207 protein-coding genes, 3 tRNA genes, 3 pseudogenes, 1 riboswitch and 1 other annotated feature (2 of these 215 running past the window's edge) are annotated in these 230,686 nt (G+C 54.7%); of the genes and pseudogenes, 135 read left to right on the forward strand and 78 right to left on the reverse strand.

All coding sequences use genetic code 11. The features are described from left to right. The 4 genes from K6958_RS03225 to K6958_RS03240 all read right to left on the reverse strand — a co-directional run. Positions 1-405, reverse strand: the 5' portion of a protein-coding gene (locus tag K6958_RS03225) for an FGGY-family carbohydrate kinase (protein WP_249893310.1). 1,095 nt of this gene lie to the left of the window's left edge; only the first 405 of its 1,500 coding nucleotides appear in the window; it begins with the start codon at positions 403-405; the stop codon falls past the left edge of the window. 78 nt (positions 406-483) lie between these two features. After that, the gene (locus tag K6958_RS03230) at positions 484-1,323 is read right to left on the reverse strand and encodes a class I fructose-bisphosphate aldolase (RefSeq protein WP_249893311.1); all 840 of its coding nucleotides are present in this window, start codon (positions 1,321-1,323) and stop codon (positions 484-486) included. Then, positions 1,313-3,079, reverse strand: coding sequence for a glycerol-3-phosphate dehydrogenase/oxidase (locus K6958_RS03235; protein WP_249893312.1), 1,767 nt, complete (start codon positions 3,077-3,079; stop codon positions 1,313-1,315). The genes K6958_RS03230 and K6958_RS03235 overlap by 11 nt, the downstream gene beginning before the upstream one ends. A 156-nt stretch (positions 3,080-3,235) precedes the next feature. Then, the gene (locus K6958_RS03240; protein ID WP_249893314.1) at positions 3,236-3,625 is read right to left on the reverse strand and encodes a tautomerase family protein; all 390 of its coding nucleotides are present in this window, start codon (positions 3,623-3,625) and stop codon (positions 3,236-3,238) included. 102 nt (positions 3,626-3,727) lie between these two features. Here K6958_RS03240 and K6958_RS03245 point away from each other — a divergent pair, with 102 nt between their 5' ends. Together K6958_RS03245 and K6958_RS03250 are read left to right on the forward strand one after the other, a co-directional pair. Beyond that, the gene (locus K6958_RS03245) at positions 3,728-4,657 is read left to right on the forward strand and encodes a LysR family transcriptional regulator (protein ID WP_249893316.1); all 930 of its coding nucleotides are present in this window, start codon (positions 3,728-3,730) and stop codon (positions 4,655-4,657) included. 126 nt (positions 4,658-4,783) lie between these two features. After that, positions 4,784-6,328, forward strand: a complete 1,545-nt coding sequence (locus tag K6958_RS03250; RefSeq protein WP_249893317.1) for a methyl-accepting chemotaxis protein — start codon at positions 4,784-4,786, stop codon at positions 6,326-6,328. A gap of 89 nt (positions 6,329-6,417) precedes the next feature. Here K6958_RS03250 and K6958_RS21205 read toward each other — a convergent pair. The 6 genes and pseudogenes from K6958_RS21205 to K6958_RS03275 form a co-directional block, all read right to left on the reverse strand. Then, positions 6,418-6,507: pseudogene (locus K6958_RS21205) on the reverse strand (CcdB family protein); the annotation flags it as partial. A gap of 63 nt (positions 6,508-6,570) precedes the next feature. Continuing rightward, the gene (locus K6958_RS03255) at positions 6,571-7,977 is read right to left on the reverse strand and encodes a PepSY-associated TM helix domain-containing protein (RefSeq protein ID WP_249893318.1); all 1,407 of its coding nucleotides are present in this window, start codon (positions 7,975-7,977) and stop codon (positions 6,571-6,573) included. 44 nt (positions 7,978-8,021) lie between these two features. Beyond that, entirely contained in the window at positions 8,022-8,555 is a 534-nt protein-coding gene (locus K6958_RS03260; protein ID WP_249893319.1) for a DUF2946 family protein, read from the reverse strand. Positions 8,556-8,618: 63 nt separating this feature from the next. After that, positions 8,619-9,095: a YbaK/EbsC family protein gene (locus K6958_RS03265; RefSeq protein ID WP_249893320.1), complete on the reverse strand. Its 477-nt coding sequence runs from the start codon at positions 9,093-9,095 to the stop codon at positions 8,619-8,621. Between the two features lie 132 nt (positions 9,096-9,227). Continuing rightward, positions 9,228-10,022 (reverse strand): siderophore-iron reductase FhuF, encoded by a 795-nt coding sequence (fhuF, locus tag K6958_RS03270; RefSeq protein WP_249893321.1) that lies wholly within the window; start codon positions 10,020-10,022, stop codon positions 9,228-9,230. Positions 10,023-10,401: 379 nt separating this feature from the next. Further along, the gene (locus tag K6958_RS03275) at positions 10,402-11,502 is read right to left on the reverse strand and encodes a diguanylate cyclase (protein ID WP_249893322.1); all 1,101 of its coding nucleotides are present in this window, start codon (positions 11,500-11,502) and stop codon (positions 10,402-10,404) included. A gap of 238 nt (positions 11,503-11,740) precedes the next feature. On the opposite strand from K6958_RS03275, the gene K6958_RS03280 reads away from it, so the two are divergent. Beyond that, positions 11,741-12,025, forward strand: coding sequence for a DUF1435 family protein (locus tag K6958_RS03280; RefSeq protein WP_249893323.1), 285 nt, complete (start codon positions 11,741-11,743; stop codon positions 12,023-12,025). A gap of 226 nt (positions 12,026-12,251) precedes the next feature. On the opposite strand, the gene K6958_RS03285 is transcribed toward K6958_RS03280, so the two are convergent. The 4 genes from K6958_RS03285 to rsmC form a co-directional block, all read right to left on the reverse strand. Continuing rightward, positions 12,252-12,338 (reverse strand) — tRNA-Leu (locus tag K6958_RS03285). 27 nt (positions 12,339-12,365) lie between these two features. Beyond that, a tRNA-Leu gene (locus K6958_RS03290) sits at positions 12,366-12,452 on the reverse strand. 34 nt (positions 12,453-12,486) lie between these two features. Continuing rightward, positions 12,487-12,573, reverse strand: a tRNA-Leu gene (locus tag K6958_RS03295). Positions 12,574-12,705: 132 nt separating this feature from the next. Continuing rightward, the gene (rsmC, locus tag K6958_RS03300; protein WP_249893324.1) at positions 12,706-13,758 is read right to left on the reverse strand and encodes a 16S rRNA (guanine(1207)-N(2))-methyltransferase RsmC; all 1,053 of its coding nucleotides are present in this window, start codon (positions 13,756-13,758) and stop codon (positions 12,706-12,708) included. A gap of 107 nt (positions 13,759-13,865) precedes the next feature. Between rsmC and K6958_RS03305 the strand changes: the two genes are divergently transcribed. From K6958_RS03305 to K6958_RS03470, 34 genes are all read left to right on the forward strand, one after another. Further along, the gene (locus K6958_RS03305) at positions 13,866-14,279 is read left to right on the forward strand and encodes a DNA polymerase III subunit psi (protein ID WP_249893325.1); all 414 of its coding nucleotides are present in this window, start codon (positions 13,866-13,868) and stop codon (positions 14,277-14,279) included. Beyond that, positions 14,248-14,688, forward strand: coding sequence for a ribosomal protein S18-alanine N-acetyltransferase (gene rimI, locus K6958_RS03310; protein WP_249893326.1), 441 nt, complete (start codon positions 14,248-14,250; stop codon positions 14,686-14,688). Before K6958_RS03305 ends, rimI begins: the two co-directional genes overlap by 32 nt. Before the next feature lie 46 nt (positions 14,689-14,734). Next, positions 14,735-15,415, forward strand: coding sequence for a pyrimidine 5'-nucleotidase (gene yjjG / locus K6958_RS03315; protein WP_249893327.1), 681 nt, complete (start codon positions 14,735-14,737; stop codon positions 15,413-15,415). 1,046 nt (positions 15,416-16,461) lie between these two features. Next, a complete protein-coding gene (locus K6958_RS03320) occupies positions 16,462-16,962 on the forward strand; it encodes an SH3 domain-containing protein (RefSeq protein ID WP_249894586.1) in 501 nt (166 codons plus the stop codon). Between the two features lie 23 nt (positions 16,963-16,985). Continuing rightward, positions 16,986-17,510 (forward strand): type VI secretion system lipoprotein TssJ, encoded by a 525-nt coding sequence (tssJ, locus tag K6958_RS03325; protein ID WP_249893328.1) that lies wholly within the window; start codon positions 16,986-16,988, stop codon positions 17,508-17,510. Between the two features lie 12 nt (positions 17,511-17,522). Further along, positions 17,523-18,866 carry a type VI secretion system baseplate subunit TssK gene (gene tssK / locus K6958_RS03330; protein ID WP_249893329.1) on the forward strand — a complete coding sequence of 448 codons (1,344 nt, stop codon included), beginning with the start codon at positions 17,523-17,525 and terminating at the stop codon, positions 18,864-18,866. A 21-nt stretch (positions 18,867-18,887) separates the two neighbouring features. Next, a complete protein-coding gene (locus K6958_RS03335) occupies positions 18,888-20,126 on the forward strand; it encodes a DotU family type VI secretion system protein (protein WP_249893330.1) in 1,239 nt (412 codons plus the stop codon). Positions 20,127-20,129: 3 nt separating this feature from the next. Continuing rightward, complete coding sequence (gene tssM, locus K6958_RS03340; protein ID WP_249893331.1) at positions 20,130-23,753, forward strand: type VI secretion system membrane subunit TssM; 3,624 nt, start codon at positions 20,130-20,132, stop codon at positions 23,751-23,753. A 16-nt stretch (positions 23,754-23,769) separates the two neighbouring features. Beyond that, the gene (gene tagF, locus K6958_RS03345; protein WP_249893332.1) at positions 23,770-24,480 is read left to right on the forward strand and encodes a type VI secretion system-associated protein TagF; all 711 of its coding nucleotides are present in this window, start codon (positions 23,770-23,772) and stop codon (positions 24,478-24,480) included. A gap of 21 nt (positions 24,481-24,501) precedes the next feature. Then, positions 24,502-25,518, forward strand: coding sequence for a type VI secretion system protein TssA (tssA, locus tag K6958_RS03350; protein ID WP_249893333.1), 1,017 nt, complete (start codon positions 24,502-24,504; stop codon positions 25,516-25,518). A gap of 68 nt (positions 25,519-25,586) precedes the next feature. Then, a complete protein-coding gene (gene tssB / locus K6958_RS03355) occupies positions 25,587-26,111 on the forward strand; it encodes a type VI secretion system contractile sheath small subunit (protein WP_249893334.1) in 525 nt (174 codons plus the stop codon). 2 nt (positions 26,112-26,113) lie between these two features. Beyond that, complete coding sequence (gene tssC, locus K6958_RS03360; protein WP_249893335.1) at positions 26,114-27,613, forward strand: type VI secretion system contractile sheath large subunit; 1,500 nt, start codon at positions 26,114-26,116, stop codon at positions 27,611-27,613. Positions 27,614-27,751: 138 nt separating this feature from the next. Further along, positions 27,752-28,624, forward strand: a complete 873-nt coding sequence (locus K6958_RS03365) for a DUF8812 domain-containing protein (protein WP_249893336.1) — start codon at positions 27,752-27,754, stop codon at positions 28,622-28,624. Further along, positions 28,621-29,031, forward strand: coding sequence for a lysozyme inhibitor LprI family protein (locus tag K6958_RS03370; RefSeq protein WP_249893337.1), 411 nt, complete (start codon positions 28,621-28,623; stop codon positions 29,029-29,031). Before K6958_RS03365 ends, K6958_RS03370 begins: the two co-directional genes overlap by 4 nt. A gap of 735 nt (positions 29,032-29,766) precedes the next feature. Beyond that, positions 29,767-30,249, forward strand: coding sequence for an Hcp family type VI secretion system effector (locus tag K6958_RS03375; protein WP_249893338.1), 483 nt, complete (start codon positions 29,767-29,769; stop codon positions 30,247-30,249). A gap of 70 nt (positions 30,250-30,319) precedes the next feature. Then, positions 30,320-30,862, forward strand: a complete 543-nt coding sequence (locus K6958_RS03380; protein WP_249893339.1) for a hypothetical protein — start codon at positions 30,320-30,322, stop codon at positions 30,860-30,862. Beyond that, positions 30,859-31,257, forward strand: coding sequence for a putative T6SS immunity periplasmic lipoprotein (locus tag K6958_RS03385; protein WP_249893340.1), 399 nt, complete (start codon positions 30,859-30,861; stop codon positions 31,255-31,257). Before K6958_RS03380 ends, K6958_RS03385 begins: the two co-directional genes overlap by 4 nt. Positions 31,258-31,332: 75 nt before the next feature. After that, positions 31,333-31,536 (forward strand): T6SS effector amidase Tae4 family protein, encoded by a 204-nt coding sequence (locus K6958_RS03390; RefSeq protein WP_249893341.1) that lies wholly within the window; start codon positions 31,333-31,335, stop codon positions 31,534-31,536. Further along, positions 31,521-31,892 (forward strand): T6SS amidase immunity protein Tai4 family protein, encoded by a 372-nt coding sequence (locus K6958_RS03395; RefSeq protein ID WP_249893343.1) that lies wholly within the window; start codon positions 31,521-31,523, stop codon positions 31,890-31,892. Before K6958_RS03390 ends, K6958_RS03395 begins: the two co-directional genes overlap by 16 nt. A gap of 148 nt (positions 31,893-32,040) precedes the next feature. After that, positions 32,041-32,430 carry a putative T6SS immunity periplasmic lipoprotein gene (locus K6958_RS03400; protein ID WP_249893344.1) on the forward strand — a complete coding sequence of 130 codons (390 nt, stop codon included), beginning with the start codon at positions 32,041-32,043 and terminating at the stop codon, positions 32,428-32,430. A gap of 169 nt (positions 32,431-32,599) precedes the next feature. Further along, complete coding sequence (locus tag K6958_RS03405) at positions 32,600-33,415, forward strand: lysozyme inhibitor LprI family protein (protein ID WP_249893345.1); 816 nt, start codon at positions 32,600-32,602, stop codon at positions 33,413-33,415. Between the two features lie 219 nt (positions 33,416-33,634). Then, positions 33,635-35,611 carry a type VI secretion system-associated FHA domain protein TagH gene (gene tagH, locus K6958_RS03410; RefSeq protein ID WP_249893347.1) on the forward strand — a complete coding sequence of 659 codons (1,977 nt, stop codon included), beginning with the start codon at positions 33,635-33,637 and terminating at the stop codon, positions 35,609-35,611. Further along, positions 35,611-36,405, forward strand: a complete 795-nt coding sequence (locus K6958_RS03415; protein WP_249894587.1) for a PP2C family protein-serine/threonine phosphatase — start codon at positions 35,611-35,613, stop codon at positions 36,403-36,405. Before tagH ends, K6958_RS03415 begins: the two co-directional genes overlap by 1 nt. Positions 36,406-36,425: 20 nt before the next feature. Continuing rightward, on the forward strand, positions 36,426-37,397 hold the full coding sequence (locus tag K6958_RS03420; RefSeq protein ID WP_249893349.1) for a hypothetical protein: 972 nt from the start codon (positions 36,426-36,428) through the stop codon (positions 37,395-37,397). A gap of 19 nt (positions 37,398-37,416) precedes the next feature. Then, the gene (locus K6958_RS03425) at positions 37,417-38,247 is read left to right on the forward strand and encodes a type VI secretion system accessory protein TagJ (RefSeq protein ID WP_249893350.1); all 831 of its coding nucleotides are present in this window, start codon (positions 37,417-37,419) and stop codon (positions 38,245-38,247) included. Then, positions 38,240-38,809 (forward strand): type VI secretion system baseplate subunit TssE, encoded by a 570-nt coding sequence (gene tssE, locus K6958_RS03430; protein WP_249893351.1) that lies wholly within the window; start codon positions 38,240-38,242, stop codon positions 38,807-38,809. Before K6958_RS03425 ends, tssE begins: the two co-directional genes overlap by 8 nt. Before the next feature lie 2 nt (positions 38,810-38,811). Continuing rightward, positions 38,812-40,686 carry a type VI secretion system baseplate subunit TssF gene (gene tssF / locus K6958_RS03435; RefSeq protein WP_249893352.1) on the forward strand — a complete coding sequence of 625 codons (1,875 nt, stop codon included), beginning with the start codon at positions 38,812-38,814 and terminating at the stop codon, positions 40,684-40,686. Beyond that, positions 40,683-41,708 carry a type VI secretion system baseplate subunit TssG gene (gene tssG, locus K6958_RS03440; protein ID WP_249893353.1) on the forward strand — a complete coding sequence of 342 codons (1,026 nt, stop codon included), beginning with the start codon at positions 40,683-40,685 and terminating at the stop codon, positions 41,706-41,708. The genes tssF and tssG overlap by 4 nt, the downstream gene beginning before the upstream one ends. A gap of 184 nt (positions 41,709-41,892) precedes the next feature. Further along, positions 41,893-42,045, forward strand: coding sequence for a hypothetical protein (locus tag K6958_RS03445; protein WP_249893354.1), 153 nt, complete (start codon positions 41,893-41,895; stop codon positions 42,043-42,045). 5 nt (positions 42,046-42,050) lie between these two features. Continuing rightward, positions 42,051-42,176, forward strand: a complete 126-nt coding sequence (locus K6958_RS03450) for a DUF4225 domain-containing protein (RefSeq protein WP_249893355.1) — start codon at positions 42,051-42,053, stop codon at positions 42,174-42,176. 81 nt (positions 42,177-42,257) lie between these two features. Next, positions 42,258-42,482: a hypothetical protein gene (locus K6958_RS03455; protein WP_249893356.1), complete on the forward strand. Its 225-nt coding sequence runs from the start codon at positions 42,258-42,260 to the stop codon at positions 42,480-42,482. A gap of 245 nt (positions 42,483-42,727) precedes the next feature. Beyond that, a complete protein-coding gene (tssH, locus tag K6958_RS03460) occupies positions 42,728-45,340 on the forward strand; it encodes a type VI secretion system ATPase TssH (protein ID WP_249893357.1) in 2,613 nt (870 codons plus the stop codon). A 27-nt stretch (positions 45,341-45,367) separates the two neighbouring features. Beyond that, positions 45,368-46,822, forward strand: a complete 1,455-nt coding sequence (locus K6958_RS03465) for a serine/threonine protein kinase (protein ID WP_249893358.1) — start codon at positions 45,368-45,370, stop codon at positions 46,820-46,822. 50 nt (positions 46,823-46,872) lie between these two features. Continuing rightward, positions 46,873-47,570 (forward strand): IS1-like element IS1A family transposase gene (locus tag K6958_RS03470; RefSeq protein WP_103215986.1). Its coding sequence is split into 2 segments (ribosomal slippage): positions 46,873-47,122 and positions 47,122-47,570, totalling 699 coding nucleotides; the frame shifts between segments, so codons are not numbered across the junction. A 45-nt stretch (positions 47,571-47,615) separates the two neighbouring features. Here K6958_RS03470 and K6958_RS03475 read toward each other — a convergent pair. Further along, complete coding sequence (locus K6958_RS03475) at positions 47,616-47,774, reverse strand: type I toxin-antitoxin system SymE family toxin (protein WP_249893359.1); 159 nt, start codon at positions 47,772-47,774, stop codon at positions 47,616-47,618. 118 nt (positions 47,775-47,892) lie between these two features. Here K6958_RS03475 and K6958_RS21290 point away from each other — a divergent pair. The 4 genes and pseudogenes from K6958_RS21290 to K6958_RS03490 all read left to right on the forward strand — a co-directional run. Further along, positions 47,893-47,994 (forward strand): annotated as a pseudogene (locus K6958_RS21290) (RHS repeat-associated core domain-containing protein); the annotation flags it as partial. 253 nt (positions 47,995-48,247) lie between these two features. After that, on the forward strand, positions 48,248-48,622 hold the full coding sequence (locus tag K6958_RS03480) for an RHS repeat-associated core domain-containing protein (RefSeq protein WP_249893360.1): 375 nt from the start codon (positions 48,248-48,250) through the stop codon (positions 48,620-48,622). A gap of 2 nt (positions 48,623-48,624) precedes the next feature. Further along, positions 48,625-48,957 (forward strand): hypothetical protein, encoded by a 333-nt coding sequence (locus tag K6958_RS03485; RefSeq protein WP_249893361.1) that lies wholly within the window; start codon positions 48,625-48,627, stop codon positions 48,955-48,957. 174 nt (positions 48,958-49,131) lie between these two features. Continuing rightward, positions 49,132-49,398: pseudogene (locus K6958_RS03490) on the forward strand (hypothetical protein); the annotation flags it as partial. 94 nt (positions 49,399-49,492) lie between these two features. Here K6958_RS03490 and treC read toward each other — a convergent pair. The 4 genes from treC to K6958_RS03510 form a co-directional block, all read right to left on the reverse strand. Next, positions 49,493-51,169: an alpha,alpha-phosphotrehalase gene (gene treC, locus K6958_RS03495; RefSeq protein WP_249893362.1), complete on the reverse strand. Its 1,677-nt coding sequence runs from the start codon at positions 51,167-51,169 to the stop codon at positions 49,493-49,495. A 48-nt stretch (positions 51,170-51,217) separates the two neighbouring features. Beyond that, positions 51,218-52,636 carry a PTS trehalose transporter subunit IIBC gene (gene treB / locus K6958_RS03500; RefSeq protein ID WP_249894588.1) on the reverse strand — a complete coding sequence of 473 codons (1,419 nt, stop codon included), beginning with the start codon at positions 52,634-52,636 and terminating at the stop codon, positions 51,218-51,220. A 123-nt stretch (positions 52,637-52,759) separates the two neighbouring features. Then, positions 52,760-53,707, reverse strand: coding sequence for a trehalose operon repressor TreR (gene treR, locus K6958_RS03505; RefSeq protein ID WP_249893363.1), 948 nt, complete (start codon positions 53,705-53,707; stop codon positions 52,760-52,762). Between the two features lie 46 nt (positions 53,708-53,753). Then, positions 53,754-54,059, reverse strand: a complete 306-nt coding sequence (locus tag K6958_RS03510) for a hypothetical protein (protein WP_249893364.1) — start codon at positions 54,057-54,059, stop codon at positions 53,754-53,756. Positions 54,060-54,290: 231 nt separating this feature from the next. Here K6958_RS03510 and K6958_RS03515 point away from each other — a divergent pair, with 231 nt between their 5' ends. The 10 genes from K6958_RS03515 (at position 54,291) to deoD (ending at position 64,340) form a co-directional block, all read left to right on the forward strand. Further along, a complete protein-coding gene (locus K6958_RS03515) occupies positions 54,291-55,325 on the forward strand; it encodes a hypothetical protein (protein WP_249893365.1) in 1,035 nt (344 codons plus the stop codon). Positions 55,326-55,617: 292 nt separating this feature from the next. Next, the gene (gene prfC, locus K6958_RS03520; RefSeq protein ID WP_249893366.1) at positions 55,618-57,207 is read left to right on the forward strand and encodes a peptide chain release factor 3; all 1,590 of its coding nucleotides are present in this window, start codon (positions 55,618-55,620) and stop codon (positions 57,205-57,207) included. Between the two features lie 294 nt (positions 57,208-57,501). Next, positions 57,502-58,116 (forward strand): molecular chaperone OsmY, encoded by a 615-nt coding sequence (gene osmY / locus K6958_RS03525; RefSeq protein WP_249893367.1) that lies wholly within the window; start codon positions 57,502-57,504, stop codon positions 58,114-58,116. A 133-nt stretch (positions 58,117-58,249) separates the two neighbouring features. Continuing rightward, positions 58,250-58,411 carry a DUF1328 domain-containing protein gene (locus tag K6958_RS03530; protein ID WP_003856556.1) on the forward strand — a complete coding sequence of 54 codons (162 nt, stop codon included), beginning with the start codon at positions 58,250-58,252 and terminating at the stop codon, positions 58,409-58,411. A 47-nt stretch (positions 58,412-58,458) separates the two neighbouring features. After that, positions 58,459-58,644: a CsbD family protein gene (locus K6958_RS03535; RefSeq protein WP_249893368.1), complete on the forward strand. Its 186-nt coding sequence runs from the start codon at positions 58,459-58,461 to the stop codon at positions 58,642-58,644. Between the two features lie 239 nt (positions 58,645-58,883). Continuing rightward, positions 58,884-59,657 (forward strand): TatD family hydrolase, encoded by a 774-nt coding sequence (locus tag K6958_RS03540; protein ID WP_249893369.1) that lies wholly within the window; start codon positions 58,884-58,886, stop codon positions 59,655-59,657. A 346-nt stretch (positions 59,658-60,003) separates the two neighbouring features. Continuing rightward, the gene (deoC, locus tag K6958_RS03545) at positions 60,004-60,783 is read left to right on the forward strand and encodes a deoxyribose-phosphate aldolase (protein WP_249893370.1); all 780 of its coding nucleotides are present in this window, start codon (positions 60,004-60,006) and stop codon (positions 60,781-60,783) included. A gap of 109 nt (positions 60,784-60,892) precedes the next feature. Next, on the forward strand, positions 60,893-62,215 hold the full coding sequence (gene deoA, locus K6958_RS03550; RefSeq protein WP_249893371.1) for a thymidine phosphorylase: 1,323 nt from the start codon (positions 60,893-60,895) through the stop codon (positions 62,213-62,215). Positions 62,216-62,332: 117 nt separating this feature from the next. Continuing rightward, positions 62,333-63,556, forward strand: coding sequence for a phosphopentomutase (gene deoB / locus K6958_RS03555; protein WP_249893372.1), 1,224 nt, complete (start codon positions 62,333-62,335; stop codon positions 63,554-63,556). 64 nt (positions 63,557-63,620) lie between these two features. Then, positions 63,621-64,340 carry a purine-nucleoside phosphorylase gene (deoD, locus tag K6958_RS03560; RefSeq protein ID WP_249893373.1) on the forward strand — a complete coding sequence of 240 codons (720 nt, stop codon included), beginning with the start codon at positions 63,621-63,623 and terminating at the stop codon, positions 64,338-64,340. 108 nt (positions 64,341-64,448) lie between these two features. On the opposite strand, the gene K6958_RS03565 is transcribed toward deoD, so the two are convergent. Then, on the reverse strand, positions 64,449-65,114 hold the full coding sequence (locus K6958_RS03565; protein ID WP_249893374.1) for a YtjB family periplasmic protein: 666 nt from the start codon (positions 65,112-65,114) through the stop codon (positions 64,449-64,451). Between the two features lie 180 nt (positions 65,115-65,294). Between K6958_RS03565 and serB the strand changes: the two genes are divergently transcribed. The 4 genes from serB (at position 65,295) to K6958_RS03585 (ending at position 70,479) form a co-directional block, all read left to right on the forward strand. After that, positions 65,295-66,272: a phosphoserine phosphatase gene (gene serB / locus K6958_RS03570; protein ID WP_249893375.1), complete on the forward strand. Its 978-nt coding sequence runs from the start codon at positions 65,295-65,297 to the stop codon at positions 66,270-66,272. A 13-nt stretch (positions 66,273-66,285) separates the two neighbouring features. Beyond that, positions 66,286-67,668 carry a DNA repair protein RadA gene (radA, locus tag K6958_RS03575; protein WP_249893376.1) on the forward strand — a complete coding sequence of 461 codons (1,383 nt, stop codon included), beginning with the start codon at positions 66,286-66,288 and terminating at the stop codon, positions 67,666-67,668. A 64-nt stretch (positions 67,669-67,732) separates the two neighbouring features. After that, a complete protein-coding gene (nadR, locus tag K6958_RS03580; RefSeq protein WP_249893377.1) occupies positions 67,733-68,965 on the forward strand; it encodes a multifunctional transcriptional regulator/nicotinamide-nucleotide adenylyltransferase/ribosylnicotinamide kinase NadR in 1,233 nt (410 codons plus the stop codon). 605 nt (positions 68,966-69,570) lie between these two features. Then, positions 69,571-70,479 carry a LysR family transcriptional regulator gene (locus tag K6958_RS03585; RefSeq protein WP_249893378.1) on the forward strand — a complete coding sequence of 303 codons (909 nt, stop codon included), beginning with the start codon at positions 69,571-69,573 and terminating at the stop codon, positions 70,477-70,479. Positions 70,480-70,778: 299 nt separating this feature from the next. Here K6958_RS03585 and K6958_RS03590 read toward each other — a convergent pair whose 3' ends face one another. After that, on the reverse strand, positions 70,779-71,780 hold the full coding sequence (locus K6958_RS03590) for a zinc-binding alcohol dehydrogenase family protein (RefSeq protein WP_249893379.1): 1,002 nt from the start codon (positions 71,778-71,780) through the stop codon (positions 70,779-70,781). A gap of 95 nt (positions 71,781-71,875) precedes the next feature. Between K6958_RS03590 and K6958_RS03595 the strand changes: the two genes are divergently transcribed. Further along, positions 71,876-72,772, forward strand: coding sequence for a LysR family transcriptional regulator (locus K6958_RS03595; protein ID WP_249893380.1), 897 nt, complete (start codon positions 71,876-71,878; stop codon positions 72,770-72,772). 32 nt (positions 72,773-72,804) lie between these two features. On the opposite strand, the gene ettA is transcribed toward K6958_RS03595, so the two are convergent. Both ettA and deoR read right to left on the reverse strand, forming a co-directional pair. After that, complete coding sequence (gene ettA, locus K6958_RS03600; RefSeq protein WP_249893381.1) at positions 72,805-74,472, reverse strand: energy-dependent translational throttle protein EttA; 1,668 nt, start codon at positions 74,470-74,472, stop codon at positions 72,805-72,807. A 135-nt stretch (positions 74,473-74,607) separates the two neighbouring features. Next, positions 74,608-75,372 (reverse strand): DNA-binding transcriptional repressor DeoR, encoded by a 765-nt coding sequence (deoR, locus tag K6958_RS03605; protein ID WP_249893382.1) that lies wholly within the window; start codon positions 75,370-75,372, stop codon positions 74,608-74,610. Positions 75,373-75,570: 198 nt separating this feature from the next. Between deoR and sltY the strand changes: the two genes are divergently transcribed. Together sltY and trpR are read left to right on the forward strand one after the other, a co-directional pair. Continuing rightward, a complete protein-coding gene (sltY, locus tag K6958_RS03610) occupies positions 75,571-77,502 on the forward strand; it encodes a murein transglycosylase (RefSeq protein ID WP_434085189.1) in 1,932 nt (643 codons plus the stop codon). A 44-nt stretch (positions 77,503-77,546) separates the two neighbouring features. Next, positions 77,547-77,870: a trp operon repressor gene (gene trpR / locus K6958_RS03615; protein ID WP_249893383.1), complete on the forward strand. Its 324-nt coding sequence runs from the start codon at positions 77,547-77,549 to the stop codon at positions 77,868-77,870. Between the two features lie 3 nt (positions 77,871-77,873). Here trpR and yjjX read toward each other — a convergent pair whose 3' ends face one another. Further along, positions 77,874-78,407 carry an inosine/xanthosine triphosphatase gene (yjjX, locus tag K6958_RS03620; RefSeq protein WP_249893384.1) on the reverse strand — a complete coding sequence of 178 codons (534 nt, stop codon included), beginning with the start codon at positions 78,405-78,407 and terminating at the stop codon, positions 77,874-77,876. Between the two features lie 49 nt (positions 78,408-78,456). On the opposite strand from yjjX, the gene gpmB reads away from it, so the two are divergent. Then, positions 78,457-79,104 (forward strand): 2,3-diphosphoglycerate-dependent phosphoglycerate mutase GpmB, encoded by a 648-nt coding sequence (gpmB, locus tag K6958_RS03625; protein WP_249893385.1) that lies wholly within the window; start codon positions 78,457-78,459, stop codon positions 79,102-79,104. 33 nt (positions 79,105-79,137) lie between these two features. Here gpmB and robA read toward each other — a convergent pair whose 3' ends face one another. After that, positions 79,138-80,016 (reverse strand): MDR efflux pump AcrAB transcriptional activator RobA, encoded by an 879-nt coding sequence (gene robA, locus K6958_RS03630; protein ID WP_249893386.1) that lies wholly within the window; start codon positions 80,014-80,016, stop codon positions 79,138-79,140. A gap of 203 nt (positions 80,017-80,219) precedes the next feature. Between robA and creA the strand changes: the two genes are divergently transcribed. Further along, complete coding sequence (gene creA / locus K6958_RS03635) at positions 80,220-80,693, forward strand: protein CreA (RefSeq protein WP_249893387.1); 474 nt, start codon at positions 80,220-80,222, stop codon at positions 80,691-80,693. Positions 80,694-80,731: 38 nt separating this feature from the next. Here creA and arcA read toward each other — a convergent pair whose 3' ends face one another. Continuing rightward, positions 80,732-81,448, reverse strand: a complete 717-nt coding sequence (arcA, locus tag K6958_RS03640; protein WP_249893388.1) for a two-component system response regulator ArcA — start codon at positions 81,446-81,448, stop codon at positions 80,732-80,734. A gap of 616 nt (positions 81,449-82,064) precedes the next feature. On the opposite strand from arcA, the gene K6958_RS03645 reads away from it, so the two are divergent. From K6958_RS03645 to thrC, 5 genes are all read left to right on the forward strand, one after another. Then, a complete protein-coding gene (locus K6958_RS03645; RefSeq protein ID WP_249893389.1) occupies positions 82,065-82,748 on the forward strand; it encodes a tRNA/rRNA methyltransferase in 684 nt (227 codons plus the stop codon). Between the two features lie 203 nt (positions 82,749-82,951). Further along, positions 82,952-83,020, forward strand: a complete 69-nt coding sequence (gene thrL / locus K6958_RS21210; RefSeq protein WP_350355811.1) for a thr operon leader peptide — start codon at positions 82,952-82,954, stop codon at positions 83,018-83,020. Continuing rightward, positions 82,959-83,075 (forward strand) — a sequence feature (Thr leader region). (Overlaps the previous gene by 62 nt.) A gap of 26 nt (positions 83,076-83,101) precedes the next feature. Further along, positions 83,102-85,564 carry a bifunctional aspartate kinase/homoserine dehydrogenase I gene (thrA, locus tag K6958_RS03650; protein WP_249893390.1) on the forward strand — a complete coding sequence of 821 codons (2,463 nt, stop codon included), beginning with the start codon at positions 83,102-83,104 and terminating at the stop codon, positions 85,562-85,564. Between the two features lie 2 nt (positions 85,565-85,566). Beyond that, positions 85,567-86,496, forward strand: coding sequence for a homoserine kinase (thrB, locus tag K6958_RS03655; protein WP_249893391.1), 930 nt, complete (start codon positions 85,567-85,569; stop codon positions 86,494-86,496). A gap of 3 nt (positions 86,497-86,499) precedes the next feature. Next, on the forward strand, positions 86,500-87,786 hold the full coding sequence (gene thrC, locus K6958_RS03660) for a threonine synthase (protein ID WP_249893392.1): 1,287 nt from the start codon (positions 86,500-86,502) through the stop codon (positions 87,784-87,786). Positions 87,787-87,890: 104 nt separating this feature from the next. Here thrC and yaaA read toward each other — a convergent pair whose 3' ends face one another. After that, the gene (gene yaaA / locus K6958_RS03665) at positions 87,891-88,667 is read right to left on the reverse strand and encodes a peroxide stress protein YaaA (protein ID WP_249893393.1); all 777 of its coding nucleotides are present in this window, start codon (positions 88,665-88,667) and stop codon (positions 87,891-87,893) included. A 208-nt stretch (positions 88,668-88,875) separates the two neighbouring features. On the opposite strand from yaaA, the gene tal reads away from it, so the two are divergent. From tal to K6958_RS03705, 8 genes are all read left to right on the forward strand, one after another. Continuing rightward, positions 88,876-89,829, forward strand: a complete 954-nt coding sequence (gene tal / locus K6958_RS03670; protein ID WP_249893394.1) for a transaldolase — start codon at positions 88,876-88,878, stop codon at positions 89,827-89,829. Positions 89,830-89,964: 135 nt separating this feature from the next. Continuing rightward, complete coding sequence (gene mog, locus K6958_RS03675) at positions 89,965-90,552, forward strand: molybdopterin adenylyltransferase (RefSeq protein WP_249893395.1); 588 nt, start codon at positions 89,965-89,967, stop codon at positions 90,550-90,552. Between the two features lie 127 nt (positions 90,553-90,679). Beyond that, positions 90,680-91,978 (forward strand): MFS transporter, encoded by a 1,299-nt coding sequence (locus K6958_RS03680; RefSeq protein ID WP_249893396.1) that lies wholly within the window; start codon positions 90,680-90,682, stop codon positions 91,976-91,978. A gap of 207 nt (positions 91,979-92,185) precedes the next feature. Next, positions 92,186-94,090 carry a molecular chaperone DnaK gene (gene dnaK / locus K6958_RS03685; protein WP_249893397.1) on the forward strand — a complete coding sequence of 635 codons (1,905 nt, stop codon included), beginning with the start codon at positions 92,186-92,188 and terminating at the stop codon, positions 94,088-94,090. A gap of 108 nt (positions 94,091-94,198) precedes the next feature. Continuing rightward, the gene (gene dnaJ, locus K6958_RS03690) at positions 94,199-95,338 is read left to right on the forward strand and encodes a molecular chaperone DnaJ (RefSeq protein WP_249893398.1); all 1,140 of its coding nucleotides are present in this window, start codon (positions 94,199-94,201) and stop codon (positions 95,336-95,338) included. A 287-nt stretch (positions 95,339-95,625) separates the two neighbouring features. Continuing rightward, positions 95,626-96,801 (forward strand): Na+/H+ antiporter NhaA, encoded by a 1,176-nt coding sequence (nhaA, locus tag K6958_RS03695; protein WP_249893399.1) that lies wholly within the window; start codon positions 95,626-95,628, stop codon positions 96,799-96,801. Positions 96,802-96,803: 2 nt separating this feature from the next. Next, complete coding sequence (gene nhaR / locus K6958_RS03700; RefSeq protein ID WP_249893400.1) at positions 96,804-97,694, forward strand: transcriptional activator NhaR; 891 nt, start codon at positions 96,804-96,806, stop codon at positions 97,692-97,694. A gap of 320 nt (positions 97,695-98,014) precedes the next feature. Continuing rightward, positions 98,015-99,355 (forward strand): ferredoxin reductase domain-containing protein, encoded by a 1,341-nt coding sequence (locus tag K6958_RS03705; protein WP_249893401.1) that lies wholly within the window; start codon positions 98,015-98,017, stop codon positions 99,353-99,355. A gap of 62 nt (positions 99,356-99,417) precedes the next feature. Here the strand turns inward: K6958_RS03705 and rpsT are convergent, their stop codons facing one another. Continuing rightward, on the reverse strand, positions 99,418-99,681 hold the full coding sequence (gene rpsT, locus K6958_RS03710; RefSeq protein ID WP_038628374.1) for a 30S ribosomal protein S20: 264 nt from the start codon (positions 99,679-99,681) through the stop codon (positions 99,418-99,420). Positions 99,682-99,731: 50 nt separating this feature from the next. Here rpsT and K6958_RS03715 point away from each other — a divergent pair, with 50 nt between their 5' ends. From K6958_RS03715 to K6958_RS03765, 11 genes are all read left to right on the forward strand, one after another. Further along, complete coding sequence (locus K6958_RS03715) at positions 99,732-99,944, forward strand: hypothetical protein (RefSeq protein WP_249893402.1); 213 nt, start codon at positions 99,732-99,734, stop codon at positions 99,942-99,944. 54 nt (positions 99,945-99,998) lie between these two features. Next, the gene (gene ribF, locus K6958_RS03720) at positions 99,999-100,937 is read left to right on the forward strand and encodes a bifunctional riboflavin kinase/FAD synthetase (protein WP_249893403.1); all 939 of its coding nucleotides are present in this window, start codon (positions 99,999-100,001) and stop codon (positions 100,935-100,937) included. Positions 100,938-100,964: 27 nt separating this feature from the next. Then, entirely contained in the window at positions 100,965-103,781 is a 2,817-nt protein-coding gene (gene ileS, locus K6958_RS03725; RefSeq protein WP_249893404.1) for an isoleucine--tRNA ligase, read from the forward strand. Next, positions 103,781-104,293 (forward strand): signal peptidase II, encoded by a 513-nt coding sequence (gene lspA / locus K6958_RS03730; protein ID WP_249893405.1) that lies wholly within the window; start codon positions 103,781-103,783, stop codon positions 104,291-104,293. Before ileS ends, lspA begins: the two co-directional genes overlap by 1 nt. Beyond that, entirely contained in the window at positions 104,290-104,745 is a 456-nt protein-coding gene (gene fkpB, locus K6958_RS03735; RefSeq protein ID WP_249893406.1) for an FKBP-type peptidyl-prolyl cis-trans isomerase, read from the forward strand. The genes lspA and fkpB overlap by 4 nt, the downstream gene beginning before the upstream one ends. After that, positions 104,742-105,695 (forward strand): 4-hydroxy-3-methylbut-2-enyl diphosphate reductase, encoded by a 954-nt coding sequence (gene ispH / locus K6958_RS03740; protein WP_249893407.1) that lies wholly within the window; start codon positions 104,742-104,744, stop codon positions 105,693-105,695. Before fkpB ends, ispH begins: the two co-directional genes overlap by 4 nt. A gap of 230 nt (positions 105,696-105,925) precedes the next feature. After that, the gene (locus K6958_RS03745) at positions 105,926-106,216 is read left to right on the forward strand and encodes a hypothetical protein (RefSeq protein WP_249893408.1); all 291 of its coding nucleotides are present in this window, start codon (positions 105,926-105,928) and stop codon (positions 106,214-106,216) included. 228 nt (positions 106,217-106,444) lie between these two features. Beyond that, positions 106,445-107,263, forward strand: coding sequence for a 4-hydroxy-tetrahydrodipicolinate reductase (gene dapB / locus K6958_RS03750; protein ID WP_249893409.1), 819 nt, complete (start codon positions 106,445-106,447; stop codon positions 107,261-107,263). 465 nt (positions 107,264-107,728) lie between these two features. Beyond that, positions 107,729-108,877: a glutamine-hydrolyzing carbamoyl-phosphate synthase small subunit gene (carA, locus tag K6958_RS03755; protein ID WP_249893410.1), complete on the forward strand. Its 1,149-nt coding sequence runs from the start codon at positions 107,729-107,731 to the stop codon at positions 108,875-108,877. Between the two features lie 23 nt (positions 108,878-108,900). Then, complete coding sequence (carB, locus tag K6958_RS03760; protein ID WP_249893411.1) at positions 108,901-112,128, forward strand: carbamoyl-phosphate synthase large subunit; 3,228 nt, start codon at positions 108,901-108,903, stop codon at positions 112,126-112,128. Between the two features lie 145 nt (positions 112,129-112,273). Further along, complete coding sequence (locus K6958_RS03765) at positions 112,274-113,422, forward strand: porin (RefSeq protein WP_249893412.1); 1,149 nt, start codon at positions 112,274-112,276, stop codon at positions 113,420-113,422. A 98-nt stretch (positions 113,423-113,520) separates the two neighbouring features. Here the strand turns inward: K6958_RS03765 and K6958_RS03770 are convergent, their stop codons facing one another. Beyond that, positions 113,521-114,036: a bactofilin family protein gene (locus K6958_RS03770; protein WP_249893413.1), complete on the reverse strand. Its 516-nt coding sequence runs from the start codon at positions 114,034-114,036 to the stop codon at positions 113,521-113,523. A gap of 778 nt (positions 114,037-114,814) precedes the next feature. Here K6958_RS03770 and folA point away from each other — a divergent pair. Both folA and K6958_RS03780 read left to right on the forward strand, forming a co-directional pair. Beyond that, positions 114,815-115,297, forward strand: coding sequence for a type 3 dihydrofolate reductase (folA, locus tag K6958_RS03775; RefSeq protein ID WP_249894590.1), 483 nt, complete (start codon positions 114,815-114,817; stop codon positions 115,295-115,297). Between the two features lie 106 nt (positions 115,298-115,403). Continuing rightward, positions 115,404-117,287: a PhoX family protein gene (locus K6958_RS03780; RefSeq protein ID WP_249893414.1), complete on the forward strand. Its 1,884-nt coding sequence runs from the start codon at positions 115,404-115,406 to the stop codon at positions 117,285-117,287. 27 nt (positions 117,288-117,314) lie between these two features. Here the strand turns inward: K6958_RS03780 and apaH are convergent, their stop codons facing one another. Genes apaH through lptD form a run of 6 tightly spaced genes read right to left on the reverse strand, consistent with a single transcriptional unit; the run spans position 117,315 to position 124,116 of the window. Beyond that, on the reverse strand, positions 117,315-118,181 hold the full coding sequence (gene apaH / locus K6958_RS03785) for a bis(5'-nucleosyl)-tetraphosphatase (symmetrical) ApaH (RefSeq protein WP_249893415.1): 867 nt from the start codon (positions 118,179-118,181) through the stop codon (positions 117,315-117,317). 53 nt (positions 118,182-118,234) lie between these two features. Then, positions 118,235-118,612, reverse strand: coding sequence for a Co2+/Mg2+ efflux protein ApaG (gene apaG / locus K6958_RS03790; RefSeq protein WP_249893416.1), 378 nt, complete (start codon positions 118,610-118,612; stop codon positions 118,235-118,237). Between the two features lie 4 nt (positions 118,613-118,616). Then, a complete protein-coding gene (gene rsmA, locus K6958_RS03795; RefSeq protein WP_249893417.1) occupies positions 118,617-119,438 on the reverse strand; it encodes a 16S rRNA (adenine(1518)-N(6)/adenine(1519)-N(6))-dimethyltransferase RsmA in 822 nt (273 codons plus the stop codon). After that, the gene (gene pdxA, locus K6958_RS03800) at positions 119,431-120,423 is read right to left on the reverse strand and encodes a 4-hydroxythreonine-4-phosphate dehydrogenase PdxA (RefSeq protein WP_249893418.1); all 993 of its coding nucleotides are present in this window, start codon (positions 120,421-120,423) and stop codon (positions 119,431-119,433) included. Before pdxA ends, rsmA begins: the two co-directional genes overlap by 8 nt. Then, positions 120,413-121,708, reverse strand: coding sequence for a peptidylprolyl isomerase SurA (surA, locus tag K6958_RS03805; protein WP_249893419.1), 1,296 nt, complete (start codon positions 121,706-121,708; stop codon positions 120,413-120,415). Before surA ends, pdxA begins: the two co-directional genes overlap by 11 nt. 53 nt (positions 121,709-121,761) lie before the next feature. Beyond that, a complete protein-coding gene (lptD, locus tag K6958_RS03810; RefSeq protein ID WP_249893420.1) occupies positions 121,762-124,116 on the reverse strand; it encodes an LPS assembly protein LptD in 2,355 nt (784 codons plus the stop codon). Positions 124,117-124,298: 182 nt separating this feature from the next. Here lptD and djlA point away from each other — a divergent pair, with 182 nt between their 5' ends. Next, on the forward strand, positions 124,299-125,126 hold the full coding sequence (gene djlA / locus K6958_RS03815; RefSeq protein ID WP_249893421.1) for a co-chaperone DjlA: 828 nt from the start codon (positions 124,299-124,301) through the stop codon (positions 125,124-125,126). A gap of 98 nt (positions 125,127-125,224) precedes the next feature. Here the strand turns inward: djlA and rluA are convergent, their stop codons facing one another. From rluA to polB, 3 genes are all read right to left on the reverse strand, one after another. Further along, on the reverse strand, positions 125,225-125,878 hold the full coding sequence (gene rluA, locus K6958_RS03820) for a bifunctional tRNA pseudouridine(32) synthase/23S rRNA pseudouridine(746) synthase RluA (protein ID WP_249893422.1): 654 nt from the start codon (positions 125,876-125,878) through the stop codon (positions 125,225-125,227). A 23-nt stretch (positions 125,879-125,901) separates the two neighbouring features. Next, a complete protein-coding gene (gene rapA, locus K6958_RS03825; RefSeq protein WP_249893423.1) occupies positions 125,902-128,805 on the reverse strand; it encodes an RNA polymerase-associated protein RapA in 2,904 nt (967 codons plus the stop codon). 153 nt (positions 128,806-128,958) lie between these two features. Next, positions 128,959-131,319 (reverse strand): DNA polymerase II, encoded by a 2,361-nt coding sequence (gene polB, locus K6958_RS03830; RefSeq protein ID WP_249893424.1) that lies wholly within the window; start codon positions 131,317-131,319, stop codon positions 128,959-128,961. A gap of 201 nt (positions 131,320-131,520) precedes the next feature. Here polB and K6958_RS03835 point away from each other — a divergent pair, with 201 nt between their 5' ends. Continuing rightward, positions 131,521-131,709 (forward strand): DUF3289 family protein, encoded by a 189-nt coding sequence (locus K6958_RS03835; protein ID WP_249893425.1) that lies wholly within the window; start codon positions 131,521-131,523, stop codon positions 131,707-131,709. Positions 131,710-131,844: 135 nt separating this feature from the next. Continuing rightward, the gene (locus K6958_RS03840; protein ID WP_249893426.1) at positions 131,845-132,609 is read left to right on the forward strand and encodes a DedA family protein; all 765 of its coding nucleotides are present in this window, start codon (positions 131,845-131,847) and stop codon (positions 132,607-132,609) included. Between the two features lie 74 nt (positions 132,610-132,683). Here the strand turns inward: K6958_RS03840 and thiQ are convergent, their stop codons facing one another. The 4 genes from thiQ to sgrR form a co-directional block, all read right to left on the reverse strand. Then, positions 132,684-133,394, reverse strand: coding sequence for a thiamine ABC transporter ATP-binding protein ThiQ (gene thiQ / locus K6958_RS03845; RefSeq protein ID WP_249893427.1), 711 nt, complete (start codon positions 133,392-133,394; stop codon positions 132,684-132,686). Further along, positions 133,378-134,988 (reverse strand): thiamine/thiamine pyrophosphate ABC transporter permease ThiP, encoded by a 1,611-nt coding sequence (thiP, locus tag K6958_RS03850; RefSeq protein WP_249893428.1) that lies wholly within the window; start codon positions 134,986-134,988, stop codon positions 133,378-133,380. The genes thiQ and thiP overlap by 17 nt, the downstream gene beginning before the upstream one ends. Then, positions 134,964-135,950, reverse strand: a complete 987-nt coding sequence (thiB, locus tag K6958_RS03855; RefSeq protein WP_249893429.1) for a thiamine ABC transporter substrate binding subunit — start codon at positions 135,948-135,950, stop codon at positions 134,964-134,966. Before thiB ends, thiP begins: the two co-directional genes overlap by 25 nt. A 45-nt stretch (positions 135,951-135,995) precedes the next feature. After that, a riboswitch (TPP riboswitch) is annotated at positions 135,996-136,099 on the reverse strand. A 37-nt stretch (positions 136,100-136,136) separates the two neighbouring features. Continuing rightward, positions 136,137-137,798, reverse strand: coding sequence for an HTH-type transcriptional regulator SgrR (sgrR, locus tag K6958_RS03860; protein ID WP_249893430.1), 1,662 nt, complete (start codon positions 137,796-137,798; stop codon positions 136,137-136,139). 329 nt (positions 137,799-138,127) lie between these two features. Between sgrR and K6958_RS03865 the strand changes: the two genes are divergently transcribed. Beyond that, entirely contained in the window at positions 138,128-139,306 is a 1,179-nt protein-coding gene (locus tag K6958_RS03865) for an MFS transporter (RefSeq protein ID WP_249893431.1), read from the forward strand. 41 nt (positions 139,307-139,347) lie between these two features. Here the strand turns inward: K6958_RS03865 and leuD are convergent, their stop codons facing one another. From leuD to leuL, 5 genes are all read right to left on the reverse strand, one after another. Then, on the reverse strand, positions 139,348-139,953 hold the full coding sequence (leuD, locus tag K6958_RS03870) for a 3-isopropylmalate dehydratase small subunit (RefSeq protein WP_249893432.1): 606 nt from the start codon (positions 139,951-139,953) through the stop codon (positions 139,348-139,350). A 10-nt stretch (positions 139,954-139,963) separates the two neighbouring features. Then, a complete protein-coding gene (gene leuC / locus K6958_RS03875) occupies positions 139,964-141,364 on the reverse strand; it encodes a 3-isopropylmalate dehydratase large subunit (RefSeq protein ID WP_249893433.1) in 1,401 nt (466 codons plus the stop codon). Between the two features lie 4 nt (positions 141,365-141,368). Continuing rightward, positions 141,369-142,460, reverse strand: a complete 1,092-nt coding sequence (leuB, locus tag K6958_RS03880) for a 3-isopropylmalate dehydrogenase (protein ID WP_249893434.1) — start codon at positions 142,458-142,460, stop codon at positions 141,369-141,371. 2 nt (positions 142,461-142,462) lie between these two features. Continuing rightward, positions 142,463-144,025 carry a 2-isopropylmalate synthase gene (leuA, locus tag K6958_RS03885; RefSeq protein WP_249893435.1) on the reverse strand — a complete coding sequence of 521 codons (1,563 nt, stop codon included), beginning with the start codon at positions 144,023-144,025 and terminating at the stop codon, positions 142,463-142,465. A gap of 100 nt (positions 144,026-144,125) precedes the next feature. Then, positions 144,126-144,224, reverse strand: a complete 99-nt coding sequence (gene leuL, locus K6958_RS21215) for a leu operon leader peptide (protein ID WP_350355801.1) — start codon at positions 144,222-144,224, stop codon at positions 144,126-144,128. 737 nt (positions 144,225-144,961) lie between these two features. Between leuL and ilvI the strand changes: the two genes are divergently transcribed. The 22 genes from ilvI (at position 144,962) to K6958_RS03995 (ending at position 170,959) form a co-directional block, all read left to right on the forward strand. Beyond that, a complete protein-coding gene (ilvI, locus tag K6958_RS03890) occupies positions 144,962-146,686 on the forward strand; it encodes an acetolactate synthase 3 large subunit (protein WP_249893436.1) in 1,725 nt (574 codons plus the stop codon). A gap of 2 nt (positions 146,687-146,688) precedes the next feature. Then, positions 146,689-147,180, forward strand: a complete 492-nt coding sequence (gene ilvN / locus K6958_RS03895) for an acetolactate synthase small subunit (protein ID WP_249893437.1) — start codon at positions 146,689-146,691, stop codon at positions 147,178-147,180. A gap of 196 nt (positions 147,181-147,376) precedes the next feature. Beyond that, positions 147,377-148,387: a catabolite repressor/activator gene (gene cra / locus K6958_RS03900; protein ID WP_249893438.1), complete on the forward strand. Its 1,011-nt coding sequence runs from the start codon at positions 147,377-147,379 to the stop codon at positions 148,385-148,387. Positions 148,388-148,923: 536 nt separating this feature from the next. Further along, positions 148,924-149,382: a division/cell wall cluster transcriptional repressor MraZ gene (gene mraZ, locus K6958_RS03905; RefSeq protein ID WP_103059858.1), complete on the forward strand. Its 459-nt coding sequence runs from the start codon at positions 148,924-148,926 to the stop codon at positions 149,380-149,382. A 2-nt stretch (positions 149,383-149,384) separates the two neighbouring features. Then, a complete protein-coding gene (rsmH, locus tag K6958_RS03910; protein ID WP_249893439.1) occupies positions 149,385-150,323 on the forward strand; it encodes a 16S rRNA (cytosine(1402)-N(4))-methyltransferase RsmH in 939 nt (312 codons plus the stop codon). Then, positions 150,320-150,640 (forward strand): cell division protein FtsL, encoded by a 321-nt coding sequence (gene ftsL, locus K6958_RS03915; protein WP_249893440.1) that lies wholly within the window; start codon positions 150,320-150,322, stop codon positions 150,638-150,640. The genes rsmH and ftsL overlap by 4 nt, the downstream gene beginning before the upstream one ends. Before the next feature lie 15 nt (positions 150,641-150,655). Then, positions 150,656-152,422: a peptidoglycan glycosyltransferase FtsI gene (locus tag K6958_RS03920; protein WP_249893441.1), complete on the forward strand. Its 1,767-nt coding sequence runs from the start codon at positions 150,656-150,658 to the stop codon at positions 152,420-152,422. Further along, on the forward strand, positions 152,409-153,896 hold the full coding sequence (gene murE, locus K6958_RS03925; RefSeq protein WP_249893442.1) for a UDP-N-acetylmuramoyl-L-alanyl-D-glutamate--2,6-diaminopimelate ligase: 1,488 nt from the start codon (positions 152,409-152,411) through the stop codon (positions 153,894-153,896). Before K6958_RS03920 ends, murE begins: the two co-directional genes overlap by 14 nt. After that, positions 153,893-155,254, forward strand: a complete 1,362-nt coding sequence (murF, locus tag K6958_RS03930) for a UDP-N-acetylmuramoyl-tripeptide--D-alanyl-D-alanine ligase (protein WP_249893443.1) — start codon at positions 153,893-153,895, stop codon at positions 155,252-155,254. Before murE ends, murF begins: the two co-directional genes overlap by 4 nt. Then, complete coding sequence (mraY, locus tag K6958_RS03935) at positions 155,248-156,330, forward strand: phospho-N-acetylmuramoyl-pentapeptide-transferase (protein ID WP_249893444.1); 1,083 nt, start codon at positions 155,248-155,250, stop codon at positions 156,328-156,330. Before murF ends, mraY begins: the two co-directional genes overlap by 7 nt. A 2-nt stretch (positions 156,331-156,332) precedes the next feature. Then, positions 156,333-157,649, forward strand: a complete 1,317-nt coding sequence (murD, locus tag K6958_RS03940) for a UDP-N-acetylmuramoyl-L-alanine--D-glutamate ligase (protein ID WP_249893445.1) — start codon at positions 156,333-156,335, stop codon at positions 157,647-157,649. Further along, positions 157,649-158,866: a cell division protein FtsW gene (gene ftsW / locus K6958_RS03945; RefSeq protein ID WP_249893446.1), complete on the forward strand. Its 1,218-nt coding sequence runs from the start codon at positions 157,649-157,651 to the stop codon at positions 158,864-158,866. The genes murD and ftsW overlap by 1 nt, the downstream gene beginning before the upstream one ends. Then, entirely contained in the window at positions 158,863-159,924 is a 1,062-nt protein-coding gene (murG, locus tag K6958_RS03950; RefSeq protein ID WP_249893447.1) for an undecaprenyldiphospho-muramoylpentapeptide beta-N-acetylglucosaminyltransferase, read from the forward strand. The genes ftsW and murG overlap by 4 nt, the downstream gene beginning before the upstream one ends. 45 nt (positions 159,925-159,969) lie before the next feature. After that, complete coding sequence (gene murC / locus K6958_RS03955; protein ID WP_249893448.1) at positions 159,970-161,445, forward strand: UDP-N-acetylmuramate--L-alanine ligase; 1,476 nt, start codon at positions 159,970-159,972, stop codon at positions 161,443-161,445. Continuing rightward, positions 161,438-162,358: a D-alanine--D-alanine ligase gene (locus K6958_RS03960; RefSeq protein ID WP_249893449.1), complete on the forward strand. Its 921-nt coding sequence runs from the start codon at positions 161,438-161,440 to the stop codon at positions 162,356-162,358. The genes murC and K6958_RS03960 overlap by 8 nt, the downstream gene beginning before the upstream one ends. A 1-nt stretch (position 162,359) precedes the next feature. Beyond that, entirely contained in the window at positions 162,360-163,202 is an 843-nt protein-coding gene (ftsQ, locus tag K6958_RS03965) for a cell division protein FtsQ (protein WP_249893450.1), read from the forward strand. Next, complete coding sequence (gene ftsA / locus K6958_RS03970) at positions 163,199-164,455, forward strand: cell division protein FtsA (RefSeq protein WP_038628246.1); 1,257 nt, start codon at positions 163,199-163,201, stop codon at positions 164,453-164,455. Before ftsQ ends, ftsA begins: the two co-directional genes overlap by 4 nt. A gap of 72 nt (positions 164,456-164,527) precedes the next feature. After that, positions 164,528-165,685 (forward strand): cell division protein FtsZ, encoded by a 1,158-nt coding sequence (gene ftsZ / locus K6958_RS03975; protein ID WP_103059871.1) that lies wholly within the window; start codon positions 164,528-164,530, stop codon positions 165,683-165,685. A gap of 99 nt (positions 165,686-165,784) precedes the next feature. After that, complete coding sequence (gene lpxC, locus K6958_RS03980) at positions 165,785-166,702, forward strand: UDP-3-O-acyl-N-acetylglucosamine deacetylase (RefSeq protein WP_249893451.1); 918 nt, start codon at positions 165,785-165,787, stop codon at positions 166,700-166,702. Positions 166,703-166,986: 284 nt separating this feature from the next. After that, positions 166,987-167,493 carry a secA translation cis-regulator SecM gene (gene secM / locus K6958_RS03985; RefSeq protein ID WP_249893452.1) on the forward strand — a complete coding sequence of 169 codons (507 nt, stop codon included), beginning with the start codon at positions 166,987-166,989 and terminating at the stop codon, positions 167,491-167,493. Positions 167,494-167,569: 76 nt separating this feature from the next. Next, positions 167,570-170,275 (forward strand): preprotein translocase subunit SecA, encoded by a 2,706-nt coding sequence (gene secA, locus K6958_RS03990; protein ID WP_249893453.1) that lies wholly within the window; start codon positions 167,570-167,572, stop codon positions 170,273-170,275. A gap of 228 nt (positions 170,276-170,503) precedes the next feature. Then, positions 170,504-170,959: an Hcp family type VI secretion system effector gene (locus tag K6958_RS03995; RefSeq protein ID WP_249893454.1), complete on the forward strand. Its 456-nt coding sequence runs from the start codon at positions 170,504-170,506 to the stop codon at positions 170,957-170,959. A 296-nt stretch (positions 170,960-171,255) separates the two neighbouring features. On the opposite strand, the gene K6958_RS04000 is transcribed toward K6958_RS03995, so the two are convergent. Next, positions 171,256-171,951 carry a hypothetical protein gene (locus tag K6958_RS04000; protein WP_249893455.1) on the reverse strand — a complete coding sequence of 232 codons (696 nt, stop codon included), beginning with the start codon at positions 171,949-171,951 and terminating at the stop codon, positions 171,256-171,258. A gap of 229 nt (positions 171,952-172,180) precedes the next feature. On the opposite strand from K6958_RS04000, the gene mutT reads away from it, so the two are divergent. Further along, positions 172,181-172,579, forward strand: a complete 399-nt coding sequence (mutT, locus tag K6958_RS04005; protein ID WP_249893456.1) for an 8-oxo-dGTP diphosphatase MutT — start codon at positions 172,181-172,183, stop codon at positions 172,577-172,579. A 27-nt stretch (positions 172,580-172,606) separates the two neighbouring features. Here mutT and yacG read toward each other — a convergent pair whose 3' ends face one another. The 3 genes from yacG to coaE are packed head-to-tail and all read right to left on the reverse strand — an operon-like array spanning position 172,607 to position 174,183. Continuing rightward, positions 172,607-172,813 carry a DNA gyrase inhibitor YacG gene (gene yacG / locus K6958_RS04010; protein ID WP_249894591.1) on the reverse strand — a complete coding sequence of 69 codons (207 nt, stop codon included), beginning with the start codon at positions 172,811-172,813 and terminating at the stop codon, positions 172,607-172,609. Between the two features lie 10 nt (positions 172,814-172,823). Then, positions 172,824-173,567: a cell division protein ZapD gene (gene zapD / locus K6958_RS04015; RefSeq protein ID WP_249893457.1), complete on the reverse strand. Its 744-nt coding sequence runs from the start codon at positions 173,565-173,567 to the stop codon at positions 172,824-172,826. 4 nt (positions 173,568-173,571) lie between these two features. Next, on the reverse strand, positions 173,572-174,183 hold the full coding sequence (gene coaE, locus K6958_RS04020) for a dephospho-CoA kinase (protein WP_249893458.1): 612 nt from the start codon (positions 174,181-174,183) through the stop codon (positions 173,572-173,574). Positions 174,184-174,422: 239 nt separating this feature from the next. Here coaE and K6958_RS04025 point away from each other — a divergent pair, with 239 nt between their 5' ends. Further along, entirely contained in the window at positions 174,423-175,463 is a 1,041-nt protein-coding gene (locus tag K6958_RS04025; RefSeq protein ID WP_249893459.1) for a GMP reductase, read from the forward strand. Here the strand turns inward: K6958_RS04025 and hofC are convergent. The 4 genes from hofC to nadC all read right to left on the reverse strand — a co-directional run bounded on the left by hofC (position 175,460) and on the right by nadC (position 179,555). Next, positions 175,460-176,659: a protein transport protein HofC gene (gene hofC / locus K6958_RS04030; RefSeq protein WP_249893460.1), complete on the reverse strand. Its 1,200-nt coding sequence runs from the start codon at positions 176,657-176,659 to the stop codon at positions 175,460-175,462. The two genes, K6958_RS04025 and hofC, sit on opposite strands and share 4 nt — an antisense overlap. Beyond that, entirely contained in the window at positions 176,652-178,028 is a 1,377-nt protein-coding gene (gene gspE / locus K6958_RS04035) for a type II secretion system protein GspE (protein WP_249893461.1), read from the reverse strand. The genes hofC and gspE overlap by 8 nt, the downstream gene beginning before the upstream one ends. Continuing rightward, positions 178,025-178,468 carry a prepilin peptidase-dependent pilin gene (gene ppdD, locus K6958_RS04040; protein WP_249893462.1) on the reverse strand — a complete coding sequence of 148 codons (444 nt, stop codon included), beginning with the start codon at positions 178,466-178,468 and terminating at the stop codon, positions 178,025-178,027. The genes gspE and ppdD overlap by 4 nt, the downstream gene beginning before the upstream one ends. A 196-nt stretch (positions 178,469-178,664) precedes the next feature. Beyond that, entirely contained in the window at positions 178,665-179,555 is an 891-nt protein-coding gene (nadC, locus tag K6958_RS04045; protein WP_249893463.1) for a carboxylating nicotinate-nucleotide diphosphorylase, read from the reverse strand. 177 nt (positions 179,556-179,732) lie between these two features. On the opposite strand from nadC, the gene K6958_RS04050 reads away from it, so the two are divergent. The 3 genes from K6958_RS04050 to ampE all read left to right on the forward strand — a co-directional run bounded on the left by K6958_RS04050 (position 179,733) and on the right by ampE (position 182,431). Further along, entirely contained in the window at positions 179,733-180,929 is a 1,197-nt protein-coding gene (locus K6958_RS04050) for an amino acid deaminase (protein WP_249893464.1), read from the forward strand. A gap of 75 nt (positions 180,930-181,004) precedes the next feature. Next, a complete protein-coding gene (gene ampD, locus K6958_RS04055) occupies positions 181,005-181,580 on the forward strand; it encodes a 1,6-anhydro-N-acetylmuramyl-L-alanine amidase AmpD (RefSeq protein ID WP_249893465.1) in 576 nt (191 codons plus the stop codon). Beyond that, the gene (ampE, locus tag K6958_RS04060; RefSeq protein WP_249893466.1) at positions 181,577-182,431 is read left to right on the forward strand and encodes a beta-lactamase regulator AmpE; all 855 of its coding nucleotides are present in this window, start codon (positions 181,577-181,579) and stop codon (positions 182,429-182,431) included. The genes ampD and ampE overlap by 4 nt, the downstream gene beginning before the upstream one ends. On the opposite strand, the gene K6958_RS04065 is transcribed toward ampE, so the two are convergent. From K6958_RS04065 to aroP, 3 genes are all read right to left on the reverse strand, one after another. Next, complete coding sequence (locus K6958_RS04065) at positions 182,402-183,376, reverse strand: glycoside hydrolase family 43 protein (RefSeq protein WP_249893467.1); 975 nt, start codon at positions 183,374-183,376, stop codon at positions 182,402-182,404. The genes ampE and K6958_RS04065 overlap by 30 nt on opposite strands. Further along, positions 183,373-184,788 carry a glycoside-pentoside-hexuronide (GPH):cation symporter gene (locus K6958_RS04070; protein WP_249894592.1) on the reverse strand — a complete coding sequence of 472 codons (1,416 nt, stop codon included), beginning with the start codon at positions 184,786-184,788 and terminating at the stop codon, positions 183,373-183,375. Before K6958_RS04070 ends, K6958_RS04065 begins: the two co-directional genes overlap by 4 nt. Positions 184,789-184,953: 165 nt before the next feature. Beyond that, complete coding sequence (gene aroP / locus K6958_RS04075) at positions 184,954-186,309, reverse strand: aromatic amino acid transporter AroP (RefSeq protein ID WP_249893468.1); 1,356 nt, start codon at positions 186,307-186,309, stop codon at positions 184,954-184,956. Positions 186,310-186,847: 538 nt separating this feature from the next. Here aroP and pdhR point away from each other — a divergent pair. The 6 genes from pdhR to K6958_RS04105 all read left to right on the forward strand — a co-directional run bounded on the left by pdhR (position 186,848) and on the right by K6958_RS04105 (position 196,629). Continuing rightward, positions 186,848-187,612, forward strand: coding sequence for a pyruvate dehydrogenase complex transcriptional repressor PdhR (gene pdhR / locus K6958_RS04080; RefSeq protein WP_249893469.1), 765 nt, complete (start codon positions 186,848-186,850; stop codon positions 187,610-187,612). A 176-nt stretch (positions 187,613-187,788) separates the two neighbouring features. Beyond that, positions 187,789-190,452, forward strand: coding sequence for a pyruvate dehydrogenase (acetyl-transferring), homodimeric type (gene aceE, locus K6958_RS04085; RefSeq protein WP_249893470.1), 2,664 nt, complete (start codon positions 187,789-187,791; stop codon positions 190,450-190,452). Positions 190,453-190,465: 13 nt separating this feature from the next. After that, on the forward strand, positions 190,466-192,373 hold the full coding sequence (gene aceF / locus K6958_RS04090) for a pyruvate dehydrogenase complex dihydrolipoyllysine-residue acetyltransferase (RefSeq protein ID WP_249893471.1): 1,908 nt from the start codon (positions 190,466-190,468) through the stop codon (positions 192,371-192,373). Positions 192,374-192,593: 220 nt separating this feature from the next. Next, a complete protein-coding gene (gene lpdA, locus K6958_RS04095; RefSeq protein WP_249893472.1) occupies positions 192,594-194,018 on the forward strand; it encodes a dihydrolipoyl dehydrogenase in 1,425 nt (474 codons plus the stop codon). A gap of 433 nt (positions 194,019-194,451) precedes the next feature. Beyond that, positions 194,452-195,600, forward strand: a complete 1,149-nt coding sequence (locus K6958_RS04100) for an acyltransferase family protein (protein ID WP_249893473.1) — start codon at positions 194,452-194,454, stop codon at positions 195,598-195,600. A 525-nt stretch (positions 195,601-196,125) separates the two neighbouring features. Then, positions 196,126-196,629: a phenolic acid decarboxylase gene (locus tag K6958_RS04105; RefSeq protein ID WP_277614716.1), complete on the forward strand. Its 504-nt coding sequence runs from the start codon at positions 196,126-196,128 to the stop codon at positions 196,627-196,629. Between the two features lie 122 nt (positions 196,630-196,751). On the opposite strand, the gene K6958_RS04110 is transcribed toward K6958_RS04105, so the two are convergent. Further along, positions 196,752-196,943, reverse strand: coding sequence for a hypothetical protein (locus tag K6958_RS04110; RefSeq protein ID WP_249893474.1), 192 nt, complete (start codon positions 196,941-196,943; stop codon positions 196,752-196,754). 230 nt (positions 196,944-197,173) lie between these two features. On the opposite strand from K6958_RS04110, the gene acnB reads away from it, so the two are divergent. Beyond that, positions 197,174-199,771, forward strand: coding sequence for a bifunctional aconitate hydratase 2/2-methylisocitrate dehydratase (gene acnB / locus K6958_RS04115; protein ID WP_249893475.1), 2,598 nt, complete (start codon positions 197,174-197,176; stop codon positions 199,769-199,771). A 73-nt stretch (positions 199,772-199,844) separates the two neighbouring features. On the opposite strand, the gene K6958_RS04120 is transcribed toward acnB, so the two are convergent. After that, positions 199,845-203,543: a S6 family peptidase gene (locus tag K6958_RS04120; RefSeq protein ID WP_249893476.1), complete on the reverse strand. Its 3,699-nt coding sequence runs from the start codon at positions 203,541-203,543 to the stop codon at positions 199,845-199,847. A 473-nt stretch (positions 203,544-204,016) separates the two neighbouring features. Here K6958_RS04120 and yacL point away from each other — a divergent pair, with 473 nt between their 5' ends. After that, positions 204,017-204,379 (forward strand): protein YacL, encoded by a 363-nt coding sequence (gene yacL / locus K6958_RS04125; RefSeq protein ID WP_249893477.1) that lies wholly within the window; start codon positions 204,017-204,019, stop codon positions 204,377-204,379. Positions 204,380-204,411: 32 nt separating this feature from the next. Here yacL and K6958_RS04130 read toward each other — a convergent pair whose 3' ends face one another. From K6958_RS04130 to K6958_RS04165, 8 genes are all read right to left on the reverse strand, one after another. Continuing rightward, a complete protein-coding gene (locus tag K6958_RS04130) occupies positions 204,412-205,092 on the reverse strand; it encodes an SDR family NAD(P)-dependent oxidoreductase (protein ID WP_249893478.1) in 681 nt (226 codons plus the stop codon). Beyond that, a complete protein-coding gene (locus tag K6958_RS04135; RefSeq protein ID WP_249893479.1) occupies positions 205,089-205,565 on the reverse strand; it encodes a NanQ anomerase/TabA/YiaL family protein in 477 nt (158 codons plus the stop codon). The genes K6958_RS04130 and K6958_RS04135 overlap by 4 nt, the downstream gene beginning before the upstream one ends. Positions 205,566-205,575: 10 nt before the next feature. Next, positions 205,576-206,760 (reverse strand): sialidase family protein, encoded by a 1,185-nt coding sequence (locus tag K6958_RS04140; protein WP_249893480.1) that lies wholly within the window; start codon positions 206,758-206,760, stop codon positions 205,576-205,578. Between the two features lies 1 nt (position 206,761). After that, complete coding sequence (locus tag K6958_RS04145) at positions 206,762-208,171, reverse strand: sodium:solute symporter family protein (RefSeq protein ID WP_249893481.1); 1,410 nt, start codon at positions 208,169-208,171, stop codon at positions 206,762-206,764. Between the two features lie 60 nt (positions 208,172-208,231). Beyond that, positions 208,232-209,551 carry an MFS transporter gene (locus K6958_RS04150; RefSeq protein ID WP_249893482.1) on the reverse strand — a complete coding sequence of 440 codons (1,320 nt, stop codon included), beginning with the start codon at positions 209,549-209,551 and terminating at the stop codon, positions 208,232-208,234. An 84-nt stretch (positions 209,552-209,635) separates the two neighbouring features. Further along, the gene (locus K6958_RS04155; protein ID WP_249893483.1) at positions 209,636-210,586 is read right to left on the reverse strand and encodes a phosphoglycerate dehydrogenase; all 951 of its coding nucleotides are present in this window, start codon (positions 210,584-210,586) and stop codon (positions 209,636-209,638) included. Between the two features lie 50 nt (positions 210,587-210,636). After that, a complete protein-coding gene (locus K6958_RS04160) occupies positions 210,637-211,521 on the reverse strand; it encodes a dihydrodipicolinate synthase family protein (RefSeq protein ID WP_249893484.1) in 885 nt (294 codons plus the stop codon). Positions 211,522-211,535: 14 nt separating this feature from the next. Beyond that, on the reverse strand, positions 211,536-212,684 hold the full coding sequence (locus tag K6958_RS04165; protein ID WP_249893485.1) for an iron-containing alcohol dehydrogenase: 1,149 nt from the start codon (positions 212,682-212,684) through the stop codon (positions 211,536-211,538). A gap of 232 nt (positions 212,685-212,916) precedes the next feature. Between K6958_RS04165 and dtnK the strand changes: the two genes are divergently transcribed. The 3 genes from dtnK to K6958_RS04180 are packed head-to-tail and all read left to right on the forward strand — an operon-like array spanning position 212,917 to position 215,932. Then, positions 212,917-214,179 (forward strand): D-threonate kinase, encoded by a 1,263-nt coding sequence (dtnK, locus tag K6958_RS04170; RefSeq protein WP_249893486.1) that lies wholly within the window; start codon positions 212,917-212,919, stop codon positions 214,177-214,179. Between the two features lie 16 nt (positions 214,180-214,195). Beyond that, a complete protein-coding gene (locus tag K6958_RS04175; RefSeq protein WP_249894594.1) occupies positions 214,196-215,152 on the forward strand; it encodes a D-threonate 4-phosphate dehydrogenase in 957 nt (318 codons plus the stop codon). Positions 215,153-215,158: 6 nt separating this feature from the next. Further along, a complete protein-coding gene (locus tag K6958_RS04180; RefSeq protein WP_249893487.1) occupies positions 215,159-215,932 on the forward strand; it encodes a DeoR/GlpR family DNA-binding transcription regulator in 774 nt (257 codons plus the stop codon). 41 nt (positions 215,933-215,973) lie between these two features. Here the strand turns inward: K6958_RS04180 and speD are convergent, their stop codons facing one another. The 3 genes from speD to K6958_RS04195 all read right to left on the reverse strand — a co-directional run bounded on the left by speD (position 215,974) and on the right by K6958_RS04195 (position 218,125). After that, a complete protein-coding gene (speD, locus tag K6958_RS04185; RefSeq protein ID WP_249893488.1) occupies positions 215,974-216,783 on the reverse strand; it encodes an adenosylmethionine decarboxylase in 810 nt (269 codons plus the stop codon). 14 nt (positions 216,784-216,797) lie between these two features. Beyond that, positions 216,798-217,670, reverse strand: a complete 873-nt coding sequence (gene speE, locus K6958_RS04190) for a polyamine aminopropyltransferase (protein ID WP_249893489.1) — start codon at positions 217,668-217,670, stop codon at positions 216,798-216,800. Positions 217,671-217,777: 107 nt separating this feature from the next. Next, positions 217,778-218,125, reverse strand: a complete 348-nt coding sequence (locus K6958_RS04195) for a YacC family pilotin-like protein (protein WP_249893490.1) — start codon at positions 218,123-218,125, stop codon at positions 217,778-217,780. Positions 218,126-218,693: 568 nt separating this feature from the next. On the opposite strand from K6958_RS04195, the gene K6958_RS04200 reads away from it, so the two are divergent. The 3 genes from K6958_RS04200 (at position 218,694) to cueO (ending at position 221,345) form a co-directional block, all read left to right on the forward strand. Beyond that, positions 218,694-219,029 (forward strand): hypothetical protein, encoded by a 336-nt coding sequence (locus K6958_RS04200; RefSeq protein WP_249893491.1) that lies wholly within the window; start codon positions 218,694-218,696, stop codon positions 219,027-219,029. A gap of 8 nt (positions 219,030-219,037) precedes the next feature. Continuing rightward, a complete protein-coding gene (locus K6958_RS04205; protein WP_249893492.1) occupies positions 219,038-219,592 on the forward strand; it encodes a hypothetical protein in 555 nt (184 codons plus the stop codon). 130 nt (positions 219,593-219,722) lie between these two features. Beyond that, positions 219,723-221,345, forward strand: a complete 1,623-nt coding sequence (gene cueO / locus K6958_RS04210; RefSeq protein WP_249893493.1) for a multicopper oxidase CueO — start codon at positions 219,723-219,725, stop codon at positions 221,343-221,345. Positions 221,346-222,200: 855 nt separating this feature from the next. On the opposite strand, the gene K6958_RS04215 is transcribed toward cueO, so the two are convergent. Next, positions 222,201-223,484, reverse strand: a complete 1,284-nt coding sequence (locus tag K6958_RS04215) for a cystathionine gamma-synthase family protein (protein WP_249893494.1) — start codon at positions 223,482-223,484, stop codon at positions 222,201-222,203. A gap of 249 nt (positions 223,485-223,733) precedes the next feature. On the opposite strand from K6958_RS04215, the gene hpt reads away from it, so the two are divergent. After that, complete coding sequence (gene hpt / locus K6958_RS04220) at positions 223,734-224,270, forward strand: hypoxanthine phosphoribosyltransferase (protein WP_249893495.1); 537 nt, start codon at positions 223,734-223,736, stop codon at positions 224,268-224,270. A 78-nt stretch (positions 224,271-224,348) separates the two neighbouring features. Here hpt and can read toward each other — a convergent pair whose 3' ends face one another. Beyond that, entirely contained in the window at positions 224,349-225,011 is a 663-nt protein-coding gene (gene can / locus K6958_RS04225; RefSeq protein ID WP_249893496.1) for a carbonate dehydratase, read from the reverse strand. Between the two features lie 113 nt (positions 225,012-225,124). Between can and K6958_RS04230 the strand changes: the two genes are divergently transcribed. From K6958_RS04230 to K6958_RS04240, 3 genes are all read left to right on the forward strand, one after another. Beyond that, the gene (locus K6958_RS04230; RefSeq protein ID WP_249893497.1) at positions 225,125-226,051 is read left to right on the forward strand and encodes an ABC transporter ATP-binding protein; all 927 of its coding nucleotides are present in this window, start codon (positions 225,125-225,127) and stop codon (positions 226,049-226,051) included. Further along, entirely contained in the window at positions 226,048-226,818 is a 771-nt protein-coding gene (locus tag K6958_RS04235; protein WP_085067952.1) for an ABC transporter permease, read from the forward strand. The genes K6958_RS04230 and K6958_RS04235 overlap by 4 nt, the downstream gene beginning before the upstream one ends. A gap of 150 nt (positions 226,819-226,968) precedes the next feature. After that, positions 226,969-227,541: a DUF1349 domain-containing protein gene (locus tag K6958_RS04240; protein ID WP_249893498.1), complete on the forward strand. Its 573-nt coding sequence runs from the start codon at positions 226,969-226,971 to the stop codon at positions 227,539-227,541. Positions 227,542-227,583: 42 nt separating this feature from the next. Here the strand turns inward: K6958_RS04240 and panD are convergent, their stop codons facing one another. The 5 genes from panD to pcnB form a co-directional block, all read right to left on the reverse strand. Continuing rightward, positions 227,584-227,964, reverse strand: coding sequence for an aspartate 1-decarboxylase (panD, locus tag K6958_RS04245; RefSeq protein WP_249893499.1), 381 nt, complete (start codon positions 227,962-227,964; stop codon positions 227,584-227,586). A 69-nt stretch (positions 227,965-228,033) separates the two neighbouring features. Further along, positions 228,034-228,888 carry a pantoate--beta-alanine ligase gene (gene panC / locus K6958_RS04250; protein ID WP_249893500.1) on the reverse strand — a complete coding sequence of 285 codons (855 nt, stop codon included), beginning with the start codon at positions 228,886-228,888 and terminating at the stop codon, positions 228,034-228,036. 14 nt (positions 228,889-228,902) lie between these two features. After that, positions 228,903-229,697: a 3-methyl-2-oxobutanoate hydroxymethyltransferase gene (gene panB / locus K6958_RS04255; protein WP_249893501.1), complete on the reverse strand. Its 795-nt coding sequence runs from the start codon at positions 229,695-229,697 to the stop codon at positions 228,903-228,905. A 108-nt stretch (positions 229,698-229,805) separates the two neighbouring features. Then, positions 229,806-230,285, reverse strand: a complete 480-nt coding sequence (gene folK / locus K6958_RS04260) for a 2-amino-4-hydroxy-6-hydroxymethyldihydropteridine diphosphokinase (RefSeq protein WP_249893502.1) — start codon at positions 230,283-230,285, stop codon at positions 229,806-229,808. After that, a protein-coding gene (gene pcnB, locus K6958_RS04265; RefSeq protein WP_249894595.1) for a polynucleotide adenylyltransferase PcnB crosses the window boundary here: on the reverse strand, positions 230,282-230,686 show its 3' end. Its footprint extends 1,002 nt past the window's final position; the window shows 405 of its 1,407 coding nt (coding positions 1,003-1,407); its start codon lies beyond the right edge, outside the window — the gene reads right to left on this strand; it ends in the stop codon at positions 230,282-230,284. Before pcnB ends, folK begins: the two co-directional genes overlap by 4 nt.

Genomic DNA, 230,686 nt, shown 5'->3' on the forward strand with positions numbered 1-230,686 from the left:
CGGCGTGGCGGCCGGCCAGGGCTTTTGCAGCGCGCATTGCCAGATCAGCGCGGCGTTGCCTTGCTGCTCCAGTTCGCTGACCAGGCCTGTGGCGCGCATATCAATCGACTGAATGCCCAGCAGCGGCTGCTGATGTTTATCCAGCGCGTAGAGACCGTTGCCGTGTCCGGCCGCGCCAACGGCGATCACCCGCCGCGCCGCATCGCCCGCCTGCGTCAGACAGTCGCGCACTGCCTGCTGCACGCCGTGCCAAACGTCGGTGAGCGGACGTTCCGCATAGCCCGGCTGCGACCGGTGGGTTTCGCCGGCGCAGCCCGCTACCGACAGCACCTGGCCGCTGCTGTCGAACAGCACGGCTTTGATCATGGTATTGCCGGCATCAATGCCGAGTAAGCAATGGCTCATCGAAATACCTCGCGTTTACGGGCGGAAAGCTTTCCGTCTGGCGATGCGATGGCGCACTGCTTAAGCGCCGGATTAAGGTCAGGACTGGTGGTAGATCTCCAGTGCTTCCGCGCCGCTGGCGCCCTGATGGATAATCGCCATCAGCGCCTTAACCACGCGCGTTGGGTTATCGTGCTGATACACATTGCGGCCATAAACCATGCCCGCGGCGCCCTGGGCCATCAGCGTCGCGCTTTTTTCCAGTACCGCGCCCAGCTCGCCTTTGCCGCCGCCGCGTACCAGCGTTGGGCAGCGCGCGGCCTCTACCACGCGATGAAACTCCTCAACGTTTTCCGTGGGATCGGCCTTGATAATATCGGCGCCCAGTTCGCGCGCCAGTCGCACCAGCGGAACGATCTGCCGTACGTCTCCCAGCGAGCCATAGGCGGGCCCCTGACCCTGCGCCGCCATTACCAGCGGCTCTATCATTAGCGGCATGGCGTATTTATCGCAGGCGTGACGCAGGCGGCCAATGTTTTCCACGCATTGACGAAAGATGCCTGGCTCATCCGGAATTTGATACAGATTCACCACTACCGCCGCCGCGTCCATCTGCAGCGCCGCCAGAATCGGCTCTTCCGGGTTATGCAGCACGGCCCACATCTCCCGATGACGCGCGGCATTGTAAGCGTTGCCGACATCGGTACGCAGCACCAGCGCCGGCTTCGGCGCGGCGGCCTGCTGTAGCAGGTCGGCCTGACCGTAGTTAACCTGAATAGCGTCAGGCTGCGCGGCGATCAGGCTGCACATCACGCCGGAAATATCTTCCAGACCGACAAGGAAGTCGGGCTCGTTGGCAATGCCGTGGTCGATAGCGACATCCAGACATTTTCCCTGCTTAAACAGGCGTTTCAGCCGCACTTTATCGCTAACCGACATGCATTTCTCCTGCGGGTTGAGATTGACAGGCTAAACGTAGCCCGGAAACGCCGTGCAGGCGCGCCAGTCGTGAGAGCGTCATCTCCAGCTGCTGCTGGCGGTGGGCATCGCTCCACTGCATTTCCTCAGCCATCAGATGGGCGATTTCCGCCATCAGCGGCGGCGTCAGCTGTCCGGAGATGCCCAGCGCGGTGCGGCGCAGCAACAAGTCTTCCAGCATCACCACTTGTTCTTCTTGCATCAGCCAGCGCAGCTCGGCGTCGCTGTAGCCGGCATGATGCTGCAATGGCTGCTCATCCTCAGCGGTGATCAGGCGCAACAGCAGCTCGGCGCGGGTGCCGTAGCGATCCACCAGCTGAGCCACGCGCGCTTCCGTCAGCTGATATTTGTCGCTAAGCTCGTGGATCCACACCGGCAGACGTTCGCGGCAGGGGAAATTACGGCCGCCGCCGATCGCCATATCTACGGTGCTGCGTCGGCGTTTTTCGCCCAACAGCTTCAACACCCGATCCGCCGCCTGTTCCCCGAAGCGGCGGAAGGTGGTCCACTTGCCGCCGACCAGATTCAGGATGGAAAAATCGCGGCTGGCATCCGGCGGAAAATAGACCAGCGAGTGGTTGCGCGTAATACGGCCGCTGACTTCCGTATCGCTGGCGGGCAGCGGACGCACGCCGGCGAAGGTATAGAGCACATCTTCGGCGCCGACGTTGATATGCGGGAAAACAAAGTGCAGCGACTCCAGGATATAGCGCTGTTCTTCCGGCGTGCAGGCGATATTCTCCGGATCGTCGACCCGGATATCGGTGGATCCCACCAGCACTTTGCCGTACCAGGGAAACATAATGCAGACGCGGCCGTCCTGGTTTTCGTAATAGACCATTTCATCTCGCAGCTCGGCCAGCAGCGCCGGGCTGTCGATGATCAGATGCGATCCTTTAGTGCCGCCGATCAGCTTGCGCGGATCGGCGGGGGCCAGCTGCTGGTTGATCTGATCGATCCAGGCGCCGGTCGCATTCACGATCGCGTGTGGTTCAAGGGTAAATAGCGTATTGGTCAGGTTATCGCGCAGCGTAACCCGCTCGCCGTCGCTTGCCACCAGGCTGACGTAGTTAAGCGCCAGCGCCTCGCTGTTGCTCTGCTCCGCATCCAATACCAGCTCGACGCCCAGCCGCTCCGGCGCTTTGATCCACGCATCATAATAAGTGGCGCTGTATTTCACCCAGACGGCAAAGCCGGGCCAGCGAGCGCGGGTCTCGGCGGTATTGTTCAGGCGATGGCGCGGCATGCTGCCCTGCTGGCGCGTATAGAGGTCGTACAGCGCGAGGCCGGTTTTTATCAGCAGCGCGCCACGGCGGGTCGGCTTTTCACCCAGGCGCAGAAAACGCTTGCTGGCGTTAATCAGGCCGCCGCCCCAGCTGTCGATCGGTACCGTGGTGCGTAGCGGAGAAACATAGTGCGGGGCGTTTTTCAGTAGTCGGTCACGCTCCTGCACCGACTCTTTCACCAGATCGAATTCGCCCGTCTCCAGGTAGCGCAGGCCGCCGTGGATCATGCGCGACAGCGCGCCGCTGGCTGCCTGACACCAGTCATCTTTTTCAATCAGCACCACCGGCACGCCCTGCAACGCCAGCTCGCGAAAGGTGCTGATACCGTTAATGCCGCCACCGACAATCAACACCGGGGCGCGATTGCGCTGGCGCAGCGCAGCGAGCTTTTCCTGTCGGCTACGCTTCACCACCACTTCCTGTTTCCGCATTCTTTTCTCCTCTACCCGTCACGGAGTGAACAGGCTCAGCGTTAACTGCTTGCTCCTGCAATTATTTTCGCGACGCGGGAAGAGGGCAAAAAAACAGCGGCTTAAAATACGTAACTGTGAGCCGGATCGTGAATATGCTGTAAATACGCGCTGCCGTTACAGCTCGCCGGTCAGATACTGCGCCACGCCGTTAGCAAAGCTCCAGTCGCCTTTGTCATTGGTGATAAAGCTGATCATCAAATCATTGCCGCGTACGCCGCTGCTGCTTTCCAGCTCACGCGCCAGTTCGGCCATAAAATGCTGCTTTTGCTCGCTGCTGCGCGGGCTGGTGTAGACGCGCACCATCACTAAATTATCGCTGCGCGTCAGGCCCAGGCCGGTATCTTCAAACACCATCTGAAATCTTTTGTTCTCATGAACAATCTGGTAGCGATCGCGCGGCGGTACGCCAAAAGCGGTTAAAACCGCGCGGTGCGCAGCATCCAGCAAAGTTTTCAGTTCCGACTCTGAGCGTCCTTCAATCAGATCGAATTGCAGTAAGGGCATAGTTTTCTCCAATCGTGTGGGTTGATCACTATCCTGCACTCCCTTGCAAAGATAAAAAAGCGTTATAGTTAAACGCATTGTTTACTATTTTGAACAATCCCTATGACCATTAAAACTGATGCGCTCTGGCTGCATTTGCACTGGCTGACGGTGCTGGCGGAACAGGGTAGCTTTACGCGCGCGGCGGAGCGGCTTGAAGTAAGCAAAGCGGCGATGAGCCAGAAAATTAAACAGCTGGAGATGCTGGCGGGCGTCCCGCTGGTGCAGCGCACCACGCGCAGCGTACGGCTGACCGAGGCGGGAGAAAAGCTGGTGCAGGAGCTGCGGGCGCCCTTTGCGGAAATCGAACAGAGTTTCTACGCTGTGCGCGACAGCAGCGGGCCGCTGCGCGGGCTGGTGCGCATCACCGCGCCGGTGGCTTTCGCCCGTCAACAGCTGCAGCCGCATATTCGTGATTTTCTACGCCTGCATCCGCAGCTGCGTATCCAGCTGGAGGTGACCGATCGGCTGGTGTCGCTGGCCAGCGAAGGATTCGATCTGGCGATCCGCCACAGCAACGCGCTGCCGGAAACCCATGTCGCCCAGCTTTTATGTGAAACGCATACGCTGCTGGTGGCCTCTCCCGCCTGGCTGGCAGCGCACGGCGAGCCGCAGCATCCGCAGGAGCTGAGTCAGCATGACTGCCTTTATTATCCGCGCGGCACCGAACCGCCGCGCTGGCGCTTTAGCGATCCGGCGCAGCCGCAGCAGGAAACCGTGGTAAATGTCAGCGGCCCGTTTGCTACTAATAACAGCGAATCGATCCGTGATGCGGCGCTGGATGGGCTGGGGATCGCGATGCTACCGGATTTCAGCGCGCGTCAGGCGCTGGGAGAAGGCCGGCTACGGCAGATTTTGCCGCAGTGGCGTATCCAGGGCGCGTTTGCCCGCCATGTTTGGGTTGTGCGTCCGTGGGCGGCGCGCGTGCCGCGTGCGGTGACTGAACTGAGCCGCTGGCTGCGTCAGCGTTTTCAGGCAGGCGCGACGCAATAAGCCTGCGGTTTGCCGCGACTGAATGTGTATTTCTTCTAAAGTTTTTGTGGGTTTTTGCCGATGAGTGCGGGTGAATTCCCTGCGAAAAATGATTAGATCGTAAACATACAGGACAAGGCTTGTCATATGACTACCCAATCGCACGTTACGCAACAGGCCTGGCAGCTTGATGACGACACCACGCTGATGACCACCACTGATGCGCAAAGTTATATTACCTATGCTAATCAGGATTTTGTCGACGTCAGCGGCTATGAGCGTGATGAAATTCACGGGCAGCCGCATAATCTGGTGCGCCACCCCGATATGCCGAAGGCGGCCTTTGCGGATATGTGGGCGACGCTGAAACAAGGCTTGCCCTGGACCGGGCTGGTGAAAAACCGCTGTAAAAATGGTGACCATTACTGGGTGCGGGCAAACGTAGTGCCGGTGATCCGTAACGGTACTATTACCGGTCATATGTCGGTGCGTATTAAGCCGAGCGAGCAGGAAGTCGCGGCGGCAGAACAACTTTATCAGCAGATGCGCAACGGTAAACTGCGCGGCTGGCGGCTGCGTCAGGGGCTGCTGATACGTAGCGGCGCCTTAAGCCCGCTCTCATGGTTGAAAACAATGCCGCTGCGCTGGCGGATTCGCAGCGGCGTGGCGTTTTGCTGGCTGAGCATGGCGCTCAGCGCGCTGGCCGTCGGCCTGCAGGGCGGCGCGCTGGCCGCCTTTGGCGGACTGGCGCTGCTGATGGCGTTAATCACCTGCGGCTGGCTGGAATGGCAGATCTCCAGGCCGCTGGAAAAAGTGTGTCGCCAGGCGCTGGACGTGGCGACGGGCGCTTCACAGCAGGTTGATCATCTTGACCGTGTTGATGAAGTGGGCATGACGTTGCGGGCGGTTGGGCAGCTTGGCCTGATGTTCCGCTGGCTGGTTAAAGATGTACGCGATCAGGTGATGAGCGTGCATCAGGCCAGCGATGAACTGGCGCAGGGCAATGAAAAAATCGCCAGCCATACCGAACAGACGGCGGCCAGCGTGCAGCAAACCGCTGCGACCATGAATCAGATGACCACCACGGTTAACAGCAATGCGGAAAGCACCGGTCAGGCGAATAACTACTCAATGACCGCCAGCCAGGCGGCGGTACAGGGCGGAGAAGTGATGAAGCAGGTGGTCGGCACCATGGACGAAATTGCGCAAAGTTCGCAACAGATAGCCTCAATTACCGGCCTGATTGACAGCATCGCTTTCCAGACCAATATCCTGGCGCTGAACGCGGCGGTTGAGGCGGCGCGCGCCGGCGAACAGGGCAAAGGCTTTGCGGTAGTGGCCGGAGAGGTGCGCAATCTGGCGAAGCGTAGCGCCAACGCCGCCAGCGAGATCCGCGATTTGATCGCCGTCAGCGCGCTGAAAGTCCAGTCGGGCACCGGGCAGGTGCATCAGGCGGGTGAAACCATCGTCGATATCGTGGAAAAAGTGCAGAACGTGACAGAGCTGCTGCAGCAAATTAGCACCGCTACGCGTGAGCAAGGCACCGGCCTGAGCGAAGTCGGCAAGGCGGTTGAGGAACTGGATCGCATCACGCATCACAACGCTTCACTGGTGGAAGAGGGCGCGCAGGCCTCGGCACGGATGAAAAATCAGGCGCATCGGCTGGTGGAGGCGGTTGATGTGTTTCGTTAAACCAGCGCCGCAGTAAGACAACCCTGGCGGGCGTCGTGCAATGGCGTCCGCCCCGGCTTTCCAGAAAGGCGCGGTGATAAACCATAGCATTCCTGAATACGTACGCTCGCCATTTCATGGGTCATGACCAAATAATCTTCACCTTCAATTTGCAGCACGGGCGTTAAACACGCTACTGGCCTGGCGGTCATCGCAGGCACGAAATGGAAAACAGGCTGGCCGGAAGCCAGCCTGCAACAGCGCTATGCCCGCTGCGCGCGATACCAGCGCCAGGCATCCAGCAATAAAAACAGCAGCAGGCTGATGCCCATCAGCGGCAGGCTAAAAGCCAGAGCTATCAGCACCACCGACAGGATAAAGCGTAGGCTGAGGCTCATACGCCGCCACGCCTGCATCAGCGTATCCGCCGGATGATGTTGCGGCTGAGCGGGACGACGCTGCCACCACAGACGGTAGCCAAGCACAATCAGCACGCACAGCGCCAGGCCGAACAGTGCCAGCACCAGCTGATTCGCCACGCCGAACAGAATGCCCATATGCGCATCCACGCCCCAGCGCGTTAACTTCGCCAGCAGGCCAAAGTTGGCGAATTCAATTTTATCCGTAACGCGCCAGGTATGGGGATCCACCGCCACGGCATCCACCTGGGTGGGCCAGCGGCGATCGATCTCACCCACGATCCACGCTCTGTCCGCCTGATAAGAAGGGCGAATTTCCAGCTTCGCCGCGTCAATACCGTTGGCGCGCGCGGCAGCCAGCACGCCGTCAAACTGGGCGGCGCTTAACGGCGCATCCGGCGCATGATGCATCATATGCCCATGATGCTCCGCATGTTCATCCATCATCATCGGCGGCGCGTTGCTGGCAAGCTGCGTATTCACCGCCGGGGTCAGCCAGCCATAATGGGCGCGCAGGGCATTGATATTATCGCCGGCCCAGCGCGACCAGGTGAGGCCGGTGGCGGAGAAAAACAGCAGCCCGAGCAGCAGCGCAAGGCCCAGCAGGCTGTGCCAGCTACGCAGACGCAGCAGGCGTTGCGTACGCGAGGCGCCTGTTGTTTTGCTGCGACGCGGCGTGCGCTGTACCGCCCATAGCAGCGTGCCGCCCAGCGCGGCGACCCACATCCAGCTGGCGGCCAGCTCGCTGTAGTTACGCCCAATATCACCCAGCAGCAGGCTGCGATGGAGATAATCCAGCGTGGTGCGCAGCGGCAAAATCCCACTGGTGCCGTAGACGGTGAGATCGCCGCGTACCGCCAGCGTTTTCGGATCGATAAACAGAGCGCGCGTTTCTGATGGCGCGCTGTCGGCGAAGCGAAACATCACGCGTGTGGTCTCGGTATCGCTCGGTGCCGGGCGCACGGCGGCGATTTTCGCATCGCTGCCCGCGTAGGCCAGCGCCGCATCGATCTGTTTTGATAGCGGCTGTACGGGGCCGGGCGCATCGGTCGTCAGCTGTTGCGCATACAGGTAATTTTCAAGCTGCGGCGTTAATACATAGAGCGTGCCGGTGAGCGCGGCGGCAAAGATAAACGGGCCGATAAACAGACCGATGGTGAAGTGTAAACGACGCATAAGCTGCAGAAACGCCTGCGCGCTTTGCGTTTTTTCAATCTGTGCCGAGGCCGTCGGCACGATTTTTTCCGACATAATGGTTCCTTTGCCCGTTGGCGGGCTGTAGAGAAAGCGTTGGGTTAAACGAGTGAAAACCCGTTAACCGGCGGCCCGCGCGGTCGGAACCAAATGGGGATCCAGCTGGCGACAAAAGGCTGTAGCTGGAGAGGAGCGACTGGCACGGCCGCCTGTAGCAGCGTCCAGAGCTGCGGCAGGCGCACGGAGTCCAGCGGCAGATGAATCAGCAGTACGCAGTAGCCACAGGCGCTGTCGTCCATCATCGACATATGATAGTGCCGGGAATGAGAGGCAGCGGAAGCGGAATGAGGCGCGGCGCCTGGCTGCGCCGCCGTAGGGGGCGACGAGTGATGAGCGTGGCTGGCGGTCGGCGGGCTGTGTTGCCTGGCGACCTCTGCTGCGCAGCCATGGTCATGCCTTTCATCTTCCGCATCCATCGCCATTGCTGACATATGCGCCATCATTGGCGAGGCATAGCCATGCTGAGCCATCAGCGATTTAGAAATCACCGGGGCGATAAACAGCAGCAGCATAGCCAGCAGCGCCAGCCACGCCGGGAAACGGCTGCGGGCGATGGCAACATAAATCAGCGACACAGAAGATCCTGAACAAGATAACGGCGTAATTGTAGGCGAATTGCCAATACAGAAATCATTTTTTTAGGTTAAATCAGCGGGATTTTGGCAAACGTCGACCCATTCGGCCTCGGTAAGCTCCGCCATTTTATCCGGCGAGATACGTAGCGCGCTATGAGTCGCGCCTGCTGCCGGCAATACTTCGGCAAAGCGCCGCAGAGAAATATCGCAATAGACTGGCAGCGGATGCTCAAGGCCAAAGGGGCAGACGCCGCCGGGCGGATGGCCGGTCCAGTTCAGCACCTCATCGGTGGTTAACATGCGCGCCTTTGCCCCCAGCGTTTCTTTTAGCTTGCGATTATCCAGACGCAGATCGCCGCCGGTCACGATCAGGATCACCCGATTCTTTACCTTTAACGACAGGGTCTTCGCTATCTGCCCCGGCGCGACGCCGTGCGCTTTAGCGGCAAGAGCCACGGTTGCCGTGCTTTGACTAAGTTCAATAATCGGGATTTCAGGGGCACGCTCGGCAAAATACTGCCGTACAGACTCCAGGCTCATGTTGCGTTGCTCTTTACAATAAAACGGGGTGATAAAGCTGCCATAACCGAGGGGATCTGTAAACGACAGGCGGCGGGAAAGCGCCGCCTTACAAAAAAAGGGTTGATGACTTTTTGCCGTCAGAAGAGGGGATCAGACGGGCTTCAGGGTACAGTCGCCGCAACGTTCCACCGCGGGCAGCCGGTAGCGCTGACAGCAGCTGCGACGCTGCATCGCGCCGTCGCGCGGGATAACGGTACGGTAAAGCGGGTTATCGCTGCCGTCCAATAAATGACGCGAGAAAAACAGCGCATGTTCCAGCGTCAGCAGCGTGGCTTCATCTACCCAGCTTTTCATCTCGCCTAAAAACCAGTGCATCAGGTAGCCGGTATTATTCCAGATAAGTTTGGCGTTGATATCGCCATGCTGTTCAATGCCCTGTACCGCCGGGATTAAATGCCGCTGGATAAGACGATCGATACGCTGATGCGCATTCAGATAGCGCGCATCTTCGTCCTCCTGCACGTCGATCCAGAATTTAGCCGGACGACCGCTTTCATGGAACTGCAGATGAAAATGTTCCAGCGAGCAGTCGAGCGCGCGCTTCTCCATTACCAGCGCCAGCATCATCGGCGGCACAATCAGGCCAAAATACCACTGCGCCCAGAGCGACTGTAGCGGCTTTGCCTCACGCAGCATATCAGCATGCTCACGATAGATTTCATCGCTGTAGCGCGCCAGCAGGCGATTAAAGTGCGTGCTCTGTGACCATTCAGGCTGGATAAGCGTATCGTCAGGGGCGGCGTCGTTAAGCGTGATAAATTCAAGGAACCACGAGCGATGTTCGCTAAACAGACTATGCAGCACAGTGCTCAGCGAACTATCACTCTGCATAAAGATGACTGGAGACGAACCATACTCATAAGCCTGACGCGTAACAATGGCCATAGGGCTTCCTGTGTAATCGACTGCCGAAATGGAGATAAGAAAACAAATGATAATCGTTCTTGATTGTATCCAGGAAGGAATGCGCTAGCAAGTGGGAGAATGCAGTAAGTCGTCGTATTAACGTTACGGGAGATTTATCGGCTATAACCTGATAAAACGTCAGGTTTTAGTCAAAGGCAGAAAAACATCCTGCGCTATAGACAACCGGCGTATAAAAATTCCAGCAAAAAATAAATAGCGTTATTCTCGCCGTTGCCGATGGATTTTTTATTTAAACCAGGCCTGCAGAGAAGAAACTATTTGAATTACTTTAATTTGTATTAAGGAGAAAGATTTATCCCGGCTAAATAATCCTTTTATATAAATGCATCCTTAAACATCAGGCTATATCCGCCGGCGCTGAACGCAGATTAGCTTCGCAAAGTTCTTCCCAGGAAAGAATGGTATTTCTGCCGCGGTTTTTCGCCACATATAAAGCCCGATCGGCGTTGGCCAGCGCCTGTTCAAAATCTTCTTCGATTATCGGAGCAATACCGGCGCTAATAGTGACATGCGTAGAGACGCGATGGTTAAAACGATGGGGAATTTCCAGGTCCAGCACATGTTGACGAATACGTTCAGCCAGCTTCATGGCAATCGAACGATTAACGTTAGTCATCAGCACCAGAAACTCTTCGCCGCCGTAACGGGTGACTACATCCCGCGAGCGCACCGCATCACGAATCGCCGCAGAGACGCGCGTCAGCGCCTGATCGCCCATCGCATGCCCGTAGTTATCGTTATAAGATTTAAAATTATCGATATCGAGCAGCATCACGAAATGGCTGCCGGCATGGTTCTCCAGCAGGTTTTCCAGCCGGTTCTTCAAACCGCGCCGGTTATAGAGCCCGGTAAGCGGATCGAGCATACTCAGGTCGCTCCAGGTCTGCTTTTCTTCGTACAGCTGGAACAAGAGGCGTCGCGTAAAATGGTCGCTGCGGCGCTGCATCAGGCTCTGGAGCGTAAAGCCGAGCAGTGGCAGTGCGATGGTAAACAGCAGCGTTAGCGGATGCTGGCCGCGGTCGAGCAGCATAACGGTAAGCGAGGGCGGGGCAATGTGCAGGCAAAACGCCAGCAGATGTTCATTTAGCGAGATGGCGCTGATAAAGAAAACCGCCATCAGGCTGACCAGCAGGAAGCTGCCGTCAAAATAAAAAACCAGCTGGCTTTTATTCGCAATCAGCCATGACCACAGCACGCCGATAATAAAAGCGGTCAACGATAATATCGGCCATCTGGTGGCAGGCTTCAGGATCCAGAAGGTTAATTGCAATAAACTTATGATAACTATCAGCGTTGCCGGTAAAGAGAATGAAAGATTTTCTCCTTTATTTATCGGTAACATAAAAAAAAGTGATGTCGCCATGTTTAAAAAAAGAAAAAGCATTAACGACAGGCGATATTTGCTGTGCAGCAATTCTTCATAAGTTTGTAATTTCATTTTTATACACTCGGAACAGCCCTGAAATATCAAAGCGCCATTGCCATAGTAAAAATATTTACTCTGGAAAGGGTATTGAGCAGTTATTATTGGTATCTGGATTAGATTAATCCTGGCAATCTATCACTTTCTAACTGGTCTGTCATCTTCGTGTCTAAAGTTTCTACAAAGGAAACGTGCAAAATGATAAAAGCTACCATATGATACTGGTAATCATTATCATTTAGTGGTGACGGATATGCTGATGGCAATTATGGCGGCCTGCGGATTATGGGGCGTGAGCTGGATAATGGGAGAGCGCCTGCAAAGCGCGTGGAGTGTGTTGTTGCCTGGCGCGCTGATGCCGTTAGTGGCATCCATGAACCTGTCATTCGGCCAGTGGCGTTGGTTGTTATTGACGGCGCTGCTAATGACCGTAGTGATGCTGGTGCATCATCGGCTACGACGCTATATCTTGCTGCCTTCCTGTATCGCGCTCGCCGGCGCGTTGGCCGCGGTATCGGTGAATGCAGGCGCGCTGTAACGCAGGCAAAGCGTTTGTCGGGGGGTTAAGGATAGCCGTCCGGCAGCGGGTGAACTGATCATCGCATCGCTTTTCCGCGACAGGATTATCCGGCAAAGAACGGCCGCTTTTCAGACAATAAAGCAGGAAAAAATCGGGCTGTGAAACCGGGAGAAAATGTGATCGCCGGATAACGGCAGAGTCAAATCGGGGGAAACAGAGAGAAATAACAGAAGCGTGACAATATTGGTGCGAAGAGAGGGACTTGAACCCTCACGTCCGTTAAGACACTAACACCTGAAGCTAGCGCGTCTACCAATTCCGCCACCTTCGCATAACATTGTCTTCATATCACCGCATTTGGTGCGAAGAGAGGGACTTGAACCCTCACGTCCGTTAAGACACTAACACCTGAAGCTAGCGCGTCTACCAATTCCGCCACCTTCGCGCAGATGCTGTGCGATATGAATTTTTGTGGTCTTTGGTGCGAAGAGAGGGACTTGAACCCTCACGTCCGTTAAGACACTAACACCTGAAGCTAGCGCGTCTACCAATTCCGCCACCTTCGCATTCCGGCAATGCTTTACAGCACTGCAACCACGGAGGCGAATTCTGGAGATTTTTCCCGGGGACGTCAACAGATATTTATCGGCTCTGTTGCGATCGCTGTAAAAAGCAGCAGATCCCCGGGAGGTAAGGCTTTATTTGTCGCGGTTAGCAGCCTTAATGGCGCGGGCATCGCGTCCCCAGACGGCGCGGTAGACCTTAAAACGACCCGTTTGCGCCAGCACTTCATGATGGCCAAAGGTTTCGTCCAGCACCTGCGGGTAGGGCAGAAAGGCGTTAGCCACCAGCCGTAGCTCGCCGCCGCTGTTAAGGTGCTGAGCCGCACCGCGAATCAGCGTACGCGCCGCATCAAGGCTGGTCTGCATCCCTTCATGGAACGGCGGGTTCGAGATGATCATGTCATAACGGCCGGTCACGTCAGAATAAACGTTGCTGGCAAATACCTCGCCTTCGATCTGGTTGGCGGCCAGCGTCGCTTTACTGGCGGCCAGCGCGGCGGCATCCACATCGGTCAGCCACAGGCGTACCTTTGGCGAATGACGCGCCAGCAGCGTTGCCAGCACCCCGGCGCCGCAGCCGATATCCAGCACTTTCCCTTTGGTATGCGGGGTAAAGGTTGAGAGCAGCAGGGCGCTGCCACCATCCAGCCCGTCGCGGCTGAATACACCCGGCAGCGTTTTAATCACGCAATCATCCAGTCTGTATTCATCCCAGAAACTTTCCGCATCAAACGCGGGCTGCTGTGTCAGGCGACCATGATACAGACCGCAACGGCGCGCGCTGTCGATCTTGTCCAGCGTCGCCCAGGCAGCCAGCATACCTTCGGCGCTGCGCACGCCGCTGCGGTTTTCGCCAATAACAAAAATATCGCTGCCCACCGGCAGCAGCGACAGCAGATTTTGCAGCTGAAACTGGGCTTCCGGCTTGTTTTTCGGCCAGTAATAGATCAGGGTATCGCACTCTGCTATCGCTTCTGCCGTGGCTACCAGGCCAAACTGCGCACGATCGCCCATGCTGCGGCTTAATGATTGCCAGTGATGATAATATTGCGTATGGACGCGGCTCAGCTGGGTTTCCAGCTGGGCGGGCAGGTCATCCTGCAAATCGCCGGCAAACAGCACGCGGCGGTCTTGCCATTCATCACTATGGCGCAGGATCACTTCACTCGCCGGGGTAAAAGCAGACATCAGATAGCTCCTCAGAAATCAGAGCGCAGAGTATAGTGGTTTGTTGGCGCATGTTCGATGGGTTTGCTAGCATAGCGGCGCATTATAAGGGCGTAACGGGAATTTCTATGTCATCCAGACGTGACTGGCTACTACAGCAAATGGGCATTACGCAGTATAAGCTGCGGCGTCCGCGCGCGTTACAGGGTGAGATCGCGATAACGCTGCCGGCGGATACGCGCCTGCTGATCGTGGCGGATATTCCTCCCACAACTGAGGACCCTTTGGTTGGCGATGTGCTGCGCGCGCTGGCGATTACGCCACAGCAGGTAGTCAGCGTAACGCCGGATCAGCTTGCTATGCTGCCTGAAGATCGTTCCTGCGCCAGCTGGCGCCTGGGAACCGAGGCGCCGGTTGCGCAGCAGGGTCCACAACTTTCCACGCCGCCGCTTGAGGCGCTCTATTTTGACGCCGAGGCGAAACGCGCGCTCTGGCGGCAGATTTGTGAATATGACGTCGATTTCTTTACTCACTCCGCATGACCTTCCGCTGGCGCTCGCCATTGAGCGACGCAGCCACGCTTTCCCCTGGACGGAAGCGACCTTTACCAGCAATCAGGGCGAACGTTACCTAAACTACCGGCTTGACGTTGACGGCCAGATGGCGGCCTTCGCCATTACCCAATGGGTACTGGACGAAGCGACGCTATTCAATATTGCCGTCGATCCGGCTTATCAACGACAGGGGCTGGGCAAGGCGCTGCTGCATCATCTAATTGAACAGTTGCAGCAGCGCGATATTTTTACCCTCTGGCTGGAGGTGCGCGCCTCCAATCATGCGGCGATCGCGCTTTATGAACAGACCGGTTTTAATGAAGTTTCGGTGCGCCGAAATTATTATCCGGCAACGCACGGTCGGGAAGATGCTCTGATTATGGCGCTCAGCCTGTAAAGGCCGAACGCCGCAAATCCTCTGACGGCCGTAACAGGAGAAAGCTATGCTACAAAACTGGGACTGGATCCTTTTTGACGCTGACGACACGCTGTTTCACTTTGATGCTTTTGCGGGCCTGCAACGGCTGTTTAAAGATTACAACGTTGATTTCACTACTGATGACTATCACGAATATCAGTCGGTCAATAAACCACTGTGGGTGGAATATCAGAACGGCGCCATTACTGCGCTGCAGCTGCAGCACCAGCGTTTTAACGGCTGGGCGGAAAAGCTGAATGTCACACCGGATACGTTAAACAGCGGCTTTCTTAGCGCGATGGCGGAAGTGTGCGTGCCGTTGGAAGGCGCGGTAAATCTGATTAACGCGCTGAAGGGCAAGGTGAAGATGGGCATCATCACCAATGGCTTTACCGCTCTGCAACAGGTGCGTCTGCAGCGTACCGGTTTTCGGGATTACTTCGATCTGCTGGTGATTTCCGAGCAGGTTGGCCATGCCAAACCGCATCCAGCGATTTTTAACTATGCGCTGGAGAAGATGGGAAGGCCAGCGCCTGAACGGGTACTGATGGTAGGTGATAATCCTGATTCAGATATTTTGGGCGGCATCAATGCCGGTTTAAAAACCTGCTGGCTGAATGCGGACGGCAGAGAAAAACCTGAAGCGATCAAGCCAGACTGGCAGGTAAGCTCGCTGCATGAGCTGCAATCTATCTTATTTTCTTAAGTTTTAATTCTCTCTATTTTTAGTTTGAAAATCTATCAAGGCGACCTTTGTGTCGCCTTTTTTATTGCTGATTTAACTTATTGCAATATTAATCACTAATTATGGTTGCTGGAACCGGTTTAGCGAAGAGTAAAACATTAAAAACAGGGCCAAAGAAGGAAAAAATTTTGGCCTAAATATGCTGCTTTTTTGCGCGAAATGGCTTTTTTTTGCGAGATAAGTAAAACTTTTCTGATATTTTGTAGGAATATTCCTATAGAAAGTGATAAGAATATTCAGAATTTACTTTAAATTTTTTCATTAAGCTTTACTAATATAAAACCCTTTGCTACGCGCTCGTTGAATTATCGCAAAGACTATGTAAACTTGCGCGAAACAGAACAGCTTAAATAGATAAAAACACCAGCTTCGGGGCTTGCTTTGCAACCTCGTGCGGTAGCGATGGCTGAATCCACCCTCAGCTTTTCGGCTGAATTTTAGACACTTTTCTTATTATCTGATGCAGGCCGCAGATCGTGGGCAGCATTACTACATGCATGCAATACCACGCGCGTTTAGCTTGGCCTTTCAGAACTTTTCACCAGAGAATACCAGGAATGCCAACAGGGAGTAGCAATAATGGTTGAGGAATATTCATCAAATCCTCACCGACAGGGTAGTATCAGCCGCATTTCCGGTAACCCGTCTTTATGCTACGTTGCGCAAATCGAGCATTTGTCGCCATGTAACAGACTTGTATCGCCCAAATAACGTGTAAATTATGGTTCTGGCTCCGACTGAGCTGTGTCTGTGCTTTCAGCTGGTACGGCCAGCGGCAACCATACCCGTCATACTTCAGGCTACAGAGACGTTGGCATGACTCGTTCACCCCGGTCACTTACTACAGTAAGCTCTGGGGATTAATGAGAGACATCCTTGTCTTTCACCAAGGGCAGCCTGCGGCTGTTCAAATTCGTTCCTGACGAATTTTTCGCTGCGTCGTTGCTGGTGACCTGCGGCTTACTCCCGTTTTGTTAATTACTTGAGATAATTTCATGAGGATCATGGTGAAAATTCGAATCGCATTAGGTCTGCTTTTTGTATTAGGCGTTGCGGGTTGTAAGTCGCCGCCGCCGGTCAATGACGACACGATAGTGTCCAGCACCGTTGATGGCGTTACCTTGACTTATCGCCATGCCATTACTCCGCCGAAAACCTTCACGCCGATTAACGAAGAATATCGCGCGTTGTATAACGCCTCGGTGATGAGCCGTCCCGATTTCGGCGGCAAGCTGGTGCGTCAGCTGGAAAATGCGCAGCCCTATATCGTGCTGGGCAGCGTGGAAAATAACTGGTTCGCCATCGCGGAAAAAGATCAGGATCAGCTGATCGGCTACGTGCCGCTGCGCGCCGTAGTGAAAAGCGAGCTGTATGACGACACCATCAAGGCGGATCAGCGTCGCAAGCGCATACGCACCACGCCCGCGAAGAAAAAAACCTGCGTTGCGGTCGACGGCGACAGTAAAGCCTGCCAGAACAGCAACAGCGGCACCTGGATTATCGATTAATAATTTCTAATGGGTAACCCATTATGAAAACGCGTTCTTTTTTGCGCCTGAGTGTTCAGGCGCTTTTCCTGGCGGCGCTTACCTTGCTGGCAGGCTGTATGTCATCCACACGCAGCGATCCCTCCCGTTACAGTCTGTTATTTCAGGCGCACCCACCCATCAATGACTCGGCACCGCTGAAGTTCAGAGTGCTGTTATTGAAATCGGATGCCGACTTTATGTCAGCGGATTTTTATTCGCTGCAAAATAGCGCGCAAACCGTACTGGGTAACAATCTGCTCAATAGCGAGCAGTTTTTCCTGTTGCCAGGCCAGCTAAATAAAACCCTTAGCGGTCAACGCACGCCGGATGCGCGCTATATCGGCATTATGGCCGAGTACCAATCGCTCAACGGTAAGAAATGGCGTCTCTCTCTGCCGCTGCCCAATGCGGACGAGAGCGAGTCGAGCCACGGCTGGTACCGGGAAGCGGATGCGTTGCAGGCCAGGATCGTTGCTGACAATAGCGGCGTACAGCTTGCGGGCAAAGCAGAGTCAACGCCTGAATAACGGAAAGCCATTATGAACAAAGCAGAAAAGGTGGTCTGGAGCGAAGGCATGTTCCTGCGCCCGCATCACTTTCAGCAGTCGGAAAGCTACCTGCAAAGCACCCTGCGCGACTGGGGGGCCACACAGCGTCCTTATCTGTGGGGCTTCACCGATCTGGAGTTTGACGAAGCGATGCTGCGCCAGGGCAAAATTGCCCTTAGTGCCGCTAGCGGTCTGCTGCCGGACGGCACCCACTTCTCCTTCCTGGATGCGCGCCAGGCGCCTGCGCCGCTGGAAATCGCTGATAACCAAAGCAATGTCAACGTGGTGCTGGCCTTACCGGCGCGGCGCGGCGGACGTGACGAAGTCATCTTCAGCGAAGCGGCAGACTCACTGGCGCGTTATCTCAGCTTTGAGCGTGAAGTCGACGACTTTAACGCCATCTCCATCGGCCCGGCGGCGGTGCAGTTCGGCAAACTGCGTTTGAAGCTGATGCTGGAAAGCGAGCTGACCGCGGAGTGGACGGCGATTGGCGTGGCGCGCGTGCTTGAAAAGCGCAACGACAGGCAGCTACGGCTGGACACTGGCTATATCCCCCCGATGCTCAATGCGATTAACCATCCCCAGCTTTTTGATTATTTGAATGATATGCACGGATTGCTGGCGCAGCGCAGCCAGCAAATCGGCCAGCATTTGCAGCAGCCAGGGCGGTTTAATACCGCAGAAATGGTTGATTTTATGCTGCTGGCGCGGGTGAATCAGCAGCTTGGTTTGGTCTCCCACCTAAAAAATTTACCGTTGCTGCATCCGGAACAGCTGTTCGGTCACTGGCTGGGGTTTGCCTGCGAGCTGGCAAGCTGGATGCCGCAGCGCTCGCCGGATGTTTCGCTGCCGGTTTACGATCACGACGATATCGCCCGCAGCTTTAGCAAACTGATGCTGATGCTGCGTCAGGGACTGTCGCTGGTGATGGAAGAAAGCGCGATCCAGCTGCCGCTGACCGAACGCTCGCATGGCCTGAACGTGGCGACGGTGCCGGAAGCCTCTATGGTGCGCGAATTTGGTTTCGTGCTCGCGGTACGCGCCAACGTGCCGGGCGAGGCGCTGCAAACCCACTTCCCGGCGCAAATGAAAATCGCGCCGGTGACGAAAATTCGCGATCTGGTGCAGCTGCAGCTGCCGGGCATGATGCTGCGCGCCATGCCGACCGCGCCGCCGCAAATCCCCTGGCACGCTGGTTACAGCTACTTTGAGCTGGAGAAGGGCGGCGAACTCTGGAAAGAGATGGAAAGATCGGGCGCGTTTGCGCTTCATCTGGCCGGCGAGTTTCCCGGTCTGGATATGGAGTTCTGGGCTATTCGCAGCCAGTCCGTCTGAAACGAATAATGAGCGCTCACCATGCAGGAACGACATTTCACCGGCAGCGATGCCGCTTTTTCCGGCGCGAGCAGCAATAACCCGCTGCTAGCCGCCGCGAACCCTTTGCTTAATGCGATTCCCCAGATCCGTCACTCCGTAACCCATGATGATCCGGCCGCGCTGCGTCAGCGGTTGATCGATCAGGTGCGGCATTTTGAAAAAAACAGTCAGCGCGCCGGGCTGCCCTATGAGGTTATCGTTGGGGCGCGCTATTGCCTGTGCACCGCACTGGACGAGGCTGCGGCGCTTACGCCATGGGGAAGCCGCGGCGTCTGGCCCGGCAACGGGCTGCTGGTCACCTTTCATAACGAAACCTGGGGCGGTGAGAAGTTTTTTCAGCTGCTGGCGAAGCTGTCGCAGAATCCGCGTGAGCATATCTTCCTGCTGGAGCTGATTAACTACTGCCTGTTGCTGGGTTTTGAAGGGCGCTACCGCGTGCTGGACAATGGCCGTTCGCAGCTGGAGACCATCAAACAGCGCCTGCTGCAGATGATCCGCGGCGTACGCGGCGGCTATCCGGCGCCGCTGTCGCCGCATCCGGAAGATCGGCCGGTGTTGCGCAAAATGTGGCGCCCGGTGGTGCCGCTGTGGGCCTGCGCGGCGCTGGCGGGCTTTCTCGCCTGTTTGCTCTACATCATGCTTAACTGGCGGTTGGGCGACGTTACCAGCCCGGTGCTGGCCTCGGTGTATCAAACGCCGCTGCCGGAAATCACTATTCACAACCCTGCGCCGCGTGCGCCTGCGGTGCTCAACCTGCGCGCCTTCCTGCGCCCGGAAATCGAACAGGGGCTGGTGGCGGTGCGTGACGAAGCGGATCAAAGCGTGGTGACCCTGAAAGGAGATGGCCTGTTTGCCTCCGGCTCCACCGCCGTGCGCGGCCGCTATGAAGAGGTCATCGACCGCGTGGCGCAGGCGATGGATAACGTAAGCGGCAAGATTCTGGTCATCGGCTACAGCGACAACGTGCCGATCCGCAGTGCGCGCTTCGCTTCTAACTATGAGCTGTCATTAGCGCGTGCGCAGTCGGTGCAGGAGATGCTGCAAAAACATCTGTCGCAACCCGCGCGCGCCAGGGCGGAAGGCCGCGGCGAAACGAATCCGCTGGTGCCGAACACCACGGCTGAGAACCGCGCCCGTAATCGCCGGGTGGAAATCATCCTGTTAGTTTCGCCTGACAATACGCGGGCGGAGCTGAATGGACTGCAGCAAGGGAACTAACAGATGCTGAATATTTTGTTTTCCATTATAACCAGCCGGTTGATGTGGGGCTTTGTCGGCATTACCGCGCTCTCTTTTATTATCTGGGTGATAGGCCCGGTTTTTTCCATTGTTGACTCACGCCCGCTGGAATCAGAACAGAACCGCTTAATCAGTATCGGCCTGCTCTGGCTGGTATGGGGGATCGGCAACCTGGCGCCGCGCCTCTACAACGCCTGGATCAACCGCAAGCTGATGGGCGGCCTGAGCAGCGGCGAGCAGCCTGACGGCAGCGACCGCAAACGCCTGACCAACGAAGAACAGGTGCTGGCCGAGCGCTTTGACGAAGCGTCACAGCTGTTAAAAAAAGCGCATTTCAATCGAGCGGGCCGGCGCAATCCTTTCTGGGCGCAGCGCTTTAGCCGTCAGTATCTTTATCAGCTTCCCTGGTATGTGATTATCGGCGCGCCGGGGGCCGGCAAAACCACGGCGCTGGTCAATTCCGGGCTGCAGTTCCCGCTGGCGGATCGTTTTGGCAAAACCGCGCTGCGGGGTATCGGCGGTACCCGCAACTGCGACTGGTGGTTTACTAATGAAGCGGTGCTGCTGGATACCGCAGGCCGTTACACCACCCAGGAAAGCCAGCAGGCGCAGGACGCCAGCGAATGGCAAAAGTTTGTCGATCTGCTGCGTAAATATCGTGGCCGCCAGCCGATTAACGGCGTAATCGTCACCATCAGCGTCTCCGATCTGTTAACTCAGTCGGCGGAGGCTTCGCAGCAGCAGGCGATCAATCTGCGTCAGCGTCTGATGGAACTGCATGAGCAGTTGGGCATTCGCTTTCCGGTGTATGTGCTGGTAACCAAAGCGGATCTGTTAAAAGGGTTTCGCGCCTGGTTTTCTAAGCTGGATAAAGCGCAGCGCGAACAAATCTGGGGCTTTACCTTTCCCTGGGACCGTGCAAAGCAGGCTGATTTTGACTTAGCCAGCGCCTTTACGCAGGAATATGCGCTGCTGCAACAGCGTCTTGACGCTGGTCTGGCGGATACGCTGATTATGGAAAGCGATCCGCAGGCGCGGGCGGAAAGTTATCTGTTCCCGCAGGAGTTCGCCGCGCTGCGTCCGCTGCTGGCCGAATATCTTAATACCGTTTTCGCCCGTTCTAATTTTGAAACCCAGTTTTCACCGCGCGGCATCTATTTCGCCAGCGGCACGCAGGAAGGCCTGCCTTTCGATCGCGTGATGGGCGAGCTGAGCCGCGCGCTGCATCTGCCGCAGGTGGATGGGCAGGGCGGCATCAGCGGCGCCTGGGATAGCGTACAGAAAGAAGCGCCGATTCCGGCAGCCAAAGGGCAGAGCTTTTTCCTGAAGGATTTGCTGACCAACGTAATATTTCAGGAAGCGGGGCTGGCCGGCAGCAACCGCTGGTGGGAGCTGCGCAACCGCGCCTTCCTGTGGTCTGGTTATGCCGCGCTGCTGGCGCTGTTGGTAGTGGTTTCGCTGCTGTGGTTCACCAGCTACGGCAACAATAAAAGCTATTTGCAGGAAGTGCAGGCGAAAGTGCCGACCGTTGAGGCGCAAAGTAAAAATCTGCAGGCCAGCGGCGAAAGCGATCTCTTTGCGCTGCTGCCGTTCCTCGATAGCGTGCTGGCGCTGCCGGAAAGCAAAGATTTCGATTTGAACGATCCGCCGGTCACGCGCCGGATGGGGCTTTATCGCGGCGTCGAGGTCAGCGACGCCAGCCAGACGCTGTATCAGAAATCGTTAAAGCAGCTGCTGTTGCCGCAGGTCGCCCAGCTGATTACCGGCTGGCTGCGTAATGATAACGGCAGCGATGCGGACTACAGCTATGAAGCGTTAAAAGCGTATCAGATGCTCTATCAGCCGCAGCACTATGACGGCAAATTTCTGCATGCGTGGGTGATGCTGAATGTGCGGCGCAACCTGCCGCAAAACGTTACCCAGGCGCAGATCGGTCAGTTGGATCGTCATCTGGCGCAGCTGCTGGAAACGCAAATTCAGGCGTCGCCTTACGCCCGGGATGATGCGCTGGTAAAGCGCGAGCAGGCGCTGATTAATCAGATGCCGTTGTCCGGTCGCGTTTATGGCCGTCTCAGACGTCTGCTCGAACAGGATGAAACGCTGCCTTCGGTTTCACTCACTGACCTGGGCGGGCCGCAAAGTGAGTTAGTGTTTACTCGCAAGAGTGGCAAGTCAATTAGCGAAGGCATCCCCGGTCTCTATACGCCGGACGGATACTGGAACCATTTCGACAAAAACATTGCTGCCGTCACTACGGCGCTGCATCAGGATGATGTCTGGGTGTTAGGCGGCGCGATGACGGATGAAGACAAAGCGCAAACCGATAACGCCGTCCGTCAGCTCTATATGCGCGATTTTATGCATCAATGGGATGGCCTGCTGACCGATATCCAGCTCAACAACAGCGCCGACCTGTCGCAGCGCATTAACAGCGCGCGATTGCTCTCCAGCAGCAGTTCGCCGTTGCGTAAGCTGGTTATCAACCTCAGCCATATGCTGATGCTGGAGCGCCTTCCGGCGGAAAAAGATGCGCAGCAGGCGGATAAAAAAGGCAATAGCGCGACCCGCACGCTGGAGGCGTTATTCCGTTCACGCCAGCCCGCTCAGGGCGCCGCAGCCCAGCAGCAGACGCCGGAGCAGCGCGTCACCGAACATTATGCGTCAGTTATCGAACTGGCCCAGCCGCTGGAGCAGGGCGGAAAAACCATTGCCTTTGATGATTTTCTTAAGCAGATCGATGAGCTTTATCGCTATTTAACCGCGGTGCAGGATGCGGCCAACAGCGGTATGCCGCCGCCGCCGGGCGAAGCGATCGGACATTTGCAGGCGAGCGCCGGCAGATTGCCGGGATCGCTGCAAAATATGTTTACCAATATGGCCGTAGGCGCCAGCAGCGATGCGCAACGTCGCGATATGGAAAATGTCCGCAAGCGGATTAACGTTGAGGTCGGCAGTTTCTGTCGCCAGGCGATTGCTGGTCGTTATCCTCTGGCGCGTTCGGGCCGCAGTGAAGTGACGCCCGACGATCTGGCGCGCATGTTTGCACCAGGCAGCGGTTTAATGGATAGCTTCTTCCGCGATAACCTGGCGACAAAAGTGGATACCACGCGTTCAAGCTGGCGCTTTATGCCGGGCATTGATGGTAAAAGCCTGCCCGGCGGCGAAGCGCTGCTGCGTCCTTTCCAGCAGGCGCAGAGCATCCGCGACGCTTTCTTCGCCAATGGCGCTACCACGCCATCGTTCCGCGTCACCATCCGTACGGTACGCATGGATAACGATATTCTTAACCTGACGCTGGATGTGGATGGGCAGCTGTTGCGCTATAGCCATGGTCCGCAGGCGGTACAGCTCATGAACTGGCCCGGCAACGGCGGCACGCGACAGGTGCGGATGCAACTGGGGCTGGTGGATGGCACCACTTCTACGCTGATTACTAACGGCGCCTGGGCGCTTAACCGCTTTTTCGATCGTGCGCAGCTGACCTTGGGCAGCAACAGCCTTAGCCGTCAGGCCACTTTCAATATTGATGGTCATCGCGTTACCCTGGAATTTACGCCGAACAGTATTCGTAACCCGTTCCAGCTTCCCGGCTTCGCGTGCCCATAACCGCAAGGAAATGATAATGAGCCACTCTCCTGCGATCGGCTGGTACGGAAAATTGCCCAGCGCCGGTGACTTTTTGCAGCGCCGTTTTCCCGAAGCGATAGCCCGTCAGTGGACCCACTGGTTTCAGGTGGGGCTGCTGAACTGGCAAAAAAATGAAGAGCTGCGCCCCGGCGAACCGCACCGCTTCGCGAAAGCGCCGGTATGGAACTTTGTGGTGCCGCCCATGCTCGGCAGTCAGCTGGTGCAGATGGGATGTTTGTTGCCCGCGCGCGACAGCGTGGGCCGTCAGTATCCCATTTGTGCCCAGTGCAGCTTTACGCCAGCCGAATGGTCGACGGGGCGGCTGGCAATGGCGGGCGAATGGTATCAGCAGCTGGGGCGCACCCTGATGCACGCGGTGCATAACGGCTATTCCGCCGAACAGCTGGATCAGGCGCTGCTGACGATCCCTGCGCCGCAGGATCCCGCTGAACAGGCGCACTCCGATATTTTAGATGTAATTGGTTACGGCGATACCGTCACCAATCTCAGCTGGAAACAGGTAGCGGACTGTTTTGATCCGCAACGCTATACCAGCTTCTGGTGGACTAATCAGGCAGACAACTATCCGCTTTATACCCACCTGCACAGCGGCAATTTTACCGGTCAGCTGTTTTCGCTGCTGTTCGATCCGGCAGGCGGCGCCCGACCAGGCCGACACGGGCTCTATCCGCCCATGTTTGAATAATTTTCCGACTTGAGAATAGCGATGAATATCGATGCTTTACTCGCTCCGGTAAGCAGTGAAAAACCGTGCGGCGAAAATCTGGAATATGACGCTGATTATATGGCGATGAACCAGGCGAGCGAAGGGAAGGCGGAGCAGCAGTTTGGCGACACCATCATTCCTGCAGAGCCAGCCGACTGGAACAAAGTAGAAAAGCTGGCGACCAGCCTGCTGGGGCGCACCAAAGATCTACGCGTAATGTTAGCACTTACTCACGCGTGGACGCACATGAAAGGGCTGCCGGGCTATGCGAATGGCCTGAAGCTGATTCAACAGGCGCTGTTACTTTACTGGGAGCCACTTTATCCACTACTGGAAGAGTATGGTGAGCGCGATCCCTTTTATCGTATTAACGCGCTGGCGGCGCTGGGCGATAAATCGGCGCTGACTGCCGCGCTGCGTCAGGCTCCGCTGTTGCGTACCGCCGCCGATCAGATTTCGCTGCGTGACGCCTGCTCGCTGCTGGATGGCAGCAAAACCGAAGTGGCCGATTATCCGGGCGGACGTTCACGACTGAATGATGAGCTGGCTCGGGGCGATCAGCCCGGTATTGAGGCCATCCAGCAAATAAGTGAGCGTTTACAAACTATCCGGGAAACGCTGGCGGAACATCTGGGTGAAAGCGGCGTCCCGGAGATGGAACAGCTGCAAAAAATGGTGAGCCTGGTGGTGCAATCCTGTCAGGCCACCGATGTAACCGCGCTGATGCCGGGTAATAGCGATGATGCCGCGCCGTCTGCCGCTGATAATCCAGCGCCCGCCGCCCCGGCGCGAGCGCACACTGACTGGCGCAACAGCGAAATTACCTCACGCGCCGAGGCGCAGCTAATGCTGGAAAAGGTGAAGCAATACTTTTCCCGCTACGAACCCAGCCATCCGGCTCCGCTGATGATCGATCGTGTTCAGCGCGTTATCGAACTCGACTTTATGGCCATCATTCGCGATCTGGCACCCGATGGCGTGCACCAACTTGAAAACATTTTTGGTCGCCGCGATTAAGCAGCAAACCTCTTATATGGCAGCGTGCCCGCTGCTGACTTTACCGCGCATATCCGATGGAGAACCTCATGGCATCTAAATCCAGTGGGCAGAAATTTATCGCCCGTAACCGCGCGCCGCGCGTACAAATCGAATACGACGTCGAAATCTATGGCGCAGAGCGCAAAATCCAGCTGCCGTTTGTTATGGGCGTCATGGCGGACCTGGTCGGTAAACCGGTTGATCCGCAGCCGGGCATTGATGAGCGTAAATTCCTGGAAATCGATATCGATAACTTTGACGAGCGCATGAAAGCGCTGAAGCCGCGTGTCGCGTTTCAGGTAGATAACACGCTGACCGATGAAGGCCGTCTGAATGTCGAGCTGACCTTTGAAAGCATGGAAGATTTCTCGCCGGACGCGGTAGCGCGTAAGGTCGAGCCGCTGAACAAACTGCTGGAAGCGCGTACTCAGCTTTCTAATCTGCTGACCTATATGGACGGCAAAAACGGCGCGGAAGAGCTGATCGCCAAAATTCTGCAGGATCCCACGCTGCTGAAATCGCTGGGGCATCTGCCGAAAACTGAAGAAACCGTTAAAGGTGATGAGGAATAACGATGAGCAATCCATCACAACAACCGTTACAGCAGGCACAGCAAACCTGGGATCAGGATGAATTCAGCGCGCTGCTGAATAAAGAGTTTCGCCCGAAAAGCGATCAGGCGCGCGCCGCGGTGGAAAGCGCGGTAAAAACCCTGGCGCAGCAGGCGCTGGAAAACAGCGTGACCGTTTCTAACGACGCTTACCGCACCATCCAGGCGTTGATTGCGGAAATCGATGAAAAGCTGTCGCATCAGGTTAACCAAATTATTCACCACGAAGAGTTTCAGAAGCTGGAGGGTGCGTGGCGCGGTCTGAGCTACCTGGTGAATAACACCGAAACTGATGAGATGCTGAAAATCCGTTTTATGAGCATCTCAAAGCAGGAGCTGGGCCGCACGCTGAAGCGTTATAAAGGCGTGGGCTGGGATCAAAGCCCGATCTTCAAGAAAATCTATGAAGAAGAGTATGGTCAGTTCGGCGGCGAGCCGTTTGGCTGCCTGGTAGGCGATTACTACTTCGATCACAGCCCGCAGGACGTGGAGCTGCTGAGCGAAATGGCGCGCATCGGCGCGGCGGCGCACTGTCCGTTTATCGCCGGCACCGCGCCGAGCGTGATGCAGATGGAATCCTGGCAGGAGCTGGCTAACCCGCGCGATCTGACCAAAATCTTCCAGAACAGTGAATATGCCGCCTGGCGCAGCCTGCGTGAATCGGAAGATGCGCGCTACCTGGGCCTGGTGATGCCGCGCTTCCTGGCGCGTCTGCCGTATGGCATTCGTACCAATCCGGTCGACAGCTTTGATTTCGAAGAAGAGACCGACGGCGCCAGCCACGCTAACTACACCTGGACCAACGCCGCTTATGCGATGGCCGCTAATATCAACCGCTCGTTTAAAGAGTTTGGCTGGTGTACTTCTATTCGCGGCGTAGAGTCTGGCGGCGCGGTGGAAAATCTGCCGTGTCATACTTTCCCCAGCGACGACGGCGGCGTGGATATGAAATGCCCGACCGAAATCGCCATCAGCGATCGTCGTGAAGCCGAGCTGGCGAAAAACGGTTTTATGCCGCTGGTACATCGCAAAAACTCTGACTTCGCTGCCTTTATCGGCGCGCAATCTTTGCAGAAACCGGCGGAATACCATGACGCGGACGCCACGGCGAACGCCCGTCTTGCGGCCCGCCTGCCTTATCTGTTCGCCTGCTGCCGCTTCGCGCATTATCTGAAGTGCATCGTGCGCGACAAGATTGGTTCTTTCCGCGAGCGTGAAGAGATGGAGCGTTGGCTGAACGACTGGGTAATGAACTACGTGGATGGCGATCCGGCCAACTCCTCGCAGGAAACCAAATCCCGCAAGCCGCTGGCTTCAGCCGAAGTGCTGGTGGAAGAGATTGAAGATAATCCGGGCTACTACGCCGCCAAGTTCTTCCTGCGTCCGCATTATCAACTGGAAGGTCTGACCGTATCGCTGCGCCTGGTCTCCAAACTGCCGTCACTGAAAACTAATGATGCGTAAATAAATCAGTCGGGCGTGACGGCACGCCCGATGTTTAAACTTGAATTGCTGTTAACCGCTGGAGGTGAAGGGCTTCATCATGTTACGGGTTTTTCATCCAAATAAAAATAATGTAGGTAAGTTCAGGAAAAGGAAGAAATGAATCTTTCAGGTAGCGTTGGCTGGAAAGGGCGTAACCAACAAAGCGATGTAAAACAGGTTCAACAGCAGCTTAAGAAGCATGGTTTTCCTCAGCTGGCTGATGACGGGCTGTGCGGCAGTAAAACGGTGCAGGCTATCAGAATGTTTCAGATGGGCTTTATGCGCCGTCCCGATGGACTGATCGATCCGCATGGCGCGACCTGGCGCAGATTATCCGGCGCACCGACGCCGACGGCTCCGCCACCGCGTCCGGTTGATGAGCATCCGATTGCGGGCCTGTTAACCGTATCTGCTGGTCAGGTTACCTTTGATGCGGAAGGCAATGATATTCCTAACAACAGGAACTTCAGCCGACGCATTCACTGGCCCGGTAATGCGGCCTCCGGCGTGACCCTTGGACGCGGTTATGACCTGGGTAACCGTACTCAGGCGACCGTTTATAACGATCTTATCCGTTCTGGCGTACCTGATGTCCAGGCCGGCTTAATCGCCGAAGGCGCGGGTAAAAAAGGAGAGGCGGCGCGTCTTTTTGTGCAGAATAACCGGGATGCTATCGGCACCGTCAGCCATGCGATGCAGATTCGTCTTTTTGAAATTATTTATCCTGCATACGTGACCTCGGCGAAATCCAATTATGAATCATGGACGCGTCCTTATCCTGAACGTGTAAGCTGGGAGAATCTGTCAAAGCCGATCAGAGAAATCATGATTGACTTTGTTTATCAGGGATTCACCAAAGGTGAAGCGCCCATGAAGGCGGGGATGAAAAACAATATAGATGAGCTTATCAACTATATTGAAGGCAGCCCGACAATGAGAGGCTACGAAGCCGGACGCCAGCGTGCGAATTATTTAAGGAGAGGCAGGTGAGGTTGGTAATAAAGAAGAATGTTTTAGCTATAACAAGTGTGCTGCTCCTGACCTGTAGCTACGCTTATGCGGAAGATAACTGTAGCGCAGCGCAAAGCGATGCTGAAATCAATAGCTGCTGGGCTAAAGAAAAAAGCAGCGCCGAGAGCGAGCTAAACAGCGAGTATGCCAGCGCGAAACAGCGAATTGCGAAAGCTTACACCACCCATAAAGAGCTGCTGACGCAATACAATACCATCCTGTTGGATTCCCAGCGCGGCTGGTTAAAATATCGCGATAATCAATGCAAACTGGAAGCGTTTATGGCTGATGAAAACACTGCTGTGTATGCTTCCTTAGTTGACCAGTGCACCGCTCGTATCGATCGCGAGAGAATCGCGCAGTTAAAAAGCATGCCTTACGAATAAGTGTTTTTTTGAAATAATTTAAGCGTATTCGTTATTGCCTGCATTTTAGGTTTTAAGGTCAGGGACGACTTTATTGGCCATAGTTTATGCTAATAGCGTGACCAACTACTTTATGAATTGAATTTTATGAGTACTGAACATATTTTATTTCCAGTGGTCTTGTTTTTTTCTTTCCTATTGAAAGTTGATATTATTGATATTAATCTGTGCATCTATCGCCATATGCTATTTTGTAGAAAAAATTAAGCTACTTCTTTGATTTTTTATAAAGCTTTAGTGTGAATAAATAACCTATAAAAATTATCACAAGGAATAAAAACTTACCAAACAGTATGCCAGATGCGCTGGTGGTAATAGACTCATAAACGAGTACGTACCAAACAGAACGAATAATATCGATCAAAGTATAAATACCAATAACTATAAAAATGATTGCGAAAACCAATGCGATAATTTTTTTCATTCAATTATCTTTTAGTAGTTTAGAGGTTGGAAGAGAAAGTAATTCTAAAGTAAGAGCTTGTTCAGTGTCTAGCGCTCTGTAGATAATATTTAACCACTGAATGCTTCCTGTAATAAATATTAAACCTAATTAATATTTGTCTGTTTTCGCTGAGAACAGGCAGAAACGAGGCAGAGGTAAAATATGGACTGTTTTATTCAGCCCCATGCTTTCCTGTTTGCCATATCACTGCTTTATCGAAAGCAACTTTAACCAATAAAGAGTAGATAATTATGGCTATTGATATGTTCCTGAAGGTTGACGGTGTAACCGGTGAGTCTCAGGACTCCAACCACAAAGGCTGGACCGACATCACTTCTTTCTCCTGGGGCGCAACCCAGCCTGGCAACATGGCTGTTGGCGGCGGTGGCGGCGCGGGTAAAGTGAACTTTAGCGATCTGCACGTTAACGCGCTGATCGACAAGTCCACTACCGCTATCCTGAAGCATTGCGCCGGCGGTAAGCACCTGACCAAAGTTGAACTGTCCGTATGTAAAGCGGGCGGCCAGCAGATTGAGTACACCAAAATCACGCTGGAAGATGTGCTGGTAACTTCCGTCCAGTACAACGGCAGCGACAACGGCGATACCGTAGGCGTGACCTATGCATTCCAGGCTGCGAAAGTTAAACAGCAGTACTGGGAGCAGACTTCTTCTGGCGGTAAAGGCGCAGAAAGCAGCGCTGGCTGGAACATCAAAGAAAACAAAGAAGCGTAATATTTTTTGTCGCCCATTCCAGTTTAGGAATGGGCATTTATATCGTTTAAACTTCATAAAGAACATGAACATGTCGATAATAAAAGAAGGGAATTCAAGGCGCTTAACTACCGGAGAGATTCTTCTTGCAAAAAAAGTATTTAAAGAGGGTATAAGATATGAAAGAGTGAAGGTATATAACGGGAGTTACCTGCCTTTTGGCATGCAATCGAGAGATGTTGCAATGACGCCTAATGGAAGCTTGTATTTTAGAGAACCTCATTATAAAGATGATTTTTCAGCAGAACCCGGAAGAATACAACACTGGTTTATACATGAAATGACCCATGTATTACAGCACCAAATTGGTATGAATGTAAGGATGCGAGGAGCATTTAGTTGGATAGCTTCTTATAATTACTCTTTACCACCCGATAAAAAACTTTCCGATTTTAATATGGAGCAGCAGGCATCAATTGTCTCCGATTATTTTTGTTTGATCTATTTGGGATTAAGCGAGTTTAAAGCTATATCTACATTTACTGGAATTATAGGGCCAGATATAAAAGAAAAATATGCTAATGCACTAGAACTTTTTTTAATAAAACCTGACGATAAGAGGGCTTTTATATGAAAATTAAAATCCTTGGTCTGGCACTCGTAATCATGCTTACCGCTTGCCATCTGGAACGGCCGTTTTACCATCCGTTGTTGTTAAAAATTGAGCAAGAGAAGTTATGTTTTTCGGTGCCTGGGAAAGATAGTTCTAATAATCTCATTAAGGTTGGTGCGCCCTATATTTCATGGCGAAACGGTAATTCATGGGAAACAGTAAACTTTGCCTCCAATACCACCAGTGACCTGGAAATAAAACCTGGTGAATGTATTTTCTGGGATGAGGTAAAATGGCAGCCTGGTGAGTATGATGTGGCAGTCAAAGTCAAAAGCGCTGATTCCCAGCAGGAACGTTATGCAGTGCATTTTATTTTACAAAAAAACAAACAAGGGTACCTGTCTTTAATGAAATAATTTTATTGTATTGACTGACTGCAATAAAATTATTAATCCATTGTTTAACGCTCACGTTCGGTTCCTTAAAACTATATGTATGAAGTTTATGGCCAACCTGATAAAACGGTCGTAAACCCAACAGTTCATGATTTTAAAGGACTAAATGGAGTGTTGATTTTTAACGTTAACGGGTGGAGTGATGCAAGTGGGCATGCAACCCTCTGGAATGGTAATACTTGTTCCGATCATTGCTACTTCCCTTTAGCTAATGAGGCATCAATATGGATTTTAAAATAGTTGGCATTATTGCCGTTGCAACAGTTTTATTTTTTTCATCTCAGGTTAATGCAAAACCAGAATACAGTTCTGAACAATACATAAAAAACTATGCTTTAAGCGTCTGTGTTGCTAAAGGTTATAATAGTAAGGAAGTTAAAGATGATGCTTCCGCTGCGGCACGTGGTTATCTGGAGTTTGGCGATTACTCTTTAGCTGCTCATAGTGCAGTAAGAAAGCTGGTGGACGAATTTCTTGCAAAAACCTATTCCAGCCAGTCCGGCGAGTCAATGATATTAGCTAAATGTATCGATGTTTATCATAGTGCTGAACTGGAAAGCATCGTTAAGCAATATAAAGGAAAAGATGATGGCTAAGGTAGCTGAAGTTATTATAACAACAATAAGTAAAAGTTTATGAGTTTTAATTCTGAGTTTTTTGGCTACGCTCAGAGAATGTAAAAGTAAAAATTATAATATGCTTGAAGTAAATTTTAATAAAGCCTGGCGATAAAAAGGCTTTCATATGAACATCAAAGTATTGTACTTAGGGCTCGCAATATTTCTTTCGGGGTGTCATCTGGAACGACCATTTTATCACCCTTTGTCAGTAAGAGTTGAACAAGGGAAGTTATGTTTTACTGTCCCTGAAGAAAATAGTCATAACAATATTTTTAAAGTTGGCACTCCCTATATTTCATTGCGCAACGGTAATTCATGGGAAACAGTAAACTTTTCCACCAATACCACCAGTTACCTGGAAATAAAACCTGGCGAATGTATTTTCTGGGACGAGGTAAAATGGCAGCCTGGTGAGTATGATGTGGCAGTCAAAGTCAAAAGCGCTAATTCCCAGCAAGAACGTTATGCAGCGCATTTTATTTTACAAAAAAACAAACAAGGGCACTTTTTTTGAAAAAAAAGTTAGATTGAGGGATATAACGTAACTAAGGGACTCTCTGCTCGAAATTATACAACTTATTGATAGCAGCTAACTAAGATATAGATTGCTAGTAATACCCCTGAAAGGTATGCCATAGGCGGATATATAGCCCTTCTTTTAGTTTCTTGAGAGAAGTTTATTTATGATTGTCCAGTTAAAACGGTTATTTACACAGTCCCTGTTAGTGAGCGCTCTGTTTTATAGCTTCACAGCAGCTGCCGAGCATAATAACGTTGAGCCATTGGCTGGTAAATGGCAGATAAAACGGGTTTGTGTTAATACGCAACAAACAATGCGGCCGTCTATTTTAATGAATGACCCGACACTGGTTGGCCGTACATTGTCTTTTACCGCAAATAACATCACTGGCGAACCGTTACTTAATCAAGGCTGTGAGCAGCCTGTATTAAAGGCGCAGACTGAAATCACATTAAATAAGCTTCTGGCCTCGACAATCGGAGCAGAGAGCAGTAAAGATCTATCAAATAATTATTCGTTAGAATTGCAGGGTACTGATAAGGTAACTCCAGTCTTTGTCCAATGCGGGAAAGGCATGCTTGGGCCTAAAGGCGAAGCTACTGATAACTGGTTGGTAAAGCTGGACAAACAAACAATCCTGACTAATTGGGACGATAATACATTACTTGCCTTACAAAAACTGCCAGCCGATGCGCCTGCAGCGCCTTCTTTTAATTGCCAAAAAGCGGTAACCACAACTGAAAAGGCTATTTGTGCATCTTTTGATTTAGCCAGTTGGGATCACAGCGTTAATGATGCCTGGCAAATGGCAGTACATCAAATTAAGAACACCGGTGTTGATGTTACAGCTAAATTAGCAGCACTAAAAAGTGAGCAGCAGCGATGGCTTATTGAAAGGAACGCCTGTAAGGGCGAGCAAAGGTGTATTAAGCAACAAATGGTGACGCGCGTAACTGATCTGGTGGAAAGCGCTAAATAAGCATCCGTCAGGAAAAACGGCTCGTCAGCGCTGTTTATATTTGCCTTACAGACGAGCCTGATTCCTTTATTTACAATGAACTTTATTCCAGATATCCAATCAATATCAGCCATTGACCGATTGAATTATTGCTTATTTAACTTCTTCGTATAAACCCCGCCGGTTTCACCGAGACCCGCGCGGTTTGTATGCCGAATATCTCAAACGCAGGAAACCGTTATGCGCTTTACGATTATAACGAATAAACCGGGACATCAGCCGCCGCAGAGCAGCTGTGACTTTTTACCGCCCGGCGGCACTATCGGCCGCGGCGTCGATAACAATCTGGTGCTGCCCGATAATGACCGCACCATCTCTCGCCTGCAGGCGATTGTGCATATTACCGCTGATGGCGAATGCCGTATCACCAACCGTGGCAACGTGACGCGCGTTGAACTGAATGATATTCCGCTGGAGCGGGGCCGTCAGGTTGAGCTACAGGATGGCGATATCCTGGGTATTGATGAGTATCGTCTGCTGGTTAACGATCTGAATGCCGCAGCTCAACCTGTGCCGCAGGCCGTCGCGCCGGTTGCGCGTCCGGTACAGCCCGCGCCGGTGATCCAGCCTGCCCAGCCCGCTCAACCGGCAAAAGCGGCAGAAGGCACGGCGGCGATCCCCAGCGAAATCTGGGATAGCCTGGCAAAAGAGTTTTCTATTGCTGACAGCATCTCCACCAGCCGGATCAAGCCAGCCGCGCCAGCGATCGCTTCCGATCCGCTTGCCGCTGAGCCAACGGAAAACCGCAACCCGGAAGATCCGCTGGCGCAGTTTAAAACCAGCGAGCCGCTGAACCTTGATCGCCGCAGCCAGGCGCCTGAGGCGCTGTTCAGTCAGGATGAACTGTTTAAATCAGACAGCATCTTTAATGACCACACGCCAACCACTCTGGTGCAGCCCTCGGTGGAAAAAGCGCTACAGCCGCCAGCGAAAGCCGATGAGCTTGATCCGCTGGCGCTGTTTGGCGGCGGCAAATCAACGCCTGCGCAGCTTAACAGCGACGATCCGCTGGGCCTGATGATGAGCGGCGCCGTGCCGCTGGCGCATCTGGACAATGAACCATCCGCCGCACAGCAGAAGGCTTCGTCTGAAACGCCGCCGGCATCCTCTAATAAGCAGGATCTGTTTGGTAATGCGGACGATCTTAGTCGATCCCCGTTGTTTGCTAATGAGCCGCCTGCCGCGGCTAAACCTGACGCGCCGCAGAATGATTTTAGCGTTTCGCCGCTGTTGGCTGATGAGCCGCCTGCCGCGCGCGATGCCGATTTTAACGATGCAGTAAAAGCTGACGATGATGCCCTCAGCGCTTCACCGCTTTTCGCCGATCTGCCAGCGGATAAGCCAAATAGCATTGAATCTTCACCGCTGTTTGATCAGGCGCCGCCGCAGCCGAACGTACCGGATTACGGCGGCATCACCTTACCTACGCCGCAGGCGGTTCAGCGCAGCGTGACGCCGCCGCCGAAAGGACGCTTACGTATTGATCCGGTCGCCAGCAATAGCAGTAGCCAACAATCTAACGCTTCATCCGGCGGGGAAGCGTTGCAGGGCGAGTTGCTACAGGCGCTGCTGGATGGCATGGGCCTGAATGATATGCAGCCGACGCCGCATTTCGATCGGGAAAATATGCAACAGCTGGGGCAGATGCTTGGCATGTTCTCGCAGGGCACGGTTGCGCTGCTGTCGTCGCGATCCATTCTGAAACGCGGCGTAAAAGCGGATATGACTGTTATTCTGGATGACGCCAATAACCCGTTCAAACTGCTGCCGTCCGGTAAAACCGTGTTGATGCAGATGTTCGGCAGCCGCATGCCAGGCTTTATGCCGCCGAAGCAGGCAGTGCGCGATGCGCTGGTCGATTTGCAGGCGCATCAGTTGGGAATGATTGCTGGGATCCGCGCGATTATCGCTGCGATGCTGCAATCCTTTAATCCGCAGCAGCTGGAAGAGGAAGCGCGTCAGGAAGGCGTCACCTCGCGTCTTTCGCTGCCCGGCAGCCGTAAAGCGGCGCTGTGGGAACACTTTAACCGCCGCTATAACGAAACGGCCGGTGAAATTGAAGATGACTTCCATACGCTGTTCGGCGAAGCCTTCCTGCACGCTTACGATATGGAAGTTAACCAGTATAAAGACTCACAGACCGCCTCGGACGAATGATGAATATCACCATTGCCTCAATGTCGAATCAGGGCGCTCGCGCGAGCAATCAGGATCAGACGGGCGACATCGTAGGAGAGCGTTCCGCCTGCTTTGTGGTCTGTGACGGCGTCGCCGGTTTTCCCGGCGGCGAGTTGGCCGCCAGTCTGGCGCGCAACACCATTATCGACCAGTTCGACGGCGCCGCGCATCTGAATGCGCAGCAAATTCGCCAGTACATTAATAATGCTAACCGGGCGATCCGCCAGCAGCAAAAAACCGAGCGCGACTACAGCCGAATGGGCACGACGTTAGTCAGTTTGTTCATCGATCGTGATTATCAGCTGGCTTACTGGGCGCACGCGGGCGATAGCCGCCTCTATCTGTTCCGACGCGGCTATCTCTATCACGTCACCACCGACCACAGCCTGATCCAGCAGATGAAAGATGCCGGTCACCAGACGGAAGGCATCAACAGTAACCTGCTCTATTTTGCGCTGGGCATGGGCGACGAAGGGCGCGATGCCAGCTACAGCGATGTGGTGCCGATTGAAGATGGCGATGCGTTTCTGCTGTGTACGGATGGTTTCTGGCATGGCGTATCGCAGCAGCAGATGCAGCAGGCGTTGCATATGGTCAACACGCCGGAAGAGTGGCTGACGCTGATGCACCAGGCGCTGAAAAACAGCGAAGAGCAGTCAGAGGGCGAACAGGACAATTACAGCGCCATGGCGGTGTGGGTCGGTTCGCCGCAGGATACCACACTGCTGCATTCTCTTTCTGAAGCGGCGCAGTTCATTCCGCTTCGCGATTAACTCATTCTCAAGGGAACGATATGAAATACTGGTTAACCGGCGCGTTAACGCTGCTGATCGCCTTCAGTGCCTGGGCGGATAATTACAATCTTGCCTCTTCACGTTCTAAAAAACTGGACGTATGGATCGATAACGTCAAAAGCCAGGAGCCCACCGACTGGTGCGCGCGTCAGCTATCGCTGCGTATCGTCGCCAAAGGCGATAAAACGCCAGCGGTGCTGGAAGAGTTTCTGCCGCAGGTCGGCACGCTGATACAAAACAAACAGTGCACCAAACTGACCACGCTTAACTGGCATATGGAAGATGTTAACGGAACCCCGCTGGCAAAAGGCAGCGCTGAAAAGGCGAGTAACTGGAAAGTTAACATCACGCCGCCGGAACCGGCTGCTACAGAGAGTGCGGCGGCAACGGCGCCTGCCCCGGAGTCTCTCTCTCCTCCGGCGGATACCACGCCGTGGCTGCAGTTCAGTCTGCTTGATGGCTGTCATTTCCGCACCTGGTGGAACGACAGCGATCGCACCAGCGCGCTGTTTGTCCCAACGAAAGAGGGCGTGAAATGCGCGCAAGATGGCTGGCTGAGTGGGCAGGCGCAGATGACGCGCGTCGGTCATGGCGCCGCGAAAAATATCGCCGTCACCTTTTTGCAGGGTTTCCCGGTTCTGGGCCTGACAGCGAAAAGCGACAAGCGCGGCCTGCAAATGACCACCGTCAATAACGAACGCATGGTGCTGGCAGATGAACGCTCTCCTCAGAGCTGGCTGATCCTGCCGTGGTCGAACGACTTTAACGGCTGGCAGGCCAGCGGCATCGTAGCGGTACAGATGAGCCAGGCAGAAGCCGGTGATGAAAGCGCATTAAAGGCGCGCCTGAGCGAAGTCCGTAAAGTCTGGGCGCCTTATCTCAGCGATGCGTCGTTAACTATTCAGCTGGTAGACGCGCTGCACCCGCAGCTGAAAGATCCGGCGGCAGGCGCCTGGCGCACCATCAAATAACTCGCAAAAAGGAAGCGCTATGCACTCTTTACAACAACTGCTGGCGGGCGGCGCGCTGGATGACGCGCTGGCGCGCGTTGAAGCGCAAATCAAAGCGGCCCCGGCCGATGCCGATCTGCGTGCGGCTTTCGTTCAGCTGCTTTGCCTGACGGGCAACTGGACGCGGGCGCAAACTCAGCTGAAATCCTGGGCGGCGTTAAAACCGCAGGCGCAGCCGACCGTTATGCTGCTGGAGCAGGCGATCAGGGGAGAACTGCAGCGTGCGGCGGTGTTTACCGGGCAGGATCGGCCGCGTCTGCCGGGCAACGCTTATGGCTGGGCAGAAACCCTGTTTGCCGCGCTGCGTGCGGAGTTACAGGGCGAGCGGGCGCAGGCGGATGACCTACGCAATGCCGCGCTGGAAGCCGCCGCGCTGAACCCCGGCAGCGCGCTGGTGCAGGACAGCGAGCAGGCGCAGCCTTTCGCCTGGCTGATTGATGGCGACAGCCGACTCGGCCCGGTGTGCGAGCTGCTGGTGAACGGCAACTATTTCTGGGTGCCGTTTAGCGCCATTGCCGAGATGCGCTTTCAGGCGCCCGCCAGCGTGACCGATCTGGTTTGGCGTCATACGCTGGTGCGGCTGGTGGATGGCTCTGAGCAGGTCTGTCAGGTGCCGGTGCGTTATCCGTTTGCGCCCGATGCGCAGGACGATCTGCGCCTGGCGCGTCTGACCGAATGGCAGCCGCTGGATGAGGCGCAGCAGCACTATATCGGCCACGGCCAGAAGGTGTGGCTGAACGACAGCGCTGAGTTTTCCCTGCTGACGCTGGAGACGCTGACCTTCGTTGCCAGCGATCTGGCCGATGAGTAACTCGCGTTCCGCCGACGGCGCTGAGCTGCTGCACAGCGGCTATCGCTTCCGTAAGGATCAATCGAACCTGAACGTGCGCGATAAGCTTCAGCCTTCATTGCTGGATCGCCTGATGGATAACGAGCCGGGTAAAAGCCAGGAAACGGCTAACCAGCGGTTGATCTCTCACAGCACCTTAAGACGGCACGTGCTGCGCGACCTGCAATGGCTGTTCAATACCATTAATAACGAAGCCCAGCATGACCTGACGCCTTTTAGTCAGGTTCGCCGCTCGGTGTTGAATTTTGGCGTCTCGCCGCTGGCCGGGCAGCGGATGTCCGATATTGAATGGCACGATATACAGCGCAAGCTGACCGAAGCGATCATTAACTTTGAGCCGCGCATTTTGCCGCAGGGCCTGCAGGTAAGCTGTATCTCCAATACCCGCTCGCTCAATCTGCATAACGTGTTGTCGATTGAAATCAAAGGACGCCTGTGGTGCGTGCCTTATCCGCTGGAATTTCTGTTCCGCACCGATGTGGATCTGGAAAACGGCTATTTTGAGCTAAAAGATGTAGGTTAAGCATGGACAGTAAACTGCTCGAATACTACAACCGTGAACTGGCGTACCTGCGTGAAATGGGCGCGGAGTTTGCGGAGCGTTATCCAAAAGTGGCCGGACGTCTGGGCATGCGCGGCATCGATGTCGCCGATCCCTACGTTGAGCGCATGATGGAGGGCTTCGCCTTTCTGACTTCGCGCGTGCAACTCAAAATGGATGCGGAGTTCCCGCGCTTTTCGCAGCGTTTACTGGAGATGATTGCCCCCGGCTATCTGGCGCCTACGCCGTCAATGGCGATCGCCGAGCTGCATCCTGACAGCAAAAAAGGCGATATTAACCGCGGCTTCCTGGTGCCGCGCGGCACCATGATGGACAGCCAGCTGCTGAAGAAAAACGGTGTCACCTGTAGCTACACCACGGCCCATGACGTGACGCTGCTGCCGCTGAATATCAGGCAGGTGGAGTTGGGCGGCGTGCCGGCGGATATTCCGCTGGGGCAAATGGGGCTGAGCCAGCGCGGCGCGGTCAGCGCGCTGCGTATTCGCCTGAGCTGTGAAAGCACCACCACGCTCGATCATATGGATTTCGACCGGCTGGAATTTTTCCTCAGCGGCCCTGATATTGAGGCGCTAAAGCTGCTGGAATTGTTGATGCAGCATACGGTCGGTATCTTCTGTCAGACCACCGGCAAAACGCCATTTCGTCATGTACTGCAAGAGGATGCCTTAACCCAGGAGGGGTTCGCGTCGGATCAGGCGCTGCTGCCGGACGACCTGCGCAATTTTGACGGTTATCGCCTGTTGCAGGAATACTTTGCCTTCCCGGCACGCTTCCAGTTTATCAGCATCAGCCAGCTGCGCCCGCTGCTGGCGCAGGCTAACGGCGAGCGTGAATTTGATATTGTACTGCTGCTGGATAAAGCGGACGCCGCGCTGGAGCGCGTGGTCGACAGCAGTCATCTGGCGCTGCACTGCACGCCGGTCATTAACCTGTTCCCGCGCGTGGCCGAGCGGCAAAAGCTGAGCGAAAGCAGCCATGAATACCATCTGGTGGTGGATAATATTCGTCCGCTGGATTATGAAGTTTACTCAGTGCAGAAACTGTACGGCACGCTGGAAGGACAGCGTGAAGAGCAAGTTTTTCGTCCCTTCTGGAGTACCTACAGCCACGACAGCGGCGACTACGGCGCCTACTTTTCCCTGCGCCGCGAACAGCGCACCTTATCCGAACATGCACAGCGTTACGGCGCGCGTACCGGCTATGTCGGCTCAGAGGTTTTCCTCTCGCTGGTGGATGAACAGCACACGCCCTGGCGTGACGATCTGCGCTACGTCACTGCCGAGGTGCTGTGCACCAGCCGTGATTTGCCGCTGATGCTGCTGCAACAGGATCAGCAGGGTTTTAAGTTGCCTGATTCGGTGCCTGCCGCCGGGTTAACTATGCGCAAAGGGCCGACGCCGCCGCGTGAGCCGCTGGCGGAAGGGCTGGCGGCCTGGCGCCTCATCAGCCATTTGCAGATGAACTATCTCAGCCTGATGGACAGCGATGATGGCGAAGGGGCGGCCGCGCTGCGACAGATGCTGGCGCTGTATGCCAACCTGGCGGAAGCGCCGGTGGCGCGCCAGATCGAAGGGATTCGTCATTGTCAGCTGCGGCCGGTGAATCGGCGGGTGCCGGAACCGGGGCCGATTGTTTTTGCGCGCGGCATCGGCATTGAACTGACGGTCGATGAGCAGGCGTTTTCCGGCAGCAGCCCATGGCTGTTCGGCAGCGTGCTGGAGCGGCTTTTTTCACGCCTGGTCGCCAGCAATAGTTTTACCGAAATGACCCTGAACAGCCAACAGCGCGGCGAGGTGGGGTACTGGCCGCCGCGCATGGGCAAAAGGGCATTGATATGAAACAGCCGGTGCGTATCTTACAACGCCTGCCGGAAGGTTTTTGGCACGGGCTGATGCAGGCGCCGTGGCGCTACGACCTGTTTCAGATGCTGCGGCGCATCGATGCGCAGGGCGGTGAAAAATATCCGCTGGGACGCGCGCCGCTGCCGCGTCATGAGCCGCTGCGTATCGGTCAGTCTCCTTCGCTGGCCTTTGCGCCTTCCACGCTTTCAGCGGTTAGCGCACGTAAAGATAGCGAACTGCTTGATGTGTCGATTCTGAGCTTTGGTCTGTTCGGACCTAACGGTCCCTTGCCGATCCACATGACGGAGCATGCGCGTGAGCGGCTGCATCATCATCAGGATCCCAGCCTGACCGCCTTTGCCGATCTGTTTCATCACCGTCTGACGCTGCTGTTTTATCGCGCCTGGGCCGATGCGCAGCCCACGGTATCGCTCGATCGTCCCGACGGACAGCGTTTTGACTGTTATCTGGCCAGTCTGATCGGGATGGGACAGCCCGCGCAGCGCAAGCAGGGCAGCCTGAGTGAGCATGCCCGCCTGATGCTGGCGGGCCACCTTAGCCGCCACACGCGTGATGCGGAAGGGCTGGAAAAAATTTTGCGGCATTACTTTGGTGTGCCGGTGCGCATCGAACAAAATCTGCCGCAGTGGCTGGCGCTGGATAAACGCGAGCGCGCCCGCCTTGGCGCTGGGCGTCAGATGTCGCGGCTGGGCGAGTCCTCTTTTTTAGGCGTGGCGGTGCGTGATGTGCAGCATAAGCTGCGTATCGAAATCGGCCCGCTCACGCTGGCGCGTTATCAGCAGTTCTTACCCGGCGAGAGGCATGCGGAAGAGTTGCGCGACTGGGTACGCCAGTATCTGGGCATTGAATATGTCTGGGAGGTTCGTCTGCTGCTGGCAAGCGATGAGGTGCCGGGCACGATACTCGGCAGCGAAGGACGTCTCGGTTACAGCGCCTGGCTCGGTAAACAGCCGATTCCCCAGCCGCGCGGCGATTTAACCTTTAGCCCGGAGGGGTAAGGATATAAGTACAAAGTAAACTAACTGAAAAGGAATTCGAATAATGCGAAAAGAAATAACCTTAGTGGAAAAGGCATGTTCTGATCTAAAAGAGTATGCTTACCAATTAAGCTTGTCATATTTCTCTATGGACGGTGCAAGGCAAGCCTTCCTTAATTAAATAAGGAATTTAACGGATTATTTATTGCATGAAGTGCGGTCAGGGTGTCTTGCCGCTGCTGGAGCATTAGGTATTCTTAAACAAGAAAAGCGTTTTCTTGAAGAGCAGCACTTCCGCCTAATGAATGAAAAAGTGATGTATTATGCTGCAATAAAAAAGAGAACAAATATGCCATAACTAATTTGATACTGAAACAGGCAGGTTTTATTGGCGGAGGTTTGCAGGTTTTTGCGGGGTTTGGCATTTGTAAGGCTACTCTGGGAATGGCATGTGCAGCTTATGGGGCACCGTTGATAGCGCATGGGTAAAACAGCGTTATTTACTGAAGCTTATGTTGATGGTGCAACATTAGCTGGCATCTATATTCAGCAGCATGGCGGTGATGAATAATGTATAATGAGGTATCGCTTACACAGCCAGGAATATGGCTTAACTGGCTGCATATAATTTTATCTACTGTATTAGCCGTAATTTTCTTTTTTTTGAAAAAAAAGCAGGTCGGGTTAAATACGGTACTCGTTGTTCTGGTGTTTATCGGCGTGTTAGTTGCTGGCGCTTTACAATATATTATATTTTGTTATGGCATGGATGCCGTTTTTTCTTTTTTGGTTTAATGCCAAGAGATCCATTTTGGTGGAGGCTAAGCGCACTTTTTTTTGCGATAGTTTATGGGCTTATGTTGCCCGTAAAAGAGCATAAAAATAAAGGAGATGATGGTTGAGTTCGCCCTTAATTAATACGCTGCTATGGATATCATCAATATCATCATGCCAATTAAAAAGTAGACTGAAACATTATTTAATTCGTTAATTTCAAATCAAGCCTTTTTCCACACTTAACTTATCCGTCAGAGATCATCATGTCAGAAATCAGCCGCGCCGTACTGTTCGGCAAACTGGACACGCTATTATTTACTTCGCTGGAGAGCGCGACGGCCTTTTGTAAGCTGCGCGGCAACCCCTATGTTGAACTGGTTCACTGGCTGCATCAGCTGATGCAGCATCAGGATGGCGATCTGCAGCAGCTGATCCGCTATTTCTCCCTTGATGAAGAGGCGTTAACACGCGATATCGTCGCCGCGTTGGATCGCCTGCCGCGCGGAGCCAGTGCGGTTTCTGATCTCTCAGAGCATATCGACAGCGCCGTCGAACGCGCCTGGGTTTACGGCTCGCTGAAATTCGGCGTAAGCCGGATTCGCGGCGGTCACTTGCTGATCGGCATGCTAAAAACCTTTAACCTCGCCAACGTGCTGAAAAGCATTTCGCCGCAGTTCAGCCGCCTGAGCGCCGATCTGCTGATGGACCAGTTCGACGCTATTTTCGCTAACAGTAAAGAGGCGCAGCAGACCGCCGCGCAGCCGGAAGCGACGCTGGCTGCGCCACAGCAGCAAGGCACGCTGGCGCAGTATGCCCAGGATCTGACGGCGCGAGCGCGCGAAGGCAAAATCGATCCGGTCGCCGGTCGCGATGAAGAGATCCGTCAGATGGTGGATATTCTGATGCGCCGTCGGCAAAACAATCCGTTACTGACCGGCGAAGCGGGCGTGGGTAAAACAGCGGTGGTAGAAGGGCTGGCGTTGCGTATTGCCGCAGGTGACGTGCCGCCGCCACTGCGTGATGTTCAGCTTTGGCTGCTGGATATGGGCATGCTGCAGGCGGGGGCCGGTATGAAAGGCGAATTTGAGGCGCGTCTGCAGGCGCTGATTAATGAAGTGCAGTCCAGCCCAACGCCGATTGTGTTGTTTATTGACGAAATTCATACGCTGGTGGGCGCTGGTGGGCAGCAGGGCACTGGCGATGCCGCCAACCTGTTAAAACCGGCGCTGGCGCGCGGTCAACTGCGTACTATCGGCGCGACCACCTGGGCAGAATACAAAAAATATATTGAGAAAGATCCGGCGCTGACCCGTCGTTTCCAGACGGTGCAGGTGCATGAGCCTGACGAAGAAAAAGCGCTGCTGATGCTGCGCAGCACCGTCAGCATGCTGGAAAAACATCATCATGTGTTATTGCTGGATGAGGCGGTCAGCGCGGCGGTGAAGCTTTCTCATCGCTATATCCCGGCGCGTCAGCTGCCGGATAAGGCAGTGGCGCTGCTGGATACCGCCTGCGCTCGCGTAGCCGTCAGCCAGGGCGCGCAGCCGCCGCAGCTGGAAGATTGTCTGCACCGTATCGCCGCGCTGGAAATTGAGCGCGAAATTGCCGAGCGTGAAGCACGGCTTTCATCCGGCGCTAGCGAGCGGATCGCGCAGCTGGACGCAGAGCTGGAGACGCTGAATCAGGAACGCGATGCGCTGACGGCGCGCTGGCAGCAGGAGCGTGAACGGGTGGAAACGATTATCGCTCTACGCGCGCAGCTGTACGGCGAGCAGGTGGACGATGTTGCGGCGCTGCAACAGCAGCTGGCGGAGCAACAACAGGCGCTCAGCGCGCTGCAGGGCGACGCGCCTCTGCTATTCGCGGCGGTTGATGCCAACGTAGTGGCGGCGGTGGTTTCCGACTGGACCGGCATCCCGCTGGGACGGATGGTGAAAAATGAGATCGACGCGGTGCTGAATCTGGCCGATACGCTCAGCGAGCGCGTGATTGGACAGCATCACGGCCTGGAGCTGATCGCTAAACGCGTCCGCACCTCGCGTGCGCGGCTGGACGATCCGAATAAGCCGGTCGGCGTATTTATACTATGCGGCCCTTCCGGCGTGGGGAAAACCGAAACCGCGCTGGCGCTGGCTGAATCCCTGTACGGCGGCGAGCAGAACATCATCACCATCAATATGAGCGAGTTCCAGGAAGCGCATACTGTCTCCACACTGAAAGGCGCGCCTCCGGGCTATGTCGGCTACGGTGAAGGCGGCGTGTTAACGGAAGCGGTAAGGCGGCGTCCTTACAGCGTGGTGCTGTTGGATGAAATTGAAAAAGCGCATCCGGATGTGCATGAGATCTTTTTCCAGGTGTTTGATAAAGGCTGGATGGAGGATGGCGAAGGGCGTCATATCGATTTCCGCAATACCATCATTATTCTGACCTCTAACGTCGGCACCCAGCTAATTAGCGCTATGTGCGCCGATCCCGAGCTGATGCCAGAGCCGGAAGCGCTTTCCACCGCGCTGCGCGCACCGCTGCTGGAAGTCTTTCCACCGGCTCTGCTTGGTCGTTTGCTGGTTGTGCCTTACTATCCGTTAAGCGATACAATGCTGGCCGAGATTGTTCGCCTGCAGCTAAAACGCATCCAGCGTCGTCTTGAAGAAAATCACGGGATCATCTCGCAAATCGATGAGAGCGTGATCGGCCAGATTGTCCAGCGTTGCACCGAAGTGGAATCGGGCGGACGCATGGTCGATGCCATCCTGACCAATACGCTGCTGCCGCAAATGAGCCAGATACTGCTCACGGCCAGCGCGCATGATCAGCGCTACCGTCACCTGCGCGTCAGTTTTGACCTGGGTGAGTTTCAGTGTCAGTTTGAGGCGTAAGCTTTAGCTATCAGAGAGTTGTCCATCATGGCAGAACACGATAACAACCGGACGGTGCCCAACGCATTGCCGATTGGGTACCGTTTTAATGAGTTTGAAATAAGGGAAGTAATTGGCGGCGGCGGTTTCGGCATCGTTTATCGAGCCTGGGATCACCAGCTTGAGCGCACTATCGCAATCAAAGAGTTTATGCCTGCTTCGCTGGCGGTACGCAGCGACGATCTCAACCTGGTATTGCGCAGCGAACGCTTTAGCAAAACGTTTCATGCCGGTCTGAACAGCTTTATTCAGGAAGCCCGGCTGCTGGCGCGTTTTAACCATCCGAACCTGCTGCACGTGTTGCGTTTCTGGGTGCAGAACGATACCGCCTATATGGGAACGGTATTTTACAGCGGCACCACGCTGTCGCGCCTGGCCGCCGAGCGCCCCGATCTGGTGAATGAAACCTGGATTCGTCGCTTGCTGCCGCCGCTGTTCGGCGCCATCAACACCATTCATCAGGAAGGCTATCTGCATCGCGATATTTCACTGGATAACATTCAGATCCAGGAAAATATGATGCCGGTTCTGCTCGACTTCGGTTCGGCGCGTCAGACCATCGGCAATCTCTCTGACGAGACCGAAACCATGCTGCGTCCCGGCTTTGCGCCGATTGAGCAGTACAGCGACAACAATGAAAGCGAGCAGGGCCCCTGGACGGATATCTATGCGCTGGGCGCGGTACTACATACTCTGATTACCGGCGCGCCGCCGCCAGTGAGCGTGGTGCGCAGCATTGAGGATAACTATCAGCCGCTGGCGGAACAGCGCCCGGCCGGTTTCTCGCTGCCGCTGCTGCACGCTATCGATAAAGCGCTGTCGCTGAAGCCGGAAGATCGTCCGCAGTCGATCGATGCCTTCGCCGCGCTTATGGAACTGTCAGTTTCCGATCTGAACGATATTCTCAACGTAAATATCGAAGGGCCGGGCACCATGCTGGTGCCGGTTGAGCCGGAAGCGGAAGCGCCGGCGACCGTATCGCCGCTGAAGCGCTATATGTGGCCGGGGTTAGCTGCTGCGGGCGTGCTGGTGGGTATTGCCGTCGGCGCTATGCTTGCCGGTAACGGCGATGCTACGCCAGACACCGCTGCCGTACAGTCGCAGAGCGAGCAGGCGCCAGCCGCCGCGAGCGCGCCGCTGCAAACTGCTGCTAACAGCGCGGCAACGCAAACGTCAGCGGCCAGCAAGCCGCAGTCTGCTGAGCAGCCGGAAGCGCCGCCGCCGGAACCGATCGCGCAGATTTATATCAAACTGCGGCTGGGCGATGATGTCGCGTTAAACGGCAATCAGCAGGCGCTGGTGCCATCGCCTAGCGGTTTTGCCTCGCTACAGCTGCCGCCGGGTGAATACAGGTTTACCGTGACCAATCAGGGAACATCGCGCGAGCAGAAAATAAAAGTCGATCGCGCCGGCGTCTGGTTGATTAATCCGCAAAGCTGGTGATGCTGCCAACTTACTGATTTAGTGTATGATGGTGTTTTTGAGGTGCTCCAGTGGCTTCTGTTTCTATCAGCTGTCCCTCCTGTTCAGCTACTGACGGGGTGGTGCGTAACGGCAAAAGCACCGCCGGACATCAGCGCTATCTCTGCTCTCACTGCCGTAAAACATGGCAACTGCAGTTCACTTACACCGCTTCTCAACCCGGTACGCACCAGAAAATCATTGATATGGCCATGAATGGCGTTGGATGCCGGGCAACTGCCCGCATTATGGGCGTTGGCCTCAACACGATTTTACGTCACTTAAAAAACTCAGGCCGCAGTCGGTAACCTCGCGCATACAGCCGGGCAGTGACGTCATCGTCTGCGCGGAAATGGACGAACAGTGGGGCTATGTCGGGGCTAAATCGCGCCAGCGCTGGCTGTTTTACGCGTATGACAGGCTCCGGAAGACGGTTGTTGCGCACGTATTCGGTGAACGCACTATGGCGACGCTGGGGCGTCTTATGAGCCTGCTGTCACCCTTTGACGTGGTGATATGGATGACGGATGGCTGGCCGCTGTATGAATCCCGCCTGAAGGGAAAGCTGCACGTAATCAGCAAGCGATATACGCAGCGAATTGAGCGGCATAACCTGAATCTGAGGCAGCACCTGGCACGGCTGGGACGGAAGTCGCTGTCGTTCTCAAAATCGGTGGAGCTGCATGACAAAGTCATCGGGCATTATCTGAACATAAAACACTATCAATAAGTTGGAGTCATTACCGAAAAATCCAGATCTTCCTCGCTTATTTTTTTATCTGCTGTCGACGATAAGCGTCAGGCACTCTTCTGAAATTTTCACCGTGATGCCGGTGCTGAATCCGGCCTCCTTCAGCTTGAGTGCTGGCGTACTAGTATCGCCCTGCTTTGACCGGTAGCCGATCTTAAGATGGCGCTGGGGTTTGGATATCATATTCTTAACCTAATGATTAGATTATAAAATATTCAGATAGGTGAATCTATCATAGTGTAGCGGTAGTCATATGAACTATGAAGCAATGTTTATTGTAATTTATATACAAAACTGACGGTACGATCCAAACTCAGGTTAGATCGTGCGACCTGAGCCGATAGGGCTGGCCGGCGGGATAAACCTGTACCAGTATGCGCCTGATCCGCTGAATTGGATTGATCTAAGCCGGAAACGATCGCGACGATCCTTCCGGCTATTTTTTACCTGCTGTTTAGTGCAACGATCAGACATCAATCCCCGTCTCGATCACTATCTCGCCATCTCCGCCCCGTGCGGCTCCCACCGCGATAAACCCCGGTTCAACAGCAAACGACTAATGGCAGCGGCTGTCGCCGCTGCTATGATGCGAGGCAGGCAGACAGGGACGTCACAGCATGGCGGTAGCGTGCCCGGGGCTAAAAGTGCGCTAAAAAGTGCGACTGCATCAGGATCGTCCCTATGATCCGATCGGGCTGCAGGGCGGGATAAACCTGTACCAGTATGCGCCTAATCCGCTGGGGTTACGTAAGTGTTCGTTTTCACGAAAACCTAAAAAAGTAAAATCAAAGTCAACAGGAAGAACTAAAGTAAGAAATAAAAATGAAGAATTCGCAATGGATCATGTAAAGAAACATCCAGAGAATGGAATAGAAATAATTAAGCCTGATCAAATTGGTGACCCTCATTTTAAAGAAAAGGGTTGGTCAAAAGTGGAACAAAAAATTAATGTCGTAAATGTTCACTACATGGAAAAAATAGATAAAGCGGGTAAGATGACCCATGTCACTCATTTTAAAATAAAAGATTAACTATGAAATTTATTTATAAAAATGATAAAGGGAAGGATGACCATTGGAAACAATGTGAGAAAATTCATGCTCCTTTTATAGAGCTAAATAGAGTTAGCAATGAATGTATTAATGTTTTCTATGATATAACAAACTACCAACTTGATTTTGAGGAAATATCCAATTATATCAATAAATTATATTCTGCTTATGTGGAATTTTTTATGTTCTCCGATCCTATGATTACGGGTTTATATGATCAATATTATTTCTTTAATTTAATAGTGAAAAGTGAACATGCTGAATTTATAGCAGGAAAATTATACGATTACCTCTTATTTCGGTTAAATAGTTAGTGAAAATTCGGAAAGATCACCTTATCCGCAATGTTAGGATGGGTCTGTTAAAGCTCAGCAAAGCTTTTCCGATAAAAAATGTCTGTTACCGAAATTATTGAGCATTAATGTGCTGTTATCGCCGCATTGCAGGTGTATCTCACGTTATGCCGACTGGCTCAGAAGAATGCGCCGCCGCTGACAGATAACCGTCTGCGAATACTTGGTGACTGCCGCTGGGACTATGACGCGCACGGCAACGTCACGGAGAAACGCGCCGGCCACCATACCGTGCAGCGTTTCCGCTGGAACGCGGAGCATCAGCTGGAAGCGGCGGTGACCCGGCGCAACGGTACGGAACAGCGAACCCGCTACGGCTACGATGCATTCGGACGGCGCAGCTGGAAGCAGGACGCCTCTGGCGTGACGCACTTTATCTGGGACGGCAACCGGCTGCTGAACGGGCAGCCGCAGGGAAAAGCAGTGACCACACGCTTCGTATGGAACGGCTTCCTTGCCTGTTTTCTCTACGATCTCCACTGCCTGACTCATCCACTTACCGCAGCCTGTTTTCATCAGCGTGGCAATGCCACCAGACCGCTTCGAACGGGCGCAGCGTCATGGCGTTAGGGCTAGCGGCGGTTTCGGCATAGTTGCTCATCAGCATTTGCCACTCATCGTCAGCGTTATCCCACTGCCACGGCTGGCACTCGCGGCTTAGATTCGCTACCACCAGCAGCGTTTTCCCTTGCCACTGACGACGATAGCACCATACGGCTGGATGGTCTGGTAACAGATCCTGATAATCGCCCCAGGTTAATACCGGCAGGGTTTTGCGTAAGGCGATCAGCTGCTGATAGGTATAAAATACCGAGTCCGGATCATTAAGCGCGGCTTCAACATTAATTTCCGTCGCGTTATCGGCCAGCCCAATCCACGGCTCGCCATCGGTAAAGCCAGCGTTAGGCGAGGCATCCCACTGCATCGGCGTGCGGCTGTTATCACGCGACTTGCTGGCCAGAATCGCCAGCAGCTCGTCGGCATCCCGTCCTTGCGCTCGCAGAGCGGCAAACATGTTGTGGCTTTCCACATCACGATAATCGGTAATGCGGTTGAAATGCGGGTTGGTCATACCGAGCTCTTCGCCCTGATAGATGTACGGCGTGCCCTGCATGCCGTGCAGCACCATCGCCAGCATCTTGGCCGCCGGAACCCGATATGCTCCCTCATCGCCAAAACGCGATACGATGCGCGGCTGATCGTGGTTACACCAGAACAGCGCATTCCATGCCACGTTGTGCATGCCATTTTGCCAGTGACGGAACAGCGCCTTCAGCGCAATGTAGTCAGGTTTTGCCAGCGTCCACTTCTCGCCGCCGGGGTAATCCACCTTCAGATGATGAAAGTTAAAGGTCATCGACAGCTCGCGCCCATCCAGTGCGGCGTATTGTTGGCAGTTCGCTAACGATGTGGAAGACATCTCGCCCACGGTCATCAGGCCGCGCGGAGTAAAGACGTCGCGGCTCATCTCCTGCAAATACTCATGTATGCGCGGCCCGTCAGTATAGAAACGGCGACCATCACCGTGCATATCGCTGGGGAAGTCCTGATCTTTAGAGATCAGGTTAATCACGTCGAGGCGCAGACCATCCACGCCCCGATCGGCCCAGAACTCACAGACTTTTTTCAGCTCGCGGCGTACCTCAGGATTTTCCCAGTTAAGATCCGCCTGCTCCGGCGCAAACAGATGCAAATAGTATTGCCCGCTTTCAGCGTGCCAGCGCCAGGCGTTGCCGCCAAATTTAGATTGCCAGTTATTCGGCAGCCTCTGTGGCGTGCCGTCACGCCAGATATAGAAATCACGGTACGGGCTTTCCTTATTTAGCGCTTCCCGAAACCAGGCATGCTGGGTGGAGGTGTGGTTAAACACCATATCCAGCACGATACGCATGTTGCGCGCATGCGCCTGTTCCACCAGCTCTTCGAAATCGTTCTGCGTGCCGTAGGCCGGGTCGATGGCGGTATAGTTCGCCACATCGTAGCCGTTATCCACCTGTGGGGAGATATAGAACGGCGTCAGCCAGATGGCATCTATCCCCAGCGTTTGCAGATAATCGAGACGTGAAATGATGCCGCGCAGATCGCCGGTGCCGCGACCGGTCGTGTCCTGAAAGCTTTTGGGATAAATTTGGTAGATAACGCCGTTCTGCCACCAGTGTGGAACTGTACTCATAATTGATTCCTGCAAATGCAAAGAGGGCGCAACTGCGCCCTGAAAAAGTCACACAATCTGTAACGTGCCCTGATGGAACTTACGCTGATAAATCACCGTGGTCAGCGCCATCGGAATAACAATCGCCACCGCCATTGCCATAGAGAACACCTGCCAGAAAGTGGGCTGGATAGAAAGAATGCCCGGTAAGCCGCCGACGCCGATGCCGTTCGCTACTACGCCGTTCAGCCCGCACAACAGCCCTGCCAGTCCCGAGCCGATCATCGCGCACAGCATAGGAAAGCGGTATTTCAGATTGATGCCGTACATCGCCGGTTCGGTCACGCCGAGGTAGGCTGAAATCGCCGCCGGCACCGAGATCTCACGTTCGTTATGCTTGCGGCTGACAATAATAATGCCGGTGACCGCCGAGGCCTGGGCGATATTCGATAGCGCAATCACTGGCCAAAGAGGTGTACCGCCCAGGCTCTGGATCATCTGCATATCAATGGCAAGCGTGGTCTGATGCACGCCGGTGATCACCAGCGGCGCATAGAAGAAACCAAACAGCGCGGCACCAATCGGTGCGAAGCTGCCAGTCATCAGGTGACGTACCGCAAAGGCAACGCCGTCGCCAATCATACGTCCCAACGGGCCAATAAAGGCGTGAGCGAGAAACACCGCGAGGATCAGCGAACAGACCGGTACTACCACCAGATAGAGATAGCTCGGCACGATGCGTTTTAACTGGATCTCAATAAAGCCCAGTGTCAGGCCTGCCAGTAAGGCCGGGATCACCTGCGCCTGATAGCCTACTTTGGCAATGGTAAACAGGCCGAAATTCCATACTTCCGGTACCTGCTGGCCCAGTAAGTAAGCGTTCATTAATTGTGGCGAGACTAGCGTGATGCCAAGGACGATACCCAGCACAGGCGTGCCGCCCATTTTACGTACTGCTGACCAGCAAACGCCTACCGGCAGGTAGAAGAAAATTGCTTCGCCAATTAACCACAGGAAATCATAGATACTCTGCAGCGCCGGATAGAGCTGGGCCAGCGTTTTGCCATCGCTGAGTGGCACATCGCCAATAACGTTACGAAAGCCAAGAATCAAGCCTCCGCTGATCAGCGCCGGCAGTAGCGGGAAGAAAATCTCAGCGAAATGGGAAATCAGCTGTTCATGGCATTTCATGTTCTGGCGCGCCGCTTTTTTCGCTTGTTCTTTATCCGCCCGAGAATGACCGGTAGTAGCCAGTAATGCCTTGTAGTAATCGCCAACGTCGGTGCCGATCACCACCTGAAACTGCCCGGCATTGGTGAAGCAGCCTTTTACCATCGAAAGTTCTTCAATGGCTTTGGGGCTGGCTTTGGCGGGATCGTTTAACACAAAGCGTAAACGGGTAATGCAATGGCTGACGGTAGCGATATTATCGCGCCCGCCAACCAGCACGATCAGCTGGTCGATATCAGATTGTTTTACTTTGCTCATCATGAAGCCTCATGGCTGCGGGGAGGGAATGACCTGCACACAAGCCTACTCTTTAAGCGCAGCGGGAAGAACGGGAACGTTCCCGAAATCAGTTGATGATCACAATAATTCAGCTCTGAGTGGTCAGGAGAGAGGAGCAGGGATGACGATTTGACGCGGATCGCTACGGCCGTTGATCTGCGCTATTAGCTGCATGGCCGCCTGTCGGCCTGATTCGGCATAGCCCGGATCGACGCTAATAATTTCGGGATGCAGAAACTTCATCAGCGGTGTATTGCCCACGCTGGCCAGCTGTAAGCCCTCAATGCGCTGCTCCTGTAAGTACTTACTTGCTCCCAGCGCTAACGTATCCGTAGCGCAGAGCAGCGCCGTGGTTTGCGAAGTCAGGACACTGGCGACCTGTTCATAGCCTTGCTTCATACTCAAGCCGGGCAGTGCGGCCACGGCAGAGAGCTGATGCTGGCGGCAAAACGCCAGATAGGCGTCGTGACGGCGCTGACCGGAGGTAACATCGCTATGCGGTACGCCGAGGTAGCTGATATGTCGATGCCCGCGCTCAAACAGGCGCTGCATCAGGGTAACGATCGCGCCTTCTTCGTCGTAACAGACGGAAGCGAAGCCGGCGGCATCGCGCGCCAGCAGCACAAGGGAAGATCGCCACGGCGCCAGCGTTTCTTCCTCAATGCCGGTAAAACCAAACAGCACCACGCCATCAATATTACGGCGTTGCAGCATCCCCAGATGTTCAGCCACCAGCTGCGGCGAGAACTGGCTCTCCATCATGATCGGATCGTAACCCTGCTCATAAAAGGTGGGCAGCATGGTCTGAACGGCGAGGTTCTCTGACAGGGAGTCAAGGCGAGTTACAATAATCGCCACCACCTTATCACTTTGACCGCGCATAGCGCGCGCAGAACGGGAAGGCGCAAAACCGTGTTGATTCATTACGGCGGCCACGCGTTCGCGCGTACGTTCGCTAACGCCGCTTTCGTTGTTCAGTACCCGCGACACGGTCGATTTACCCACGCCGCTTAAGCGTGCGATATCTTTAATGGTAAGGCGGTTCTGCATACTCTTTTCCCTGTATCACAACCATAAACAATCAATACCCAAGGTGTTATCGCTTGCCGCGCTTTATCGAGGCTGACCAGCTGAAATCAGCCACTTCACTTTCGGCTAGCGAAGAAGGTTTCTTTTTACGCACCGGTTTTTTAGCCGCCAGCGCTTTTTCTTTCTCATTGTTTTGCTTGATGGTCATGACCATTTGTCTGGCTTCGGCGGTAAATTCTTTCTCTTTTTTACCGTCTGGCTCCTTACCGGTACGAAGTTTATATTTCTGCACCAGTCCCCTGAACGTTTCATCTATAACGGCTCGCTCATTCGCATTAAACTGATCGATGGAAATCATTTTCTTGTCGTTCATGGGATGCCTTCCTGATAGTGAACTAACTCACCAAGATAGAGGATGCCTGCCCTGAGGACAATGAATCTATGCGAAAGACGGGCAACTAAGCTAAAAAGCGCCTGATAGCGCCAATCTTCTTTGACTCTTTCCTGCCCATCGGTGTTAAATTCCAGCTGGCTCCTGGCGGGCCGATAACAAAGATAATCCTCTTTCTGCGCGGCTTGCGCCTTGACTCTGACGAGCACAGCTATGTTTGTTTCTTTTTTAATACGTCTGCTGATAACAACGGCGGTGACAGGCGGCTATGCGCTGGCTGCCGATCTGCCGGATATTAACGGGGCGATCCTGACGCCGCCAGCCGAACAGTTTTCGACGATGCCCACCGCCGCTAACGCGCAGGCACAGCCAACAGCGCCTGGAATACCACCATCAGAACCGACCGTCACAGAAATAAAACCCTCATCCGCTGGGGCGCAGCCGTCGGAACCGGCAGCGCCGCCCGCGTCCGCAGAGGGCGAAGAGGTAAAGCAGGATGCGGTTATCAGCGCGGCTCTGCAGGCGATCCGTCAGCATCAGCTTACGCCGCTCTCGACGGAATGCCTGAGCATGAGTTTTGTCGATAACAGCGACGACCCGGAAAACTATCTGGTAGACGTGCGTGAAAATCGTAACCATCCGGCCTGCGGCGGCGATCCGGAAACCTCGCCGCACCTCTTTTTTATTAAAGCCAACCGCGCGGACGGAGCGTTACAAACCGATGCCGGCGTCGAGCCTGATGATTTTTATCCGCTGGAAAACAGTGAACAACCAGCGGCGGCGGCGCTGACGGCAGACGATTTTTCCGTACAGGTCAATGGCGTTCCCCTGACGCTGGGGCAGGTGTGGAATGAAGACATTATGATGAGCCTGCCGCCGGAGCGCCTGCAGCCGCAGGAAGATAAGCCGGAGGCCGCCTACCGTTATTCTCAGCACCATTACGATGCGCTAACGCTGGTGGCCAGCAATGAAAACTGGCAGCAAAAACAGCACAGCCCTGACGATAACTATCTGAGTGAGATCACCCTGCTAAACCCTTCGCTGGCGACGCATCGCGGCGCGCACGTCGGCATGACGATAGATGAGGTTGAGCGTAAGTACGGCCCCGGCGAAGCGGATGAGCGCAACGGGGAAAGCTGGCTTAGCTGGCAGCAGGGCGATAACCTGCTCTCAGTACGCATCAGCAACGGCCTGGTCACGCTGATTCAGCTCAGTAATTTGCAGGCTGACCGGGATGCCCTGGAGTAAATTACCGCTTTGCGCGCCGCTGCGGAAAACGCGCGATTTCGGCCTGCTTTTTTTATGTACTTAAGGTAAGCTATGCGGCCTCATTGCCTGACTTTTCAACATTGTTACACGGGGCTGGATCCAATGTAGACCATCATGTCTTTTTGCAGCATTTACCCGGCTTACGTCACGTAGGTTTCAGGTGCGCTGCAAGGTTCCTGGTTCCGGGCCTGGCAATGTCGCAGGCTCTCATGAATTAACGGCTGTGACGCCTGCCATAACGCCGCGTCACGGCATCAACAGAAGAACTCCGATGTCTAATACCCCATTTTTGCAAGAAGTGTCGCGTCGTCGTACCTTCGCTATCATCTCTCACCCTGATGCCGGTAAAACCACCATTACCGAAAAAGTTCTGCTGTTCGGACAGGCGATCCAGACGGCCGGTACGGTAAAAGGCCGCGGCTCGAACCAGCACGCTAAATCGGACTGGATGGAAATGGAGAAACAGCGCGGGATCTCTATCACCACCTCGGTGATGCAGTTCCCTTACCGCGATAGCCTGGTCAACCTGCTGGATACCCCAGGGCACGAAGACTTCTCTGAAGATACCTATCGTACCCTGACTGCCGTTGACTGCTGTCTGATGGTGATCGACGCCGCGAAAGGCGTTGAGGATCGTACCCGTAAACTGATGGAAGTGACCCGTCTGCGCGATACGCCGATCCTAACCTTTATGAACAAGCTGGACCGCGATATCCGCGATCCGATGGAGCTGCTGGATGAGGTCGAGAACGAGCTGAAGATCGCCTGCGCGCCAATCACCTGGCCGATCGGCTGCGGTAAGCTGTTCAAAGGCGTTTATCATCTCTATAACGATGAGACCTATCTGTATCAGACCGGTAAAGGCCATACTATTCAGGACGTGCGCGTGGTGAAAGGCCTGAATAATCCCGAGCTGGACAGCGCGGTGGGCGAGGATCTTGCGGCGCAGCTGCGTGACGAGCTGGAGCTGGTGCAGGGCGCTTCGCACGAATTTGAGCAGGAGGCTTTCCTGCAGGGCGAACTGACGCCGGTCTTCTTCGGCACCGCGCTGGGCAACTTCGGCGTTGATCATATGCTGGATGGCCTGGTTTCCTGGGCGCCGGCGCCGATGCCGCGTCAGAGCGATACGCGTAGCGTTGAAGCCAGCGAAGAGAAATTCTCCGGCTTCGTGTTTAAAATTCAGGCCAACATGGACCCGAAACACCGCGACCGCGTCGCCTTTATGCGTGTGGTCTCCGGTAAGTATGAAAAGGGTATGAAGCTGCGTCAGGTGCGTACCGGCAAAGATGTGGTGATTTCTGATGCGCTGACCTTTATGGCGGGCGACCGGGCGCACGTTGAAGAAGCCTTCCCTGGCGACATCATCGGCCTGCATAACCACGGCACCATTCAGATTGGCGATACCTTCACCCAGGGCGAAAATATGAAGTTCACCGGTATTCCGAACTTCGCGCCGGAGCTGTTCCGTCGTATTCGTCTGCGCGATCCGCTAAAGCAGAAACAGCTGTTGAAAGGGCTGGTGCAGCTATCGGAAGAGGGTGCGGTTCAGGTGTTCCGTCCGATCTCCAATAACGATCTGATCGTTGGCGCCGTAGGGGTGCTGCAGTTTGACGTGGTCGTGGCGCGCCTGAAAAGCGAGTACAACGTGGAAGCGATTTACGAATCGGTTAACGTCTCTACCGCGCGCTGGGTTGAATACGACGATGTGAAGAAATTCGACGAGTTCCAGCGTAAGAATGAAATTAACCTGGCGCTGGACGGCGGCGACAATCTGACTTACATCGCGCCAACCATGGTTAACCTTAATCTAACGCAAGAGCGTTATCCAGAAGTGGTGTTCCGCAAAACGCGCGAACATTAATCCGCTTCGTTCAGGCATCGCGACGGCCTTACGCGCCATCGCGATGCCTTATTAGTACCAGAGCAAATTGTCCTTTCCTCGCTACAGACTCCTCTTAAAAAAACCTTAAAAACGTCTTCTTACCTGTTTTTTAACCAGAAAAGCGGGACGAATGGCGATCCTTGTCTATGCTTAGTTTGTCGGATGCAGAAAGTGGCGGCGAAAGTCTCCCGGCATCCATTTAAGCGGCACCGTGGTTTGTTGCCGCTACGCTTACGGTTGTAAGTGGAATAACGGATAAGAAGGAAAATATCGATGAACAAGACTAAGATTACTAAGACTCTGATGGCTGTGATGGTGGGTTCTGCGCTGCTAAGCGGTTCTGCCCTGGCAGATGAATCCATGTCGCAGAAAACGCAGAATACTGCGGATAGTGCAGGGTCCAAAATCGATAGTTCTATGAAAAAAGTCGATGGTTTTATGGATGACAGCGCCATCACCGCCAAAGCGAAAGCTGCCCTGGTGGATGACGAAACGATTAAAAGTACGGATATCTCAGTAGAAACGCAGAAGGGTGTGGTTACCCTGAGCGGCTTCGTTTCTTCGCAGGATCAGGCTGAAAAAGCCGTGGCGCTGGTGAAGAAAGTTGAGGGCGTAAAATCCGTCAGCGACAAACTACACGTTAAAGACAGCGAAAAACAGTCAGTTAGCGGTTATGCGGGCGATGCCGCTACAACCAGCGAAATCAAAGCTAAGCTATTAGCGGATGACATTGTACCGTCCCGTAATGTCAAAGTTGAAACCACTAATGGCGTGGTCCAGCTTTCCGGTACGGTAGAAAAAGAAGCACAGTCAGAACGTGCGGAAAGTATCGCCAAAGCTATTGAAGGCGTGAAAAGCGTTAAGAATGACCTGACGGTTAAACCTTAATGTTTTAGTGGCACGGTCAGCCTGGCTGCCGTGCCGCACAGTAAACCCGTTAAAAAAATAAAGTTCATGGGTGACTTTCCATGAATTCGCTGAGCTAAGCAGTTCGATTTTCACTATGGTAAAGGAGAGGCTTATGTTTCGTTGGGGTATTATCTTTCTGGTAATCGCATTGATCGCGGCGGCATTAGGCTTCGGCGGTCTGGCTGGTACAGCCGCATGGGCAGCTAAGATTGTCTTCGTGGTAGGTATTATTCTGTTCCTCGTCAGCCTGTTTACCGGTCGTCGTCGACCCTAGGTAACCAGCTAAACAGACAGATTCAGTGAATTTAGCGGAGGCCAGTCATGAACAGCGACATCGTTGCAGGCAAATGGAAACAATGGAAAGGCCAGATGGCGCTAATGTGGGCGGAGTGGTTTGATAACGACGACGCCTGGATGTCAGGAAACAATGACTGGCTCTCCGGTATTTTGCAGGAAGATTATGGCCGTGAGCAGCATGATGCCACCGGCGAAAAACGCTTACCCTAATCTGTTATAAGCTGGCCCGCTTTACTCTGTAGCGCTGCGCCAGCTTATCGTCTCCCTCACTTTTTCATTCTCTCTTTTCTGCACGACCAGACTTACATTTCCTGATGCTGCTCCCTCACCACTCAATACCGCTGTGTTAGCCAATCATTTTACAATGCAAGAAAGCATCAGGCCGCCTTTGGTGCAGCAATGCATAAAATAACGCAGAATAAAGCGATGTTTTATTAAGGAGCGCGGGCGTGAGATTTATCGATACCCACTGTCATTTTGATTTTCCTCCGTTTAGCGGCAACGAGAGGGAGAGCGTAGCGCGCGCCGTGCAGGCAGGCGTGGAAAAAATTATCGTGCCGTCGGTAGATGCCATGCGCTTTGCTGCCGTGCTACAGCTGGCCCAACAACATATGCCGCTGTATGCCGCGCTGGGGTTGCATCCCATTGTTATTTATCAGCACAACGATGCGGCACTGGAACTGCTGGAGCAGCATCTGATGCAGCGGCCCGCGAAGCTGGTGGCGATCGGCGAGATCGGGCTGGATCTCTATATGGAGGATCCTCAGTTTGATCGGCAGCAATATTTTCTGGATGCGCAGCTGCGGCTGGCGCGGCAATACGATCTGCCGGTGATCCTGCATTCACGCCGCACTCATGACAAGCTGGCGCAGCATCTGCGACGTATTGAGGTGCCGCGTCGCGGCGTGGTGCATGGTTTTGCCGGCAGCCTGCAGCAGGCGCAGGCGTTTATTGCTGCCGGTTATGCTATCGGCGTCGGCGGCACTATTACTTATCCTCGCGCCAGCAAAACGCGTAATACCATCGCCCAGCTTCCTCTTGACGCGCTGCTGCTGGAAACCGATGCGCCTGATATGCCACTGAACGGCTTTCAGGGCCAGCCCAATCGGCCGGAGCAGGTAGTTAAGGTATGGCAAACGCTGTGCGAGCTGCGTTCGGAAACGCCGGAAGCGATCGCCGCAGCGCTGGCCGCCAACAGTGAACGGCTGTTTCGGCTGGGTTAAACGCACTGGCGCAGGCGGGATCTTAAGAACAGGTAAAGGGCAAATGTGATAATTCTCACATTTGCCCTTCTGCGTTATGATAGTGGCTATAAAGCGGATCCGGCTGCGGCTGTGGCGCTTTTAATGCGATGAACGTCACATCAAATGTAAACTTGATGATAGCGTTTCTTAATTAAATGTGAGCTTACGCACAACAAAGAGTTTGCCCGTGGTGTTAAGATCGTAACATCAAAGCGAATCAGCATCGCTGGCAAGGTGAGATGGATCTCAACCCTCTTCAAGGAACCAAGACCTCGTGTTGAGTCTTCCACTGGCGGAAGCTCACTGAATCTTTCTGGAGAGCATTATGACTGATGTAACCGCTGCCGCGCTGCGTGCGCTAAAACTGATGGATTTAACCACGCTTAATGATAATGACACCGATGCGAAAGTGATCGCGCTGTGTCAGCAGGCGAAATCCCCGGCAGGCAACACCGCCGCTATCTGCATCTATCCCCGTTTTATTCCCATCGCCCGTAAAACGCTGCGCGAACAGGGCACGCCCGATATTCGTATCGCGACCGTGACCAATTTCCCGCACGGTAACGATGATATTGATATTGCGCTGGCGGAAACCCGTGCGGCCATTGCCTACGGCGCAGATGAAGTGGATGTGGTGTTTCCATACCGTACCCTGATGGCTGGCGATACCGAAACCGGTTTTAAGCTGGTTAAAGCGTGTAAAGAAGCCTGCGCGGCGGCCAATGTGCTGCTGAAGGTGATCATTGAAACCGGCGAACTGAAAGAAGAAGCGTTGATTCGTCAGGCTTCTGAAATCGCAATCGACGCCGGCGCGGACTTTATCAAAACCTCAACCGGTAAAGTGCCGGTCAACGCCACGCCAGAGGTAGCGAAAATCATGATGGAAGTGATTCGTGATAAAGGCGTGAAAGATCGCGTTGGCTTTAAGCCTGCCGGCGGCGTGCGTACCGCGGAAGACGCGGCGCTCTATCTGCAGCTGGCCGATAGTATTCTGGGCAGCGACTGGGCGGATGCGCGTCATTTCCGCTTCGGCGCCTCCAGCCTGCTGGCAAGCCTGCTGAATGCGGCCGGTTATGACAGCGCGCGCAGCACCAGCAGCTACTAATTTTCCTTTCATCCTGGCGGACGCCCGGCGTCCGCTAAAAATAACACTTCCGCACCGTTGGATCGGGACACCAGGCCTGATTTATTGATCCGTTAAACAGGGGGTTGCCTTGTTTCTACCACAAGAAATTATTCGAAAAAAACGTGATGGCCACGCGCTGAGTGAAGAAGAGATCCGCTTCTTTATTAACGGCGTGCGTGATAACAGCGTATCTGAAGGACAAATCGCCGCGCTGGCGATGACGATTTTTTTCCATGATATGACGCTGCCGGAACGGGTGGCGCTGACCATGGCGATGCGTGATTCCGGCGCGGTGCTGTCGTGGAAGTCATTAGATTTAAACGGTCCGGTGGTGGATAAGCACTCTACCGGCGGCGTGGGCGATGTTACCTCACTGATGCTGGGGCCGATGGTCGCGGCCTGCGGCGGCTATGTGCCGATGATCTCCGGGCGCGGCTTGGGTCATACCGGCGGCACGCTGGATAAGCTGGAGGCGATCCCGGGCTTTGATATTTTCCCCAGCGACAGTCGCTTCAGGGAGATCATTAAGCAGACCGGCGTCGCGATTATCGGCCAAACTAATTCGCTGGCACCGGCGGATAAGCGTTTCTATGCCACGCGCGACATTACCGCCACGGTCGATTCAATTCCGCTGATCACTGCCTCGATTCTGGCGAAAAAGTTGGCCGAAGGGCTGGATGCGCTGGTAATGGACGTAAAGGTAGGATCCGGCGCCTTTATGCCAACCTTTGAATTGTCAGAGCAGCTGGCGCAGGCGATCGTGGGCGTAGCCAACGGCGCCGGCTGTAAAACCACCGCGCTGCTGACTGATATGAATCAGGTGCTGGCTTCCAGCGCTGGCAACGCGCTGGAAGTGCGCGAAGCGGTGCAGTTCCTCACCGGCAGCTACCGTAATCCGCGACTGTTGGAAGTGACGATGGCGCTATGCAGCGAAATGCTAATTTCCGGCGGCCTGGCGCAGAACGATGCCTCAGCCCGCCAGCAGCTGCAAAAAGTGCTGGATAACGGCAGCGCCGCCGAGGTGTTCGCACGCATGGTCGCGGCGCAAAAAGGCCCGGCTGACTTTATTGAAAAAATGGACAGCTACCTGCCGGCCCCGATGCTCAGCAAAGCGGTTTACGCCGATGCGCCCGGCATCGTCAACGAAATGGATACGCGCGCTCTGGGTATGGCGGTGGTGGCATTGGGCGGCGGTCGTCGTCGCGCCAGCGACAGCATCGATTACAGCGTGGGTCTTAATGAAATGGTACAGCTGGGCGACTATGTGGATGCGCAACGTCCGCTGGCGGTGATCCATGCCGCCAGCGAAGCCAGCTGGCAGGAAGCGGCGCAGGCGGTAAAAGCGGCAATTAAGCTTAGCGATAACCAACCGGCCGCCACGCCGGTTATCTATCGCAGAATCAGCCAGTAGCCCTGAACAGCGAGCGCAACCTGAGCGCCTGCGGCTTGAAGTATGACCGGGATAGACGTCATACTGTTCTGATCGCTTTTTTATTTTTCTCATCGCGCGTAAGCGCAGGAGAGTGACATGAAACGTGCATTTATCATGGTGCTGGACTCCTTCGGGATCGGTGCCAGTAAAGACGCTGAAAAATATGGTGATAAAGGCTCAGACACGCTGGGTCATATCGCGCAGGCCTGCTTTAACGGCGAGGCGGATAAAGGACGCAAGGGGCCGCTGCATCTGCCAAACCTGACGGCATTAGGGCTGGGGAAAGCGGCAGAAGCCTCTACCGGCACCTTCCCGCCGGGCCTGGATCCGCAGGCGGAGATCATTGGCGCTTACGCTTACGCCCAGGAGCTCTCTTCCGGTAAAGATACGCCGTCAGGTCACTGGGAAATCGCCGGCGTGCCGGTACTGTTTGACTGGGGTTATTTCAGCGACACCGAAAACAGCTTCCCGCAGGCGTTACTGGACAAACTGGTGGAGCGCGCCGGGCTGCCGGGCTATCTCGGCAACTGCCACTCTTCCGGCACGGTGATCCTCGATAAGCTGGGCGAAGAGCATATGAAAACCGGCAAGCCGATTTTCTATACCTCCGCCGACTCGGTTTTCCAGATCGCCTGTCATGAAGAGACCTTCGGCCTGCAGCGCCTGTACGATCTGTGTGAAATCGCCCGTGAAGAGCTGGATAAGGGCGAGTACAATATTGGCCGCGTGATTGCGCGTCCGTTCGTCGGCGATAAGGCCGGCAACTTCGAGCGTACCGGCAACCGTCACGATCTGGCCGTTGAACCGCCGTCGCCAACCATCCTGAAAAAGCTGGTGGACGAGAAACAGGGCGAGGTAATTTCGGTGGGTAAAATCGCCGATATTTACGCGCACGTCGGTATTACCAAAAAGGTAAAAGCGACCGGCCTCGACGCGCTGTTCGATGCCACTGTGAAAGAGATGGCGCAGGCGCCGGATAACGCCATCGTCTTCACTAACTTTGTCGACTTTGACTCCGCCTGGGGCCATCGTCGCGACGTGGCTGGCTATGCTGGCGGCCTGGAGCTGTTTGACCGCCGCCTGCCGGAGCTGATGGCGTTGGTGAAAGAGGGCGATATCCTGATCCTCACCGCCGATCACGGCTGCGATCCAACCTGGCACGGCACCGATCATACCCGTGAACATATCCCGGTGATGATCTACGGTCCAGGCGTGAAACCGGGCTTTCTTGGTGGGCGCGATACCTTTGCCGATATCGGGCAGACGGTAGCGAAATACTTCGGCCTTTCCGATATGGAATATGGCAAAAGCATGCTGTAATACGCGGCTTTAATTTAACGCCAGCTTTTGCTGGCGTATTTCATTTTTTCAAGGAATAACGACTATGGCTACGCCTCATATTAATGCTGAGATGGGTGATTTCGCGGACGTGGTATTAATGCCGGGCGATCCGCTGCGCGCTAAACATATCGCAGAAACCTTCCTGGAAGACGCGGTGGAAGTGAATAACGTGCGCGGCATGCTGGGTTATACCGGCACCTATAAAGGTCGCCGCATTTCCGTGATGGGCCACGGCATGGGGATTCCATCCTGCTCCATCTACACAAAAGAGCTGATCACCGAATTCGGCGTGAAAAAAATCATCCGCGTGGGTTCCTGCGGCGCAGTACGTGCCGACGTAAAACTGCGTGACGTGGTGATCGGCATGGGCGCCTGCACCGATTCTAAAGTGAACCGTATGCGCTTCAAGGATCACGATTTTGCGGCGATTGCTGACTTTGACATGGTGCGTAATGCGGCAGACGCGGCGAAGGCGCTGGGCATCGACGCGCGTGTGGGCAATATTTTCTCTGCCGATCTGTTCTATACGCCGGACCCGCAAATGTTCGACGTGATGGAAAAATATGGCATTCTCGGCGTGGAAATGGAAGCGGCGGGCATCTATGGCGTGGCGGCAGAGTTCGGCGCAAAAGCGTTAACCATCTGTACCGTTTCTGACCATATCCGTACGCATGAGCAAACCACGGCGGCAGAACGTCAGACCACTTTCAGTGATATGGTGAAAATCGCGCTGGAATCGGTGCTGCTGGGCGACAAAGCCTAACGCCTTTACCGGACGAGGCCGCCTCGTCCGGTTATTCCCTTCAGCCCGCCTGCGCCGGTTATCTGACGGTGTCTTTCGCGCCTCGCCAACCGCTGGCTAACTGGCGCATCAGCTTTTTTTCGCTTCCGCTGCGGTCTCTTCCGGCTCGTCGTCATCCTCTTTAACCGGCGTGCTGGCGGTGAGCAAGAAAGGGGACTGTTGCCAGCGGGTGCGGCGATCGCGCAGCAGTGTACGGGTCAGGATAATCCCGATGGCCAGCGCCAGTAGCATCATCAGGCGCAGGATATTGGTGGTGTTATCCACCTGCTTCGCTTCGGTCACCAGCACATGGGTATCCAACGTGACGCGTAAAAAACCCTGCGGGCCGTCGCTGTTTTCCAGCGGCTGCACCAGCTGATGATTAAAATAGCTGCCCGCGCGCTTGCCATCCAGCGCCAGACGATCGCGTACGCTGATGCTTTCACCGCTGCGCGCCACCAGCGAACCTTCGCTGTCATACACTGAGGCGTCGAGGATGCGGCTGTTTACCGTCATCTGTTTGAGAATAGCAGCAATTTGCGTGCGGTTATCGTCCTGACTGTCCATCAGCGGGGTGAGGGTAAACGCCACCTGACGCGTCAGCGTGCGCGCCAGGTCTTCTACCTGTTCGGAGCGCGCCATCTGGTGGCCCAGACTGAACCAGGACGCGCCCTGCATCAGTACCACCAGCAGCGTCAGACAGATCAGCACGATCACCGTGCGGTGCAGACGAAATTTGAGCCTGGATTTAGCCATGGGCAACCTTAAAACGTAATCAACAAACGGTCGTCTGTTTTTGCGACTTTATGTTGCCAGAAGCGCGGCTGACAGGGTAGCCTCTTGCGAGGTTTTCTCTACAGGCTGTGGCCCGGCACGGATGTCAAACAGAACGTCCTTTGATGGCGGCAGCCGATCATCTTTCCGACAGGAGCTGTAATGCCTAATCGTTTGACCTGGTGCGACCTGCCTTCCGATGTTTCTCTCTGGCCGGGCTTGCCTCTTTCACTGAGCGGTGACGAAGTGATGCCGCTGGATTATCGCGCCGGGCGTACCGGCTGGCTGCTGTACGGGCATCAGCTGAATAAAGCTTCGCTGACGGCCTATCAGCATCAGCTGGGCGCAGCGATGGTAATTGTCAGCGCCTGGAGCGTGGATGATTATCAGGTGATCCGCCTGGCGGGCTCGCTGACGCCGCGCGCGACGCGTCTGGCGCACGAACTGGGTCTGGATGTGGCGCCGCTGGGTAAAATTCCCTATCTGAAAGCGCCGGGCCTGCTGGTGATGGATATGGATTCCACCGCGATCCAGATTGAATGCATTGACGAGATCGCGCGTCTGGCGGGATGCGGCGAGCAGGTGGCGGAAGTGACCGAACGCGCCATGCGCGGCGAGCTGGATTTTACCGCCAGCCTGCGCCAGCGCGTCGCGACGCTGAAAGGCGCCGATGCCAATATCCTGAAGCAGGTGCGCGATACGCTACCGTTGATGCCGGGCTTAAGCACCCTGGTGCAGAAGCTGCAGGCGTTGGGCTGGCAGGTCGCCATCGCCTCCGGCGGCTTTACTTACTTTGCTGAATATCTGCGCGACCGGCTGCATCTGGCCGCCATTGCCGCCAACGAGCTGGAAATCCGTGACGGTAAATTTACCGGCGAAGTCATCGGGCCGGTGGTGGATGCGCAATATAAAGCGGATACGCTGGCGAAACTGGCGCAGCGCTTCGATATACCGGCTGAGCAAACGGTAGCAATTGGCGATGGCGCCAACGATCTGCTGATGATTAAGGCTTCCGGGTTAGGTATCGCCTATCACGCTAAGCCGAAAGTGAATGAACAAACTGAAGTGACGATTCGGCATGCCGACCTGATGGGCGTATTTTGCATCCTCAGCGGCAGCCTGCATCACGAGACGCGATAATTGAGGAATTGAGTTGGCCAAAGCGGTAAAACGTGCCTTTGTCTGCAACGAATGTGGCGCAGACTATCCGCGTTGGCAGGGGCAATGTAGCGCCTGTCACGCCTGGAATACCATTACAGAAGTGCGGCTGGCGGCCTCGCCGACGGTGGCGCGCAATGAGCGCCTGGCTGGCTACGCCGGTACCGCCGGCGCCAGTCGCGTCCAGAAGCTGTCAGAAATCAGCCTGGAGGCGTTGCCGCGCTTCTCAACCGGCTTTAAAGAGTTTGACCGTGTGCTGGGCGGCGGTGTGGTTCCCGGCAGCGCCATTTTGATCGGTGGCAATCCCGGCGCCGGGAAAAGTACGCTGCTGCTACAAACGCTGTGCAAACTGGCAGCGGATATGAAAACGCTGTATGTCACCGGCGAAGAGTCATTGCAGCAGGTGGCGATGCGCGCGCATCGTCTGGGCTTGCCGACCGATAACCTGAACATGCTATCGGAAACCAGCATCGAGCAAATCTGTATGATCGCCGAACAGGAACAGCCGAAGCTGATGGTGATCGACTCCATCCAGGTGATGCATATGGCGGATATTCAGTCTTCGCCGGGGAGCGTGGCGCAGGTGCGTGAAACCGCCGCTTATCTAACGCGCTTTGCCAAAACGCGCGGCGTCGCGATTGTGATGGTCGGCCACGTGACCAAAGATGGCTCGCTGGCCGGGCCGAAAGTGCTGGAGCACTGCATCGACTGTTCGGTGTTGCTGGATGGCGATGCCGATTCCCGTTTCCGCACGCTGCGCAGCCATAAAAACCGCTTCGGCGCGGTGAACGAGCTGGGCGTATTCGCCATGACCGAGCAGGGGATGCGCGAAGTCAGCAATCCTTCGGCGATTTTCCTGTCGCGCGGCGATGAAATTACCGCCGGGAGTTCGGTGATGGTGGTGTGGGAAGGCACGCGGCCGCTACTGGTAGAGATCCAGGCGCTGGTGGACCATTCGATGATGTCTAATCCACGCCGCGTTGCGGTGGGGCTGGAACAGAACCGTCTGGCGATTTTGCTGGCGGTGCTGCATCGCCACGGCGGATTGCAGATGGCGGACCAGGATGTGTTTGTGAACGTCGTCGGCGGAGTAAAGGTCACCGAAACCAGCGCCGATCTGGCCTTAATGCTGGCGATGGTCTCCAGCCTGCGCGATCGCCCATTGCCTAACGATCTGGTGATTTTCGGCGAGGTCGGGCTGGCGGGCGAGATTCGCCCGGTGCCAAGCGGTCAGGAACGGATTTCCGAAGCGGCCAAGCATGGCTTCCGGCGCGCGATTGTTCCAGCGGCCAACGCGCCGAAAAAAACGCCGGAAAATATGAAGGTTTACCCGGTGAAAAAGCTGGCTGACGCGCTGGCGATTCTGGATGAGTTATAATTTTAGCGCAGGTTAACCTGTCGTTGGGGTGGGCCAGTGCCCACCCCTTTTTGCAGGAGGCATTATGTCATCATTTGAATATCTGAAAACCGCCATTCGCCAGCAGGGACATACGCTACAGCAGGTCGCGGACGCCAGCGGAATGACGAAAGGCTACCTGAGCCAGCTGCTCAATGCCAAAATTAAAAGCCCCAGCGCGCAAAAACTGGAGGCGCTGCATCGCTTCCTCGGGCTGGACTTTCCCCGCCGTGAGAAAACCGTCGGTGTGGTATTCGGCAAGTTCTATCCTCTGCATACCGGTCATATTTATCTGATTCAGCGCGCCTGTAGTCAGGTGGATGAGCTGCATATCATTATGGGCCACGATGAGCCGCGCGATCGTCAGCTGTTTGAAAACAGCGCCATGTCGCAGCAGCCCACCATCAGCGATCGCCTGCGCTGGCTATTACAGACCTTTAAGTATCAAAAAAATATCCGCATACACGCTTTTAACGAAGAAGGCATGGAACCTTATCCGCACGGCTGGGATGTCTGGAGCCAGGGCATTACCGCCTTCATGGCGGAAAAGGGGATCGAGCCGGGCTGCGTCTATACCAGCGAAGAGCTGGATGCGCCGCAGTATCGGGAACATCTGGGGATTGAGACGATTGTTATCGATCCGCAGCGCTCTTTTATGAATATCAGCGGAGCGCAAATCCGTCAGAATCCGTTTCGTTACTGGGAATATATTCCCACCGAAGTGAAGCCGTTCTTTGTGCGTACCGTAGCGATCCTCGGCGGCGAATCAAGCGGTAAATCGGTATTGGTGAATAAGCTGGCTAATATTTTTAATACCTCCAGCGCCTGGGAGTATGGGCGGGATTACGTTTTCTCTCATCTGGGCGGCGATGAGATGGCGTTGCAGTATTCCGATTATGACAAAATCGCCCTGGGACAGGCGCAATATATAGATTTTGCGGTGAAGTATGCCAATAAGGTCGCCTTTATTGATACGGATTTTGTCACTACCCAAGCCTTTTGTAAAAAGTATGAAGGGCGGGAGCATCCGTTCGTTCAGGCGTTAATTGATGAGTACCGTTTCGACTTAGTGATTCTACTGGAAAACAATGTCCCCTGGGTCGCCGATGGCCTGCGCAGCCTGGGTAGCTCTGTCGATCGACGCGAGTTTCAAGATTTGTTAATAAGCATGTTAAATGAAAACCAAATAAAATATGAGCATGTTACAGAAGATAGCTACGATCAACGGTTTTTACGCTGTGTTGAACTGGTAAGAAATATGCTGGAAAACGGAAAGTAAAAAGGCCCGTCGGCTGATGGATATATAATGCTATCAGCCTTTTTTATTCGGATTGTTCTCATTGCTATTACCCCTTAAGTGAATCAGCTTAATTATTTAACCGGCGGGTCGAGCTCGGGATATTAATTTAATGGTTGTTTTAAAAGATGCCGTGATTCGGTAACTTTAATATAATTCTTTTAGCCTATTTTTTTTCAACTCATTGTTTTGGAATGGTTATTTTTATACGAGATTGCACGGGTTTTAATTACGTCATTGACTAACCTAAAACCAGGAGGCGACATGGCGAGGTGAACTTGAGACATGGCTTATATATTGTCTGGGTTTCATTAACTAAGGTTGAGCGTATATATTAATTTTTCTTTTCCTTACATGAAGTGGCGGTAAATGTATTGTTAACTATATATCTATCTTATCTGACTTGTAACAGTGTATTTATTTTTCTTACTTTAATGGGAGTTGTTAATAACGTTCTGGTTTCACGGCTTTTATTCGGTCATTTTATGCGAAACGGCATCATGTACATTACTTTCAAGGCAGAATTGTCCCGCGATGTTTATATTGTGGCGCGGCGATAGCCGGGAAAAATCAAGGGAGTGTAAAATATGCATAAAGACATTAATCATCTGGTAAGAATGGATCTAAACCTGCTGCCCATCCTGGATACTTTGCTTAACGAAAAAAGCGTAAGCAAAACGGCGGATAAACTAAATGTTACGCCGCCCGCCATCAGTAAATCGTTAAATAAGATCAGAGATACCTTTCAGGACCAGCTGCTGGTGCGTTCCGGGATGAGCCTGGAACTCACGCCGCTGGCCGTGCGTCTTAAACCCCAACTCAGGGAGCTGCTGGATAATATCCAACACGTACTGCATCAAAATATTGAGCTGAACGGCAAAGAGCTGCCGCGTTCCTTTAACATCGTCACCAACGATATCCTGATGTCCAAGCTCAGCTATAAGCTGATGAAGAAAAGCATCCAGGAGAACAGCAACCATATCTTCAATTTTAACTATGATAATGCGGCCTCCTGCGTGTTACGTAGCGAAGATATCGATCTCTATATCGGTGAGGACAAAAGTCTCAGTCCGGAGGTGAAAATACGCACCATCGGCCACAGCGATTGCGTATTCATCGCTACTCGTGACCACCCGGTTTTCCTGATGGAGAAGTCGCTGAAAAGCCTCAAAGAGTTTATCCTTATCGTGCCTAAAAACAGGCTTAAGGAAGAGATGGAGAGTCTGTACCGCGAACGTGGCTATAAACGTAAAATTCATGGTATCAGCGCAGGTTATCTGCCCATAATTGAAAACATTATTCAGACCGGTAGTCTTGGCATTGTTCCGATGTATGTTGTTGATGTCTTACAGCGTATGAATATTGAAGTCGATTTCTTTAAGCCAGATTTCGTGCTGCCAAAAGTGCGCATTATTCAAGCCTGGCATCCGCGCTACCATAATTGCACTTCTCATAAATGGCTGCGCGATATTTCGAAAGATTTATTGGATTTCTAACGTAAACGGCCGCCTGCGGGTAATAAAAAATAGCACACAGCAATGGCCTATTTATTTTTATCGAAAATTATTTGTAGTCCACGGATAACCCGGGTAGATCGTTGTTTTTTAACTCATCGTCATTAAAAGATTAACCGTTAACGTTATTTAAAGAGTAAATATTGCGATATAAGTATGGCAAGTGGGAACAGGGAATAAATAAGGTAAGGAAAGCAATTAGTGGTGTCGTTTAAGAATAGCGGTGCTTCAAGGCCGGAAAACGCCCCGATTGCGGGGCGTTTTTATTACGCAGACAGTTATTAGTAAACAATCACCACTTTGCCTCGCATATGGCCTTCCAGCACGCGCGCATGCGCCTGGGTTAAGGTTTCTACGCTTAAGCCATGTAAGGTTTCGTTCAGCGTGGAGTTTACCTTGCCGTTATCCAGCAGCTCGGCCACCTGGTTAAGGATCTCTCCCTGGCGCGCCATATCCGGCGTTTGGTACATGCTGCGGGTAAACATAAACTCCCAGTGCAGCGCGGCGCTTTTCAGCTTTAACTGCTCCATATCCAGCGGATGCGCATTCTCTACGATAGTGCAGATTTGGCCCTGCGGCGCAATCAGCTTGCCAATGGTTTCCCAGTGGCCATCGGTATCGTTAAGGCAGAAAATGTAATCCACCTGGTTGATGCCGTGCTGTGCCAGCTCCTCCGGCATATTTTTATAGTTGATTACCACATCCGCTCCGCGATCCTGACACCATTGCACCGAGTCCGGGCGTGAGGCGGTCGCAATCACGCGCACTTTGCTGTGCAATTTGGTAAAAGGAATCGCCAGCGATCCCACGCCGCCGGCGCCGCCGATAATCAGCAGCGTTTGTTCTTCTGTCGCTTCCTGAATACGCAGACGCTCGAACAGACCTTCCCACGCGGTTAACGCTGTTAGCGGGATCGCTGCCGCCGCGCCCCAGTCAAGAGAGCGCGGTTTACGGCCGACAATGCGCGTATCTACCAGCTGGTAAGTGCTGTTGCTGCCCGGACGTGTAATATCGCCCGCGTAGTAAACTTCATCCCCTGGCGTAAACTGCGTGACCTTGCTGCCTGCCTCGATCACTACTGCGCTGGCATCCCAACCCAGAATGCGTGGCTGTTGCAGACCGCTTTGCTGTACGCCTTTATGGACTTTAGTATCGACCGGATTAATCGATACGGCTTTTACTTCGACCAGCAGATCGTATTCGCCCGGCGTCGGTTTTTCCGGCTGGATCTCAATAAACTGCTGCGGGTTTTCTGGGTTTACGGCAATAGCACGCATATTCATCTGTTTCCTCCTTAGTGAGTGGAGTAAGTGTAGTGGGCTGAGCGCAAGGTGATAAGATGGACAATAACTCATACAGTGTTCGTTACAGGTGAACAATGGCGTTAAAACGCTTACAGGATATGGCGTTATTTGCGCTGGTTGCGGAAAGCGGCAGTTTTACCGCCGCCGCTCAGCGCGCCGGCCTGCCAAAATCGAGCGTCAGTCAGCGCATCAGCCAGCTGGAGCAGGCGATAGGTTTGCGTCTGCTTAATCGCACTACGCGCCAGCTCAATCTGACTTTTGCTGGCGAGCGTTATCTTATCCATTGTCAGGAGATGATGCAGGCCAGCGAGCGGGCGGATCTGGCCATTGAGCGTCTGCGCGATAATCCCAGCGGGCGCTTGCGCATCACCAGTCCGGCCGGTATCGGTGCGACGCTGCTGGCACGCTGCAACGCCGAGTTTCAGCAACGCTATCCGGACGTGACGCTGGAGGTATCGGTCTCTGATGATATGCGCGATCTGGTGCAGGAGGGATTCGACGTGGCGTTGCGCACCGGCAAGCCGCAGGATTCATCATTAATCGGCCGACGCGTCGGCCTGTGCCCGCGGCTGCTGGTTGCCTCAGCGAACTATCTGGATAACAATCCGGCGATTACCCACCCGCAACAGTTGGCAACGCATCGCTGCATTGCCCATCGCGCATGGGCGGAGTGGCTGCTGCGTCGCGGTGAAGAGCATTATCGCTGGCTGCTGCCTTCGATGCATTTAACGGACAATCTGCTCTATGCGCGTGAATGCGCCTGCAGCGATGCGGGCATTACGCTGCTGCCGCGTTTTATGACGGAAACCGCGATCGCCAGGGGCGAGCTGGTGCAGGTGCTGCCGGAATGGGAAACGGAAGGGAATGAGCTGTGGCTGGTCTGGCCGGGTCGCAAGCTGAATTCTCCGGCGCTGGCGCGCTTTATCGAATTCGCCCAGCAAAGCGCGGTGTTTCGTGAGTTTTATCGCTGATAAAAAAAGCGGCCCGCAGGCCGCTTTCGCTTTTACTTCGCCATACGCTTGTACTTGATGCGTTTTGGCTCCAGCGCTTCCGCGCCGAGGGTACGCTTCTTGTACTCTTCGTATTCGGTAAAGTTGCCTTCAAAGAATTCCACCTTACCTTCGCCCTGATAGTCGAGGATATGGGTGGCGATTCGGTCAAGGAACCAACGGTCATGCGAGATCACCATCGCGCAGCCCGGGAATTCCAGCAGGGCGTTTTCCAACGCGCGCAGGGTTTCGATATCCAGGTCGTTGGTCGGTTCATCGAGCAGCAGCATGTTGCCGCCAACCTGCAGCAGCTTCGCCAGATGCAGACGACCACGCTCGCCGCCAGAAAGCTCGCCAACGCGTTTGCCCTGATCGACGCCCTTGAAGTTAAAGCGGCCAACATAGGCACGGCTTGGCATTTCGGTATTGCCGATCTTCATGATATCCAGCCCGCCGGAAACTTCTTCCCAGACGGTTTTGGCATTATCCATGCTGTCACGGAACTGATCGACCGACGCCAGCTTCACAGTATCGCCCAGCGTAATGCTGCCGCTGTCCGGCTGCTCCTGGCCGGACATCATACGAAACAGCGTGGATTTACCCGCGCCGTTCGGGCCGATAATCCCGACAATCGCGCCTTTCGGCACCGAGAAAGTGAGATCGTCAATCAGCAGTCGGTCGCCGTAAGATTTACGCAGGTTGCTCACTTCCACCACTTTATCGCCCAGGCGCGGACCCGGTGGAATAAAGAGTTCATTGGTTTCGTTACGTTTCTGGTATTCAGTGCTGTTCAGCTCTTCAAAGCGTGCCAGACGCGCTTTGCCCTTCGACTGACGGCCTTTCGCGCCCTGACGCACCCACTCCAGCTCTTTCTCAATAGATTTACGGCGCGCCGCTTCCTGAGAGGCTTCCTGCGCCAGACGCTGATCTTTCTGCTCCAGCCAGGAAGAGTAGTTGCCTTCCCACGGGATGCCTTCGCCACGGTCCAGCTCCAGAATCCAGCCGGCAACGTTATCAAGGAAGTAACGGTCGTGGGTGATCGCCACAACGGTACCTTCAAAATCGTGCAGGAAGCGCTCCAGCCAGGCGACGGATTCGGCATCCAGGTGGTTGGTCGGTTCGTCCAGCAGCAGCATGTCCGGTTTTTCCAGCAGCAGACGGCACAGCGCGACGCGGCGACGCTCACCACCGGAGAGATTGGCGATTTTCGCTTCCCAGTCCGGCAAACGCAGCGCATCAGCGGCGCGCTCCAGCTGCACGTTCAGGTTATGACCGTCGTGCGCCTGAATGATCTCTTCCAGCTTGCCCTGTTCAGCGGCCAGCTTGTCAAAATCAGCTTCCGGTTCGGCATACAGCGCGTACACCTCGTCAAGACGCTTCAGCGCGCCAACCACTTCAGCTACCGCTTCTTCTACCGATTCACGTACGGTATGTTCCGGGTTAAGCTGCGGCTCCTGCGGCAGATAGCCGATTTTAATGCCAGGCTGCGGACGCGCCTCGCCTTCGATATCTTTATCGATGCCCGCCATGATGCGCAGCAGCGTAGATTTACCCGCGCCGTTTAAACCCAGCACGCCGATTTTTGCGCCCGGGAAAAAGCTCAGAGAGATGTTCTTAAGAATATGACGCTTCGGCGGAACAACTTTTCCGACGCGATGCATGCTGTAGACGAATTGAGCCACGTGAAATGAGCCTCTTATGGTCTGTGTGGTAATCGGGGCACATCGCCCGCTCAGAACTGCAAGTTTAGCGTTTTTCCCTGCTTAATCACAGCCATCATCCAGGCGATTGTGCGTTGGCCGGGCAGTAAGATCTTTTCAGGGCAGCAGCAGTGTCACCGCCTGCTGTTGCAGGTGCTGCGCCAGCGCCTCCGGCGGCGCGCTGTCGCTGATCAGCAGGTCAAACCGATCCAGCGCGCCGATGCGCGCGGGCAGAACCTTATTAAATTTGCTGCTGTCCGCCAGCAAAACCTTACGCTGCGCCCGCGCCATCGCGCGCTGCTTCATCGGCAGCTCATTGAAGTTGTAGCAGGTGGCGCCCTGCTGCGAGTCGATACCTGCGGCGGAAATAAAGGCCAGCGTAGGGCAGATTTCATCAAGAAGAGAGACGTTGCCGTGCGGAGAAAACACCGCATTATCAGGATGAAATTCGCCGCCGCTGAGGATAACGCGACAGGCGCTTTTTTCTTTAAGCGCCAGGAAGGTATTGATTGCGCAGCAGACGGCGGTAAAAGGCAAGCCTTCATCAATTGCATCGATCACCCACGGCATAGTGGTGCCGCAGTCGAAGAATACCGTATCGTTGGGATTAATCAGGCTGGCCGCCAGCTGCGCCAGCTGACGTTTTTTATTTACGTTATGCGCCTGCTGATCGGAAACAAAATAGTGCCCGTGCGCGCTTTTGGGATCGTTCACGATATAGCCGCCGAGCAACACCAGACACGAAGACTGCTCATTAAGATCGCGGCGAATGGTCATCTCTGAAACGCCCAACAGCCGCGCCGCCTCTTTCAAATGAATTTTATCGATGCGCTTGATCGCCTGCGCCAGTTTATTGATGCGCTCGTCGCGCCGGGTTTCCATTATCGCGTTCCCTGTTTGCCTGTTTCCCTTATGTTAACGCTAAAAAAGTGGAGCGTCAGCCGTCGCCGGGCGGCGACTGTGATCGGCGACCAGAAAGTAAATTTTGTGAAGAACGTGGCACGACGCCAACCGCCTGGTTAGCATGAAGAGAGCCAGGCCATAGGGCCGGATCGCATAACAGTAAGAGGAGAGCGTGTGGTGACTCACAGGAAGGAGAGAGGGCGTTACTGGTTGGCTGGTTTCTGTCTGCTTGCCGTTAGCGGCGGCGTACTGGCTGATTCGCTGGATGAACAGCGCAGCCGCTACCAGCAAATTAAACAGGCATGGGATAATAATCAGATGGACGTGGTGGCACAGCTGATGCCCACGCTGAAAGATTATCCGCTTTATCCTTATCTGGAATATCGCCAGCTGTCGCAGCATCTTAATCAGGAAACCGGTCTGGCGGTTAACGCCTTTATTCAACGTTATCCTACTTTGCCGCCGGTGCGCACGCTGTCGTCACGCTTTGTTAACGAGCTGGCGCGGCGCGAAGACTGGCGTGGTCTGTTGGCGTTTAGTCCGCAGGAGCCGCAGCCTGTCGCCGCCCGCTGTAACTGGTATTACGCCAAATGGGCCACCGGACAGCAGCAGGTCGCCTGGGAAGGCGCCAAGTCAATCTGGCTACGCGGCAGCTCATTACCGAGCGGCTGTGACAGGCTCTTTTCTGTCTGGCAGGCGGCGGGCGAACAAACGCCGATTACCACGCTGGAGCGTATCCGTCTGGCGATGGTGGCGGGCAATACCAGCCTGGTTAATTTCCTGGCGAAACAGCTGCCCGCTAACTATCAAACCATGGCGGATGCCATCGTCGCGCTGCAAAACGATCCCGCCACGGTGGAAGCCTTCGCCCGCGGTGTGGGGCCAACCAATTTTACCCGACAGGCGACCTCATTGGCGCTGGCTCGACTGGCGCGTGCCGATGTGGAAAACGCGCGCGCAATGATCCCCGGGCTGGCACGCTTACAGCAGATGAGCGAGCAGGAAATCCAGGAGATGAAGGAAGCTGTCGCCTGGCAGCTGATGAGCAGGGATGTGACCAGCGAGCAGGCGCGCTGGCGTGATAGCGTTGTGATGAATAGCGCCTCGACCGCGCTGCTTGAACGGCGTATCCGTCTGGCCTTAAGCAATAACGATCGCCGCGGATTAAATACCTGGATTGCGCGGCTCGATCCTGACGCGAAACAGAAAGATGAGTGGCAGTACTGGCAGGCCGATCTGCTGCTGGAGCGCGGACGCAAAGAGGAAGCACAAGAGATCCTGCGTAAGTTAATGCAGGAGCGCGGCTTCTATCCGATGGTGGCCGCCCAGCGTTTGGGTGAGAAATATCCGTTGCGGGTGGATGAAGCGCCGCGCCCGGACAGCAGCATCGATAACGGGCCGGAAATCGCCCGCGTGCGTGAGCTGATGTACTGGGGAATGGATAACCTTGCGCGCACGGAGTGGAGCCGGCTGGTCGCCAGCAAAACCGCTTCGCAACAGCAAATGCTGGCGCGCTACGCGCTGAATCACGGCTGGTGGGATCTGAGCGTGCAGGCGACGATAACCGGTAAGCTGTGGAATAATCTCACCGAGCGTTTCCCGCTGGCGTGGCAGGAACAATTCGCCCAATCCACGCGCGATAAAGCTATACCGCCAGGCTACGCCATGGCGATTGCCCGGCAGGAAAGCGCCTGGAATCCTAAAGCGCGTTCGCCGGTCGGCGCTGCGGGTTTAATGCAGGTCATGCCCGCCACCGCCAGCCATACGGTGAAGATGTACAGCATCCCGGGCTACGTTAACAGCAGCCAACTGCTGGATCCGCAAACCAATATTCAGATCGGCACCCAGTATCTGGAATATGTTTATCAGCAGTTTGACCAGAACCGCATCTTCTCTTCCGCCGCCTACAACGCCGGGCCGGGAAGGGTGCGTACCTGGCAGCGCATCAGTAACGGCCAGTTGGATGCGGTCGCGTTTATTGAAACCATTCCTTTTTCAGAAACACGCGGCTATGTGAAAAACGTGCTGGCTTATGACGCTTATTATCGTTATTTCCTCGGTAAGCCGGATAATATCCTGTCTGACAGCGAGTGGCAGCGGCGCTACTGAATATGCTACTCTTCCGTACTCGCCAATGAGTACGGAAGAATTTCATGAGTCCACATTCCCCGATCCCGATAACTGAAGATGCGCAGGATGAAAACTGGCTACGTTTCGTTAGCCTGCTGGAAGAGGCGTTCCGGCAAGGGTTACAGCTGCCGCTGCTGCAACTGATGATGACCCCTGACGAACGCGAGGCCTTTGGTACGCGTCTGCGCATCATTGAGGAGCTGCTGCGTGGCGAGATGAGCCAGCGGGAATTGAAAAACGATCTCGGCGTCGGCATCGCCACCATTACGCGCGGTTCTAACAGCCTGCGCGCCGCGCCGCCCGCGTTGAAAGCGTGGCTGGACGCGCAGCTGTCGATCGAAAAATAGCGGTTATTGCGTTGAGGTAGGCTGCTGATAGATAGCATTATGGAAAGGGCACAGCGCCAGAACTAACGCCTGATAGTAGACGCTGCTACGCGTCAGCAACCCCTGGGTAAACACGCCAATCGCGCCGCCTTTATGCTTGATGTTTTCGATGCCGGTCAGGCGCGTCATCTCTTCGCCCAATTCGTGCCCGGCATGGATGCCCGCCATGATGGGCGCCGGCAAAGTGAAACTGGCCGAGCGGGATTCGCCGCGCAGCTGATGATTTTCCACCACCATCCAGGCAAAAGCGTCGTTGCCTTCAATGCCCGCTTCAATCGCGACCCAAAAGTCCGCTTCCGGTCTGACCTGACGTGCATTCATCACCCGCTGACGTGCGCCAGTTCGCGTTTCTGCATTTGTTAGCGGTTGAGCGGCGACGCCGCTGTCGACCGCAACGCCCTCAATGTGGCAGGATCCTGCGCCGAAGACATCATGAAAGGCCTGAGAGATGGCACTAATTTTGGCCGGATTGGTGGTAGCAGCGACAACATGGTACATAATTACCTGAACCTTCTACGCAATTTTGACGCAGTATAACGGAAAAAGCATGTTACAGGTCTATCTTGTTCGCCACGGGGAAACGGTTTGGAACGCGGCCAGGCGCATTCAGGGACAGTCGGATAGCGCACTGACTGAAAAAGGAGAGCAGCAGGCTCGGCAGGTTGGTGAGCGGGTAAAATCGCTGGGCATTACGCACGTTATCAGCAGCGACTTAGGACGCACGCGGCGTACGGCGGAAATTATCGCCGACGCCTGCGGCTGTAGCGTTACGCTGGAGCCGCGCTTACGCGAGTTGAATATGGGCGTGCTGGAGCAGCGTCCGATCGATACGCTAAGCGAGGAAGAAGAGGGCTGGCGGCGTACGTTAGTCAACGGCACGGAAAATGGTCGTATACCCGAAGGCGAAAGCATGGCGGAACTGGCGGCGCGGATGCATCAGGCGTTAAATGCCTGTCTTGATCTGCCCGCGGGAAGCCGCCCGCTATTGGTCAGTCACGGAATGGCGCTGGGAGTGCTGATTGGCACGCTACTCGGGTTGCCTGCTCATGCGGAGCGGCGCTTGCGGCTGCGTAACTGTTCGCTTTCTCGCGTCGATCATCAGCAAAGCGCCTGGCTGGCCACCGGCTGGGTTGTGGAAACCGCAGGCGATATTTCGCATCTTGATCTGCCTGCGCTGGATGAGCTACAGCGCTAAACAGACGGGCCCGCAGTGCGGGCCCTAAAATTATCAGCTGTCGGTGCGGCGGATAGGAATCAAATATTCGCAGCGGATCTCGGTGGGCGGCTCGGGACGCTTCTTGCCGCCGTGGGTATAAAAACGCTCAATATCCTGCCCGTGGCGGCGCGTCAGCTGCAGCGTCGGCATACAGGTGCCATACAGCATCAGGATAAAATCCTGTAGCTGGCTGCGCGGGCCTTGATAAGTGAACTGGACATAATCGCCGCCTTCCAGCAGCACGGTCTGGGTTGACTGCATGGTCTGGGCCAGCTGATCGGACGGCACGGCAGTGGTATAGAGGATCTCCTGCTCGTCATCTTTTTCCTGGCTTGGACGCACCTGATGCAGCCCATACAGCACCGGCGGAACCGTATCGGTTTCCAGCAGGAATTGCTGCCAGAAGTGAATGCGCATTTCATCGCGATAGCGAGAGATTTGCTCCAGCGTACAGGTATAGCTTTGCGTTTGTCCCACCAGCACGGTTTCCGGCAGCGTGACGAATTGCGCCTGCGGCAAGGTGGAATTATCCAGGCGAATCGGCGGACGCAGGCCATACGCGTTCCACTCAGAAGCACGACGATAGTAAGCTGGCGTTTGATTGAACTGTTTTTTAAAGGCGCGGGTAAACGTCTGCTGCGAGTCGAAACGGTACTGTAAAGCGATATCCAGAATCGGACGGCTGGTAAGGCGCAGCGCTACGGCAGCTTTTGACAGACGGCGGGCGCGGATATAGGCGCCAATCGCATGGCTGGTAACCTCTTTAAACATTCTTTGCAGATGCCACTTGGAGTAACCTGCCTTTGCCGCCACATTATCCAATGACAGGGGCTGATCGAGATGGCTCTCCAGCCAAACAAGCAAATCGCGAATGATACCAGCTTGGTCCATAAAACATCCTCTTGTACTTAGATGGGCGCAGGCAACGCAAAGTCGCGGGATCATAGCACTAAATGCCCAAAAAACGCTGAAGGTTTTACTTGTTAGATTGTGCTATACCCATGCAGATGGAGAGCGATAAAATTAACTGCGTTTATGTTTAACAGGGCCTGGCAGAATAGCTAATCAACTTAATAATATACAATGGTAACGACATGATAATAAAAAAATTGTTAATAATTACAATGGCAACTTTATTCTCCGCTGGCGTCGCTGCCGAAGAGATCGGCTCGGTGGATACGGTATTTAAAATGTTTGGGCCGGACCATAAAATTGTGGTTGAAGCGTTTGACGATCCGGACGTCAAAAATGTGACCTGCTACGTTAGCCGTGCTAAAACCGGCGGGATTAAGGGCGGGCTGGGATTGGCAGAAGATACCTCTGACTCAGCGATTTCCTGTCAGCAGGTGGGACCGGTGACCTTAAGCGAGCGTATCGCGCAGGGAAAAGCGCAGGGCGAAACGGTCTTCCGCAAGCGCACCTCATTGCTGTTTAAAAAGTTGCAGGTAGTGCGTTTCTACGATCAAAAGCGGAACACACTGATTTATCTGTCGTATTCGGACAAGGTGGTGGAAGGATCGCCTAAAAACGCGCTGAGTGCGGTGCCGGTTATGCCGTGGGGGCACTAAACGAAAAAACGGCGAGTCGCCTCGCCGTTTTTAGTGGATTATTCCTGCAGGTCGCCGCAGAAGCGGTAACCTTCGCCATGGATCGTGGCGATGATTTCCGGGGTATCCGGCGTGGATTCGAAGTGTTTACGAATACGACGGATAGTGACGTCAACCGTACGGTCGTGTGGTTTTAGTTCACGACCGGTCATCTTTTTCAGCAAGTCGCCGCGGGTTTGAATCTTGCCTGGGTTTTCGCAGAAGTGCAGCATGGCGCGAAATTCACTGCGCGGCAGTTTGTACTGCTCACCATTCGGGCTGATCAGCGAGCGGCTATTGATATCCAGCTCCCAGCCATTGAATTTATAGCTTTCTACCTGCTTACGCTCTTCGCTGGTCGCAGAAAGATTCATGGTGCGTGAAAGCAGGTTACGGGCGCGAATGGTTAATTCACGCGGATTGAAAGGCTTGGTGATGTAATCGTCCGCGCCAATTTCCAGACCCAGAATTTTATCAACTTCATTGTCGCGCCCGGTTAAAAACATCAGGGCAACGTTTGCCTGTTCGCGCAGCTCACGCGCCAGCAACAGACCATTTTTACCTGGCAAATTGATATCCATAATCACCAGATTAATATCGTTGTCGGTCAATACCTGATGCATCTCTGCGCCATCCGTCGCTTCGAACACTTCATAGCCTTCGGCTTCGAAAATGCTCTTAAGAGTGTTACGCGTGACTAGTTCATCTTCAACGATAAGAATATGCGGGATCTGCATGAGTTCGCTACCTAAAATTTGCCAACAAAATCGGAAACAGGATGTACTGCCGTTAACGCCCTAAGGAAAAGTGTGTTTGCCCGGATTAACTGAAGTACAGAATTATGTTCTTGATGCACCATCCATCAACGTCAACAACATTGTCAGCTCAGCCAGTAAGGATGAATCCTGCATGCCCCGGCGGTGCCATATGGCCGTTATCCTAGCTGCATTAACAGCAACATAACAGCACAGAGTACAACCGATAAGCATTAAAACAACGCTTCGTTGACTTATATCAAATCAAGTGTAGCACGTTAACACTTTTGTGAAAAATGCTCATCAGAATGCTAGCTTAGCTCACAATTATCGGGTCTTAACCCGAGCTTATGCCAACCGATAGAAGCGAAAAGTTTACTAAGTTAATTATTAAAATACAATTTTGATTTATAAGATCTTATTTATGATATTTCTTTGTTATTAATGTTTTGATTAATTAACCAGTTTAAAGCCGTTAAATCTGAGATTTTGCCAGCAAAAATTTATAAGTTAATTATTTGTTATGTGATTGATACTGTTATTTAACATGTTGTCGTGTCACAGTAGCGCTGTCCGTAAATTTATCTTCAGGATTTATATGCGTTTTCCAATTGTTCTGGTTTCCCCCGCTCGCCCCGAAAATATCGGTGCGGCCGCGCGCGCTATGAAAACTATGGGATTTTCTGAATTGCGTATTGTTGAAAGCGAAGCCTGGCGCGAGCCGGCGACGCGCATCGTGGCGCACGGAGCGGGAGATATCATTGATAATATTCAACACTATTCATCTCTTTCCGCTGCGCTGGCGGATATCGATTTTTCCGTTGCCACTACCGCCCGCAGTCGGGCTAAATTCCGTTATTACGCAACGCCGCAACAGGTAGAAACAATTTTGCGCGAAAAGCAGCAATGGGTCAGCAGCATGGCGCTGGTTTTTGGCCGGGAAGATAGCGGCTTAACCAATGAAGAATTAGAGCAGGTCGATTTACTAACCGGCATTCCTATGGCCAATGATTATCCTTCGTTGAATCTGGGGCAGGCGGTCATGGTGTATTGCTATCAGCTGGCTTCGTTAAGGCAAGTTGCCGCGACCGCGGCGGCGGCGGCGGATAGCCAGCAGCTTGATGCGCTGCGTCAGCGTTTATCAGCGCTGCTGGAACGGCTGAATGTCGCCGATGATGAAAAGCTGGCGGACTGGCTACAGCAGCGTATCGGCCTGCTGGAGCAGCGCGATAGCGCCATGCTGCACCGACTACTGCATGACATTGAAAAAAATCTCCAGTAGAAAATTTGGCTCGATTATACAAAACTGGTTAATGATGCCAGCCTGAGAAAAGGGCGTGACACATTTCTCCGGGCGCGGCGGAATTTGACGTTTCCGCTGTGGTTGTGACGGTTTTCCCGCGACGATAAATCCATTGACTTCATCAGGCGATTGCTTTACTTCTGAAAAGCAGACAGACACGGAAACAGACAGACAAAATCGACATGCGTACAAACAGCCTGAACATCACCATTATTACTACCACCATTACCACAGGTAACGGTGCGGGCTGACGCATACAGGAAAAAGAGAAAAAGCCCGCACCTGATAAGTGCGGGCTTTTTTTTCGGCTTAAATTCAGGAGATCCTTAACCATGCGAGTGCTGAAATTCGGCGGAACATCAGTGGCAAACGCGGAACGCTTTCTGCGGGTTGCCGACATACTTGAAAGCAACGCGAAGCAGGGACAGGTTGCGACCGTGCTTTCCGCCCCGGCCAAAATCACTAACCATCTGGTGGCGATGATTGAGAAAACCATCAGCGGTCAGGATGCTTTGCCGAATATCAGCGATGCAGAACAGATTTTTGCGGCGCTGCTGCAGGGATTGCAGGCGGCGCAGCCAGGCTTTGCTTATGACCGGCTGCAGGCGCTGGTGGATAATGAGTTTGCCCAGTTGAAACAGATGCTGCACGGTATCAGCCTGCTGGGCCAGTGCCCGGACAGCGTTAACGCGACGATTATCTGCCGGGGCGAAAAGCTTTCTATCGCGATTATGGAGGCGCTGCTACAGGCGCGCGGCCATCGCGTCAGCATTATCGATCCGGTCAGCATGCTGCTGGCGCATGGTCATTACCTTGAGTCCACGGTAGATATCGCTGAGTCTACGCGCCGCATCGCCGCCAGCCATATTCCTGCCGATAGCATGATTCTAATGGCCGGTTTTACCGCCGGTAATGAGCGCGGCGAGCTGGTCGTGCTAGGCCGTAATGGCTCTGACTATTCCGCGGCGGTGCTGGCCGCCTGCCTGCGCGCCGACTGTTGCGAGATCTGGACGGATGTCGATGGCGTATATACCTGCGATCCGCGTCAGGTGCCGGACGCGCGACTGTTGAAGTCGATGTCGTATCAGGAGGCGATGGAGCTTTCCTACTTCGGCGCCAAAGTCCTGCATCCCCGCACCATTGCCCCTATCGCTCAGTTCCAGATTCCCTGTCTGATCAAAAATACCGCCAATCCGCAGGCGCCCGGCACCCTGATTGGCGGCGATGCCAGCGATGACGCTAACCCGGTAAAGGGCATCACTAACCTGAATAATATGGCGATGTTTAACGTCTCCGGCCCGGGCATGAAAGGCATGATCGGGATGGCGGCGCGCGTGTTTGCCGCCATGTCGCGTGCGGGCATCTCTGTGGTGCTGATTACGCAATCCTCTTCAGAATACAGCATCAGTTTCTGCGTGCCGCAAAGCGAGCAGGCGCGTGCCCGACGGGTACTGGAGGATGAGTTCTATCTGGAATTGAAAGATGGTTTGCTGGAGCCGCTGGATGTGATGGAGCAACTGGCGATTGTCTCGGTGGTTGGCGACAATATGCGCACCCAGCGCGGCATTTCAGCGAAATTCTTCGCGGCGCTGGCGCGAGCCAATATCAACATCGTGGCGATAGCTCAGGGTTCGTCTGAGCGCTCTATCTCCGTGGTGGTCGATAACGATACGGTCACTACCGCGGTGCGCGTGGTACACCAGATGCTGTTCAACACCGATCAGGTGATTGAAGTGTTTGTTGTCGGCGTCGGCGGCGTCGGCAGCGCGTTGCTGGAACAGCTGCATCGTCAGCAGGCGTGGTTAAAGAACAAGCATATCGACCTGCGCGTCTGCGGAATTGCGAACTCCAAAGCGTTATTAACTAACGTGCACGGTATCGATCTCAGCAACTGGCAAAGCGCGCTGGCTGAGGCAAATGAACCCTTTAAGCTGGATCGCCTGCTGCGTCTGGTAAAAGAGTATCACCTGCTGAACCCGGTGATTGTCGACTGTACCTCAAGCCAGGCGGTTGCCGACCAGTATGCGGATTTCCTGGCGGATGGCTTCCATGTCGTCACGCCGAATAAAAAGGCTAACACCTCCTCCTGGAATTACTATCAGCAGCTGCGCGCGGCGGCGGCGAAATCACGCCGCAAGTTCCTGTACGATACCAACGTTGGCGCGGGCCTGCCGGTGATCGAAAACCTGCAAAACCTGATGAATGCGGGCGACGAGTTAATCAGCTTCTCCGGTATTCTTTCCGGATCGCTCTCCTTTATCTTCGGTAAGCTGGACGAGGGCATGTCGCTTTCCGACGCGACAAAGCTGGCGCGTGAAATGGGCTTTACCGAGCCGGACCCGCGCGACGATCTTTCCGGGATGGATGTGGCGCGCAAGCTGCTGATTCTGGCGCGTGAGGCGGGCTATCAACTGGAGTTGAGCGATATTGAAATTGAGGCGATGCTGCCGGATGCGTTTACCGCCATCGCTGACGTTGAAACCTTTATGCAGCGTCTGCCTGAGCTGGATAATAGGTTTGCCGATCGGGTTGCTCAGGCGCGCGAAGCCGGCAAGGTGCTGCGTTTTGTCGGCGCGATAGAAGAAGGCGGCCGCTGCCGCGTGAAGATCGATGCGGTAGATGGCAACGACCCATTATATAAAGTGAAAAACGGCGAGAATGCGCTGGCCTTTTACAGTCGCTACTACCAGCCGATTCCGCTGGTGCTGCGTGGTTACGGCGCCGGTAATGATGTGACTGCCGCCGGCGTATTTGCTGATTTGTTGCGCACCCTGTCATGGAAGTTAGGAGTTTAAACATGGTAAAAATTTATGCACCGGCCTCAATAGGCAACGTTAGCGTCGGCTTTGATGTCCTGGGCGCGGCGGTGTCGCCGGTGGATGGTGCCCTGCTGGGCGACTGCGTTACCGTTGAAGCGGCCGATACGTTCAGCCTGGTTAACCAGGGGCGCTTTGTCAGCAAACTGCCCGCCGATCCGCAGGAAAATATCGTTTACCAGTGCTGGCAACGCTTTTGCGAAGCGACAGGGAAAACCGTTCCGGTGCGCATGACGCTGGAAAAAAACATGCCCATCGGCTCCGGGCTGGGCTCCAGCGCCTGTTCCGTGGTGGCGGGGCTGATGGCGATGAATGAATTCTGCGGCCGTCCGCTGGACGATACGCAGCTGCTGACGCTGATGGGCGAGCTGGAAGGGCGCATCTCCGGCAGCGTACATTATGATAACGTCGCGCCCTGTTTTCTGGGCGGCCTGCAGCTGATGCTGGAAGAAAACGGCATCATCAGCCAGGCGGTTCCCTGTTTTGATGAGTGGCTATGGGTGATGGCCTATCCGGGAATTAAAGTCTCTACTGCCGAGGCGCGGGCGATTCTGCCAGCGCAGTACCGCAAAGAGGATTGTATTAAGCACGGGCGTTACCTGGCGGGCTTTATTCACGCCTGCCATACCGCTCAGCCACAACTGGCGGCGAAGCTGATGCGCGATGTTATCGCCGAGCCTTACCGTACTAAACTTCTGCCGGGCTTTGCCGCGGCGCGCCAGGCGGCGCAGGATATTGGCGCGCTGGCCTGTGGTATTTCCGGGTCTGGCCCGACGCTGTTTGCCGTTTGTGATAATCAGGATACGGCGCAGCGCATGGCGGACTGGCTGCAGCAAAACTATCTGCAAAATGATGAAGGCTTCGTCCATATTTGCCGTGCCGACACGGCGGGCGCACGAAAACTGGGATAACCTATGAAACTCTATAATCTTAAGGACCACAACGAACAGGTAAGCTTTGCGCAGGCGGTGAAGCAGGGGTTGGGTTCGCAGCAGGGGCTGTTTTTCCCGCTGGAGCTGCCCGAATTTGAGCTGACCGATATTGATGCCATGCTGGAGATGGATTTTGTTACCCGTAGCAGCAAAATTCTCTCTGCTTATATCGGCGATGAAATTGCGCCGCATCAGCTGGCGGAGCGCGTAAAGGCGGCCTTTGCGTTTCCTGCGCCGGTCGCGCCGGTAACGGAAGATATCGCCTGCCTGGAACTGTTTCACGGCCCGACATTAGCCTTTAAAGATTTCGGCGGCCGCTTTATGGCGCAGATGCTCTCTTATATCAGCGGCGCGGACGAAGAGATCACTATCCTGACCGCCACTTCTGGCGATACCGGCGCGGCGGTGGCCCATGCGTTTTACGGCATGGAAAACGTGCGCGTGGTGATCCTCTATCCGCAGGGCAAAATCAGTCCATTGCAGGAGAAGCTATTCTGTACGCTGGGTGGCAATATCCACACCATCGCCATCGACGGCGATTTCGACGCCTGCCAGGCGTTGGTGAAACAGGCGTTTGACGATGAGGCGCTGAAAAAGGCCATTGGTCTGAACTCTGCGAACTCGATCAATATCAGCCGTCTGCTGGCGCAGATCTGTTATTACTTTGAGGCCGTGGCGCAGCTGCCACAGGAAAAACGCAACCAGCTGGTGATTTCCGTGCCCAGCGGCAACTTTGGCGATCTGACGGCGGGCCTGCTGGCGAAATCGTTGGGGCTGCCGGTGAAACGCTTTATCGCCGCTACCAACCAGAACGATACCGTGCCGCGTTTCCTTTCCAGCGGCGCCTGGCAGCCAAACACTACCGTCGCGACGCTTTCTAACGCGATGGATGTCAGCCAGCCGAATAACTGGCCGCGCGTGGAAGAGCTGTTCCGCCGTAAAACCTGGCGTTTAAACGAACTGGGCTTTGGCGCCGTTGATGATGAAACCACCCGCAGCACGGTACGCGAGCTGGCGCAGCTGGGCTATATCTCTGAGCCGCATGCCGCCATCGCTTACCGGATGTTGCGCGATCAGCTACAGCCAGGCGAGTTTGGTCTGTTCCTTGGCACTGCGCATCCGGCGAAATTTAAAGAGAGCGTGGAAGAGATCCTGCAGCAGACGCTGCCGCTGCCGGCTGAGCTGGCGGAGCGCGCCGAGCTGCCGCTGCTGTCGCATAAGATGAAGCCGGACTTTGCGGAACTACGGGTATTTCTTACCCAGTTCTGAGGCTAAGCCATAACAAAGCCGCCTGCTGACGATGGCGTAACCCCTGTGGCTGACAAGCCTACGGGGTTCCCTTCACCGGCAGGCGGCTCTTTATTGCCTGTCGATCAGGCCTGTTCGTGGCGCTTAAACACCAGTTCGCTGCCGCGGCTGCTCTCTTCATCATAGAAATAGCCGTCAAGGTTGAACTGCTTCAGCTGTTCCGCTTCCTGCAGACGATTTTCAATGATGTAGCGGCACATCAGGCCACGCGCCTTTTTGGCATAGAAGCTAATGATTTTGAATTTGCCGTTTTTCTCGTCGAGGAAAACCGGTTTGATCAGACGCCCGTTCAGCTTTTTCGGCTGTACCGCTTTAAAATATTCATCTGACGCCAGGTTAATCAGCAGATCGTCGCCCTGGGCGGCCAGTGCCTGGTTCAACGCCTCGGTGAGGGTCTCGCCCCAGAAACTATAGAGATCGTTGCCGGCCGGATTAGCCAGTTTGGTGCCCATTTCCAGACGATAAGGCTGCATCAAATCGAGCGGCCGCAGCAGGCCATACAGACCTGACAGCATGCGTAAATGCTGCTGAGCGAAGTCAAAATCCGCTTCGCTGAAGTTCTCCGCCTGCAGGCCGGTATAGACGTCGCCCTTAAAGGCCAAGATTGCCTGGCGCGCGTTTTCCGGCGTGAAATCGGGCTGCCAGTCGTTGAAGCGCTGCGCATTTAACAGGGCCAGCTTATCGCTGATGCTCATCAGCGAGGCAATTTGCGCGGGCGACAGATCGCGGGCCACCGCGATCAGCTGCTGTGACTTTTCCAACAGTGCGGGTTGCGTATAGCGAAGCGTCGCCAGCGGCGTGGTGTAGTCCAGCGTTTTGGCCGGCGAGATAACCATTAACATCGATATTTCCTTAGCGTAACCCGCAGTTTTTCAATCTTTTCTCTATTCGGGCCGCCGATTTTAGCAAAAAAGCGCACAGGCCAGGCAAATCATTACTATTGGCCTGGCCTGTTTTAATTCGCACCATCAGCGCATTGCACCCCGGAATGTGCATGATATTATCGCAACAGATTTTACCCCTGACAGTTACATATCAAGAGAACCCATCATGACGGACAAACTTACTTCTTTACGTCAGCTGACCACCGTGGTTGCCGATACCGGCGACATCGCCGCGATGAAGCTGTACCAGCCGCAGGACGCTACAACTAACCCTTCTCTGATTCTTAACGCCGCGCAGATCCCTGAATACCGCAAGCTGATCGACGAAGCGATCGTCTGGGCGCGTCAGCAGAGCAGCAACAAAGAAGAACAAATTCAGTACGCTTCTGACAAGCTGGCGGTCAATATTGGTCTGGAAATTCTGAAGCTGATCCCGGGCCGTATCTCTACCGAAGTGGACGCACGTCTTTCTTACGATACCGAAGCCAGCATCGCGAAAGCGCGCAGCCTGATTAAGCTGTATAACGACGCCGGTATCAGCAACGATCGCATCCTGATCAAACTGGCTTCCACCTGGCAGGGCATTCGCGCGGCGGAACAGCTGGAAAAAGAGGGCATCAACTGTAACCTGACCCTGCTGTTCTCCTTTGCTCAGGCGCGCGCCTGTGCCGAAGCGGGCGTTTACCTGATCTCTCCGTTTGTTGGCCGTATCCTCGACTGGTATAAAGCCAACACCGACAAGAAAGAGTATGCGCCGCACGAAGATCCGGGCGTGGTTTCCGTTAGCGAAATCTATGAGTACTACAAGCAGCACGGCTATGAGACCGTGGTCATGGGCGCCAGCTTCCGCAACGTGGGCGAAATTCTGGAACTGGCGGGCTGCGACCGCCTGACGATCTCTCCGTCGCTGCTGAAAGAGCTGGCGGAAAGCGAAGGCGCCGTTGAGCGTAAGCTCTCCTTCAGCGGTGAAGTGAAAGCGCGTCCGGCCAAAATGACCGAAGCGGAATTCCTCTGGCAGCACAACCAGGATCCGATGGCGGTTGATAAGCTGGCGCAGGGCATCCGTAACTTTGCGGTTGACCAGGGCAAGCTGGAAAAAATGATTGCCGAACTGCTGTAATCTTCCTTCTGCCGCAGCCGAAAAACAGGCTGCGGCAGCTCACGTTAGGCATCCTTTCCCGCCCTGTAGTATTCTTGCCGCTAATCCCAAACCTCAACTGCTCGCGTTGCGACAGTCTCTGCCATGAATATCACTATGAATACGTTACGCATTGGACTCATATCGGTTTCAGACCGCGCCGCCAACGGCATTTATCAGGATCAGGGCATTCCGGCGTTGGAAGCCTGGCTTTCCTCCGCGTTGACCACGCCTTTTATTATTGAAACGCGCCTGGTGCCGGATGAACAACCACTGATTGAAGAGACGCTGTGTGAACTGGTCGATGAGCGTTTTTGTCACCTGGTATTAACCACCGGCGGCACCGGCCCGGCACGACGCGACGTGACGCCGGACGCCACGCTGGCGGTGGCCGATCGGCTTATGCCGGGCTTTGGCGAGCAGATGCGGCAGATCAGTCTGCAGTTTGTGCCGACGGCCATTCTGTCGCGTCAGGTTGGCGTGATCCGTAAACAATCTCTGATCCTCAATCTGCCCGGTCAGCCAAAATCGATTAAAGAGACGCTGGAAGGGTTAAAAGATGAAAACGGGAAAGTGCAGGTCGCGGGGATTTTCGCCAGCGTGCCTTACTGTATTCAGCTGTTGGAAGGCCCCTGGATTGAGACCAACCCGCAGGTGGTAGCAGCATTTCGGCCAAAAAGCGCCCGCCGTGATACAAACTCCTGAAAAACGGCTTTCTCAGGAATAAGATCCAGCGCCTCTGGTGTGGAGAGAAAAGTTGACGCTATAGTAACGTGAATTTTACAAAGTCACGTTCAATTTTTTTCTTAGCTCTGGAAGCGCGAACACACTTATGAAATCACAGGCTCGCCGGCTCAACCGGCAGGATTACAAAACGCTGTCGCTGGCTGCGCTCGGCGGCGCGCTGGAATTCTACGACTTTATCATCTTTGTCTTTTTCGCTGCGGTGATTGGCGAGCTGTTCTTTCCACCCGATATTCCTGACTGGCTGCGTCAGCTGCAAACCTTTGCAATTTTTGCTGCCGGTTATCTGGCGCGTCCGCTGGGCGGCATTGTTATGGCGCACTTTGGCGATCGGGTCGGCAGAAAGAAAATGTTTAGCCTGAGCATTCTGCTGATGGCTTTACCTACGCTGGCGATGGGCGCCTTGCCCGATTATCACGCCATCGGCCTGACGGCTCCGCTGCTCTTGCTGCTGCTGCGTATTTTACAGGGTGCGGCGATCGGCGGCGAAGTGCCCGGCGCCTGGGTCTTCGTGGCGGAACATGTACCTGAAAAGCGCGTGGGCTTCGCCTGCGGCACCTTAACCGCAGGCCTAACGGCCGGCATCCTGCTGGGATCGCTGGTGGCTACGCTGATTAACAGTCTGCTCTCGCCAGAGGCCATCGCGGCGGGCGGCTGGCGCATTCCTTTCTTTTTAGGCGGCGCATTCGGCCTGCTGGCAATGTATTTGCGGCGCTGGCTGCATGAAACGCCGGTTTTCCAACAGATGCAGGCGCGTAAAACCCTGGCTGACGGCTTGCCGCTGCGTAACGTGCTGCAAAACCACAAGCGCGCGGTGTTGATTTCCATGCTGCTGACCTGGCTGCTCTCTGCCTGCATCGTAGTGGTGATTCTGATGGCGCCGACGCTGCTGCAAAAACAGACGGCGCTGTCGGCGGCGCTCACCCTACAGGCCAATAGCGTGGCAACCGTGATGCTGCTGGCGGGCTGTATCATTGCCGGACTGCTGGCGGATCGGCTGGGGGCGGCCAAAGTGTTAACCATCGGCTGTCTGTTGCTGGCGCTTTGCAGCTGGGTTTTCTTTACTCAGGCCGCCCGTTCGCCGACGGCGTTGTTTATCACTTACGCGCTGGCGGGGCTCAGCGTCGGCGTGGTCGGCATCGTGCCTTTTGTTATGGTGCGCGCTTTTCCGGCGGCGATACGCTTTACCGGCATCTCTTTTTCATACAATCTCGCCTACGCCATCTTCGGCGGACTAACACCCGTTTGCGTCACGCTATTGATGCGCTTCTCGCCGCTGGCGGCCGCCTGGTATGTGCTGGCGCTGGCGCTGGTTGGCATTCTGACCGGGCTGTGGCTGGGCTGGGCCGATCGGCGTAACGCTATTTTGCAGCAGGTGAACGCCTGACGGGCGGCGAAAAAATCGCCGTTGCCATCAGGTCGCAAAAATTTTTTTTTACTTAACCCTTGATGCGCTGCGAAGCGGCCCCATTTTGAAGTCATCCAGCGTTGTGAAGCGCAAAGCGCGCAGGCGGACAGTTGAAAATAAACAAATCGTCCGCACTAACTGATTCACAACCCTAATTGAGACCGTTTTTAAGTGGGAGACGTTTAGATGGGTAAGATTATTGGTATTGACCTCGGTACAACCAACTCATGTGTTGCGATTATGGATGGCACCAAAGCACGCGTGCTGGAAAATGCCGAAGGCGATCGCACCACTCCGTCAATTATTGCATATACCCAGGATGGTGAAACGCTGGTCGGTCAGCCTGCTAAACGTCAGGCCGTGACTAACCCGCAGAACACCCTGTTTGCAATCAAGCGCCTGATTGGTCGTCGTTTCCAGGACGAAGAAGTACAGCGTGACATTAAAATCATGCCTTACAAAATCACGCAGTCCGACAATGGCGATGCATGGCTGGACGTAAGAGGTCAGAAAATGGCGCCGCCGCAGATTTCTGCGGAAGTGCTGAAAAAAATGAAGAAAACGGCGGAAGATTACCTGGGCGAACCGGTAACTGAAGCGGTTATCACCGTACCGGCCTACTTTAACGATGCGCAGCGTCAGGCAACCAAAGACGCAGGCCGTATCGCAGGTCTGGAAGTAAAACGTATCATCAACGAACCGACCGCTGCCGCACTGGCTTACGGCCTGGACAAAGGTCAGGGCAACCGTACTATCGCGGTTTATGACCTGGGTGGTGGTACTTTCGATATCTCCATTATCGAAATCGATGAAGTCGACGGCGAAAAAACCTTCGAAGTGCTGGCTACCAACGGTGATACCCACCTGGGTGGTGAAGACTTCGACAGCCGTCTGATTAACTACCTGGTAGCGGAATTCAAGAAAGATCAGGGCATCGATCTGCACAACGATCCGCTGGCGATGCAGCGTCTGAAAGAAGCCGCGGAGAAAGCGAAAATCGAGCTCTCTTCCGCTCAGCAGACCGACGTAAACCTGCCGTACATCACGGCTGACGCGACCGGTCCGAAACACCTGAACATCAAAGTGACCCGTGCGAAACTGGAGTCGCTGGTTGAAGATCTGGTTGCCCGTTCTATTGAGCCGCTGAAAGTTGCTCTGCAGGACGCTGGCCTGTCAGTATCCGACATCAATGATGTGATCCTGGTGGGTGGTCAGACGCGTATGCCAATGGTGCAGGCGAAAGTTGCCGAGTTCTTTGGTAAAGAGCCGCGTAAAGACGTTAACCCTGATGAAGCGGTCGCTGTCGGTGCTGCGGTACAGGGCGGCGTGCTGGCGGGCGACGTGAAAGACGTCCTGCTGCTGGACGTGACCCCGCTATCGCTGGGTATCGAAACCATGGGCGGCGTGATGACTGCGCTGATCAGCAAAAACACCACTATCCCAACCAAGCACAGCCAGGTGTTCTCTACTGCGGAAGACAACCAGTCTGCGGTAACCATCCATGTGCTGCAGGGTGAGCGTAAACGCGCAGCGGATAACAAATCGCTGGGTCAGTTTAACCTGGATGGTATCCAGCCGGCGCCGCGCGGTATGCCGCAGATCGAAGTGACTTTCGATATCGATGCTGACGGTATCCTGCACGTATCGGCGAAAGATAAAAACTCCGGTAAAGAGCAGAAGATTACCATCAAGGCTTCTTCTGGTCTGAACGAGGAAGAGATCGCGAAAATGGTACGCGATGCGGAAGCTAACGCTGAAGCTGACCGTAAATTCGAAGAGCTGGTACAGGCGCGTAACCAGGGTGACCAGATTGCCCACAGCACCCGTAAACAGCTGGACGAAGCCGGCGATAAACTTTCTGCCGACGACAAAGCGCCGATCGAATCCGCACTTAACGATTTGAATACCGCGCTGAAAGGCGAAGACAAAGCGGAAATCGAAGCGAAAATCCAGGCGCTGGTAGAAGTTTCCGGCAAGCTGATGGAGTTCGCTCAGCAGCAGGGCCAGCCAGCTGACGCCGGCGACGCTTCTGCGAAGAAAGAAGATGACGTGGTCGACGCTGAGTTCGAAGAAGTTAAAGACAAAAAATAATTGCCCCTGACCGGGCGCGGCGGTTGCCCTGACAACCGCTGGTAACCAGCACGGGCGTAGGAGTTTCTCCACGCCCGTGCATGCATGTTAAGGGCAGGAAAGATAACAATGGCGAAAACAGACTACTACGAGATTTTAGGCGTCCCAAAGTCTGCGGATGAGCGTGAAATCAAAAAGGCCTATAAACGCCTGGCAATGAAATACCATCCTGACCGCAATCCGGGCGACCAGGAAGCCGAAGCCAAATTCAAAGAAGTGAAAGAGGCTTACGAAATTCTGACCGATGCGCAGAAGCGCGCGGCCTACGATCAGTACGGACATGCGGCCTTTGAACAGGGCGGCATGGGCGGTGGTTTCGGCGGCGGCGGCTTTGGCGGCGGCGCAGACTTCAGCGATATCTTTGGCGACGTGTTCGGCGACATCTTTGGCGGCGGCCGTCGGCAGCGCGCAGCCCGTGGCGCCGATTTACGCTACAACATGGAGCTGACGCTGGAAGAAGCGGTGCGCGGCGTGACCAAAGAGATCCGTATTCCCACGCTGCAGGAATGTGATGTTTGTCATGGTAGCGGTGCTAAATCGGGTACGCAGCCGCAGACCTGTCCAACCTGTCATGGCGCAGGTCAGGTACAGATGCGTCAGGGCTTCTTCACCGTGCAGCAGGCGTGTCCGAGCTGTCATGGGCGCGGCTCGATTATCAAAGATCCCTGCAACGCCTGTCACGGACATGGCCGCGTAGAAAAATCAAAAACGCTGTCGGTTAAAATCCCGGCGGGCGTGGATACCGGCGATCGTATTCGTCTCAGCGGCGAAGGCGAAGCGGGCGAGCATGGCGCGCCGGCGGGCGATCTTTACGTACAGGTGTCGGTGAAAAAACACCCGATCTTTGAGCGTGAAGACAATAACCTTTACTGCGAAGTGCCGATTAACTTTGCCATGGCGGCGCTGGGCGGCGAAATCGAAGTGCCGACGCTGGATGGACGCGTTAAGCTGAAGGTTCCGGCGGAAACCCAAACCGGTAAACTGTTCCGTATGCGCGGTAAAGGGGTGAAATCGGTCCGTGGCGGCGCGCAGGGCGACCTGTTATGCCGCGTGGTGGTGGAAACGCCGGTAAGCCTGAACGAAAAACAAAAATCACTGCTGCGCGAGCTGGAAGAAAGCTTCGGCGGCCCCAGCGGTGAGAAAAACAGCCCGCGGTCGAAAAGCTTTTTCGACGGCGTGAAGAAGTTTTTTGATGATCTAACGCGTTAATCGCGTTCCTCCAGACGCCCCATTCAGGGGCGTTTTTTTATTTTTACCGTTCTGCCTGATGCAGTCCTGTCCGGCCATTACACGCTGGCGAGTAATTACCCACGCTTTTGCCTCTTCCCGCGGCGCGATAACCCTTTCATTCCTGTGATTATTGTTGCTGAGTCGGCGGATCTTCTATAACAGTTCGCTTTTTTCGAGCTATTTGCGCCAAATAACCTGTTTTTACCGAACCATTAAATTCAGTATGCTTAGGCTTAACGCAATATTTCTGGCAAGAGGATGGAAGGATGATTAAACGCTTATTAGCTAATGAGGCGACCGGCGGTATTGTGCTTATCGTGGCGGCCATACTGGCGATGCTATTGGCGAATATAGACGCTACCCAGCCGGTATACGCTTCGCTGCTGGCGATGCCGGTAGAGTTTCGCTTTGGCGATCTGCATATCAATAAAAATATGCTGCTGTGGATTAACGATGCGCTAATGGCGGTGTTCTTTTTAGCCATCGGTCTGGAAGTGAAGCGCGAGCTAATCGCCGGATCGCTGGCCAGCCGTGACAAGGCGGTGTTTCCCCTGATTGCCGCTCTTGGCGGTATGCTGGTTCCGGCGCTGATTTTCTTGTTATTCAACGGCGCGGATGAGATTACCCGCAACGGCTGGGCGGTGCCTACCGCTACCGATATCGCCTTTGCGCTTGGCGTACTGGCGCTGTTAGGCAGCCGCGTGCCGCCGGCGCTGAAAATATTCCTTATGGCGCTGGCGATCATTGATGACTTAGGCGCGATCGTCATTATTGCGCTGTTCTATACCCATGGGCTGTCGCTGCTCTCACTGAGCGTGGCCGCCGGGGCAATTATCGTACTGGCGCTGTTGAATCTGTTTAATGTGCGCCGCACTTCGCTCTATATCGTGGTGGGCGTCGTGCTGTGGGTGGCGGTATTAAAATCGGGTGTGCATGCCACGCTGGCGGGCGTGGTAATTGGTTTCTTTGTGCCGCTTGCTGAAAAAGAGGGAAAATCACCGGCCAGAGCGCTGGAGCATGGTCTTCACCCCTGGGTCACCTGGCTGATTCTGCCGCTGTTCGCGTTCGCTAACGCAGGCGTGGCGCTGGATGGGGTTTCTGTCAACGCGCTGTTCTCACTGCTGCCGCTGGGCATTATTCTTGGGCTGTTTATCGGCAAGCCGTTGGGCATTACGCTGTTTTGCTGGCTGAGCGTCAGGCTGGGGGTGGCGAAATTGCCGCAGGGCGCCAGCCTGAGTAGTATTGCAGCGGTGGGCGTACTGTGCGGGATCGGCTTTACCATGTCGATTTTCATCGCCTCGCTGGCCTATGGCGACCTGAGCGCCGAACTGATGGTATTGGCCAAGCTGGCTATTTTAATCGGTTCGCTATTGTCGGCCGTGGTGGGGTATTCACTGCTGCGCGTTAAGTTAAGCCCGCCGCACAGCCGGGAAAAGGCGTGAGTATGTCTCATCTTAACTACAACCATCTCTACTACTTTTGGCACGTCTGTAAACAGGGATCGATTGTTAACGCGGCGGAGAAGCTTTTCTTAACGCCGCAAACCATCACCGGACAGATCAAAGCGCTGGAGGAGCGATTACAGGGCAAGCTGTTCCGGCGCCAGGGCAGGGGATTAGTACCAACGGAGCTGGGGCAGCTGGTTTTCCGCTATGCCGATCGCATGTTCACGCTCAGTCAGGAAATGATGGATATCGTTAACTACCGCAAGGAATCGAACCTGCTGTTTGATGTCGGCGTAGCGGATGCCTTATCAAAGCGGTTGGTCAGCAAGGTACTGGCAACGGCGGTGCGGGATGATGAGCGCATTCACCTGCGCTGTTTTGAATCTACCCATGAAATGCTGCTGGAGCAGCTGAGTCAGCACAAGCTGGATATGATTTTATCCGATTGCCCGGTTGATTCTACCCAGCAGGAAGGGCTGTTTTCCGTCAAGCTGGGCGAGTGCGGCATCAGCTTTTGGTGTACGCCGCCGCTACCGCAGCAGCCTTTTCCCGCCTGTCTGGAAGAGCGGCGGCTGCTTATCCCCGGCCGGCGTTCCATGCTGGGACGTCAGCTACAGCGCTGGCTTAGCAGCCAGGAGCTACAGGTGGAGATTCTCGGCGAATTTGATGACGCCGCCCTGATGAAGGCGTTTGGCGCCGCTAACCACGCTATTTTTGTCGCACCGACGCGCTACGGACAGGAAATTTATCAGGATGGCGCTATTCAGGAGGTGGGACGGCTGGAGGAGGTGAGAGAAGAGTATTACGTTATCTTCGCTGAACGGATGATTCAGCACCCGGCCGTGCAGCGTATCTGTAATCACAATTTCACTACGTTATTTAATGAGTAATAAGAAAAGTATAAATAAGCTGGATCTATTTTCAGGCGCCTTTTATTTGCGGCCCCCTGCTTTTCGCGCCGGCGGAAATAGCCAGCGTGGTTATCCGATCCAGCAATTATCAGAATAACTAAGAATTCCCTGCATTTATTTCAGCAGACGGCTATTAGGCAAAAGTCTCATTTTTTCATTTTCCATTTACTGCCATTTTACCTTTCTTTACGCTACGCGCTGTCAACTCACCACCTTGAGGACCATATTGCCCCGGCGCGCTGACGGTGGAATATGACGTCCATCCATCGGACGGAATAAGGTCATCTCAGGAGCGAAGTATGCAGAACGAAAAAAATAAAACGGCGTCGGTATTACCTGTTCCTCACCAGGGATTAACACAGCAATTTTCTTCTCCGGTACTTACTCATTATCAAATGCTGTTTATTACGGTCAGCATGGTTAACTTATCAATAATGAGTTGGGCTTTAGTCAGCGGCAGCTGGTGGGATGAAAGCCATATTTCTTTAGGTAACTTCGGCAATATGGTGATCGCTAATCTCTGTGTGACCATACTGATTCGTCAGCAATATCTTATCAACGGGCTGTTTCAGCTGGCGTGGCGCATTCCGGTGCGCTGGCCGCTGCGTCTGCGGCGTCATCTGGCGAATGTCTACCAGTTCGGTGGGCTGCATTCCGGCTGCGCTACCTTTAGCTGTCTGTGGCTGCTGCTTTTTACCCTGGCTGCCTTTTATCAACAGCAGGCGCAGGGCGGGCTATCAAACCAGTTGTTGACGGTGAATACGCTGCTGGTGCTGATGCTGTGCGCCATCTCCCTGACGGCGCTGCCGCAGATTAGGCGGCGCTACCATAACCTGTTTGAACATATGCACCGTTATATGGGCTGGAGCTCGCTGGCACTGTCATGGCTGCAGGTTTTATGGTTCGTGCGCGACAGTCATCATGGAGAGTGGCGCTGGCATCACCTTAGCCACGCGTTCGCCTTCTGGGGACTGCTGGCTATCACCGGTAGCATTATCCTTCCCTGGCTGCGTTTGCGGCGCGTTCCCATCATCGTCACACGGCCTTCTTCCCATGCGGTGATTATTGAGTTCGCTTTACCGCGGGATCCCTTTCCCGGCTCGACGTTGGCCATCAGCCTGGATCCGCTAATGGAATGGCATGCTTTCGCCAACATTCCGCTGGTGGGCAGGCCGGGATGCCGCATGCTGATCTCACGCGCCGGCGACTGGACCTCCCGTTTTATTGATAATCCGCCTTCGCACGTCTGGTTTAAAGGCATTCCCACGCCGGGCGTTGGCAGCATGAACAAAATATTTAACTCTGTGGTGTACGTGGCTACCGGTAGTGGAATTGGGCCGCTGCTGCCGCATCTGGTAAACAATCCGCGCCCCTGTAAGCTGATCTGGTCAACGCGTAATCCAGTCGTGACCTATGGCGAAGCGTTCGTGAATGAAATTATTGCGGCGCATCCGGGCGTATTGATTTGGGATACCGATGCGCACGGCAAGCCGGATCTGCTGCTGCTGGCCTGTCAAAAGGTCAAAGAGATTAATGCGGAGGCGGTGATCTGTATCGCTAACCGGCCGTTAACCGATTATGTAGTGGAAGGGTGTGAAGCGCAGGGCATCGCCGCTTACGGCGCGATTTGGGATTCATAACATCAGGACGAAAAAAAACCGGCCACTGGCCGGTTCTTTCAAAGCTGATTAACAAGCGGCGATTAAGCCAGTTTGTTGATCTGTGCAGTCAGGTTAGCTTTATGACGTGCAGCTTTGTTTTTGTGGATCAGACCTTTAGCAGCCTGACGGTCCACGATCGGTTGCATTTCGTTAAATGCTTTCTGTGCAGCTTCTTTATCGCCAGCTTCAACTGCTGCGTATACTTTCTTGATGAAAGTACGCATCATGGAACGACGGCTTGCGTTATGCTTGCGACGTTTCTCAGATGTTACGGCGCGTTTCTTAGCTGATTTGATATTAGCCAAGGTCCAACTCCCAAATATGTTCTATACGGACAAATCAAAGGCCGAGGACTATGCCTTTTACGCCTTATTTTGTCAATGGATTTGTGCAAATAAGCGCCGTTTTACAAACAACGCTCGGTTACGTAATTGATGGCGCAAGATTCTACCAGTTTCCCCGTGCTGAATACAGTATTTCGCAAGAAAAAAAGCGTGATCCCCGGCGCCAGGCCCTGACGGCAGAGAAATCGCCACCGGAAAGCGGGAAAGGCGCCCTGACGGGTTAACCTTGGCGGTTGTACAAGGTATAATCCGCCGATTTCCACCAACTTGAGTCAGCCATGAAGTTTATACGCGGCATTCATAATCTCCGGACGCAGCCTGGCGGCTGCGTGCTGACTATCGGCAATTTCGATGGGGTGCATCGGGGCCATCAGGCGCTGCTGGCTCGCCTGTGCGAAGAAGGCCGGCGGCGCAATCTGCCGGTCGTGGTCATGCTGTTCGAGCCGCAGCCGCTGGAGCTGTTTGCGGCCGATAAAGCGCCGGCGCGCCTGACGCGTCTGCGTGATAAACTGAAATATCTGGCGCAGGCGGGCGTTGATGCCGTGCTGTGCGTGCGCTTCGACCGCCGCTTCGCCGCCGTTAGCGCGCAGAGCTTCGTGAACGATCTGCTGGTTGATAAGCTTGGCGTGCGCTTTCTCGCCGTTGGTGATGATTTCCGTTTCGGCGCTGGTCGCGAAGGGGATTTCCTGTTATTACAGAAAGCGGGCGTGGAATATGGCTTTGACGTCATCAGCACCCAGACTTTCAGTGAAGGCGGTAAACGTATCAGCAGCACGGCGATTCGCCAGGCGCTGGCGAATGACGACCTGGCGCTGGCGCAGTCGCTATTGGGCCATCCCTTTGCGCTTTCTGGCCGCGTCGTGCATGGTGACGCGCTGGGCCGCACCATCGGTTTCCCCACGGCTAACGTACTGCTTCGGCGCAGAGTATCGCCGGTTAAAGGCGTTTACGCCGTTGACGTCTATGGGCTGAGCGAACAACCGCTGCCGGGCGTGGCGAATATCGGTACGCGTCCAACGGTTGCCGGCCTGCGTCAGCAGCTGGAAGTGCATCTGCTGGATGTATCAATGAATATGTACGGACGTCATATTGACGTCGTGCTGCGCCAAAAAATACGTAATGAGCAGCGTTTTCCCTCGCTGGATGCGCTTAAAGAGCAAATTGCTAAAGATGTGGTGACTGCCCGCGAATTTTTTGGGCTTAAAACACCGGTGTAACAACCGAAACACGGAATCGAGAATCTGATGAGTGACTATAAATCTACCCTGAATTTGCCGGAAACGGGGTTCCCGATGCGTGGCGATCTCGCCAAACGCGAACCGGGTATGCTGCAACGCTGGACTGATGACAACCTGTACGGCATCATCCGCGCCGCCAAAAAAGGGAAAAAAACCTTTATCCTGCACGATGGCCCTCCGTATGCGAACGGCAGCATCCACATTGGTCACTCAGTTAATAAGATTCTGAAAGATATTATTATCAAGTCCAAAGGTCTGTCGGGCTTCGATTCGCCGTACGTCCCGGGCTGGGACTGTCACGGCCTGCCGATCGAACATAAAGTCGAGCAGATGATCGGTAAGCCGGGCGAGAAGGTCAGCGCCGCGGAGTTCCGCGAAGCCTGCCGTAAATATGCGGCGGAGCAGGTTGCCGGCCAGAAAAACGACTTTATCCGTCTGGGCGTGCTGGGTGACTGGGATCGTCCTTATCTGACGATGGATTTCCACACCGAAGCCAATATTATCCGTGCGCTGGGCAAAATCATCGGCAACGGTCATTTGCATAAAGGCGCTAAGCCGGTGCACTGGTGTCTGGACTGCCGTTCCGCGCTGGCGGAAGCGGAAGTGGAGTATTACGACAAAACCTCGCCTTCTATCGACGTGATGTTCAACGCGACTGACGCGGCGGCGGTGGCGGCGAAATTTGGCGCAGCCCAGGTAACAGGGCCGATTGCGCTGGTTATCTGGACGACTACGCCGTGGACCATGCCAGCCAACCGCGCGATTTCACTGCATCCTGAATTTGAATATCAGCTGGTGCAGATCGACGGACGCGCGTTGATTCTGGCGAAAGATCTGGTTGAGAGCGTCATGCAGCGCGCAGGCGTCAGCGAGTGGACGGTGCTGGGCGCCACCACCGGCGCGACGCTGGAACTGATGCGTTTTCAGCATCCGTTCCTTGCCTTTGACGTACCGGTGGTGCTGGGCGAGCACGTTACGCTGGATGCCGGTACCGGTGCGGTGCATACCGCCCCCGGCCACGGCCCGGACGACTATGTGATCGGTCAGAAATATGGCCTGGAAACCGCCAACCCGGTCGGTCCGGACGGCACTTATCTGCCGGGAACATATCCGTCGCTGGACGGCGTCAACGTTTTTAAAGCTAACGATATGATCGTTGAGCTGCTGCGTGAAAAGGGCGCGCTGCTGCATGTAGAAAAAATGCAGCACAGCTATCCCCACTGCTGGCGCCATAAAACGCCGATTATCTTCCGCGCCACGCCGCAGTGGTTTATCAGCATGGATCAGAAAGGGCTGCGCGCGCAGTCGCTGAAAGAGATCAAAGGCGTGCAGTGGATCCCGGACTGGGGTCAGGCGCGTATTGAGTCGATGGTCGCCAACCGTCCTGACTGGTGCATCTCGCGTCAGCGCACCTGGGGCGTACCGATGGCGCTGTTCGTGCATAAAGAAACCGAACAGCTGCATCCGGATACGCTGGCGCTAATGGAAAAAGTGGCGCAGCGCGTAGAGCAGGATGGCATTCAGGCGTGGTGGGATCTCGATCCGCGCGATCTGATGGGCGACGACGCCGACAACTACATGAAAGTGCCGGATACGCTCGACGTCTGGTTCGATTCAGGTTCAACGCATGCTTCCGTGGTCGATGTGCGTCCGGAGTTCCACGGCCACAGCGCCGATATGTATCTGGAAGGTTCGGATCAGCATCGCGGCTGGTTTATGTCCTCGTTGATGATCTCTACGGCGATGAAAGGCAAAGCGCCTTACCGTCAGGTATTGACGCACGGCTTTACCGTAGATGGTCAGGGCCGCAAGATGTCCAAATCGCTGGGCAACACCGTTAGCCCGCAGGACGTAATGAACAAGCTGGGCGCCGATATTCTGCGTCTGTGGGTCGCCTCGACCGATTACTCCGGCGAAATGGCGGTATCCGATGAGATCCTGAAGCGTTCTGCCGATGCCTATCGTCGTATCCGCAACACCGCACGCTTCCTGCTGGCTAACCTTAACGGCTTCAATCCTGAAACCGATCTGGTGAAACCGGAAGAGATGGTGGTGCTGGATCGCTGGGCGGTGGGCCGTGCGCAGGCGGCGCAGGCGGACATTATTGAATCTTACGCTAACTATGACTTCCATGAAGTCGTGCAGCGCCTGATGCAGTTCTGTTCGGTCGAGATGGGCTCTTTCTATCTGGATATCATTAAAGATCGCCAGTACACCGCGAAAAGCGACAGCGTGGCGCGCCGCAGCTGCCAGAGCGCGCTGTGGTATATCGTCGAGGCGCTGGTGCGCTGGATGGCGCCGATCATGTCCTTTACCGCTGACGAAATCTGGGGCTACCTGCCGGGCAAACGCGCGCAGTATGTCTTCACCGAAGAGTGGTACGACGGCCTGTTTGGGCTGGATGAAGGCGAATCGCTGAATGACGCTTACTGGGCTGAACTGCTGAAAGTGCGCAGCGAAGTGAATAAGGTGATTGAGCAGGCGCGCAGCGACAAACGTATCGGCGGTTCGCTGGAGGCGACGGTCACGCTGTATGCCGACGCCGCGCTGGCGGAGAAACTCACCGCTCTGGGCAATGAGCTGCGCTTTGTGCTGCTGACTTCGGGCGCGCAGGTGGCGGATTATGCGCTGGCACCGGAAGAGGCGCAGCAGAGCGAGGCGTTAAAAGGTCTGAAAATCGCCCTGCACAAAGCGGAAGGTGAGAAATGCCCGCGCTGCTGGCATTACACTACCGATATTGGACTGGACGCCGCGCACCCGGATATCTGCGGACGCTGCGTCACTAACGTGGCCGGAAACGGCGAAGAGCGTAAGTTTGCCTGATGCGTAAATCTCTGTTTGCAACCGGACTGCGTTGGCTCTGGCTGGTGGTGGTGGTAATCGGTATCGATTTGGCCAGTAAGCTATGGGTAATGAACAACATGGCGCTGCATGAAACGATACCGGTGATGCCATATCTCAACCTGTTCTATGCCCATAACTACGGGGCGGCTTTTAGCTTCCTCGCGGATAAAGGCGGCTGGCAGCGCTGGTTCTTTGCGGGTATCGCCATCGCGATTGCGGTGGCGCTGCTGGTGATGATGTACCGTACCGCCGCCAGCCAAAAAATTAACAACATTGCCTACGCGCTGATCATTGGCGGCGCGCTGGGTAACCTGTTTGATCGCGCCTGGCACGGTTTCGTGGTCGATTTCATCGACTTCTATATTGGCGGGTGGCATTTCGCCACCTTCAATATTGCCGATTGCGGTATCTGCGTCGGCGCCGCGCTGATCGTGTTGGAGGGCTTCTTCACGCCCTCCGGTAAACAGGCGAAGCAAAAGGGTAAGGCATGACCGATTCTGTACAGCGCGACAGCGCGGTGCTGCTGCACTTCATCCTGAAACTGGAAGATGGCTCCACGGCGGAATCAACCCGCGCCAATGGCAAACCGGCGCTGTTTCGCCTGGGCGATGGCAGCCTGTCGGCACCGCTGGAGGAAGAGCTACTTGGGTTGCAGGCTGGCGCTAAAAAAGCGTTTGCGCTGGAGCCGGAAGCCGCTTTCGGCAATGTGATCCCCGACCTGATTCAGTACTTTTCCCGTCGTGATTTTATGCAGGCGGGCGAGCCGGAAATTGGCGCCATTATGCTGTTTACCAGTATGGACGGCAGCGAAATGCCGGGCGTGATCCGTGAAATCGCCGGGGATTCGATTACCGTCGATTTCAATCATCCCTTAGCGGGCCACAGGGTTCACTTCGATATTGAAGTGCTGGAGATCAATCCGGTTCTGGAGAGCGACGCATGAGAATTTTGTTAGCGAACCCGCGTGGCTTCTGTGCTGGCGTTGATCGTGCCATCAGCATTGTCGAGCGGGCGCTGGAAATGTATGGCGCGCCGATTTATGTGCGTCATGAAGTGGTGCATAACCGCTACGTGGTGAACAGCCTGCGTGAGCGTGGGGCGATTTTTATTGAAGAAATTACCGAAGTGCCGGATGGCGCGATCCTGATTTTCTCCGCGCACGGGGTTTCTCAGGCGGTGCGCGCCGAGGCAAAAGCGCGTCAGCTCACCATGCTGTTTGATGCCACCTGTCCGCTGGTGACCAAAGTCCATATGGAAGTGGCGCGCGCCAGTCGCAAAGGAACCGAAGCGATTCTGATCGGCCATGCGGGCCATCCGGAAGTGGAAGGCACCATGGGGCAATACAGCAATGCACAGGGCGGTATGTATCTGGTGGAATCGCCGGAAGATGTGTTTAAGCTGCAGGTGAAAAATGAAAACAACCTGTGCTTTATGACGCAAACCACGCTGTCGGTTGATGATACCTCTGCAGTGATCGATGCGTTGCGTCAGCGCTTCCCTAATATCGTTGGGCCGCGCAAAGATGATATCTGCTACGCTACCACTAATCGTCAGGAAGCGGTACGTAGTCTGGCTGCCGAGGCGGATGTGGTTCTGGTTGTCGGCTCTAAAAACTCATCCAACTCCAACCGGCTGGCAGAGCTGGCTCAGCGTGCCGGTAAGCGTGCGCAGCTGATCGACTCCGCCGCCGATATTCAGGAGAGCTGGTTGCAGGGCATTGCGTGCGTTGGCGTTACCGCGGGCGCTTCCGCGCCGGATATTCTGGTACAGGAAGTTATTCAGCGGCTACGTGAGTTTGGTGGCGAAGAGGTGACTGAACTGAGCGGACGCGAAGAAAATATTGTTTTTGAAGTGCCCAAAGAGTTACGTCTCGAAACCCGTCAGATTGTTTAATCGCTACGCCCGGAATGCTGTCAGGTTCCGGGCGCTTTCCTCTTTGCCCTTCCATCCTGAAGCCGATCGGGCGTAGATTTTACTCATGTCCTCCCGCTGCATTGAGTTGTCTTAGGGCTTGCAGTAGCATTTTTCCGTTGCTCCCCTTCCAACGTTAACCACTCGCTGAGTAGCCAGAGTGCGTGGGACTGTGTGCGACGCCCTAATCATAAAGTTAAAAGGAGTTACTAATGAGAGAATTACAACGTACTGAGATTCAAGCGGTTAGCGGCGCGGCTATCTCTGCCGATGCCATGCTGGGCATGGGCTATGCTGGCCTGGCGTTAACCATTCCGGTTATTGTGGGCGGCGCCATTCTTGGCGTGCCTACTCTGGGGCTGGGTTTTATCGCTATGACGGCAGGTATTGTCGGCACGGCGATATCAGGCGGGATGACTATTATGGGCATCGTTATGTCCGCTATCAGCAAAGGCAAAAACAAGCCTGCTCCGGTTCCTGAACCGGTTACTCCAGTAGAATAACCTTTTCTGTGAGGTGTGATCGTTAACCGTCAAGCGTTTAGCTCCGCGCGCCGTAAGCCCTTTACGGCGCATTTTCCCTTTGATCAATCTGCATAAGTTACTTTTCTGATAATACCTTGCCTGCGGCATAAAATTCTTATTATCTGATTTAATGGTGGCGCGTCCCGCACCCGCTGTTTAACCTAATTGCGCTTTGTATGCACAGACTTGAGTCAGGAATGAATAAATATGAGTAATGATATCCGCATAGCCATTATCGGCGCACCAGGACGAATGGGACGACAGTTAATCCAGGCGATAGAGCAGACTGACGGCGTCTCGCTTGGCGCCGCTCTGGCGCGGGAAGGTTCCTCGCTGGTAGGCAGTGATGCTGGCGAGTTGGCAGGCATCGGTAAGCTTGGCGTGACCGTGAGCGATAGCCTTGAAGCAGCAGTGAATCATTTCGATATCTTGATCGACTTTACCCGCCCGGAAGCGACGCTTACCTGGCTGGATTTCTGCCGCCGCCATAAAAAAGGGATGGTGATTGGCACCACTGGGTTTGATGAAGCGGGTAAAGCAGCAATTAAACAGGCTGCGCAAGAGATTGCCATCGTCTTCGCCGCTAACTTCAGCATTGGCGTTAATCTGATGCTAAAGCTGCTGGAAAAAACGGCAAAAGTTATGGGCGATTATGCGGATATCGAAATTATCGAAGCGCACCATCGCCATAAAGTTGATGCGCCATCGGGTACCGCGCTGGCGATGGGGGAAGCTATCGCTGATGCGATGGACTGGTCGCTTAACGAACATGCGGTATACGCACGCGAAGGGCATACCGGCGAGCGCAGCGCGCAAACTATCGGATTTGCTACCGTTCGCGCCGGCGATATTGTCGGCGAGCATACTGCGATGTTTGCAGATATTGGCGAGCGTCTGGAGATAACGCATAAGGCTTCCAGTCGCATGACATTTGCAAAAGGCGCGGTTAAGGCTGCTGTATGGGTTAACGCCAAAAAAGAGGGCCTTTATGATATGAGAAACGTGCTTAATCTTGATGATTTATAAATAATTTAAAGTATAATTGATTTTTATTCTCTATAACTGATTGAATTTTATGGGCTGATTTATCAGCCCTTTTTTATTCCATTTAAAATGTCAATTACATGTTAATTTTATGGTTAAATCCATTTTTTGACATGATTTTATGCTTTCTGTGGTGTCTGAAATAAGAAATTTGACCATTTGGTCTACTTTTTAGAGCGGTCAGATGATTTTTCGCAGCTGTCTAAGCAGGCAATCGGTTTTCTGGCCATGAATTGCCTGCTTTTTAGGGCTAATCTTAGGGTTTTGCCTCAGGATGGCTGAAATAAACATAAAAAAATGCCTTTTGGGTAGACATTCCTCAAGTCGATCATTAGAATGCGCGCAATTTGCCAAAAATCGACTGTAGCAGCGGTTTTTGCATTGATTCAGCCATGCGTTATGAATTAATATGCAAATATTATGACTGTTTATTCCCTGGAGGACGTTTTGAATAAGTCAGCGATTTTGGTTCTGGAAGACGGAACCCAATTCCACGGTCGGGCCATTGGGGCGACAGGATCGGCGGTGGGAGAGGTAGTTTTCAATACTTCAATGACCGGTTATCAAGAAATCCTCACAGATCCTTCCTATTCCCGCCAGATTGTCACTCTCACTTATCCCCATATCGGTAATGTCGGCACCAATGTCGCAGATGAAGAATCCTCGCAGGTACATGCGCAGGGCCTGGTGATTCGTGATTTGCCGCTGATCGCCAGCAACTATCGCAATGAAGAAGGGCTGTCTGCTTACCTGAAACGCAACAATATCGTGGCCATCGCCGATATCGATACGCGCAAACTCACGCGTCTGCTGCGTGAAAAAGGCGCGCAAAACGGCTGCATCATTGCTGGCGATACGCCGGATGCGCAGCTGGCGCTGCAAAAAGCACAGGCCTTTCCGGGGCTGAAAGGCATGGATCTGGCAAAGGAAGTCTGTACCCGCGAAACCTACAGCTGGACGCAGGGAAGCTGGACACTGACCGGCGGACTGCCTGTGGCTAAATCCGCAGAAGAGCTGCCTTACCATGTGGTCGCTTACGATTTTGGCGTGAAGCGTAATATTTTACGTATGCTGGTGGATCGCGGCTGTCGCCTGACGGTAGTGCCGGCGCAGACCTCGGCAGAAGAGGTGCTGAAGCTCAATCCGGACGGCATTTTCCTGGCAAACGGCCCGGGCGATCCGGAGCCATGCGACTACGCTATCCGCGCTATTCAGCGCTTTCTGGCAACGGAAATCCCGGTATTCGGCATCTGCCTCGGCCATCAGTTGCTGGCGCTGGCCAGCGGAGCCAAAACGGTAAAAATGAAGCTGGGTCACCACGGCGGCAACCATCCGGTAAAAGATCTTGATAACGACACCGTGATGATTACTGCGCAAAACCACGGCTTTGCGGTGGATGAGAAGGATTTGCCCGCCAATCTGCGCGTTACCCATGTTTCACTGTTCGATCAGACGGTTCAGGGCATTCATCGCACCGATAAACCCGCGTTTAGCTTCCAGGGACATCCGGAAGCCAGCCCAGGCCCGCATGACGCGGCGCCGCTGTTCGATCACTTTATCGAACTGATTGAAGCGGCCCGTGCCGGCCAGAAATAAATTTCAGGAAAGGAACAGAGATAATGCCAAAACGTACTGACTTAAAATCCATCCTGATTCTGGGCGCTGGCCCGATTGTTATCGGCCAGGCGTGCGAGTTCGACTATTCCGGCGCGCAGGCCTGTAAAGCGCTGCGCGAGGAAGGTTACCGCGTCATTCTGGTTAACTCCAACCCGGCAACCATCATGACCGACCCGGAAATGGCGGATGCTACCTACATCGAGCCGATCCACTGGGAAGTGGTGCGTAAAATCATCGAGAAAGAGCGCCCGGATGCGGTGCTGCCTACCATGGGTGGCCAGACAGCGCTGAATTGCGCGCTGGAGCTGGAGCGTCAGGGCGTACTGGAAGAGTTCGGCGTTACCATGATTGGTGCCACGGCCGATGCGATTGATAAAGCGGAAGACCGCCAACGTTTCGATAAGGCGATGAAGAAAATCGGCCTGGAAACGGCACGCTCCGGCATTGCGCACAATATGGAAGAAGCGCTGCAGGTTGCGGCGGATGTCGGTTTCCCCTGCATTATCCGTCCTTCCTTTACCATGGGCGGCAGCGGCGGCGGTATCGCCTATAACCGCGAAGAGTTCGAAGAGATTTGCGAGCGCGGGCTGGATCTTTCACCAACCAAAGAGCTGCTGATTGATGAATCGCTGATTGGCTGGAAAGAGTATGAGATGGAGGTGGTGCGCGATAAGAATGACAACTGCATCATCGTCTGCTCTATCGAAAACTTCGACCCAATGGGCATCCATACCGGCGACTCGATCACCGTCGCGCCAGCGCAAACGCTGACCGATAAAGAGTATCAAATCATGCGTAACGCCTCGATGGCGGTGCTGCGTGAAATCGGCGTGGAAACCGGCGGCTCTAACGTGCAGTTTGCGGTAAACCCCAAAAACGGCCGTCTGATCATTATTGAAATGAACCCGCGCGTATCGCGCTCTTCGGCGCTGGCGTCGAAAGCGACCGGCTTCCCGATCGCTAAAGTCGCGGCGAAGCTGGCGGTAGGCTACACGCTGGATGAGCTGATGAACGACATTACCGGCGGCCGTACGCCAGCCTCGTTCGAGCCTTCAATCGACTACGTCGTGACCAAGATCCCGCGCTTTAACTTTGAAAAATTTGCCGGCGCCAACGATCGTCTGACGACGCAGATGAAATCGGTCGGCGAAGTGATGGCGATTGGCCGCACGTTACAGGAGTCTATGCAGAAGGCGCTGCGCGGACTGGAAGTGGGCGTGAATGGCTTCGATCCGAAAGTGCATTTGGACGATGCCGATGCGCTAACGCGTATTCGTCGCGAGCTAAAAGATGCAGGCGCCGAGCGTATCTGGTATGTGGCCGATGCATTCCGCGCTGGCCTGTCGGTAGACGGCGTATTTAACCTGACCAATATTGACCGCTGGTTCCTGGTACAGATTGAAGAGCTGGTGCGTCTGGAAGAGCAGGTGGCCCATGAAGGCATTAACGGCCTGAATGCCGATTTCCTGCGAACGCTTAAACGCAAAGGCTTTGCCGATGCACGCCTGGCGGATCTGGCTGGCGTAAGCGAAGCGGAAGTGCGTAAGCTGCGCCAGCAATACAACCTGCATCCGGTTTATAAGCGCGTTGATACCTGCGCCGCTGAGTTTGCCACCGATACCGCCTATATGTACTCTACTTATGAAGAGGAGTGCGAGGCGAATCCGAACCAGGACCGTGAGAAGATCATGGTGTTGGGCGGTGGACCAAACCGTATCGGCCAGGGCATCGAGTTTGATTACTGCTGCGTTCATGCTGCGCTGGCGCTGCGTGAAGATGGTTATGAAACCATCATGGTCAACTGCAACCCGGAAACCGTTTCAACCGACTACGACACCTCCGATCGCCTCTACTTCGAGCCGGTCACGCTGGAAGATGTGCTGGAAATCGTGCGTCTTGAACAGCCGAAGGGCGTTATCGTGCAGTATGGCGGTCAGACGCCGCTGAAGCTGGCGCGTGCGCTGGAAGCCGCAGGCGTACCGGTTATCGGCACCAGCCCGGATGCTATCGACCGGGCGGAAGACCGCGAGCGTTTCCAGCAGGCGGTCGATCGCCTGGGCCTGAAGCAGCCGGCGAACGCCACGGTGACCGCGCTGGAGCAGGCGGTACAGAAAGCGGTAGAGATCGGTTATCCGCTGGTAGTGCGTCCTTCCTATGTGCTGGGCGGACGGGCGATGGAAATCGTTTATGACGAGCAGGATCTGAAACGCTACTTCCAGACCGCGGTCTCGGTATCCAACGATGCGCCAGTGCTGCTTGACCGCTTCCTCGATGATGCGGTGGAAGTGGACGTGGACGCGATTTGCGACGGTGAGCGCGTGCTGATCGGCGGCATTATGGAACATATTGAGCAGGCCGGGGTGCACTCTGGCGACTCCGCCTGTTCACTGCCCGCCTATACGCTGAACAAGGGTATTCAGGATGTGATGCGTCAGCAAGTTGAAAAGCTGGCGTTTGAACTTTGCGTACGCGGCCTGATGAACGTACAGTTTGCGGTGAAAGATAACGAAGTGTACCTGATTGAGGTTAACCCGCGTGCCGCACGTACCGTGCCTTTCGTTTCCAAAGCGACCGGCGTGCCGCTGGCGAAAGTCGCCGCGCGCGTCATGGCAGGTAAAACGCTGACAGAGCAGGGCGTAACGGAAGAAGTTATCCCGCCTTACTACTCTGTGAAGGAAGTGGTGCTGCCGTTTAACAAGTTCCCTGGCGTAGACCCGATCCTTGGTCCGGAAATGCGTTCAACGGGTGAAGTGATGGGCGTTGGCCGCACCTTTGCCGAGGCGTTCTCTAAGGCGATGCTGGGCGCGCAGTCCAACATGAAAAAGCAGGGACGTGCGCTGCTTTCGGTGCGCGAAGGCGATAAAAAACGCATCGTCGACCTGGCGGCCAAGCTGCTGAAGTTCGGCTTCGAACTGGACGCGACGCACGGCACCGCAGTGGTGTTGGGTGAAGCGGGCATTAACCCGCGCCTGGTGAACAAAGTGCATGAAGGGCGTCCGCATATTCAGGACCGCCTGAAAAACGGTGAATATAGCTATATCGTCAATACCACGGCTGGACGCCAGGCAATTGAAGATTCGCGCGTTATTCGTCGCAGCGCGCTGCAATATAAAGTGCATTACGACACCACGCTGAACGGCGGCTTCGCGACCGCGATGGCGCTGAACGCCGACCCGACGGAGAAAGTGATTTCCGTTCAGGAAATGCACGCACAAATTAATGCTAAATAAGTTGCTGGTTTAACCGATAACGGCTCTCCCGGGAGCCGTTTTTTTATGGGCGCGATTTATGTGCCGTAAAGGACGCGGACTTTGACTGGCGAGAGGGTAACGGACCTTATCGCGCCGGGTCTGTCAGGATGTTTAAGGATAAAGAATGAATTTTTCTAAGCGCGTTATTGCATATTATTGTGGCGTCGGCCTGCTCGCTGCGCTGCCTTTCGCCAGCCAGGCGGAAATTACGCTGATTAAACAAGATGCGCAACCGGACGATGCGTTAAGCCGTCTGAAATTTGCGGTGGGCGGCAGCATCCGTCCGCAGTTCAACAATATCACCGGCGACAGCGATCGCAGCTCTTATAAGCGCAACGGCTTTGACGGCGGCACGCGCTTCCGCTTCGGTGCGGAATATTATCTGACTGAAGATGTCAGCTGGCTGGGCTATTATGAGCTGGGCGTGAATATTCCGGCGCTGTTCAACTGGGATAACCACTACGCCGAAGGCGCACGCGATACTTCGCGCCGCCAGCTTTACACCGGTTTTAAAAGCCAGCGCTGGGGCCAGCTGACCTTTGGTCAGCAGAACAGCGTTTACTATGACGTCGTCGGCGCCAAAACGGATATCTGGGATTACGATATGCTGGCTCAGGCGTCAAATATCGGCATCAACGGCGATTACGACGGCACCTACCGCGCGCGTAAACAGCTGAAGTATAAAAACCGCTTCGGCGACGCCGATCTTTATGCCTCCTGGCTGCTGGAAGATACCGAGTTCCTGCCGGGCAACGGCCTGCGCTACAAGCGTCAGGGCGGCGGCTCGCTGGGCGTGGACTATCATTTGACGCCGGATCTGACCTGGGGCACCGCATGGAACTACACACGTGCTGAAATGCGTAATCCGGGCAACGGCGATAGCAAAGGCTACGATCAGAATATCGTCGGCACCTCGCTGAGCTGGAAGCCGGACAACTGGACGCTGGCGCTGGGCGGCGGCTGGTACCAGAACTTCTCGCCAAGCAAGAAACGCAGCGTCGATAACTACTTCGCCAATGAAGCGTGGGGTGTGGAATATTTTGTCGGCTACACCATTCCGGTGCAGCGTTATGCGGTGAAATCGGTGCAGCCTTATGTTATGGGCGATCGTCTGGAATATACCAGTGGCCGCGATTACCAGCGCATCGACAACGGTGTCGGCGTGACGTTACAGCTCGAGTACGGCTTCCGTATCGATTACGAACACGTTTTCACCTCCAGCAGCGACGATCTGGGTGATATGAACCTGGTACGCCTGCGTTACGATTTCTGATAACCGCTATTCGGCGTAGCGCCATTAACTGATTAAAACCTGAACGTCATTACTGGCGCTCAGGTTTTTTTACGCTAATCGCTCTGCCGCATAGCTGTTCAGGCGTGACTGGTTTTGCTTTTTTCCGGTGGGTTGGGCAACGCCTTACCGGAAACGGCAGGCGCGGGAGCAATGCCAATCACGTTAACGGCGTGCTCAGGCAGCCTGGTGGTTTCGGCATTTCCGACAAACACCGCGCCCTTTTTCACCGATAGCGTAACGTAGTTGAGCGCGCCGTTAATATTGGCATGCTCGCCGATATCTATCGATTCTGCTTTGCATTCACCTTTAACGGTGCCGTTAATAATAAGTTCCTGGCAGGTGATATTACCGTTAACCAGCCCGCTGCGCATAACCTTTACTACGCCGTCGCTGGCAATAGTATTTCCCTGCACCTCGCCATAAATATAAATTTGGCCCACTGCTTTGAGATTACCTTCAAAGCAGACATCACGGGCAATTACCGTATTACTGGTCTGTTCTTCATGAGGCGCGGTTTTATCCAGTATTGCCGTTGAGAGAATAGCCTCTTTTTTTGCTGTTATTTCTGCTGATTTATTTTGTTTTTTAAACATAGTTAGGATTTTCCATTGTAAGGCATAAAGTAAAAATGACCCGACAGCCAGCGATCCGCAGACCCCAGCCCAGGTTAACGAAAAAAAGCTGGCCGCCAGCGCCAGCAGCCAGCAGCAGATGCCACTATTAAAGAAAAAATATTGCCTGCCCATATTGGCCTGATACAGCTCCCTGTGCCCGCTATGTTTCTATTGATCATCGAACTGGTATAGGTAAAGCGGCACGTAGTATGTTGCGCGTTGCTATTGTTTCATATAGCGGCCTGCCTCCGGCCAGATAATACCAGTCGGTTTGTTATTTTAGTGTTAGAACATCATTTTTTCTGGCAAAGTATTATCCTGTTTTTTTAAAAGTGAATAATAACCCCGGAATTGACGCTTATTCTGGTAATCAACGAAGACGCGAGAATGATTAATTAACCTTTCCTGAAATTATCGATATTTCAGGAAATATTCAAGTGAAGATATGTCGCTGCTGGCTATGCCGCACAAAAATTGCTGGGTGGGTCATTAATAGGTGAATGAAATTATCGTTACGAGCGGTGATAAAAAGCGGCTGGTCGGCACGGTTTTTTCGCTAGCGGATAGTGGACGAGGCTTTCTTCTTTTTGAGCCGCTGCATGATTGCCAGCGCGTGAAAGCTCTTTGACGCTGTCGCTCTGGCAACCAACAGGTACGGTTTAAAAACCTTTACGTAAATCCAGTAATCAGGCTATCGACGAAAGTTTCGCCTTTACGTATGATGGCGCCAATTTTACACCCTGTTGAGTAATCTATGATGATAAGCCTGATAGCGGCTTTAGCAGCCGATCGCGTTATTGGGATGGAAAACGCTATGCCGTGGGATCTGCCTGCGGACTTAGCGTGGTTTAAGCGTAATACATTGAATAAGCCAGTAATTATGGGCCGCCTGACCTGGGAATCGATTGGCCGCCCGCTGCCAGGACGTCACAATATTGTGGTCAGCAGTCAGCCAGGGAAAAATATCGATGGCGTGACTTGGGTAACCTCGCTGGAAGAGGCTTTAGCGGCGGCGGGCGAGGTTGAAGAGATCATGGTGATCGGCGGCGGCCGTATTTATGAGCAGATGCTGGATCGCGCCGATCGTATCTACCTGACGCACATTGATGCGGAAGTAGAAGGTGATACGCATTTCCCGGACTACGAGCCGGATGAATGGCAGTCGGTATTCAGCGAATTCCATGATGCCGATGAGAAGAACTCCCACAGCTACTGCTTTGAAATTCTTGAGCGTCGCTGATAACGTCCGTTAAAAGCGCGCTTATCCGCCAGCTGTAACATGGCTGTCATTTTTGCCCTCTAGCATTGCTTTCACTCTGGGAAACCATAACGGGAAGCAATGCTATATGAGCGACAAAATCCTTGAATTAAATATGGACTCACTGCCAAGCCCGGCGCGTCGTAAACTGCTGGCCGGAACTGGTGCATTAGGGCTGGCGGGCTTTCTTGGCGGCGGCGTCAGCTTTTCCGCTTTGGCTAATATGCAGACGGCGCCAAAAGGTAGTCCGCTGCTGGGATTCACGGCTATACCTGCCTCTACCGCTGATGACATCGCTATCGCGCCGGGCTACCGGGCCGAAGTGCTTATCTCGTGGGGCGAGCCGTTGGTTGATGGCGCGCCGGCGTTTGATCCTCAGGGCAACAACAGCGCCGCCGATCAGGAAAAACAGTTTGGCGATAATAATGATGGCATGAGCTTTTTCGCGCTGGATGAGAACCGCGGCGTAATGGCCATCAATAATGAGTATGTGAATGAGCAGTATCTTTTCCCGCACGGCGGCAGTAAAGCCATCAGCCTGGAAGATGTAAAAAAATCGCAGGCCGGGCATGGCGTATCGATCGTGGAGGTCGCGCGTAGCGAAGACAATCGCTGGCGCGTGGTGCGCCCGTCACGCTATAACCGCCGCATCACCGCCAATACCCCGATGCATTTTTCCGGCCCGGCGGCAGGCCATGCAGCGTTGCAAACCGCAGCCGATCCGCAAGGGAAAACGGTGCTGGGCACCTTTGGCAACTGCGCGAACGGCAAAACGCCCTGGGGAACCTATCTTACCTGCGAAGAGAATTTTGATACCTATTTCGGCACCAAAGCCGCCGACTTCAGCCCAACGCCCCAGCAGAAGCGCTACACCCTGAACGCCAGCGAGCCTGAGCGCAACTGGTCTGATTTTGATGAGCGTTTTGACGTAGCGAAAAATCCCAATGAATTTAACCGCCATGGTTGGATTGTGGAAATCGATCCGCTCGATCCACATTCGATGCCGGTAAAGCGTACCGCGCTGGGCCGCTTTAAACATGAAAACGCCGCGGTGACGGTGGCAAAAAGCGGCGAGCTGGTGGTTTATATGGGTGACGATGAACGGGGAGAATATATCTATAAATATGTCTCGACGGGCAAAGTCGATCACGCTAATCCTGCCGCGAACAAAGCGCTGCTGGATGAGGGCACGCTCTATGTCGCGGTGTTCGAAGGTGATAAAAGCGGTACGCCGTTAAAGGGAACGGGCCGCTGGCTGGCGCTGGTCCACGGTGAAAATGGACTGACGGCGGAAAAGGGTTTCCAGCATCAGGCGGATATTTTAATCAATGCCCGCGCGGCGGCGGATGTGGTTAAAGCGACGCGCATGGATCGCCCAGAGTGGATAGCCGTCAACCCGCACGATGGTCGCGCCTACTGTACGCTGACCAACAACAACAAGCGCGGCAATGAGAAGATGCCGGTGGATGCGGCCAACCCGCGTCCTGATAATATCTACGGCCAGATCATTCGCTGGGATGAGCAGGGCGATGCCACGGCGCAGCAGTTTAGCTGGGATATTTTCGTGCTGTGCGGAAACCCAATCGCGCATCCACAAGGCGTGCAGCGCGGTACGCCGAATATCACCGCTGACAATACCTTTAACAGCCCGGACGGGCTGGGCTTTGATAGCGCCGGACGTTTGTGGATCCTGACCGATGGGAAATACAGCAATGAAGGCGATTATCAGGGGCAGGGCAATAATCAGATGCTGGTCGGCGATCCCAACAGCGGCGAAATCCGCCGCTTTATGGTGGGGCCGAAATCGTGCGAGCTAACGGGCATCACCTTTACGCCGGATTACCGTACGCTGTTTGTTAACGTACAGCATCCGGGCGAAGAGGGCGACTCTCACTTCCCGCATAACAGCCCGCGACCACGTTCGTCGGTGATTATGATCACCCGCGAAGATGGCGGCATCGTCGGGGCCTGAGAATAAATGCCGAGCCGTCTGGCTCGGCTATGAATCAGATCGCAGCGCGGCCGGCGTGGTTTCACCGCCTTCGCTGGCCTGCAGGCGGTTAGAGGGCTGAATAAACAGCTGACGATCCTCCCAGCGCAGCATGGTCAGCGTGCCTCCCCAACAGCAGCCGGTATCCAGGCCGATAATGCCTTCCGGGGTGCCTTTGCCTTCCAGCGAAGCCCAGTGACCAAAAATAATCGTATAGTCACGCGCCACCGGTCCTGGGATGGTGAACCAGGGTTTCAGCGGCGGCGGCGCAGAGTCGGGCGCATCTTTGCAAATCATATCCAGCTGTCCATTCGGAAAGCAGTAGCGCATCCGCGTCAGCGCATTGGTGCTAAAGCGCAGACGCGCCAGACCGGTAAGCTCAGGCGTCCAGTTGTTCGGCATATCGCCATACATCGCATTCAGAAAAAGCGGATAGCTGTCGCTGGAGAGCACGGACTCTACTTCCCGCGCGCACATTTTTGCCGTTTCAATATCCCACTGCGGCGTAATGCCGGCATGCGCCATCACCAGCTTTTTCTCTTCATCCACCTGTAACAGCGGCTGACGACGTAGCCAGTTGATCAGCTCATCCGCGTCAGGCGCCTCCAGCAGCGGCGTAATGCGATCTTTCGGTTTATTGCGGCTGATGCCAGCGAATACCGCCAGCAGATGCAGATCGTGGTTGCCCAGCACCATGCGTACCGCGCTGCCCAGTGAACGCACATAGCGCAGCACTTCCAGCGAGCCGGGACCGCGCGCCACCAGATCGCCGGTTAGCCACAGCGTATCTTTTTCAGCATCGAAGGCGACCTGTTGCAGCAGGGAATGCAGTTCATCGTAGCAGCCATGAACATCGCCAATAAGATATGTACTCATGAAATAATTATCCGGAGAAGAAACGGCAAACCCGGCCGCAGCCGGGTTTCTCATCAGTGAATGCGCGAAGGCACGGCGAGGCGAAAGACGGGTATATCGACATGAAACTGCTCGCCTCGTTCGTCAATCATTACATAGTGTCCCTGCATGGTGCCCATCGGTGTTTCCAACACCGCGCCGCTGGTATACTGGAATTCATCGCCCGGCATAATATGAGGCTGCTCGCCGATTACGCCATCGCCCTGAACTTCCGTTTCGCGTCCGTTGCCGTTGGTTATTAACCAGTAGCGGCTACGCAGCTGCACTTTTTCACGGCCCAAATTGCGGATGGTAATGGTATAGGCGAACACGTAGCGATCTTCATCTGGGGCAGATTGCGATTCAACGTAAAAACTCTGTACCTGAACACAAACTCGGGACGAATCAATCATGCGTTTAGTTCTCCTGCGACTCGGGATGCGCAGATAACCAGTTGGCTAGCTGGCAATATTGCGCAACGGTAACATTTTCCGCACGCAGACTGCCATCAACGCCCAGATTTTCCATCACCTCAGCGCTGAACAGATGTCCGAGGCTGTTACGCAGCGTTTTGCGACGCTTGCCGAAGGCTTCGGTAGTAATGCGGCTCAGCACGCGAACATCCTCAACCGGATGTGGCTGCACCGCATGCGGAACCAGACGTACCACGGCGGAATCCACTTTCGGCGCCGGGGTAAAGGATTCTGGCGGCACTTCCAGTACCGGAATAACCTGACAATAATATTGCGCCATTACGCTTAAACGTCCATAGGCTTTACTGTCAGGGCCAGCCACCAGGCGGTTGACCACCTCTTTTTGCAGCATAAAGTGCATATCTTTGATCGCACTAGTATAGCTGAAAAGGTGGAACATCAACGGCGTAGAGATGTTGTAGGGCAGGTTGCCGAAGACGCGCAGCGGCTGACCGCGCTCAGCAGCAAGCTGAGCAAAATCGAAGGTCATGGCATCCTGCTGGAAAATGGTTAGCTTAGGCCCGAGGAAAGGATGGGTTTGCAGACGCGCAGCCAGATCGCGATCCAGCTCGATAACGGTCAGCGCATCAAGGCGCTCGCCGACGGGTTCAGTCAGGGCGCCAAGGCCGGGACCGATTTCCACCATCGCCTCGCCGCGCTGAGGATGGATGGCCGCAACGATGCTGTCGATAATGTAGGAGTCGTTAAGGAAGTTTTGCCCAAAACGTTTGCGGGCGAAATGACCCTGGTGGACGCGATTATTCATTGACTTCTTTGATCATATTAATGGCGAGATTAAGCGCCGTGATGAAGCTTCCCGCATCGGCGTTGCCCTGTCCGGCCAGTTCCAGCGCGGTGCCATGGTCAACGGAGGTGCGGATAAATGGCAGGCCAAGGGTGATATTCACCGCGCGGCCAAAGCCCTGATATTTCAGGACCGGCAGGCCCTGATCGTGATACATCGCCAGAACCGCATCGGCATGCTGGAGATATTTCGGCTGAAACAGCGTATCCGCCGGCAGCGGGCCGGTAAGCTGCATGCCTTGCTGACGCAGCTTATCCAGCGCCGGAATAATGGTATCGATCTCTTCGCGGCCCATATGTCCGCTTTCGCCAGCATGAGGATTCAGGCCGCATACCAGAATATGCGGCTGGCTGATGCCGAATTTACGCTGTAAATCCTGATGCAGAATGGTGATCACTTCATGCAGGCTGGCTTCGGTAATCGCATCGGCCACCGCTTTGAGCGGCAGATGCGTCGTCGCCAGCGCCACGCGCAGCTCTTCGGTCGCCAACATCATCACTACGCGCTCACAGGCGGCGCGATCGGCAAAAAATTCGGTATGGCCGCTGAAGGCGATACCGGCATCGTTAATCACGCCTTTGTGTACCGGGCCGGTAATCAACGCGGAAAATTCACCGCTAAGGCAGCCGTCGCAGGCGCGGGCAAGGGTTTCCAGCACGTAGTGGCTGTTCGCTACTGTTAGTTCGCCGGCGTTGACCGGCGCAGCCAGCTCAACCGGCAGGACGGTCAGCGTGCCGGCCTGTTGCGGCTGCGCTGGCGTACCCGGCTGATAGTGCCGCAGCGTCAGCGGCAGACCCAGCTGCTGCGCGCGTTCCGTCAACAGCTGAGGCGAGGCGCACACCACCAGTTCAACCGGCCAGTCGCGCTGCGCCAGCTGTAGCGTAACATCGGGACCAATCCCGGCGGGTTCGCCGGGCGTGATGACTACGCGAGTGTTATTGAGCATTGGCATCCAGGATCTTCACATAGGCGCTGGCGCGCTGTTCCTGCATCCAGGTTTGCGCTTCTTCAGCGAACTTACGGTTAAACAGCAGACGGTAAGCACGCTCTTTCTGCGCCGCATCGGTCTTATCAACCTGACGCGTATCCAGCAGTTGAATCAGATGCCAGCCAAAAGAGGAGTGAACCGGCTGGCTGGTTTCGCCTTTATGCAGACGCAGCAGCGCATCACGGAAGGCTGGATCGAAGATCTCCGGTGAGCTCCAGCCCAGATCGCCGCCCTGGTTTGCCGATCCCGGATCGTCAGAGAACTGCTTGGCCGCCGCCGCAAAGCTGGTTTTACCGCTTTTAATGTCGTTGGCAATCTGCGTCAGTTTCTGACGTGCCTGGTCATCGGTCATAATTGGCGACGGCTTCAGCAGAATATGGCGCGCATGCACTTCGGTTACGGAGATATTCTGTTTTTCACCGCGCAGATCATTCACTTTCAGGATATGAAAACCCACGCCGGAACGGATAGGGCCGACAATGTCGCCTTTTTTCGCCGTGCTCAGCGCCTGAGCAAACAGGGTCGGCAGCTCTTCGATTTTGCCCCAGCCCATGTTGCCGCCCTGCAAAGCCTGTGGATCGGCTGAGTAGGTGACCGCCAGCTTACCGAAGTCAGCGCCGCTGTTCAGTTCGCCCATCAGCTGTTTCGCCAGGTTTTCCTGATCGTCCACCTGTTGCTGCGTTGGGTTTTCCGGCAGCGGCAGCAGGATATGGCTGATATTCAGTTCGGTACCCTGGGTATTTTGCGCAGAGACCTGTTTCGCCAGCGTATCCACTTCCTGCGGCAGGATGGTGACGCGACGACGCACTTCATTGTTACGCACTTCCGCAATCTGCATCTCTTTGCGGATCTGCTCGCGGTAAGCATTGTAGTTCACGCCGTCATAGGCCAGGCGGCTGCGCATCTGATCCAGCGACATGCGGTTCTGGGCGGCAATGTTGCCGATCGCCTGGTCCAGCTGTTGATCGGAGATCTGAACGTTCATCTGCTTGCCCATCTGCAGGATAATATTATCCATTACCAGACGTTCGACAATTTGATGGCGCAGCGTGCGGTCATCAGGCAGCTGCTGTCCAGCCTGCTGCGCCTGCGCTTTCACCGAATGCATCATGCCATCAACATCACTTTCCAGAACGACGCCGTTATTGACCACGGCGGCGACTTTATCGACTACCTGCGGGGCTGCGATCGCGGTGTTAGCGGCCAGCGCCACACCCAGTATCAGCATTCTCCAGTTCTTCATACTTTTTCCATTTTCTTTCCGCACTGCGGGTTTGCCTGTCAAACATTACAACATCAGAAAGCGCGCTGGTAAGGCAGAATGCCCTGACGTAGCATTTGGTTGGTGCCCAGGCCGTAGTTCGGGCTCAGGCCACGCAACTCAATGTTGAATGAGATTTGGTTTTCATACTTACTGTCGTCGTTTTCCCAGCCGTTGATTTTGCGCTGGTAACCCACGCGGACGGCATAGCAGCAGGAACTATACTGCAAGCCCACCAGTTGCTCAGCTGCCTTTTTCTCCTTGGTATCATAGTAGTACGCGCCCACTACGGCCCATGAATCGGCAATTGGCCAACTGGCCGTCATCCCAACCTGCGAAATACCGTTTTCGTAAATCGGATTGTTGGTAATGTTGCGGTTCAGCGCGCTGGCCACATACTCCGGGCTGCTGTAACGGTAGTTCAGCTGCACCATGCGGTCAGCATCGCGACGGTATTCCACTACCGCGTTGCCCTGCGCAATATTGTCCAGACGCGTATCGTACTGAACGCCGCCACGAACGCCCCAACGGTCGCTAACGCGCCACCAGGTGTCACCGGCCCAGATCAGGCTGCCGGTATCATCTTCGTCGCTGGTAGAGTTCAGTCCGGTGCGCGACGGGGTAAACGAGTAGATTTGACCCACGGATAGGTTAAAACGTTCAACCAGATCGGTATCATAAATACGTGTGGTCAGGCCGCTGGCCACCTGGTTGGCTGACGCGATACGATCCAGGCCGCTGTAAGTGCGATCGCGGAATAGGCCGGTATAGTCGGTTTGCAGCAGCGTCGAGTCATACGCCTGGATGTGGCTCTGGTCGCGATAGGGAAGATAAAGATACTGCACCCGCGGTTCAAGCGTCTGGGTGTAGCCTTCCGCCCAGTTCATGTTGCGCTCGAACACCATGCGACCATCTACTTTAAACTGCGGCATGACGCGGTTAACATCTTCTTTTAACTGATTATTTCCATTCTGAGAATTATAATAATCGATATTGCTCTGCTGGTAGTGGGTCGCCAGCAGTTTCGCTTCGGTATTCAGGCTGCCCCAGTCGTTGGCCAGCGGCAGGTTGATGGTCGGCTCCAGATGCAGACGCACCGCATCCGGCAGATTATCGTTCACGTTGGTGAACTGCACCGCCTGCGCATAGAGATGGGTATCAAACGGCCCGATATCATTCTTGTAATAGTTAAAGTCAAACTGCGGCTGCGCGCGGTAGATGTTTCTTGATCGGTTAGTATCAAAAATCTGGAAGTCTTTACTGGAGAGCGTGGCGTCCCAGTTGGTATCCGCATAGCCGATGCTGAATTTCTGCGTGGCATAGCCATCGGTCGTGGAGTAATACTCTGAGTCGAGATCGTTGAAATAATAAGGATCGCTGACTTTGGTGTAGTTGGCGTTAAAGCGCCAGTGCTGCTGATAAACGCCGGAGTGGCGCCAGAAGAATAGCCAACGGTTAGAGTCGCCATCGTCGCTACCGCGCGCCGCTTCGTCACGTTTGTATTCGTCGTCGCTCGGCAGGTAGTCAAATTCAACCAGGCCGGCGCCGGCGGTGGTCAGATAGCGGAATTCGTTCTGCCACTGCAGGCCGCGCTTGCTCTGATAGTTTGGCGTAATGGTGGCATCCATCTGCGGCGCGATGTTCCAGTAATAGGGCAGGGCAAACTGGAAGCCATCATTATTGCTGTATTTAGCGTTCGGAATCAGGAAGCCGGAGCGGCGACGGTCGCCGATCGGCAGCTGCAGATAAGGGCTATAGAAAATCGGGACCGCGCCGAGTTTAAAGCGCGCGTTCCAGATTTCCGCCACTTGCTCTTCACGATCCTGAATGACCTCCGAGCCGACCACGCTCCAGCTATTGCTGCCCGGCAGGCACGAGGTAAAAGAGCCGTTTTCCAGGATGGTGTAACGGCTGTTGCCGCGCAGTTTCATCTGATCGGCGCTGCCGCGTCCCTGACGGCCGACCATCTGATAATCGCCGTTCCAGACGTTAGTATCTTTGGTGTTCAGGTTAGACCAGGCTTTCGGCCCTTTCAGGATAACCTGATTATCGTCATAGTGCACATTACCCAGCGCATCGACGGTGCGAAGCGGGGTAGTTTCGCCTGGCTTTTGGCGCTGATGCAGCTGAACTTCGTCGGACTGCAGACGGCTATTGCCCTGCTGAATATCCACTTTGCCGGTAAATACCGCATCGTCGGGATAGTTACCCTTCGCATTATCAGAATGTATCGTTACCGGCAGTTGGTTGGCGTCACCCTGAACCACGGGACGAGTATAGTTGGGTACGCCCAGCATACACTGCGACATTAAATCGTCGGCGAGGGCGTGCTGACTATAAAGCGCTGCGCCAATCATTGTGGCCAGCAGTGTGGGTATACGTTTTTTCATACGCGGTATCGATAATTCCGTAATTACTGGCATCATGCCGACAAAACGGTCAGAGACTAACGTACTGAACTGCGTTGCGCCAGTGTTAATCCTTGTCTGTCCGCGTTGCCGTTAGGCAGTGAGATAAATGACAGGTATGATAATGCAATTTTTAGCCTTCGGCATGGCGAATTGAGGAGTATATGCGCTATTGGGGAAAAGTAATTGGTCTGCTGCTGGGATTGTTATCCGGCGCGGGCTTTTATGGGTTGCTGATTGGTCTGGTGCTTGGCCACCTGGTGGATAAAATCCGTGCGACGCAGGGAAAAGCCTGGTTTTCCAACAATCAGACCCGGCAAACCATTTTTTTCCGCACGACGTTTCAGGTGATGGGGCATCTTACCAAGTCGAAGGGACGGGTAACCGAAGCGGATATTCAGATCGCCTCTCTGCAAATGGATCGCATGCAGTTGCACGGCGCGACGCGCACGCAGGCGCAGCAGGCGTTTCGTGAAGGCAAGCAGAGCAATTATCCCCTGCGCAGTAAGCTTCGAGAGCTGCGCAGCGCCTGTTTTGGACGCTTTGATCTGATCCGTATGTTCTTAGAGATTCAGATTCAGGCCGCTTTTGCGGATGGCTCACTGCATCCTAACGAGCGCCAGGTGCTGTATGTCATCGCGGAGGAGTTAGGCATTTCCCGCACGCAGTTCGATCAGTTTTTGCGCATGATGGAAGGCGGCCAGCAGTTTGGCGGCGGCTATCACTCCTGGAACGGAGCCGGGCAGGGTAGACAGGGTTACGGCGCGCAGCAGGGTCCCACGCTGGAGGCGGCCTGTAAGGTACTGGGCGTAAAACCCACCGATGATTATATGACGATTAAGCGCGCCTGGCGTAAGCAAATGGCGGAGCACCATCCCGATAAGCTGGTGGCGAAAGGTTTGCCGCCGGAGATGATGGAGATGGCGAAGCAGAAGGCGCAGGAGATTCAAGCCGCCTGGGATCTGATTCGCAAGGAAAGGAATTTCAAATAGCTTTACGGGAAGGTGGAGGCAGGTTGTAATCGGTTGGTGCTGGTCGCGGGAGGGCCGGCCCCATCGGCCGCCCGCCGCTAACCGTCCCGCCAAAAAACTCAGAAATCAGCGGGCTGGCGAAACGTCATCTTATTGCCAAACGCAGGGTGCGTAATGGTCAGCCACTCTGCGTGCAGCTGCAAACGCGGTGCCATCGTCAACGCCGCCTCGTGCGCATAAAAACGATCGCCTAAAATCGGGTGACCTAACGCCTGCATATGCACACGCAGCTGATGCGAACGTCCGGTAATCGGCTTCAGCTGAATGCGGGCGCTATTATCCGCCGCCCGCTCCAGCACCTGATACTCTGTTTGCGCCGATTTGCCGGTCTCAAAGCACACCTTCTGCATCGGACGATTAGGCCAGTCGCAAATCAGCGGCAAGTCCACCAGGCCTTCATCCTTCTGCGGATGTCCCCAGATACGGGCAACATAGCTTTTCTCCGGTTCGCGCTCGCGGAACTGACGTTTCAGCTCGCGCTCGGCGGCCTTGTTCAGCGCCACCACCAGCACGCCGCTGGTCGCCATATCCAGACGATGCACCGATTCAGCCAGCGGGAAATCGCGCTGAATGCGCGTCATCACGCTATCCTTATGCTCCTCAAGACGCCCAGGCACAGATAATAACCCGCTCGGCTTATTGACCACCATAATGTGATCGTCCTGATACAGGATATGCAGCCAGGGTTCCAGCGGCGGGTTATAGGGTTCCATAGCCTGAACGTTCTCCGGTTAGCTTATTGATGAGAAACCACAATCAGACGCAGCGCATCCAGACGCCAACCGGCATCATTCAGGCTGGCCAATACCTCGCTGCGATTGCTCTCCAGCGCGGCGATCTCATCCTCACGGATATTCGGGTTAACCGCTTTCAACGCCTGCAAACGCTCCAATTCCGCGCTCAGCTTCTCGTCGGCTTCCACGCGCGCCGCATCAATCAGCTTACGCGCCGCTTCCGCTGCCTGCGGCTCCGCCAGCTGAAGAATGGCATGCACATCCTGCTGCACCGCATTCACCAGCTTACTGCCATTATGACGATTCACCGCATTCAACTGTCGGTTAAAGCTCTCAAACTCTACCTTATCGGCCAGATTAGTGCCTTTACGATCCACCAGCAGACGCATCGGCGTTGGCGGCAGGAACCGTGTCAGCTGCAGATGCTTCGGCGCCTGCGCCTCCACCACGTAAATCAGCTCCATCAGCAGCGTACCGACCGGCAGCGCCTTATTCTTCAGCAGCGACAGGGCGCAGCTGCCGGTATCGCCCGACAGAATAAGATCCAGGCCGTTGCGAATAATCGGATGCTCCCAGGTCACATACTGCGCGTCTTCACGCGACAGCGCCTGCGCGCGATCGAAAGTAATGGTACAGCCTTCCTCCGGCAGCCCCGGAAAATCCGGCACCAGCATATGATCGGACGGCGTCAGCACAATCAGATTATCGCTGCGATCTTCCTGATTGATACCAACAATATCGAACAAATTAAGCGCAAAATTCACCAGTTCGATATGGTTATCCTGCAGGCGGATCTCATCGGCTAACGCCTCGGCCTTCGCGCCACCGTTGGAATTCAGCTCCAGCAAACGGTCGCGGCCCTGTTCCAATTGGGAACGCAGCGCATCGTGCTGCTTGCGGCTGGCCTGAATAAACTCATCCAGACCTTCGCTGTTCTCCGGCGCGGCCAGATAACCGATCAGCTGCTCATGCACGCTATCGTACAGGGTGCGGCCGGTCGGACAGGTCTGCTCAAAAGCGTTTAACCCTTCGTGATACCAGCGCACCAGCACCGACTGGGCGGTTTTCTCCAGATAGGGCACCATAATCTCAATATTGCGCGCCTGACCGATACGGTCGAGACGACCAATACGCTGCTCCAGCAAATCAGGGTTAAACGGCAAATCGAACATTACCAGACGATTAGCGAACTGGAAGTTACGGCCCTCTGAACCAATCTCAGAGCACAGCAGCACCTGCGCGCCATCCTCTTGCGAGGCGAACCAGGCCGCGGCGCGATCGCGATCGATCAGCGACAGCCCCTCATGGAACACCGCGGCGCGAATACCTTCACGTTCACGCAGTACCTGCTCCAGCTGCAGCGCGGTCGCCGCCTTGGCGCAGATCACCAGCACCTTCTCATCGCGGTTGCTGGTCAGATAGCCCATCAGCCATTCAACGCGCGGATCGAAATTCCACCAGGTGCCGCTGTCGCCTTCAAACTCCTGATAAATCTGCTCCGGATAAAGCATATCGTGCGCGCGCTCTTCGGCTGACTTGCGTGCCGCCATAATGCCGGAAACTTTAATGGCCGTCTGATACTGCGTCGGCAACGGCAGACGGATCTGATGCAGTACGCGCTGCGGGAAACCTTTTACCCCGTTACGGGTATTACGGAACAGCACGCGGCTGGTGCCGTGGCGATCCATCAGCATCCGGATCAGCTCTTCGCGCGCCGCCTGCTTGCCTTCGCCTTTACCGTTAGCGGTCTGTAATAAGGGCTCGATATCCTGCTCGCCGATAAGATCGCTCAGCGCGTTCATCTCATCGTTACCGATCGCCTTATCTTCCAGCAGCATCGCCACCGCATCGGCCACCGGGCGGTAATTTTGCTGCTCGGCGACAAACTGCTCAAAATCGTGGAAACGATCGGGATCCAGCAGACGCAGACGCGCGAAGTGGCTCTCCATGCCCAGCTGTTCAGGCGTGGCCGTCAACAGCAGCACGCCGGGGATCTGCTCCGCCAACTGCTCAATAACCTGATATTCACGGCTCGGCTCGCCTTCGCTCCAGGCCAAATGGTGTGCTTCATCCACTACCAGCAGATCCCACTCGGCATCAGCCAGCAGTTCCAGACGCTGCTTATTACGACGCACAAAATCAAGCGAACAGATCACCAGCTGCTCGGTATCGAACGGGTTATCGCTATCGTGTTGGGCTTCGGCATAGCGCGCATCGTCAAACAGCGAAAAACGCAGATTAAAGCGACGCAGCATCTCCACCAGCCACTGATGCTGCAGCGTTTCCGGCACCACAATCAGCACGCGATCGGCGCGGCCGGCCAGCAGCTGCTGATGAATAATCATCCCGGCTTCGATGGTTTTGCCCAGTCCAACCTCATCCGCCAGCAGTACGCGCGGCGCATGGCGACGGCCAACATCGTGGGCGATATGCAGCTGATGCGGGATCAGGTTAGTGCGCATGCCGCGCAGCCCGCTGATCGGCAAACGATACTGCTCGCTCTGATAGCGACGCGCGCGAAAACGCAGCGCAAAGCGATCCATACGGTCAAGCTGACCGGCGAACAGACGGTCCTGCGGCTTACTGAACACCAGCTTACTGTCGAGCAGCACTTCGCGCAGCTCTACGGGTTCCTGAGTATCCAGACGGGTACCGATATAGGTTACCAGGCCATTATCATTGCGCACTTCGGCCACTTCCAGCTGCCAGCCGTCATGGCTGGTCACGGTATCGCCGGGATTGAAGATCACACGGGTAATGGGAGAATCATTTCGGGCATAGAGTCGGTTTTCACCGGTAGCAGGGAAAAGCAGGGTAACCATACGGGTATCCAGTGCAACCACAGTTCCCAGTCCCAGTTCGCTTTCCGTGTCGCTGATCCAGCGTTGACCAAGTGTAAAAGGCATAGATATTTAGCTCGATTCTCGTAATAACAAATGTCATGCTCCCGCTCGGACAATAGCGTTGCGGCCAGGCAATAAGGTGTCTGGCTGGTGCTCAGGAGCGGTGAAGTTCAGGAAGGGCGCTATGGTACTGGAAGGTAATGGATTCGTCACCTGTCAAAAAAGCCCCAGCTGCCCGGTAATCAGTGTAGCAAAGTCATCCTGCACGAAGGGTAATATCCCGTCAGCCACCGGCTGTAGCTGCTTAAGCAGATAGTGATCGTAGTCCAGCGGCGAGGTGCGCGCCTCCAGCGGCTCCGGCCCGGAAGTCGCGATCACATAGCGGATAGAACCTCCTTTTTGATACTGCAACGGCCGGCCCAGCTTTTGATTATGCTCATCCGCCAGGCGGGCGGCGCGCACGTGCGGCGGCACGTTTCGTTCATATTCATACAGCGGCCGCCGCAGGCGCTTTTTGTACACCAGCTGCGCATCCAGCTCGCCGTCCAGCAGCTGCCGTACCGTAGTGCGAATATAGTCCTGCCAGGGCTGACCGCGAAAAATGCGGCCATACAGCTCCTGCTGAAACTGCTGCGCCAACGGCGTCCAGTCGGTGCGTACGGTTTCCAGCCCTTTAAATACCATCCGTTCCCGATCGCCTGCGCGAATCAGCCCCGCGTAGCGCTTTTTGCTGCCCTGTTCCGCGCCGCGAATGGTCGGCATCAGAAAGCGGACAAAATGCGTTTCATATTCCAGCTCCAACGCGCTTTCCAGCTGGTATTCCGCCTGTAAATGGCTGCGCCACCACTGATTGACGTGCTCCACCAACTGGCGGCCAATGGCGTCAGCGCTGGCGTTATCATGCGGGGACTTTAGCCAGACAAAGGTAGAATCGGTATCGCCATAAATCACCTCAAAGCCCTGCGCCTCTATAAGCTGACGCGTCTGCTGCATAATTTCATGCCCGCGCAGGGTAATCGACGAGGCCAGACGCGGATCGAAGAAGCGACAGGCGCTGGTGCCCAGCACGCCGTAAAAGGCGTTCATAATAATCTTCAGCGCCTGCGACAAGGGCTTATTGCCCTGGCGCTTCGCCTCTTCCCGTCCCTGCCATATCTGTTCCACCATCGCCGGCAAACAGTGATTGTGACGGGAAAAGCGCGCGTGACGGAAACCGGGCACCGAGGCGTCATCCTGCGGATGCGCCAGCCCTTCAATCAGCCCGACCGGGTCGATCAGGAAAGTACGAATAATAGAGGGATAGAGACTTTTATAATCCAGCACCAGCACCGAATCATACAGGCCGGGGCGTGAATCCATAACATAGCCGCCGGGGCTGGCTTCTGGCGCAATTTCGCCGAGATTCGGCGCGACAAACCCGGCGCGATGCATGCGCGGCAAATAGAGCTGGCTGAAGGCGGCTACCGAGCCGCCATGGCGATCTGCCGCCAGCCCGTTGACGCTGGCACGCTCCAGTAAAAAGGGCATCAGTTCGGTTTTCTGAAAGATACGTGTGACCAGCTCGCAGTCTTTCAGATTATAGCGCGCCAGCGCCGGCTTATCATTGGCGAAGCGCTGGTTGATCTCTTCCATTCGCTGCCAGGGATTATTGATCGCCTTGCCTTCGCCCAGTAGCTGTTGCGCCACCGATTCCAGGCTAAAGGAGTCAAAGTTCCAGAAGGCCGATTTCAGCGCCTCGATGCCGTCGATAATCAGACGGCCCGCCGCCTGTGCGAAATAAACGCCGGGTTTAAAGCCGTGTTCGCGCCACTCCAGCGGTTGCTGATTACGCCCCAGACGCAGCGGAATGCCGTAGCGGTCGGCATGTTTTTGCAGCACGCGCAGATCGAACTGCACCACATTCCAGCCAATCAGCACATCCGGATCCTGTTCGGCGAACCAGGCGTTCAGCTTTTCCAGCAGCTGCGGGCGGCTGGCGACATAGTGCAGCTCAAAATCAAGCTGGCTGGCATCGCCGTTTTCCGGTCCCAGCATCCAGACAATGCGCTGGCCGCAGCCTTCAATACCGATACAGTAAAGTTCGCCGTGCTGGGTGGTTTCAATATCAAGCGAGGCCCACTTCAGGGGCGGGCGATAGTCGGGATGCGGTTTAAGGCGGGCGTTAATTAGATCAACGCCTGCGGGTTCGCCGCTAAACAGGACCGGCGCTGTTATAAAGCGCTCCATCAGGAAACGATCCGGGGGACGCACATCTGCTTCATACAGCGGAATATTGCTTTCGCGCAGCCGCTTTTCCAGCCGTTGTAGCTGACGATACTGAGAACAGTAAAGGCCCATCACCGGACGCTGGCGAAAATCTTTCAGCGCGAGCGGCGCTAACCGCCAATGACGCTCATTGGCCAGCAGCCGTTGCGCCTGCTGCTGATATTCGGCGGGTAAAAAGGCGACGGACTCCTGCGGCGGCAGCACGACACGCTGCGGGCCGCGATCGGTGGCCAGCCATAACACGATTTCGGTGCCGTTGGACGTATCGCGCCAGTGGCGCGTTAGCAAAAAGCCTGTGCGGATGTTGCTCACCAGAAGCCCCCTTGGTTAAACGCAGGGCAGTATATCATGGTTATTTATCCAGTGCCTGAGGCGCGTTGAGTATGGGCAGGGAGCACGTAATTCGGGACAGGTCTTGCATCATATTTCTGTTTTCAGCGGTATCAGTGAGTCTTTAACGATACCGCACCAGATGCGGCTGTATAAAAGCAATATTGGCAGGGAGCTCGATAAATGACAGCTTTAGCCTTTCCATATACTGTTTTCTCCACTCAGCGAAAAATGAATGACAGGGCAGCTGCGGATATGCGATATGGTGACCTGACGGCTGACCAGATGCAAAAGCACTACCGTCTTACCGATGTATCAGAGAAAGTTAACCCTTACACCGGCGTACGGCTTACGCCGTTCAATTTTCTGTGACAGGGCAGAGCGCTACACCTCGTTGACAGCGGTAAAGTCGTTGTCAATTCATGTCAATATCCCCATACAAATCATTGCTTGACGCTTTCTCATCCGCTCAGGACAATCCAGCCGAATATTATTCTGAGGATGCTTATGGAAGCCTGGCTGGAACAACTGATTACCCAATCGCTTGAGTGGGCGCTATTTGCCGTAGCGCTGGTGACCTTTCTGGAGTCGCTGGCGCTGGTTGGGCTGCTGCTGCCCGGCACGGTAATGATGGCCAGCCTGGGCGCGCTGGTCGGCGGCGGTCAGCTAGGGCTCTATCCCGCCTGGGCGGCAGGGTTGGTCGGCTGTCTGCTGGGCGACTGGATCTCCTATGGCATCGGCTGGAAGTTTCAGGGGCCGCTGCATCGTTGGCACTATCTGAAAAAACATCAAAAAATGCTGGATAAAACCGAGCATGCGCTACATCAGCACAGTATGTTCACCATTTTGGTCGGGCGTTTTGTCGGGCCGACGCGCCCGCTTATTCCGATGGCGGCCGGTATGCTGGAACTGCCGGTGCGTAAGTTTCTGCCGCCGAGCGTGATTGGCTGTATCTTCTGGCCGCCGCTCTATCTGTTGCCAGGCATTCTGGCTGGGGTAGCGATTGACGTGCCGAAGGATGCGCAGAGCGGCGGCTTTACCTGGCTGTTGCTGGCGGTAGCGCTATTGGTGTGGCTGGGCGCATGGCTATGCTGGCGCTGGTGGCGTGCCGACAAGCAGCGTGACTGGGCGACACGCTGGCTGCCGCTACAGCGGCTGCGCTGGCTGGCACCGCTTGGCTTTATTCTTGGCGCAGGTAGCCTGACGGCAATCCAGTTTCATCCGATGATGCCGGTTTTCCGTCAGCTGTTATGGCAGGTTTTTGTCGGTTAGCACGGTTAGCTAAAGCGCGCTTGCTGCGTCGGCGCTAACGGTTTCGCCGAGCGGCATCAGGGTGCTAACGCGATTTACTCCTTACGCTGGTGGCGGATACCCAGCACTTCCGCCGCCTCGGTTTCCCCGCGTAATAATGTATCGGTTGCGCCGTCCCAGTAAACCCTTCCGTCCACCACCAGCACGCTGCGGGCGGCAATCCGCGCGGCATCTTCCAGACTGTGCGAGACCATCAGTAAGGTGAGATTGCGCTCGCGACAAACTTCATCCACCAGCGCCAGCATCTCTTTACGCAGTGCCGGATCGAGCGCGGAAAAGGGTTCATCCAGCAGTAAAATCGGTTTTTCACGCACCAGACAGCGCGCCAGCGCGGCCCGCTGGCGCTGTCCGCCGGAGAGCGCGCCCGGTAAACGATCGAGACAGGCCTCCAGGCCTACCCGTCGGGCAATCTGCTCAACCTGTTGACGCTGCGCTGCCGTCAGCTTTAATCCCGGATGCAGCCCTAACCCGATATTTTGCGCCACGGTCAGATGAGCAAAGAGGTTGTTATCCTGAAACAGCATCGATATGGGGCGCTGCGCCGGGGCGCTGTGGCTATGATCTGCGCCGTTTAGCCGGATGCTGCCGCTGTGCGGCGTCAGAAAACCGGCCACCAGACTGAGCAGGGTGCTTTTACCGGCGCCGCTGGGCCCCAGCACCGCCACGCGCTCGCCTGGCTGCAGCGACAGGGTGAAACGCATCGGCAAATGTTGATAGATCCAGGTGAGATTATTCAGCGTTAGCATGGCGTCCCGGTAGCTTTTCAATAAGGGTGAACAGAACAAAGCACAGCAGCAGCAGCAGCAGCGCCGTTACCGCGCCGTCAGCGCTGCGATAGGCGCCAATCTGCTGATAAAGGTAGAAGGGCAACGTGCGGAAATCGGCGCTACCGAACAGCGCGACGACGCCGAAATCGCCGATAGAAAGTACACAGGCAAAGGCCAGCGCCTGAGCTAGCGGCCGCTTCAGCGCCTTCAGCTCAATCATCTGCACCCGTCGCCAGCCGTGAATGTCCAGCGATAAACAGAGGCGATGATAACGTTCGGCAAGGTCATACATCGGGTTTTCCAGCACTTTCATCGCATACGGGATCGCCATCAGCGCGTTGGTAAAAACAACGATGCCGTCAGCCTGCTGCGGCAGTCCGACAGTACTGTTAAGCAGTAAAAAGAAGCCGGTCGCCAGCACGATGCCCGGCATGGCGAGGATCAGCATTCCGCTCATCTCTAACGCCTGTCCGGCCAGCAGGCGATGACGTTGACGCAGCTCACGGCTGCTCCACAGCAGCAGCATTGTCAACAGTACTGCCAGCAGGCCGGCGGCCAGCGCGATGCGCAACGAGGTCCAGGTCGCCTGCCAGAGCGCAGGCTGATGTAGCAGGCCGCTAAAGCCCTGACGTGCGCCGTCCACCATTACCGCCAGCAGCGGCGGCAGCAGTATCAGCAACGCCAGCATAATCAATAGCGCATCCCGCAGTCGGGAGCCTAAACTGGGGCTGGCGGCGCGCCAGCCGTTCAGGGAGATGTTGCCGGTTGGCAGCGCTTTACTCAAACGCTGGCTTAGCATCACCAACCCAAGGCAACAGATCATTTGCAACAGAGAGAGCAGGGCGGCGCGCGCGGGATCGTAGTCGTAGCTGAGCGCCTGGAAAATGGCCAGTTCAATGGTGGTCGCCTGCGGTCCGCCGCCCAGCGACAGCACGGTGGCGAAGCTGGCGAAGCAGAGCATAAAAATCAGCGCCGCCGCCGGTAAAATCTGGCGGCGCAGCCAGGGCCACTCCACCAGACGGAAAAAGTTGAAGCCTTCGATACCCAGCTGGGCCGCCAGCTGACGCTGCTCGCCGGGGATATTTTCCAGTGCCTGAATCAGCAGACGCGTCGCCAGCGGCAGGTTAAAGAACACATGCGCCAGTAAAATACCCTGCAACCCATACGGGGAAAAATCATACTGGATGCCGAACAGCGCGCAGATCTGCGCCAGCCAGCCTTCGCGACCGTAGACGCTCAGCAGGCCGAACACCGCTACCAGCACCGGCAGCACCAGCGTCATCGCACACAGCCGCAACAGCAGTTGGCGTCCGGGAAAGCGCCGACGCCAGAGCGCGCGCGCCAGCGGAACAGCCGGCGCAACCGACAACAGCGCGGAAAGCATCGCCTGCCAGAATGAGAAAGCCATGACATGGCGCAGATAGCTATCCTGCATCAGGCTGCGCCAGTCGTTTTCCGGCGCGTTAAACCACAGCGCGCCAAAAGCCAGCAGCGCCACGCCAACCAGCAGCGCGGCGGTCAGCAGGCCCGGCCATAGCCAGCCGGGGATTAGCGGCTGACGGCGCGTTGCCATGTATTAATCCATTCAGCGCGCTGCTGCGCAACCTGTTGCGGGGTGAATTCCAGCGCGGTTTTCGGCACCGGCAGAGCGTTAAAACCTTCAGGCAGAGCGGTTTTCGTCACCGGATACATCCAGTTGCCGGTGGGGATCGCCTGCTGGAACGGTTCACTGAGCATAAACTGTATAAACTGCTGCGCCAGCTGCGGCTGGCTGCTGTTTTTCAGCTGCGCCGCCACTTCAACCTGCAGATAATGTCCTTCAGCGAAGTTTGCCGCGGCATAATGATCTTTCTTCTCAGCAATCAGATGATAAGCCGGAGAGGTGGTATAACTCAGCACCAGATCGCCTTCGCCTTTCAGGAACAGGCCGTAGGCTTCGCTCCATCCTTTGGTGACGGTAACGGTTTTTTGCGCCAGCTTCTGCCACGCCTGCGGCGCGGCGTCGCCATACACCTTTTGCATCCACAGCAGCAGACCGAGCCCCGGCGTGCTGGTACGCGGATCTTCATAAATCACGCGCCACTTGCGCTCGCTTTCAACCAGTTCCTTCAGGCTTTGCGGCGGATTTTTCAGCTTGTTTTTATCGTAGACGAAAGCAAAGTAGCCATAGTCATAGGGAATAAATGTCCTGTTATGCCAGCCGTCCGGCAGCGTCAGGCTGGCGGTATCGACCTGGCTTGGCGCGAACAGACCGGTCTGTTCCGCCGCCTGCAACAGATTGTTATCCAGCCCCAGCACCACATCGGCCTTGCTATTTTTACCTTCCATCCGCAGACGATTCAGCAGCGACACGCCATCTTCCAGCGCCACAAACTTCAGTTCGCAGCCGCATTGCGCTTCAAACGCTTTCTTTACCGCCGGGCCGGGGCCCCATTCCGCAGCGAAAGAGTCATAGGTATAAACGGTTAAGGCAGGCCTGGCGGCAAAAACCGGGGCAGACAGCAACAGCAGAACGGGCAAAACTTTTTTCAACACGTTGCGCTCCTTAAGGAGAAAAAATAACAGGGCGCATGATCTGAGGGGATACCGCATCTCAAATCCCTACGCCGGTATCAACCGGATCAGGTTCGACGGGTTTCTCTCAGTGGAAAACAGCCACGTTTTCCACACCCCGTTGAGAACGGCTGTTAGTGTAGTGTTTTCGCTGGGTTAACGAAAGCGTCAGCTTTCCGGCGGCGCAAACCACGCTGATTTAAAATCAAACCAGCCGAGCGTATTCATCCGCACGCCGCGCATGCTGCGCTGCCCCTCCAGCAACAGCCAGTGATGAAACAGCGGATGTAGGGAATGGCTATCCATCAACTTTTTACACCACTCCGCCAGTGACAGATCCTGTTGACGCCAGCGCGCGGCATCGGCCTCCCAGTCAATGTCGATGCAGTGATGCAACAGCGGCAGCTCATGCAGCAGGGCAAAAACGGAAAATTTCAGCGGCAGGGTAAAGTTAACGCTACCCAGCCAGAAATCGCTTTGCGCCGTGCCGTGATACCAGCAGGCATAATCGACCTCCTGAGTAATCAGCCGCACGCCCTGCGCCGCCAGTAGCGGCTTCAGCAGCCTGGCGATGCCCTGATGTTCAATATGATCGCTGTACCAGGTTAGCGTTAGCTCAGTCAGCCCCGCCGGTTTGGTGAGCGTCTGCTGTTGCGGGCGGTGATGCCAGCGCGGCAACAATCCCCAGGCGGGGAACCAATAGCGCTGATAGCCGGCGCTGGCGTTATTCAACAGCGTGATCGGATTAAGCAAGGTGCTGACCCAGCGGCGTATCTGCCGATCGCGTCCTTTTTCTGAACGCTGATCGAACAGTAAAAAGTAACAGCCTTCTTCCAGCCGACTCTCTTCCGATTTTTCATCTTCGCTGCCGCCCTGCAGCTTCACGCCGGAATAGACCAGCTCTTCGCTGATTTCAGGCAGCACCCAGATATTGACTTCATCAATCAAGGCGCGATAGCCGAAGTAGTCATCAAAGGCCTGAATCGTCAGCTGCGACTGCTGGTTCTGGATAACCGAATAGGGACCGGTGCCGATCGGCTGGCGGCTATAGTCTGGCAGGGTTGGCCACTCCCGCGGCAGGATCACCGCGCTGGCGCTGCCCAGCAGCCACGGCAGCCAGCGATCGGGTTGGCTGAGGTGAATATCCAGCGTCCAGGCGGTGGGCGACTCAATAGCGGCGAGGTGTGAAAAAAGCGGCTGCGACGTCAGACGCTGCAGGCTCTGAATCACATCCGCCATATCCAGTTCGCGACCATGGTGAAACTGAATGGCCGGACGCAGGAAAAAGCGCCAGTGTTGGGGGGAAAGACACTGCCAGTGATGAGCGATATCCGGCTCCAGTTCCCCGTTTTCCTCATTTATCCGCACCAGGCTGCTAAAAATCTGCCGCGCCAGATGGGTTTCTGAACGGCGCAACGGCGAGCCGGGCAGCAGGTTAAGCAGCGGACGATAATAGAGGATACGCAGGATATGTTTGCCCTGGCGGAAGCTGCGCCCCAGCCGCGAGGTAATCATTTGCCGCGCCTGATTTTTATCGCCGACCAGCTGCACCAGCTGCTCAATGCGATCCTGTTCCAGCAGCTCTTCGGCCCGCTGCTGCTGCAGCGCCAGACCGGTGGCATAGAACTGCAGCCGCGAGCGTTTACCACGTCCCGCTTCCGCCTGCCAGCATAGCCAGCTCTGTTCCTGCATTGCATTCAACAGGTTACGCATATGACGACGCGAGCAGTGCATCTGCTGCGCCAGCTGCTGCAGCGTGGTTTCCTGCGACTGGCCGTTACAGCTTTGCCACAGGCGAATAAAGTGATGTTGCAGGCGCGATGAGGGCATAAAAGAGGAACTCTGTTAAAAGATTGGGTAGTTTTTCTGTTCCCTTATTATGGCGATAATACTGACAGATAAAAGTGCGGGAGGCAGCCTTTCCGGTTGGCGCATTTTTATCCTGGCGGGGCGCGTTAGATCGTGTGGAACCCTGTCCCCGCTATTTCATCTGAGTAGAGTGCAATTACACCGCCAGCAGGCCTTTACGCTGCTGGCTTTTTTCGTTTTCCTGTGCTTTCTTCTACAACTAATCGCAATCATGCATCTCTTATACGTCTGCCTGCGGCGTCTCTTTTGCGGGTACTTACCGTTCTCTTTTTCCAGGTACAGGAAACGTTATGAAATTTCTGCTGACGCGCCGCCGCCGTCTCAATCCGGTTTATCTCGCTTTTATGGCGGTCTCTTTTATGGTGGGCATCGCCGGGGCGCTGCAGGCGCCGACGCTGAGCTTGTTTCTGTCGCATGAGGTGGGCGTACGGCCTTTTTGGGTCGGTCTGTTTTATACTGTGAACGCCGTAGCGGGGATTGTGGTCAGCCTGCTGCTGGCAAAACGCTCGGATAACCAGGGCGACCGCCGTAAGCTGATCCTGTTTTGCTGTTCAATGGCCTTAGCCAATGCGCTGCTGTTCGCCTTTAACCGCCATTACCTGACGCTGATTACTCTTGGCGTGCTGCTCTCTTCGCTGGCCAGCGTCTCCATGCCGCAAATTTTTGCCCTGGCGCGTGAATATGCCGATCGTTCGGCGCGTGAAGTGGTGATGTTCAGTTCGGTTATGCGTGCCCAGCTGTCGCTGGCGTGGGTGATTGGGCCGCCGCTCTCTTTCGCGCTGGCGCTGAATTATGGCTTCACCACCATGTTTGTGGTAGCGGCGATCCTGTTTCTGATCTGTCTGGCGCTGGTGGGGTTTGCGCTGCCTTCGGTGCCGCGCGTGGAGCAGTCACCGGAAGTGCTGCTGACGCAGATTAGCGCCTGGCGTAACAAAGATGTGCGTCTGCTGTTTGTGGCATCCATGATGATGTGGACCTGCAACACCATGTATATCATCGATATGCCGCTTTATATCAGCACGGTGCTGGGGCTGCCCGAGCGGCTGGCGGGACTGCTGATGGGCACCGCCGCCGGGCTGGAGATCCCGATTATGCTGCTGGCCGGGCATTTCGTAAAACGCACCGGCAAGCGGCGCATTATGCTGATCGCCGTCGCGTCCGGCGTGCTGTTTTATCTGGGGCTGGTGCTATTTCAGTCGCGTACCGCGCTGATGGCGCTGCAAATTTTTAACGCGCTGTTTATCGGCATTATCGCCGGGATTGGCATGCTCTGGTTTCAGGATTTAATGCCGGGACGGCCAGGCGCGGCAACCACGTTGTTTACTAACAGTATTTCAACCGGCACCATTCTGGCCGGGCTGTTGCAGGGCACGCTGGCGGAGTCATTTGGGCACTATACGGTTTACTGGCTGGCGTTGGGGCTGGTGACGTTGTCGTTTGCGCTGGCGATGCGGGTGCGCGACGTATAGCAGCAGCCTCCCGGCGAGTAACGCCGGAAGGCGTGTGATGGTTATTGCAGGAAAGCGGGCTGTTTCTGCTCGTAATCGGCGATAGCCGCATTGTGCTGCAGCGTCAGGCCGATACTGTCAAGGCCGTTAATCATGCAGTGGCGACGGAAACTGTCGATTTCAAACGCCCAGGTTTTATCGCCAGCGATAACGGTCTGGCTGGTCAAATCAACCGTAAACTGAATGCCCGGCTGGGCCGCCACCAGGCGGAACAGCTCATCCACTTCCTCTTCGCTTAAGCGTACCGGCAGCAGCTGGTTATTAAAGCTGTTGCCATAAAAAATATCGGCAAAGCTGGGGGCGATCACTACCTGAAAACCAAAATCGGTTAAGGCCCAGGGCGCATGCTCACGCGACGAGCCGCAGCCGAAGTTTTCCCGCGCCAGTAAAATGCTTGCGCCGTGGAACTGCGGTTTATTCAGCACAAAATTGGGGTTCGGCTGCGTGCCGGCGTCATCTTCAAAGCGCCAGTCATGAAACAGGTGCTGACCAAAGCCGGTACGCGTCACCTTTTGCAGAAACTGCTTGGGGATAATCGCATCGGTATCAACGTTAGCCGCGTCCAGCGGGGCGACAATGCCGGTATGTTGGGTAAATTTTTTCGCCACGATCGATTCCTCAGTTCAGTTCACGGATATCAGCAAAGCGGCCGGTTACGGCAGCGGCGGCAGCCATCGCCGGGCTGACCAGATGCGTACGTCCGCCGCGGCCCTGACGGCCTTCAAAGTTACGGTTGCTGGTGGAGGCGCAGCGCTCACCGGGATTCAGTCGATCGTTATTCATTGCCAGGCACATCGAGCAACCCGGCAGACGCCATTCAAAGCCCGCCTCAAGGAAAATCTTATCCAGGCCTTCCGCTTCCGCCTGCGCTTTTACCGGCCCGGAGCCGGGTACTACCATCGCTACCACGCCTGGCGCCACTTTGCGCCCTTTGGCGATTTCAGCCGCGGCGCGCAAATCTTCAATCCGTGAGTTGGTGCAGGAGCCGATAAAGACTTTATCGATATTCACGTCGGTCAACTTAATGCCTGGCTGCAGATTCATATAGGCCAGCGCTTTTTCCGCCGAGGCACGTTCTACCGGATCGGCGAAAGAGGCGGGATCGGGGATCTGCTGATTAACGGCAATCACCTGTCCTGGGTTAGTGCCCCAGGTGACCTGCGGTGCAATCTCGGCGGCATCCAGCGTGACCACGGCATCGAAATGCGCGTCGCGATCTGATTTCAGGGTGCGCCAGTAGTTAACGGCCTGCTCCCACTGTTCGCCCTGCGGCGCAAACTGGCGACCTTTCAGGTAGTTAAAGGTGATATCGTCGGGCGCGACCAGTCCCGCTTTCGCACCCATCTCAATGGCCATATTACATAAGGTCATGCGGCCTTCCATGCTCAGCGCTTCAATCGCCGCGCCGCAGAATTCCACGACATAACCGGTACCGCCCGCGCTACCGGTTTTACCAATAATCGCCAGCACGATATCTTTCGCCGTAATACCCGGCGCGGCCTGGCCGGTGACTTCAATTTTCATGGTTTTGGCGCGGCCCTGCTTCAGCGTCTGCGTCGCCAGCACGTGCTCCACTTCTGAAGTGCCGATGCCAAAGGCCAGCGAGCCGAACGCGCCGTGGGTCGCCGTATGCGAATCGCCACAGACGATGGTCATGCCCGGCAGCGTCATACCCTGTTCCGGGCCGATAACATGCACGATGCCCTGGAAAGGGTGGTTCAGGTCATACAGTTGCACGCCGAACTCGGCGCAGTTCTTAATCAGCTCCTGCATCTGAATACGCGCCATCTCGCCGGAGGCGTTGATGTCTTTAGTTTGCGTCGAAACGTTATGGTCCATGGTGGCGAAGGTTTTCGACGGCTGACGTACCTTACGGCCGTGTGCACGCAGGCCATCGAAGGCTTGCGGAGAGGTCACTTCATGCACCAGATGACGATCGATATACAGCAAGGGCGTCTCGTTGGGCGATTCATACACGACATGGGCATCAAACAGCTTCTGGTATAATGTTTTGCTCATTTTTTTAAACTTCCTCGGCGATAAAGCGGGCAATAATCGAACCCATTTCGTCAGTGCTGACAGACGGGCCGTCACCGGCCAAATCACTGGTACGATAACCTTCTTCCAGCGCGCGGTTAATCGCGCGTTCAATGGCGTTAGCGGCCTCATCGGCATCCAGGCTATAGCGCAGCAGCAGCGCCAGCGACAGGATTTGCGCAATTGGGTTGGCGATATTTTTACCGGCGATATCCGGAGCTGAGCCGCCAGCCGGTTCGTACAGGCCGAAACCCTGCTCGTTCAGGCTGGCCGAAGGCAGCATACCCATCGAACCGGTAATCATGGCGCACTCGTCAGACAGGATATCGCCAAACAGATTCGAGCAGAGCAGAACATCGAACTGCGCAGGATCTTTAATTAACTGCATCGTGGCATTATCGATATACATATGGCTCAGCTGTACGTCGGGGTAATCCTTCGCCACTTCACTGACGATTTCACGCCACATCACCGAGGTTTGCAGCACGTTCGCCTTATCGATCGAGGTGACTTTGCTGCGACGCTTGCGCGCCGATTCGAAGGCGATACGGGCGATGCGTTCGATTTCGAAGCGATGATAAACTTCGGTATCAAAGGCTTTTTCATGCATACCGCTGCCTTCACGGCCTTTCGGCTGGCCGAAATAGATGCCGCCGGTCAGTTCACGCACGCAGAGGATATCGAAGCCGCGCGCGGCGATATCGCTACGCAGCGGGCAAAAAGCTTCCAGACCCTTATATAAGCTCGCCGGACGCAAATTGCTGAACAGTTTGAAATGCTTGCGCAGCGGCAGCAGGGCGCCGCGTTCCGGCTGTTGAGCCGGTGGCAGATGTTCCCATTTCGGCCCACCGACCGATCCAAACAGAATCGCGTCCGCCTGTTCGCAACCGGCGACCGTCGCTGCCGGCAGCGGTTCGCCATGACGATCGATGGCAATGCCGCCCACGTCATATTCACTGGTAGTGATGCGCATGCCGAAGCGCTGACGGATCGCCTCCAGTACTTTGGCCGCCTGCATCATGACTTCAGGACCAATGCCGTCGCCCGGCAATACTGCGATATGATGAGTTTGCGTCATGGTTATACCGTTTCCTTCTGTTCAATCGATTTACGCTGCAGTTCCTGTTCTACCTGTTTGGCGCGCCAGATATTGTTTAACGCGTTAACCATCGCTTTAACCGAGGATTCAACAATATCGGTTGCCAGGCCCACGCCATGGAATTTCCGTCCGTTGTAGTCGACCACGATATCCACCTGACCCAGCGCGTTTTCGCCGTGGCCTTTCGCGGTGAGCTGATATTTCACCAGCTCGGTATCAAAGGTGGTAATACGGTTAATCGCCTGGTAAACGGCATCGACCGGACCGTTACCGGTAGCAGCCTCTGACTGGATCTCACCGCCGCAGATCATATGCACCGAGGCGGTGGCGGTAATGGCGGAGCCTGACTGGACGTTGAAATCCTTCAGCTGAAAATATTCCGGCTCTTCGTTTTGTTTATTGATGAAGGCCAGTGCTTCCAGGTCATAGTCAAATACCTGGCCTTTTTTATCCGCCAGCTTCAGGAACGCGTCGTACAGCGTATCCAGGTTGTAGTCGCTTTCCTGATAACCCATCTCTTCCATACGGTGTTTTACCGCGGCGCGGCCAGAGCGCGAAGTCAGGTTCAGCTGTACCTGATTCAGGCCGATCGACTCCGGCGTCATGATTTCGTAGTTTTCACGATTTTTCAGCACGCCATCCTGATGGATACCGGAAGAGTGGGCGAAGGCGTTGGAGCCAATCACCGCTTTATTCGCCGGGATAGGCATATTACAAATCTGGCTGACGGTCTGGCTGGTGCGCCAGATTTCGTGGTGATGAATATTGGTGTGGACGTTCATCAGGGCGGCGCGGGTCTTAATCGCCATAATCACTTCTTCCAATGCGCAGTTACCGGCGCGTTCACCCAGCCCGTTCAGCGTACCTTCAACCTGACGCGCGCCAGCCATCACCGCGGCAATAGAATTGCCAACCGCCATGCCTAAATCGTCATGGGTGTGAACTGACAAAATCGCTTTATCGATATTCGGCACTCGCTCACGCAGCGAAGCAATAATGTGGGCGTATTCATGCGGCAGGGTGTAGCCAACGGTGTCAGGAATATTGATGGTGGTGGCGCCGGCATCAATCGCTGCTTCTACCACGCGGCACAGGTCATCAATCGGCGTACGGCCGCCATCTTCACAGGAAAACTCGACGTCATTGGTGTAATTGCGGGCGCGCTTGACCATATAGACCGCACGCTCAATCACTTCCGGCAGCGTACTACGCAATTTGGTGGCGATATGCATCGGCGAGGTGGCGATGAAGGTGTGAATGCGGAAAGCCTCCGCCACGCGCAGCGCTTCATATGCAGCATCGATATCTTTCTCAACGCAGCGCGCCAGACCACAGACGCGGCTGTTTTTAATGGTGCGGGCGATAGCCTGAACGGATTCAAAGTCACCAGGGGATGAAACCGGAAAGCCGACTTCCATGACGTCAACGCCCATACGTTCCAGCGCCAGTGCAATCTGCAGTTTTTCTTTAACACTCAGACTGGCCTGCAATGCCTGCTCGCCATCACGCAGAGTGGTATCGAAAATAATGACTTGTTGGCTCATCGTATTTTTCCTTTCAGTTTGGCTTTTACCGGTTCGCCTGTGTCACGAGCATAAAAAAACCCGCGCATCGGCGCGGGTTTTTTCGTTTTGTAAGCCTGAATCAGTGACTGATTCCGCCCACACGACTACCGCGCAATTGATATGCGTTTAGTAGTAGTCCGAGTAGGCGGAATGAACAAATCATTGAATCAGGCTCCATAAATTTCTGTGCTGTTTTTATTGGTACTTGATTGCGTCAGGGATGTCAACCCTGCCTGTTACGGCGAATTGTATAAAAGGCGCTGATGAAAAAGAGATTAATGCCACAGCGGGGCAGGTCGACAGAATATATGATACTTAATGGCTCTTTTTCTATCTAATTCATTTTAAATCAATAGCTTATTTATTTATGGTGCGAAAGGTGTCTGAATGATAAGGAGTTATTAATGCAAAAGAGAAAATTTTTATGCCAAAGTTAGACCGAATCCACCGGATAAAATAGCAAAGCCAAGAGTTGTGGCAGAATATCTTACCGCCACTATTTTTTAGCTTTTTTCTTTAAGCGAATCGGTAGTAAGAAAAAAACTGACAATGATAAGTTTTTGCTATGAATAAACCGATGTGTAGCATAATGCGCTGATATTAAGCCGCTGTTTTAGCGTTTTTTCTGCCAATCAGCCGGGTTAACAGCTGAATAAAGAAAAGCGCCGGGGCGTCGTCGACAAGTTTAGGGTTTACCCAACAAGAATTCTGCGGTTATGGTAATTATCCAAAGCCAAGATAAAAATCTGCAAGGGCTTCATTCCCCCTGTACCTGCCCCTGAAAATGCATTTCAGGGTTTGAGCATTAACACACTGTTTAACTCTGCGTAAAGCCATCGCCAGGCGCTGGCCCGTTGCGCGGTGATGGTCGGTAACGGCCGGAGTAGAGAGCAAACTGAAAGCCGGGAGGCAAAAATGGAGATGTTATCAGGAGCTGAGATGGTGGTCCGATCGTTAATCGATCAGGGCGTAAAACATGTTTTTGGTTACCCCGGCGGGGCAGTGCTGGATATTTATGACGCGCTACAAACCGTAGGCGGCATCGATCATGTGCTGGTGCGTCATGAACAGGGCGCGGTGCATATGGCCGATGGCTATGCGCGCGCGACGGGGGATGTCGGCGTGGTGCTGGTCACCTCCGGTCCCGGTGCAACCAATGCCATCACCGGTATTGCGACTGCCTATATGGATTCTATTCCGATGGTGGTGCTGTCCGGCCAGGTCCCTTCTTCGCTTATCGGCTACGACGCGTTTCAGGAGTGCGACATGGTGGGCATTTCACGCCCTATCGTAAAGCACAGCTTTCTGGTTAAGCAGACGGAAGAGATCCCCACCATCATTAAAAAGGCGTTCTGGCTGGCCGCCAGCGGGCGTCCTGGTCCGGTGGTGATCGATCTGCCAAAAGATATCCTCAACCCAGCCAATAAACTGCCCTATGTCTGGCCGGAAAGCGTCAGCATGCGTTCCTATAACCCGACTACCCAGGGGCATAAAGGGCAAATTAAACGTGGGGTTCAGGCCTTGCTGGCGGCGAAAAAACCAGTGATGTATGTCGGCGGCGGCGCCATTATTTCCGGCTGTCATGCCGAGCTGCAAACGCTGGCGGAAAAGCTGAATTTACCGGTCACAAATTCATTAATGGGTTTGGGCGCGTTTCCAGGCACGCATCGTCAGAATCTGGGCATGCTGGGCATGCACGGCACCTATGAAGCCAATATGACGATGCATAACGCCGATGTTATTTTTGCCGTGGGCGTACGCTTTGACGATCGCACCACCAACAACCTGGCGAAGTATTGTCCGAATGCCACCGTACTGCATATTGATGTCGATCCGGCGTCAATTTCCAAGACCGTAGCGGCGGATATTCCGGTAGTCGGCGATGCGCGTCAGGTACTGCAACAGATGCTGGAGCAGCTGCCGGAGGGCGATACGCAGCAGGATTTCGATAGCCTGCGCGACTGGTGGCAGAGCATCGAAGGCTGGCGCGCGCGTAAATGTCTGGAATTTGACCGCAGCAGTGACAAAATCAAGCCGCAGGCGGCGATTGAAACGCTGTGGCGTTTAACCAGGGGCGAAGCGTACGTAACTTCTGACGTCGGCCAGCATCAGATGTTTGCTGCGCTCTACTATCCCTTTGAACGCCCGCGCCGCTGGATCAATTCCGGCGGCCTCGGCACCATGGGCTTCGGTTTGCCCGCGGCGATTGGTGTGAAGCTGGCGCTGCCGCAGGAAACGGTGGTTTGCGTTACCGGCGACGGCAGTATCCAGATGAATATTCAGGAACTCTCCACCGCCCTGCAGTATAACCTGCCGGTTCTGGTGCTTAACCTGAACAACCGCTACCTGGGAATGGTTAAGCAGTGGCAGGATATGATCTACTCCGGCCGCCACTCTCACTCTTATATGGAATCACTGCCCGATTTTGTGCGGCTGGCGGAGGCTTATGGCCACGTGGGCATTTCGATTTCTCATCCGGCCGAGCTGGAAGAGAAACTGGCGCTGGCGCTGGAAACAGTAGCCCAGGGACGGCTGGCCTTTGTGGATGTCAACGTAGACGGCAGCGAGCACGTTTACCCAATGCAAATCCGCGGCGGCAGTATGGATGAAATGTGGTTAAGCAAAACGGAGAGGACTTAATTATGCGTCGTATTTTATCGGTTCTGCTGGAAAACGAATCTGGCGCATTATCCCGTGTGGTCGGGCTGTTTTCCCAGCGCGGCTACAATATCGAAAGCCTGACGGTGGCGCCGACGGACGATCCCACTCTATCACGCATGACCATCCAGACCGTGGGCGATGAAAAGGCGCTGGAGCAGATTGAAAAACAGCTGCATAAACTGGTGGATGTGCTGCGCGTGACCGAGCTGGGACAGGGCGCGCATATCGAGCGAGAAATTATGCTGGTGAAAATTCAGGCCAGCGGCTACGGACGCGAGGAAGTCAAGCGCAGCGCGGAGATCTTCCGTGGGCAGATCGTTGACGTGACGCCTACGCTTTATACGGTTCAGCTGGCTGGCACCAGTGATAAGCTGGATGCGTTTCTTGGCACGTTACGCGACGTAGCGGAAATTGTCGAAGTGGCGCGTTCCGGCGTGGTGGGCGTTTCACGCGGCGATCGTATTATGCGTTAAACATACAGCGTGATAATCCATTCTGTTGCTAACCCGGCGTTCTGCCGGGTTTTTTTATTTTCTGATATGCCTCATTTTTGCCATTAAAAGCGGTTGCCCGCTGGCGCTTTCTGCGGTTAGATGTAAAAAAAAGCTAATCCTTAGCCATGCTGCGGCTATTGGCCTGCGCCATGGCATTTACCGATGTGGAGTGATTGTGAAACTGGATGAAATAGCGCGTCTTGCCGGCGTGTCGCGTACTACCGCCAGCTATGTCATCAATGGCAAGGCCAGGCAGTATCGTGTCAGCGATAAAACCGTGGAAAAAGTCATGGCCGTGGTGCGCGAGCATAATTACCATCCAAATGCGGTAGCCGCCGGACTCAGAGCGGGCAGAACACGCTCGATCGGGCTGGTTATTCCCGATCTGGAAAATACCAGCTATACGCGTATTGCCAACTATCTGGAACGTCAGGCGCGTCAGCGCGGCTATCAGCTGCTTATCGCCTGTTCGGAAGATCAGCCGGACAATGAAATGCGCTGTATTGAACATCTGCTACAGCGTCAGGTCGATGCCATTATCGTATCCACTTCGCTACCGCCGGAACATCCCTTCTACCAACGCTGGGCGAATCACTCGCTGCCGATTATTGCGCTGGACCGGGCGCTGGATCGTGAACACTTCACCAGCGTCGTCGGTGCCGATCAGGAAGATGCGCAGGCGCTGGCCGCTGAATTGCGTCAGCTGCCGATAAATAACGTGCTCTATCTGGGCGCGCTGCCTGAGCTTTCGGTTAGCTTCCTGCGTGAAATGGGGTTTCGCGAAGCCTGGCGCGACGATCCACGTCCTATTGATTTTATCTATGCCAATAGCTTTGAACGCGTCGCGGCTGCGGCGCTGTTTGAAAAATATCTGGCAGATCATTCAATGCCCGATGCGCTCTTTACCACCTCATTCGGCCTGTTACAGGGCGTAATGGATGTGACGCTGCAGCGCGAAGGACGTTTACCCACCGATTTGGCCATTGCCACCTTCGGCGATCACGAACTGCTCGATTTCCTTGAGTGTCCGGTTCTGGCTGTGGCGCAGCGCCATCGCGACGTCGCGGAGCGCGTACTGGAATTAGTGCTGGCAAGCCTGGATGAGCCGCGCAGACCCAAACCAGGTTTAACCCGAATCCGACGTAATCTGGTACGTCGCGGTAAATTAAGCCGTACTCAAGGTTAATGCTAAATAGTAAAAGGCAGCGGTCGCTGCCTTTTTTACATCTTTAAATAATTTTGCTTTTAAAATCGCCAGTAATAAAGAAAAGGGTTATTTCAAACCGACCCTGAAGCAATATTAAGTAAATTAAAGTAAAGCGGCGCAGGGCTTTTTCACACAGAACGATTTTTTATTCTGTTATGCTGTACCAGAGTTGCCGCCGCCCGCGCTCCCGGCGCAGGGCATAAGCTTTATCAGAATGTCCCTAAAATGTCGCCTGTGTCGCAAACTGTCGCCCTGCCTGATAGCGAATAAAAATTGTATTCTTTTTGCCCGTTTTTATTTTCGCTCTGATTTTTTTACCACTATTCATTAGTTTATTTTTTCATAAGCCTGCTGGTTAAGTTCATTCTTAAGTTTTGTCATTTTTATTCCTTAAGAAATAATTCCGCTTCGCCCATTGCGTGGCTTGACAATGATTTCCTCCGCTCCGTAAACTCCTTTCGTGGGAAATAGTGGGGTAAAGTGGCAAAAAAGGGTAACTGAGGGCATTTGCTGACATGTTTCGTGGCGCCACCTTAGTCAACCTCGATAGCAAAGGGCGGCTGGCCGTGCCTACGCGTTATCGCGAAACGCTGATTGAGGAGTCGCAAGGCCAAATGGTATGCACCATTGACCTCCATCAGCCTTGCCTGCTGCTTTATACCTTACCTCAGTGGGAAATTATTGAACAAAAATTATCTCGCTTATCCAGCATGAACCCTGCAGAGCGTCGCGTGCAGCGGTTGCTGTTAGGACATGCAAGCGAATGTCAGATGGATAGCGCAGGGCGCTTGTTGCTGGCCGGTACGCTCCGCCAGCACGCCAGTCTGACAAAAGAAGTGATGCTGGTTGGACAGTTTAATAAGTTTGAACTGTGGGATGAACAGACCTGGTATCAACAAGTCAGGGAAGATATTGACGCTGAGCAAGCCGCTCAGGAGCCGCTTTCAGAGCGGTTGCAGGATTTGTCGTTATAACTATGGATAATTTTATACATACCACGGTGCTGTTGGATGAAGCTGTCAACGCGCTCAATATTAAACAAGATGGCATTTACATCGATGGCACCTTCGGTCGGGGCGGGCATTCACGCCTGATCCTTTCTCAGCTGGGTGAGCAGGGCAAACTGTACGCCATTGACCGCGATCCGCAGGCGATCGCCGCCGCCGCCGCGATTGACGATCCGCGCTTTAACATTATTCACGGTCCGTTTTCGGCACTGGCGGATTACGTTGAGGCGCGCGGCTTAACCGGCAAAATCAGCGGTATTTTACTGGATTTAGGGGTTTCTTCGCCGCAGTTGGATGATGCCGAACGCGGCTTTTCTTTTATGCGTGACGGGCCGCTGGATATGCGTATGGATCCGACGCGCGGGCTGTCGGCCGCCGAATGGCTGCTGCAGGCGGAAGAGAACGATATCGCTTTTGTGCTGAAAACCTATGGCGAAGAGCGTTTCGCCAAGCGTATCGCCCGCGCCATTGTTGAACGTAATCGTCTGCAGCCGATGACGCGCACCAAAGAGCTGGCGGAGGTGATTGCCGCCGCGACGCCGATAAAGGACAAATTCAAGCATCCGGCCACGCGCAGTTTCCAGGCTATCCGCATTTGGGTTAACAGCGAGCTGGAAGAGATTGAACTGGCGTTAAAAGGCGCGCTGAGCGCGTTGGCACCGGGCGGACGCCTGTCGATTATCAGCTTCCACTCGCTGGAAGATCGGTTGGTAAAACGCTTTATGCGCGAACAGAGCCGCGGGCCGCAGGTGCCCGCCGGGTTGCCGATGACGGAAGCGCAGCTGCAGAAGCTGGGCGGTCGTCAGTTAAAAGCGCTGGGTAAAATGATGCCGGGCGAAGCGGAAGTGGCAGAAAACCCGCGCGCGCGTAGCTCGGTGCTGCGTATTGCGGAGCGTACGGCATCATGATCGGAAATGAGCGGCATAGCCTGCCGGGCGTTATTGGCGGCGACCTGCTGCGGCACGGCAAGATCCCGTTGCTGCTGCTGGTGGCCGTGTTGGTCTCCGCGGTGCTGGTAGTGACGACGGCGCATAAAACGCGTTTGCTAACGGCGCAGCGCGAACAGCTGGTGCTGGAACGTGACGCGCTGGATATTGAATGGCGCAATCTGATTCTGGAAGAGAACGCGCTGGGCGATCACAGCCGCGTTGAGCGCACGGCGACGGAGAAATTGCAGATGCAGCATGTCGACCCGGCACAGGAAAATATCGTGGTACAGCAATAAGGAATCCCGGACTCCATGAGATCCGCTACCAAAGCGCTTAAGTTGAAAAAACAGGAAGATCAGGCCAGCTTTGTCAGCTGGCGTTTTGCGTTGCTGTGCGGCGGCATCTTCCTTGCGTTGATCGGGCTACTGTTGCGTGTCGCTTATTTGCAGGTAATCAATCCCGACAGGCTGGTGCGCGAAGGCGATATGCGTTCTCTGCGCGTCCAGTCCATACCCACCGCGCGTGGGATGATCACCGACCGTGCCGGCAGGCCGCTGGCGGTTAGCGTACCGGTTAACGCCATCTGGGCCGATCCCAAAGAACTGAACGATCGCGGCGGCATTACGCTCGACAGCCGCTGGAAAGCGCTGGCGGACGCGCTCTCAATTCCGCTCGATCAGCTGGCTAACCGCGTGAACGCCAACCCTAAAGGCCGCTTTGTCTATCTGGCGCGTCAGGTTAACCCGGCGATTGGCGACTACATCAAAAAGCTCAAGCTGCCCGGCATCCATCTGCGCGAAGAGTCCCGACGCTACTATCCGGCAGGGCAGGTGACCTCGCATCTGATTGGTTTTACCAATATCGATGGACAGGGTATTGAAGGGGTTGAAAAAAGCTTCGATCGCTGGCTCACCGGCCAGCCGGGCGAAAGAACGGTACGTAAAGATCGCTTTGGCCGTGTTATTGAAGATATCTCTTCGGTAGACAGCCAGGCGGCGCATAATCTGGCGTTGAGTATCGATGAGCGCCTGCAGGCGCTGGTCTATCGCGAGCTGAACAACGCCGTCGCCTTTAACAAGGCGGAGTCGGGCACTGCGGTGCTGGTGGATGTGAACACCGGCGAAGTGCTGGCGATGGCCAACAGCCCGGCCTATAACCCCAATAATCTCAGCAATACGCCAAAAGATGTGATGCGCAACCGCGCCATCACCGACATCTTCGAACCCGGCTCGACGGTGAAGCCGATGGTGGTGATGACCGCCCTGCAGCGCGGCGTGGTGCGTGAAAACACCGTGCTGAATACGCTGCCTTATCGCGTTAACGGCCATGAAATTAAAGACGTGGCGCGCTACAACGAATTGACCCTCACCGGAGTTCTGCAGAAGTCGAGTAACGTCGGGGTATCAAAACTGGCGTTAGCGATGCCCTCCTCAGCACTAGTGGAAACATATTCACGCTTTGGATTGGGCAAACCAACCAATTTGGGGTTGGTCGGGGAAAGCAGTGGCCTGTATCCCCATAAACAAAGGTGGTCCGATATTGAAAGGGCCACCTTCTCATTCGGCTATGGGCTGATGGTTACGCCGCTCCAGCTGGCGCGCGTTTACGCCACCATCGGCAGCTATGGCATCGCTCGTCCACTGTCGATTACCAAAGTGGACCCGCCGGTACCGGGCGAACGCGCGTTTCCTGAATCGCTGGTGAAAACCGTGGTGCATATGATGGAAAGCGTGGCGCTGCCGGGCGGCGGCGGCGTGAAGGCCGCGATCAAAGGTTATCGTATCGCCATTAAAACCGGGACCGCGAAAAAAGTCGGCCCTGATGGCCGCTACGTGAATAAATATATCGCCTATACCGCAGGCGTGGCGCCTGCCAGCCATCCGCGTTTCGCGCTGGTGGTGGTGATTAACGATCCGCAGGCGGGTAAATATTATGGCGGTGCGGTGTCGGCACCGGTATTTGGCGCCATCATGGGCGGGGTTCTGCGCACCATGAATATTGAGCCGGATGCGTTGCCGACCGGTGAAAAAAATGACCTGGTCAACAACAAGAAAGAGGAATCAAGTGACAGATCGTAACTTGCGCGACTTACTGGCTCCGTGGGTGCCTGGCGCGCCGGAGCGTCCGCTTCGTGAAATGACACTGGACAGCCGTGCAGCGGCGTCTGGCGATCTGTTTGTGGCTGTAGCCGGCCATAACGTTGATGGGCGACGTTTTATTCCTCAGGCTATCGCACAGGGCGTTTCGTCGGTTATCGCTGAAGCTGCCGGCGAGGCGGAGGATGGCGAAATTCGCGAGATGCACGGCGTCCCGGTAATTTATCTGTCGCAGCTGCCGCAGCGTCTGTCGGCGCTGGCCGGGCGCTTTTATCAGCAGCCAGGCGAACAGCTGCGTTTAATCGGCGTAACCGGAACCAACGGTAAAACCACTACCACACAGCTGCTGGCGCAGTGGGCCAACCTACTCGGCGAGACCGGCGCGGTAATGGGCACCGTCGGCAACGGGCTATACGGCGATCTGATCCCGACTGAAAACACCACCGGCTCGGCGGTTGATGTGCAACATATCCTGCACTCGCTGGTGGAGCAGGGCGCGACCGTGGCGGCAATGGAAGTCTCTTCACATGGCCTGGTGCAACATCGCGTGGCGGCACTGCCTTTTGCTGCCGCGGTGTTTACTAACCTGAGCCGCGATCATCTGGATTATCACGGCGATATGACGCGCTATGAGTCCGCTAAATGGCTGCTGTTTTCTGACCATCAGATCGGCGCAGCGATTATTAATGCCGACGATGAGGTCGGGCTGCGCTGGCTGGAGCGGCTGCCCGATGCCGTTGCCGTCACCATGGCTGATAATGTGCTGCCTGGCAAACATGGTCGCTGGCTGAAAGCGACCGGGGTGCATTATCACGATAACGGCGCAACGATTCGCTTCTCCTCCAGCTGGGGCGATGGCGAGCTGGAAAGCCGTCTGATGGGCGCGTTTAACGTCAGCAATCTGCTGCTGGCGCTGGCAACGCTGCTGGCGTTGGGCTACCCGCTGGCGCAGCTGATTGCCAGCGCCCGTCAGCTGCAGCCCGTTTGTGGGCGCATGGAAGTCTTTAGCGCGCCGAACAAACCAACGGTAGTGGTGGATTATGCCCATACGCCGGATGCGCTGGAAAAAGCGCTGGAAGCGGCGCGTCTGCATTGCAAAGGCCAGCTGTGGTGTGTGTTTGGCTGCGGCGGCGATCGCGATAAAGGCAAGCGTCCGTTAATGGGCGCTATTGCCGAACAGTTTGCCGATATCGTGGTGATCACTGATGACAATCCCCGTAGCGAAGACCCGACGGCAATCGTTGAGGATATCCTCACCGGCCTGCTCGATCCGGGGCGCGCGCGCGTGATGGCGGGACGTGCAGAAGCAGTCACTAACAGCATTATGCAGGCCGGGCCGCAGGACATCGTTCTGGTTGCAGGTAAAGGCCATGAAGATTATCAAATCGTCGGCAACCGCCGTCTGGACTATTCCGATCGCGTTACCGTCGCACGTTTACTGGGGGTAGTGGCATGATTCCTGTTTCCCTGGAAACGTTGGCGCAAATTGCTAACGGCACGCTTATCGGCAGCGATCTACAGATTGCCGAGGTGACCACCGATACCCGCAAGGTTACCGCAGGCTGCCTGTTTATCGCCCTGAAAGGCGAGCGCTTCGATGCCCATGATTTTGCCAGCGAAGCGGTGGCTAACGGCGCGGCGGCATTATTAGTGAGTAAGCGCTTGCAAATTCAGGTGCCGCAGGTGGTAGTCGACGATACGCGTATCGCGCTGGGAGAGCTGGCCGCCTGGGTACGCCAGCAGGTCGATACCCGCGTGGTGGCGCTGACCGGCTCTTCCGGCAAAACCTCGGTGAAAGAGATGACTGCCGCCATCCTACGTCAGTGCGGCGAAACTCTCTACACCGCCGGCAACCTGAACAATGATATCGGCGTGCCGCTGACGCTATTGCGGCTGACCCCTGCGCACCAGTATGCGGTGATTGAGCTGGGCGCCAACCATCAGGGCGAGATTGCCTGGACCACCGGGATCACACGTCCGGAAAGCGCGCTGGTAAATAATCTCGCCGCTGCGCATCTGGAGGGCTTTGGCTCTCTGGCGGGCGTGGCGAAAGCGAAAGGTGAAATTTTCCTTGGCCTGCCGGCCAACGGCACGGCGATTATCAATGCCGACAGCAATGACCTGCCGCGCTGGCAGCCGCAGTTAACCGGGCAGCGCGTCTGGCATTTTTCCGCAGTTGAAGGGGCGGACACAGATTTTTCCGCCGCCGATGTTACGGTCACCTCGCAGGGAACGGTTTTTACCTTGCATACGCCGCAGGGCGAGGTGGCGGTACGGCTGCCGTTGCCGGGACGTCACAACGTCGCTAATGCTCTGGCGGCCAGCGCGCTGGCGCTGTCGGTGGGCGCGCCGCTTGCGGCGATTGCGCAAGGCTTAGCGACGCTACAGGCGGTACCGGGACGTTTATTCCCGATTATGCTCGGTCCGCAAAAGCTTTTGCTGGACGATAGCTACAACGCCAACGTCGGATCGATGACCGCCGCTGCGCAGGTGCTGGCGGAGATGCCAGGCTACCGTGTGATGGTCACCGGCGATATGGCGGAGCTGGGCGCGGAAGCGGTTGAATGCCACCGCCAGGTCGGCGATGCCGCCCGTCAGGCCGGCGTCGATAAAGTGCTGAGCGTCGGCACGTTAAGCCAGCATATCAGCGACGCCAGCAGCGTCGGCGAACACTTCAGCGATAAAGCGGCGCTGAGCGCACGCTTACAGGCGCTGATTGCTGAGCATCAAGTGATTACTGTTTTAGTTAAAGGTTCTCGTAGCGCCGCCATGGAGCAGGTAATACAAACCTTACAGGAGAAAGGAACATGTTAGTTTGGCTGGCCGAACATTTGGTCGCTTTTTATTCGGGCTTTAACGTCTTTTCATATTTGACGTTTCGCGCCATTGTCAGCCTGCTGACCGCGCTGTTTATCTCTCTGTGGATGGGGCCGCGCCTGATCGCCTGGCTGCAAAAATTACAGATTGGTCAGGTAGTGCGTAGCGAAGGTCCGGAGTCGCACTTCAGCAAGCGCGGCACGCCAACCATGGGCGGCATCATGATCCTGACCTCCATCACTATTTCGGTATTGATGTGGGCTTATCCTTCTAACCCTTACGTCTGGTGCGTACTCACGGTGCTGATCGGTTATGGCATCGTAGGCTTTGTGGATGACTACCGTAAGGTGGTGCGTAAGGATACGAAAGGCCTGATCGCCCGCTGGAAATATTTCTGGCAGTCGCTGATCGCGCTGGCGGTCGCCTTTACCATGTACGCCATCGGCAAAGATACCCCGGCGACACAGCTGGTGGTGCCGTTCTTTAAAGATGTGATGCCGCAGCTGGGGCTGCTCTATATCCTGCTCTCTTACTTCGTGATTGTCGGCACCAGCAACGCGGTTAACCTGACCGATGGCCTGGACGGCCTGGCGATTATGCCGACAGTTTTCGTGGCCGCAGGTTTCGCGCTGGTCGCCTGGGCGACCGGCAACATGAACTTTGCCGGCTATCTGCACATTCCTTATCTGCGTCACGCTGGCGAACTGGTGATTGTCTGCACCGCTATCGTCGGTGCCGGGCTGGGCTTCTTATGGTTCAACACCTATCCGGCTCAGGTCTTTATGGGCGACGTCGGCTCGCTGGCGTTAGGCGGCGCGCTGGGCACTATCGCGGTGCTGCTGCGTCAAGAGTTCTTACTGGTGATCATGGGCGGCGTGTTTGTCGTGGAAACGCTGTCGGTAATTCTGCAGGTCGGCTCCTTTAAGCTGCGTGGCCAGCGTATTTTTCGTATGGCGCCGATCCATCACCACTATGAACTAAAAGGCTGGCCGGAGCCGCGCGTGATCGTGCGTTTCTGGATCATTTCGCTGATGCTGGTGCTGATTGGCCTGGCAACCCTTAAGGTGCGTTAACTATGGCTGACTATCAGGGTAGAAAAGTTGTCATTATCGGGCTGGGGCTGACCGGGCTCTCCTGTGTTGATTTCTTTTTAGCGCAGGGCGTAACGCCGCGCGTGATGGATACCCGTGAGTCACCGCCTGGCCTGGATAAGCTGCCGGAGAGCGTGGAACGTCATCTGGGTTCGCTAAACGGCGACTGGCTGCTGGCGGCAGATCTGATCGTCGCCAGTCCGGGCATGGCCCTTGCGCATCCGCTGCTGATGGAAGCGGCGGAGGCGGGCATCGAAATCGTGGGTGATATCGAGCTGTTCTGCCGTGAAGCGCAGGCACCGATTGTCGCGATTACCGGCTCTAACGGAAAAAGCACCGTCACCAGCCTGGTTGGCGAGATGGCGCGTGCCGCAGGCTGGGCCGTCGGCGTGGGCGGCAATATCGGCCTGCCGGCGCTTAGCCTGTTGCAGCAGCCGGCTCAGCTGTACGTTCTGGAGCTCTCCAGTTTTCAGCTGGAAACAACTCACAGCCTGAAGGCAGCGGCGGCGACCATCCTCAACGTTAGTGAAGATCATATGGATCGTTATCCGTTGGGGCTGCAGCAGTATCGCGCCGCCAAGCTGCGGATTTATGAAAACGCGGCGGTTTGCGTGGTGAATGCCGACGATGCGCTCACCATGCCGGTACGCGGCGCCGATAAACGCTGCGTCAGCTTCGGCATCGACGTCGGCGACTACCATCTTAATCGTCAGCAGGGCAGCATCTGGCTGCGGGTGCATGGCGAAAAAGTATTGAATACCGATGAGATGACGCTGGTCGGGTTGCATAACTATACCAATGCGCTGGCGGCGCTGGCGCTGGCTGACGCGGTCAACATTCCGCGCGCCAGCAGTCTGAAAGCCTTAACCACCTTCCGCGGGCTGGCGCATCGTTTTCAGCTGGTGCATGAGCGTAACGGCGTACGCTGGATTAACGACTCGAAAGCGACCAATGTCGGCAGCACCGAAGCCGCATTAAGCGGATTACAGGCGCAGGGCACGCTGTGGCTGCTGTTGGGCGGCGATGGCAAATCGGCTGATTTCTCTTCGTTGACGCGCTACCTGCAGGGCGACGCTATCCGCGTCTGGTGCTATGGCCGCGACGGCGCGGCGCTGGCGGCGCTGCGCCCGGAAATCTCCAGCCAGACCGAAACGCTGGAACAGGCGATGCGCGCCATCGCGCCGCAGGTGCGGCCGGGCGATATCGTTCTGTTGTCGCCCGCCTGTGCCAGCCTCGATCAGTTCCGTAATTTTGAACAGCGCGGCGACCGCTTCGCCCAGCTGGCGCGGGAGCTGGGCTGATGCGTATTCCAGGCTTAGGGCTGGCGGGCGGCGTAGCAACGCGCCTGCGCGAATGGGTGATGGGCAGCCGCGAGAATAGCGATGCGGCCACTATGGTGCTGTACGATCGTACGCTGCTGTGGCTCACCTTCGGGCTGGCGATTATCGGCTTTGTGATGGTGACCTCCGCCTCAATGCCGGTAGGGCAGCGCCTGTCGGAAGATCCGTTCTTCTTCGCCAAGCGCGATGCATTTTACTTGCTACTGGCATTTGGCATGGCGCTGGTGACGCTGCGCATCCCGATGGAGATATGGCAGCGTTACAGCAATATGATGCTGCTGGCCTCGGTACTGATGCTGTTGATTGTGTTGGTGGTCGGCAGCTCGGTAAACGGCGCATCGCGCTGGATTGCGTTGGGGCCGCTGCGTATTCAGCCGGCCGAGCTTTCCAAGCTTTCGCTGTTTTGCTATCTCGCCAGCTATCTGGTGCGCAAAGTTGAAGAGGTGCGTAATAACTTCTGGGGCTTTTGTAAACCGATGGGCGTGATGGTGGTGCTGGCGGTGCTGCTACTGGCGCAGCCTGACCTGGGAACGGTGGTGGTGCTGTTTGTTACCACGCTGGCGATGTTGTTTCTGGCCGGCGCCAAGCTGTGGCAATTTTTGGCCATTATTGGCTCTGGCATCTTCGCAGTGATCTTACTGATTATTGCTGAACCGTACCGTATGCGCCGTGTGACCTCGTTCTGGGATCCGTGGGAAGATCCGTTCGGCAGCGGATACCAGCTAACCCAGTCGCTGATGGCATTCGGCCGCGGCGAATTCTGGGGGCAGGGGTTAGGTAACTCCGTGCAAAAACTGGAGTATTTACCGGAAGCGCATACCGACTTCATTTTCTCCATTATCGGGGAAGAACTCGGTTATATCGGTGTGGTTTTAGCGCTGTTAATGGTATTCTTCGTCGCTTTTCGGGCGATGTCCATTGGCCGACGCGCGTTGGAAATCGACCAGCGCTTTTCCGGCTTTTTGGCCTGCTCGATTGGCGTCTGGTTTAGCTTCCAGGCGCTGGTTAACGTTGGCGCGGCGGCGGGCATGCTGCCGACCAAGGGCCTGACGTTGCCGTTAATTAGTTACGGTGGTTCTAGTCTGATCATTATGTCGACGGCCATCGTGTTGTTGTTACGCATAGATTATGAAACGCGTCTGAGCAAAGCGCAGGCGTTTACCCGAGGTGCGCGATGAGTGGAAAGCGGTTGATGGTAATGGCTGGCGGTACCGGCGGACATGTGTTCCCGGGCCTGGCCGTTGCGCATCATCTGATGGCGCAGGGCTGGCAGGTACGCTGGCTGGGAACCGCCGATCGTATGGAAGCCGATCTGGTGCCGAAGCACGGTATCGAAATCGATTTTATCCGCATCAGCGGATTGCGCGGCAAAGGCGTGAAGGCGCTGCTGGCCGCGCCGGTGCGGATTTTCAACGCCTGGCGGCAGGCGCGCAGCATTATGAAAGCCTGGAAACCGGACGTGGTGCTCGGCATGGGCGGCTACGTCTCTGGTCCCGGCGGGCTGGCGGCCTGGAGCTGCGGTATTCCGGTGGTGCTGCATGAACAGAACGGTATTGCCGGCTTAACCAACAAATGGCTGGCGAAGCTGGCGACCAAAGTGATGCAGGCGTTTCCTGGCGCGTTTCCGCACGCCGACGTGGTGGGCAATCCGGTGCGTACCGATGTCCTGGCGCTTAGCAGCCCGGAACAGCGTTTGGCCGGCCGTGAAGGTCCGGTACGCGTTTTGGTTATCGGCGGCAGTCAGGGCGCGCGCGTGCTTAACCAGACGATGCCGCAGGTGGCGGCGCTGATGGGCGATCGCATTACGTTATGGCATCAGACCGGGAAGGGGGCGCAGAGCGAGGTTCTGGCAGCCTATGCCGCAGCGGATGGCAAGCATCGGCATAACATCACCGAATTTATTGATGATATGGCGGCGGCCTATGCGTGGGCCGATGTGGTGGTCTGCCGCTCCGGCGCGCTGACGGTAAGCGAAGTGGCGGCGGCGGGCCTGCCAGCTATTTTCGTGCCCTTTCAGCATAAAGATCGTCAGCAGTACTGGAATGCGCTTCCGCTGGAAAAAGCGGGCGCGGCCAAAATTTTTGAGCAGCCGCAGTTTACTGCGCATGCGGTGGCGGAAACGTTACAGCAGTGGGACCGACCCACGCTGATGCTAATGGCGCAAAAGGCGCGTCAGGTAGCGATTCCCGATGCCACCGAACGGGTAGCGGCAGAAGTCAGCGCCGTAGCGCGCTAACAGGATTACGAGAAGGTACTGCGGTACCGACAGGCAAAAGAAACGATGAATACTCAACAACTGGCGAAACTGCGTTCTATCGTGCCCGAGATGCGTCGCGTCCGGCACATTCACTTTGTCGGCATCGGCGGTGCCGGCATGGGCGGTATCGCCGAAGTGTTGGCCAATGAAGGTTATCAGATTAGCGGATCCGATTTAGCGCCTAACGCCGTCACGCAGCATCTGACCGCGCTGGGTGCCACGATCTATTTTCACCATCGCCCGGAGAACGTGAGCGACGCCAGTGTGGTGGTAGTCTCCAGCGCGATTACTCAGGATAACCCGGAGATTATCGCGGCGCGTGAAGCGCGTATTCCGGTGATCCGCCGCGCGGAGATGTTGGCCGAGCTGATGCGTTTCCGCCACGGGATTGCGGTGGCCGGCACGCACGGCAAAACGACTACCACGGCGATGGTAACCAGCATCTATGCCGAGGGCGGGCTCGATCCTACTTTCGTCAACGGTGGTTTAGTTAAGGCGGCGGGAACGCATGCGCGCCTGGGCAGTAGCCGTTACCTGATCGCGGAAGCGGATGAGAGCGATGCCTCCTTCCTGCATCTGCAGCCGATGGTGGCGATTGTGACCAATATCGAAGCCGACCATATGGATACCTATCAGGGCGACTTTGAGAATCTGAAGCAGACGTTTATTAACTTTCTGCACAACCTGCCGTTTTACGGCAGGGCGGTGCTTTGCGTAGATGACGCGGTAATCCGCGATCTGATTCCGCGCGTAGGGCGCCAGATCACCACCTACGGCTTTAGCGAAGATGCTGACGTGCGCATCGAAAATTACGAGCAGCACGGCGCGCAGGGCCACTTTACGCTGGTGCGTCATGACAAACCGCTGATGCGCGTTACGCTTAATGCCCCGGGGCGGCATAACGCCTTAAACGCGGCGGCGGCGGTCGCGGTCGCCACGGAAGAGGGCATCGACGATGACGAGATCCTGAGCGCGCTGGAAAGTTTCCAGGGCACCGGCCGTCGCTTCGATTTCCTCGGCGAGTTTCCGCTGCAGCAGGTAAACGGCACCGTTGGCTCCGCCATGCTGGTGGACGACTACGGCCACCATCCGACCGAAGTGGACGCCACTATCAAAGCGGCGCGGGCGGGCTGGCCGGATAAAAAACTGGTCATGATTTTCCAGCCGCACCGTTATACACGCACGCGCGATCTTTATGATGATTTCGCCAACGTGCTGTCGCAGGTAGATGTGCTGCTGATGCTGGATGTCTATTCCGCCGGCGAGACGCCGATCCCGGGCGCCGACAGCCGTTCGCTGTGCCGGACGATCCGCGGACGCGGCAAGGTGGATCCGATCCTGGTGCCGGATCACGATGCGATCCTCGATTTCCTTGCCCCGACGTTAAGCGGCAACGATCTGATCCTGGTTCAGGGCGCGGGCAATATCGGTAAGATTGCTCGTCGACTGGCTGACCAAAAACTGAAACCGCAGACCAATGAAGAGGAACATCATGGCTGATAAAGTAGCGGTACTGCTGGGTGGTACCTCCGCTGAACGCGACGTCTCGTTAATGTCTGGCGAGGCGGTTATTGCGGGTCTGAAAGAGGCGGGCATTGACGCATATGGCGTTGATCCGCGTGATTTCCCCGTGATGCGGTTGAAAGAAGAAGGTTATACGAAAGTGTTTATCGCCCTGCACGGTCGCGGTGGTGAAGACGGTACGTTACAGGGCGTGCTCGATTTCCTGCAGATCCCCTATACCGGCAGCGGCGTGATGGCTTCAGCAATCACCATGGACAAATGGCGCTCCAAGCTACTGTGGCAGGGCGCGGAACTGCCGGTTGCACCCTATGTCTGGATCAATCGCCAGCAGATGGAAGCGGGCATGGATGATGCGCTGGTGCAGCGTATCGCCCAACTGGGTATGCCGCTATTTGTTAAACCCAGCAGCGAAGGCTCCAGCGTCGGCATTTCACGCGTTAATCAGCCGGCCGATCTGCCCGCGGCGCTGGAAGAAGCGTTTCGTCATGACGACGACGTGCTGATTGAAAAATTCATCAGCGGTCCGGAATATACGGTCGGCATACTTGGCGAGCAAATTTTGCCGTCGATTCGTATTCAGCCGGCCAGCGACTTCTATGACTATGAAGCGAAATACATTTCTGACGATACTCAGTACTTCTGCCCAAGCGGTTTAAGCGTCGAGAAAGAGGCGGAACTGCAGGCGCTGGTGTTAAATGCCTGGCGCAGCCTGGGTTGTAGCGGCTGGGGACGTGTGGATGTAATGATGGATGGCGACGGCACCTTTTATCTGCTGGAGGTCAATACCTCTCCAGGCATGACCAGCCACAGTCTGGTGCCTATGGCGGCGAAGCAGGCGGGAATGAGCTTCTCCCAGCTGGTAGCGCGTATTCTGGAGCTGGCCGACTAAGATGTCGCAGGCGGCTCTGAACGTACGTCGGGACGCGCAAGAGAAAGCGAAAGCGCGTACCGGTCGCAGCAATGGCTCTCGGTTAGCAGGCATTTTGTTTCTGCTGTTGGTGCTCGGCACGATGTTGGCGGGCGGCTTCGTGGTGTTGAAGTGGATGAATGACGCTTCACGCCTGCCGCTTTCCAGGCTGGTGGTGACGGGAAAAACCCATTACACCACCAACGACGATATCCGTCAGGCCATCTTGTCGCTGGGGGCGCCCGGCACTTTTATGTCACAAGATGTAAATGTGATACAGCAGCAGATTGAACGTCTGCCGTGGATTAAACAGGTCAGCGTACGCAAGCAATGGCCGGACGAATTAAAGATTCATCTGGTTGAGTATGTGCCGGTAGCGCGGTGGAATGATTTACATATGGTTGATGCGGAAGGCAAATCTTTTAGCGTACCGGCTAACCATATCGGCAAAGAAACGCTACCGTTGCTGTATGGCCCCGAAGGGAACGAGCAGGATGTACTGGCTGGCTATCGCCAAATGAACGCGGTGTTGGCGGCCAGCAAGTTTAGCGTAAAAGCAGCATCAATGACCGCTCGTCACTCCTGGCAGCTGGTCACTGGCGACGATGTACGTATTGAGCTGGGCCGTAGCGATAACATGAAGCGTCTTAAGCGGTTTATTGAACTCTGGCCAAGGCTCCAGCAGCAGGCCGCCGCGGAGAACAAACGCGTCAGTTATGTCGATTTGCGCTATGACTCCGGCGCTGCCGTTGGCTGGGCTCCGGCATTTATTGAGCCTCAGGACAGTAATCAGCAACAGAATCAGGCACAGGCTAAACAACAATGATCAAGGCGACGGACAGAAAACTGGTAGTAGGACTTGAGATAGGCACCGCCAAGGTCGCCGCTTTAGTAGGGGAAATTCTGCCCGATGGCATGGTCAATATTATTGGGGTCGGCAGTTGTCCGTCCCGCGGTATGGATAAAGGCGGCGTAAACGATCTGGAATCGGTGGTGAAATGCGTGCAGCGCGCCATCGATCAGGCGGAACTGATGGCGGATTGTCAGATCTCCTCCGTTTACCTTGCTTTATCCGGCAAACATATCAGTTGTCAGAACGAAATCGGGATGGTTCCGATTTCTGAAGAGGAAGTGACGCAGGAAGATGTTGAAAACGTGGTGCATACCGCTAAGTCGGTGCGCGTGCGTGATGAGCATCGCATCCTGCATGTGATTCCGCAGGAGTATGCAATCGACTACCAGGAAGGGATTAAAAACCCGGTTGGCCTGTCGGGCGTACGCATGCAGGCAAAAGTGCATTTGATCACCTGTCACAACGATATGGCGAAAAATATCGTTAAGGCCGTTGAACGTTGCGGCCTGAAAGTTGACCAATTGATTTTTGCCGGTTTGGCATCAAGCTTTGCCGTGCTGACCGAAGATGAACGCGAACTGGGCGTCTGCGTGGTCGATATTGGCGGCGGCACCATGGATATCGCGGTCTATACCGGTGGCGCGCTGCGTCATACCAAAGTAATCCCTTACGCGGGGAACGTGGTGACCAGCGATATCGCCTATGCCTTCGGCACGCCGCCGACCGATGCGGAAGCGATTAAAGTTCGCCACGGTTGCGCGCTGGGCTCGATTGTCGGCAAGGATGAGAACGTTGAAGTGCCAAGCGTGGGCGGACGTCCGCCGCGCAGCCTGCAGCGTCAAACCCTGGCTGAGGTGATTGAGCCGCGTTATACCGAGCTGCTGAACCTGGTTAACGATGAAATCCTGCAGCTGCAGGAGCAGTTACGCCAGCAGGGCGTTAAGCATCACCTGGCGGCAGGTATTGTGCTTACCGGCGGCGCGGCGCAAATTGAAGGGTTGGCCGCCTGCGCGCAACGCGTATTCCATACGCAGGTGCGCATCGGTCAGCCGCTGAACATTACCGGCTTAACGGATTACGCGCAGGAGCCTTACTACTCAACGGCGGTGGGGCTGCTGCACTACGGAAAAGAGTCTCATCTGAGCGGTGAGGCGGATGTTGAAAAACGTGCGTCAGTTGGCAACTGGTTTAAACGTATCAACAGCTGGCTGAAAAAAGAGTTTTAATTTTTCTAAAAGGGGATCATGCTAGCACTATTTTATGATCTCCAGGCGACAGGCACATAACGGAGAGAAATTATGTTTGAACCTATGGAATTAACCAACGACGCGGTGATTAAAGTCATCGGCGTCGGCGGGGGCGGCGGCAACGCCGTCGAGCATATGGTCCGCGAGCGTATCGAGGGCGTTGAGTTCTTCGCGGTGAATACGGACGCCCAGGCGTTGCGCAAAACTGCAGTTGGCCAGACCATCCAAATCGGCACCAACATTACTAAAGGTCTGGGTGCAGGCGCGAACCCTGAAGTGGGTCGTACTTCTGCAGAAGAAGATCGTGAAGCGCTGCGTTCCGCGCTGGACGGCGCGGATATGGTATTTATCGCAGCCGGCATGGGTGGCGGTACCGGTACCGGCGCGGCGCCAGTAGTTGCGGAAGTGGCGAAAGACTTAGGCATCCTGACCGTTGCGGTGGTAACCAAGCCGTTTAACTTCGAAGGCAAAAAGCGTATGGCGTTTGCCGAGCAGGGCATCGCCGAGCTTTCTAAGCACGTTGACTCGCTGATCACTATCCCGAACGACAAGCTGTTAAAAGTATTGGGCCGTGGCATTTCACTGCTGGATGCATTCGGTGCCGCTAACGACGTGCTGAAAGGTGCGGTACAGGGTATTGCCGAGCTGATCACCCGTCCGGGTCTGATGAACGTCGACTTCGCTGACGTGCGCACCGTGATGTCCGAAATGGGCTATGCGATGATGGGCTCCGGCGTGGCCTGCGGCGAAGACCGTGCGGAAGAAGCGGCAGAAATGGCGATTTCCAGCCCGCTGCTGGAAGATATCGACCTTTCCGGCGCGCGCGGCGTACTGGTTAACATCACCGCCGGCTTCGACCTGCGTCTGGATGAGTTTGAAACCGTGGGTAACACGATCCGCGCATTCGCATCGGATAATGCGACCGTGGTTATCGGTACTTCTCTGGATCCGGAAATGAACGATGAGCTGCGCGTCACCGTGGTGGCTACCGGGATTGGTATGGACAAGCGTCCGGAAATCACCCTGGTAACCAACAAGCAGGCGACCAGCCAGCCGGTTATGGATCATCGTTACCAGCAGCACGGTATGTCGCCGCTGCCGCAGGAGCAAAAGCCCGCAGCTAAAGTGGTTAACGATCAAAGCTCGCAGCCGGGCAAAGAGCCTGATTACCTGGATATTCCGGCCTTCCTGCGTAAGCAGGCGGATTAGGAATAACCTGAGAATTGGGATTCTCCGCTCTTTGTGCTAAAATGTTCGCCCGTCAGTGATATAGACTGACGGTCGGATGATATTTTGCGAGATAATACGATGATCAAACAACGGACATTAAAACGTATTGTTCAGGCGACTGGCGTCGGTTTGCATACCGGCAAAAAGGTCTCTCTGACGTTACGCCCTGCGCCGGCTAATACCGGGGTCATCTATCGTCGCACTGACTTGAATCCACCGGTTGATTTCCCGGCTGATGCAAAATTCGTGCGCGACACCATGCTAAGTACCTGCCTGGTGAATGATGAAGGCGTACGTATTTCCACCGTAGAGCACCTGAACGCCGCTCTGGCTGGCCTTGGCATCGACAATATCATTGTCGAAGTGAATGCGCCTGAAGTGCCAATTATGGACGGCAGCGCCGCGCCTTTCGTCTACCTGTTGGTTGACGCAGGCGTCGAAGAGCTGAACAGCCCGAAAAAATTCGTGCGTGTTAAACAAGCTGTGCGTGTTGAAGATGGCGATAAGTGGGCAGAGATTAAACCCTATAACGGTTTCTCGCTCGACTTTACCATCGACTTTAAACATCCGGCGATTGATTCCAGCTCGCAGCGCTATCAGCTGAACTTCTCTACGGAAGCGTTCATGCGTCAAATCAGCCGTGCGCGAACCTTCGGCTTTATGCGTGAAATCGAATACCTGCAGTCCAAAGGCCTGTGCCTGGGCGGTAGTTTAGATTGCGCGATAGGTTTAGACGATTTCCGCGTACTGAACGAAGAAGGTTTACGCTTCGAAGATGAATTCGTTCGCCACAAAATGCTGGACGCCATTGGTGACCTGTTTATGTGCGGCCACAACATTGTAGGTGCGTTTTCCGCCTATAAGTCGGGCCATGCGCTGAACAACAAGCTGTTGCAGGCGGTGCTGGCGAAACAGGAAGCCTGGGAATGGGCGACCTTTGAAGACGAAGCTGAACTGCCGGTGGCATTCAAGGCAACAAATCTGGTTCTGGCGTAATTCGCTATAACCTTTTAAAACGACTGGTAGCGCTGGCTCACTCTCTCCGGCCAGCAATACCAGTCGTTTTTGTTTCTGCGTTCGCTGCGCATTATTTGCGCCGTTAGCGATCGGAATGCTGCTGTTTTCTTCTCCTCCCGCTACGATCTGATGTTTAACGCGCGCAATAATGGTAAGATTTGCCCTCGCTAAAGGCGGCAACCGGCCTGACACGCCAGATGGAACAGAGCCGCTAATTATTCATTGAAGAAGGGCAGGTCGCTACCTGCCAGACGGAAACCGTTGTGATCGCTATTTTTCACCGTTGGCGACAATTAGGCAGGCGTTACTTTTGGCCGCATCTGTTATTTGGCATGGTGGCGGCAAGCCTTGGCCTGCCTGCTGCGCACGCCCAGAACGCTGAGCAAAGTAACCGCCCTGAAGCCACAGCGAAAAAACTGATTACCAGCGCCGTACGGGTCGATAATCTCGTGCTGCTGCAGGGCAATGCCCGTCGCGCCAACTTTAGCGTGGATTACTGGCATCAGCATGCCATCCGCACCGTTATCCGCCATCTCTCTTTTGCGCTTGCGCCACAAAATCTGCCTGATGCGGAAGAAACTCTGCCGCTCGCCGTGCAGAAGCTGGCGCTGCTGGATACGCTTAACGCGCTGCTCACGCACGAGCCGCGTCAACCGGTCATTATTCGCCATACGCAGCAGCCTGCGGTTTCCGTTACGCCCGATTATCATATCGGCATCTGGCTGGCCCAGGTGCAGGGCATCCGCGCGGGTCCTTACATTCTCAGCTAAAGCCTGAGCACGCCTTAATCCATAGACTATAAAAATGAGCCGCAAACACGGCGGTCAAGATGAGAATGTATTTATTATGCTAACTAAGTTGTTAACCAAGGTATTTGGCAGCCGTAACGATCGTACGCTGCGTCGCATGCGTAAAACGGTTGAAATCATCAACAAGATGGAGCCGGATTTCGAAAAGCTCTCTGATGATGAACTGAAAGCGAAAACCCAGGAATTCCGCGCGCGTCTGGAAAAAGGCGAAGAGCTGGATAGCCTGATCCCGGAAGCCTTTGCTACCGTTCGCGAGGCCAGCAAGCGCGTTTTCGGCATGCGCCACTTTGACGTTCAGTTGATTGGCGGCATGGTGCTGAACGATCGCTGTATTGCTGAAATGCGTACCGGTGAAGGTAAAACGTTGACCGCAACCCTGCCTGCTTATCTAAATGCCTTAACCGGTAAAGGCGTACACGTGGTTACCGTCAACGATTATCTGGCCCAGCGCGATGCGGAAAATAACCGTCCGCTGTTTGAGTTCCTTGGTCTCTCTGTGGGTATCAACCTGCCGGGCATGCCAGCGCCAGCCAAGCGCGAAGCCTACGCTGCCGATATTACCTACGGTACCAATAACGAATATGGCTTCGACTACCTGCGCGACAACATGGCGTTCAGCCCGGAAGAGCGCGTACAGCGTAAGCTGCACTATGCGCTGGTGGATGAGGTGGACTCCATCCTTATCGATGAAGCGCGTACCCCGCTGATTATCTCCGGCCCGGCGGAAGACAGTTCTGAGCTCTATATCAAAGTAAACAAAATCATCCCGCACCTGATCCGTCAGGAAAAAGAAGATTCAGATACTTTCCAGGGCGAAGGTCACTTCTCCGTGGATGAAAAAGCCCGTCAGGTGCATCTTACCGAGCGCGGTCTGGTCGCGATTGAAGAGCTGCTGGTGCAGGAAGGCATCATGGCGGAAGGCGAGTCGCTCTATTCGCCGACCAATATTATGCTGATGCATCATGTTACCGCCGCTCTGCGTGCCCATGTGCTGTTTACGCGCGACGTTGACTACATCGTTAAAGATGGCGAAGTGGTTATCGTCGATGAGCATACCGGCCGTACCATGCAGGGCCGCCGCTGGTCAGATGGTTTGCATCAGGCGATAGAGGCAAAAGAAGGCGTTGAGATTCAGAATGAAAACCAGACGCTGGCCTCGATCACCTTCCAGAACTACTTCCGTCTGTATGAGAAGCTGGCCGGGATGACCGGTACGGCGGATACCGAAGCGTTTGAATTTAGCTCTATCTACAAGCTGGATACGATTGTTATCCCAACCAACCGTCCGATGGTGCGTAAAGATCTGCCCGATCTGGTCTACATGACGGAGAAAGAGAAGATCGATGCGATCATCGAAGATATTCGTGAGCGTACCACCAACGGTCAGCCGATCCTTGTGGGTACGATCTCGATCGAAAAATCTGAAGTGGTATCCAATGAGCTGACGCGTGCCGGCATTAAGCACAATGTCCTGAACGCCAAGTTCCACGCACGTGAAGCGGATATCGTGGCGCAGGCCGGCCAGCCGGGCGCGGTGACCATCGCTACCAACATGGCGGGCCGTGGTACTGACATTATGCTGGGCGGTAGCTGGCAGGCTGAAGTGGCCGCGCTGGAAAACCCGACCGAAGAGCAGATTGCAGCGATCAAAGCGGCCTGGAAAGAGCGTCATGATGCGGTACTGGCATCGGGCGGTCTGCATATTATCGGTACCGAGCGTCATGAATCGCGTCGTATCGATAACCAGCTGCGCGGCCGTTCCGGCCGCCAGGGCGACCAGGGTTCATCCCGTTTCTATCTGTCGATGGAAGATGCGCTGATGCGTATTTTCGCCTCCGATCGCGTATCGAATATGATGCGTAAATTGGGGATGAAGCCGGGCGAAGCGATTGAGCATCCGTGGGTCACCAAGGCGATTGCTAACGCGCAGCGTAAAGTGGAAAGCCGCAACTTTGATATTCGTAAGCAGCTGCTGGAATATGATGATGTGGCCAACGATCAGCGTCGCGCTATTTACTCGCAGCGTAATGAGCTGCTGGACGTCTCCGACGTTAGCGAAACCATCAATAGCATCCGCGAAGATGTGTTTAAAGCTACTATCGATAGCTATATTCCGCCGCAGTCGCTGGAAGAGATGTGGGATGTGGCCGGGCTGGAAGAGCGCCTGAAAAACGACTTCGATCTTGATATGCCGATTAGCCAGTGGCTGGATAAAGAGCCTGAGCTGCATGAAGAGACGCTGCGTGAGCGTATCCTGACGCAGGCGAAAGAAGAGTATCTGCGTAAAGAAGAAGTGGTTGGCGCCGAGATGATGCGTAACTTTGAGAAAGGCGTAATGCTGCAAACGCTGGATTCACTGTGGAAAGAGCATCTGGCGGCGATGGACTATTTACGTCAGGGTATTCATCTGCGAGGTTATGCGCAGAAGGATCCTAAGCAGGAATACAAACGCGAATCTTTTGCGATGTTCGCAGCGATGCTGGAATCCCTGAAGTATGAGGTGATCAGCACCCTGAGCAAAGTACAGGTTCGTATGCCGGAAGAGGTTGAGGCGATGGAAGCGCAGCGCCGTGAAGACGCTGAGCGACTGGCACAGCAGCAGCAGCTAAGCCACGTTGACGATGAAACCGAAGCGGCCGCCGCGCTGGCAGCTGAAACCGGCGAGCGTAAGGTAGGGCGTAACGATCCTTGCCCGTGCGGTTCAGGTAAGAAATACAAGCAGTGTCATGGCCGCCTGGCCTGATTAAGCTAACAGTGAAAAGGGAGCCGCAAGGCTCCCTTTTTTATTGATCCGCATTGCGCGGCGCGGATGACGGCACTTACTTATCCAGCCTTCTTGCTAATCTATCCTTCATTCGGACAAATTTCTTTGTAAATCAGCAGGCTAATTAAAGGAACCGTTAAAGTTTTTAGCGGCCTGGCAAGCTATACTCGGCTGTGTGGAAAACTGACGCCTAAGGATGGCAAGAGCATGAGCAGCCTTTATCTCAACGTGGATCACATCACCGGGGAATCTCAGGACGCGCATCATATGGGTTGGATAGATGTGCTTTCTTATAGCTGGGGAAACAGGCGCGGCGCGGCAAGCAATGCGTTAGTTAATTATCAAAATTTAACGGTCCATACGCTGATTGATAAAGCTACGCCGGTGATGCTTCTCTACGCTTCTAACGGCAATCGCATCCGTAAAGTCGAGCTGTCAGCCTGTAAGGCGGGTTTTGGCGCCATCGAATATTACCGCATTACGCTGGAGAATGTTTTTGTAGCGCAGATGGTATTAAATGACAGCGGCGAGCTGCCCAGCGTTGAATATGAATTTGAGGCGGACAGGGTGAAAATGCAATACTGGGAGCAAACGGCCAGAGGCGGGAAGGGCGCGGAAACCCGCTACGGCTGGGATATAAAAAACCACCGCTCGGTTTTTTGACTAGCGCTTGCCCTTAGTGAATGAGCTTTATATCTAATTTAGCCCAGTGCCAACAAAGTGCTGGGATAGTTACTGTTGTTAAATCTCTCCGGCTGGCTATTTCTCTATCCATTTAACTATTTTCACACATAAATGGATGACTAAAAATAGTGATAGCAACATTAGCGTTCCCCAGTATTCCATAAAATAAGCGCAATAAATAGCGCCCAGGAAAATCAATAATAAAACAGGAAGGCAGTCTTCTATGAAGTATTTAAAAAAAGTAACTTTAAAAAACCTTAAAATGGCCATTAGCATTATTTATAACCCTTAACTATTTTTATTAAATCTTCCGTCGTTATAGGGGAGCCCTCTTGTACCCGATCGATAATTTTGCTCATAACCGGCTCAACATATATATAAAGCATTTCAATATTTTTACTATAAAGGATTTTGTAGAAACAATAGTCTATTTCTTTCAGGCGACGGGCGGCCATGGCTGCCTTTTGGACCTTTCCATAAAATTGGAATACACTGAAGCCAGTATACAAATTCTTGTTTAATCTGATTCTTTTGGTGAGGTGAAAATCTGAAGATCCAAGTAAAATTTTCGCTAGCGTATATGACAGGACGTATTTTGTTGCTTTATCATTGACTGTGTCAGAAATAAGTCCTGATGTTTTTATGACGGATTCTTGTAATAAGTAATGACTAGCTTGTTGAAAAAGATAATCGATATAGTAAATGAAAATATCAAGGATGACATCTTTCCTTTTGTATAACTCTTTCAGGGCTTTTATCATCCTCACATCTTCTGACTTTAACTGCCGGCAAACATCATGATGTTTATCAATAAAGCAGCTTGAGTACCAGGAGATACGCTCCGCACCATGATAAATATCATCCAGCGTTTTTCCGGCGGAAATCAAAGATTGCTGGATGCCTTTTTCCAACGATTGCGCTATTTTCCTCTCAGCGAGCAATTGCCATTTTAAATAAAGCGAAACATTCATTGTGTATCATCCATAATAAAATAAACGCTGGCATTATACCGCTTAAAAACAGTTGCGCATTAATTAACCAGTTAACGAGGCCCATTTGGCGTGGCGTTAAATAGCAGAAAGAGCAACGAACAGGGCGGTGGAGGGGCGAGATAAGCCGCCCGTAACTGATGCCGGGACGGTATAAAGCGTAACAAAATCAGGCTATACTGCCCCTCATTCCATTAACAAGGATGCGAAAATGAAACATCTTCAGGTCGCTGTTGGCATCATCCGTAATGCACAGCAGGAAATCTTTCTGACGCGCCGTCCGGCCAGTTCGCATATGGCGAATATGTGGGAATTCCCGGGTGGAAAAATTGAGCCGGGCGAAACGCCTGAGCAGGCGCTTAAACGTGAGCTGCTGGAAGAGACCGGCATCGCCGTCATCGCGGCCACCGCGTTTGGCAATGCCGATCATACCTATCAGGATGTGCGCGTAACGCTGCACTTCTTTCTGGTTGAACAATGGCAGGGTGAACCGTGGGGGCGGGAAGGGCAGCCGCAGCGCTGGGTGCCGCAGCGTGAGCTGATCGCGGACGAATTCCCGCCAGCGAATCACAAACTGGTGGCGCGCCTGCTGGCCGAAGCGCGCGCGTAATTATGGGCAGCCTCGCTGCCCTGAATCTTAGTGGCGAGGAATATCCTCTTCGCTCCAGTCATCGCTATCTGACAGATCGTTACTGCTGGCGATGCGTTTCTCTTCAGCAGCCCATTCGCCCAAATCGATTAACTGGCAACGCTTGCTACAGAAGGGACGAAACGGGCTTTGTTCCCCCCAGATAACCATCTTGCCGCAGGTAGGGCAGGCGACCTTAGTAATATCATTGTTCATCATTGCACCTCTAACAACAGGCCAGCTCGAAATCGAGACGTGCCGGGATTTCGCCACGTTCGCTATCAAGTGGTAAAAAACGAATCGCATAGCGGGTCTTGTGGCCCGAAACCTGCGGGTAAAGACTGGCTTCCAGTGCCAGCTGCAGACGCAGCAAATCCGCGCCTTCAGCGTTATCCTGATAAAAGCCGTTCAGGCTGGTTTGATGGCGGAAAACGCCGGACTGACGAATCAATTCCAGAATCATAAACAACGCCTGACGTAGTGGATCCAGCGTTGCCATCCAGCTGGCGACCTGTGTATCTCGCAGCGACTGGTCGAGATGTAGCCAGACGTGCAGCGTCGGCAAATCAAAACTGCAACAGCCGCCAGGAATGCTCAAACGCTGGCGCACCAGTGCTATAAGACGATCTTCACGCAAAGCCTGACCGATACGCGGCGCCGCCATTAGCTCGCTGGCGCGCGATTTTAACTGCTGGCGCAGCGCCTCTACGCGCTCTGTGTCCACGCCCGGTACATCGCTCCATGCCAGCAGTTTTTGCTGCTGACGCTCCAGCTCTTTTAAAATTTCGGTACGCAGCTCCCCGCGCTCAAAAACATCTAACAGCTCGCTGATATTGCGGAAAAATGTCAGGGCGCTAAGGTGATCGGTGATATCGACGCTGGCCTGGAGCTGCTGAAGCAAAAACTCAATTCTTAGCCAGGTACGCATTTTCTCATTTAACGGATGTTCGAAAAGAACGATTTTACTCATGCTGTTAATCCTGTTTTATCGCCCCGGCCAGCGCCAGATAACGCTGATTCAGTTCGGCGACCAGCGGTAACACCTCATGAGGCTGCCCGCTGTTTTCAATGATGTCATCCGCTACGGCCAGTCGCGCCGCGCGCGTGGCCTGAGCCGCAATAATTTTTTCAGCCTGTTCGCGCGTAATCCCATCCCGTACCATGGTCCGTTCAATTTGAACCTCAGGTTCGACGTCCACCACCAGTACGCGATCGGCCAGCTTTTCCAGGCGGTTTTCCACCAGCAGCGGCACAACCCACAGGCACCAGGGCGAGCGGGCCGCTGCCAGCTGTTGACGCGTCTCAGCGTGGATCAATGGATGTAATAACTGATTTAACCAGGTTTTATCAGCCGGAGAGTTAAAGATAGTCTGACGCAGCGCGGCACGATTTAGCGTACCGTCCGCATGAAGCATTGCCGGACCGAAGCGCGTTGCGATTTCGCTCAGCGCGGGCTGGCCTGGCTCTACCACCTGACGGGCAATGATATCCGCATCGATAATTTCTACACCATACGCGGCAAACGCTGCGGCAACGGTACTTTTTCCACTGCCGATTCCACCGGTCAGCGCAACTGTGTAAGGCATCTCTCAGTTCCTGCTTCGCCTGTAAACGCCGGGCTGTCCGCTATAAACCTTTAGCGGCGGTAATCCATTTTGCAATGGCGATCACATTAACTATCTTCAGGTAAATTTAGCGGATTGTAGCGTACTTAAAGCTGTTTTCGCAGTCTTGTACGCGCGTTTTTAGCGCGTATGATAACGTCACTGGAGCTGGCAGCAGCACCCGATCGTCCGATCGTCGCCAAAAACCCAGGAATGATGTTATGCGTATTGAAGAAGATTTAAAGCTTGGTTTTAAAGATGTACTGATTCGTCCCAAGCGTTCTACTCTGAAAAGCCGCTCACAGGTGGAGCTGAGCCGTCAGTTTACTTTTAAGCACTCCGGCATCGCCTGGTCTGGCGTCCCGATTATTGCCGCTAACATGGATACCGTGGGCACCTTCCGCATGGCGGAAGTACTGGCCAGCTTTGATATCTTAACTGCGGTGCATAAGCACTATAGCGTTGATGAATGGCGCGCCTTTATCCAGCGCGTACCAGAACAGGTTCTGCAACATGTGATGGTCTCCACCGGCACGTCAGATGCCGACTTCACTAAGCTGCAGGCGATTCTGGCGCTTTCACCCGCGCTTAAGTTTATCTGTATCGATGTAGCGAACGGCTATTCCGAACATTTTGTGCAATTTCTGCAGCGTGCGCGCGAAGCCTGCCCGGATAAAACCATCTGCGCCGGTAATGTGGTCACCGGCGAAATGGTCGAAGAGCTGATTCTCTCAGGGGCGGATATCGTAAAAGTAGGGATTGGTCCTGGCTCGGTATGCACCACGCGCGTAAAAACCGGCGTGGGTTATCCGCAGCTCTCGGCAGTGATCGAGTGCGCAGATGCCGCTCATGGCCTGGGCGGACAGATCGTCAGCGATGGTGGCTGTTCGGTGCCGGGCGACGTGGCGAAGGCCTTCGGCGGCGGCGCGGATTTCGTGATGCTCGGCGGCATGTTGGCTGCGCATGATGAATGCGAAGGGCGCGTGGTTGAAGAAAACGGCGAAAAATTTATGCTGTTTTATGGCATGAGCTCTGAGTCGGCGATGAAGCGTCACGTGGGTGGCGTAGCGGAATACCGCGCAGCCGAAGGTAAAACGGTTAAACTTCCTCTGCGCGGCCCGGTAGACGCCACGGCACGCGATATTCTCGGCGGCCTGCGCTCCGCCTGCACTTACGTAGGCGCCGAGCGGCTGAAAGAGTTAACCAAGCGCACCACCTTTATTCGCGTGGCGGAGCAGGAGAACCGCGTTTTTAACCGCTAACCGATCGCCTCGCCCAGATTAAAGATGGGCAGATACATCGCGATCACCAGGGTCCCGACAATGGCGCCGGTAATGATCATCATTACCGGTTCCAGCGTCGCCGCCAGCGTATCCGCCAGTTCATGCGTTTGGTTTTCATGCCATTGCGCCAGACGCGCCAGCAAATCATCCAGCGACCCCGATTCCTCACCTACTTTGATTAGCTGCCGACAAAGCGGCGTAAAAAGCGCGCTATCGGCGATCGCCTGATGCAGCTGTGTGCCGTTGGCTATCCGCTGCTGTAATTGTTGCACCGTTTCACGCCATAGCAGTGGCGTAAGGGTTTGCTCAACCGCCTGTAGCCCTTGCAGCAATGGCAGACCCGCCTGCTGCGTTAAGGTGAGAGTAGTAAAGATCTGACTTAACAGGCTGCCGCGCCACAAGGTTGCTAACAGCGGTATCCGCAGCAGGCAGCGTTGCTCATGGCGCTGCCAGCCGGGCTGACGCTTACGTAGATAGCGCCACGCGGCAAACAGCCCCGCCAGAGCCACGACCAGCGGAACGAATAGCCGTTGCAGGCCAGCGGACAGCGCCAGCACGGCAGCGGTGAAAGCGGGCAGCGGCGCGTTAAACGCATGATAGATTGCCACGAACTCAGGCAGCACCAATAACAGCATGCCCACCGCCACCGCCAGGGCCACCAGCAAAATAAAGCCAGGATAGCGCAGCGCCGTAATCACCTTTTTCTGTAAGCGCAGCTGCCTTTCCTGTTGGCTGGCCAGCTGCGAGCAGCACCGATCCAACTGACCGGTCAGTTCACCAACCTGCATTAATGCCGCATAGAGCGGCGGAAAGATCATCGGCCACTTTGCCAGCGCGGCAGAAAAAGGGGTGCCCTGAGCCACCTCTTCCTGCAGCGCCAGCAGCAGGGCGCGCCAGCCCGCATGAGGCTCGCCCTCGCTTAACAGCCGCAGCCCAACGGAAAGCGTTAAGCCTGCCTTTAACAGAGTTGCCAGCTGATGCATCAGCGCAATTTTTTGCTGCGCCTTCCAGTCCCGGGCGCGGTAATACCTGCCGCGTTTACAGGAGAGCGGCAGCAGACTTTGCTGCGCCATTATTGCCATAATTTGCTGCCTTTCCGGTAGCAGCCAGCTCCCCATGATGATTTCACCTTGCGGATTCATTGCCTGCCAGTGCCAGAGACGACAGTTAGCCATGATCCGCGCCTATTACCCGATAGACTTCTGCCAGAGAGGTTTCCCCGCGGTTCACTGCGTTCAGCCCTTCAACAAACAGGCTGTTAAGCGATTGGCGCTGAGCCAGCAGGCTTAACGTTTCGCTACTGGCGTTTTCAGCAATGGCCGTTTGTAGGTCGCTATTTATCGGCAATATTTCAAACAGCGCCAGTCGGCCATAATAACCAGAGAAGCAGTGATCGCAGCCCGCCGCCTGCCAGGTTTGTAGTTGACCGCTCCAGCCTGGGGTAGGCAGCGTCTTCATTTGTTCTGCCGGTGCGCGGCAGTGAGGGCAAAGGCGACGTACCAAACGTTGGGCGATAATCAGGCGCAGCGCTGAAGCCAGCAGATAACCTGGAATGCCCATCTGCCTGAGACGGGCGAGCGTTTCAGTGGTGGAGTTGGTATGCAAAGTGGATAACACCAGATGTCCGGTTTGCGCCGCCTTGACCGCTATCTCGGCGCTTTCCACATCACGGATTTCACCCAGCATAATCACGTCCGGATCCTGGCGCAGCAGGGCGCGCAATACGCGTTGAAAATCGAGCCCGGCGCGAGGATTGATCTGTGTTTGATTGACGCCCGACAAGGGTATTTCCACCGGATCCTCAACGCTACACACATTGCTTCCTGGCTGATTAAGGGCGCTCAGGCCGCTGTAGAGCGTAAAGGTTTTGCCGCTGCCGGTGGGGCCGGTAACCAGGATCAATCCCTGCGGCTGGGCCAGCGCGTGGCGAAAATGCGTTAACGCGGCAGGGGGCATGCCCAGTTTTTCCAGCGCCAGATCCTGCGATTCGCTTTGCAGCAGACGAATCACCGCTTTTTCCCCGGCGCGAACGGGCAGGGTTGAAAGCCGAAAAGCCGCCTGGGTTCCCTCCAGCTGCAACGTAAATTGCCCATCCTGCGGCAGCCGTCGTTCAGCGATATCAAGATTGCCCAAAATTTTAAGGCGGGCGATCAGCGCCGCCTGCTGGTTTGCGCTGATGGTTTGCAACAACTGCAATACGCCGTCAATGCGTAAGCGAACCCGCACGCCCGCCGCGCAGGGTTCGAGATGAATATCTGAGGCGCGGCGCTGAAAAGCCTGTAGCAGAATATGATCGACTAATGAGGTAATGGTTTCCGGCACGCTTTCCCCGCTGTCGCTTTCCTCCTGTTGATATTGTTCCATCCGCGCCTGCGGCCAGCGCTCAATCTGTACGCTGCGCTGGCTGGTAAAACGCAGCGCTTCCAGCATCTCGGGTGTGGGTGTGCCTGCCAGCGCAACGGTAATGGTCGTCGCGTCCTGGTTTAGCAGCAGCGCCTGATAGCGGCGGCACAACTCGTACAGGGTGTTTTCAGCCTCACTCATTCTGCCTCCTCACTATCATCAAAGCGGAAAACAGCGCGGCAGTTATCTTGCAGGCTGCTGTTGCTGCTGTCACAGCTGCGTTGCCAGTTCATCTGACCTTCATTGGCTTGCCATTGCGGCGTCAGCGTCACGGTTAATCCATTCAGGCTCTCCTGCCCGGTGAGCCTGATGGTACCCGAGGCGACGCTTACCGTAGAGACATAGCGCGACCCTTTGGCGGCTGGCACGCCGTTGCTGCCCGCACTACAGCCAGCGGTGGCGCCATGCTCAACGGCGCAGAGTTCCACCGCCGTTTTATAAGGCAACATGGTTTGCAGCATATCGGTAAGGGCGGCCTTTTGCAGATAGCTCTGGTACGCCGGCATGCCGATAGCGCTGAGTATGGCGACGATCCCAATCACGATCATCAGTTCAATTAGCGTAAATCCCTGTTGTTGCATCGTTATCCCTCCCGTTGAATACCTGCCGACGTTAAACAGCGGCAGAAAGGATCGCGAGGGGAGAATCGACAAACAGGAAGTTGGCGTGGAGAAAAGTAGAAGGCGTTACAGCGAAGGACGGGTTAGCTGGAAGCGGGATCGCATATTTAGCCGATCCCGCAGGGAATACGGCGCATATCTGGCGCCAGGCAAAGATTTAATGAAAGCGCATCGAAAGGTCCAGCGCGCGGACATGTTTGGTCAATGCGCCTACCGAAATATAATCCACGCCGGTTTCCGCAAACAGGCGTAACGTCTGATCGGTGACATTACCGGAAACCTCCAGCAGCGCGCGGCTCTGGTTGATGTTTACCGCTTCGCGCATTTGCTCAACGGTAAAGTTATCCAGCATGACAATATCGGCCCCGGCAGATAGCGCCTGCTCCAGTTCATCCAGCGTTTCCACTTCAACCTCTACCGGCACATCCGGGCGTAGCCACAGCGCTTTCTCAACGGCCTGGCGAATAGATCCGCTGGCGATGATATGGTTCTCTTTAATCAGAAAGGCATCGGATAAACCGAGGCGGTGGTTCTCGCCGCCGCCACATAAAACGGCATATTTCAGGGCGGTACGCAGGCCGGGCAGGGTTTTTCGCGTATCCAGCAGGCGGGTTTGCGTGCCTTCCAGCAGCGTAACATAGCGTTTCACTTCGCTGGCGATACCGGAGAGCGTTTGGACAAAATTAAGCGCGGTACGCTCTGCGCTAAGCAGCAGGCGTGCCGGACCGGCAACGTCAAACAGCTTCTGTTCCGGTTCGATAACGTCACCATCGGCAACGTACCAGGTGATCCGTGCCTGATTTCCCAGCTGAATAAACACTTCCTCTACCCAGCGTTTACCACAGAAAACACCGGCTTCGCGTGTAATCACGGTGGCCTGTGCCTGTTTGTCTGCAGGCAGCAGACTGGCGGTAATATCGTTATCGGCATCTGTTTCAACGCCGAGATCTTCGCGTAATGCCTGCTCTACGCTAGCTGGAATATCATCTTCGATACGTGAAAGCAGCGCCGCGCGTCGGCTTTCTGGATTATAACGTCGCTGTGTCATCGGGTTCCCTTCATGATTTTTGGCGTAGGCTTACTGTAGCCTGAACGGCGCGCAGGTACCAGTAGAGGGTAAAAAAGTTTAGTGTGCTAAACAAAAGTGACGTAAGAGTTTTAAAGGTGGCGCTTTTGCCAGCGCCAGGGTATTGGTGAATAAATTCAGTCGCAAAGGAAGCTCAGCATGTTCTCTTTAACCTGCCCGCAAAAAGGCCTGCCGGTGACCGGACGGCATCTGTTAACCGATATTTCGCTGCCGGCGCTGGTGGTGCATCAAAGCGCGCTGGAGCATAACCTGCACTGGATGCAGGCCCTGGCCGATCGCTACGGCGCCGTACTGGCGCCGCATGGAAAAACCACTATGACCCCCGCGCTTTTTCGTCGCCAGATAGCGGCTGGCGCGTGGGGGATTACGCTGGCGACTGCCGTACAAAGCGCGGTTGCCGCAAAAGAAGGGATTGAGCGCATCCTGATGGCTAACCAGCTGATCGGGCGCGCCAATATGCAGATTGTGGCGGACATGCTGCGTCAGTATCGGATAGATTTTTACTGCCTGGTGGATAGCGTTGAGAACGTACGGCAGCTGGGGCAATTTTTTGCCGCGCAGCAGTTAACGCTCCAGGTGCTACTGGAGTTGGGCGTCGCCAACGGGCGCTGCGGCTGCCGTAGCGATGCGCAAATCCAGGCATTGATTGCCGCCGTACAGGCTGAACCGGCGCTGGAACTGTGCGGCGTTGAAGGCTATGAAGGGGTTATTAGCGGCGAGCAGCCGCAGGTGGATGATTTTATTGACCGCCTGGTCACGGTGGCGCTGACGTTAAAACGCGCAGGGGCTTTTAGCCGGGCGCAGCCGTTGGTTACCGCTTCCGGCTCCGCCTGGTACGACCGCGTCGCGCAGGCGTTCTCTCAACAACAGGCGCGCGATGCTTTTCTTACCCTAATGCGACCCGGCTGTTATCTGGTGCACGATCACGGCATTTATCAACAGGCGCAACAGGGCGTGCAGGCCCGTCAGCCCGAGCTGAAAGAGGCGCTGCTGCCCGCGATGGAAATTTTTGCCTGCGTGCAGTCGGCGCCGGAGCCGGGCAGGGTGATTGTGGCGCTGGGCAAGCGCGATATTGCACATGATGATATGCCGGTGCCGTTGCGCGTCTGGCAGGGCGATGCCATACAGCCGGTCGCGCTGGATACGCGCTGGCGCGCCGTTAAGTTGATGGATCAGCATCTGTTTTTACAGGGGCCGATGGAACATTCCCTGCAACCGGGAGACATTATCGCTTTTGGCGCGTCGCATCCCTGCCTGACCTTCGATAAATGGCGCTATTTCTGTCTGGTCAATGAACAGCTGGAGGTCACCGAGGTGCTGGAGACCTGTTTTTAACAGTGGCACAAGGAATGTAAAGAGAGTGACAAATTCATGTTAGGCTGTGGAAAAAAACGAACAGGAGACCCAGGCATGGAGTTAAAAGATGGCTGGCTATTGGGCGTTCGCCATGTGCCGTCACCGCATTTCAATATCCGCCCGCAGGAGGAGATTCCCAGCCTGCTGGTGGTGCATAACATCAGCCTGCCGCCCGGCGAGTTTGGCGGTCCCTGGATCGATGCGCTGTTTACCGGCACGCTGGATCCTGCGGCACATCCTTATTTTGCGGAGATTGCCCATCTGCGGGTCGCCGCTCACTGCCTGATCCGGCGCAATGGCGAGATCGTGCAGTATGTTCCTTTCGATAAGCGCGCCTGGCATGCGGGCATATCGTGCTGGCAGGGCCGGGAGAACTGCAATGATTTCTCGATTGGGATTGAACTGGAAGGAACCGATACGCAGGCCTATACCGATGCGCAATATCACGCTTTACAGGAGGTGACGCATCTGCTGATGCAGCATTATCCGATTACACCTGCACAAATTACCGGGCACAGTGATATCGCCCCGGAGCGTAAAACCGATCCTGGCCCGGCATTTGACTGGGCTCGCTTTCTGCGCGGCTTGCCGGATGCCGCCAGCTTACATTTACCGGAGCGGAATGCATGACGCTTTTTTCCTTGTTACTGGTTTTAGGGTGGGAACGCCTGTTTAAAATGGGTGAGCACTGGCAGTTGGATCATCGGCTGGAGCCGTTTTTCCGGCGACGCCGTCATTTTTCGCTATGGCGTACCCTCGCCATGACGTTGGTGGCGATGCTGGTGGTATTGGTCATTATTTTATCGCTGCGCGGATTGTTTTTCGGCGTGGTGCAACTGCTATTCTGGATCGTCATTGGGCTGCTGTGTATCGGCGCGGGCTCGGTAAGGCTGCATTACCATGCTTATCTGAAGGCGGCCAGCCACGGCGATGCCAATGCCTGTGGCGCGATGGCGGAAGAGCTTACGCTGATCCACGGCATGCCGGTAGAGTGCAATCAGCAGGAGACGTTGAAAGAGCTGCAAAACGCGCTGCTGTGGATCAATTACCGCTTTTATCTCGCGCCGCTGTTTTGGTTTGTCGTCGGCGGCGTTTACGGGCCGGTGCTGCTGACTGGCTACGCCTTTCTGCGCGCCTGGCAGAGCTGGCTGGCGAAGCATGCTACGCCGCTTGAGCGCGCCCGTTCCGGCATCGATCGTATTTTGCACTGGGTAGACTGGCTACCGGTTCGGTTGGCGGGCGTGGCGTATGCGCTGCTGGGCCATGGCGAGCGAGCGTTGCCAGCCTGGTTTGCGGCTTTAAGCGACGTGCGTCGCCCGCAGTATCAGGTATTGACTCATCTGGCGCAGTATTCGCTGGAGCGCGATGAGCGCTGGGACAGCGTGGAAACGCCACGGATAGCCGTGGCGTTAGCCAAAAAGGTCTCGCTGGTGATTGTGGTGGTGGTAGCGCTACTGACCATTTACGGCACGCTGGTTTAACAGCGTATCGGCTGGCGGCACGCCGAAGTCCGGCATGCCGTTAGCATCCCAGCGGATATCTTTAATACGGGTATGACGGTTCGGGTCCCACAGCGGGTCGCCTTCGATTTCCGTATAGTTGCGGGCGTGATAGACCAGCAAATCATTGCCCGCCTCATCCAGGGTAAAGCTATTGTGGCCCGGCCCGTACTGGCGGTTCTCCCAGCTGGTGGTGAAGACTGGACGGGCAGATTTGTTCCACTGGGCCGGCTGCATCGGATCGTCATCCACATCGATCCACAGCAGCCCCAGACAGTAATTTTCATCCGTTGCGCTGGCCGAATAGCTGACAAATAGCCGGTTACCGTGACGAACCACCGCAGGCCCTTCGTTCACGCTAAAACCGGCGCATTCCCACTCATACTCAGGACGGCTGAGCATCACCGGCTTACCTTTTAGCGTCCAGGGATTTTCCAGCTCTGCCAGGTAGAGGTTGGAGTTGCCCGGAATCGCCGGATCTTTTTGCGCCCACAGATACCACTGCTTGTCCTGATGACGAAACGTGGTGGCATCCAGTGAAAAACTGTCAATAGGCGTACGGATGCGGCCGCGATCCTGCCAGTTTCCCCTTAACGGATCGGCATCATCACAGGTCAGAGCATACATGCGATGCTGAAACAAACCTTCTTTAATTTCCCGACTGGGCGCAGCGGCAAAATAGATCACCCACTGACCGTCAATATGATGAATTTCCGGCGCCCAGATCAGCGCGCTCATCGGTCCGACATCGGGCTTACGCCATACGACGACCGGCTGCGCTTCCGCAAGGCCGATAATGGACTCGGCGCAGCGCAGCTCAAGGCGATCGTATTCAGGAACGGAGGCGATAAAGTAGTAGCGATCCTGATAGCGTAAAATAAAAGGGTCCGCTCGCTGTTCAATTAACGGGTTGGGCCACTGGATCATGATGCCGTTCCTTCTGGTTTGATATCAAAAGCATTGCCTTCGCGCAGCGCGCTCAGCTCACGATAGTTTTCCCGCCGTTTCGCCAGATCCTGCTGAATAGTTTGCATCAGATGACGATCGACTTTTAACAGACGCACAACGCCTGCGGTAATCAGGTAGCCGATGCCGGGGATCACGGTAAACAGCAGCACAATACCGTTCAGCGCGCTACTGCCTTGCTGCTTAGCTCCTGCATCGTAACCATAAAATGAGAGCAGGAAACCGACCATCGCACCCGCTACCGCCAGGCCGACCTTCAGGAAAAACAGATTTCCGGAGAAGCTGATGCCGGTAATGCGTTTGCCGGTTTTCCATTCGCCGTAATCATCCACATCCGCCATCAGCGACCAGTGCAGCGGGGAGGGGATTTGGTGCAGGATATTCAGCAGGAAATACATCAGTGTAACCAGCACCGTGGCCTGCGGGTTAAGGAAGTAGAAGCCGCAGGAAAAAATAGCCAGCGCGATATTGGTCCAAAAAAAGACTTTCAGCTTACACCAGCGGTCGGTCATGACTTTCGCCAGCGTACTGCCGATCATCATGCCTACCACGCCAAGGCTGATAAACAGCGTGGCGAAGTGGGTAGATTGTCCCATCACCCAGGTGACGTAATACATGGTGGCTGCCATGCGAATAAAGCCGGGACAGACGTTGCAGAAGGTCAGCAGCAAAATACGCACCCACTGATCGTTTTTCCAGACGTCACGCAGATCGTTTTTCAGATCGTCATTGCTGGGCACGGCAGGGCGGATACGTTCACGTACGTTGGCGAAGCAGTAAAGGAACATCAGCAGCCCGATAACCGCCATCACGCCCATTGCCATCTGGTAGCCCCGCGCCCGATCGCCGCCGCCGAACCATTCGGTCATCGGCAGCAGGGTAAGCGACAGGATCAGCGTCGCGATGCCCACCATGACAAAGCGGTAGGACTGGCAGGAGACGCGTTCATGGGGATCGTTAGTAATCACGCCGCCCAGCGAACAGTAGGGGATATTAATCGCCGTATAGGCCAGCGACATCAGGAAGTAGGTAACAAAGGCGTAGACGACTTTGTATTCGTAGCTCCAGTCCGGCGTGGTAAACATCAGTACGCTGAATACCACATACGGAACGGAAACCCACAGCAGCCAGGGACGAAAGCGGCCCCAGCGGCTTTGGGTACGATCGGCAATCGCGCCCATAATGGGATCGGTTACCGCATCCAGTACGCGTACTGAAAGCAGCAACACACCGACCAGCGCCGGGGCGAGGCCAAATACATCGGTATAGAAGTAGTTAAGGAACAGCATAATGGCGCCGCCAATCATATTACAGCCAGCGTCGCCCATGCCGTAACCCAGCTTTTCTCTAAAAGAAAGCGCAGAGCCGTTCATCATTTTATTCTCCCACTGAGCAGTGGAATGATTATTGCGGCTTAACGATTGCCGGGCTAATACGGGTTGGTCATCAAGATGGACAAAATAACTGCGAAGAGAAAAGTGTGAAGGGCGTAACGATTAGCGCAGAGAAAACCGGGCGCAGACGCGCCCGGTAAATCATTAGCTTCGCTGCGAGCGGTTTTTGATGGCGTAGCCAACCGCCAGCACCACCAGCCAGACCGGGATAAGCCAGACCGAAATGGCCATGCCCGGCGTCATCAGCATGATCACCAGAATCGCGGCCATAAAGAGCAGGCAAATCCAGTTACCGACCGGATAGAGAATCGCGCGGAAACGCGTCTGCACGCCCTGGCGATCTTTCGCCTTACGGAATTTCAGATGCGCCAGGCTAATCATTGCCCAGTTAATCACCAGCGCCGAGACCACCAGCGCCATCAGTAGGCCAAAGGCCTCGCCCGGCATCAGGTAGTTAATCAATACGCAAATCGCCGTTGCCAGCGCCGACACGCCCAGCGCCACATAGGGAACGCCGCGACGGTCAACCTTGAGCAACGCCTGCGGGCCGCTGCCCTGTTTCGCCAGGCCATAGAGCATCCGGCTGTTGCTATAGACGCAGCTGTTATACACCGACAGCGCCGCCGTCAGGAACACCACGTTCAACACGTTGGCCACCAGCGTTTCGCCAAGGTCGTGAAAGATCATCACGAACGGACTGCTTTCGCCCACCACTTTGGTCCAGGGATAGAGCGAGAGCAGCACCGCCAGCGAGCCGATATAAAAAATAAGGATGCGGTAGATCACCTGATTAGTTGCGCGCGGAATGCTTTTCGACGGGTCGTCCGCTTCGGCGGCGGTAATACCCACCAGCTCCAGACCGCCGAACGAGAACATAATCACTGCCATCGCCATCACCAGTCCGCTAATGCCGTGCGGGAAAAAGCCGCCCTGCGCCCAGATATTGCTGACCGAAGCCTGCGGCCCGCCCTGACCGCTAAACAGCAGCCAGCCGCCGAACAGAATCATCCCAACGACCGCGACCACTTTAATAATGGCGAACCAGAATTCCATCTCGCCGTAAACTTTAACGTTAGTCAGGTTGATGGCGTTTATCAGAACGAAGAACAACGCGGCGGTAGCCCAGGAGGGAAACTCCGGCCACCAGACCTGGATATACTTGCCAACGGCGGTAAGCTCGGCCATGGCGACCAGCACATACAGTACCCAATAGTTCCAGCCGGAAGCGAAGCCGGCAAAATTGCCCCAGTATTTATAAGCGAAGTGGCTAAAGGAACCGGCTACAGGCTCTTCGACCACCATTTCGCCCAGCTGACGCATAATCAGAAAAGCGATAAACCCGCCGATGGCATAACCTAATAATACCGATGGCCCGGCCATTTGGATGGTTTGCCCAATTCCCAGAAACAGGCCGGTACCCACGGCACCGCCTAATGCAATCAGCTGAATATGGCGGTTTTTCAATCCGCGCTTCAGCGTATCGCCCTGCTGTTGTTCCATAAAAACCCTCGTGTTTGTCCTTCGCCTTCCCTGAAGAGTTGGCGCAGTCATGCCTGCGGTGAATCGGTACGCTTGTATGGTTACCGTTACGCTTTGTGTATTGTTTATTTTACAGGGTGGTTTAGCGCAAATTGCCTGCGGTGCTACCACGACGCCAAGAATAATGTTAAGCGCGTACGAATGCACCTGCTTTCTCTGCCTGTCGACGACGGCCAATAAAAAACATTGCTATCGTCACGTGGGCTTTTCTTTTTTGTGCCATTTAATTCGCATAAAGACGAATAGCTTTCGCTTATGACATAAAATGAGATTCGGGTCTAAGCCCGTGTAAGGTTTGGTAAAAATCAGCGGGTAAATTTAGCGTTCTGCGGTAAATAACGCATTTTTATAGCGGTTTTTTATCGCTTTAGTGAGGTGATCTTCGCCCCGCTTCTGGCAGATGCCATATAGACAGAAGGTGAATACTTTGTTACTTTAGCGTCACTTTTTTTAAATTGGTATTACCAATTTACTTCGGCGCCTGGCAGAAGAAGGGACAATGGCCTACAGTAAGATTCGCCAACCAAAGCTCTCGGATGCAATTGAGCAACAGCTTGAGTCCCTGATTATGGAGGGAACGCTGCGTCCGGGTGAAAAGCTTCTCCCTGAGCGGGAGCTGGCTAAGCAGTTTGACGTTTCTCGCCCCTCTTTGCGCGAAGCGATACAGCGTCTGGAGGCAAAAGGGCTTCTGCTGCGTCGTCAGGGCGGTGGCACCTTTGTTCAGAAAAGCCTGTGGCAAAGTCTGAGCGATCCTCTGGTAGCGCTACTCGCCGATCACCCCGAATCCCAGTTCGACCTGCTGGAAACCCGTCATGCGCTTGAAGGTATCGCAGCTTATTACGCTGCGCTGCGCGGAACCGAAGAGGATCTGCAGCGCATACGCGATTGCCATTTGGCCATCCAGCATGCCCAGCAAAGCGGCGACCTGGATGCCGAAGCCGATGCAGTGATGCAGTATCAGATTGCCGTAACAGAAGCGGCGCATAATGTGGTGCTGCTGCATTTGCTACGCTCAATGGGCCCGATGCTGGAAAAAAACGTTCGACAGAACTTTGAATTGCTCTACTCACGCCGGGAAATGCTGGCGCAGGTAAGCAGTCATCGCGCCAGTATTTTTGAGGCGATTGTGGCCCGCGAGCCGGAAAAGGCACGCGAAGCCTCACACCGCCATCTGGCGTTTATTGAGGAGATATTGCTGGACAGAAGTCGGGAGCAGACGCGTCGTGAACGCTCCCTGCGTCGTTTACAGCAACGTAAGGAATAGCGCGTAAACTGATATAACCATAGATTTTGCAGGGTTAAACAATCCACCCGGCAAAACAAAAGGGATACGCGGCAACTAACGACGGGCCTGTCTCCTTGCATTTTGAACTGAAGCAGAATGCAGGGAGACAGGCTCCAGACAATTCAACGTATTAGACACAGATAAGGAATACCCCCATGTCAGAACGTTTACATAATGACGTGGATCCGATCGAAACCCGCGACTGGCTACAGGCGATCGAATCGGTCATCCGTGAAGAAGGTGTTGAGCGTGCGCAGTTCCTGATCGATCAGGTACTGAGCGAAGCGCGTAAAGGCGGCGTAAACGTCGCTGCAGGCTCTGCTGTCAGCAACTACGTTAACTCTATCGCCGTTGAAGAAGAACCGGACTATCCGGGCAATACCTCTCTGGAGCGTCGTATCCGTTCCGCAATTCGCTGGAACGCCATGATGGCGGTACTGCGTGCGTCGAAAAAAGATCTGGAGCTGGGTGGCCACCTCTCATCTTTCCAGTCTTCGGCGACCATTTATGAAGTCTGCTTTAACCATTTCTTCCGTGCGCGCAGTGAGAAAGATGGCGGCGATCTGGTTTACTTCCAGGGCCATATTTCTCCGGGCGTTTACTCACGCGCCTTCCTTGAAGGTCGTTTGACTGAAGAGCAGATGAACAACTTCCGTCAGGAAGTGCACGGCAAAGGCCTCTCTTCCTATCCGCATCCTAAACTGATGCCGGATTTCTGGCAGTTCCCGACCGTTTCTATGGGCCTGGGCCCGCTGTCGGCGATCTATCAGGCGAAATTCCTGAAATATCTGGAACACCGCGGCCTGAAAGATACCTCTGCGCAGACCGTTTACGCTTTCCTTGGCGATGGCGAAATGGATGAGCCGGAATCCAAAGGCGCCATCACTATCGCGACGCGCGAGAAGCTGGATAACCTGGTCTTCGTCATCAACTGTAACCTGCAGCGTCTGGATGGTCCGGTAACCGGCAACGGCAAGATCATCAACGAACTGGAAGGCATCTTTGGCGGCGCCGGCTGGGAAGTGATCAAGGTGATTTGGGGCAGCCGTTGGGACGAACTGCTGCGCAAAGATACCAGCGGCAAGCTGATCCAGCTGATGAATGAAACCGTTGATGGCGATTATCAGACCTTTAAATCGCGTAACGGCGCCTATGTGCGCGAGCACTTCTTCGGTAAATATCCGGAAACCGCTGAGCTGGTGAAAGATATGTCCGACGACGAGATTTTCGCGCTGAACCGCGGTGGTCACGATCCGAAGAAAATCTATGCGGCGCTGAAAAAAGCGCAGGAGACCAAAGGCAAGCCGGTGGTGATTCTGGCGCATACCATTAAGGGTTATGGTATGGGCGATACCGCAGAAGGGAAAAACATCGCTCACCAGGTGAAGAAAATGAACATGGAAGGCGTGCGCTACGTTCGCGATCGCTTCAATGTTCCGGTTACCGATGAAAACCTGGAAACGCTGCCGTACGTCAAATTCGAAGAAGGGTCTGAAGAGTACAACTACCTGCACGGCCAGCGCCAGAAGCTGGGTGGCTATCTGCCAAGCCGTCAGCCGAACTTCTCCGAGAAGCTTGAGCTGCCGACTCTGGAAGATTTCGCGCCGCTGCTGGAAGAGCAGAACAAAGAAATTTCTACCACCATCGCCTTTGTGCGTGCGCTGAACGTGATGCTGAAGAACAAGTCGATCAAAGATCGTCTGGTGCCGATCATCGCTGACGAAGCGCGTACCTTTGGTATGGAGGGCCTGTTCCGTCAGATCGGTATTTACAGCCCGAACGGCCAGCAGTACACGCCGCAGGACCGTGAGCAGGTTGCTTACTATAAAGAAGATGAGAAAGGCCAGATTCTGCAGGAAGGGATCAACGAGCTGGGTGCAGGCGCGTCCTGGCTGGCTGCTGCGACCTCTTACAGCACCAACAACCTGCCGATGATTCCGTTCTACATCTATTACTCAATGTTCGGCTTCCAGCGTATCGGCGATCTCTGCTGGGCAGCGGGCGACCAACAGGCGCGCGGCTTCCTGGTCGGCGGCACCTCCGGTCGTACTACGCTGAACGGCGAAGGCCTGCAGCATGAAGATGGTCATAGCCATATTCAGGCGCTGACTATCCCGAACTGTATCTCTTACGATCCGGCTTATGCTTACGAAGTCGCGGTGATCATGCAGGACGGCCTGACCCGTATGTACGGCGAAGCGCAGGAAAATATTTACTACTACATCACCACGCTGAACGAAAACTACCACATGCCAGCCATGCCGCAGGGCGCGGAAGAGGGTATCCGTAAGGGTATCTACAAGCTGGAAACGCTGGAAGGCAGCAAAGGTAAAGTACAGCTGCTGGGCTCTGGCGCGATCCTGCGTCACGTACGCGAAGCCGCCGAGATTCTGGCGAAAGAGTACGGTATCGGCTCTGATGTTTACAGCGTAACCTCCTTCACCGAACTGGCGCGCGACGGCCAGGATTGTGAACGCTGGAACATGCTGCATCCGACAGCAGAAGCGCGCGTGCCGTATATCGCTCAGGTGATGAATGATGCGCCGGCCGTAGCCTCTACTGACTACATGAAACTGTTTGCTGAACAGGTTCGCAGCTATATCCCGGCCAGCGATTATCGCGTACTGGGTACCGACGGCTTTGGCCGTTCTGACAGCCGTGAAAACCTGCGTCACCACTTCGAAGTGGACGCATCCTATGTGGTGGTTGCAGCGCTGGGTGAACTGGCTAAACGCGGCGAAATCGATAAGAAAGTGGTGGCGGACGCCATTACCAAATTCAATATCGATGCAGATAAAGTCAACCCGCGTCTGGCATAAGAGGTAAAGATTAATGGCTATCGAAATTAATGTCCCGGACATCGGCGCAGATGAAGTTGAAGTGACCGAAATCCTGGTAAAGGTTGGCGACAAGGTTGAAGCCGAGCAGTCGCTGATCACCGTTGAAGGCGACAAGGCCTCAATGGAAGTGCCTTCGCCGCAGGCGGGCGTGGTCAAAGAGATCAAAGTCAACACCGGCGACAAAGTGGAAACCGGCTCGCTGATTATGATTTTTGACGCCGAAGGCGCAGCAAATGCTCAGCCAGCGCCGGCCGCAGAGAAACCGGCTGACGCTCAGCCTGCGCCTGCCGCTGCGGCAGAAAGCAAAGAAGTGAATGTCCCGGATATCGGCAGCGACGAAGTCGAAGTGACCGAGATCCTGGTGAAAGTGGGCGACAAGGTTGAAGCTGAGCAGTCGCTAATCACCGTTGAAGGCGATAAAGCCTCAATGGAAGTGCCGGCGCCGTTCGCGGGTACGGTTAAAGAGATCAAAATCAACACCGGCGATAAAGTCAGCACCGGCTCGCTGATTATGGTCTTCGAAACTGCGGCTTCTGGCAGCGCAGCGGCAGCGAAACCGCAGGTGAAAGAGGAAGCGGCGACTGCGCCGGCGGCCTCTGGCGGTTCAGCCACCAAAGAAGTGAATGTGCCAGATATCGGCGGCGACGAAGTTGAAGTGACCGAAATCCTGGTGAAGGCGGGCGATAAAGTCACCGCCGAGCAGTCGCTGATTACCGTTGAAGGCGACAAGGCTTCCATGGAAGTGCCGGCGCCGTTCGCGGGCACGGTTAAAGAGATCAAAATCAACACCGGCGATAAAGTCAGCACCGGTTCGCTGATTATGCTGTTTGAAGTGGAAGGCGCTGCGCCAGCGGCGGCTCCGGCTCCGGCTCCGGCGCAAAAAGAAGCGGCACCGGCAGCGAAAGCTGAGCAGGCAGCTCCGGCGGCATCCGCGCCGGCGAAAACGTCCGGTAAAGATGAGTTCGCTGAGAACGATGCCTACGTACACGCGACGCCGGTTATCCGTCGTCTGGCGCGTGAGTTTGGCGTTAACCTGGCGAAAGTGAAGGGCACCGGCCGTAAAGGACGTATTCTGAAAGAAGACGTACAGAGTTACGTGAAGGATGCGGTGAAACGCGCTGAATCGGCGCCAGCAGCTGCAACCGGCGGTGGTCTGCCGGGTATGCTGCCGTGGCCAAAAGTGGACTTCAGCAAGTTTGGCGAGGTAGAAGAAGTTGAGCTGGGCCGTATCCAGAAAATCTCTGGTGCTAACCTGAGCCGTAACTGGGTGATGATCCCGCACGTTACGCACTTCGATAAAACCGATATCACCGAGCTGGAAACCTTCCGTAAACAGCAGAACGCCGAAGCTGAGAAGCGTAAGTTGGATGTGAAGATCACCCCGGTAGTCTTCATTATGAAAGCCGTTGCTGCTGCGCTGGAGCAGATGCCGCGCTTCAACAGCTCACTCTCTGAAGATGGCCAGAAGCTGACGCTGAAGAAATATATCAATATCGGCGTGGCGGTTGATACGCCGAATGGTCTGGTGGTTCCGGTATTCAAGGATGTTAACAAGAAAGGCATCATTGAGCTTTCTCGTGAACTGATGACCATCTCCAAAAAAGCGCGTGATGGTAAGCTGACCGCTGGCGAAATGCAGGGCGGCTGTTTCACTATCTCCAGCATCGGCGGGCTGGGCACCACTCACTTCGCGCCGATTGTGAACGCGCCGGAAGTGGCGATCCTCGGCGTGTCCAAGTCCTCAATGGAGCCGGTGTGGAATGGTAAAGAGTTTATGCCGCGTTTGATGCTGCCGATCTCTCTCTCCTTCGACCATCGCGTCATCGATGGGGCAGATGGTGCGCGTTTCATCACCATCATCAACAACACCTTAAGCGATATTCGCCGTCTGGTGATGTAGAAACGATAAAGGCCGGCGTATGCCGGCCTTTTGACAGGTCAGGTTGTTCGCGCTGAATCTGGCTGAAATAAGGGAAATGGGATCTTACTGAGCCGAAGCGGTTTGCAGTCTGTTAACAATTCTGTAAACTCTTGCGGTGAACGCGTCCCGGTGGATGAAGGGCGTACTGTGAATCAGGTAAGTGACGTCTGACCGCCGGATAGTCAATTAAGAGGTCATGATGAGTACAGAGATTAAAACCCAGGTCGTTGTGCTTGGGGCAGGTCCTGCGGGCTACTCTGCAGCCTTTCGCTGCGCGGATTTAGGTCTGGAGACCGTACTGGTAGAGCGTTACAGCACCCTTGGCGGTGTTTGCCTTAACGTGGGTTGTATCCCTTCTAAAGCGCTGCTGCACGTAGCGAAAGTTATCGAAGAAGCGAAAGCGCTGGCGGAACACGGCATCGTTTTCGGCGAACCGCAAACTGACATTAACAAAATCCGTACCTGGAAAGAGAAAGTCATCAACCAGCTGACCGGTGGTCTGTCTGGCATGGCGAAAGGGCGTAAAGTTAAGGTGGTTAACGGTCTCGGTAAATTTACCGGTGCGAATACGCTGGTGGTTGAAGGCGAAAACGGCGCGACCACAATTAACTTCGATAATGCGATTATTGCGGCGGGTTCACGTCCGATTCAGCTTCCTTTCATTCCTCATGAAGATCCACGCGTTTGGGATTCCACTGCGGCGCTTGAGCTGAAAGAAGTGCCGAAGCGTATGCTGGTGATGGGCGGCGGTATTATCGGCCTGGAGATGGGCACCGTTTATCACGCGCTGGGTTCAGAAATTGACGTGGTTGAGATGTTCGACCAGGTTATCCCGGCTGCCGACAAAGACGTGGTTAAAGTCTTCACTAAACGCATCAGCAAGAAATTCAATCTGATGCTGGAAACCAAGGTTACCGCGGTTGAAGCCAAAGAAGACGGCATCTACGTCTCTATGGAAGGCAAAAAAGCCCCTGCTGAAGCGCAGCGTTACGACGCGGTGTTGGTGGCTATCGGTCGCGTACCGAACGGTAAAAACCTCGATGCCGGCAAAGCGGGCGTAGAAGTGGACGAGCGCGGCTTTATCCGTGTTGATAAGCAGATGCGCACTAACGTGCCGCACATCTACGCGATCGGCGACATCGTCGGCCAGCCGATGCTGGCGCACAAAGGCGTTCATGAAGGTCACGTGGCGGCAGAAGTGATCGCCGGTAAGAAACACTATTTCGATCCGAAAGTGATTCCGTCCATCGCCTATACCGAGCCTGAAGTAGCATGGGTAGGTCTGACTGAGAAAGAAGCGAAAGAGAAAGGCATCAGCTATGAAACCGCCACCTTCCCGTGGGCAGCTTCCGGCCGTGCTATCGCTTCTGACTGTGCAGACGGCATGACCAAACTGATTTTCGATAAAGAAACGCATCGTGTGATCGGCGGCGCTATCGTCGGCACCAACGGCGGTGAACTGTTGGGCGAAATCGGCCTGGCAATCGAAATGGGCTGTGATGCGGAAGATATCGCGCTGACCATCCACGCTCACCCGACGCTGCACGAGTCGGTTGGCCTGGCGGCAGAAATTTTTGAAGGTAGCATTACCGACCTGCCTAACCCGAAAGCAAAGAAAAAATAACGCTTTTGCGGATGTTAATCATGCTAACGGCTCCGAAAGGGGCCGTTTTTTTATGCTAATGAAACAGCTTTTTTGGCCCAGCGGTGATGGTCGATGTCCTGGTGGGCTATTTGACTTAAGGGTGATGGGTAAGCGGGTTCAGTGTTGAGGCATCAGATTCACGCTTTTTAACGCTAAAACTGCAGATTTAAGTTACGGATTACTCTGGCTTAAGTGTGTCACTTTTATTGCTTAGTCAGACTGGATAATTACAAGATTATATTAGCAATTTCCCCACCCCTCCTGGAGGGAGTACCCAATATAAGGGCCTGTTATTAGCGTTATTTTCCTGAGTTTTATCTGATAATATTTTTTTAAGAAACATTAACATTGTTTAGCATTTCTGGATCGTTACCCTTCCTCTATCTAAGACATGACTTAATCAGAGGTAAAAATGTCAACGTCAAGAGGGTGGTCAACCGAATTAGAAGGCCTGCGCGGATTCGCTTCGCTTTGGGTATTGCTGGGTCACGCCAGCCTGTTGGTGCATTGCGCGATCCCTATCGTTTCAATGCCCAGTATTGGCGTCGATCTGTTTATTCTGCTTTCAGGCTATCTGATGGCGAAAAACTATATCGAACGTCAGGAAAAAGAGCCGTGGAATAGCGCAAGTACCGTTAAGAAATTTTGGATTAGACGATTTTTTCGTATTGCTCCGCTTTACTATTTATTGTTGATTATCGCCGTGGCCTATGGCCCCTGGTTTGGAGAAATGCGTGATACGATCGCGGAGTTTTATCCTGTGACCGCCACGGAGACCTCACGTTACTCTGACCAGTCGATGGCTAATATTATTGCGCACGTTAGCTTTATCTTTGGATTATTACCTGAGTATGGCATTAATACCGTGCTTCCTGACTGGAGTATCGGGCTGGAAATGCAATTTTATATGCTGTTCCCGTTTATTATGCTGTTAACGCTGCGTATCGGATATGTGCGAACGCTGTTGCTGGCGATGCTAATATGCACCATCGGTCGCTTTGCGCTGGCGGGATATTATGAAGCCTTTATTATGCCGTCGATGATCCTTATTAAGCTGCATATGTTTATTGCCGGCATGCTGATGGCGGAAGCGGTACGTAAAAAACAGCTGGGTTATTTGCTGCTGGCGTTAATCGCACCCGTAGTCAGTACGATTATCGCTATTGGCGTCAGTAAATTGCAGATTGTTTTTGAGGCGGGCATGATTATCGGCATGACGGCGGTGCTTTGGCAGCATCGACCTGATACGCTGATGGCAAAAGTCATCGCGTTGCCGCGCGCCATTCTGACGCATCGTATCAGTACCTGGCTGGGGGATGTATCCTACTCGGTTTATCTGGTGCATTTGCTGATTGTCGTGCCTGCTATCGCACTGCTGTTGCGGGATTACAATATGGATGCCTTAAGCGCGCCGCTGCGGTTTGCCATTATCTGTGGCATTTGCCTGCCGCTTACCTATGGTATTGCCACTTTACTGTATCGCTTTGTGGAAAAACCGGGTATTCAGCTGGGCAAACGCGTGCCGGCTCCCCGGCCAGCTGCACAGGATTTAGCAGGGTAAAACACCTGTGCTGCCGCGCTATTCCCGCATCAACGGGGATAGCGCGGCAGCACAAAGCGGAAGGCGCTGGACGCTGGATGTTTCTTGCTTCCTGGACATAGGAAAGAGTCGCACCAAATACGGCATGATTTTCGCCCTTACCTGACAGGAAAAAAATATAATCTAAAATAATTGCCCAAAGGTTAAAAAAGCCTGGTTATTTAATTATTAACCGGTGACGCAATATTGATATTTGCTGGAGCTGGGCTAAAAATAATATTTCTATTCGTGTGTTTATATTAAATGGCACGCAAAGCTAAACTTTACTTTTAATGTTATCCGTAACGGGTCAGCTCTGTATTGAGTTGACATAAATATAAGATAAAACATTGCTTGTTCCGCAATAATTATCAAGAATATTTTTTCATCTGCTGTCTACACGTTATCTTTTTTGATATAAGGCAAAGCTTTTTATATTTATTCCGAGCTTGATTTTTCAATGAGCTATAATTTATTCGTCCACCAAAACCAAAAGGAGTAAATTTTATGAGTTTCGATAAACATGACATGAGCGGTTTAGTCGGCAAACACCTTGTTTACACCTACGACAATGGCTGGAATTATGAAATCTACGTTAAAAATAATGAAACGATAGATTATCGTATTCACAGCGGCCTGGTGGGTAACCGCTGGGTTAAAGATCAGCACGTTTACCTGGCGCGCCTTGCCAGCGATGTTTACAAAATCTCCTGGACGGAGCCTACCGGCACAGACGTCAGTCTGAGCGTGAACCTCGCCGATAAGGTGTTTCACGGCACCATCTTCTTCCCGCGCTGGGTAATGAACAACCCGGAAAAAACCATCTGTTTCCAGAACGAACATCTGGATGAAATGGCCAGCTACCGTGAAGCAGGTCCGGCTTATCCGACTGAAGTGATCGATGAATACGCGACGCTGACCTTTATCCGTGACGTGGGCGAAAACGATGATAGCGTGATTAACTGCCCGGCCAGCGAGCTGCCTGCTAATTTCCCTGAAAATCTGAAGTAAGCGCGGCGACGAATATTTCGCGCCACGCCGCGTTTCGCGATCTATCATCCGGAGCTCAACTGGCTCAGGGAAAGTATCTGGAGCGGTGAGCGCAGCGAGACAGACGTATCGCTAACCTTTTATCACCTGTTGTAAACGACCCGCAAATAGGCCCGGTCTGCCGTATAAAAGCTGGCCGGGTTTTTTATTGCACCGCTGGGCATGACCATTCCTTTCCCTGATATCCTGCCATAAATGTTTTTACCGCCGCGCAGCCGGTAAGCCGAAGGTTGCCGCATAAAGCGTTTTTTACTTAACAATAGTGCCGTAGCCATAAATTATTTTTATCATTAAAAAGACGCAGAAAGCGCTGCGGCAGGCGCCGCATCAGGAAAACAGCTTTGACAAATAATGTTGCTTTTTTGTAAACGCATTAACAAGTGAAGCAAATCCTGCTATGCTGGCCGACGCGAAACCGGACACCTTACCCTACATAAGCATCCCACAGATCGCCGTGAAAAAAGGTGGCCGGAAAGCCCTATACAATGAGAGCGAGGAGAACGTCGTGCTAGATGAATACCGTAAGCACGTTGCCGAGCGTGCCGCCCAGGGAATTGTTGCTAAACCTTTAGATGCATCCCAAATGGCCGCGCTGGTTGAACTGCTGAAGAACCCTCCTGCGGGTGAAGAAGAATTCCTGTCCGATCTGTTAATTAATCGCGTGCCGCCGGGTGTAGATGAAGCGGCCTATGTCAAAGCCGGTTTCCTGGCTGCCATCGCCAAAGGCGAAACGACCTCTCCTCTGGTAACACCTGAAAAAGCGATCGAACTGCTGGGTACCATGCAGGGCGGCTATAACATTCATCCGCTGATTGAAGCGCTGGATGATGAAAAGCTGGCGCCTGGCGCGGCAAAAGCGCTGTCCAATACGCTGCTGATGTTCGATAACTTCTACGATGTGGAAGAGAAAGCTAAAGCGGGTAACCCGTACGCGCAGCAGGTTATGCAGTCATGGGCCAACGCCGAGTGGTATCTGAACCGTCCGGCGCTGGCTGAAAAAATTACCGTCACCGTATTTAAAGTGACGGGCGAAACCAACACCGACGATCTTTCTCCGGCGCCGGATGCCTGGTCACGTCCTGATATTCCGCTGCACGCGCTGGCTATGCTGAAAAACGCCCGCGAAGGCATCGAGCCGGACGAGCCGGGCAATGTTGGCCCGATCAAGCAGATCGAAGCGCTGCAGGCGAAAGGTTTCCCGCTGGCCTACGTCGGCGACGTCGTCGGTACCGGTTCTTCACGTAAATCCGCCACCAACTCGGTGCTGTGGTTTATGGGTGATGATATCCCTTACGTGCCGAACAAAAAAGGCGGCGGCGTGGTGCTGGGCGGCAAAATCGCCCCGATTTTCTTTAACACCATGGAAGACGCCGGCGCGCTGCCGATCGAAGTGGACGTGAATAACCTGAACATGGGCGATGTTATTGATATCTACCCATACAAAGGCGAAGTGCGTCATCACGAAACCGGCGAGCTGCTGGCTGAGTTCGCGCTGAAAACCGACGTGCTGCTGGATGAAGTGCGCGCCGGCGGCCGTATTCCGCTGATCATCGGCCGTGGACTGACCACCAAAGCGCGTGAATCACTGGGTCTGCCGCACAGCGATGTGTTCCGTCAGGCGAAAGATGTGGCGCAGAGTACGCGCGGCTTCTCTCTGGCGCAGAAAATGGTGGGCCGCGCCTGTGGCGTAGACGGCATCCGTCCGGGACAGTATTGCGAACCGAAAATGACTTCTGTCGGCTCGCAGGATACCACCGGTCCGATGACGCGCGATGAGCTGAAAGACCTGGCCTGTCTCGGTTTCTCTGCCGATCTGGTGATGCAGTCTTTCTGTCATACCGCCGCCTATCCGAAGCCGGTTGACGTGCAAACGCACCATACGCTGCCGGACTTTATTATGAACCGTGGCGGCGTATCGCTGCGTCCGGGCGACGGTATTATCCACAGCTGGCTGAACCGTATGCTGCTGCCGGATACGGTAGGCACCGGCGGTGACTCGCATACCCGTTTCCCGATCGGCATCTCTTTCCCGGCGGGCTCCGGCCTGGTGGCGTTTGCCGCCGCCACGGGCGTGATGCCGCTGGATATGCCGGAATCGGTGCTGGTGCGCTTTAAAGGCAAAATGCAGCCGGGCATCACCCTGCGCGATCTGGTGCATGCGATCCCGCTGTACGCCATTAAGCAGGGCCTGCTGACCGTTGAGAAGAAAGGTAAGAAAAACATCTTTTCCGGCCGCATCCTGGAAATTGAAGGTCTGCCGGACCTGAAAGTGGAGCAGGCGTTTGAACTGTCAGACGCTTCTGCCGAACGCTCCGCCGCCGGTTGTACCATCAAGCTGGATAAAGAGCCGATTGTTGAATACCTCAACTCCAACATCGTTCTGCTGAAATGGATGATTGCGGAAGGCTACGGCGATCGTCGTACGTTGGAGCGTCGTATTCAGGGCATGGAAAAATGGCTGGCCGATCCGCAGCTGATGGAAGCCGATGCCGATGCGGAATACGCTGCGGTTATCGAAATCGATCTGGCGGAAATCCAGGAGCCGATCCTGTGCGCGCCGAACGATCCGGACGATGCGCGTTTACTGTCGGACGTACAGAACGAGAAGATCGACGAGGTCTTTATCGGTTCCTGTATGACCAACATCGGTCACTTCCGTGCGGCAGGGAAACTGCTGGACAGCCATAAAGGCCAGCTGCCGACCCGCCTGTGGGTTGCGCCGCCGACCAAGATGGATGCGGCACAGCTGACGGAAGAGGGCTACTACAGCGTGTTTGGTAAGAGCGGCGCGCGTATTGAGATCCCGGGTTGCTCGCTGTGTATGGGGAACCAGGCGCGCGTAGCCGATGGTGCCACCGTAGTTTCTACCTCGACGCGTAACTTCCCGAACCGTCTGGGTACCGGCGCGAACGTTTATCTGGCTTCCGCCGAGCTGGCTGCGGTTTCTTCTCTGCTGGGTCGTCTGCCGACGCCAGACGAGTATCAACAGTTTATGGCTCAGGTTGATAAAACCGCAGTGGATACCTATCGCTATCTGAACTTTGACCAACTGAATCAGTATACGGACAAAGCGAAAGATGTAATTTTCCAGACCGCGGTCTGAGATAGCTAACAGCAATACAGAAGGGCGGAGAAATCCGCCCTTTTTTATGCCGACAAAAGCCCGAGCTGTTGGCTCAAAACGTTACCGTCATGCCTCCTGTCATTCCCCAGTCGTTAATGCCTTCCTTTTCCGTCCTGCGCTGATGCTGTAGCTGAGTGGTCAGCTTAACGTTATTCGTAACCTTTAAGGCCATCTCTGCCGCCAGCTGAAGGCTGTTGCCTCCCTGACCTGATCTAAAAGCCGCACCATCCGCACCATGGCCAATCCGCGTTTGATTGGCGTGCGAAGCGCGCTGAATATAGCGTAGCGATCCGCCCAGATTGAGCTGTTTCACCAGGCTCGGATAGCCCTGATAGCGCCAGGCCGCGCCCAGTGAATAGAGCGGCGTACGCTGCATTTGCCACGTGACGCTAGCGTTATCGCTGTCCTGCAGACGATGGATATGCAGATGCTGATATAACAGTCCGGCGACCGGACCGAAGCGATGGTTGCCAACCTGCCAGTTTTTCTCCGCTTCTAAGCCAGCATGCCAGCTATAGGCCGTTGGGCTGGCGACATGCCCACGCATCGCGGTACTTACTTCGCCGCGAAAATGGGTGTAGCCCAATGGCGCAGATAGTCTGATGCCGTTGCCATGCTGCCATGTCAGCAGCGAAGAGAGATTTAACGTATCGAAGCGGCTACTGCTGACGCCGTCGCGCGCTTGCGGCTGCATAGAAAGTTCGCCCCAGGCTACGCCCAGGCCAAGAGTGGCGATCTGCTGTGCTGTATTCACCAGCGTGCGTCGGGTGCCCATCATCCAGCCAGAGTACTGGCTATGAAAGTTGTAGCCGTAGTGGCGGAAATCCTCAGCGGTATGATAACGATCGCTGCCCTTATAGCCAGAAACAAAGAAGGGCGAGCCATCGCGCTCGTGGGTTTTAAACAGCGAGAGCATGTTCTCTTCAAAACTCAGAAAAGCCGTCGGTAAAGAGATATAGGCGGGAACCTGCGGAATAACCGCGGGACGAACCGGCGTTTCGGGCGTGGGTTGTGGCTGGAACCCGGCATCAGCATCGGGCTGCGGCTCTGGTTTAATCTCAGGATCGGGTACAGGTTCTGGTTTAACCTCAGGCGCAGGGGACGGCGGCGCGGGAATGGCATTGCCGTTTTCACTCAGCATAATATTTTGTAAACGGTAATCCCAGAAGCGATCGCCGCTGCCTTCCAGCAGACGTGCGTCGTGGTTAGTTTTGCCGGGCGCAAAAGCATACAGCCCCCACGCCCAGGCGCCGCGCGCCACATAATTGCCGGCGAGCTTAACACTATTGGCGCTGGCTTTACCGCCTACCTGTATCAATGATATGCCTTCATGATTATCGGCAATACCGTTATGGTTAAGGTCGCTGTCACTCCAATGTCCATGAGGATTAACGCTGACCATCAGCGGTCGATCGTCTGTGCTTTGCAGATCGCCATCGATCAGCAGGCGATCGGTCAGGCCGTCGCTGAAACGGGTGTTAAGCACCAGCGTATTGTCGCCATTACTGATAAGGTTTTTAATCCGCAACGTCGAGCCGATTTTATCCTCCGGTTGCGCTCTGGCGGGAAACAGCGTCGCGCCGCGGTTCATTATGACCCTCTCCAGCGTGCCTTTACCGGCGAGCAGCGTATTTTCAGCCATCTGTAGCGGAGAGGAAACGCTGTTATTCACTACCAGCTCGCCCTGATCCAGCGTAATGCCACCTGCGGCCACTACTTTGCCGTTTAGCGACAGGCGGCCTTCGCCACGTTTTGCCAGCGAGCCTTTCCCGCTGATGTCGGCGTCGATACGCGAGGCGAGTTCGCCTGCGGTACTGGCGCGTTGGCTGATATCGGCATACAGCACGCTGTCGCTGTCGGTTAGCGTCACGCTGCCGTTAAGCACAGATCTGGCGTAAAGGTTGAGCCTGGCGTTGCCCGTCAGGGTGGCGTTGGTGGTTAGGTTGCCGTGCTCGCCGAGCGTTAGCGCCGCATCTGGCGCAATCGACAGGGTGCTGGCGCGGTAAAGTTTCTCATCCCAGTCGTTGCTGTAATAAACATTACCGGCATGAAGTACGCGCTGACCGGTGAGCGACAGCGTGCCCGCTTTTACTGACAGATGATTAACTTCTGCGCCGCCCGCCAGCTGTCTGGAGATAATAGCGTTGTCTGGCTGGAAGGTAAGATTAAGCCTGTCGGCGCTGGCCTTATCACCCAATTTTCCCAAAAAGGCGTATTGATTGCTGGTAAGCGTTACCGTTGCCTGTTGAGATGCGTGGTGGTTAACAATACGCGCGCCGTCATCGTTATGCTTAATTTCGCCAAAGGTGATGTCGTTGCCGTTTAAGTCGAGCGTACCGCCCCGGTAACCGAACTGAATCTGGTCACTGCGCAGCTGATCGGCGCTATTTAACCTTAACGTTGCTCGTCCGCTGACCAGCGTGACGCTGGAAAACGCCTGTTTTTCGCCATGCACATCCGCCTGCTGATCGAGGATAACCGTGCCATCCCCCAGATTAAGCGCGCCCTTATTTATGCCGCTGGCGTTAATAAGCAACGTGCCTGCGCCGATTTTATGCAGAGCGTCGCCTTCCAGACCGTTAACTTGCCACCTTACGCTGCGATCTTTCTCCACCTCGACACCGCCGCCGGCCCAGGTCGCATTCTCTCCATCAGCGCTGCGTAGCAGATAATCGGCGGCGAAAGCGAGTTTGCCCGCCCCCATGTTGATCGCGTGATCAAGTATGAGAGTGCCGCCTTCACCGTTAAATCGCAGATCTTTCGTAGCGTCCAGCGCTTCATTGCTGGCCGCCGAAGGCGCAAGGCTGGCATAGCTATCGTCAAGACCGTGCCACCGCCATTCATTGGCGCCCTGAATGATAGCAGCGCTGCGCCAGTGTATATTTCCCTCTTGATGGTTATCAGTGACGTCAGGATCGCTATTGGCCGCTATCACACTGTTAATAAGTGCATCCTGCATCAGCGAAGCGGAAAACTTTCGCTCATAAAGACCGGAGACATTCGATGAAACGTGTACGGCAGCCAGCTTCCACTGCTTATCCTGGTTATCGTAAACAAATATGGGGCTGCCGCTATCGCCACCCTGGGTGCCAAGAGAAAGCGGCGTATCAAACGGGCTTTCAGGCAACCAATTGCTCCAGCGTAGCATGGAGTTAATATTTACCCCGTCAGCGGAAATGGTGCCTCCCGCTTTCCATTTATAAGCGCCGGCAAGCGGGAGTAGTTCGCTCCGATCTTCGCTAATTTGACCATGTTTACCTGCACCCACCCGAACAAACCATGGAAAGCGGGATTTATCTTGCTCGTTGGCGATATCACTGGCACTGATATAGGTAATAGGCGCGACATCAGTAACGACTTTATTTAACCGCGGGACGTGAAAGTCGATAACAGGATGGTCATTACGCTTAATCAAACGATAGGTGGCGGCATATTTTGCATTATTGCCCCACTTTACGGTTTTATAGCCGCCATTATGTCTTACGCCCGTGACATAAGAGGGAGAAATAAGCGTGGCATAGCCTGCATTATTCACCATACTTATATCGGGCATAGAAAAGGCCAGCCTTCCCGACAGCGTACCTTCTTTGCGATAGACAGGAATATTGCTCATGCCTGGGCGATATTTCCCCAGATTTTCGCCAAAGTCACGATAATCCTGAACATTAATATCTTCGCGTAGAATAGCAGCATTAGCCGTGAGCGAAAGGATGGCGCTGCCCCAGCAAATGCGCCGCAGTAAAGGTTTCATCAACATATCCTTATGTGTGAATTTATTAGCATCCTAATAATTAAATATAATGAGTCCGCTAAAAAATATTAGGTTACGCATAATAGAATAAGAGTCTGGTTATTTTAAATAAAGAGTTTGTAAACGGGGGGGGATATTATTTCTCTGAAGAAGTTATATCAGTTATGTCTTGAATTATGCTCACTAATTTTACCTGTGCGGCAGATACGGGGTTATTTAAAACGCTATTTCTCCTGGCATTAATACTATCATCTGCATGACACGCTTGCGCGGTAAGGGAGGTTCAACTCGCCAGCGATGCAACGGTATCGTAGGTCTGTCCGGGCGCATCCGGGAAAGCGGCTATTGAGGGCTTGCAGCAATAAATTCTGCCGCAAGCGCTGCTTTTCATCACCCAGGCTGCGATAATATGCGCTGTGCAGCCAGAAACGATCAAGTGAAACGGCGCGTGTATTGATGTTGAGGGCAGCAGAATGGAATATGAGTTTTTACGTGACGTCACCAACCAGGTGAAGGTGCGGATGAGTATGGGCCATGAGGCGGTCGGCCACTGGTTCAATGAAGAAGTAAAAGGCGATATGGCGCTGCTGGATGAGGTTGAAGCGGCGGCGGCGCAGGTTAAAGGCAGCGAGAGAGAATGGCTGCATCAGGGACATGAATACCAACTTTCGCTGAATGGCGAAGAGGTGATGATCCGCGCTAACCAGCTTGCTTTTGATACCGATGAGCTGGAAGAGGGCATGAGCTATTACGATGAGGAAAGCCTCTCGTTTTGCGGTATCGAAGACTTCCTGGCGGTGATTGCCGCCTACCGCGCTTTTATGCAGGGGCGCTGAGAAGAGCAGGGCAGCGCTTGCTGCCCAGTAGATTAATTAAGTGAGGCGCCGCCGCAGATGACCAACTCCTGTCCGGTAATCGCGGCGGCGGCGGGAGAAAGCAGAAAGCTAACCAGCGCTGCCACTTCATCCGGTTGAATATAGCGCCCGATCGGCGGCAGCTTCGGCGGTGAACTGGCGCGACCGGGCTGATTAAGCATCGGCGTGGCCGTTGCGCCAGGCGCCACCACATTAGCGGTAATACCGCGCGGCGCCAGCTCTGCCGCCCAGCTCCGCGCCATTCCCACCATTGCCGCCTTAGTACTGACATATTGACTGCGTCCTGCCGCCCCGCGCGAGGTGCGGCTGCCAATCAGAATAATGCGCCCGTCGGCGGGCAAGGTATTCACCAGCGCATTGGCAATGATTTCGGCTACCTGCACATGTAAATACCATAGCCGCTGGCTGATTTCCTCGTCCAGCGTACCCAGCGCTGCCGCCTGCATCAGGCCAGCAGCGTGAATAAAGGCATCGACCGGTGGCAGTTCGCTTAGTACTGCCGCCAGAGCCGCACGATCGTAAAGATCGACGGCGATCGAATGCAGGGCTGGGTGTTCACTGCCTTCTGCCGAACGGCTCAGTCCGCTGACCTGCCAGCCCTCTTGCAGCAGTCGTTCCACGATAGCGCGTCCAATGCCGGAGCTGGCGCCGGTCACCAGCGCGTGACGGCTCATCGCTTTCCTCGTAATAAATCTGGTGAAACCTTAAATACCGCTTTGCGCACGCGTGCAGGTTTATCCACAGCACACAGCGCCTGATGCGCTTCGCCCGGCGCAAAGATAGCGAAATCGCCCGGCTGTAGGTGAAGCTGCTGACGCAGCTGGGCATGCTCCACAATAAACAGATCGGGCTTACGCTCTTCTGCCGGTGCCTGACGGGCGTCCGCCACGTCATAGCGAATAATTTCTTCGCCAGCTAACAGCACCTGAATATCCAGCCACTGACGGTGGTACTCGGTATGACGCTGATCGATCGGCGCGGTTTGACTGTCGCCAATATGGCAAAACCAGTCAGGGCCCTCCGGCTGCCAGCGGCCGTCCGGCATCGCCTGTAGCGACGCCAGCGAGCATTCCGGGCGCGCCAGCAGCGCGTAAAGCGTATCGGGCAGCGTCGCCAACGCCAGCGCGTGCAAAGTGCCTGTAATCATCCGTTTCTCCTTATTCAGCTGTGGCCCAGCTTTCATCCACGCGCACGTATTTAATCGCCTGACGATGCCAGGTGTAGGCGATATGCAGCACACCATCCGGCCCCTGTTTGATGCTGGGGTAGGAGAGTTCACGGTTCAGCTTCTGCTGTGAATTATTGGTCATGCAGTAGCCGTCGCCTTCCTCCAGATTACGCTGCCATGGCCAGCTTTTGCCGCCATCTTTGGAGATAGCCAGCGTCATCGGTGCCCGCGGTGCCCCCCAAAATGCGCTGCGGCCGGCAGAAATTATCGGCTGAACGGCAGTGCTCGCCCGATCCTCTTCGTCTTCGATTTCGTCATAGAGCGAGGCGCGTCGTTCACTGGCTCCTTCGGCGCTCATATTATTAAATACCAGTGCTAAGTCGCCGTTCGCCAGCGTGGTGACCTGAATTGAGGAGTTGTTGTTAGGCAGTGTTGTTGGCTGCGGAGCGCTCCAGCTCTGGCCGCCATCGTGGGAACGGCTTTGCCAGATAAAGTCCGCCCAGCGGCTGCGGTAAAGCGCCAGCAGCGAACCATCCTTTAGCAACGTGATATTCATATGCACGCAGCCGGTGCTGTCAGGAACCGGCACATCCTGCCAGCTCTGGCCATTATCGCGTGAGATTTTCACCGCGCTAATGTCATTATCTCCCACCCATTTTTCACCTGGCGCGGTTTGACAGTAGAAGACCGGCAGCAGCCAGTCGCCGTTCGGCATCAGCACAATCGGCTGACGAATAAAGGTGCCGGGCTTATCCAGCAGCGTTTTAATCTCTCCCCAGCTGCGCCCGAAATCATGCGACTGGCGATAGCGCACGATCGCCGTATCCTGATTACCTGACTTCTGCGCCGTCCATAGCAGCCACAGCACATTATCTGGCGCCAGAAACAGCACCGGGTTTTGCTCCGAGCGGCTGGGATCGTCTGAAAGCTGTTGCGCTGGCGACCACTGGCGACTGTCTTGAGTCAGTCGTGAGCAGTAAATGGAGATATCAGCGATGCCTTCCTGCGTGCCGCCAAACCAGACGCAAAGCAGGTCGCCATTCGGCAACGGCAGCAAATTAGCTGCATGATTTTGCGGGCAGAGCGACGGCAACATGGCCGTCAGACGCTGCGGATCGCCGTCAACGGTGACGATTTCGCCTTTTACAGGCTGGGTAAGGGTTGCTTGCGTCATTTCAGGCTCCACTCTTTTGCATATTAGTTTTGGTTACCGGCCGTTTTTGTGGGATGAGATGATCCAGCACCATAATCACCGCCGGGGTAATCAGGGCGATATACATGTTGTTAATGCCGAACGGATCGCCTAACAGATACCACACTGAGGTCACCACGCAGGCGCCGATCAAGCCAGCATTAGCGCCGCGTGCGCTTTTAAAGAAGGGCAGATAAAAGGCCATCATCGCAACTACCGAGATCGACAGGCGAATGGCGCGGGTAAAGAAGGAAAGCTTAAGCACCTCCGGGACGAACAGCACAAATATCAGCGGCAGGAAACCAATCGCCAGTGACAGCCAGCGGGTCATTTTGAACTCACGTTCCGGCGTAGGGTTGCGCATTGGGACATAGAAATCTTTCACAATCAGCGAGGCGATAGCCAACGCGACGGTGCTGACGCTGACGAAAATCGATGCGACCAGGGAGGTGGTGACAATACCCGCCAGCCAGGGGTTCATATCCTGTAAAAAGACCGGCATAGCGTACAGGCTGTCGATATTCGGATGTAAAAATTTCGCGGCGACGCCGATAATCGCGATGGCGATAGCAATCGGCAGGCAGAACAGGAAGGCGATCCAGGTGGCGCGCTTAGCCGAGGCGGCATCTTTGGTCGAGGAGATAGCCTGAATAACAAACTGAGTGCAGAAAATAGAGCCGATAGTGCCGATCAGCCAGGCAAAAATCGTGCTGGCGCCGATATGGCCATCCCAGGTCCAGTAAAAGTCCGGCATCTGTTGCACCATCGGCGAAATACCGCCGCTCATATGCAGCGCCACGCCCAGAATCACCAGAATGCCGAAGTATTTTATGCCGCTGTGCAGCAGCGTAACCCAGGCCATGCCTTTCATACCGCCAAAGGCAAAATAGAAGGTACTGACAATGGCGGTAATAAAAGCCGCTACCGGCAGGTTAACTTTCAATACGGTTGAGATGGCCGCCGCGCCGCTAACATAGTTGCCCACGTTAACCAGCAACAGGGCATAGATCATAATGATGGAGATAATGTTTTTGGTCGAGGTGCCGTACTTTTCCGCAATCGCGCCGGAAATGGTAATTTTGCCGGTGTTATAGATGCGTTTTACCAGCAGCAGGCCGAACAGCGGAAAGCCGATCGCCGCGCCAATTACCGACCATGAAGCGGCGAAACCGTTTTCAAAGGCGGCCTGCGCGGTGCCGATAGTGGACTTTGCGCCGATATATTCTGACATCAGCATCACACCTACGATAAATGCCGGCATCGCACGCGAGCCTTCCATAAAGTCCCCGCTGCTTTTACTACGCAGTCGCCAGGTCATCCAGGTGGTAAATAAAATATACGCGACCACAATTCCGATAATGATCAGCGTATCTACAGTCGTAAATTCTTTCATATTGATATCTCAATAAAAAACGCCAGGCTCTAGGGTTCCGGAACGCAGGCGTTCAGGAAGTTAAGCTTGTCCCATCGATACTTGATGAGCCGTGGCGTTTTCTTCATCAGAGATGGGTTCGATTTTTCCCATAAGAAACAGGTAATTAAGGATCCCGACAACCACCAGCATGGCCGAAAATACCAGCGCCCAAGTGAAAGAACCTGTGGCGGCGACAATGGCGCCGGTGATAATAGGCCCAACTGCTCCACCCATATTTGAGACGGTGTTTTGTAGTCCTGCGACAACGGAAACGCTGTTTTTTGGCGCAACATCGCCTGGCAACGCCCAGACTTGGGAAGCGGCTACCGTAGTCCCGGATTTTGCTACGCAGAGCAAGAAGACGGTCATAAAGACTGAGTCGGTAAAAGGCGCGAAGCCAATACAGAGCGCCATTAGCAGGCCGATAGTGAGAAACAGCTTACGCGTAGCAGTGAGAGACAATAATTTTTTATGAACAATGCGATCGGAAATCCAACCAGCCAGGACTTCGATAACCATGCCGCATAACAGGGGCAGGGCGGCTATCATTCCCATCTTGATAAAGTCCATTCCTTTATCTTTTACCAGATAGGTCGGCAGCCAGGTGATAAAGAAGTAGGAGGTATAATTAATGGTAAAGAAGCCAATACACATTGCCCAGATATTGCGGTAGCGTAGTAGCCGGTACCATTTCATTGGGCGGATGCGCTTATCGCCATGCTTGCGTAGCTGGCCATCACGAATCAGGCTGATTTCTGTGCGGCTGATATGTTTATGTTCTTCAGGATTTTCCGCATAGATAAAATACCAGGCAATTACCCATAACAATCCGACGCTACCAATAACCAAAAAGGTTATACGCCAGTCAAACAGAGCGATCATCCAGACAATCAGCGGCATCGCCACGGCTCCACCAAACTTAGATGCGCTGTCGAACAGACCGGATACGGTGGCGCGCTCTTTATCAGGAAACCAGCGAGCAGCAATTCCGGCATTGCTGGGATAAGCCGCAGCCTCGCCCACTCCCAACGCAAGGCGCAACGCCAACAGTGATTTAAAGCCTGTTGCCAACCCCATTACGGAAGTTGCGATGGACCACCAGGCAACGGCAATACCTAATCCCTTTTTTTGGCCGAAGCGGTCTGCGAACCAACCTGCTGGGATTTGCAGCAGCGAGTATGACCAGAAGAAAGCCGCCATGATGAAGCCCATGAGTTCAGGGGTCAGGCTTAATTCATCGATAAGATGCGGTGCAGCCGCTGACAGCACGGTGCGATCGATATAGTTAATGGCGATAGCCAGCCACATCAGGCCTGCTATCCACCAACGTATACGTGTGTTTCCAGCAACAGTATTCATAGTTTTAGCCCGGTACAGAGGATGTTATATGCAGGCGCGATTCCTGCTTTATTGGATGGGGCGGCAAATACACCCCTGGCTTAATTACAAAGAATTCATGATGTTGACAGGAGGTTGTTGTTCTTTAACGCACTGTATAATTTGCTGTACGCAACGTTCGCCAATCGCGCCGATTGCCCCGTCGGTATACCCAGCGATATGAGAGGTGGGAATAAAATTATCCAACGAAAATAGCGGGTGCGTTTTCAGCGGCTCATGCGCAAAAACGTCTGCCGCAGCACCAGCGATCGTCTTGTTGCCTAGCGCCTGATAAAGGTCATTTTCATTAACGATCCCTCCTCGGGAAACGTTAATCAGGAAGGCGGATTTTTTCATTTTATTGATACGGGCGGCGTCAAACAGGTTGTTGGTTTTATCAGTAAGCGGTGCATGTAGGGTGATAAAGTCGCTTTGTTGGGTGAGATCATCCAGTGAAACGAGGCGGATATTCTGTTCAGCAGCAAACTTTTCATCGGGATAAAAATCATAGGCAAGTACACGCATATTGAAGCCACGGGCGCGTAGGGCAACCTGTTTACCAATATTACCCAGGCCGATGATGCCAAGCGTTTTGCCATAAACGTCGGTAGTAAAAATACGGGGCCATTGGCCACTGCGCGTTCCGTTTGCCGCCTGTAGGATTTGTCGGGCAGCTGAAAGAATGAGTGCAAATGCAAAATCTGCTACGGCATGCTTATTAGCGTCAGGCACGTTAGTGACGTAGATCCCGCGCGTTCTGGTAGCCGTTAAATCGATATTATCGACGCCGACGCCATGCTTGCAGATGATTTTCAACTGAGGCGCCTGAGCAAGTAAATCTTCATTTATTTCCGTAAATGCGACGATCATCGCCACGGTTTCAGCCAAATGGGGTTCCAGTGCGCTTAAGGGCGCGTCGGCGGGAAGCCTTATTAATTCAAAACCCTGCTGATGCAGCGTGACAATAGGTTCATCGTCATATTTTGCAAAAGAGGGAGAGGTACAGATCACTTTCATCTTGCGTCTCCTGTTATTAAAGAGAGCAGCAGCGCAGGGCTGCCGCAAAATTAGCGAATGTACTGATTCACGATCTGGCGGATGCGCTGCTCGTCTGCGGCGCTGAACCGCACCGCATAGCGGCTTTCGCCTACATCTTGTCCCATCAGCGCCAGCGCTTTTTTCACCGCGGCGGGTGAAAAGGCGACGTTGTAGAGATCGGTGCGCAGGCCGGTAACGTTCTCCTGCGCCTGTTGTGAAGCGGCGAGATCGCCCGCCTGGAAAGTACGCCAGATAGCGTTAATTTCCTGCGGCGCGACGTTGGCCAGGCCAGAGATGCAGGCGGTGCAGCCTTCAACAAAGCCGCGGTGGATCAGCGAATCGGGCCCGTTCAATACGGCGAAATTATCCATGCCCTGCGCCGCCTGGAGGAATGCGTTCAGGCTATCGTAGCTGCCGGCGCTGTCTTTAATGCCGATAATATTGGGATGCGCGGCCAGCGTGCGTACGGTCTCCGGCTGCAGCGTATTACCGGTGCGCGCCGGGATGTTATATAAGAACAGCGGGACCTCGAGCGCGTCCGCCACCGCACGGTAATGCCAGATCAGCTCTTCCTGTTTGAGCGGCACAAACCAGGGGGTAATAACCGAAACCGCATCAACGCCAAGCTGCGCCACCTGTTTACCAAGGCGTATCGTTTCCCGCGTGGAAATCTCACCAATATGCGCCACCACCGGCGCCCGGCCAGCCGTTTCATCAACGCAGGTCTCAATGACCGCCAGCTTTTCCTGCTCGTTTAACACAAAAAATTCGCCGTTAGTGCCGCCACAAAAGATGCCGTTGCCTGCCTGTAGCTGACGGCGCACCTGCTGGCGCTGCGCCGTTGGCTTAAATGCGCCCTCGGTATCAAAGGTGGTGACAATCGCGGTTAATACGCCTTCAATTTTCTGTTTCATTACTACCTCGTTATTCAGGCCTGTTGGGTGGGGAACAGCGTTAAATAAATATCCCGCACCATGCTGGCGCTTACGGGAGCCGGGACATTTTTAATTAAACGCTGCACGTCCAACGCCGACTCCACCAGCTGCGGCAGCTGGTCAGCATTGATTCCCAGCTCATCAAGGCTGGCGGGAAGTTTTAGTCGGCGCACCAGCGCGGCGAAATAGTCCACCAGCGCGTGAGATTTTTCTTCAGCATTCAGGGTGCGATCGGCATCAGGTAACAGGTCATACGCCTGAGCAAACTTACTGACCGCCGCCGGACGTACCGCGCGCATACAGGGCGCGAGCAGGATGGCATTAGCGACACCATGCGGCAGGTGATATTTGCCGCCCAACGGATAGGAAAGCGCATGCACCAGGTGCGTACCGGCATGGGCGATAGCGGCGCCGCCGTAATAAGAAGCCCACAGCATATCCAGGCGCGCCTGTAAGTTCTGCGGCTCGGCGACGCTGGTTTCCAGGCTGGCAAACAGCTTCTTCAGGCCAATCAGCGCGTAGTTATCGCTAACCGGATTGGCGACGGTGGCGGTAAAACATTCAATCAGATGGCACAGCGCGTCGATACCGGTAGAAGAAGCGATATGCGGCGGCATGCTGGTGGTCAATTCCGGCACCAGCGCCACGTAATCGGGCAACATGACCGGAGAGATAATCCCAACCTTCGTCTCTTGCTCCGGGATCGCCAGAATCGCATTAGGCGTAGCTTCCGAGCCCGTTCCGGCCGTGGTCGGTATCAACAGAGAGGGCAGACGCGTCGTCGGTTTTTCTCCCGCCAGCAGCCGATCAAGCGTCGGCTCGCCGGGCATACACAGAACCGACAGCAGTTTGGCGACATCCAGCACGCTGCCGCCACCGATGCCAATGACCATTTCTACCTGGCGGCCATTCAGACTCTCCAGCTGTGCGGCGACATCATGCTGGCTCGGCTCCGGCGGTACGTTATCCAGAATAATCAAGCTGTCAGCCTGGCGCCGCAGCTGTTCTTTTAGCGTCGCAACGGCAGGAATGGCGCTGATATTTTTATCGGTTACCAGCAGCAGGCTGCGTCGATTCTGTATCAGGTAGCCGATATCGTTAAGCGCCTGAAAGCCGCTGATAAGGGTGCTATTGATATTCATAAGGTGCGCTTTTTCTCCCCTAAAGCTGGATGATGATTTTATTTCTTCAGAAAAATGACGGCTGTTGGTCAATTTTATAGGGGAAATCGCGTGTGATTAATTTGAAGTTGCTCGCGTTTAATCAATTGTGATTGAATATAATCATTAACGAGTTGGGTATTTACCTCCGCTGGAGGCTAAACCTTTAAACAGGATGGCGAGCGAAACGTAATGCAGCCAGCAAGGAGAATTTATGAAAACAATCGTCATCGCTGATGATTTTACCGGCGCTAACGATACCGGTGTTCAGCTGGCGAAAAAGGGCGCGCGCACCGAGGTGATGCTTTTTGCAGGGCAGCAGCCGTCACGTCGCGCCGATGTGCTGGTGATTAATACCGAGAGTCGCGCCCTCAGCCCATCTGACGCAGCGAAGGCGGTAACGCAGGCGTTAGCCGGCTGGAAACAGCAGGATCTGCTGATTTACAAAAAAATCGATTCAACTTTTCGCGGCAACGTGGGCGTGGAAATTGAAGCGGCATTGCACGCCAGCGGTAAAGGACTGGCGCTGATCGCCGCGGCGATCCCGGGCGCTGGCCGCACCACGCTTAATGGGGAATGCCTGGTGCATCAGGTGCCGCTGGCGCAAACCGAGTTTGCCAGCGATCCGCGCACGCCGATCAACTCTTCACGCATTAAAACCATTTTGCAGCAGCAAAGCGGGCTGCCGGTGACTGAGGTCGCATTGCCTGCGGTGCGCAGCGGCGAGTTGGCCGCGCTGCTGCGGCAATATCAGCATCAGGCGCCAGCAATGATCGTGGTGGATGCGCTAACCGAACAGGATCTGTCGGTGATTGCCGAAGCGGCTCTTTCGCTGGCGGAAACTCCGTTGCTGGTGGGCGCAGCGGGACTGGCTGCAGCGTTGCCTGCCAGCGCCTGCATCACAACTCATCTGGCCTTACCTGTGCTGGTGCTCGCTGGCTCAATGAGCGAGGCGACGCGTCGGCAGGTGGCGCTGGCTATCAGTCAGCAACGCGCGCAGGTGGTGGAGATCGATGTGGCGCAGCTGCTGAAGGATGAATCTCCCGTTGTTAGCGAGCTGGTGCAACAGGCGACTTCGCTGCTTGCTGCCGGTCAGCACACTATTTTACGCACCAGCCGTAGCGAAGCGGATCGCCATCAAATCGATCGGCTCTGTCAACATATGCAGCTCAGCCGGGCGGCGCTGGGTGAGCGGCTCAGCCAACGGCTGGGGAAACTGACGTTGGCGATCATTGAAAGTACGCGTATCGGCGGACTGTTTCTGACGGGCGGCGACATCGCCATCGCGGTGGCAAAGGCATTAGGCGCAGAAGGTTATCGCATTCAACAAGAAGTCGCGCCCTGCATACCCTGCGGCGCATTGATTAATAGTGAAATTGATGATTTGCCGGTGATTACCAAAGCTGGCGGATTTGGTACAGAGAGTGCGCTTTGTGACGCGCTCTCGTTTATTGAGGAGATGTACAGTGACCACTAAGACCATTGCGGTAACCATGGGCGATCCGGCCGGTATCGGCCCCGAGATTATTGTCAAAGCGCTTGCTGAAGGGGAGTTAAATGGCGCGCCAGTCGTGGTGGTGGGCTGCCTGGAAACGTTAAGGCGCGTAATGGCGCAGGGCAACCTCCCGCAAACCGAGCTGAAAGAGATTACCTCCGTGGCGCAGGCGCAGTATACGCCCGGCACCATTAACGTGCTGGATGAACCGTTGGCCGATCCGCTGGCGCTGGTGCCGGGTAAGGTGCAGGCCCAGGCGGGCGATTTAGCTTATCGCTGCGTGAAGCGCGCCACGGAACTGGCGATGGCGGGCGAAGTACACGCCATCGCCACCGCACCGCTCAATAAAGAGGCGCTGCATTCTGCCGGTCACCTGTACCCGGGTCATACCGAACTGCTGGCGCAATTAACCGAGAGTAAAGATTACGCGATGGTGCTCTATACCGACCGGTTAAAAGTGATTCATGTCACCACGCATATCGCGCTGCGTAAATTTCTCGATACCCTGAACCAGCCGCGCGTAGAGACGGTCATCGGCATGGCGGATACCTTTTTGCGCCGCGTCGGCTATACGCAGCCGCGCATTGCGGTCGCCGGGGTGAATCCGCACGCTGGAGAAAACGGCCTGTTCGGCGATGAAGAGATTAATATTGTCGGCCCGGCGATTAAGGCGATGCAGGAAAAAGGCATCGACGCCCGCGGCCCTTGCCCGCCGGATACGGTTTATCTGCAGTGTTATGAAGGGCAATATGACATGGTGGTGGCGATGTATCACGATCAGGGCCATATTCCGCTTAAGCTGCTGGGTTTCTATGACGGCGTCAATATTACCGCCGGCCTGCCGTTTATTCGCACCTCGGCGGACCATGGCACCGCATTTGATATTGCCTGGACAGGTAAAGCGAAGTCTGAGAGCATGGCCGTCTCGATTCAACTTGCGATGCAACTTGCATAGGGAAAGATGAAAGGACAAAGTCGCCTTGACCAGATTATGGATTACCTGAAAGGGCATAATCTGGTTACCGTTGATCAATTGGTGACGGCCATTTCCGCCTCGCCCGCCACTATCCGCCGCGATCTGATTAAACTGGATCGGGAAGGCGTTATTAGCAGGACGCACGGCGGCGTGACGTTAAACCGTTTTATTCCTGAGCAGCCTACTACCTCTGAAAAAATCCAGCGCAATCTGGCTGAAAAGCAGGCCATTGCGCGTGCTGCGGCTGCGCGGGTCAAAGCGGGCGATGCGGTAGTACTGGATGCGGGCACCACCATGCTGGAGCTGGCGCGTCAGTTAACGCACCTGCCGCTGCGGGTGATTACCGCCGATCTGCATATCGCGCTGTTTCTTTCCGGTTTCCGGCAAATTGAAGTGACGATCATTGGCGGTCGCATTGATGATTCCAGTCAGTCGTGCATTGGCGAACATGGGCGCCGCCTGTTGCGTACGCTTCATCCTGATATTGCCTTTGTCAGCTGCAATTCATGGAGCCTGGAAAAAGGGATCACTACGCCTACGGAGGATAAAGCCGGACTGAAGCAGGATCTGCTGCTTAACGCCCGTCAGCGTGTGTTGCTGGCGGACAGCAGTAAATATGGTTCCTGGTCGTTGTTTTGCGTGACGCCGTTGCAGGCGTTAACGGAAGTGGTTACCGATAACAGGTTAAGTGAAGAGGCGCAGGCATTGCTCGAAGGGCAAGAGTTTGCATTGACGCTGGCGGATCCGCTGGCGCGATAAACGAAACGGGGCGGCGTTTCCGCCCCGATAAAGCGCTGGCTTTACTGCGTTTTCAGGCCCAGGGAAGGGATATTCCGGCCATAATAGATTTCACGCATCTCCTTCCACAACAGATCGGTGATCCGCTTATGTTCTTGCGGGCTCAGGTCTTCCGGTCTGGTGTTGAACAGGTAATGTTTGAGATCGAATTCTTTCAGCAACATCTTGGTGTGAAAGATATTTTCCTGATAAACGTTCACATCGACCATGTCATACATCGTCTTCATATCTTCCGACATAAAGTTCTGTATTGAGTTGATCTCATGATCGATAAAGTGCTTCACGCCGTTAACGTCACGGGTAAAGCCGCGTACGCGATAATCAACGGTAACGATATCCGATTCCAGCTGGTGGATAAGATAGTTCAGCGCTTTAAGCGGTGAAATCACGCCGCAGGTGGAAACTTCGATATCGGCGCGGAAAGTACATAATCCGCCTTCGGGATGGCTTTCCGGGTAGGTATGGACGCAAATATGACTTTTATCCAGGTGGGCGACCACTGAACCAGGCAGCGGACCGGGATGCTCCGAATTATCAATATCTTTCGGATCGATCGGCTCTTCGCTAACCAGAATGGTGACGCTGGCACCCTGCGGTTCATAATCCTGACGCGCAATATTCAGCACGTTGGCGCCGATAATTGAGCAGGTCTCGGTCAGGATTTCAGTCAGGCGGTTAGCGTTGTATTGCTCATCAATATAAGCAATATAACCATCGCGTTCGGCCTCACTGTTCGCATAGCAAATGTCGTAGATACAAAAACTCAGGCTTTTTGTCAGGTTGTTGAAGCCATGTAGTTTCAGCTTTTGCAATTTAGTTCACCCCCTTATAAATGCCCGGTCGGCGCCGACAGCGCATTCAACAGATATTGCGGCAGAGCAAAGCTGCCCGTATGGATTGCCGGATTATAGTAACGGCAGTTCAGTCCTGCTGAGGCAAAGCGCGCCTGCAGCGTAGCGGTATCAAGCTGACGCAGCGCCGGGTTATCGCTTGCCCAGGCAAAGGTCATGATGCCGCCGTAGTAAGTCGGGATCGCCGCCTGATAAAAGCTGACATCGCTGAAGTAGTGGCCCAGTTTGCGATGGCTGGTGACCGCTTCGTCCTGCTGCAGGAAGCTAACGCCATTCTGCGCGACAAAGATGCCATTTTCATTAAGACAGCGTTTACAGCCCTGATAAAATTCAGAGGTAAACAGGCTTTCACCCGGGCCAACCGGATCGGTGCAGTCCGAGATAATCACATCAAACTTTTCGTGGGTTTGCGTAACGAAGTTTACCCCATCGTCGATCACCAGACGGAAGCGCGGATCGTCATAAGCACCGGCGCTGTGGTTGGGCAGATACTGACGGCAAAACTCGACCACGCCCGCATCGATTTCCACCATCGTAATCTGTTCCAGCCCGGTATGACGACTGACTTCACGCAGCATACCGCCGTCGCCGCCGCCGATAATCAACACCTTTTTGGCGTTGCCATGGGCCAACAGCGGAACGTGGGTTAACATTTCGTGATAGATGAATTCATCGCGCTCGGTGGTTTGCACCACGCCATCCAGCGCCATGACGCGACCGAAGGCCGCATTTTCGAAAATAATCAGATCCTGGTGCTCGGTCTTCTCACGATAAAGAATGTTGTCTACCGTGAAATACTGACCAAAGCCGGCATGAAGCGTTTCATACCAAATTTCATTTTGGGCCATGGTGGGGCTCTCCTCAGAATAGCCATGAAAATTGGGCGGCACATCATAGCTAACTCTGACGGGGGTTGCACGGTCAAATTAGCAGCAGGAGAGCACAGGAAGGCGGATTACTTAACGTAAGCCAGCAAACTGAGCGAATCGCGCGCCAGTGCCTTACATTTCTTATCGTTAGAGACAGCAATCCCGCTCAGATCGCGATAGCTCTCTTCTCCCAATACTTTCATGTTGTAGCTGGCATAGTTGGTAAGATCCCAACGGTTCTGCTGGGCAAAGAAAACCAGTGCCTTGCGGATTTGGGCATCAGGCAGATCCTGGTAGCCGCAGTCATTTTTTAGATAGACAAATACCGCGGTCAGATCGGCCAGATCTTCCGCTTCTGACTCGCTAAGCGCAAAGCTGGTGGATGAGAAGCCAAGAAGCCCCGACAGCAGCAGGGCTTTGATGCTCTTCGTCATAATCATTCTCTAAAAATTGCAATAACCTGACGTTAGCACAGTTATGAGCGGTCTTCAGGCCATTTTTACGCTTTGTTGCCGTTTGTGCTAAAAATCGTCATTTTTGCCGTATGGCTGTTTTCGGTGGATACCTGGAGCAAGCAGCAGAAGCATTATCAAACCGGCCAGGGGGGGACTTGTGACGCATCGAATGAAAAAAATAGTTTAATCATAAGTAGGCTATTAAAAGATAAAATGAAATGTTCCGGGCATGCAAAATGCGTTAAATATAAAAGAGTAAATTGAGCCATGTCTGATAGCGATAAATGTATCTTCCAGAGAAGCTCAGAGACCCAAGGCGTTTGAGTTGATAAATAGCCAATCTGTACCGTGACGCATAATCTGCAATATGCATAAAAAATTTAACTCTGCTGTGCCGCCTTTTCGCTATAAAAAATATGCTTGATAAAGGAGGGAGTTAGTATGGCTATTAAAAGCTTCTATTATTCTCAATTAGCAGATTTAAGGATAGAGGGGGGTTGGGCTGCATGCGAGCTATTCTATTCATCTGGTTATAAAAAATGAAAATATGGAAAATGGTAAACATGTCTATGTTGCGGCAACAGGCAGGAGCAATGCAGCTAAAGCTGCTGGCTCGGGAACGCTTTTATTCTGGTGTAAAGTAAGGACCTCGTTTGATAACAAAATCTATGTCTTAGAGAGGGCAAAAGGAGATGTCTGGGCGACAGGTATAGATGATATAGTCATAGGAGCCACTTCTTTTTTCTTACCCATTACAACCTGGTTTACACCATCTTTAGAAGTTGAAGCAGGGTACTTTTATGACTCAGGCCATACAGGAACGGTTCCTCCCATGCCGCCAGGTATGAAAAGATTGATAAACCTGACACCATTTCAAAGGTAAAATCAGAGATGCGTATGCAACGAGCCATAACCCTGATGATCATTTTCTTGTTTGCCGCCATGCCCACGTATGGTTCGGCGGATTATGTTGATGCGCTAACCAAAGAAGCGTCCGATTTAATGCGTAAGTATGCGCTTGCCGATAATCAGGAACAAAAACAGGCGCTGGAGGAAATTGCCGCTTTGGCAAAGAAAAATAAATCAAATGAAAATGTTATTAGAATATATACCCAAATCCTTGCCTCAAGCGGTCATTATAAAAAAGCAATAAGTGTACTGGAGCCGTTTACCAGAGAAAGACCTGAGTCTGCCTTGTTGCTCCAGGAATGTATGCTAAAGGAGAGAGTCCGTCAGCATGATGCACAATGTTATAAAAACGCTCTCTCTGCCGCTGAAAAGAAAGGTGTTAATAATCTGGATTACCTGATGATTTTATATTTTTCAGGCGATAAACGATTTGATCAGGCAAAAGAAAAATATCTCTGTCATAACGGCAGTGATGCAATAATATCGATTTTCGATAAAAGTAGAGATGAGGTTTTAAAACAGCTATACCCTAAATAATTAGGTTTCAGGTTTAGTCAAACTGCGTTAGCAGCCTTCGCTTCACATGAGCCTCTCCTCATCCTGAACTTGACTTTGCCGTTGGGGCAAGGTTTAGGATAACGTCCTCATTGCGATTAAGGACGCCATCATGCAACGCCGCGACTTTCTTAAACTTACCGCAGCGCTGAGCGCCGCGGGTCTGCTCCCCTTCTGGTCAGGCCGTGCGCTGGCCGCTGGCCGCCCGGCGCTGCCGATTCCCGATCTGCTGACGCCCGATATTCATGGCGCGGTGCGTCTGATTGCTCAGACCGGCACCAGCCACTGGAACGGCAAAGCAGTGAATACCTGGGGCTATAACGGCGCGTTGCTGGGGCCGGCGATTGAGATGACGCGCGGCAAAACGCTAAAAGTGCTGATGGAAAACCGTCTGCCGCAGGCGACAACGGTGCACTGGCACGGGCTGGAGGTGCCAGGGGAAGTAGACGGTGGGCCGCAGGCCGCCATCGCGCCCGGCAGCCAGCGTACGGTTTCTATTACGCCCGATCAGCCAGCGGCAACCTGCTGGTTTCATCCGCACCAGCACGGTACCACCGGTTATCAGGTGGCGCAGGGTCTGGCCGGGCTGGTGGTGCTGCGTGATGAGGAATCTGAAAAATTACTGCTGCCGAAGCAGTGGGGCGTGGATGATATTCCGATTGTCTTGCAGGATAAACAGCTCACGGCAGAGGGCACCGGGATCGATTATCAACTGGATGTGATGCGTGCCGCAGTCGGCTGGTTTGGCAATCTGATGCTGACCAACGGCGTGCCTTATCCGCAGCAGGCGGTGCCGCGCGGTTGGCTACGTTTACGGCTGCTAAACGGCTGCAATGCGCGCACGCTGAATCTGGCGGCCAGCGATAAGCGCACGTTGTATGTTATCGCCAGCGATGGCGGCCTGCTGGCGGAGCCGGTACAGGTAGAGACGCTAATGCTGTTGCCGGGCGAGCGTTTTGAAGTATTAGTCGATGCCAGCAACGGCAAAGCGTTTGATTTGGTGACCTTGCCAGTTAAACAGATGGGCATGACGCTGGCGCCGTTTGATGCGCCGCTGCCGGTATTACATATTTTGCCGCTGCGGGTGATGGCCAGCGGCTCGCTGCCGGACAAACTTGCCACCCTGCCGCCGCTGCCCGCCAGCGATAATCTGCCGGGACGCTGGCTTCAGCTGATGATGGATCCCCAGCTTGATCGGCTGGGCATGCAGACGCTGCAACAGAAGTATGGCAAGCAGGCGATGGCCGGACATGAGATGAAAGGACACGCAGCGGCGCCACAATCCAATGCCGCCGGTCACCATCATCAGGCGATGGCGCATCAGCAGGCGTCAAACGGTCACGATCATGCAATGGCGGATATGTCGCATCAGAGCGCTTCCGGCTATGATTTCCACAACGGAAATAAAATCAACGGCCTTGCTTTTGATATGAATAAACCGATGTTTGCCGTGAAGCAGGGTCAGCTGGAAAAATGGACCATTTCCGGTGAGGGCGATGCGATGCTGCATCCTTTCCATATTCACGGCACGCAGTTTCGCATTCTTTCAGAAAACGGCAAGCCGCCTGCGCCGCATCGTCAGGGATGGAAAGATACGGTGCATGTGGAAGGCTGGCGTAGCGAAGTGCTGGTGCGCTTTAACCATCAGGCCAGCGCCCAGCATGCCTATATGGCGCACTGCCATTTGCTGGAGCATGAAGATACCGGCATGATGCTGGGCTTTACCGTTGAGTAATAGTGAACTGGCTTGCAAAGGGCGCAACGGTTGAGCGTTGCGCCCTTTAATATGTCGCAGCTGGAAAACAGGTATTAAGCAGCATATAGCCCGGCTTTTTTATGTGCAGGCGTAGTAACATTGGCCTGCTTACAACATAAAGGAGTATGTTTATGCAAATCAGGTGGAAGCCATGAGTGCATAACATTCGTTCAGCGCCCCGATTTTTATACCGTAAGAAATGTGTTACTCAAGGCACATAAAATTCGCGTGCCTGGCTCACGCAATGGATTGATGGCGTATGGTTATGTCGACGTGCAGGGAGAGCACAACTTTGCAAACTGCAAAATACGTTAAAAAAGCCGTGGGCTTTGCGATCTGTTTTCTTGTGGCTTTCCTTTTATCTTGCTACGGCATGCCGCTTTACTCGTTTACTACCTGAATCGTTGACCATTCCCATCAACTATTCAGCCGCTATCAGGCTGATATCTACGAACCAGATTCAGATCAGGTTACGTTCCTTTCGCTGATTATCGTTGTTGGCGTTTATGCGCTAGTTTTTTTATTGGCTGATAAAAACCGCGCTCAAAAAGTTAAAACGTTGACAGGTTACGGTACTTATCACGGCTCCCTGCGCCTGCGTGAATAAACCGAAACTAAAAAATTGGATATGATGCACAGGAGAAGAGCCGCAATAAATGCGGCTGTGAATTAACCGTCAGATGTTAAATGCAATTCTTTTACCCGTCGGTAGCTCTACATCCAGACTGAGCTTCCCACCCATTACGCATTTTTAACCGGTTGAACGTGGCCTTCAGTGGTAAAAAAGCGGATTCATACCGAACGCCGCCCTGATTATTGATGATTGTCGCAGGCTTACGCCTGCTCTAGCGCCAGCCGTAAATCCTCAATCAAATCGTCGCTGTTCTCGATGCCGATCGACAAGCGAATGGTCGCTTCGCCAATGCCGATACGCTGACGTACTTCAGCAGGCACCCCGGAATGGGTGGTGCTGCCCGGATGGCTGGCGAGCGATTCGGTGCCGCCCAGGCTTACCGCCAGCTTAAACAGCTGTAGCGCGTTCAGGAAACGAAAGGCAGCTTGCTGGCCGCCGCGTATATCAAAAGAAAAGGTGGAACCGGCGCCGCTGCTCTGTGCCTGAAAGGTTTTACCCGCCGGGGAATCGCTATCCAGAAACGAGAGATAGTGCAGCTTTTCTACTTTCTGATGAGCGCGTAAAAAATGAGCTACCGCTGCGGCATTGCTGTTGGCTTTTTCCATCCGCAGCGATAGCGTCTCCAGCGAACGGCCCAACATCCAGCTGGAATGCGGATCCAGCTGGGTGCCGATGGCGCTGCGCAGAGCGCGGACTTGATTCATCAGCACTTTACTGCCCATCGCCGCGCCGGCGATCAGATCGGAATGACCACCGACATATTTCGTCAGCGAATAGAGCGAAATATCCGCGCCGTGTTCCAGCGGGCGCTGGAACAGCGGGCCGAGCAGCGTATTGTCGCAGGCGATAATCGGACGAGAGCCCTGTTGCTGCTCAATCTTATCCGCCACGCGGCGAATCAACGCAATATCCACCAAGCTGTTGGTAGGGTTGGCGGGCGTTTCAATAAGAATGACCGCGACGCGGCCAGTTGCGATCGCCTGGTCGGCGGCTTCCTGCACTTTCTCCTCATCCAGACCATCGCTAAAGCCCACGGCCGCTACGCCAAGCTGATTAAAGGTTTTGCTAAGTAAGGTTTCCGTGCCGCCGTATAACGGCTGTGAGTGCAGGATAACGTCGCCAGGCCGAACAAACGCCAGCAGGGTAGTGGAAATAGCCGACATGCCTGAAGAGAACAGTACGCTGCTTTCCGCCCGCTCATAGACTGCCAGCCGGTCCTCGACAATCTCGCTGTTAGGATGATTAAAGCGCGAATAGACCAGCCCGCCCGATAAGCCCGCCGGCGGCTCACGTCGGCCTGAAACATAATCGAAAAAGTTACGGCCGTCTTCAGCGCTTTTGAAAACAAATGTCGAGGTCAAAAATACCGGTGGTTTCACCGCGCCTTCAGATAACGCCGGATCGTAACCGTAATTCAGCATCTGGGTTTCCGGCTGTAGCGGACGGTTGCCGATATGGTTTTTTTTCGTCTGGGCTGCACACATAAGCTCTCCTGGCGATGAAGCCGTCTGACATCATAAATTGAGCTTACGCTACCACAGTCGATCATCGGCTGATAAATGACTTAACGTTCTAACTTTACAACTAAAAACATCATTAAATAACGGTTTTTGGATGGTTAGCAGTCTGTATGTCTATTTTTTGCCGCAGGCAAACGTTGACCGCGCTGGGATATTTGCCGCACGAAATATGATAGACTTCGCTGCTTTCGACAGATGACGAAGCCTGAAGCTATGAAACACACCGTTGAAGTTATGATCTCCGAAGCGGAGATTCGCAATCGTATCGCCGAGCTGGGTCAACAGATCACCGAGCACTACCGCGACAGCGGCAGCGACATGGTGCTGGTAGGCCTGCTACGCGGCTCTTTTATGTTTATGGCTGACCTGTGCCGTACCATTGATGTCCCACACGAAGTCGATTTTATGACCGCATCCAGCTACGGCAGCGGCATGTCCAGCAGTCGTGATGTGAAAATCCTGAAAGATTTGGATGAGGATATTCGCGGGAAAGATGTGCTGATTGTGGAAGATATTATCGACTCCGGTAATACGCTGAGCAAAGTGCGGGAAATTCTCAGCCTGCGCGAACCTAAATCGCTGGCGATTTGTACCCTGCTGGATAAGCCTTCACGCCGTGAAGTCGCGGTAAACGTGGAATATATCGGCTTCTCTATTCCTGATGAATTCGTTGTCGGCTACGGCATTGACTATGCACAGCGCTATCGTCATCTGCCTTACATCGGCAAAGTGGTGATGCTGGAGGAGTAATCCGGGCGATTGTGCTGCCGAGACAGCACAATCGATTAAAGATAGCGGTTGCGGGACAGGCTATCATGCCGCCGCTGATTAGCGATGGCTTTCAGGGTGATTCAGCAGGTTAGCAATGCCGTGACGGTAACGCTGTTCAAGCAGTTCGCGGTTGGTGGCGGTCACTTCCAGATCGCGCAGGCAGCCATCGTGGATGCCGTACACCCAGCCGTGAATGGTCACTTTCTGCCCGCGTTTCCACGCTGATTGCAGAATGGTTGAGTGGCCCAGGTTATATACCTGCTCCATAACGTTGATTTCACAAAGCTTATCAAAGCGTTTCTCTGGCGGCAGTTCGCCAAGTAACGAGCTATGCTTGTACCACAAATCACGGATATGCAGCAGCCAGTTGTTGATTAGGCCCAGTTCCGGGTTTTCCACCGCCGCCTGTACGCCACCGCATCCGTAGTGTCCACAAATGATGATATGTTCCACCTCTAACACCTCTACCGCGTATTGCACCACGGAGAGACAGTTGAGGTCGGTATGAATCACCAGGTTCGCTACGTTACGGTGAACAAACAGCTCGCCTGGCTCCAGGCCGGTTAAGCGCTCGGCCGGAACGCGGCTATCGGAACAGCCAATCCATAAAAAGCGCGGTTTTTGCGCCAGAGCAAGGCGCTCAAAGAAGCCCGGGTCTTCTTCAACCAGAAGTTTGGACCATTCGCGGTTGTTGCTGATGAGTGTATCAATATCTTTCATAATGGTTATCGATCTGTAACAAGCAAATATGCGTTGCCGTACTATAGGACAACATCCGGCAATTTTAAACGGTAAAAAACGACAGTTAACAAAACAGGGTAAGCAACTTCTCTATGACGTATGCACTGGAACTTGAAAAGCTCACCAAGACCTATCCCGGCGGCGTGCAGGCGCTGAAAGGGATCGATCTGGCGGTAGAGGCGGGCGATTTTTATGCGTTGCTGGGGCCGAACGGCGCTGGTAAATCAACCACCATTGGCATTATCAGTTCACTGGTTAACAAAAGCGGTGGCCGGGTTCGCGTCTTTGGCTATGACCTGGAAAAAGATGTGGTCAACGCCAAGCGTCAGCTGGGGCTGGTGCCGCAGGAATTTAACTTTAACCCGTTTGAAACCGTATTACAGATTGTGGTTAACCAGGCGGGCTACTACGGCGTAGAACGTCGCGAAGCGCAGCAGCGAGCAGAGAAATATCTGACCCAGCTCGATCTGTGGAATAAACGCAACGAGCGGGCGCGTATGCTTTCCGGCGGGATGAAGCGCCGCCTGATGATCGCGCGCGCGCTGATGCATCAGCCCAAGCTGCTAATTCTTGATGAGCCGACCGCAGGCGTCGATATCGAGCTGCGCCGTTCAATGTGGGTATTCCTGAAAGAGCTGAACGCTCAGGGCACAACTATTATTCTTACCACCCACTATCTGGAAGAAGCCGAAATGCTGTGTCGTAATATCGGCATCATTCAAAGCGGCGAGCTGGTTGAGAACACCTCAATGAAAGGGCTGCTTTCCAAGCTTAAATCGGAAACTTTTATCCTCGATTTGGCGGCGAAAAGCGCGTTGCCGAAGCTGGAAGGCTTCCAGTACCGGCTGCTGGATACCTCGACGCTGGAAGTTGAGGTGATGCGCGAGCAGGGCCTGAACAGCGTGTTCAGCCAGCTTAGCGCGCAGGGCGTGCAGGTGCTCAGTATGCGTAACAAGGCGAACCGCCTGGAAGAGCTGTTTGTCAGTCTGGTGCAGGGAAAAACGGGAGGTCACGCATGATGCACTTATACTGGGTCGCGCTGAAAAGCATCTGGGCCAAAGAGATTAACCGTTTCGCCCGCATCTGGATCCAGACGCTGGTGCCGCCGGTGATCACCATGACGCTCTACTTTATTATTTTCGGTAACCTGATTGGCTCGCGTATCGGCGATATGCACGGCTTCAGCTATATGCAGTTTATCGTGCCGGGGCTGATTATGATGGCGGTGATCACCAACGCCTACGCCAACGTGGCATCCTCTTTCTTTAGCGCCAAGTTTCAACGCAATATCGAAGAGCTGCTGGTGGCGCCGGTGCCCACGCATATCGTGATTGCCGGTTACGTCGGCGGCGGCGTGGCGCGCGGGATCTGTGTGGGGATTCTGGTTACCGCGGTATCGCTCTTTTTTGTGCCGTTTCATGTGCATTCGTGGCTGATGGTGGCGGTAACGCTGCTGTTGACGGCGATTATGTTTTCTCTGGCGGGCCTGCTGAATGCGGTATTTGCCCGTACCTTTGACGATATCAGCCTGATCCCGACCTTTGTCCTGACGCCGTTAACTTACCTGGGTGGCGTTTTTTATTCGCTGACGCTGCTGCCGCCGTTCTGGCAGGCGGTATCCAAGCTCAATCCGGTGGTCTATATGATTAGCGGCTTCCGTTACGGCTTTTTAGGCATCAACGATGTTCCGCTGGTCTTTACGCTCTCAGTGCTGATCGCTTTTATCGTGGTGTTTTATATTCTCGCCTGGACGCTGATACAGCGCGGGCGCGGCTTACGCACCTGATATCGGATACTGAACGCGCTCTTCGGAGCGCGTTTTTTTTGCCTGCCACCAGCAAAAAGCCTGCGATACGCCTCGCAATCTGGATTGGTTCATTTGTACGATTTTATCGCTTATGCCAGGCTATCAGCGGTAAAAAAATAAAGGTGTGCTATGCCGCAGTTTCACTGGATTAACGAGCCAGCCGTCTGGCACCATGAGAACGCCCGTTTACATGTCGTCACCGACGGTCAAACCGATTTCTGGCGGGAAACCTGGTACGGTTTTACCCGCTTTAGCGGCCACTTCTGGGCCAGAGAAGTGCAGGAAGATTTTACTTTCCAGGCGCGTATACGCGCTGATTTCCATACGCTTTACGATCAGGCGGGCATTATGTTTATGGCCGATGAGCAGCACTGGCTGAAAGCGGGGATTGAATATAACGATGGTCAGCCGGCGATGGGCAGCGTTTTGACGCAGGGCGGTTCTGACTGGGCAACCGGTCCGTTTAGCGGCGATGCGCGCGATTTCTGGATGCGTTTAACGCTGCGCGACAGCGCTCTGCGGCTGCAATATTCCACTGATGGCGTAAACTGGCCGTTGCTGAGGCTATGCCCGATTGTCAACGCCGCGCGTTATCAGGTGGGCGTGATGTGCTGTACGCCGGAGCGCGCCGGGCTGGAAGTGGAATTTAGTGAAATAAGCCTGACGCCGCCCAATGGCAAAGCGCTACATGATTTAAGCTAAAGATGAATAAACGGGCGGGGCAGGGCTGCCCCGCCGCGGAAATCAGGCAACCTGCACCGGCACGGCTTTCGCCAGGCGCTTCATCTGATTATCACCTTCGAAATAAGCCACTTTGGGCTGCCACTGACGCGCTTCTTCATCTGACATCTGCACGTAAGAGCAGATAATCAGAATATCGCCTTCACAGGCGCAGCGGGCGGCCGCGCCGTTCACCGAGATAATTTTCGAGCCGCGCTCGGCGGCAATCGCATAGGTGGAGAAACGCTGGCCGTTGGTCACGTTATAAATATCGATCGCTTCGTACTGTAGGATGCCGGAAGCGTCGAGAAAATCCTGATCGATGGCGCAGGAACCTTCGTAATGCAGGTCAGCCTGTGTGACCTTCACCCGATGCAGCTTGCCTTGCAGCATGGTGCGTACCATATCTTTGTTACCTTGTTCTGCAACGAATCAAAAGATGAGCGACAGTATTCATGGATTACTGACGCTTGTCTACTGGGTCAGATCAACCGTTTGATTGTCAATCAGACGGGCTTTGCCCAACCATGCGGCCATCAGAATTACCGCGCGCTGGCTGTCTACATTCAGCGGCAGCAGCGTTTCAGCATCGCAGATGGCCAGGCCATCCGGCGTTAATCCTTTATCACGCAGCTCGGATTCGGCACTTTCGATAATCTCTTCGACATGTCGCTCGCCGTTGGCCAGCTTCGCCGCCATCGCCTTCATCGCCTGGCTTAGCGCCGGCGCCAGCTTACGCTCGTCAGCGGTCAGATAGCCGTTGCGCGAACTGAGCGCCAGGCCATCTTTCGCGCGTACCGTTGGCACGCCGATAATATCAATATCGTAACCCATATCCGCCACCATCTTGCGGATCAGCGCCAGCTGTTGATAATCCTTTTCGCCGAAGCAGGCCAGATCCGGCTGCACCAGGTTAAACAGCTTACTGACGATAGTGGAAACGCCACGGAAATGGCCGGGACGGCTGGCGCCTTCCAGCAGAGTAGAAAGCCCTGGCACCTCGACAAAGGTTTGCGTATCCAGACCTTTGGGATAGACATCGCCAGGTGCTGGCGCAAACACCAAATCAACGCGCGCACGGTTCAGCTTTTCACAGTCTTCCTGTAGCGTACGCGGATAGCGCGCCAGATCTTCAGCTCGATCGAACTGCATTGGGTTTACGAAAATGCTTACTACTACGATGTCGGCGCGTTCACGCGCTTCATCCACCAGCGTCATATGGCCTTCATGCAGGTTGCCCATGGTCGGCACCAGCGCAATGCGTTTGCCTTCCTGACGCCAGCGCCTGATTTCACGGCGTAACATCGGCAACGTTTCGATAATCAACACGGACTTTCTCCTGTTCACTGGAAACTGTGCTCAGCGGCGGGATAGCTTGCCTCTTCCACTTCCTGAATATACTGACGCACGGCGGCGCGAATATCACCGGTTTCGGCAAGGAAATTTTTCGCAAACTTAGGTATATGACCGCCGGTAATGCCAAAAGCGTCATGCATAACCAGAATTTGTCCGTCGGTGACGTTACCGGCGCCGATGCCAATAACCGGAATGTTCAGCGCCTGGGTGACGCGCTGCGCCAGCGCCACCGGCACGCATTCCAGCACCATCAGCTGAGCGCCGGCCGCCTCCAGCGCCTGCGCGTCGGCAAGCAGACGATCCGCCGCTTCGCTATCGCGCCCCTGGACTTTATAACCGCCAAAGATATTGACCGACTGCGGGGTCAGGCCCAGATGACCGCACACCGGCACCGCGCGCTCCGTTAGCATACGCACGGTATCCGCCAGCCAGGCGCCGCCTTCCAGCTTCACCATATTGGCGCCGGCGCGCATCAGCTGGCCCGCATTTTCACAGGTCTGCTGCGGCGTGGCGTAACTCATAAACGGCAAATCGGCGAGCAGCAGGCAATGCGGCGCGCCACGGCGTACCGCAGCGGTGTGATAAGCGATATCGTCTACCGTCACCGGCAGCGTGGATTCATGTCCCTGCACCGTCATGCCCAGTGAATCGCCGACCAGCATCACCTGCATGCCTTCATCGGCGAACAGACGGGCAAAGCTGAAATCGTAGGCGGTGATGGAGGCAAATTTTTTGCCTGCCTGTTTCCACTGGCGCAGGTGCGAAATAGTGGTGGGTTTCATGACAACCTCAGTATCTACGTTCTGGTGGGCGCAGTGTAAAGGATCGGGACGGTCAGAGGAAACTTCTTATCGTAACGGCAAGAGGCCGCCTGACAGGCGGCGGCGATTTTACCAGCGGTGGATGGCGCTGCAATCAAGTTTTTCTACGATATCAGCAAGATAGCGGCCATCAGGCAGCCGGGCCTGCGGGGCGATTTCCAGCAGCGGCACCAGCATAAAAGCGCGGTTATGCATATCGTAATGGGGCACCGTCAAGCGCGGCGTATTGAGCACCCGATCGCCAAACAGCAAGATATCCAGATCGAGCGTGCGCGGGCCCCAACGCTCCGCTTTACGCACCCGGCCCTGCTCCAGTTCAATGCGCTGCGTATGGTCAAGCAGCGCCTCTGGCGAGAGTTCACTGTCGAGCGCCACGGCGGCGTTAAGGTAGTCCGGCTGATCGGGCGGCCCGTAGGGCGGGGTACGGTAAAACGACGAGACCGCCGCCCGTCGCGTTTGCGGAATGGCATCCAGCGCATCAAGCGCGTTACGCACCTGATGCAGCGGATCGGCCAGATTGCTGCCTAAGGCAAGATAGACGCGGATCATACGTTGCTGCTGTTATCGCGGCGCGGAGCGGCGGGACGTTTGCGCGGACGACGCTGACGGCGGCGCGGTACTGGCTCATCGCCAAGATTTTTCAGCATATGATTCTGCTGCGGCGGCGCGGCGGCCTGGAATTCGCCCCACCAGTTCGTCAGACGCTGTAGCTCCGCATTGTTTTCCACCTCAGCGCGCAGCGCCAGCAAATCGTATGCGGCGCGGAACTTAGGATGCTCCATCAGCTTAATCGCACGCTTACCGTGACGACGCGACATCCGCAGCTGTAACTGCCAGATATCACGCACCAGCGTGGTAATGCGTTTCGGGATCGCCAGCGAACGGCACGCTTCATCCAGCACATCATTCATGGCCAATGCAAAAGCGTCGTAATAGGCGAGGCCGCTTTC

It is taken from the genome of Mixta hanseatica, from assembly GCF_023517775.1.
Classification (GTDB): Bacteria; Pseudomonadota; Gammaproteobacteria; order Enterobacterales; family Enterobacteriaceae; genus Mixta; species Mixta hanseatica.

Bases quoted from the DNA above. Each gene is read 5' to 3' on its own strand.
- K6958_RS03230 (WP_249893311.1), bottom strand. From the start codon at position 1,323: ATGTCGGTTAGCGATAAAGTGCGGCTGAAACGCCTGTTTAAGCAGGGA.
- K6958_RS03235 (WP_249893312.1), bottom strand. From the start codon at position 3,079: ATGCGGAAACAGGAAGTGGTGGTGAAGCGTAGCCGACAGGAAAAGCTC.
- K6958_RS03240 (WP_249893314.1), bottom strand. From the start codon at position 3,625: ATGCCCTTACTGCAATTCGATCTGATTGAAGGACGCTCAGAGTCGGAA.
- K6958_RS03245 (WP_249893316.1), top strand. From the start codon at position 3,728: ATGACCATTAAAACTGATGCGCTCTGGCTGCATTTGCACTGGCTGACG.
- K6958_RS03250 (WP_249893317.1), top strand. From the start codon at position 4,784: ATGACTACCCAATCGCACGTTACGCAACAGGCCTGGCAGCTTGATGAC.
- K6958_RS03255 (WP_249893318.1), bottom strand. From the start codon at position 7,977: ATGTCGGAAAAAATCGTGCCGACGGCCTCGGCACAGATTGAAAAAACG.
- K6958_RS03265 (WP_249893320.1), bottom strand. From the start codon at position 9,095: ATGAGCCTGGAGTCTGTACGGCAGTATTTTGCCGAGCGTGCCCCTGAA.
- fhuF (WP_249893321.1), bottom strand. From the start codon at position 10,022: ATGGCCATTGTTACGCGTCAGGCTTATGAGTATGGTTCGTCTCCAGTC.
- K6958_RS03275 (WP_249893322.1), bottom strand. From the start codon at position 11,502: ATGAAATTACAAACTTATGAAGAATTGCTGCACAGCAAATATCGCCTG.
- K6958_RS03280 (WP_249893323.1), top strand. From the start codon at position 11,741: ATGCTGATGGCAATTATGGCGGCCTGCGGATTATGGGGCGTGAGCTGG.
- rsmC (WP_249893324.1), bottom strand. From the start codon at position 13,758: ATGTCTGCTTTTACCCCGGCGAGTGAAGTGATCCTGCGCCATAGTGAT.
- K6958_RS03305 (WP_249893325.1), top strand. From the start codon at position 13,866: ATGTCATCCAGACGTGACTGGCTACTACAGCAAATGGGCATTACGCAG.
- rimI (WP_249893326.1), top strand. From the start codon at position 14,248: ATGACGTCGATTTCTTTACTCACTCCGCATGACCTTCCGCTGGCGCTC.
- yjjG (WP_249893327.1), top strand. From the start codon at position 14,735: ATGCTACAAAACTGGGACTGGATCCTTTTTGACGCTGACGACACGCTG.
- tssJ (WP_249893328.1), top strand. From the start codon at position 16,986: ATGAAAACGCGTTCTTTTTTGCGCCTGAGTGTTCAGGCGCTTTTCCTG.
- tssK (WP_249893329.1), top strand. From the start codon at position 17,523: ATGAACAAAGCAGAAAAGGTGGTCTGGAGCGAAGGCATGTTCCTGCGC.
- K6958_RS03335 (WP_249893330.1), top strand. From the start codon at position 18,888: ATGCAGGAACGACATTTCACCGGCAGCGATGCCGCTTTTTCCGGCGCG.
- tssM (WP_249893331.1), top strand. From the start codon at position 20,130: ATGCTGAATATTTTGTTTTCCATTATAACCAGCCGGTTGATGTGGGGC.
- tagF (WP_249893332.1), top strand. From the start codon at position 23,770: ATGAGCCACTCTCCTGCGATCGGCTGGTACGGAAAATTGCCCAGCGCC.
- tssA (WP_249893333.1), top strand. From the start codon at position 24,502: ATGAATATCGATGCTTTACTCGCTCCGGTAAGCAGTGAAAAACCGTGC.
- tssB (WP_249893334.1), top strand. From the start codon at position 25,587: ATGGCATCTAAATCCAGTGGGCAGAAATTTATCGCCCGTAACCGCGCG.
- tssC (WP_249893335.1), top strand. From the start codon at position 26,114: ATGAGCAATCCATCACAACAACCGTTACAGCAGGCACAGCAAACCTGG.
- K6958_RS03365 (WP_249893336.1), top strand. From the start codon at position 27,752: ATGAATCTTTCAGGTAGCGTTGGCTGGAAAGGGCGTAACCAACAAAGC.
- K6958_RS03375 (WP_249893338.1), top strand. From the start codon at position 29,767: ATGGCTATTGATATGTTCCTGAAGGTTGACGGTGTAACCGGTGAGTCT.
- K6958_RS03380 (WP_249893339.1), top strand. From the start codon at position 30,320: ATGTCGATAATAAAAGAAGGGAATTCAAGGCGCTTAACTACCGGAGAG.
- K6958_RS03385 (WP_249893340.1), top strand. From the start codon at position 30,859: ATGAAAATTAAAATCCTTGGTCTGGCACTCGTAATCATGCTTACCGCT.
- K6958_RS03390 (WP_249893341.1), top strand. From the start codon at position 31,333: ATGTATGAAGTTTATGGCCAACCTGATAAAACGGTCGTAAACCCAACA.
- K6958_RS03395 (WP_249893343.1), top strand. From the start codon at position 31,521: ATGGATTTTAAAATAGTTGGCATTATTGCCGTTGCAACAGTTTTATTT.
- K6958_RS03400 (WP_249893344.1), top strand. From the start codon at position 32,041: ATGAACATCAAAGTATTGTACTTAGGGCTCGCAATATTTCTTTCGGGG.
- K6958_RS03405 (WP_249893345.1), top strand. From the start codon at position 32,600: ATGATTGTCCAGTTAAAACGGTTATTTACACAGTCCCTGTTAGTGAGC.
- tagH (WP_249893347.1), top strand. From the start codon at position 33,635: ATGCGCTTTACGATTATAACGAATAAACCGGGACATCAGCCGCCGCAG.
- K6958_RS03415 (WP_249894587.1), top strand. From the start codon at position 35,611: ATGAATATCACCATTGCCTCAATGTCGAATCAGGGCGCTCGCGCGAGC.
- K6958_RS03420 (WP_249893349.1), top strand. From the start codon at position 36,426: ATGAAATACTGGTTAACCGGCGCGTTAACGCTGCTGATCGCCTTCAGT.
- K6958_RS03425 (WP_249893350.1), top strand. From the start codon at position 37,417: ATGCACTCTTTACAACAACTGCTGGCGGGCGGCGCGCTGGATGACGCG.
- tssE (WP_249893351.1), top strand. From the start codon at position 38,240: ATGAGTAACTCGCGTTCCGCCGACGGCGCTGAGCTGCTGCACAGCGGC.
- tssF (WP_249893352.1), top strand. From the start codon at position 38,812: ATGGACAGTAAACTGCTCGAATACTACAACCGTGAACTGGCGTACCTG.
- tssG (WP_249893353.1), top strand. From the start codon at position 40,683: ATGAAACAGCCGGTGCGTATCTTACAACGCCTGCCGGAAGGTTTTTGG.
- K6958_RS03455 (WP_249893356.1), top strand. From the start codon at position 42,258: ATGTATAATGAGGTATCGCTTACACAGCCAGGAATATGGCTTAACTGG.
- tssH (WP_249893357.1), top strand. From the start codon at position 42,728: ATGTCAGAAATCAGCCGCGCCGTACTGTTCGGCAAACTGGACACGCTA.
- K6958_RS03465 (WP_249893358.1), top strand. From the start codon at position 45,368: ATGGCAGAACACGATAACAACCGGACGGTGCCCAACGCATTGCCGATT.
- K6958_RS03475 (WP_249893359.1), bottom strand. From the start codon at position 47,774: ATGATATCCAAACCCCAGCGCCATCTTAAGATCGGCTACCGGTCAAAG.
- K6958_RS03485 (WP_249893361.1), top strand. From the start codon at position 48,625: ATGAAATTTATTTATAAAAATGATAAAGGGAAGGATGACCATTGGAAA.
- treC (WP_249893362.1), bottom strand. From the start codon at position 51,169: ATGAGTACAGTTCCACACTGGTGGCAGAACGGCGTTATCTACCAAATT.
- treB (WP_249894588.1), bottom strand. From the start codon at position 52,636: ATGAGCAAAGTAAAACAATCTGATATCGACCAGCTGATCGTGCTGGTT.
- treR (WP_249893363.1), bottom strand. From the start codon at position 53,707: ATGCAGAACCGCCTTACCATTAAAGATATCGCACGCTTAAGCGGCGTG.
- K6958_RS03510 (WP_249893364.1), bottom strand. From the start codon at position 54,059: ATGAACGACAAGAAAATGATTTCCATCGATCAGTTTAATGCGAATGAG.
- K6958_RS03515 (WP_249893365.1), top strand. From the start codon at position 54,291: ATGTTTGTTTCTTTTTTAATACGTCTGCTGATAACAACGGCGGTGACA.
- prfC (WP_249893366.1), top strand. From the start codon at position 55,618: ATGTCTAATACCCCATTTTTGCAAGAAGTGTCGCGTCGTCGTACCTTC.
- osmY (WP_249893367.1), top strand. From the start codon at position 57,502: ATGAACAAGACTAAGATTACTAAGACTCTGATGGCTGTGATGGTGGGT.
- K6958_RS03530 (WP_003856556.1), top strand. From the start codon at position 58,250: ATGTTTCGTTGGGGTATTATCTTTCTGGTAATCGCATTGATCGCGGCG.
- K6958_RS03535 (WP_249893368.1), top strand. From the start codon at position 58,459: ATGAACAGCGACATCGTTGCAGGCAAATGGAAACAATGGAAAGGCCAG.
- deoC (WP_249893370.1), top strand. From the start codon at position 60,004: ATGACTGATGTAACCGCTGCCGCGCTGCGTGCGCTAAAACTGATGGAT.
- deoB (WP_249893372.1), top strand. From the start codon at position 62,333: ATGAAACGTGCATTTATCATGGTGCTGGACTCCTTCGGGATCGGTGCC.
- deoD (WP_249893373.1), top strand. From the start codon at position 63,621: ATGGCTACGCCTCATATTAATGCTGAGATGGGTGATTTCGCGGACGTG.
- K6958_RS03565 (WP_249893374.1), bottom strand. From the start codon at position 65,114: ATGGCTAAATCCAGGCTCAAATTTCGTCTGCACCGCACGGTGATCGTG.
- serB (WP_249893375.1), top strand. From the start codon at position 65,295: ATGCCTAATCGTTTGACCTGGTGCGACCTGCCTTCCGATGTTTCTCTC.
- nadR (WP_249893377.1), top strand. From the start codon at position 67,733: ATGTCATCATTTGAATATCTGAAAACCGCCATTCGCCAGCAGGGACAT.
- K6958_RS03585 (WP_249893378.1), top strand. From the start codon at position 69,571: ATGCATAAAGACATTAATCATCTGGTAAGAATGGATCTAAACCTGCTG.
- K6958_RS03590 (WP_249893379.1), bottom strand. From the start codon at position 71,780: ATGAATATGCGTGCTATTGCCGTAAACCCAGAAAACCCGCAGCAGTTT.
- K6958_RS03595 (WP_249893380.1), top strand. From the start codon at position 71,876: ATGGCGTTAAAACGCTTACAGGATATGGCGTTATTTGCGCTGGTTGCG.
- deoR (WP_249893382.1), bottom strand. From the start codon at position 75,372: ATGGAAACCCGGCGCGACGAGCGCATCAATAAACTGGCGCAGGCGATC.
- trpR (WP_249893383.1), top strand. From the start codon at position 77,547: ATGAGTCCACATTCCCCGATCCCGATAACTGAAGATGCGCAGGATGAA.
- yjjX (WP_249893384.1), bottom strand. From the start codon at position 78,407: ATGTACCATGTTGTCGCTGCTACCACCAATCCGGCCAAAATTAGTGCC.
- gpmB (WP_249893385.1), top strand. From the start codon at position 78,457: ATGTTACAGGTCTATCTTGTTCGCCACGGGGAAACGGTTTGGAACGCG.
- robA (WP_249893386.1), bottom strand. From the start codon at position 80,016: ATGGACCAAGCTGGTATCATTCGCGATTTGCTTGTTTGGCTGGAGAGC.
- creA (WP_249893387.1), top strand. From the start codon at position 80,220: ATGATAATAAAAAAATTGTTAATAATTACAATGGCAACTTTATTCTCC.
- arcA (WP_249893388.1), bottom strand. From the start codon at position 81,448: ATGCAGATCCCGCATATTCTTATCGTTGAAGATGAACTAGTCACGCGT.
- K6958_RS03645 (WP_249893389.1), top strand. From the start codon at position 82,065: ATGCGTTTTCCAATTGTTCTGGTTTCCCCCGCTCGCCCCGAAAATATC.
- thrA (WP_249893390.1), top strand. From the start codon at position 83,102: ATGCGAGTGCTGAAATTCGGCGGAACATCAGTGGCAAACGCGGAACGC.
- thrB (WP_249893391.1), top strand. From the start codon at position 85,567: ATGGTAAAAATTTATGCACCGGCCTCAATAGGCAACGTTAGCGTCGGC.
- thrC (WP_249893392.1), top strand. From the start codon at position 86,500: ATGAAACTCTATAATCTTAAGGACCACAACGAACAGGTAAGCTTTGCG.
- yaaA (WP_249893393.1), bottom strand. From the start codon at position 88,667: ATGTTAATGGTTATCTCGCCGGCCAAAACGCTGGACTACACCACGCCG.
- tal (WP_249893394.1), top strand. From the start codon at position 88,876: ATGACGGACAAACTTACTTCTTTACGTCAGCTGACCACCGTGGTTGCC.
- mog (WP_249893395.1), top strand. From the start codon at position 89,965: ATGAATACGTTACGCATTGGACTCATATCGGTTTCAGACCGCGCCGCC.
- K6958_RS03680 (WP_249893396.1), top strand. From the start codon at position 90,680: ATGAAATCACAGGCTCGCCGGCTCAACCGGCAGGATTACAAAACGCTG.
- dnaK (WP_249893397.1), top strand. From the start codon at position 92,186: ATGGGTAAGATTATTGGTATTGACCTCGGTACAACCAACTCATGTGTT.
- dnaJ (WP_249893398.1), top strand. From the start codon at position 94,199: ATGGCGAAAACAGACTACTACGAGATTTTAGGCGTCCCAAAGTCTGCG.
- nhaA (WP_249893399.1), top strand. From the start codon at position 95,626: ATGATTAAACGCTTATTAGCTAATGAGGCGACCGGCGGTATTGTGCTT.
- nhaR (WP_249893400.1), top strand. From the start codon at position 96,804: ATGTCTCATCTTAACTACAACCATCTCTACTACTTTTGGCACGTCTGT.
- K6958_RS03705 (WP_249893401.1), top strand. From the start codon at position 98,015: ATGCAGAACGAAAAAAATAAAACGGCGTCGGTATTACCTGTTCCTCAC.
- K6958_RS03715 (WP_249893402.1), top strand. From the start codon at position 99,732: ATGCCTTTTACGCCTTATTTTGTCAATGGATTTGTGCAAATAAGCGCC.
- ribF (WP_249893403.1), top strand. From the start codon at position 99,999: ATGAAGTTTATACGCGGCATTCATAATCTCCGGACGCAGCCTGGCGGC.
- ileS (WP_249893404.1), top strand. From the start codon at position 100,965: ATGAGTGACTATAAATCTACCCTGAATTTGCCGGAAACGGGGTTCCCG.
- lspA (WP_249893405.1), top strand. From the start codon at position 103,781: ATGCGTAAATCTCTGTTTGCAACCGGACTGCGTTGGCTCTGGCTGGTG.
- fkpB (WP_249893406.1), top strand. From the start codon at position 104,290: ATGACCGATTCTGTACAGCGCGACAGCGCGGTGCTGCTGCACTTCATC.
- ispH (WP_249893407.1), top strand. From the start codon at position 104,742: ATGAGAATTTTGTTAGCGAACCCGCGTGGCTTCTGTGCTGGCGTTGAT.
- K6958_RS03745 (WP_249893408.1), top strand. From the start codon at position 105,926: ATGAGAGAATTACAACGTACTGAGATTCAAGCGGTTAGCGGCGCGGCT.
- dapB (WP_249893409.1), top strand. From the start codon at position 106,445: ATGAGTAATGATATCCGCATAGCCATTATCGGCGCACCAGGACGAATG.
- carB (WP_249893411.1), top strand. From the start codon at position 108,901: ATGCCAAAACGTACTGACTTAAAATCCATCCTGATTCTGGGCGCTGGC.
- K6958_RS03765 (WP_249893412.1), top strand. From the start codon at position 112,274: ATGAATTTTTCTAAGCGCGTTATTGCATATTATTGTGGCGTCGGCCTG.
- K6958_RS03770 (WP_249893413.1), bottom strand. From the start codon at position 114,036: ATGTTTAAAAAACAAAATAAATCAGCAGAAATAACAGCAAAAAAAGAG.
- folA (WP_249894590.1), top strand. From the start codon at position 114,815: ATGATAAGCCTGATAGCGGCTTTAGCAGCCGATCGCGTTATTGGGATG.
- K6958_RS03780 (WP_249893414.1), top strand. From the start codon at position 115,404: ATGAGCGACAAAATCCTTGAATTAAATATGGACTCACTGCCAAGCCCG.
- apaH (WP_249893415.1), bottom strand. From the start codon at position 118,181: ATGAGTACATATCTTATTGGCGATGTTCATGGCTGCTACGATGAACTG.
- apaG (WP_249893416.1), bottom strand. From the start codon at position 118,612: ATGATTGATTCGTCCCGAGTTTGTGTTCAGGTACAGAGTTTTTACGTT.
- rsmA (WP_249893417.1), bottom strand. From the start codon at position 119,438: ATGAATAATCGCGTCCACCAGGGTCATTTCGCCCGCAAACGTTTTGGG.
- pdxA (WP_249893418.1), bottom strand. From the start codon at position 120,423: ATGCTCAATAACACTCGCGTAGTCATCACGCCCGGCGAACCCGCCGGG.
- surA (WP_249893419.1), bottom strand. From the start codon at position 121,708: ATGAAGAACTGGAGAATGCTGATACTGGGTGTGGCGCTGGCCGCTAAC.
- lptD (WP_249893420.1), bottom strand. From the start codon at position 124,116: ATGAAAAAACGTATACCCACACTGCTGGCCACAATGATTGGCGCAGCG.
- djlA (WP_249893421.1), top strand. From the start codon at position 124,299: ATGCGCTATTGGGGAAAAGTAATTGGTCTGCTGCTGGGATTGTTATCC.
- rluA (WP_249893422.1), bottom strand. From the start codon at position 125,878: ATGGAACCCTATAACCCGCCGCTGGAACCCTGGCTGCATATCCTGTAT.
- rapA (WP_249893423.1), bottom strand. From the start codon at position 128,805: ATGCCTTTTACACTTGGTCAACGCTGGATCAGCGACACGGAAAGCGAA.
- K6958_RS03835 (WP_249893425.1), top strand. From the start codon at position 131,521: ATGACAGCTTTAGCCTTTCCATATACTGTTTTCTCCACTCAGCGAAAA.
- K6958_RS03840 (WP_249893426.1), top strand. From the start codon at position 131,845: ATGGAAGCCTGGCTGGAACAACTGATTACCCAATCGCTTGAGTGGGCG.
- thiQ (WP_249893427.1), bottom strand. From the start codon at position 133,394: ATGCTAACGCTGAATAATCTCACCTGGATCTATCAACATTTGCCGATG.
- thiP (WP_249893428.1), bottom strand. From the start codon at position 134,988: ATGGCAACGCGCCGTCAGCCGCTAATCCCCGGCTGGCTATGGCCGGGC.
- sgrR (WP_249893430.1), bottom strand. From the start codon at position 137,798: ATGCCCTCATCGCGCCTGCAACATCACTTTATTCGCCTGTGGCAAAGC.
- K6958_RS03865 (WP_249893431.1), top strand. From the start codon at position 138,128: ATGAAATTTCTGCTGACGCGCCGCCGCCGTCTCAATCCGGTTTATCTC.
- leuC (WP_249893433.1), bottom strand. From the start codon at position 141,364: ATGAGCAAAACATTATACCAGAAGCTGTTTGATGCCCATGTCGTGTAT.
- leuB (WP_249893434.1), bottom strand. From the start codon at position 142,460: ATGACGCAAACTCATCATATCGCAGTATTGCCGGGCGACGGCATTGGT.
- leuA (WP_249893435.1), bottom strand. From the start codon at position 144,025: ATGAGCCAACAAGTCATTATTTTCGATACCACTCTGCGTGATGGCGAG.
- leuL (WP_350355801.1), bottom strand. From the start codon at position 144,224: ATGGAGCCTGATTCAATGATTTGTTCATTCCGCCTACTCGGACTACTA.
- ilvI (WP_249893436.1), top strand. From the start codon at position 144,962: ATGGAGATGTTATCAGGAGCTGAGATGGTGGTCCGATCGTTAATCGAT.
- ilvN (WP_249893437.1), top strand. From the start codon at position 146,689: ATGCGTCGTATTTTATCGGTTCTGCTGGAAAACGAATCTGGCGCATTA.
- mraZ (WP_103059858.1), top strand. From the start codon at position 148,924: ATGTTTCGTGGCGCCACCTTAGTCAACCTCGATAGCAAAGGGCGGCTG.
- rsmH (WP_249893439.1), top strand. From the start codon at position 149,385: ATGGATAATTTTATACATACCACGGTGCTGTTGGATGAAGCTGTCAAC.
- ftsL (WP_249893440.1), top strand. From the start codon at position 150,320: ATGATCGGAAATGAGCGGCATAGCCTGCCGGGCGTTATTGGCGGCGAC.
- K6958_RS03920 (WP_249893441.1), top strand. From the start codon at position 150,656: ATGAGATCCGCTACCAAAGCGCTTAAGTTGAAAAAACAGGAAGATCAG.
- murF (WP_249893443.1), top strand. From the start codon at position 153,893: ATGATTCCTGTTTCCCTGGAAACGTTGGCGCAAATTGCTAACGGCACG.
- mraY (WP_249893444.1), top strand. From the start codon at position 155,248: ATGTTAGTTTGGCTGGCCGAACATTTGGTCGCTTTTTATTCGGGCTTT.
- murD (WP_249893445.1), top strand. From the start codon at position 156,333: ATGGCTGACTATCAGGGTAGAAAAGTTGTCATTATCGGGCTGGGGCTG.
- ftsW (WP_249893446.1), top strand. From the start codon at position 157,649: ATGCGTATTCCAGGCTTAGGGCTGGCGGGCGGCGTAGCAACGCGCCTG.
- murG (WP_249893447.1), top strand. From the start codon at position 158,863: ATGAGTGGAAAGCGGTTGATGGTAATGGCTGGCGGTACCGGCGGACAT.
- murC (WP_249893448.1), top strand. From the start codon at position 159,970: ATGAATACTCAACAACTGGCGAAACTGCGTTCTATCGTGCCCGAGATG.
- K6958_RS03960 (WP_249893449.1), top strand. From the start codon at position 161,438: ATGGCTGATAAAGTAGCGGTACTGCTGGGTGGTACCTCCGCTGAACGC.
- ftsQ (WP_249893450.1), top strand. From the start codon at position 162,360: ATGTCGCAGGCGGCTCTGAACGTACGTCGGGACGCGCAAGAGAAAGCG.
- ftsA (WP_038628246.1), top strand. From the start codon at position 163,199: ATGATCAAGGCGACGGACAGAAAACTGGTAGTAGGACTTGAGATAGGC.
- ftsZ (WP_103059871.1), top strand. From the start codon at position 164,528: ATGTTTGAACCTATGGAATTAACCAACGACGCGGTGATTAAAGTCATC.
- lpxC (WP_249893451.1), top strand. From the start codon at position 165,785: ATGATCAAACAACGGACATTAAAACGTATTGTTCAGGCGACTGGCGTC.
- secA (WP_249893453.1), top strand. From the start codon at position 167,570: ATGCTAACTAAGTTGTTAACCAAGGTATTTGGCAGCCGTAACGATCGT.
- K6958_RS03995 (WP_249893454.1), top strand. From the start codon at position 170,504: ATGAGCAGCCTTTATCTCAACGTGGATCACATCACCGGGGAATCTCAG.
- K6958_RS04000 (WP_249893455.1), bottom strand. From the start codon at position 171,951: ATGAATGTTTCGCTTTATTTAAAATGGCAATTGCTCGCTGAGAGGAAA.
- mutT (WP_249893456.1), top strand. From the start codon at position 172,181: ATGAAACATCTTCAGGTCGCTGTTGGCATCATCCGTAATGCACAGCAG.
- yacG (WP_249894591.1), bottom strand. From the start codon at position 172,813: ATGAACAATGATATTACTAAGGTCGCCTGCCCTACCTGCGGCAAGATG.
- zapD (WP_249893457.1), bottom strand. From the start codon at position 173,567: ATGAGTAAAATCGTTCTTTTCGAACATCCGTTAAATGAGAAAATGCGT.
- coaE (WP_249893458.1), bottom strand. From the start codon at position 174,183: ATGCCTTACACAGTTGCGCTGACCGGTGGAATCGGCAGTGGAAAAAGT.
- K6958_RS04025 (WP_249893459.1), top strand. From the start codon at position 174,423: ATGCGTATTGAAGAAGATTTAAAGCTTGGTTTTAAAGATGTACTGATT.
- hofC (WP_249893460.1), bottom strand. From the start codon at position 176,659: ATGGCTAACTGTCGTCTCTGGCACTGGCAGGCAATGAATCCGCAAGGT.
- gspE (WP_249893461.1), bottom strand. From the start codon at position 178,028: ATGAGTGAGGCTGAAAACACCCTGTACGAGTTGTGCCGCCGCTATCAG.
- ppdD (WP_249893462.1), bottom strand. From the start codon at position 178,468: ATGCAACAACAGGGATTTACGCTAATTGAACTGATGATCGTGATTGGG.
- nadC (WP_249893463.1), bottom strand. From the start codon at position 179,555: ATGACACAGCGACGTTATAATCCAGAAAGCCGACGCGCGGCGCTGCTT.
- K6958_RS04050 (WP_249893464.1), top strand. From the start codon at position 179,733: ATGTTCTCTTTAACCTGCCCGCAAAAAGGCCTGCCGGTGACCGGACGG.
- ampD (WP_249893465.1), top strand. From the start codon at position 181,005: ATGGAGTTAAAAGATGGCTGGCTATTGGGCGTTCGCCATGTGCCGTCA.
- ampE (WP_249893466.1), top strand. From the start codon at position 181,577: ATGACGCTTTTTTCCTTGTTACTGGTTTTAGGGTGGGAACGCCTGTTT.
- K6958_RS04065 (WP_249893467.1), bottom strand. From the start codon at position 183,376: ATGATCCAGTGGCCCAACCCGTTAATTGAACAGCGAGCGGACCCTTTT.
- K6958_RS04070 (WP_249894592.1), bottom strand. From the start codon at position 184,788: ATGAACGGCTCTGCGCTTTCTTTTAGAGAAAAGCTGGGTTACGGCATG.
- aroP (WP_249893468.1), bottom strand. From the start codon at position 186,309: ATGGAACAACAGCAGGGCGATACGCTGAAGCGCGGATTGAAAAACCGC.
- pdhR (WP_249893469.1), top strand. From the start codon at position 186,848: ATGGCCTACAGTAAGATTCGCCAACCAAAGCTCTCGGATGCAATTGAG.
- aceE (WP_249893470.1), top strand. From the start codon at position 187,789: ATGTCAGAACGTTTACATAATGACGTGGATCCGATCGAAACCCGCGAC.
- aceF (WP_249893471.1), top strand. From the start codon at position 190,466: ATGGCTATCGAAATTAATGTCCCGGACATCGGCGCAGATGAAGTTGAA.
- lpdA (WP_249893472.1), top strand. From the start codon at position 192,594: ATGAGTACAGAGATTAAAACCCAGGTCGTTGTGCTTGGGGCAGGTCCT.
- K6958_RS04100 (WP_249893473.1), top strand. From the start codon at position 194,452: ATGTCAACGTCAAGAGGGTGGTCAACCGAATTAGAAGGCCTGCGCGGA.
- K6958_RS04105 (WP_277614716.1), top strand. From the start codon at position 196,126: ATGAGTTTCGATAAACATGACATGAGCGGTTTAGTCGGCAAACACCTT.
- K6958_RS04110 (WP_249893474.1), bottom strand. From the start codon at position 196,943: ATGGCTACGGCACTATTGTTAAGTAAAAAACGCTTTATGCGGCAACCT.
- K6958_RS04120 (WP_249893476.1), bottom strand. From the start codon at position 203,543: ATGAAACCTTTACTGCGGCGCATTTGCTGGGGCAGCGCCATCCTTTCG.
- yacL (WP_249893477.1), top strand. From the start codon at position 204,017: ATGGAATATGAGTTTTTACGTGACGTCACCAACCAGGTGAAGGTGCGG.
- K6958_RS04130 (WP_249893478.1), bottom strand. From the start codon at position 205,092: ATGAGCCGTCACGCGCTGGTGACCGGCGCCAGCTCCGGCATTGGACGC.
- K6958_RS04135 (WP_249893479.1), bottom strand. From the start codon at position 205,565: ATGATTACAGGCACTTTGCACGCGCTGGCGTTGGCGACGCTGCCCGAT.
- K6958_RS04140 (WP_249893480.1), bottom strand. From the start codon at position 206,760: ATGACGCAAGCAACCCTTACCCAGCCTGTAAAAGGCGAAATCGTCACC.
- K6958_RS04145 (WP_249893481.1), bottom strand. From the start codon at position 208,171: ATGAAAGAATTTACGACTGTAGATACGCTGATCATTATCGGAATTGTG.
- K6958_RS04150 (WP_249893482.1), bottom strand. From the start codon at position 209,551: ATGAATACTGTTGCTGGAAACACACGTATACGTTGGTGGATAGCAGGC.
- K6958_RS04155 (WP_249893483.1), bottom strand. From the start codon at position 210,586: ATGAAAGTGATCTGTACCTCTCCCTCTTTTGCAAAATATGACGATGAA.
- K6958_RS04160 (WP_249893484.1), bottom strand. From the start codon at position 211,521: ATGAAACAGAAAATTGAAGGCGTATTAACCGCGATTGTCACCACCTTT.
- K6958_RS04165 (WP_249893485.1), bottom strand. From the start codon at position 212,684: ATGAATATCAATAGCACCCTTATCAGCGGCTTTCAGGCGCTTAACGAT.
- dtnK (WP_249893486.1), top strand. From the start codon at position 212,917: ATGAAAACAATCGTCATCGCTGATGATTTTACCGGCGCTAACGATACC.
- K6958_RS04175 (WP_249894594.1), top strand. From the start codon at position 214,196: ATGGGCGATCCGGCCGGTATCGGCCCCGAGATTATTGTCAAAGCGCTT.
- K6958_RS04180 (WP_249893487.1), top strand. From the start codon at position 215,159: ATGAAAGGACAAAGTCGCCTTGACCAGATTATGGATTACCTGAAAGGG.
- speE (WP_249893489.1), bottom strand. From the start codon at position 217,670: ATGGCCCAAAATGAAATTTGGTATGAAACGCTTCATGCCGGCTTTGGT.
- K6958_RS04195 (WP_249893490.1), bottom strand. From the start codon at position 218,125: ATGACGAAGAGCATCAAAGCCCTGCTGCTGTCGGGGCTTCTTGGCTTC.
- K6958_RS04200 (WP_249893491.1), top strand. From the start codon at position 218,694: ATGGAAAATGGTAAACATGTCTATGTTGCGGCAACAGGCAGGAGCAAT.
- K6958_RS04205 (WP_249893492.1), top strand. From the start codon at position 219,038: ATGCGTATGCAACGAGCCATAACCCTGATGATCATTTTCTTGTTTGCC.
- cueO (WP_249893493.1), top strand. From the start codon at position 219,723: ATGCAACGCCGCGACTTTCTTAAACTTACCGCAGCGCTGAGCGCCGCG.
- K6958_RS04215 (WP_249893494.1), bottom strand. From the start codon at position 223,484: ATGTGTGCAGCCCAGACGAAAAAAAACCATATCGGCAACCGTCCGCTA.
- hpt (WP_249893495.1), top strand. From the start codon at position 223,734: ATGAAACACACCGTTGAAGTTATGATCTCCGAAGCGGAGATTCGCAAT.
- can (WP_249893496.1), bottom strand. From the start codon at position 225,011: ATGAAAGATATTGATACACTCATCAGCAACAACCGCGAATGGTCCAAA.
- K6958_RS04230 (WP_249893497.1), top strand. From the start codon at position 225,125: ATGACGTATGCACTGGAACTTGAAAAGCTCACCAAGACCTATCCCGGC.
- K6958_RS04235 (WP_085067952.1), top strand. From the start codon at position 226,048: ATGATGCACTTATACTGGGTCGCGCTGAAAAGCATCTGGGCCAAAGAG.
- K6958_RS04240 (WP_249893498.1), top strand. From the start codon at position 226,969: ATGCCGCAGTTTCACTGGATTAACGAGCCAGCCGTCTGGCACCATGAG.
- panD (WP_249893499.1), bottom strand. From the start codon at position 227,964: ATGGTACGCACCATGCTGCAAGGCAAGCTGCATCGGGTGAAGGTCACA.
- panB (WP_249893501.1), bottom strand. From the start codon at position 229,697: ATGAAACCCACCACTATTTCGCACCTGCGCCAGTGGAAACAGGCAGGC.
- folK (WP_249893502.1), bottom strand. From the start codon at position 230,285: ATGATCCGCGTCTATCTTGCCTTAGGCAGCAATCTGGCCGATCCGCTG.